This is a genomic window from Mycolicibacterium phocaicum, assembly GCF_010731115.1.
GTDB classification, from domain to species: domain Bacteria; phylum Actinomycetota; class Actinomycetes; order Mycobacteriales; family Mycobacteriaceae; genus Mycobacterium; species Mycobacterium phocaicum.
In genome coordinates, this window is record NZ_AP022616.1 from 4617432 (window position 1) to 4844675 (window position 227244).

At 67.8% G+C, this 227244-nt stretch carries 226 protein-coding genes, 4 pseudogenes and 1 riboswitch (2 of these 231 running past the window's edge); of the genes and pseudogenes, 131 read left to right on the forward strand and 99 right to left on the reverse strand.

All coding sequences use genetic code 11. The annotated features are described in order from the left end of the window. From G6N46_RS22070 to G6N46_RS22075, 3 genes are all read right to left on the reverse strand, one after another. Window positions 1-55, reverse strand: partial view of an alpha,alpha-trehalose-phosphate synthase (UDP-forming) gene (locus G6N46_RS22070; protein WP_138250816.1) — the beginning only. It extends 1343 nt beyond the left edge of the window; only the first 55 of its 1398 coding nucleotides appear in the window; it begins with the start codon at window positions 53-55; its stop codon lies off the left edge, out of view. 104 nt (window positions 56-159) lie between these two features. After that, window positions 160-324, reverse strand: coding sequence for a hypothetical protein (locus G6N46_RS28310; RefSeq protein ID WP_090562895.1), 165 nt, complete (start codon window positions 322-324; stop codon window positions 160-162). A gap of 23 nt (window positions 325-347) precedes the next feature. Continuing rightward, a complete protein-coding gene (locus G6N46_RS22075) occupies window positions 348-683 on the reverse strand; it encodes an intersectin-EH binding protein Ibp1 (protein ID WP_138250769.1) in 336 nt (111 codons plus the stop codon). A 151-nt stretch (window positions 684-834) separates the two neighbouring features. On the opposite strand from G6N46_RS22075, the gene G6N46_RS22080 reads away from it, so the two are divergent. After that, window positions 835-1686 carry an SDR family oxidoreductase gene (locus tag G6N46_RS22080; RefSeq protein WP_234880790.1) on the forward strand — a complete coding sequence of 284 codons (852 nt, stop codon included), beginning with the start codon at window positions 835-837 and terminating at the stop codon, window positions 1684-1686. A gap of 13 nt (window positions 1687-1699) precedes the next feature. Here G6N46_RS22080 and G6N46_RS22085 read toward each other — a convergent pair whose 3' ends face one another. Together G6N46_RS22085 and G6N46_RS22090 are read right to left on the reverse strand one after the other, a co-directional pair. Beyond that, complete coding sequence (locus G6N46_RS22085; protein WP_061005779.1) at window positions 1700-2350, reverse strand: response regulator; 651 nt, start codon at window positions 2348-2350, stop codon at window positions 1700-1702. Continuing rightward, window positions 2343-3566 (reverse strand): sensor histidine kinase, encoded by a 1224-nt coding sequence (locus G6N46_RS22090; protein WP_138250768.1) that lies wholly within the window; start codon window positions 3564-3566, stop codon window positions 2343-2345. Before G6N46_RS22090 ends, G6N46_RS22085 begins: the two co-directional genes overlap by 8 nt. A gap of 135 nt (window positions 3567-3701) precedes the next feature. Between G6N46_RS22090 and G6N46_RS22095 the strand changes: the two genes are divergently transcribed. Further along, window positions 3702-6620, forward strand: a complete 2919-nt coding sequence (locus G6N46_RS22095) for an MMPL/RND family transporter (RefSeq protein WP_138250767.1) — start codon at window positions 3702-3704, stop codon at window positions 6618-6620. A gap of 13 nt (window positions 6621-6633) precedes the next feature. On the opposite strand, the gene G6N46_RS22100 is transcribed toward G6N46_RS22095, so the two are convergent. After that, window positions 6634-7182 (reverse strand): NADPH-dependent FMN reductase, encoded by a 549-nt coding sequence (locus G6N46_RS22100; RefSeq protein ID WP_138250766.1) that lies wholly within the window; start codon window positions 7180-7182, stop codon window positions 6634-6636. Between the two features lie 97 nt (window positions 7183-7279). Continuing rightward, on the reverse strand, window positions 7280-8512 hold the full coding sequence (locus G6N46_RS22105) for a cytochrome P450 (protein WP_138250765.1): 1233 nt from the start codon (window positions 8510-8512) through the stop codon (window positions 7280-7282). Window positions 8513-8641: 129 nt separating this feature from the next. Between G6N46_RS22105 and G6N46_RS22110 the strand changes: the two genes are divergently transcribed. Continuing rightward, window positions 8642-9733, forward strand: coding sequence for an IS630 family transposase (locus G6N46_RS22110; RefSeq protein WP_036429724.1), 1092 nt, complete (start codon window positions 8642-8644; stop codon window positions 9731-9733). Here the strand turns inward: G6N46_RS22110 and G6N46_RS22115 are convergent. Continuing rightward, window positions 9730-10377 carry a 3-oxoacid CoA-transferase subunit B gene (locus G6N46_RS22115; RefSeq protein WP_406784570.1) on the reverse strand — a complete coding sequence of 216 codons (648 nt, stop codon included), beginning with the start codon at window positions 10375-10377 and terminating at the stop codon, window positions 9730-9732. The two genes, G6N46_RS22110 and G6N46_RS22115, sit on opposite strands and share 4 nt — an antisense overlap. Continuing rightward, window positions 10374-11138 carry a CoA transferase subunit A gene (locus G6N46_RS22120; RefSeq protein ID WP_133426468.1) on the reverse strand — a complete coding sequence of 255 codons (765 nt, stop codon included), beginning with the start codon at window positions 11136-11138 and terminating at the stop codon, window positions 10374-10376. The genes G6N46_RS22115 and G6N46_RS22120 overlap by 4 nt, the downstream gene beginning before the upstream one ends. Before the next feature lie 148 nt (window positions 11139-11286). Here G6N46_RS22120 and G6N46_RS22125 point away from each other — a divergent pair, with 148 nt between their 5' ends. Both G6N46_RS22125 and G6N46_RS22130 read left to right on the forward strand, forming a co-directional pair. After that, window positions 11287-12042, forward strand: a complete 756-nt coding sequence (locus G6N46_RS22125; protein ID WP_061005869.1) for an IclR family transcriptional regulator — start codon at window positions 11287-11289, stop codon at window positions 12040-12042. A gap of 43 nt (window positions 12043-12085) precedes the next feature. After that, window positions 12086-12985, forward strand: coding sequence for an LLM class F420-dependent oxidoreductase (locus tag G6N46_RS22130; protein WP_138250745.1), 900 nt, complete (start codon window positions 12086-12088; stop codon window positions 12983-12985). Window positions 12986-13044: 59 nt separating this feature from the next. On the opposite strand, the gene G6N46_RS22135 is transcribed toward G6N46_RS22130, so the two are convergent. Then, a complete protein-coding gene (locus G6N46_RS22135) occupies window positions 13045-14448 on the reverse strand; it encodes an HNH endonuclease signature motif containing protein (RefSeq protein WP_138250744.1) in 1404 nt (467 codons plus the stop codon). A 119-nt stretch (window positions 14449-14567) separates the two neighbouring features. Further along, window positions 14568-15236: a DedA family protein gene (locus tag G6N46_RS22140; RefSeq protein WP_053855402.1), complete on the reverse strand. Its 669-nt coding sequence runs from the start codon at window positions 15234-15236 to the stop codon at window positions 14568-14570. 66 nt (window positions 15237-15302) lie between these two features. Here G6N46_RS22140 and G6N46_RS22145 point away from each other — a divergent pair, with 66 nt between their 5' ends. Next, window positions 15303-16316 (forward strand): alcohol dehydrogenase catalytic domain-containing protein, encoded by a 1014-nt coding sequence (locus tag G6N46_RS22145; RefSeq protein ID WP_138250743.1) that lies wholly within the window; start codon window positions 15303-15305, stop codon window positions 16314-16316. A gap of 81 nt (window positions 16317-16397) precedes the next feature. Then, the gene (gene fbaA / locus G6N46_RS22150; protein WP_138250742.1) at window positions 16398-17444 is read left to right on the forward strand and encodes a class II fructose-bisphosphate aldolase; all 1047 of its coding nucleotides are present in this window, start codon (window positions 16398-16400) and stop codon (window positions 17442-17444) included. Between the two features lie 21 nt (window positions 17445-17465). Here fbaA and G6N46_RS28810 read toward each other — a convergent pair whose 3' ends face one another. Continuing rightward, on the reverse strand, window positions 17466-17903 hold the full coding sequence (locus G6N46_RS28810; RefSeq protein ID WP_407665139.1) for a hypothetical protein: 438 nt from the start codon (window positions 17901-17903) through the stop codon (window positions 17466-17468). A 135-nt stretch (window positions 17904-18038) separates the two neighbouring features. Between G6N46_RS28810 and G6N46_RS22160 the strand changes: the two genes are divergently transcribed. Beyond that, window positions 18039-18452, forward strand: a complete 414-nt coding sequence (locus G6N46_RS22160) for a DUF3151 domain-containing protein (RefSeq protein ID WP_064857299.1) — start codon at window positions 18039-18041, stop codon at window positions 18450-18452. On the opposite strand, the gene G6N46_RS22165 is transcribed toward G6N46_RS22160, so the two are convergent. The 3 genes from G6N46_RS22165 to G6N46_RS22175 all read right to left on the reverse strand — a co-directional run bounded on the left by G6N46_RS22165 (window position 18453) and on the right by G6N46_RS22175 (window position 20858). After that, window positions 18453-19343 carry a cation diffusion facilitator family transporter gene (locus G6N46_RS22165; protein WP_138250741.1) on the reverse strand — a complete coding sequence of 297 codons (891 nt, stop codon included), beginning with the start codon at window positions 19341-19343 and terminating at the stop codon, window positions 18453-18455. A 96-nt stretch (window positions 19344-19439) separates the two neighbouring features. Beyond that, window positions 19440-20213, reverse strand: coding sequence for a site-2 protease family protein (locus G6N46_RS22170; protein ID WP_138250740.1), 774 nt, complete (start codon window positions 20211-20213; stop codon window positions 19440-19442). 9 nt (window positions 20214-20222) lie between these two features. Continuing rightward, window positions 20223-20858, reverse strand: coding sequence for a peptidase M50 (locus G6N46_RS22175; protein WP_407665140.1), 636 nt, complete (start codon window positions 20856-20858; stop codon window positions 20223-20225). Between the two features lie 81 nt (window positions 20859-20939). Here G6N46_RS22175 and G6N46_RS22180 point away from each other — a divergent pair, with 81 nt between their 5' ends. Further along, on the forward strand, window positions 20940-22229 hold the full coding sequence (locus G6N46_RS22180; RefSeq protein ID WP_020100685.1) for an adenylosuccinate synthase: 1290 nt from the start codon (window positions 20940-20942) through the stop codon (window positions 22227-22229). A gap of 71 nt (window positions 22230-22300) precedes the next feature. Next, the gene (locus tag G6N46_RS22185) at window positions 22301-22903 is read left to right on the forward strand and encodes a PaaI family thioesterase (protein ID WP_138250762.1); all 603 of its coding nucleotides are present in this window, start codon (window positions 22301-22303) and stop codon (window positions 22901-22903) included. Here G6N46_RS22185 and G6N46_RS22190 read toward each other — a convergent pair. Continuing rightward, window positions 22900-24873: an MMPL family transporter gene (locus tag G6N46_RS22190; RefSeq protein WP_163692953.1), complete on the reverse strand. Its 1974-nt coding sequence runs from the start codon at window positions 24871-24873 to the stop codon at window positions 22900-22902. The genes G6N46_RS22185 and G6N46_RS22190 overlap by 4 nt on opposite strands. Before the next feature lie 35 nt (window positions 24874-24908). Between G6N46_RS22190 and G6N46_RS22195 the strand changes: the two genes are divergently transcribed. Next, window positions 24909-25424 (forward strand): MarR family winged helix-turn-helix transcriptional regulator, encoded by a 516-nt coding sequence (locus G6N46_RS22195; RefSeq protein ID WP_061003963.1) that lies wholly within the window; start codon window positions 24909-24911, stop codon window positions 25422-25424. Here G6N46_RS22195 and G6N46_RS22200 read toward each other — a convergent pair whose 3' ends face one another. The 7 genes from G6N46_RS22200 to G6N46_RS22230 all read right to left on the reverse strand — a co-directional run bounded on the left by G6N46_RS22200 (window position 25425) and on the right by G6N46_RS22230 (window position 30584). After that, window positions 25425-26261 carry a GH25 family lysozyme gene (locus G6N46_RS22200; protein ID WP_061003965.1) on the reverse strand — a complete coding sequence of 279 codons (837 nt, stop codon included), beginning with the start codon at window positions 26259-26261 and terminating at the stop codon, window positions 25425-25427. It lies immediately after the preceding gene. Then, complete coding sequence (locus tag G6N46_RS22205; RefSeq protein WP_061003966.1) at window positions 26258-26452, reverse strand: hypothetical protein; 195 nt, start codon at window positions 26450-26452, stop codon at window positions 26258-26260. The genes G6N46_RS22200 and G6N46_RS22205 overlap by 4 nt, the downstream gene beginning before the upstream one ends. 99 nt (window positions 26453-26551) lie before the next feature. Further along, a complete protein-coding gene (locus G6N46_RS22210; protein ID WP_138250739.1) occupies window positions 26552-27013 on the reverse strand; it encodes a VOC family protein in 462 nt (153 codons plus the stop codon). A 31-nt stretch (window positions 27014-27044) separates the two neighbouring features. Further along, the gene (locus G6N46_RS22215; protein WP_138250738.1) at window positions 27045-27530 is read right to left on the reverse strand and encodes an SRPBCC family protein; all 486 of its coding nucleotides are present in this window, start codon (window positions 27528-27530) and stop codon (window positions 27045-27047) included. Next, window positions 27527-27922, reverse strand: coding sequence for an ArsR/SmtB family transcription factor (locus G6N46_RS22220; protein ID WP_138250737.1), 396 nt, complete (start codon window positions 27920-27922; stop codon window positions 27527-27529). Before G6N46_RS22220 ends, G6N46_RS22215 begins: the two co-directional genes overlap by 4 nt. A gap of 108 nt (window positions 27923-28030) precedes the next feature. Next, window positions 28031-28879: a type IV toxin-antitoxin system AbiEi family antitoxin gene (locus G6N46_RS22225; RefSeq protein ID WP_138250736.1), complete on the reverse strand. Its 849-nt coding sequence runs from the start codon at window positions 28877-28879 to the stop codon at window positions 28031-28033. 112 nt (window positions 28880-28991) lie between these two features. Continuing rightward, window positions 28992-30584 carry a Na+/H+ antiporter gene (locus tag G6N46_RS22230; RefSeq protein WP_133427873.1) on the reverse strand — a complete coding sequence of 531 codons (1593 nt, stop codon included), beginning with the start codon at window positions 30582-30584 and terminating at the stop codon, window positions 28992-28994. 59 nt (window positions 30585-30643) lie between these two features. Here G6N46_RS22230 and G6N46_RS22235 point away from each other — a divergent pair, with 59 nt between their 5' ends. From G6N46_RS22235 to G6N46_RS22260, 6 genes are read left to right on the forward strand one after another with little or no spacing between them, the layout of a single operon-like run. Then, on the forward strand, window positions 30644-30952 hold the full coding sequence (locus tag G6N46_RS22235) for a UBP-type zinc finger domain-containing protein (RefSeq protein WP_082762320.1): 309 nt from the start codon (window positions 30644-30646) through the stop codon (window positions 30950-30952). A gap of 49 nt (window positions 30953-31001) precedes the next feature. Continuing rightward, window positions 31002-32135 carry an ATP-grasp domain-containing protein gene (locus G6N46_RS22240; RefSeq protein WP_138250735.1) on the forward strand — a complete coding sequence of 378 codons (1134 nt, stop codon included), beginning with the start codon at window positions 31002-31004 and terminating at the stop codon, window positions 32133-32135. A 2-nt stretch (window positions 32136-32137) separates the two neighbouring features. Next, a complete protein-coding gene (locus G6N46_RS22245; RefSeq protein WP_064860304.1) occupies window positions 32138-32584 on the forward strand; it encodes an Rv0361 family membrane protein in 447 nt (148 codons plus the stop codon). A 20-nt stretch (window positions 32585-32604) separates the two neighbouring features. Next, window positions 32605-33018, forward strand: a complete 414-nt coding sequence (locus G6N46_RS22250) for a rhodanese-like domain-containing protein (RefSeq protein WP_064857498.1) — start codon at window positions 32605-32607, stop codon at window positions 33016-33018. Window positions 33019-33049: 31 nt separating this feature from the next. After that, window positions 33050-34273, forward strand: a complete 1224-nt coding sequence (locus tag G6N46_RS22255) for an O-succinylhomoserine sulfhydrylase (RefSeq protein WP_138250734.1) — start codon at window positions 33050-33052, stop codon at window positions 34271-34273. An 11-nt stretch (window positions 34274-34284) separates the two neighbouring features. Then, a complete protein-coding gene (locus tag G6N46_RS22260; protein WP_064857500.1) occupies window positions 34285-34677 on the forward strand; it encodes a hypothetical protein in 393 nt (130 codons plus the stop codon). A 9-nt stretch (window positions 34678-34686) separates the two neighbouring features. Here the strand turns inward: G6N46_RS22260 and G6N46_RS22265 are convergent, their stop codons facing one another. Beyond that, window positions 34687-35046, reverse strand: coding sequence for a YybH family protein (locus G6N46_RS22265; RefSeq protein ID WP_306307986.1), 360 nt, complete (start codon window positions 35044-35046; stop codon window positions 34687-34689). Beyond that, window positions 35033-35746, reverse strand: a complete 714-nt coding sequence (locus tag G6N46_RS22270; RefSeq protein ID WP_138250733.1) for an SDR family NAD(P)-dependent oxidoreductase — start codon at window positions 35744-35746, stop codon at window positions 35033-35035. Before G6N46_RS22270 ends, G6N46_RS22265 begins: the two co-directional genes overlap by 14 nt. A gap of 120 nt (window positions 35747-35866) precedes the next feature. On the opposite strand from G6N46_RS22270, the gene G6N46_RS22275 reads away from it, so the two are divergent. After that, complete coding sequence (locus tag G6N46_RS22275) at window positions 35867-36796, forward strand: LysR family transcriptional regulator (RefSeq protein ID WP_138250732.1); 930 nt, start codon at window positions 35867-35869, stop codon at window positions 36794-36796. Window positions 36797-36835: 39 nt separating this feature from the next. Here the strand turns inward: G6N46_RS22275 and G6N46_RS22280 are convergent. Next, window positions 36836-37852 (reverse strand): annotated as a pseudogene (locus G6N46_RS22280) (YbfB/YjiJ family MFS transporter); the annotation flags it as partial. An 84-nt stretch (window positions 37853-37936) separates the two neighbouring features. Continuing rightward, window positions 37937-38791 (reverse strand): SDR family oxidoreductase, encoded by an 855-nt coding sequence (locus tag G6N46_RS22285; RefSeq protein WP_138250731.1) that lies wholly within the window; start codon window positions 38789-38791, stop codon window positions 37937-37939. Window positions 38792-38866: 75 nt separating this feature from the next. Between G6N46_RS22285 and G6N46_RS22290 the strand changes: the two genes are divergently transcribed. Continuing rightward, complete coding sequence (locus G6N46_RS22290; protein ID WP_138250730.1) at window positions 38867-40075, forward strand: FAD-dependent oxidoreductase; 1209 nt, start codon at window positions 38867-38869, stop codon at window positions 40073-40075. Window positions 40076-40084: 9 nt separating this feature from the next. Here the strand turns inward: G6N46_RS22290 and G6N46_RS22295 are convergent, their stop codons facing one another. Continuing rightward, the gene (locus G6N46_RS22295) at window positions 40085-40807 is read right to left on the reverse strand and encodes a hypothetical protein (protein WP_060998980.1); all 723 of its coding nucleotides are present in this window, start codon (window positions 40805-40807) and stop codon (window positions 40085-40087) included. A gap of 182 nt (window positions 40808-40989) precedes the next feature. Here G6N46_RS22295 and G6N46_RS22300 point away from each other — a divergent pair, with 182 nt between their 5' ends. Next, a complete protein-coding gene (locus G6N46_RS22300) occupies window positions 40990-41307 on the forward strand; it encodes a hypothetical protein (protein ID WP_060998977.1) in 318 nt (105 codons plus the stop codon). Between the two features lie 12 nt (window positions 41308-41319). Here G6N46_RS22300 and G6N46_RS22305 read toward each other — a convergent pair whose 3' ends face one another. Next, the gene (locus G6N46_RS22305) at window positions 41320-42057 is read right to left on the reverse strand and encodes an MBL fold metallo-hydrolase (protein WP_061010684.1); all 738 of its coding nucleotides are present in this window, start codon (window positions 42055-42057) and stop codon (window positions 41320-41322) included. A gap of 60 nt (window positions 42058-42117) precedes the next feature. Between G6N46_RS22305 and fgd the strand changes: the two genes are divergently transcribed. From fgd to G6N46_RS22325, 4 genes are read left to right on the forward strand one after another with little or no spacing between them, the layout of a single operon-like run. After that, window positions 42118-43128: a glucose-6-phosphate dehydrogenase (coenzyme-F420) gene (gene fgd, locus G6N46_RS22310; protein ID WP_133427859.1), complete on the forward strand. Its 1011-nt coding sequence runs from the start codon at window positions 42118-42120 to the stop codon at window positions 43126-43128. 30 nt (window positions 43129-43158) lie between these two features. Further along, window positions 43159-45228, forward strand: a complete 2070-nt coding sequence (gene pta, locus G6N46_RS22315; RefSeq protein ID WP_138250729.1) for a phosphate acetyltransferase — start codon at window positions 43159-43161, stop codon at window positions 45226-45228. Beyond that, complete coding sequence (locus G6N46_RS22320) at window positions 45225-46349, forward strand: acetate kinase (protein WP_061005506.1); 1125 nt, start codon at window positions 45225-45227, stop codon at window positions 46347-46349. Before pta ends, G6N46_RS22320 begins: the two co-directional genes overlap by 4 nt. A gap of 35 nt (window positions 46350-46384) precedes the next feature. After that, complete coding sequence (locus G6N46_RS22325) at window positions 46385-47263, forward strand: cytochrome c oxidase assembly protein (protein ID WP_234880785.1); 879 nt, start codon at window positions 46385-46387, stop codon at window positions 47261-47263. 9 nt (window positions 47264-47272) lie between these two features. Here G6N46_RS22325 and G6N46_RS22330 read toward each other — a convergent pair whose 3' ends face one another. From G6N46_RS22330 to glnX, 3 genes are read right to left on the reverse strand one after another with little or no spacing between them, the layout of a single operon-like run. Continuing rightward, on the reverse strand, window positions 47273-49561 hold the full coding sequence (locus G6N46_RS22330) for a serine/threonine-protein kinase PknG (RefSeq protein ID WP_138250759.1): 2289 nt from the start codon (window positions 49559-49561) through the stop codon (window positions 47273-47275). Next, window positions 49561-50514 carry a glutamate ABC transporter substrate-binding protein gene (locus G6N46_RS22335; RefSeq protein WP_407665141.1) on the reverse strand — a complete coding sequence of 318 codons (954 nt, stop codon included), beginning with the start codon at window positions 50512-50514 and terminating at the stop codon, window positions 49561-49563. The genes G6N46_RS22330 and G6N46_RS22335 overlap by 1 nt, the downstream gene beginning before the upstream one ends. A gap of 8 nt (window positions 50515-50522) precedes the next feature. Then, the gene (glnX, locus tag G6N46_RS22340) at window positions 50523-51839 is read right to left on the reverse strand and encodes a protein kinase G-activating protein GlnX (protein ID WP_138250727.1); all 1317 of its coding nucleotides are present in this window, start codon (window positions 51837-51839) and stop codon (window positions 50523-50525) included. A gap of 144 nt (window positions 51840-51983) precedes the next feature. Between glnX and G6N46_RS22345 the strand changes: the two genes are divergently transcribed. Then, window positions 51984-52469, forward strand: a complete 486-nt coding sequence (locus G6N46_RS22345) for an NUDIX hydrolase (RefSeq protein WP_174814081.1) — start codon at window positions 51984-51986, stop codon at window positions 52467-52469. Here the strand turns inward: G6N46_RS22345 and thiE are convergent. Continuing rightward, entirely contained in the window at window positions 52459-53127 is a 669-nt protein-coding gene (gene thiE / locus G6N46_RS22350; RefSeq protein WP_138250725.1) for a thiamine phosphate synthase, read from the reverse strand. The genes G6N46_RS22345 and thiE overlap by 11 nt on opposite strands. 143 nt (window positions 53128-53270) lie before the next feature. Between thiE and thiO the strand changes: the two genes are divergently transcribed. From thiO to G6N46_RS22400, 11 genes are all read left to right on the forward strand, one after another. Further along, on the forward strand, window positions 53271-54278 hold the full coding sequence (gene thiO / locus G6N46_RS22355) for a glycine oxidase ThiO (protein WP_407665201.1): 1008 nt from the start codon (window positions 53271-53273) through the stop codon (window positions 54276-54278). Then, window positions 54272-54469: a sulfur carrier protein ThiS gene (thiS, locus tag G6N46_RS22360; RefSeq protein WP_064860070.1), complete on the forward strand. Its 198-nt coding sequence runs from the start codon at window positions 54272-54274 to the stop codon at window positions 54467-54469. The genes thiO and thiS overlap by 7 nt, the downstream gene beginning before the upstream one ends. After that, window positions 54462-55235: a thiazole synthase gene (thiG, locus tag G6N46_RS22365; protein ID WP_138250723.1), complete on the forward strand. Its 774-nt coding sequence runs from the start codon at window positions 54462-54464 to the stop codon at window positions 55233-55235. The genes thiS and thiG overlap by 8 nt, the downstream gene beginning before the upstream one ends. Beyond that, the gene (locus G6N46_RS22370; RefSeq protein ID WP_138250722.1) at window positions 55232-56002 is read left to right on the forward strand and encodes an SGNH/GDSL hydrolase family protein; all 771 of its coding nucleotides are present in this window, start codon (window positions 55232-55234) and stop codon (window positions 56000-56002) included. Before thiG ends, G6N46_RS22370 begins: the two co-directional genes overlap by 4 nt. Before the next feature lie 34 nt (window positions 56003-56036). After that, window positions 56037-56945 carry an ATP-binding cassette domain-containing protein gene (locus G6N46_RS22375; RefSeq protein WP_138250721.1) on the forward strand — a complete coding sequence of 303 codons (909 nt, stop codon included), beginning with the start codon at window positions 56037-56039 and terminating at the stop codon, window positions 56943-56945. After that, complete coding sequence (locus G6N46_RS22380) at window positions 56942-57685, forward strand: ABC transporter permease (RefSeq protein ID WP_138250720.1); 744 nt, start codon at window positions 56942-56944, stop codon at window positions 57683-57685. Before G6N46_RS22375 ends, G6N46_RS22380 begins: the two co-directional genes overlap by 4 nt. A gap of 282 nt (window positions 57686-57967) precedes the next feature. Continuing rightward, window positions 57968-58492 carry a hypothetical protein gene (locus G6N46_RS22385; RefSeq protein WP_234785282.1) on the forward strand — a complete coding sequence of 175 codons (525 nt, stop codon included), beginning with the start codon at window positions 57968-57970 and terminating at the stop codon, window positions 58490-58492. Between the two features lie 111 nt (window positions 58493-58603). Then, complete coding sequence (locus G6N46_RS22390) at window positions 58604-59854, forward strand: COG4705 family protein (protein WP_061003623.1); 1251 nt, start codon at window positions 58604-58606, stop codon at window positions 59852-59854. Window positions 59855-59893: 39 nt separating this feature from the next. Next, window positions 59894-60490, forward strand: a complete 597-nt coding sequence (locus G6N46_RS22395; RefSeq protein WP_061003621.1) for a phosphatase PAP2 family protein — start codon at window positions 59894-59896, stop codon at window positions 60488-60490. A 171-nt stretch (window positions 60491-60661) separates the two neighbouring features. After that, on the forward strand, window positions 60662-60817 hold the full coding sequence (locus tag G6N46_RS28315) for a hypothetical protein (RefSeq protein ID WP_165605570.1): 156 nt from the start codon (window positions 60662-60664) through the stop codon (window positions 60815-60817). 46 nt (window positions 60818-60863) lie between these two features. Then, on the forward strand, window positions 60864-61541 hold the full coding sequence (locus G6N46_RS22400; protein WP_061003619.1) for a response regulator transcription factor: 678 nt from the start codon (window positions 60864-60866) through the stop codon (window positions 61539-61541). On the opposite strand, the gene G6N46_RS22405 is transcribed toward G6N46_RS22400, so the two are convergent. From G6N46_RS22405 to G6N46_RS22420, 4 genes are all read right to left on the reverse strand, one after another. Next, on the reverse strand, window positions 61502-62890 hold the full coding sequence (locus G6N46_RS22405; RefSeq protein WP_276555120.1) for a HAMP domain-containing sensor histidine kinase: 1389 nt from the start codon (window positions 62888-62890) through the stop codon (window positions 61502-61504). The two genes, G6N46_RS22400 and G6N46_RS22405, sit on opposite strands and share 40 nt — an antisense overlap. Before the next feature lie 140 nt (window positions 62891-63030). Beyond that, on the reverse strand, window positions 63031-63489 hold the full coding sequence (locus G6N46_RS22410) for an ATP-binding protein (protein WP_138250719.1): 459 nt from the start codon (window positions 63487-63489) through the stop codon (window positions 63031-63033). 197 nt (window positions 63490-63686) lie between these two features. After that, on the reverse strand, window positions 63687-64118 hold the full coding sequence (locus G6N46_RS22415; protein WP_165605603.1) for a YbaK/EbsC family protein: 432 nt from the start codon (window positions 64116-64118) through the stop codon (window positions 63687-63689). Window positions 64119-64190: 72 nt separating this feature from the next. Then, a complete protein-coding gene (locus G6N46_RS22420; protein WP_073694771.1) occupies window positions 64191-65423 on the reverse strand; it encodes an ATP-grasp domain-containing protein in 1233 nt (410 codons plus the stop codon). Window positions 65424-65493: 70 nt separating this feature from the next. On the opposite strand from G6N46_RS22420, the gene G6N46_RS22425 reads away from it, so the two are divergent. From G6N46_RS22425 to G6N46_RS22445, 5 genes and pseudogenes are all read left to right on the forward strand, one after another. After that, window positions 65494-66135, forward strand: a complete 642-nt coding sequence (locus G6N46_RS22425; protein WP_064860949.1) for a DUF6875 domain-containing protein — start codon at window positions 65494-65496, stop codon at window positions 66133-66135. Window positions 66136-66787: 652 nt separating this feature from the next. Beyond that, window positions 66788-66952: pseudogene (locus G6N46_RS29120) on the forward strand (PAS domain-containing protein); the annotation flags it as partial. A 28-nt stretch (window positions 66953-66980) separates the two neighbouring features. After that, window positions 66981-67418, forward strand: a complete 438-nt coding sequence (locus tag G6N46_RS28815) for a PAS domain-containing protein (protein ID WP_131808858.1) — start codon at window positions 66981-66983, stop codon at window positions 67416-67418. A 320-nt stretch (window positions 67419-67738) separates the two neighbouring features. Then, the gene (locus tag G6N46_RS22440) at window positions 67739-68488 is read left to right on the forward strand and encodes a GGDEF domain-containing protein (RefSeq protein ID WP_163692956.1); all 750 of its coding nucleotides are present in this window, start codon (window positions 67739-67741) and stop codon (window positions 68486-68488) included. A 930-nt stretch (window positions 68489-69418) separates the two neighbouring features. Beyond that, window positions 69419-70980: pseudogene (locus G6N46_RS22445) on the forward strand (PGRS repeat-containing protein). 11 nt (window positions 70981-70991) lie between these two features. Here G6N46_RS22445 and G6N46_RS28820 read toward each other — a convergent pair. Continuing rightward, on the reverse strand, window positions 70992-71141 hold the full coding sequence (locus tag G6N46_RS28820; RefSeq protein ID WP_234785527.1) for a hypothetical protein: 150 nt from the start codon (window positions 71139-71141) through the stop codon (window positions 70992-70994). A 59-nt stretch (window positions 71142-71200) separates the two neighbouring features. Next, window positions 71201-72751 carry a tetratricopeptide repeat-containing glycosyltransferase gene (locus tag G6N46_RS22450; protein WP_234880783.1) on the reverse strand — a complete coding sequence of 517 codons (1551 nt, stop codon included), beginning with the start codon at window positions 72749-72751 and terminating at the stop codon, window positions 71201-71203. 106 nt (window positions 72752-72857) lie between these two features. Here G6N46_RS22450 and G6N46_RS22455 point away from each other — a divergent pair, with 106 nt between their 5' ends. From G6N46_RS22455 to G6N46_RS22475, 5 genes are all read left to right on the forward strand, one after another. Beyond that, window positions 72858-74330: a M28 family peptidase gene (locus G6N46_RS22455; protein WP_138250718.1), complete on the forward strand. Its 1473-nt coding sequence runs from the start codon at window positions 72858-72860 to the stop codon at window positions 74328-74330. Continuing rightward, a complete protein-coding gene (locus G6N46_RS22460) occupies window positions 74327-75802 on the forward strand; it encodes a M28 family peptidase (RefSeq protein WP_061002140.1) in 1476 nt (491 codons plus the stop codon). Before G6N46_RS22455 ends, G6N46_RS22460 begins: the two co-directional genes overlap by 4 nt. 82 nt (window positions 75803-75884) lie before the next feature. Further along, entirely contained in the window at window positions 75885-76289 is a 405-nt protein-coding gene (locus tag G6N46_RS22465) for a hypothetical protein (RefSeq protein ID WP_162563420.1), read from the forward strand. Window positions 76290-76356: 67 nt separating this feature from the next. Next, on the forward strand, window positions 76357-76995 hold the full coding sequence (locus G6N46_RS22470; protein ID WP_110767793.1) for a GntR family transcriptional regulator: 639 nt from the start codon (window positions 76357-76359) through the stop codon (window positions 76993-76995). Continuing rightward, window positions 76992-78197 carry an MFS transporter gene (locus tag G6N46_RS22475; protein WP_138250717.1) on the forward strand — a complete coding sequence of 402 codons (1206 nt, stop codon included), beginning with the start codon at window positions 76992-76994 and terminating at the stop codon, window positions 78195-78197. The genes G6N46_RS22470 and G6N46_RS22475 overlap by 4 nt, the downstream gene beginning before the upstream one ends. 59 nt (window positions 78198-78256) lie before the next feature. Here the strand turns inward: G6N46_RS22475 and G6N46_RS22480 are convergent, their stop codons facing one another. From G6N46_RS22480 to thiC, 5 genes are all read right to left on the reverse strand, one after another. Next, on the reverse strand, window positions 78257-78535 hold the full coding sequence (locus tag G6N46_RS22480; RefSeq protein ID WP_138250716.1) for a DoxX-related protein: 279 nt from the start codon (window positions 78533-78535) through the stop codon (window positions 78257-78259). A gap of 16 nt (window positions 78536-78551) precedes the next feature. Further along, the gene (locus G6N46_RS22485; protein WP_138250715.1) at window positions 78552-80039 is read right to left on the reverse strand and encodes a flavin-containing monooxygenase; all 1488 of its coding nucleotides are present in this window, start codon (window positions 80037-80039) and stop codon (window positions 78552-78554) included. A gap of 14 nt (window positions 80040-80053) precedes the next feature. Then, a complete protein-coding gene (locus tag G6N46_RS22490) occupies window positions 80054-80680 on the reverse strand; it encodes an alpha/beta hydrolase family protein (RefSeq protein WP_138250714.1) in 627 nt (208 codons plus the stop codon). A gap of 2 nt (window positions 80681-80682) precedes the next feature. Then, on the reverse strand, window positions 80683-81540 hold the full coding sequence (gene thiD, locus G6N46_RS22495) for a bifunctional hydroxymethylpyrimidine kinase/phosphomethylpyrimidine kinase (protein WP_138250713.1): 858 nt from the start codon (window positions 81538-81540) through the stop codon (window positions 80683-80685). Further along, entirely contained in the window at window positions 81537-83159 is a 1623-nt protein-coding gene (gene thiC / locus G6N46_RS22500) for a phosphomethylpyrimidine synthase ThiC (RefSeq protein ID WP_138250712.1), read from the reverse strand. Before thiC ends, thiD begins: the two co-directional genes overlap by 4 nt. Continuing rightward, a riboswitch (TPP riboswitch) is annotated at window positions 83151-83265 on the reverse strand. Its footprint overlaps the gene before it by 9 nt. A 116-nt stretch (window positions 83266-83381) precedes the next feature. Between thiC and G6N46_RS22505 the strand changes: the two genes are divergently transcribed. Continuing rightward, window positions 83382-85136 carry an MFS transporter gene (locus tag G6N46_RS22505; RefSeq protein WP_138250711.1) on the forward strand — a complete coding sequence of 585 codons (1755 nt, stop codon included), beginning with the start codon at window positions 83382-83384 and terminating at the stop codon, window positions 85134-85136. 7 nt (window positions 85137-85143) lie between these two features. On the opposite strand, the gene G6N46_RS22510 is transcribed toward G6N46_RS22505, so the two are convergent. Then, window positions 85144-86196, reverse strand: coding sequence for a ferredoxin--NADP reductase (locus G6N46_RS22510; protein ID WP_064860945.1), 1053 nt, complete (start codon window positions 86194-86196; stop codon window positions 85144-85146). An 88-nt stretch (window positions 86197-86284) separates the two neighbouring features. Here G6N46_RS22510 and G6N46_RS22515 point away from each other — a divergent pair, with 88 nt between their 5' ends. The 8 genes from G6N46_RS22515 (at window position 86285) to G6N46_RS22550 (ending at window position 92967) form a co-directional block, all read left to right on the forward strand. Continuing rightward, a complete protein-coding gene (locus G6N46_RS22515; RefSeq protein ID WP_138250710.1) occupies window positions 86285-87274 on the forward strand; it encodes an alpha/beta hydrolase in 990 nt (329 codons plus the stop codon). After that, window positions 87274-88131 (forward strand): SDR family NAD(P)-dependent oxidoreductase, encoded by an 858-nt coding sequence (locus G6N46_RS22520; RefSeq protein ID WP_138250709.1) that lies wholly within the window; start codon window positions 87274-87276, stop codon window positions 88129-88131. The genes G6N46_RS22515 and G6N46_RS22520 overlap by 1 nt, the downstream gene beginning before the upstream one ends. A 12-nt stretch (window positions 88132-88143) precedes the next feature. After that, entirely contained in the window at window positions 88144-89064 is a 921-nt protein-coding gene (locus tag G6N46_RS22525; protein ID WP_138250708.1) for a ferritin-like domain-containing protein, read from the forward strand. Window positions 89065-89076: 12 nt separating this feature from the next. After that, window positions 89077-90561, forward strand: a complete 1485-nt coding sequence (locus G6N46_RS22530) for a flavin-containing monooxygenase (protein ID WP_138250707.1) — start codon at window positions 89077-89079, stop codon at window positions 90559-90561. Between the two features lie 9 nt (window positions 90562-90570). Then, the gene (locus G6N46_RS22535) at window positions 90571-91341 is read left to right on the forward strand and encodes a MerR family transcriptional regulator (RefSeq protein WP_138250706.1); all 771 of its coding nucleotides are present in this window, start codon (window positions 90571-90573) and stop codon (window positions 91339-91341) included. A gap of 3 nt (window positions 91342-91344) precedes the next feature. Beyond that, entirely contained in the window at window positions 91345-91731 is a 387-nt protein-coding gene (locus G6N46_RS22540; protein ID WP_138250705.1) for a hypothetical protein, read from the forward strand. Window positions 91732-91889: 158 nt separating this feature from the next. Then, window positions 91890-92510, forward strand: a complete 621-nt coding sequence (locus G6N46_RS22545; RefSeq protein ID WP_167526425.1) for a hypothetical protein — start codon at window positions 91890-91892, stop codon at window positions 92508-92510. A 133-nt stretch (window positions 92511-92643) separates the two neighbouring features. Continuing rightward, window positions 92644-92967 carry a hypothetical protein gene (locus tag G6N46_RS22550; RefSeq protein ID WP_138250703.1) on the forward strand — a complete coding sequence of 108 codons (324 nt, stop codon included), beginning with the start codon at window positions 92644-92646 and terminating at the stop codon, window positions 92965-92967. An 8-nt stretch (window positions 92968-92975) separates the two neighbouring features. Here the strand turns inward: G6N46_RS22550 and G6N46_RS22555 are convergent, their stop codons facing one another. Both G6N46_RS22555 and G6N46_RS22560 read right to left on the reverse strand, forming a co-directional pair. Then, entirely contained in the window at window positions 92976-94406 is a 1431-nt protein-coding gene (locus G6N46_RS22555) for an HNH endonuclease signature motif containing protein (RefSeq protein ID WP_163692960.1), read from the reverse strand. 333 nt (window positions 94407-94739) lie between these two features. Then, window positions 94740-97790: an MMPL family transporter gene (locus G6N46_RS22560; RefSeq protein ID WP_138250701.1), complete on the reverse strand. Its 3051-nt coding sequence runs from the start codon at window positions 97788-97790 to the stop codon at window positions 94740-94742. Between the two features lie 113 nt (window positions 97791-97903). On the opposite strand from G6N46_RS22560, the gene G6N46_RS22565 reads away from it, so the two are divergent. Next, complete coding sequence (locus tag G6N46_RS22565) at window positions 97904-98464, forward strand: TetR/AcrR family transcriptional regulator (protein WP_073694752.1); 561 nt, start codon at window positions 97904-97906, stop codon at window positions 98462-98464. Here the strand turns inward: G6N46_RS22565 and G6N46_RS22570 are convergent. Genes G6N46_RS22570 through G6N46_RS22590 form a run of 5 tightly spaced genes read right to left on the reverse strand, consistent with a single transcriptional unit; the run spans window position 98461 to window position 105707 of the window. Further along, window positions 98461-99450: an alpha/beta hydrolase gene (locus G6N46_RS22570; protein ID WP_138250700.1), complete on the reverse strand. Its 990-nt coding sequence runs from the start codon at window positions 99448-99450 to the stop codon at window positions 98461-98463. The two genes, G6N46_RS22565 and G6N46_RS22570, sit on opposite strands and share 4 nt — an antisense overlap. Continuing rightward, window positions 99447-100232, reverse strand: a complete 786-nt coding sequence (locus tag G6N46_RS22575; RefSeq protein ID WP_138250699.1) for an exodeoxyribonuclease III — start codon at window positions 100230-100232, stop codon at window positions 99447-99449. Before G6N46_RS22575 ends, G6N46_RS22570 begins: the two co-directional genes overlap by 4 nt. A 10-nt stretch (window positions 100233-100242) precedes the next feature. Beyond that, the gene (locus G6N46_RS22580) at window positions 100243-103584 is read right to left on the reverse strand and encodes an ATP-binding protein (protein ID WP_138250698.1); all 3342 of its coding nucleotides are present in this window, start codon (window positions 103582-103584) and stop codon (window positions 100243-100245) included. Continuing rightward, window positions 103577-104242, reverse strand: a complete 666-nt coding sequence (locus tag G6N46_RS22585; RefSeq protein WP_138250697.1) for a DUF4194 domain-containing protein — start codon at window positions 104240-104242, stop codon at window positions 103577-103579. The genes G6N46_RS22580 and G6N46_RS22585 overlap by 8 nt, the downstream gene beginning before the upstream one ends. Further along, a complete protein-coding gene (locus G6N46_RS22590; protein ID WP_174814082.1) occupies window positions 104235-105707 on the reverse strand; it encodes a DUF3375 domain-containing protein in 1473 nt (490 codons plus the stop codon). The genes G6N46_RS22585 and G6N46_RS22590 overlap by 8 nt, the downstream gene beginning before the upstream one ends. A 654-nt stretch (window positions 105708-106361) precedes the next feature. Between G6N46_RS22590 and gjpA (G6N46_RS22595) the strand changes: the two genes are divergently transcribed. Both gjpA (G6N46_RS22595) and gjpA (G6N46_RS22600) read left to right on the forward strand, forming a co-directional pair. After that, window positions 106362-107990 carry an outer membrane porin GjpA gene (gjpA, locus tag G6N46_RS22595; protein WP_163692962.1) on the forward strand — a complete coding sequence of 543 codons (1629 nt, stop codon included), beginning with the start codon at window positions 106362-106364 and terminating at the stop codon, window positions 107988-107990. Between the two features lie 140 nt (window positions 107991-108130). Then, entirely contained in the window at window positions 108131-109708 is a 1578-nt protein-coding gene (gene gjpA / locus G6N46_RS22600; protein WP_167526426.1) for an outer membrane porin GjpA, read from the forward strand. 68 nt (window positions 109709-109776) lie between these two features. Here gjpA (G6N46_RS22600) and G6N46_RS22605 read toward each other — a convergent pair whose 3' ends face one another. Both G6N46_RS22605 and G6N46_RS22610 read right to left on the reverse strand, forming a co-directional pair. Then, window positions 109777-110637, reverse strand: a complete 861-nt coding sequence (locus tag G6N46_RS22605; RefSeq protein WP_138250694.1) for an N-acetylglutamate synthase, CG3035 family — start codon at window positions 110635-110637, stop codon at window positions 109777-109779. Next, window positions 110637-111230, reverse strand: a complete 594-nt coding sequence (locus G6N46_RS22610; RefSeq protein ID WP_138250693.1) for a peptide deformylase — start codon at window positions 111228-111230, stop codon at window positions 110637-110639. The genes G6N46_RS22605 and G6N46_RS22610 overlap by 1 nt, the downstream gene beginning before the upstream one ends. A gap of 161 nt (window positions 111231-111391) precedes the next feature. Here G6N46_RS22610 and G6N46_RS22615 point away from each other — a divergent pair, with 161 nt between their 5' ends. From G6N46_RS22615 to G6N46_RS22640, 6 genes are all read left to right on the forward strand, one after another. Beyond that, window positions 111392-111700 carry a nucleoid-associated protein NapA gene (locus tag G6N46_RS22615; RefSeq protein WP_029105136.1) on the forward strand — a complete coding sequence of 103 codons (309 nt, stop codon included), beginning with the start codon at window positions 111392-111394 and terminating at the stop codon, window positions 111698-111700. A 41-nt stretch (window positions 111701-111741) separates the two neighbouring features. Next, complete coding sequence (locus tag G6N46_RS22620) at window positions 111742-112209, forward strand: LytR C-terminal domain-containing protein (RefSeq protein WP_138250692.1); 468 nt, start codon at window positions 111742-111744, stop codon at window positions 112207-112209. A 10-nt stretch (window positions 112210-112219) separates the two neighbouring features. Further along, window positions 112220-112939: a superoxide dismutase[Cu-Zn] gene (sodC, locus tag G6N46_RS22625; RefSeq protein ID WP_064860084.1), complete on the forward strand. Its 720-nt coding sequence runs from the start codon at window positions 112220-112222 to the stop codon at window positions 112937-112939. Continuing rightward, window positions 112920-114068 (forward strand): glutamate--cysteine ligase, encoded by a 1149-nt coding sequence (locus G6N46_RS22630; RefSeq protein ID WP_138250758.1) that lies wholly within the window; start codon window positions 112920-112922, stop codon window positions 114066-114068. Before sodC ends, G6N46_RS22630 begins: the two co-directional genes overlap by 20 nt. Window positions 114069-114070: 2 nt before the next feature. After that, window positions 114071-114706 (forward strand): LON peptidase substrate-binding domain-containing protein, encoded by a 636-nt coding sequence (locus G6N46_RS22635; RefSeq protein WP_138250691.1) that lies wholly within the window; start codon window positions 114071-114073, stop codon window positions 114704-114706. Between the two features lie 81 nt (window positions 114707-114787). Then, on the forward strand, window positions 114788-116086 hold the full coding sequence (locus G6N46_RS22640; RefSeq protein ID WP_138250690.1) for a DUF4878 domain-containing protein: 1299 nt from the start codon (window positions 114788-114790) through the stop codon (window positions 116084-116086). Here the strand turns inward: G6N46_RS22640 and G6N46_RS22645 are convergent. Genes G6N46_RS22645 through G6N46_RS22675 form a run of 7 tightly spaced genes read right to left on the reverse strand, consistent with a single transcriptional unit; the run spans window position 116079 to window position 123001 of the window. Continuing rightward, complete coding sequence (locus G6N46_RS22645) at window positions 116079-116990, reverse strand: class I SAM-dependent methyltransferase (RefSeq protein WP_138250689.1); 912 nt, start codon at window positions 116988-116990, stop codon at window positions 116079-116081. The two genes, G6N46_RS22640 and G6N46_RS22645, sit on opposite strands and share 8 nt — an antisense overlap. After that, on the reverse strand, window positions 116977-117312 hold the full coding sequence (gene mnhG, locus G6N46_RS22650; RefSeq protein WP_138250688.1) for a monovalent cation/H(+) antiporter subunit G: 336 nt from the start codon (window positions 117310-117312) through the stop codon (window positions 116977-116979). Before mnhG ends, G6N46_RS22645 begins: the two co-directional genes overlap by 14 nt. Continuing rightward, on the reverse strand, window positions 117309-117584 hold the full coding sequence (locus G6N46_RS22655) for a monovalent cation/H+ antiporter complex subunit F (protein ID WP_138250687.1): 276 nt from the start codon (window positions 117582-117584) through the stop codon (window positions 117309-117311). Before G6N46_RS22655 ends, mnhG begins: the two co-directional genes overlap by 4 nt. After that, complete coding sequence (locus tag G6N46_RS22660) at window positions 117581-118111, reverse strand: Na+/H+ antiporter subunit E (protein ID WP_138250686.1); 531 nt, start codon at window positions 118109-118111, stop codon at window positions 117581-117583. The genes G6N46_RS22655 and G6N46_RS22660 overlap by 4 nt, the downstream gene beginning before the upstream one ends. Beyond that, a complete protein-coding gene (locus G6N46_RS22665) occupies window positions 118108-119700 on the reverse strand; it encodes a Na+/H+ antiporter subunit D (protein WP_138250685.1) in 1593 nt (530 codons plus the stop codon). The genes G6N46_RS22660 and G6N46_RS22665 overlap by 4 nt, the downstream gene beginning before the upstream one ends. Further along, complete coding sequence (locus G6N46_RS22670) at window positions 119697-120170, reverse strand: Na(+)/H(+) antiporter subunit C (protein WP_073694740.1); 474 nt, start codon at window positions 120168-120170, stop codon at window positions 119697-119699. The genes G6N46_RS22665 and G6N46_RS22670 overlap by 4 nt, the downstream gene beginning before the upstream one ends. Further along, window positions 120167-123001 (reverse strand): Na+/H+ antiporter subunit A, encoded by a 2835-nt coding sequence (locus G6N46_RS22675; RefSeq protein WP_138250684.1) that lies wholly within the window; start codon window positions 122999-123001, stop codon window positions 120167-120169. Before G6N46_RS22675 ends, G6N46_RS22670 begins: the two co-directional genes overlap by 4 nt. A 192-nt stretch (window positions 123002-123193) precedes the next feature. Between G6N46_RS22675 and G6N46_RS22680 the strand changes: the two genes are divergently transcribed. Both G6N46_RS22680 and G6N46_RS22685 read left to right on the forward strand, forming a co-directional pair. Beyond that, entirely contained in the window at window positions 123194-124207 is a 1014-nt protein-coding gene (locus tag G6N46_RS22680; protein ID WP_138250683.1) for a VWA domain-containing protein, read from the forward strand. A gap of 15 nt (window positions 124208-124222) precedes the next feature. Further along, window positions 124223-124672, forward strand: coding sequence for an SRPBCC family protein (locus G6N46_RS22685; protein ID WP_138250682.1), 450 nt, complete (start codon window positions 124223-124225; stop codon window positions 124670-124672). Here G6N46_RS22685 and G6N46_RS22690 read toward each other — a convergent pair whose 3' ends face one another. Continuing rightward, window positions 124673-125227 carry an LGFP repeat-containing protein gene (locus tag G6N46_RS22690; RefSeq protein WP_138250757.1) on the reverse strand — a complete coding sequence of 185 codons (555 nt, stop codon included), beginning with the start codon at window positions 125225-125227 and terminating at the stop codon, window positions 124673-124675. It lies immediately after the preceding gene. A gap of 421 nt (window positions 125228-125648) precedes the next feature. Here G6N46_RS22690 and G6N46_RS22695 point away from each other — a divergent pair, with 421 nt between their 5' ends. From G6N46_RS22695 to G6N46_RS22705, 3 genes are read left to right on the forward strand one after another with little or no spacing between them, the layout of a single operon-like run. After that, complete coding sequence (locus tag G6N46_RS22695; RefSeq protein ID WP_167526427.1) at window positions 125649-125933, forward strand: hypothetical protein; 285 nt, start codon at window positions 125649-125651, stop codon at window positions 125931-125933. Between the two features lie 60 nt (window positions 125934-125993). Beyond that, window positions 125994-127547 carry a S53 family peptidase gene (locus G6N46_RS22700; RefSeq protein WP_138250681.1) on the forward strand — a complete coding sequence of 518 codons (1554 nt, stop codon included), beginning with the start codon at window positions 125994-125996 and terminating at the stop codon, window positions 127545-127547. Further along, window positions 127544-129058: a zinc ribbon domain-containing protein gene (locus tag G6N46_RS22705; protein WP_138250680.1), complete on the forward strand. Its 1515-nt coding sequence runs from the start codon at window positions 127544-127546 to the stop codon at window positions 129056-129058. Before G6N46_RS22700 ends, G6N46_RS22705 begins: the two co-directional genes overlap by 4 nt. Here the strand turns inward: G6N46_RS22705 and G6N46_RS22710 are convergent. Then, the gene (locus tag G6N46_RS22710; protein WP_138250679.1) at window positions 129021-129647 is read right to left on the reverse strand and encodes an NAD(P)/FAD-dependent oxidoreductase; all 627 of its coding nucleotides are present in this window, start codon (window positions 129645-129647) and stop codon (window positions 129021-129023) included. The two genes, G6N46_RS22705 and G6N46_RS22710, sit on opposite strands and share 38 nt — an antisense overlap. Then, entirely contained in the window at window positions 129644-130918 is a 1275-nt protein-coding gene (locus G6N46_RS22715; RefSeq protein WP_138250678.1) for an NADH:flavin oxidoreductase/NADH oxidase family protein, read from the reverse strand. The genes G6N46_RS22710 and G6N46_RS22715 overlap by 4 nt, the downstream gene beginning before the upstream one ends. Before the next feature lie 91 nt (window positions 130919-131009). Here G6N46_RS22715 and G6N46_RS22720 point away from each other — a divergent pair, with 91 nt between their 5' ends. From G6N46_RS22720 to G6N46_RS22730, 3 genes are read left to right on the forward strand one after another with little or no spacing between them, the layout of a single operon-like run. Next, entirely contained in the window at window positions 131010-131597 is a 588-nt protein-coding gene (locus tag G6N46_RS22720) for a TetR/AcrR family transcriptional regulator (protein WP_073694734.1), read from the forward strand. A 60-nt stretch (window positions 131598-131657) separates the two neighbouring features. Next, a complete protein-coding gene (locus G6N46_RS22725) occupies window positions 131658-131909 on the forward strand; it encodes a type II toxin-antitoxin system ParD family antitoxin (protein ID WP_073694733.1) in 252 nt (83 codons plus the stop codon). Beyond that, the gene (locus G6N46_RS22730; protein WP_138250677.1) at window positions 131906-132202 is read left to right on the forward strand and encodes a type II toxin-antitoxin system RelE/ParE family toxin; all 297 of its coding nucleotides are present in this window, start codon (window positions 131906-131908) and stop codon (window positions 132200-132202) included. The genes G6N46_RS22725 and G6N46_RS22730 overlap by 4 nt, the downstream gene beginning before the upstream one ends. 30 nt (window positions 132203-132232) lie before the next feature. Here G6N46_RS22730 and G6N46_RS22735 read toward each other — a convergent pair whose 3' ends face one another. Genes G6N46_RS22735 through G6N46_RS22755 form a run of 5 tightly spaced genes read right to left on the reverse strand, consistent with a single transcriptional unit; the run spans window position 132233 to window position 138197 of the window. Continuing rightward, window positions 132233-134443, reverse strand: coding sequence for an AAA family ATPase (locus tag G6N46_RS22735; protein WP_138250676.1), 2211 nt, complete (start codon window positions 134441-134443; stop codon window positions 132233-132235). Next, on the reverse strand, window positions 134440-135330 hold the full coding sequence (gene pssA, locus G6N46_RS22740) for a CDP-diacylglycerol--serine O-phosphatidyltransferase (protein ID WP_073694730.1): 891 nt from the start codon (window positions 135328-135330) through the stop codon (window positions 134440-134442). The genes G6N46_RS22735 and pssA overlap by 4 nt, the downstream gene beginning before the upstream one ends. Continuing rightward, complete coding sequence (locus tag G6N46_RS22745) at window positions 135327-136055, reverse strand: phosphatidylserine decarboxylase (RefSeq protein WP_073694729.1); 729 nt, start codon at window positions 136053-136055, stop codon at window positions 135327-135329. Before G6N46_RS22745 ends, pssA begins: the two co-directional genes overlap by 4 nt. A 29-nt stretch (window positions 136056-136084) precedes the next feature. Further along, entirely contained in the window at window positions 136085-137272 is a 1188-nt protein-coding gene (gene moeA, locus G6N46_RS22750) for a molybdopterin molybdotransferase MoeA (protein ID WP_138250675.1), read from the reverse strand. A 4-nt stretch (window positions 137273-137276) separates the two neighbouring features. Next, the gene (locus G6N46_RS22755) at window positions 137277-138197 is read right to left on the reverse strand and encodes an SDR family NAD(P)-dependent oxidoreductase (protein WP_138250674.1); all 921 of its coding nucleotides are present in this window, start codon (window positions 138195-138197) and stop codon (window positions 137277-137279) included. A 67-nt stretch (window positions 138198-138264) separates the two neighbouring features. Here G6N46_RS22755 and G6N46_RS22760 point away from each other — a divergent pair, with 67 nt between their 5' ends. Then, window positions 138265-139080 (forward strand): HAD-IIA family hydrolase, encoded by an 816-nt coding sequence (locus G6N46_RS22760; protein ID WP_138250673.1) that lies wholly within the window; start codon window positions 138265-138267, stop codon window positions 139078-139080. 5 nt (window positions 139081-139085) lie between these two features. Here the strand turns inward: G6N46_RS22760 and G6N46_RS22765 are convergent, their stop codons facing one another. After that, on the reverse strand, window positions 139086-140804 hold the full coding sequence (locus G6N46_RS22765; RefSeq protein WP_138250672.1) for a DEAD/DEAH box helicase: 1719 nt from the start codon (window positions 140802-140804) through the stop codon (window positions 139086-139088). A 30-nt stretch (window positions 140805-140834) separates the two neighbouring features. Beyond that, window positions 140835-141476, reverse strand: a complete 642-nt coding sequence (locus G6N46_RS22770; protein ID WP_138250671.1) for a TetR/AcrR family transcriptional regulator — start codon at window positions 141474-141476, stop codon at window positions 140835-140837. A 113-nt stretch (window positions 141477-141589) separates the two neighbouring features. Between G6N46_RS22770 and G6N46_RS22775 the strand changes: the two genes are divergently transcribed. Then, window positions 141590-144349, forward strand: a complete 2760-nt coding sequence (locus G6N46_RS22775; RefSeq protein WP_163692964.1) for a helix-turn-helix transcriptional regulator — start codon at window positions 141590-141592, stop codon at window positions 144347-144349. 61 nt (window positions 144350-144410) lie between these two features. On the opposite strand, the gene G6N46_RS22780 is transcribed toward G6N46_RS22775, so the two are convergent. Both G6N46_RS22780 and G6N46_RS22785 read right to left on the reverse strand, forming a co-directional pair. Continuing rightward, window positions 144411-145961: a hypothetical protein gene (locus G6N46_RS22780; RefSeq protein WP_138250669.1), complete on the reverse strand. Its 1551-nt coding sequence runs from the start codon at window positions 145959-145961 to the stop codon at window positions 144411-144413. A gap of 184 nt (window positions 145962-146145) precedes the next feature. Then, the gene (locus tag G6N46_RS22785) at window positions 146146-146643 is read right to left on the reverse strand and encodes a cupin domain-containing protein (RefSeq protein WP_138250668.1); all 498 of its coding nucleotides are present in this window, start codon (window positions 146641-146643) and stop codon (window positions 146146-146148) included. Window positions 146644-146781: 138 nt separating this feature from the next. Between G6N46_RS22785 and G6N46_RS22790 the strand changes: the two genes are divergently transcribed. Together G6N46_RS22790 and G6N46_RS22795 are read left to right on the forward strand one after the other, a co-directional pair. Continuing rightward, window positions 146782-147543, forward strand: coding sequence for a polysaccharide deacetylase family protein (locus tag G6N46_RS22790; RefSeq protein ID WP_167526428.1), 762 nt, complete (start codon window positions 146782-146784; stop codon window positions 147541-147543). Between the two features lie 31 nt (window positions 147544-147574). Continuing rightward, a complete protein-coding gene (locus G6N46_RS22795; RefSeq protein ID WP_167526477.1) occupies window positions 147575-148252 on the forward strand; it encodes a M24 family metallopeptidase in 678 nt (225 codons plus the stop codon). A 77-nt stretch (window positions 148253-148329) separates the two neighbouring features. Here the strand turns inward: G6N46_RS22795 and G6N46_RS22800 are convergent, their stop codons facing one another. After that, window positions 148330-152952 carry a PGRS repeat-containing protein gene (locus tag G6N46_RS22800; RefSeq protein WP_163692966.1) on the reverse strand — a complete coding sequence of 1541 codons (4623 nt, stop codon included), beginning with the start codon at window positions 152950-152952 and terminating at the stop codon, window positions 148330-148332. A gap of 753 nt (window positions 152953-153705) precedes the next feature. Here G6N46_RS22800 and G6N46_RS22805 point away from each other — a divergent pair. Continuing rightward, complete coding sequence (locus G6N46_RS22805; RefSeq protein WP_235688656.1) at window positions 153706-154113, forward strand: pentapeptide repeat-containing protein; 408 nt, start codon at window positions 153706-153708, stop codon at window positions 154111-154113. Between the two features lie 81 nt (window positions 154114-154194). Here G6N46_RS22805 and G6N46_RS22810 read toward each other — a convergent pair whose 3' ends face one another. Beyond that, window positions 154195-155100 carry an SDR family NAD(P)-dependent oxidoreductase gene (locus tag G6N46_RS22810; protein WP_138250666.1) on the reverse strand — a complete coding sequence of 302 codons (906 nt, stop codon included), beginning with the start codon at window positions 155098-155100 and terminating at the stop codon, window positions 154195-154197. A gap of 102 nt (window positions 155101-155202) precedes the next feature. On the opposite strand from G6N46_RS22810, the gene G6N46_RS22815 reads away from it, so the two are divergent. The 4 genes from G6N46_RS22815 (at window position 155203) to G6N46_RS22830 (ending at window position 160065) form a co-directional block, all read left to right on the forward strand. After that, entirely contained in the window at window positions 155203-155769 is a 567-nt protein-coding gene (locus G6N46_RS22815) for a TetR/AcrR family transcriptional regulator (RefSeq protein WP_163693223.1), read from the forward strand. Window positions 155770-155779: 10 nt separating this feature from the next. After that, the gene (locus G6N46_RS22820) at window positions 155780-156616 is read left to right on the forward strand and encodes an LLM class F420-dependent oxidoreductase (RefSeq protein ID WP_138250664.1); all 837 of its coding nucleotides are present in this window, start codon (window positions 155780-155782) and stop codon (window positions 156614-156616) included. 223 nt (window positions 156617-156839) lie between these two features. Then, complete coding sequence (groL, locus tag G6N46_RS22825) at window positions 156840-158465, forward strand: chaperonin GroEL (protein ID WP_061000336.1); 1626 nt, start codon at window positions 156840-156842, stop codon at window positions 158463-158465. 148 nt (window positions 158466-158613) lie between these two features. Further along, on the forward strand, window positions 158614-160065 hold the full coding sequence (locus G6N46_RS22830) for a hypothetical protein (RefSeq protein ID WP_138250663.1): 1452 nt from the start codon (window positions 158614-158616) through the stop codon (window positions 160063-160065). A gap of 68 nt (window positions 160066-160133) precedes the next feature. On the opposite strand, the gene G6N46_RS22835 is transcribed toward G6N46_RS22830, so the two are convergent. The 3 genes from G6N46_RS22835 to G6N46_RS22845 all read right to left on the reverse strand — a co-directional run bounded on the left by G6N46_RS22835 (window position 160134) and on the right by G6N46_RS22845 (window position 163138). Beyond that, window positions 160134-160964 (reverse strand): endonuclease domain-containing protein, encoded by an 831-nt coding sequence (locus G6N46_RS22835; RefSeq protein WP_061000334.1) that lies wholly within the window; start codon window positions 160962-160964, stop codon window positions 160134-160136. A 62-nt stretch (window positions 160965-161026) separates the two neighbouring features. Further along, on the reverse strand, window positions 161027-161377 hold the full coding sequence (locus G6N46_RS22840) for a pyridoxamine 5'-phosphate oxidase family protein (protein ID WP_138250662.1): 351 nt from the start codon (window positions 161375-161377) through the stop codon (window positions 161027-161029). A 24-nt stretch (window positions 161378-161401) separates the two neighbouring features. Further along, window positions 161402-163138: an N-acyl-D-amino-acid deacylase family protein gene (locus G6N46_RS22845; RefSeq protein ID WP_138250661.1), complete on the reverse strand. Its 1737-nt coding sequence runs from the start codon at window positions 163136-163138 to the stop codon at window positions 161402-161404. A 133-nt stretch (window positions 163139-163271) separates the two neighbouring features. Between G6N46_RS22845 and G6N46_RS22850 the strand changes: the two genes are divergently transcribed. The 7 genes from G6N46_RS22850 to G6N46_RS22880 all read left to right on the forward strand — a co-directional run bounded on the left by G6N46_RS22850 (window position 163272) and on the right by G6N46_RS22880 (window position 168881). Beyond that, window positions 163272-163883, forward strand: a complete 612-nt coding sequence (locus G6N46_RS22850) for a hypothetical protein (protein WP_163692968.1) — start codon at window positions 163272-163274, stop codon at window positions 163881-163883. A gap of 83 nt (window positions 163884-163966) precedes the next feature. After that, window positions 163967-164350 (forward strand): VOC family protein, encoded by a 384-nt coding sequence (locus tag G6N46_RS22855; protein WP_061000329.1) that lies wholly within the window; start codon window positions 163967-163969, stop codon window positions 164348-164350. 26 nt (window positions 164351-164376) lie between these two features. Further along, the gene (locus tag G6N46_RS22860) at window positions 164377-164910 is read left to right on the forward strand and encodes a mycothiol transferase (RefSeq protein ID WP_138250660.1); all 534 of its coding nucleotides are present in this window, start codon (window positions 164377-164379) and stop codon (window positions 164908-164910) included. After that, the gene (locus G6N46_RS22865; RefSeq protein ID WP_138250659.1) at window positions 164907-165473 is read left to right on the forward strand and encodes a phosphatase PAP2 family protein; all 567 of its coding nucleotides are present in this window, start codon (window positions 164907-164909) and stop codon (window positions 165471-165473) included. The genes G6N46_RS22860 and G6N46_RS22865 overlap by 4 nt, the downstream gene beginning before the upstream one ends. 53 nt (window positions 165474-165526) lie before the next feature. After that, the gene (locus G6N46_RS22870) at window positions 165527-167044 is read left to right on the forward strand and encodes an aldehyde dehydrogenase family protein (RefSeq protein ID WP_138250658.1); all 1518 of its coding nucleotides are present in this window, start codon (window positions 165527-165529) and stop codon (window positions 167042-167044) included. A 61-nt stretch (window positions 167045-167105) separates the two neighbouring features. Further along, window positions 167106-167972 carry a polyphosphate kinase 2 gene (ppk2, locus tag G6N46_RS22875; RefSeq protein WP_174557738.1) on the forward strand — a complete coding sequence of 289 codons (867 nt, stop codon included), beginning with the start codon at window positions 167106-167108 and terminating at the stop codon, window positions 167970-167972. A 27-nt stretch (window positions 167973-167999) separates the two neighbouring features. Continuing rightward, on the forward strand, window positions 168000-168881 hold the full coding sequence (locus G6N46_RS22880) for a hypothetical protein (protein WP_138250657.1): 882 nt from the start codon (window positions 168000-168002) through the stop codon (window positions 168879-168881). Window positions 168882-168932: 51 nt separating this feature from the next. Here the strand turns inward: G6N46_RS22880 and G6N46_RS22885 are convergent, their stop codons facing one another. Then, window positions 168933-170945, reverse strand: a complete 2013-nt coding sequence (locus G6N46_RS22885) for a prolyl oligopeptidase family serine peptidase (RefSeq protein WP_174814083.1) — start codon at window positions 170943-170945, stop codon at window positions 168933-168935. Between the two features lie 35 nt (window positions 170946-170980). On the opposite strand from G6N46_RS22885, the gene G6N46_RS22890 reads away from it, so the two are divergent. Then, entirely contained in the window at window positions 170981-171466 is a 486-nt protein-coding gene (locus G6N46_RS22890) for a DUF779 domain-containing protein (protein ID WP_064858666.1), read from the forward strand. Here G6N46_RS22890 and G6N46_RS22895 read toward each other — a convergent pair. Together G6N46_RS22895 and G6N46_RS22900 are read right to left on the reverse strand one after the other, a co-directional pair. After that, entirely contained in the window at window positions 171450-172340 is an 891-nt protein-coding gene (locus G6N46_RS22895) for a cyclopropane mycolic acid synthase family methyltransferase (RefSeq protein WP_138250656.1), read from the reverse strand. The genes G6N46_RS22890 and G6N46_RS22895 overlap by 17 nt on opposite strands. A gap of 5 nt (window positions 172341-172345) precedes the next feature. Continuing rightward, a complete protein-coding gene (locus tag G6N46_RS22900; RefSeq protein WP_138250655.1) occupies window positions 172346-173209 on the reverse strand; it encodes a cyclopropane mycolic acid synthase family methyltransferase in 864 nt (287 codons plus the stop codon). 105 nt (window positions 173210-173314) lie between these two features. Here G6N46_RS22900 and lpdA point away from each other — a divergent pair, with 105 nt between their 5' ends. Then, window positions 173315-174709 carry a dihydrolipoyl dehydrogenase gene (gene lpdA, locus G6N46_RS22905; RefSeq protein WP_138250654.1) on the forward strand — a complete coding sequence of 465 codons (1395 nt, stop codon included), beginning with the start codon at window positions 173315-173317 and terminating at the stop codon, window positions 174707-174709. A 7-nt stretch (window positions 174710-174716) separates the two neighbouring features. Beyond that, entirely contained in the window at window positions 174717-174986 is a 270-nt protein-coding gene (locus G6N46_RS22910; protein ID WP_163692970.1) for a hypothetical protein, read from the forward strand. Here G6N46_RS22910 and G6N46_RS22915 read toward each other — a convergent pair. Further along, window positions 174983-175531 carry a carboxymuconolactone decarboxylase family protein gene (locus G6N46_RS22915; RefSeq protein WP_138250653.1) on the reverse strand — a complete coding sequence of 183 codons (549 nt, stop codon included), beginning with the start codon at window positions 175529-175531 and terminating at the stop codon, window positions 174983-174985. The two genes, G6N46_RS22910 and G6N46_RS22915, sit on opposite strands and share 4 nt — an antisense overlap. A gap of 59 nt (window positions 175532-175590) precedes the next feature. Here G6N46_RS22915 and G6N46_RS22920 point away from each other — a divergent pair, with 59 nt between their 5' ends. Further along, window positions 175591-176829 (forward strand): hypothetical protein, encoded by a 1239-nt coding sequence (locus G6N46_RS22920; protein WP_163692972.1) that lies wholly within the window; start codon window positions 175591-175593, stop codon window positions 176827-176829. Window positions 176830-176896: 67 nt separating this feature from the next. Next, window positions 176897-178228 carry a phosphatase PAP2 family protein gene (locus tag G6N46_RS22925; protein WP_234880781.1) on the forward strand — a complete coding sequence of 444 codons (1332 nt, stop codon included), beginning with the start codon at window positions 176897-176899 and terminating at the stop codon, window positions 178226-178228. A gap of 260 nt (window positions 178229-178488) precedes the next feature. On the opposite strand, the gene G6N46_RS22930 is transcribed toward G6N46_RS22925, so the two are convergent. From G6N46_RS22930 to ramB, 5 genes are read right to left on the reverse strand one after another with little or no spacing between them, the layout of a single operon-like run. After that, a complete protein-coding gene (locus G6N46_RS22930; RefSeq protein ID WP_138250651.1) occupies window positions 178489-178755 on the reverse strand; it encodes a hypothetical protein in 267 nt (88 codons plus the stop codon). A gap of 5 nt (window positions 178756-178760) precedes the next feature. Further along, window positions 178761-179255, reverse strand: a complete 495-nt coding sequence (locus G6N46_RS22935; protein WP_138250650.1) for a hypothetical protein — start codon at window positions 179253-179255, stop codon at window positions 178761-178763. A gap of 53 nt (window positions 179256-179308) precedes the next feature. Further along, window positions 179309-180904, reverse strand: a complete 1596-nt coding sequence (locus G6N46_RS22940; protein ID WP_234880780.1) for a DUF4185 domain-containing protein — start codon at window positions 180902-180904, stop codon at window positions 179309-179311. A 5-nt stretch (window positions 180905-180909) separates the two neighbouring features. Then, window positions 180910-181203, reverse strand: a complete 294-nt coding sequence (locus G6N46_RS22945) for a type VII secretion target (protein ID WP_138250649.1) — start codon at window positions 181201-181203, stop codon at window positions 180910-180912. A 38-nt stretch (window positions 181204-181241) separates the two neighbouring features. Then, window positions 181242-182660, reverse strand: coding sequence for an acetate metabolism transcriptional regulator RamB (ramB, locus tag G6N46_RS22950; RefSeq protein WP_138250648.1), 1419 nt, complete (start codon window positions 182658-182660; stop codon window positions 181242-181244). A 215-nt stretch (window positions 182661-182875) separates the two neighbouring features. On the opposite strand from ramB, the gene G6N46_RS22955 reads away from it, so the two are divergent. The 4 genes from G6N46_RS22955 (at window position 182876) to G6N46_RS22970 (ending at window position 187260) form a co-directional block, all read left to right on the forward strand. Beyond that, entirely contained in the window at window positions 182876-183652 is a 777-nt protein-coding gene (locus G6N46_RS22955) for an acyl-[acyl-carrier-protein] thioesterase (protein WP_138250750.1), read from the forward strand. Window positions 183653-183917: 265 nt separating this feature from the next. Then, entirely contained in the window at window positions 183918-185210 is a 1293-nt protein-coding gene (gene aceA / locus G6N46_RS22960) for an isocitrate lyase (RefSeq protein WP_138250647.1), read from the forward strand. Window positions 185211-185361: 151 nt separating this feature from the next. Next, the gene (locus G6N46_RS22965; RefSeq protein ID WP_138250646.1) at window positions 185362-186222 is read left to right on the forward strand and encodes a 3-hydroxybutyryl-CoA dehydrogenase; all 861 of its coding nucleotides are present in this window, start codon (window positions 185362-185364) and stop codon (window positions 186220-186222) included. Between the two features lie 162 nt (window positions 186223-186384). Next, entirely contained in the window at window positions 186385-187260 is an 876-nt protein-coding gene (locus tag G6N46_RS22970) for a cyclopropane mycolic acid synthase family methyltransferase (protein ID WP_138250645.1), read from the forward strand. A gap of 52 nt (window positions 187261-187312) precedes the next feature. Here G6N46_RS22970 and G6N46_RS22975 read toward each other — a convergent pair whose 3' ends face one another. The 3 genes from G6N46_RS22975 to G6N46_RS22985 all read right to left on the reverse strand — a co-directional run bounded on the left by G6N46_RS22975 (window position 187313) and on the right by G6N46_RS22985 (window position 189864). Continuing rightward, a complete protein-coding gene (locus G6N46_RS22975) occupies window positions 187313-188182 on the reverse strand; it encodes an endonuclease domain-containing protein (protein WP_138250644.1) in 870 nt (289 codons plus the stop codon). 112 nt (window positions 188183-188294) lie between these two features. Then, on the reverse strand, window positions 188295-189155 hold the full coding sequence (locus G6N46_RS22980) for a polyphosphate kinase 2 family protein (RefSeq protein ID WP_234880779.1): 861 nt from the start codon (window positions 189153-189155) through the stop codon (window positions 188295-188297). Window positions 189156-189159: 4 nt separating this feature from the next. After that, window positions 189160-189864, reverse strand: a complete 705-nt coding sequence (locus G6N46_RS22985) for a TetR/AcrR family transcriptional regulator (protein ID WP_138250642.1) — start codon at window positions 189862-189864, stop codon at window positions 189160-189162. A gap of 77 nt (window positions 189865-189941) precedes the next feature. Here G6N46_RS22985 and G6N46_RS22990 point away from each other — a divergent pair, with 77 nt between their 5' ends. The 6 genes from G6N46_RS22990 (at window position 189942) to deoC (ending at window position 194021) form a co-directional block, all read left to right on the forward strand. Next, entirely contained in the window at window positions 189942-191303 is a 1362-nt protein-coding gene (locus G6N46_RS22990; RefSeq protein ID WP_138250641.1) for a DUF445 domain-containing protein, read from the forward strand. 108 nt (window positions 191304-191411) lie between these two features. Next, the gene (locus tag G6N46_RS22995; RefSeq protein WP_135356103.1) at window positions 191412-191867 is read left to right on the forward strand and encodes a helix-turn-helix domain-containing protein; all 456 of its coding nucleotides are present in this window, start codon (window positions 191412-191414) and stop codon (window positions 191865-191867) included. 34 nt (window positions 191868-191901) lie between these two features. After that, window positions 191902-192582: a heparin-binding hemagglutinin gene (locus tag G6N46_RS23000; protein ID WP_138250640.1), complete on the forward strand. Its 681-nt coding sequence runs from the start codon at window positions 191902-191904 to the stop codon at window positions 192580-192582. A gap of 42 nt (window positions 192583-192624) precedes the next feature. Next, entirely contained in the window at window positions 192625-192909 is a 285-nt protein-coding gene (locus tag G6N46_RS23005) for a DUF2516 family protein (protein WP_020101171.1), read from the forward strand. Between the two features lie 48 nt (window positions 192910-192957). Further along, a complete protein-coding gene (locus tag G6N46_RS23010; RefSeq protein ID WP_407665202.1) occupies window positions 192958-193341 on the forward strand; it encodes a DUF2599 domain-containing protein in 384 nt (127 codons plus the stop codon). Further along, on the forward strand, window positions 193341-194021 hold the full coding sequence (gene deoC / locus G6N46_RS23015; RefSeq protein WP_138250639.1) for a deoxyribose-phosphate aldolase: 681 nt from the start codon (window positions 193341-193343) through the stop codon (window positions 194019-194021). The genes G6N46_RS23010 and deoC overlap by 1 nt, the downstream gene beginning before the upstream one ends. A 68-nt stretch (window positions 194022-194089) precedes the next feature. On the opposite strand, the gene G6N46_RS23020 is transcribed toward deoC, so the two are convergent. The 5 genes from G6N46_RS23020 to G6N46_RS23040 are packed head-to-tail and all read right to left on the reverse strand — an operon-like array spanning window position 194090 to window position 198493. Beyond that, entirely contained in the window at window positions 194090-195076 is a 987-nt protein-coding gene (locus tag G6N46_RS23020) for an LmeA family phospholipid-binding protein (RefSeq protein ID WP_138250638.1), read from the reverse strand. Continuing rightward, window positions 195073-195903 carry a carbon-nitrogen hydrolase family protein gene (locus G6N46_RS23025; RefSeq protein WP_138250637.1) on the reverse strand — a complete coding sequence of 277 codons (831 nt, stop codon included), beginning with the start codon at window positions 195901-195903 and terminating at the stop codon, window positions 195073-195075. Before G6N46_RS23025 ends, G6N46_RS23020 begins: the two co-directional genes overlap by 4 nt. 14 nt (window positions 195904-195917) lie before the next feature. Further along, window positions 195918-197099 (reverse strand): glycoside hydrolase family 3 N-terminal domain-containing protein, encoded by a 1182-nt coding sequence (locus G6N46_RS23030; RefSeq protein ID WP_138250636.1) that lies wholly within the window; start codon window positions 197097-197099, stop codon window positions 195918-195920. Window positions 197100-197123: 24 nt separating this feature from the next. Then, window positions 197124-197933: a class I SAM-dependent methyltransferase gene (locus G6N46_RS23035; protein ID WP_138250635.1), complete on the reverse strand. Its 810-nt coding sequence runs from the start codon at window positions 197931-197933 to the stop codon at window positions 197124-197126. 53 nt (window positions 197934-197986) lie between these two features. Next, complete coding sequence (locus G6N46_RS23040) at window positions 197987-198493, reverse strand: DUF2505 domain-containing protein (protein WP_138250634.1); 507 nt, start codon at window positions 198491-198493, stop codon at window positions 197987-197989. Window positions 198494-198519: 26 nt separating this feature from the next. Here G6N46_RS23040 and G6N46_RS23045 point away from each other — a divergent pair, with 26 nt between their 5' ends. After that, a complete protein-coding gene (locus G6N46_RS23045; protein WP_138250633.1) occupies window positions 198520-199578 on the forward strand; it encodes a UDP-N-acetylmuramate dehydrogenase in 1059 nt (352 codons plus the stop codon). Window positions 199579-199613: 35 nt separating this feature from the next. After that, a pseudogene (locus tag G6N46_RS23050) lies at window positions 199614-200900 on the forward strand (L,D-transpeptidase); the annotation flags it as partial. Between the two features lie 82 nt (window positions 200901-200982). Here the strand turns inward: G6N46_RS23050 and G6N46_RS23055 are convergent. After that, on the reverse strand, window positions 200983-201744 hold the full coding sequence (locus G6N46_RS23055; RefSeq protein WP_138250632.1) for an SDR family NAD(P)-dependent oxidoreductase: 762 nt from the start codon (window positions 201742-201744) through the stop codon (window positions 200983-200985). A 236-nt stretch (window positions 201745-201980) separates the two neighbouring features. Between G6N46_RS23055 and G6N46_RS23060 the strand changes: the two genes are divergently transcribed. The 7 genes from G6N46_RS23060 (at window position 201981) to regX (ending at window position 209063) form a co-directional block, all read left to right on the forward strand. After that, a complete protein-coding gene (locus G6N46_RS23060; protein ID WP_138250631.1) occupies window positions 201981-203255 on the forward strand; it encodes an ROK family protein in 1275 nt (424 codons plus the stop codon). Window positions 203256-203417: 162 nt separating this feature from the next. Further along, window positions 203418-204704, forward strand: coding sequence for a D-inositol-3-phosphate glycosyltransferase (gene mshA, locus G6N46_RS23065; RefSeq protein WP_138250630.1), 1287 nt, complete (start codon window positions 203418-203420; stop codon window positions 204702-204704). Then, window positions 204701-205207: a type III secretion system chaperone family protein gene (locus G6N46_RS23070; RefSeq protein ID WP_138250629.1), complete on the forward strand. Its 507-nt coding sequence runs from the start codon at window positions 204701-204703 to the stop codon at window positions 205205-205207. Before mshA ends, G6N46_RS23070 begins: the two co-directional genes overlap by 4 nt. Before the next feature lie 116 nt (window positions 205208-205323). Further along, the gene (locus G6N46_RS23075; RefSeq protein ID WP_073695381.1) at window positions 205324-206172 is read left to right on the forward strand and encodes a type IV toxin-antitoxin system AbiEi family antitoxin; all 849 of its coding nucleotides are present in this window, start codon (window positions 205324-205326) and stop codon (window positions 206170-206172) included. Between the two features lie 123 nt (window positions 206173-206295). Beyond that, window positions 206296-207039 carry a phosphoglyceromutase gene (locus G6N46_RS23080; RefSeq protein ID WP_061001494.1) on the forward strand — a complete coding sequence of 248 codons (744 nt, stop codon included), beginning with the start codon at window positions 206296-206298 and terminating at the stop codon, window positions 207037-207039. Between the two features lie 123 nt (window positions 207040-207162). Further along, the gene (locus tag G6N46_RS23085) at window positions 207163-208380 is read left to right on the forward strand and encodes a sensor histidine kinase (protein WP_073695380.1); all 1218 of its coding nucleotides are present in this window, start codon (window positions 207163-207165) and stop codon (window positions 208378-208380) included. Beyond that, window positions 208377-209063 (forward strand): two-component sensory transduction protein RegX, encoded by a 687-nt coding sequence (gene regX / locus G6N46_RS23090; protein WP_061001482.1) that lies wholly within the window; start codon window positions 208377-208379, stop codon window positions 209061-209063. Before G6N46_RS23085 ends, regX begins: the two co-directional genes overlap by 4 nt. An 11-nt stretch (window positions 209064-209074) precedes the next feature. Here the strand turns inward: regX and G6N46_RS23095 are convergent, their stop codons facing one another. After that, window positions 209075-209896 carry a DUF3109 family protein gene (locus G6N46_RS23095; RefSeq protein ID WP_407665144.1) on the reverse strand — a complete coding sequence of 274 codons (822 nt, stop codon included), beginning with the start codon at window positions 209894-209896 and terminating at the stop codon, window positions 209075-209077. Between the two features lie 25 nt (window positions 209897-209921). Between G6N46_RS23095 and G6N46_RS23100 the strand changes: the two genes are divergently transcribed. The 8 genes from G6N46_RS23100 (at window position 209922) to G6N46_RS23135 (ending at window position 216751) form a co-directional block, all read left to right on the forward strand. After that, on the forward strand, window positions 209922-210908 hold the full coding sequence (locus G6N46_RS23100) for a Ppx/GppA family phosphatase (RefSeq protein ID WP_064858693.1): 987 nt from the start codon (window positions 209922-209924) through the stop codon (window positions 210906-210908). Beyond that, window positions 210905-212062, forward strand: coding sequence for an Rv0497 family membrane protein (locus G6N46_RS23105; RefSeq protein ID WP_138250628.1), 1158 nt, complete (start codon window positions 210905-210907; stop codon window positions 212060-212062). The genes G6N46_RS23100 and G6N46_RS23105 overlap by 4 nt, the downstream gene beginning before the upstream one ends. 11 nt (window positions 212063-212073) lie before the next feature. Further along, window positions 212074-212919 carry a sugar phosphate isomerase/epimerase family protein gene (locus tag G6N46_RS23110; RefSeq protein WP_138250627.1) on the forward strand — a complete coding sequence of 282 codons (846 nt, stop codon included), beginning with the start codon at window positions 212074-212076 and terminating at the stop codon, window positions 212917-212919. A gap of 28 nt (window positions 212920-212947) precedes the next feature. Further along, a complete protein-coding gene (gene proC, locus G6N46_RS23115) occupies window positions 212948-213811 on the forward strand; it encodes a pyrroline-5-carboxylate reductase (RefSeq protein WP_138250626.1) in 864 nt (287 codons plus the stop codon). Between the two features lie 139 nt (window positions 213812-213950). After that, window positions 213951-214175, forward strand: coding sequence for a cell division/environmental response transcriptional regulator (locus G6N46_RS23120; protein WP_029105159.1), 225 nt, complete (start codon window positions 213951-213953; stop codon window positions 214173-214175). A 224-nt stretch (window positions 214176-214399) separates the two neighbouring features. Continuing rightward, the gene (locus tag G6N46_RS23125; protein ID WP_003402602.1) at window positions 214400-214501 is read left to right on the forward strand and encodes a 30S ribosomal protein bS22; all 102 of its coding nucleotides are present in this window, start codon (window positions 214400-214402) and stop codon (window positions 214499-214501) included. 39 nt (window positions 214502-214540) lie between these two features. Then, a complete protein-coding gene (locus tag G6N46_RS23130) occupies window positions 214541-215659 on the forward strand; it encodes an SDR family oxidoreductase (RefSeq protein WP_061001486.1) in 1119 nt (372 codons plus the stop codon). A 33-nt stretch (window positions 215660-215692) separates the two neighbouring features. Next, complete coding sequence (locus G6N46_RS23135) at window positions 215693-216751, forward strand: lysophospholipid acyltransferase family protein (RefSeq protein WP_138250625.1); 1059 nt, start codon at window positions 215693-215695, stop codon at window positions 216749-216751. A gap of 188 nt (window positions 216752-216939) precedes the next feature. Here G6N46_RS23135 and G6N46_RS23140 read toward each other — a convergent pair whose 3' ends face one another. Further along, complete coding sequence (locus G6N46_RS23140; RefSeq protein ID WP_135356119.1) at window positions 216940-217470, reverse strand: FAS1-like dehydratase domain-containing protein; 531 nt, start codon at window positions 217468-217470, stop codon at window positions 216940-216942. Between the two features lie 66 nt (window positions 217471-217536). Continuing rightward, window positions 217537-218427 carry an HAD family hydrolase gene (locus G6N46_RS23145; protein WP_407665203.1) on the reverse strand — a complete coding sequence of 297 codons (891 nt, stop codon included), beginning with the start codon at window positions 218425-218427 and terminating at the stop codon, window positions 217537-217539. Between the two features lie 51 nt (window positions 218428-218478). On the opposite strand from G6N46_RS23145, the gene G6N46_RS23150 reads away from it, so the two are divergent. From G6N46_RS23150 to G6N46_RS23200, 11 genes are all read left to right on the forward strand, one after another. After that, window positions 218479-218748, forward strand: a complete 270-nt coding sequence (locus G6N46_RS23150) for a glutaredoxin family protein (RefSeq protein WP_036420486.1) — start codon at window positions 218479-218481, stop codon at window positions 218746-218748. Window positions 218749-218924: 176 nt separating this feature from the next. After that, window positions 218925-220295 (forward strand): glutamyl-tRNA reductase, encoded by a 1371-nt coding sequence (locus tag G6N46_RS23155; protein ID WP_138250623.1) that lies wholly within the window; start codon window positions 218925-218927, stop codon window positions 220293-220295. Window positions 220296-220301: 6 nt separating this feature from the next. Continuing rightward, window positions 220302-221261 (forward strand): hydroxymethylbilane synthase, encoded by a 960-nt coding sequence (gene hemC / locus G6N46_RS23160; protein ID WP_061001491.1) that lies wholly within the window; start codon window positions 220302-220304, stop codon window positions 221259-221261. A 3-nt stretch (window positions 221262-221264) separates the two neighbouring features. Beyond that, window positions 221265-222950: a bifunctional uroporphyrinogen-III C-methyltransferase/uroporphyrinogen-III synthase gene (locus G6N46_RS23165; protein WP_138250622.1), complete on the forward strand. Its 1686-nt coding sequence runs from the start codon at window positions 221265-221267 to the stop codon at window positions 222948-222950. A 9-nt stretch (window positions 222951-222959) separates the two neighbouring features. Then, window positions 222960-223940, forward strand: a complete 981-nt coding sequence (gene hemB / locus G6N46_RS23170; protein WP_138250621.1) for a porphobilinogen synthase — start codon at window positions 222960-222962, stop codon at window positions 223938-223940. Next, window positions 223937-224440, forward strand: a complete 504-nt coding sequence (locus G6N46_RS23175) for a hypothetical protein (protein WP_138250620.1) — start codon at window positions 223937-223939, stop codon at window positions 224438-224440. The genes hemB and G6N46_RS23175 overlap by 4 nt, the downstream gene beginning before the upstream one ends. Window positions 224441-224590: 150 nt before the next feature. Continuing rightward, window positions 224591-224995: a hypothetical protein gene (locus tag G6N46_RS23180; protein ID WP_138250619.1), complete on the forward strand. Its 405-nt coding sequence runs from the start codon at window positions 224591-224593 to the stop codon at window positions 224993-224995. After that, a complete protein-coding gene (locus tag G6N46_RS23185; protein WP_135356125.1) occupies window positions 224992-225492 on the forward strand; it encodes a transport-regulating membrane protein Mce1N in 501 nt (166 codons plus the stop codon). Before G6N46_RS23180 ends, G6N46_RS23185 begins: the two co-directional genes overlap by 4 nt. Beyond that, entirely contained in the window at window positions 225489-225731 is a 243-nt protein-coding gene (locus G6N46_RS23190) for a hypothetical protein (RefSeq protein ID WP_138250618.1), read from the forward strand. The genes G6N46_RS23185 and G6N46_RS23190 overlap by 4 nt, the downstream gene beginning before the upstream one ends. A gap of 10 nt (window positions 225732-225741) precedes the next feature. Next, window positions 225742-226953 (forward strand): acyl-CoA dehydrogenase family protein, encoded by a 1212-nt coding sequence (locus tag G6N46_RS23195; RefSeq protein ID WP_138250617.1) that lies wholly within the window; start codon window positions 225742-225744, stop codon window positions 226951-226953. 204 nt (window positions 226954-227157) lie between these two features. Then, window positions 227158-227244, forward strand: partial view of an oxygenase MpaB family protein gene (locus G6N46_RS23200; RefSeq protein ID WP_138250616.1) — the 5' portion only. The gene runs 771 nt beyond the window's last position; the window shows 87 of its 858 coding nt (coding positions 1-87); it begins with the start codon at window positions 227158-227160; its stop codon lies beyond the right edge, outside the window.

Below are 227244 nucleotides of genomic sequence, written 5' to 3' on the forward strand. Positions count from 1 at the left end.
TGACCGAACCGTCGGGGAGCCGTTCCATGTCGACGGGCAGCCGGTTGGCGACCACGACGAAGTCGGAGTTGCCGACGGGCTTCGCGGCGGACTTGCCGCCCTTGGAGGTTTTGGGACTCGCGGTGGACGCCGCAGAAGCGTCGTTGCCTCCGCGGGCCGTCACGCGTCGAGCTTCGTGGGCCCGATACCCAGCATGGACAGGAACATGCGACATTCGTCGGCATCGTTGGCGTACGCGGCCACGACACGACGGGCCTGACGGGCGGTGCTGTCGGCCAGGGGCTCCACGTCGCCGATATCGGCGGGATCAGTTTTTGCAGGCATTACACAACCTTAGGCGACTGTTGTTACGGGCTGGAACTCACCGACGAGTGTGGGTGCACCTCGGGCACCTGTTCTTCCGAGAGGCCGATGCATTCGCCGGTGTTGTGGCCGGTGCACGGGATGCCGTCGACCTGGCCAAGCTGGTTGGGTGCCGCTTCGACAGGGCCGGGTGCCTGGTCGTTGCCGCTCGCGAAACAGGACCCGCTGACAGGGTTCGCCGTCATACCGGGCGGGCAGTTGGTTTCGCCGAGTAGTGCGGGGGACGCGGGGCCGCTCAGCGCGAGTACGGCGGGCGCGGCGGCCGTCGCGACGGCGAAGCCGCCGGCGACCAGGAGACGTCGATGGATCGGGATGCTCATGGCGTCACCGCTTTCGTCGGGGAAAATTTCAGCGTACGCCCAGGTGCTGTGTAGCGAACGGGGAAATTGGCCGCCCGACCAGCATTGTGTACAACTTTTGAAAAGTGTATACAGGACGTGTCCCCGTCGATCTGTCCAGAGGAGTACGTCGGTGCAATTTTCAGTCCAGGGTTGGCTGACGGACCGGACGGTGTTGATCACCGGCGGTGGCAGCGGCATCGGTAAGGCCATCGCCCAGGGCGTCGTGGCCGCCGGCGGCAACGCGCTCATCGTCGGCCGTACCGAGGCCACGTTGCAGTCCGCCGTCGATGAGATCTCCGCGGCCGGGGGACCGGGCGCCATTCGCTTCCAGACCGCCGATGTCACCAACGAGGACGACGTCGCCGCCGCTGTCGCGACCGCCGCCGCGTGGAACGGCAAGCTCTCCGGCGCCGTGCACTGTGCCGGTGGCTCGCTGACCGTCGGGCCCGTCACGCACCTGGATTCGGAGATGTGGCGCCAGACCGTCGACCTGAACGTCAACGGCAGCATGTACGTCGTCAAGCACACCGCGCGGGAAATGGTGCGGGGTGGCGGCGGTTCGTTCGTCGGCATCTCGTCGATCGCGGCGAGCAACACCCACCGCTGGTTCGGGCCGTACGGCGTCACCAAGTCCGCGCTCGATCACCTGGTCCAGCTGGCGGCCGACGAGCTCGGCGCCTCGTGGGTGCGCGCCAACAGCATCCGCCCCGGGCTGATCCGCACCGATCTCGTGGCGGCCAGCATCTTCGAATTCGAGCCGCTGCGGGAGGATTACCGGCAGTGCACGCCGCTGCCCCGGGCCGGCGAGGTCGAGGACGTCGCCAACCTGGCGCTGTTCCTGCTCAGCGATGCATCGCAGTGGATCACCGGCCAGCTGATCAACGTCGACGGCGGCCAGAAGCTGCGCCGCGGCCCGGACTTCTCGGCCATGATGGAGCCGATGTTCGGCGCCGACGCCATGCGCGGGGTGTTCGCCGACTAGGCGGGCGCTGCGCCTACTTCGGCGCGACCACGCCGTGGTCGTAGGCGTAGACGATCGCGGCCGCACGGTCCCGTAGGTCCAGCTTGGTGAAGATCCGCCCGATGTGACTCTTCACCGTCACCTCCGAGATGACCAGCCGGCCGGCGATCTCGGCGTTGGTCGCGCCCGATCCGATCAGCTGCAGCACATCGAGTTCGCGGGCGGTCAGCCGGTCGGCGACGTCGTCCGACGGGGCGCCGGGCGCGCGCCGGTAGCCGTTCAGCACGCGCGCGGTGACGGCCGGGTCGAGGTATGCTTCGCCGCGTGCGACGGCGTGCACGGCTCGGATCAGTTCCTCGGCCGGTGAGTCCTTGAGGACGAAGCCCGACGCCCCGGCGCGCAGCGCCGCGGACAGCAGGTCGTCGTCGTCGAACGTGGTGAGCGCCAAGGCCGGTGGGCCGCCGCCGGCGCGCAGCGCGCGGATCGCGTCGACGCCGCTGACGCGCTTCATCCGCAGGTCCATCACCACCACATCGGGGCGGCACCGGAGCACTTCGCGCGGCACCTCGTCGCCGTCGGCGCATTCACCGACGATCGAGAAGCCGTCCTTGCGGCGCAGGATCCGGCGCAGGCCCGAGCGGACGAGCTCCTGATCGTCGACCAGCAGGACGTCAACGTCAGTCATGGCGAACCTCGTTGCGTGACAGCCGGATTCGGTGCATGGCGCAGTGCGCGGCGGTTGCCGTGGCGACCGGTACACGCGCCTGCACCGTCCACCCCTGCGGTCCGGGACCGGCCTCGAATTCGCCGTCGAGCAACGCGATGCGCTGACGCATCCCGGGGAGCCCCGCACCGGCTGTTGCGCCGGCCACGGGTCTCGGTAGCTCGTTGTCGACCGACAGGACGGCTGCGCCCTTCTCCACATACAGCCGCAGCCGCGCCGCCGAGGACGGGGCGTGCTTGGCGACGTTCGCCAGTGACTCCTGCGCCACCCGGTACAGCGCCAGACCGATCCCGGGAGTGACCGACGCCGGGTCGACCTCGATGCTCGACTCCACGCGCAAGCCCGCGTCGGCGAAACTCGTCACCAGATCGGGCAGGTCGGACAACCCCGGTTCGGGGGCCAGCCGCAACGGGGCGGCGTCGCGCGCGCCGAGCAGACCGACCGTCTGCCGGATGTCCGACATGGCCTGCCGGCCGAGACGCTCGGCGTCGAGCAGGCCGTCCACCGCCTCGTCGACGTCGCTGTCCTCCTGCAGGGCGCGCCGGGCGCCCGTCAGGTGCAGCATGGTGACCGACAAGGAGTGGGCGATCACGTCGTGCACTTCGCGGGCGATGCGTCGGCGCTCGTCGGCTGCGGCCTGTTCGGTGAGGACGTCCTGACGGGCACGTTCCTCGATGACGAGACGCTGTTGCAGTTGCAGGATGTGCCCCATCATCGCGGCGATGGCCAGGAAGAACAGCAGGTAGGGCACGAACGTGCTGAGGTGTCCCGTGCGGGACGCGCCGATCAACAGCAGCGCGCTGGCGAGCAGACTCGCGAGGCCGATGCGCATCGGACCCAGCGCGAACACCTCTCCGAGCATGAACATCAGCAGGAACGGCGCTGCGTCGAGGAAGACCGGCGGCCAGCACAACAACAGCAGCGCCACCCCGGCCAGCACCGACGCCGCGCTGACCGCAGTCGACGGCTTGTAGCCGCCGACGATGAACGCGAGGATCGGCGCGAACACGAGCCCGACGGCGACGAGCAGCAGCCACGGCTTGGTGAAATCCCGCTGCGTCGCGGCGGTTGCCGCGACCACCAGCGTGCCGGTGTACATCACGATGGGGACCGTGAACGGGTACTGGTAGGCCACGAGCTCGCGCCGACGCAGCGCGAAGTCACGGAGCCAGGCCATACCGCCAGCGTAGAGCCGGTGCCGGGATTTACACATCATTCGCGGGACGGCTCGGGCCTCCTACCACGGTAGGAGGCCCGGTCTCGTCCGCAGCACGACGCTTCCGGGCCTTCGCCGCTCGTAGGTTCGGAATCCATGTGGGACGTCATCGCAAGATTCTGCAGCCGCTTCGCGGTCCTGATCATCGGATTGTGGGTGCTGGCCGCGGCGGCGGGCAATCTGCTTGTGCCGCAGGTGGAAACCACCGCGCACAACCACGCGCGGGGCTTCCTGCCCGCCGATGCCCCGGTGAACCTCGCCGGCGTCCAGATGGACGAGCAGTTTCATGACGGGTCCGGCGGCAACCTCAATTACCTGGTGCTGGAGGGCGATCACCCGCTCGGCGCGCCGGAGCGGGCCTACTACGACCGCCTGCTGAGCACCTTGCGCGCGGATACCGAGGATGTGGATTCGGTGATGGACCTGTGGTCCGACCCGGTGACGGCGGCCGGCGCGCAGAGCACCGACGACAAGGCGGTGTACACGATGCTGCGGATTCGCGGCGAGCTCGGTGCCGCAAAGGCGAACGCCGCACTGGACGCGGTGCGGCGGATCGTCGCGGCCGCTCCCGCACCTGCGGGCCTGCACGCGTACGTCACCGGACCGGGCGCCACCATCGCCGACGAGCTCAGCGCGATCGACAAGCAGATGCTGATGATCACCGGTGTCACAGTCGTTCTGATCGCGGTGCTGCTGTTCGTCGTCTACCGCTCGGTGATCACGTCGGCGATCCCGCTGCTGACCGTCGGCCTGGGCCTCGGGGTCGCGCGGGGCGTCGTGGCGTTCCTGGGGGAGCGGGACCTGATCGAGGTGTCGATCTTCTCGGTGTCGCTGCTGGCGGCGATGGTGCTCGGGGCGGCAACGGATTACGGCATCTTCCTGCTGGGCCGCTATCACGAGCAGCGCCGCGCCGGCGTCGATCACGAGCAAGCGCTGGTGATAGCGAACCGCAGCGTCGCGCCGGTGATCGCCGCGTCGGGCTTGACCATCGCGGCGGCGCTGTCGTGCCTGCGGTTCGCTCAGGTCGGCATGCTGCGCAGTGCCGGATTGCCCTGCGCCATAGGCATTCTCACCGGTATGTTCGCATCGCTGACGTTGTTGCCGGCGTTCATCGGGCTGGCCGGGCGGCATGGCCTGGCGCAGCCCCGCCGTCGTGCCGCGGCGAAGGTGCCCGGCCGGAGCTGGCGCCGGGTCGGGACCGTCGTCGCCCGGTGGCCGGGGCCGGTACTGGTGGCGTCGTCGCTGGTTCTGGTGGTCTGTGCCATCCCGGTGGCCGGCATCCGTCTGGGCTTCGACGAGCTTGCCGCGCAACCCGATTCCACGCATGCCAACCGGGGCTACCAGGCCATGGACCGGCACTTCCCGCCCAACCGGCTGTTGCCCGAGATCGTCTCGATCGAGACCGACCACGACCTGCGCAACCCGGCGGGCGTCATCGCGGTCGAACGGGTGACCCGGAAGATCATGGAGATTCCCGGGATTCGCATGGTGCAGTCGGCATCGCGGCCGGCGGGTTCGCTGCCCGAGCAGGCGGCCCTGACCGATCAGGCCGGCACCATCGCCGACCAGCTCGACGACGGGGTGGCCCAGCTGAGCAAGCGGCTCGGCGCCGTCAACCAGCTGTCCGCGACGCTGGACCAGTTCTCCTCGGCCATAACGCAATTGCAGAACGGGCTGGGCGGCAGCGTCCGTGGCCTCGGGCAGTTGGGCTCGGGAATCGACGCCATGCACGGCGGCATGCAGCAGTTGCGGGACAACGTCACCTCGGTGTCTCAGTACATGGATCCGTTGCGCGGCTTCACCAATGCCAACCCGAACTGCGCGGGCGATGCCATCTGCTCGCTGGTGCTCAAGGTCGTCGAGCCCATGGATTCCGTGGTGGCGGCCACCAGCACGCTGACTGACAGCACAGTGGGTTTCAGCGCGGGCACCACCGAGATGGCCAAGTCGCTGACCGGCGCGCAGGCCTCGGTGCGCTCGATGCGGGCCGCGGTCGACCAACTCGGCGCAGTCACAACACAATTGACCAAGACCGTCGGCGAGACCCGCGGCATGTTCTCCGGTCTGACGGACTATCTGCGCGGGGTGCGGGCGGACTTCCAGGACAGTAGCGAGGGCGGCTTCTATCTGCCGCAGCGCGCGTGGCAGGACCCGCGCTTCCAGCGTGCGGCCGGGCTGTACTTCGCGCCCGACGGCCGGTCGACGCGGCTGCTCGTCTACGGCGACGGCAAGGTGTTCGGCACGGACGGGGCGCTGCGCTCGCCCGAGATCCTGGCCGCGGTCCAGGAGTCCACGAAGGAGGGCACCCTGGTCCGAAACACCGTCTTTGTCACCGGTTTCGGCACCGGCACCGCGGAGCTCCGTGGCTATGTGTCGGACGACTTCCTGTTGCTCGCGGGCGTCGCGCTCGCGTTCGTGTTCCTGATCATCCTCATCATGCTGCGCAGCCCGGTGGCGGCCGCGGTGGTGATCGGCACCGTCGTGGTGTCCTACGCGTCGGCGGTCGGGGTGAGCAGCTTCATCTGGCAGGACCTCCTGGGCAAAGAGCTGCACTGGGCGGTGCCGTCCATCGCACTCATCGCGTTGGTGGCCGTCGGCGCCGACTACAACCTGCTGCTGACGATGCGGCTGCGTGAAGAGGTGAGCCGGCCGGACTCGGGGTTGAAGACCGGCATGATCCGGACGTTCGGCGGTACCGGCGGCGTGGTGACCACCGCCGGCATCGTCTTCGGCATCACCATGTTCGCGATGCTGTCCAGCGACGTGCTGAGCATCGAGCAGGTGGGCACCACGATCGGCGTCGGCCTGCTCATCGACACCTTGATCGTGCGGACCTTCGTCGTGCCGGGCATCGCGGGGTTGCTTGGCCGGTGGTTCTGGTGGTCACCTGTGCCGCTGGTGCGGGGCGTGCTGGCGCGGACGTTCACGCGTCGGCCGTCGCAGCCGCGGCGGGACCTGCCGTTGATCGCCGGGACGGCGCCGGGCCGAGAAGTGTTGCAGGGCGCCGCGGGTTGAGGCCCGCTGCCGGTCAGCTGCCCACCTTCGCGGTCAACGTGATCAGTTGGTCCAACAGCCCGGCCAGTTCTCCGGCACGCCGCTCCAGCGGCATGAAACCGTCGGCGCCGAACTCGGTGAACAGGGACAACGACACCTGGGCGCGGACGTCGAGCATCTGGAAGTTCGCGACGATCTGTCGCCACTGTTCCACGGCGCGCACCCCGCCGTCGGCACCGTAGGACACGAAAGCCACTGTCTTGCCGAACCATTCAGAACCGAGGCTGTCCACCGCGTTCTTGAACGCACCAGGGACACCGTGGTTGTACTCGGGGGTGACGAAGATGAATCCGTCGCAGGCATCGATCGTCGCGCTCCACCGCTGCACGTTCTCCGATTCGTACTGCTTCTTGGCCGCGGCGGGAACGGTCGCGGACGTGAGCAGTGGCACGTCGAAGGTTTTCAGGTCGATGATCTCGAACTGGGCGTCGTCGCGCCCGGCCGCCTGTTCGGCAACCCAGGTGCCGACGCCGGCGCCGGCGCGCCCATCCCGAATCGATCCCACGATGATGCCGATTTTCATGTAGTGCTCCTCTTCTGCGTCGTGACCCCGATGGCGGCTTCTGACAGCCTGCCGAACTCGGGGTACCCGCGCGGAAGAATGGCAACCACTCACACAATCAATGCCCAGCGTCGAACTCCACCGACAGCGTCTGCGGCCCACTGACCGCCATCAGCGGCTTCCACGGTGCCGGGCCCGTGCGGCGAATGTTCGGCATCCGCTGCGTCAGCACGGTGAGCGCGCGGACCAGTTCCAGGCGCGCGAGATGCGAGCCGAGGCAGTAGTGCACACCGCCGCCGAACGTGAGCATCGGCGGTACGTCATGCCGCGTGATGTCGAACTGATCGGGGTTGTCGTACACCAGCGGATCACGGTTCGCCGCAGCGGTATTGGCGACGACGAGCGAGTCGCGCGGAAAGAAGAACCCCGACAGCTCCACGTCTTCGGTGACATACCGTGGCACGTTCAGGACGATCGGCGCGAACCGCATCACCTCATCGACCGCCTGGGGCACCAATTCGGGATGTGTTGCCAGGAGCGCCCATTGGTCCGGGTGGTCGCAGAAGGTGTCGACGGCGGCGGCGAGTTGGTTGCGTGTGGTGTCGGTCCCGGCCGCAAGGATCCCCATGGACAGCATGAGCAATTCGGAATGGCTGAGCGGGTCGCCGTCGTCCTCCGCCCGGATGAGGCCCGACAGCAGGTCGTCCGTCAGCGCGGCGCGGCGGTCCGTGATCATCGCGTCGATGTAGTCGTCGAATTTCTGCCAGGCCGTGAGGATTTCGGCTTCGTGGGCCGCCACGTCCCACCAGAACATCTTGAAGATGTCGTCGGTCCAATCCGAGATCATCCGCCAGTCGGTGCGCGGCGCGCCGAACAGTGCGCAGATCACCGGGATGGGATAGGGCTGGGCGACGTCGGCGACGATATCGCAACGCCCCACGGCGGCAACGGGATCGACCAACTCGGCCAGGATGGAGTCTATCAGCGAATCGAGCCGGCCGACGGCCTTGCCGGTGAACGCTTTGCACACCAGCTTCCGCAGCCGAGTGTGCTCATCACCGTCGAGACTGAGCAGTGCGCTGCCGATGCGATCCCACAACGGACCTCCGGTGACTCCGCGCGGCACCAGCCCACGCACGCCGGGTTGATGAAACCGCGAGTCGCGCAGAACCGTACGGACCAATTCGTAGCTGAGCACCTCCGGTGCGTGTGGCCCGATGGCCACAGGCGACTGCCGGCGGACCTCCTTGATCATCCGGTGGGCCGCCGCCGGATCGTCGATGGTTTCGTAATCGATCCTGGGCAGGCCGGCATCCGAGACGTCGACGACGGCGTTCGTGGCGATGGTCATCGATGTCTCCCTCGGTTCCGATAGAAGTCACTATCGGGCCGAGCGGGGCGCAACACATCAGCCGAACGGCGTAATTAACTACCTAGTGTCCTGCGCCGTAAATTAGTTGATTAATTGTAGAATTGGCGGGTGGGAACCAGGGGTAGGCCGGTAGTCGAGTTGGTGTTGACCGACGACGAACGTGAGACGTTGCAGCGGTGGGCCCGTCGATCGAAGTCCTCGCAGGCGTTGGCCCAACGTTGTCGGATCGTGTTGGGTTGCGCGGCAGGGAAATCCAACAAGGAAGTCGCCGCTGATGAAGGTGTGTGGCCGCAAACGGTCGGCAAATGGCGTGGACGGTTCCTGGAGGCGCGACTGGAGGGTCTGGCCGATGAGCCGCGTCCTGGTGCGCCGCGCAAGATCACCGACGAGGCGGTCGAGCAGCTGATCGTGGCCACGTTGGAGCGTCAACCCAAAGGCGCCACGCACTGGTCGCGGTCTTCGATGGCGGCTGAGACCGGGTTGTCGAAGTCAACGGTCGGACGGATCTGGAAGTCGTTCGGCCTCAAGCCGCATCAGGTGGACACCTTCAAGATCAGCAACGACCCGCAGTTCGTCGACAAGGTCCGTGACGTCGTGGGGTTGTATCTGGACCCGCCGGAGAAGGCACTGGTGCTCTGCGTCGATGAAAAATCGCAGATCCAGGCCTTGGATCGCAGCGCGCCGGTGCTGCCGATGATGCCCGGCATGCCCGAGCGCCGCACCCATGACTACGTGCGGCACGGAATCACCACCTTGTTCGCCGCCCTGGATGTGGCCACCGGCGAGGTCTACGGCTCGATTCACCGCCGGCACCGCGCGATCGAGTTCAAGAAGTTCTTGACCAAGTTGGACAACACCGTGCCCGCTGACCTGGACGTCCATCTGATCTGCGACAACTACTCGACGCACAAATCGCCGACAGTAACCAAATGGCTTGCCGCCCATCCCCGATTCCACATGCACTTCACCCCGACCTACTCGTCGTGGCTCAACCAGGTCGAGCGGTGGTTCGGGTTACTCACCGACCAGAAACTGCGCCGCGGCGTTCACCGCTCAATTCAGGCCCTCGAGAAGGACATTCGCGAGTGGATCGCAGACTGGAACGACAACCCCCGCCCGTTCAACTGGACGAAGACCGCCGACGAGATCTTCGAACGACTCGGTTCATATCTTCAACGAATTCCCGGCGCAGGACACTAGTCGAGCTGCACGGTCAGCGCGGCGCCGGTCGCCGCGATGACATCGTCGACGCTCACGCCCGGGGCGGTCTCGCGCAGGATCAAGGTGCCGTCGCCGGGCACGTCGATGACGGCCAGGTTCGTGATGATCCGGTCGACCACACCCTGACCGGTCAGCGGCAGCGTGCAGACCGGGACGATCTTGGGGTTACCGGCCTTGTCGGTGTGCTCCATGAGCACGATGACCCGCGACGCGCCGTGCACCAGGTCCATGGCGCCGCCCATGCCCTTGACCATCTTGCCGGGCACCATCCAGTTGGCCAGGTCGCCGGTGCGCGAGACCTCCATGCCGCCGAGCACGGCGGTGTCGATGTGGCCGCCGCGGATCATCCCGAACGACAGCGACGAATCGAAGTACGCCGCACCGGGATTCACCGTCACGGTTTCCTTGCCGGCGTTGATCAGGTCGGGGTCGACGTCGTCCTCGGTGGGGTACGGGCCCGTCCCCAGGATGCCGTTCTCCGAGTGCAGGGTGACGTGTACGTCGCCCGTCAGAAAGCCGGGGATGAGGGTGGGCAGGCCGATGCCGAGGTTGACGTACTCGCCGTCGATCATGTCGGCCGCGGCGCGGGCGGCCATCTGGTCACGGTTCCAGCCGGTGCTCACTTCGCGTCTCCTTTTTCGCTGACCGTGCGCTTCTCGATCTGCTTGTCCTGCGGCCCGGTGTGCACGATGCGCTGCACGAAAACGCCGGCGAGGTGGACGTCGTCGGGGTCGATCTCGCCGGGCTGCACCAGTTCCTCGACCTGGACGATGGTGATCCGTCCGGCCATCGCGGCCAGCGGGTTGAAGTTGCGTGCGGTCTTGTTGAAGACCAGGTTGCCCGCGGTGTCGGCGCGTAGCGCGTGCACCAGGGCGAAGTCGGCGTTGATCGACTCCTCGAGCACGTAGCGCTTGCCGTTGAATTCCCGAATCTCCTTGGGCGGCGAGGCAACCGCGACGGATCCGTCGGCCGCGTAGCGCCACGGCAGACCGCCGTCGGAGACCGGGGTCCCGACGCCGGCGGGGGTGTAGAACGCGGGGATGCCGGCGCCGCCGGCGCGCATCCGCTCGGCCAGCGTGCCCTGCGGGGTGAGTTCCACCTCGAGCTCGCCGGACAGGTACTGGCGGGCGAACTCCTTGTTCTCGCCGACGTACGAGGCGGTGACCCGGCGCACCTTGCCGAGGCCGAGCAGCACACCGAGCCCGACGCCGTCGACGCCGCAGTTGTTCGAGAACACCTCGAGGTCGGTGGCACTCGACGCCGCGATGGCATCGATCAATTGGTCGGGGATGCCGCACAATCCGAATCCGCCGACGGCCAGCGTGGCGCCGTCGCCGATGTCGGCGACCGCTTCGGCGGCCGAGGCGTACACCTTCGAGGTCATGGCACTCCGTTCATCCAGTAAACGCGGGACCTACTTTTCACGTGACGCCGCTGACATGGCAAGTCTCTGTCGGAAGCCGGTCAAAAGTGTTCACAGGGTGAGCATTGCTGTCATGAGCGTTCATCCAGTGAACGCATAAGATGTGGTGATGACCGGTCCGAATGTGGTCGCGCGCGTGGGGGCGATGCTGCGGGCCGTCGCCACAACCGAACCCGACGGCGCCTCCACCACCGAGCTCGGAAAGTTGGCCGGCCTGGCCCGGCCGACCGCGCACCGACTGCTCACGGCACTGGCCGACGAACATCTGGTCAGCCGGGATCAGAAAACTGGCCGCTGGTCACTCGGACCCGAGCTGTATCTGCTCGGTGTCGGTGCGGCTCAGCACCACGACGTGACCGATCAGGCGCGCGCGGTCGTGACGCGGCTGGCCCGCGAGACCGGCGAGAGTGCGTTCTTCTCGGCCCGCCGCGGTGATCAGACCGTGTGCGTGCTCAGCGAGGAGGGCAGCTTCCCGTTGCGCTCGCACGTCCTGCAGGTCGGCATCCGGTTCCCGCTAGGGGTGGCCAGCGCCGGGCTGGCCATCCTCAGCCATCTACCGGCCGCCGAGGTCGACGACTACTTCTCCCGCGAGCAGCCCGAAACCAAATGGGGGCCAACGCATTCCGAGGCCGCCATTCGTAAACGCATCGAGCAGACCCGGCGCGCCGGCTACGCCGTCAATCCCGCGCTGCTGGTCGAAGGCAGCTGGGGCATGGCGGCAGCGGTGTTCGACCGGCGCGGTCTGCCGGGCTGGGCGTTGAGTCTCACCGGTGTCGAGACCCGGTTCCGCGCCGGCCGTCGACGCGAACTGGGGCGCCTGCTTCTCGAGCAGGCCCACGAGTTGTCGGGCCGGCTGCAGGGGTGACCCCCGCGTCGCGGCGCGGCCGGCGGTAGGCGATGGTGGAGTGGTGACTGAACGCGCGCGCATCGACTTTCCGTCCCGCATCGGCGTCTGGTGGGCCAGCGACAGCTGGGCCATGCCGGCCGCGCAAGCGGTGGCCCGCGACATCGAAGCCATGGGCTACGGCTCGCTGTTCCTGCCCGAGACCGTCGGCAAGGAGTGTCTCACCGAGTCGGCAGCATTCCTCGCGGCGACCGACCGGCTGGTGGTCGGCACGGGCATCGCCAACATCCACGTGCGCCTGCCGTCGGCCGCCGAGGCCGGTGCCCGCACGCTGACCGCGCTATACCCGGGCCGGTTCGTGCTTGGCCTCGGCGTCAGTCACGGGCCGCTGGTCGAGCGCGGGATGGGCGGCACCTACGAAAAGCCGCTCGCCACCATGCGCAGCTATCTGGAGCGCATGGCCGCCGTGCCGGACGCCATCGAACCCGGCGTGGGCCGACCCCCGCGACTGCTCGCGGCGTTGGGCCCCAAGATGATCGAGCTGTCGGGAAGCGGCGCCGACGGTGCGCATCCGTACCTGGTCCTGCCGTCCGCCACCGCGACGACCCGCGAAATCCTCGGGCCGGACAAGTGGATCGTCTCCGAGCAGGCAGTGGCGATCGGTGGCGATGACGCCGACCAGCTGCGCCGCGCCCACGATCACCTCAACGTCTACAGCGGCCTGCCCAACTACCGGAACTCGTGGCTGCGCCAGGGCTTCGACGACAGCGATCTGGTCCGCGGTGGATCCGAGCGACTGGCGCGCGCCCTGGTCGGCATGGGCAGCGTCGAAGACGCCGCGGCCAAGGTCAAGGCGCACCTCGATGCCGGTGCCGACCACGTCGTGGTCCAGGTGCTCGCGGAGCATCCGACCGCCGACCCGCGGCCGGGCCTGCGTGAACTGGCCGGCGCGCTGGGCCTGTAGCCGGCCGGCAGCGCGGCGCAGCGAGGCGTCGTGGATGAACGGCGCCCTTGCGCGCCGTATCACCTTGTGGGACTGTCTGTTTCGCCGCCCTCGTCTCCGCTCTCGGGTGGGTAGAGCGTTGGGTGCCAGTAGTGGTTGGTGCGGGGTTGGCCGGTGTCGAGTAGTGGTGGTGGGGTCCAGTGGGCTCGGCCGTTTTTCATGGTGGTGGTCCAGCCGGTGGTGTCTTCGAGTCGGTTGTCGCCGCCACAGGCCAGGGCCATGGTGGTGATGTTGGTCTGTCCGTCGTGGGTCCATCCGGGGATGTGGTGGGCCTGACAACCCGCGGCCGGGACAGTGCACTCGGGGCGGGTGCAGCCCAGGTCGCGGGCGAATAGGGCCAGGCGCTGGCCGGTGGTGGCGGTGCGCCGCGCCCGACCCAGATACAACGGCACATCACCATGGTTGTCGAACACCGCCAGGTAGCAGGACGCGCCGGTGCGGGCAGCCAGGTTCAGCAGGTCCTTGACGGGGAGCCGGCTGCCGGTATGGGTCACGGCGACCCCGGCGCGCTGCTCGAGCTGTTCGAGGGTGCAGGTCGCCACAATCCCTATCGGGAACCCGTTGTGTTCCCCCAGATCACCCGAGAGCAGCAGCAGGCCCACGGTTTCCCAGGCATCATGCTGACGCTGTGCCAGGGTGCGGTGATCATTGTCGATCTGCTCCTGCGTCGGGGTGCCCGACACGCAGGGCACCGGGTCGGCGGGGTTGCACATCCCGGGAGCGGCGTATTTGACCATCAATGCTTCGTAGACGGCGCGGGCGGTCGGGGTCAGCACACCGCGCAACTCCGAGGTGCCGTCGGAACGCTGCTTCGATAACACCAGCGCGCGGTCGCGGTACGGTTCGGGGTCCCGGCCGTCGGGTTCGGGGCCGTCCTGGTCCAGCTCGTACAGCTTGCGTTTGACCACCGACCGCAGAGATTCGGGGGTCAGATTGCGGGCAGCGGCCACCAGCGCCAGCTCCGCCTCGTCGACGGCGACCAAGTTGGCCCAGGTGGGCAGTTTCGTGAAGAACGACTCGATGACATCGACATGATCACCATTGATCGCCCCGGCGGCGACCGCGGCCGCGACATGCGGCCGCAGCGGCGGCAGTGGCTCCCCGGTCAATGACCAGCGGGGGCCGAGCAGCTCGGCGTGCCGGACCCGGCGGCGGGATTCCTCCAGGCCGAGCCGGTCCCGGGTGCGCAGCACGTCGGCCCAGTTTTTCGCCCCGATGTCTTTCGCCGTGGTGTGGGTTTGCAGCGCGGTCAGGATCTGGTGGTCCACGGCTTCGGCGGCACACCGTAGCTGTTCGCGGTGGGACTGCAGCGCCAACAACTCGGGCACTGACAGGGTGCGGTAATCCAGGCACGCCACCCGCGCCTGCGCCACGTCGAGGCCGGTGTAGACCTCGTCGATGACAGCTAAGTCGGTCAATCCCATACATCAAACACTAGTTCGAAGTACCGACAAGAAACCGTGACGAATGTGGCCCTAGTTACCCACTGTTACCAGCGCAAACAAAGTGACCAAAGTTTTTCGAACCCGTTTGCCGAGGCGGCTCAGCCTTGCGAGGCGGCGGCCTTGCGGCGCTGGTACCAGTGCCAGATCATCGGCGTCACCGACGCGACGACGATGACGATGAAGATCGGCTCGATGAGCTTCTGAATGATGGCGAACTGGCCCAGCCAGTAGCCGAGCAGTGTCAGCCCGACGCCCCACACCACAGCACCGAGGACGGTGTAAATGGTGAACACGGCGAAATTCATCTTTGCCGCCCCGGCCGTCAGCGGTGCCAGCGTGCGCACGATCGGCACGAACCGGGCGATGACGATCGCGAAGGGACCGCGCCGCTCGAAGAAGGCGTGCGCCTCGTCGAGATACTTCTGCTTGAGGAACCGCGCATCGGGCTTGAACATCTCGACGCCGATGAACCGGCCGACGAAATAGCCGACGAGGCCACCCAGAACTGCTGCGATCGGGATGAACACGAGCAGCTGCCAGAGCTGGAAGTTGGCCTCCTGCATCTTGTCATCGGCGGTGCCGGCGGCCAGTTTGGCGGCGAACAGGCCGGCGACGAAGAGCAGGGAGTCGCCGGGCAGCACCGGGAACAGCACGCCGGACTCGATGAAGATGACCACCAGCAACCCGACCAGCGCCCATGTCCCGAAGTAGCCGATCAGCGTCATCGGGTCCAGGAAACCCGGCATGGCGGAGATGGTGGTCGTCATGGGGCCCAAAGATACCGGTGTCTGCAGGTGGTTCCGTCAACCGCACATCCCTCGTAGGGTCGGCGCATGGCCACTCACAGGGCAGTTCACGTTGCGCAGGCCGACGGGCCGCTCGCACTGACGGACGTCGACACCGTCTCGCCGCCGCGCGATCACGTCCGCATCGCGGTCGCCGCGTGCGGGGTGTGTGGCACCGACCGGGAGTTCCACGCGGGGCACTTCCCGGGACTCTCGTGGCCGATCACCCTCGGCCACGAGATCGCGGGCACCGTCGCCGAACTGGGCGACGGCGTCGAGGATTTCGCCGTCGGTGATCGCGTTGCGGTGGGCTGGTTCGGTGGCAACTGCAACCGCTGCGTGCCGTGCCGCCAGGGTCATTTCATGCAGTGCGTCCGCATGGAAGTGCCGAGCTGGCACTATCCCGGTGGCTACGCCGAATCGGTCACGGCGCCCGCGACCGCACTGGCCCGAATCCCGGACGGATTCTCGTTCGCCGAGGCGGCCCCGATGGGCTGCGCGGGCGTGACGACGTTCAACGGCCTGCGCAAGACGCGCGCCAAGGCCGGCGACCTGGTCGCGGTGATCGGCATCGGTGGCCTGGGCCACCTGGGCGTGCAGTTCTCCCGGGCCATGGGCTTCGAGACCGTCGCGATCGCCCGCGGTCCCGAGCGCGAAGCCGCGGCCAAGGAACTCGGCGCCCAGCACTACATCGATTCGACCGCCGCGGACGTCGCCGCCGAACTGCAGCGTCTCGGCGGGGCAGTCGTGGTGCTCGCGACCGCCGCGAGCGCGACGGCGATGGCCGCGACCGTTGCTGGTCTCGCACCGGAGGGGCAACTCGTGACGGTCGGCGTAACGCCCGAGCCACTGCCGATCAGCCCGCTCGATCTCATCAACGGCGGTTTCTCGGTGATCGGGCATCCGTCGGGCACCGCGCGCGATATCGAGGAGACCTTGCACTTCGCCGCGCTGACGGGCGTGCGGGCCGTCATCGAGGAACGGCCGCTCGCGCAGGCCGCCGAGGCCTTCGAGCGGATGAACAGCGGGCACGCGCGTTACCGGATGGTCTTGACCGTCTGACCGGGTGTCCCCGGGTGCCGCACTTCAGCTTCACGTGGCTGACATACTGGCCCAGACTGCAGGTTCGCCGAGAGGAAAAACATGCCCATCGCCACGCCCGAGGTCTACGCGGAGATGCTGGCCCGCGCCAAGGAGCACTCCTTCGCGTTCCCGGCCATCAACTGCACGTCGTCGGAAACCATCAACGCGGCGATCAAAGGTTTCGCCGACGCGGGTAGCGACGGCATCATCCAATTCTCCACGGGCGGTGCCGAATTCGGCTCCGGTCTCGGTATCAAGGACATGGTGACCGGCTCGGTCGCGCTGGCCGAGTTCGCCCACGTCGTCGCCGCCAAGTACGACATCACCGTCGCGCTGCACACCGACCACTGCCCCAAGGACAAGCTCGACGGCTTCGTCCGGCCGCTGCTGGCCATCTCGGCCGAGCGCGTCGCCCGCGGCGAGAACCCGCTCTTCCAGTCGCACATGTGGGACGGCTCCGCGGTGCCGATCGACGAGAACCTGCAGATCGCGCAGGAGCTGCTGAAGCTGACGTCGGCCGCGAACATCATCCTCGAGGTCGAGATCGGCGTCGTCGGCGGTGAAGAGGACGGCGTCGAGGCTGAGATCAACGAGAAGCTGTACACCAGCTCCGAAGACTTCGAGAAGACCATCGACGCGCTGGGCTCCGGTGAGAACGGCAAGTACCTGCTCGCCGCCACCTTCGGCAACGTGCACGGGGTCTACAAGCCGGGCAACGTCAAGCTCAAGCCCGAGGTACTGGCCGAGGGGCAGAAGGTGGCCGCCGCCAAGCTCGGTCTGCCGGCGGGCTCCAAGCCGTTCGACTTCGTGTTCCATGGCGGTTCGGGCTCGCTGAAGTCGGAGATCGAGGACTCGCTGCGCTACGGCGTCGTCAAGATGAACGTCGACACCGACACCCAGTACGCGTTCACCCGCCCCGTCGCCGCGCACATGTTCACCAACTACGACGGCGTCCTGAAGATCGACGGCGAGGTCGGTAACAAGAAGGTCTACGACCCGCGCAGCTACCTGAAGAAGGCCGAGGCGTCCATGACGCAGCGTGTCATCGAGGCGTGCAACGACCTGCACAGCACGGGCCGCAGCGTCTCCGCGGGGATGTCCAGCTAGACAGCACCGCCCAGTGGCCGGTCAGGACACGAGAATTGCGAAATTCTGTGTCGTGGCCGGCCATTCGGCATTCATGGCCGAGTGGCCGCGGGTGAGGAGCACCGTGCCCAGCACCGCGACGGCGGCGATGGCCGCGATCACCAGCACCAGCGCGATGACCCAGCCCCAGCTGCGTCGGTCCTTCTGCGGCTTGCCGGTCCCGGGGATAACCTGCGGCGCGGCCGGCGGCATCATCTCGGTTTCCGGGTCCGGCAGCGGCGCGATGATCTGCGTCTTGCCGTCGAAGCCCGACGGCGCGGTGAAGCGCCGCACCGGGATGGTCGGGTCGGTCGCCGGGTCCGCGGGCTCGAAGATCTCGGTTGCCGCCGCGGCGTCGTCGCCTGTCGAGGCAGCGCGCTGATCGGCATCGCGACGGCCGTCCGGTCCCGTCGAGTTCGACATGGCGGCTGGGTTCGACATGGGGGTGACTGTCCTCCCGAGATCAGATCGCGCACTGGGGCCGATGCGTCCTGGAACAGGCCGCGACGTCCTACCAGGAGCTTAATCTCCCGCCTGCGGGATCTGAGCGAGCGGCCGCACGGCACAATGGCGGCCATGACGCGAATGGGTGATCTGCTGGGTCCGGATCCGGTGTTGCTGCCTGCCAACTTCGAGGCCGAGGACGCTCTCGCCGCGGGTAAATCTGCGACCGACGTTGCTGCGGCGCACCCGACGGCCTCTGTCGCGTGGGCCGCCCTGGCCGAGGCCGCGCTGGCCGACGGCCAGACGATCACCGCCTACGCCTACGCCCGGACCGGTTACCACCGCGGGCTGGACCAGCTGCGCCGCAACGGCTGGAAGGGCTTCGGCCCGGTGCCGTTCGCACACGAACCGAACCAGGGCTTCCTGCGCTGCGTGGCGGTGCTGGCGAAGGCCGCGGAATCGATCGGCGAGCAGGACGAGTACCTGCGCTGCCTGGACCTGCTGGACGACTGCGATCCGGCGGCCCGTGGCGAGCTGGGTCTCTAACTAGTCCGCTTCGCAGTGGCAGCCGTCGGCCTCCGGCGGCTCCACCTGGACGGTCGCGTGGTCGAGTCCGCGAGCGGACAGCACGGCGCGCGCCGATTCCAGCACGCGGGCGGAGTCCGCGCTGGACGTCAGATGCGCGGTGGCCATGTCCTTGCCGGGCACCAGGGTCCACACGTGCAGGTCGTGCACATCGGTGACGCCGTCGACGGCGGCCAGTGCGGCGCGCAGTTCGTCGACGTCGATGTGGCTGGGGGAGGACTCGGACAGGATGCGCAGCGCGGCGCGGGCCAGCGCGATGGCACGTGGCAGCACCCACAGCGCGACCAGGACGGCGACGACGACGTCGGCGTACGGCCAGCCGGTGGTGACGTTGACGATGCCCGCGATCAGTACGCCGATGCTGCCGACAGTGTCGGCGACGACCTCCATGTAGGCGCCCTTGACGGCGAGGCTGCTGTCGGCGTCGGAGCGCAGCAGGAGCACCACGACGAGGTTGGCGAGTAGTCCCGCGAGGGCGACGACGATCATCGGCACACCGGGAATCTCCGGCGCGTTGCCGATGCGCTCGACGGCCTCGTAGAGGATGAACGCCGCGACGCCCATCAGCAGGACGGCATTGGCGACCGCGGTGAAGACCTCGGCGCGGTGCCAGCCGTAGGTGCGGGCGGCGGACGTCGACCCGCGGCGGGCCAGCAGGACGGCGCCGAGGCCCATGAACATCGCGACCAGGTCGGTCAGCATGTGGCCGGCGTCGGCCAACAGCGCGATCGAGTTGATCAGCAGCGCCGTGGTCAGCTCGATGACGAAGAAGACGCTGAGCACGGCCGCGGCGATGATCATGCGGCTGGCGCGCGCGTTCGAGCCGTGGTTGTGATCGTGTCCGGCACCCATGCCAGCAATATATGCAGAAGTACGCATATGTCGCAAGGCGCCCTGGGATTTGTGCACGATAATCCGCGGTCACCGCGGAAAATCGTGCACAAATCCCTACCAGGCGGACCAGAAGCGGGTGAGGGCGCTGCCGATCATCGCCAGGCGCGGCGGCACGCCGGTGAGGCTGACGGCGGAGTAGACGACGTTGAAGAACACGCGGTTCAGTTCGGGGACGATCAGCAGCAGCATCAGGATCAGGAAGCCCCACTGCCGGGCGGGCAGCAGTGCGCGCTGCGTGTCGGCGCTCAGGTGCGGTTCCAGCGCGCCGTAGCCGTCCAGACCCGGGATGGGCAGCATGTTCAGGAACAGCGCCGTCACCTGCAGGAATCCCAGAAAGGCCAGCCCAGCCCAGAACACCGGATGGTCGGTGTCGAACAGCACCGCCGTCGCGACCAGCAGGAGGACGGCGAGCACCAGGTTGGCGAACGGTCCGGCCAGGCTGACGAGGGTGCGCTGCCGCGGCGTCATGTACTCGGTGCGCACGTACACCGCGCCGCCGGGCAGGCCGATGCCGCCGAGGGCGATGAACAGCGCAGGCAGGCCCAGCGACAGCAGCGGGCTGGCGTACTTCGCGGGGTTCAGCGTCAGATAGCCACGCAGCTCGACGTCGCGGTCACCGAACCGCCAGGCTGTGTAGGCGTGGCCGAATTCGTGCAGGCACAGCGAGACGGTCCAGCCCGCGATGACGAAGACGAAGACGCCGGCGTAGGCCAGCGGCCGCACCTGGGCGCCGCAGAACCAGGCCAGGGCGCCGCCGGCGACGGTCAGGGCCACGATGGCCCAGAAGACGGGGCTGGGACGGACGGCGCGCCGCACAGGCATGGTCATGACTGCAAACTAGCCGACCCGCAGCCAACCCTGGATGTGGCGGTAAAACGCCGACCGGCGCGTCGGACGGGCGGCCGCCACGCCGTCGCGCTCAACCAAAACTCCGGTGCTGCCGAGCTGCGCCGCGCGGCCGGCGACCCAGCCCCGTCCGGGTCCCGAACGTCCGGCCCCGAGGGCCCGGGCACGCAGCCCCGGCATGCCGGCCAAAGGCTCGATCACGACACCCGCCGACTGTCCGTCGAACAGCACCGTGTCGTCGACGACGGCCTCTCCGGTGATGGCGTCGCCGCCCGACGGCAACCAGCGCGCGGACCGGACGATCACCGCGCCGGTCTCGTCGCGGATCAGTGGAACACGTTGGGCGACACCGTCTCTGGCGCGCCGTGCGGCACCCAGCCCGCCGCGGGTCAGGGGTGGGACGAAGCCGACCTCGACGTCGAGCCGGTCGTCGCGGAGCAACCGGGCCAGGGTGGCCGACAGGTCGGCGTGGTCGCCGACGACGATGATCCGGACCGTGCCGTCGGGGATCGTCGGAGCGCCGTCCGGGGGCACCTGGAGAGCCGTCAGATCCGCCAGTGCGCGGGGTGTCCGGCGGTCGCCGAAGACCAGCGCCACGACCCGGCCGGAAACCTCTCTGGCGGTCAAGGCCTCTCCTCTCGTCCTGCTGGGATAAGGTTGCTCACCGGCTGCCACTGTATTCAGGCAGGTAATGCGGGAGGCAAAACGATGCCGGCAATCGTGCTCATCGGGGCCCAATGGGGTGACGAGGGCAAAGGTAAGGCCACCGATCTACTCGGTGGACGTGTGCAATGGGTGGTTCGCTACCAAGGCGGCAACAACGCCGGGCACACGGTGGTACTGCCCACGGGGGAGAACTTCGCTCTTCACCTCATCCCCTCGGGCATCCTGACACCCGGGGTCACCAACGTCATCGGCAACGGTGTGGTGGTCGACCCGGGCGTGCTGCTCAGTGAGCTCTCCGGGCTCGAGGACCGCGGTGTGGACACCTCGAAACTCATGATCTCGGCTGACGCGCACCTGCTCATGCCGTACCACGTGGCCATCGACAAGGTCACCGAGCGATACGCGGGCAGCAAGAAGATCGGCACCACCGGTCGCGGCATCGGTCCGTGCTACCAGGACAAGATCGCGCGCATCGGCATCCGGGTCGCCGACGTCCTCGACGAGGAGCAGCTGGCCGCGAAGGTCGAGGCCGCGCTGGAGTTCAAGAACCAGGTGCTGGTCAAGATCTACAACCGCAAGGCGCTCGACCCGGCCGAGGTCGTCGAGAGCCTGCTGCAGCAGGCCGAGGGCTTCAAGCACCGCATCGCCGACGCCCGGCTGCTGCTGAACCAGGCCCTGGAGCGCGGCGAGACGGTCCTGCTGGAGGGCTCGCAGGGCACCCTGCTCGACGTCGACCACGGCACCTACCCGTTCGTGACGTCGTCCAACCCGACGGCGGGCGGCGCGGCCGTCGGCTCGGGCATCGGCCCCACCCGCATCACGACGGTGCTGGGCATCCTCAAGGCCTACACGACCCGGGTGGGCTCGGGCCCGTTCCCGACGGAGCTGTTCGACGAGTACGGCGCCTACCTGTCCAAGACGGGCGGCGAGGTCGGCGTGACCACGGGCCGCGCCCGGCGCTGCGGCTGGTTCGACGCCGTCATCGCCCGGTACGCGACGCGCGTCAACGGCATCACCGACTACTTCCTGACCAAGCTCGACGTGCTGTCGAGCCTGGAGACGGTGCCGATCTGCGTCGGCTACACCGTCGACGGCAAGCGCACCGACGAGATGCCGATGACGCAGGCCGACATCGCCCGCGCCGAGCCGATCTACGAAGAACTGCCGGGCTGGTGGGAGGACATCTCCGGGGCCCGTGAGTTCTCCGATCTGCCGGCCAAGGCGCAGGACTACGTGCTGCGGCTCGAGGAGCTCTCGGGCGCCCATGTGTCGTGCATCGGCGTCGGTCCCGGCCGGGACCAGACGATCGTGCGCCGGGACATCCTCGGGTGACCCGCGGGGCGAGCGAAGCGGCGGGGAGAACCTCAGGGGCGAGCGAAGCGACGGGGAAGTCGGAAGGTTTCATCGACCAGCACGGCGGGTTCCCGAAGTTTGAGCCGGCCGACCCCGGCCCGGGGTTCGGCCGCTTCCTCGAGGGCATGCGGCGGCTGCAGGATCTGGCGGTCTCGGCCAACCCGGACAGCGAGACGTGGGATGACGCCGCCGACCGCGTCGAAGAACTCGTCAAGCTGCTGGGGCCGTTCCAGGCCGCCGAAGGCGTCGGCCCGGCCATTCGGGTGCCGTCGCTGCCGGGTGCCGGCAGTCTGCTGATGCCGCCGTGGACCGTCACGAAGTTCGCGCCCGAGGGCGTCGAGATGGAGGTCGAGTTCAGCCGGTACCACGTGGGCGGCAACTACGCCGTGCACGGCGGGGTGTTGCCGCTGCTGTTCGACCAGGCCTTCGGGATGCTGATCCACGCCGTCAACCGGCCCATGAGCCGCACGGCGTATCTGCACGTCGACTACCGCAAGGTCACCCCGATCGACACGGTGCTGACCGCCAAGGCCCACGTCACCGAGGTCGAGGGCCGTAAGACGTTCGTCGCCGCCGAGCTGTTCGACCCCGAGGGCAATCTGCTCGCAGAGGCCAATGGCCTGATGGTGAGCCTGCTGCCCGGCCAGCCCTAAGGCTCGGCGCGCAGCGCGGGCCACCAGATGCGGGGCCCGATCAGGGTGAACAGCGCCGGGATGATCACGGTCCGCACCACGAAGGTGTCCAGCAGGATGCCGAGGCCGACGATGATGCCCAGCTGCGTCAGCACGATCAGCGGCAGCACGCCGAGCACGCAGGACACCGCGGCCAGCACGATGCCGGCGCTGGTGATGACCGCGCCGGTCGCCGAGACCGCGCGCACGATGCCCTCGCGGTTGCCGAATTCCGGGGTCTCTTCGCGCGCCCTGGTCACCAGGAAGATCGTGTAGTCGACGCCGAGCGCGACGAGGAACAGGAACGCGAACAGCGGAGTTCCGTTGTCCAGCGCGGGAAAACCGAACAGGTGCACGCTGGCCCAGCCGCCGACTCCGAGCGCCGCCAGCGCGCTCAGCACCGTCACCGCCACCAGCAGCAGCGGTGCCAGCGCCGAGCGCAGCAGCACGTATAGGACGGCCAGGACGACCAGCAGGATCGCCGGGATGACGATCTTCCGGTCGTGTTGAGCCGCCGTTGCGGCGTCGCGGGCCTGCGCGTCGGGGCCGCCGACGACCGCTTGCGCATCGATCTGGTGCACCGAATCGCGAAGGGTGTCAATGGTTTTGAACGCTTCCGCGGATGCGGGTGCAGCGGCCAGGACCACCGACCACTGCGTCAGGCCCGACGCCGAGTGCCCGGCCGGCATCGCCGACACGACGCCGGGGGTGTGAGTGAGGGCATCGCCCACCGCGGGGTTGGCCGCGATGACGGTGGTCGGATTGGTCAGGCCGCTGGGGAAGTGCGCGGCCAGGGTGTCATAGCCGGCGACAGACTCGGCCTGCACGCGGAACTGCTGGGTCTGGGACAACCCGATGGGCAGATTCACCAGCCCGACGCACAGCGCGGCCAAACCGGCCAACGCCACCGTGGCGACGCGGCCCGGCCTGCGCGAGACGCCCGCCGCAATGCGGTGCCAGAGGCCGCTGTCGGTGAGTGGGGCGGCGTGCGAACCGGTTTCGGGGATGAAGGGCCAGAACAGCCGGCGGCCGAACAGCCCGAGCAGCGGCGGTAGCACCAGCAGCACGAACACCGCGGCGACCACCAGGCCCGACGCCGCCTGCACCCCGAGGCTGCGGTTGCTCGGCGCCGAGGCGAGCAGCAGTGTCAGCAGCGCCAGGACCACGGTGGCGTTACTGGCGATGATCGCCGGGGCCGCCGCGCGCCAAGCCGCCCGCAGGGCGTCGCGATGATCGCCGCGCCGGGACAGTTCCTCCCGGTAGCGCGAAATGAGCAGCAGCGCATAGTTGGTGCCCGCGCCGAACACCAGCACGCTGGTGATGCCCGCCGTCGAACCGTCCGGGTTCAGGCCCGTCGCCGCGGCCACCGCGGTGCCGACGACCGCGCCCACCTGGTCGGCGAAGCCGATCACCAACAGGGGGATCAGCCACAGGACGGGGGAGCGGTACGTCACGATGAGCAGTAGTGCCACGACGGTTGCGGTCACCGCGAGCAGCGTGAAGTTCGCGCCGGCAAAGGAATTCGCGATGTCGGCGCCGAACGCGGGTCCGCCCGTGACCCGAGCCCGTAAGCCGTCGGGCAGCGAAGCCGATACCTGCGACCGCAGCTCCTGCACCTTGTCTCGGAGCTCGAAGCCCGACAGGTCGGAGGCCAGCGGCGCCACCCGTACCGCGGCCTTGCTGTCCTCGGATACCCGAGCGCCCGCCCCGGCCGCGGCGATATCGGCCGGCGTCAGGGGCGCGTCGTCGGTCCGGGTGACAACGATGATCGCCGGCGCGGTGTCGCCGCCGGGGAACTGCGCGCGCAGGGCGTCGGCGCGGGCGGACTCGGCACCGGCGGGCACCGCCACCGGCGACTGCGACGACGAATCCCCGGCGCCGAGCACTGCCATGGCGACGCCGGAGAGCAACAGGACGAGCAGGGCCGATGCCCATGCGATTCGGGTAGACACCTCCAAAATATTTCAGATACTTAACTATTAATCAAATGAAATTCACCGGGCGCTATGCTCTCCGCGTGCCAAAGCCGCCCGACCGTGCCGACCTGGAGGCGCAGATCGCCGCCGATGTGCGGGCGCTGACGGCCGAATCCGACCAGATCGGCCGGGCTTTCGCGGTGCAGAACGAACTGGGCGCCAACGACTTCCGGGCGCTGCTGCACATCATGGTCGCCGAGTCCGCGGGGACGCCGCTGACTGCCGGTGAGCTGCGCAAGCTGATGGGCACCTCGGGTGCGGCCATCACCTACCTGGTGGAGCGGATGATCGCTTCCGGGCATCTGCGCCGCGAAGCCGATCCGGCCGACCGGCGCAAGGTCATCCTCCGGAACGACGACAAGGGCCTCGCCACCGGCCGCGAATTCTTCAGCCCGCTGGCGCACCTCAACACGCAGGCCCTGGCGGACCTGCCCGATGCGGACCTCGAGGCGGCGCACCGGGTTTTCGTGGCGCTCACCGGCGCGATGCGGGCGTTCCGGGCCGAGCCGGCACCGGAGGCGCCGTGATCACACGGCAGACGAGGCCTTGAGGGCGTCGACGTCTGCCCGGAGTGCGGCCAGCGCGTCCACCACCGTCAGGTTCTGGCCGGCGGCGTTGTGGCCGAGCTGCGGCCAGCCGTTGAGGTTCGGGCCGCGGAGCTGGGTTTGAATGTCCTGCACGATGGCCAGGATCTGGTTGAGAGCCGCGGTGGTGGGGTCGGGTTGAGTCACGGTGCCTCCCTGCAGCAGTGAGATGAGTTGATCGAGCGTGCCCTGGAATGCGTTGCAGTCCACCGAGAGATTCCCGATCAGCGCGGCATCGGTGAATTGCAGGATCTGCGGCGTGGCTCCGCCGTAGGGGAACCAGTAACGCTGATTGTCATTGCCGGGATAGAGATTTGACGCGTAGCCGGTGCCGTTGACGTAGTTCGATGCGATGAGGCCGGGTACCTGAGAGATGTCGGGCGAGCCGATCTGTTGCCAGTACCAGTGCGGGATGTACGACAGCGAGATCGTCACGCCGACGGCGTTGAAGGCATTGACCACGGCCCAGAAGTTGTGGATGTCACCGGAATTCGCCTCGAAGTCCAGCATCGCGTATTTGCCACCGTTGTTGCTGAGCCACGTTTGCGCCTGCGCCGCCGGGCTGTTGGTGGTGACGTAGTGATAGCCGATGTGGGGAAAGTGGTTGTCGCGGCACCACTGTGCGATCACCGGCCAGTACGGATCCCGGTAATAGCTGCCCTCGGACACCTTCTGCTCGATCCAGGAAAAGCCCTGTCCGGGCAGCTGGGAGACGAAGGTGATGGCGTCGGCGGCCGAACGGAAGTTGTTGTTCGACGTGTCGGGGCCGTACAGGGTCACAGCAGCACCGTCTCCGGATTCACCGGCGTCCAACTGGTGGTGCTCGCCAAAGCCTTTGTATCGGCGGTGGATCCGTCGCTGAGTTGCACCGTCCACTGCAACCGGCCGTCGCTGTCATGCGTCGCCGTGGCGACGGCGCCTGCCTGCTCGCACATCTCGCCGAGGGCTTCGGGTTTGCCCGCCGCGTTCATAGCGAATCCTCGCCTTCTACCGTAGAGGTCTTGTCCCGCTTAGAATCTCGTTTCGGCGGGCCACTTTCCACGATAGCGCGATCTCCGCGGCTGGGTCGGTCAGGCGTTCTCCAGTTCGGCGATGACGATCTTCTTCTGTCGCATCATCGTCTGGATCTGTTCGGGCCGGCCGAGCAGCTGGTCCATCTTGGCCGGGATGATCTGCCAGCTGATCCCGAATCGATCCTTGCACCAACCGCATTGCTCGGATTCGGGCACGTGCGAGAGCTTGGACCAGTAGTGGTCGATCTCGTCCTGGTCTGCGCATTCGACGACGAACGAGACGGATTCGTTGAAGGTGAACAGCGGCCCACCGTCGAGGCAGACGAAATCGACACCGTTCAAACTGAATCGGCCGTTGAGCACCTTGCCCGACATGCCCTTGAAAAGTTCGTCAAGTGCCTCGTCCGGGTACTCCTCCACCGAGATGACATGGGAATTCGGAAACACCTCGACGTAATAGTTCATGGCCTCGCGGGCCTGGTCGTTGAACCAGAGGCATGGCTGGATGGCGGTCGGCACGTCGTTCTCCTTGTCTTTCAGTCGTTTTCGGTCAGGCGGCCAGCAGCGCATCGATCTGGCCGAGGGCGCCGGTCATGCCCTCGACCATGCCCATCGCGGTCACCTTCTCGAGTTGTTCGAGGTCGGTGAACCGGGTGACGATCGTCATCCGGGTACCGGTGTCGATCGCGTCGAACGACACCTCGAGACGCATGGTGGGCATCTCGGGGTCGGGCTCGCCGTCGGGCTGCGAGAAGCCGTCTTCGATGAGAAGTCGCGACGGTGCATCGACCTCGAGCGTGGTCCACCAGCCCGGTGCCTTCTCGCCCTCGGGGCCCGTCATGTGATAGCGCGACTGCCCACTCGGGGTGAGTTCGTGCCGGGTGAAGGTGGCCGGCCAGGTCGGCGGGCCCCACCAGCGTTCCAGCTGGCGCGGGTCTTCCCATACCTGCCAGACCCGCGCCGGCGGCGCGGTGAACTCGGCCACGAAGGTCATGGTGAGGGCTTGCGGGTCGGCGGCGCTGCTGATCACCGTCATCGGTGGTCCTTTCTCTTTGTGCTACTTGGTTTTTCGTGTGGTGGATAGCCGTCTTCGGCGAGGATCGCCTCGATGGTCGCGGCGCGGTCGTGCCAGAGTGCCGCGTACCGCTCCAGGAGCACGCCCGCTCGGTGCAGGGTTTCGGGCACCGCACGCACGAGTTGTTCCCGGCCGCGGCGCTCTTTATGCACCAGCGCGGCTCCGGCCAGTACCGCGACGTGCTTCTGCACCGCGGCGAAGCTCATGTCGTAGCCACGCGCGAGCGCGCTCACCGACTGGTCGCTGCGCATGGTGCGGGCGACGATGTCGCGGCGCGTGGCGTCCGCCAACGCGTGGAAGATCCGGTCGATCTCCGCATCGGTGAATGCCTCGGGGAAAGTATCTACAACCATTTGGTTGTAGATTAGGTGGTGTTGCGAGACAGGTCAAGAGTCCCTTGCCGAGAAGGACCAAATGGCGGCTGTGGCGTGCTTGTCGGCGACCATTTGGTCCTTCCCGAGCTAGGGCAACCCTGACCATCCCCGCTCGAGCAGCGCCGTGCGGGCGTCTTCGACGATCGCGGGCCCGGAATCTTCCTTGATGACGTGGATGACGTGCCACTTCAGCCTCAGCAGTTCCCGGTTGGCCCAGATGTCCATCGAGTACTGGCGTCGATCAGTCAGGTGCTGGACGCCGTCGTACTCGGCACCTACCTTGAATTCGTCCCAGCACATGTCGATCCGGCGGACGTAGCGCCCGAACTCGTTCCGAACCACGTACTGAGTTGTGGGCCTGGGCAATCCGGCGTCGATGAACAGCAACCGCAGCCGGCTTTCGCGTGGTGATTCGGCGCCGCCGTCGACCAGAGGCAACGCCTTCCTCAGGCGAGCCAATCCCCGCGCCCCACGGTGCCGCTTCGTGAGCAACTGGACGTCTTCGTGCCCGAACGGCGCAGCGTTCATCAACGCATCGAGCCGCGCGACGGCGGAGTCCCGCGGTAGGTGGCGAGCCAGGTCGAATGCCGTGCGCGCACGCGAAGTTACGCGCACTCCACCGATGGTGACCACTTCGTCGTCGGCCAAGGAGTCGTGCCGGACGACGAGTCCACGCTGACCTTTGCACAGCCCGATGACATCGATGGGCATATCGTCATCCACCCACTTCGCGCCGTGTACTGCGGATGCAGCGATCCCACCGATGACGCCGAGCGGCACCGCTAGGGCGGCTCCACGAATCCGGTCCCGCAATTTCACTTGATGATGTCGAGGCACGTAGATGCCATGAAAGATCGGTCGGTAGCGGTGGCGCAACTGCGCTCGGGTCAACACGCCGGCAGCGATCGCTTCGCCCCCGACGAATGGAATCGGCATGTCCTCTAAGACGTGTGGGCGGGCTGATCGGCTCCATCGTCGATCGAAAGGGACCAAATGGCGGTTGTGGAGTGCCTACCAGCAGCCACTCGGTCCTTCTCGGCGCACGGGACTACTCCCGGTTGAGCGCCGCCTCTTCCAGATCCAGCCCGTGCAGCACCGAGCGCAGCACCTCGTCGTCGATGTTTCCGGCGTCGCGTTCGGCGATGTATGTCTCGCGCTCGGCCGCCAGCATCTCCAGCCGCAGCCGCCGCATGGCCGACGCCGGGCTTTCGCCGATGTCGTCGTCACTGCGCCCGAGTCGTTCCCACACCGCGTTGCGGCGCCGGTCGTTCCAGCTCTGCAATACCTCGCCGACGTGCTGTTGGGCGCTGGAATCGCTGCTGCGAGCCAGCAATTCGTCGAGCCGGTCGGCCGCCGCCTGCGCCGCGCGACTCGAGGCCGCGGCCTGCTCCAGGGCATCCTGATGGGCCTCGGCCTCGCTGCGCACGTCGAGCGTGCGGATCAGCCACGGCAACGTCAGGCCGTGCAGCAGCAGCGTGCCGATCACCACGACGAACGTCAGGAACACCAGTTGCGGCCGCCCCGGGAACGGGTCCCCGCTCAGTGTCACGAGAGGCACACCGAACGCCGCGGCCAGTGACACGACACCGCGCATGCCTGCCCACGCCACGATGAAGACCTGCGACGGGGTCGGGGCGGGTTCTCGGTCCCGGACCCCGCGGAACAGCATCCGTGGCGTGTAGGCCATGACGTACACCCAGACGATGCGGACGGCGATCACCGTCGCCAGCACCGCGGCCGACGCCACGGCGAGGGTGACGGCGCGGATGCCGGTCAGCTCGTCGATGACGGTCGGCAGCTGCAGCCCGATCATCAGGAACGCGAAGGACTCCAGCACCAGCTGGATCGACTTCCACACCGCGTCGTCCTGCAGGCGGGTGGCGTACGACGCCCGCGTGGCGCGTTGTCCCAGCAGCAGCGCGGCGACCACCACCGCGATCACCCCGGAGCCGTGTGCCTCTTCGGCCAGCCAGTAGACGAAATACGGTGCGACGAGCCCGATGGCGCTCTCCACCAGCGGGTCGTCCAGCCAGGTCCGGATGAACTCGATGAGCCACCCGATCAGCCCGCCGATCACGACACCGCCCAGCGCGGCGAGCGCGAACGTGCCCAGCGCGCCCTGCCAGGTCGCTGCCGCGCCGACGGCGGCGGCCAGCGCGACCTTGTAGGCGGTCAGCGCCGTGGCGTCGTTGAGCAGGCTCTCGCCGCCGAGCAGCGTCATGATCTGGCGGGGCAGTCCCAGGCGCCGGCCGATGGCCGCGGCCGACACCGCGTCGGGCGGCGCGACGATGGCGCCCAGCGTGAGCGCCGCGGCGACCGTCAGCTCCGGGACGGTGTGAAACGCGACGAACCCCACGACCAGGGTGGTGGCCAGTGGCAGCCCGACCGCGAGCAGCCCGATGGGACGCACGTTCTTGCGCAGGGCCAGGTAGCTGCTCTCCAGCCCGGCCGACCACAGCAGCGGCGGCAGCACGACGAACATCACCAACTGCGGCTGCATCTCGATGGCCGGCACGCCGGGGATCAGCCCGACGGCCAGTCCGGCGACGACGAGTCCCAGTGGCGCGGAGACGTCGTAACGGCGGGCCAGCGCGGCCAACAACACCGAGGCCACCAGCACTGCCAGCAGTGGGGCACCCATGTCCTCAAACCTCCTCGGTCAGCCGGGCCCTATCCTTGTTCAACATGCTGGGGAAATGGATGCAGTCACGGGCAACGCGTCCGCGTGAAGAAAATTCCCCGACTACCTGCACGCACCTCGCCGACGCCGTCGGCCAAGCAGAACCGGAGCCGCAGACGCCCGGCCGCTGTGGTGACTGTGCGGCACTTGGGGAGGATACGTGGGCGCACCTTCGGATGTGTCTGACCTGCGGACAGGTCAGCTGTTGTGATTCCAGTCCGCACCAACACGCCAACGAGCACTACCGTCGCACGGGCCACCCCGTGATGCGCTCGGTCGAGCCGGGGGAGAGCTGGCGCTGGTGCTACGTCGACATCAGGTTGGGTTGACGGGAGATTGGCCGGCGGGGCGAGCGGAGCGACGGGGGAGGTTGGTGACTTGGTAGACCGGACAACGGTTCTGGTGCTCGGTACCGGTGAGCTGAGCAGTGAACTGGTGCTGTCGTTCCAGCGGCTGGGGACGCGGGCGACCGCGGTGCCCGCGCCGACCGGAGCGGCGGCGTTGCGGACCCTGATCGACCGGCACACCCCACAGGTGGTGGTCGTGCAGTCCCCGGCGGCGGATCTCGGCGCCGACGTCGTGCAGGCGCTGGCCGGGCTCGAGGAAGTCGCGGTGTTCCCGACGCCGGGTGCCCTGCGGCTCGCGTCCGACCGCGAGGCGCTGCGCACCCTGGCGGCCAACGAGCTGGGGCTGCCGACGGCGCCGTTCTGGTTCGCCGGATCGGTCGACGAACTCACCGCGGTGGCCGAGCACGCCGGGCTGCCGCTCACCATCACGCCGGTGACGCATGCCGCGAACGAGGGCGCGGGGCGTTCGGTGCTGTCGCGTCTCGAGGACGTCGACGTGGCGTGGCACCGTGCGGTGGCCGCGGGCGGCGACCGCGTGATGGCTGAGACGGCCGTCGACGTGACCGCGGAGTTCACCATGCTGACGGTGCGGACGCAGGGTCAGGCGGGTCCGGTGGTGCAGTTCTGTGAGCCGATCGGTCACCGCCACGAGACGGGCGGTCCGCTGGAGTTGTGGCAGCCGCAGCTGTTGTCGGAGCCGGCGCTGGACGCGGCGCGCTCGATCGCCGCCCGGATCGTCAACAAGCTGGGCGGCACGGGGCTGTTCACGGTGGACCTGCTGCTCGGTGCCGACCCGGAGTCCGGGGCCGAGGAGGTCTATTTCGCGACGGTCCATCCGATGCTGACGGGCGCGGGCTTCGTCACGACGCGTTCGCAGCGGCTGTCGCAGTTCGACCTGCACGCGCGGGCGATCCTCGGACTGCCCGTCGACACCATCATGATCTCGCCGGCGGCCGGTGAGGTGAGCCGGCCGGCGGCCGACCGGGCCGCGCTCGGGCGCGCACTGCCGGATGCGCTGGCCATCGCCGAGAGCGACGTGCGGCTCTCCGGTGAGGTGTGCGTGGCATTGGCGACGGCGCCGGACGTCGTGCGGGCGCGTGACCGCGCGCATCAGGTGGCCGCTGTGCTCAACCACTCGGCGGCGATCAACCAGGCAGGGACGTGACGATGACCGAAGAATCGCAGCCGCGGCAGACGCTGGGCCCGTTCCTGGCCGCGCTGGCGCTGATTGTGGTCCTCGTGGTCATAATCGCCGTCCTGAACGCGATCGGGGTGTTCGGCCGGAACGAGCCGACGCCGGAACAGCTTGTGCGCACCGCGGTCGTCGGCCAGAACGACGGGCTGCAGCGCAAGGACTACGCGCGCTTCCAGACGTACACCTGCAAGGCCCAGGCCGGCACCGAGGCGGATGTGCTTGCCAAGCAAGAGGATTCGGCAGCCAAGAACGGGCAGCGCTACGTCGACGAGGTGCGCGACATCAAGTTCGACGGCCAGAAGGCCACGGCCGTGTTGATGTACCACTTCGACAAGACGCCGGACCAGAAGCCCACGGCGCCGGTGGTGCTGGTGAACGAGGACGGCGCGTGGAAGGTGTGCTCGCCGGTCCCGAGCTAGTTTGTGACAGACTCGCATCCGTGAGCTACGCGGGAGATATCACGCCGCAGCAGGCCTGGGACCTGCTGAGCGAGAACCCCGAGGCGGTGCTTGTCGACTGCCGGACCGACGCCGAATGGCGCTGGGTGGGCGTGCCCGACATCTCCAGCCTCGGACGTGACGTTGTGTACATCGAGTGGGTGTCGAATGACGGCAAACGCAACACCGGTTTCGTCGACGACCTGCTGGCCGCGGGTGTGACGCCCGGCGAGCGGCCGGTGGTGTTCCTTTGCCGCTCGGGTAATCGTTCGATCGGTGCCGCCGAGGCGGCGACGGCGGCGGGCATCGGCCCGTCGTACAACGTGCTCGACGGTTTCGAGGGCCACCTGGACGAGCAGGGGCATCGCGGTGGCAGCGGCTGGCGCGCCATCGGGTTGCCGTGGGTGCAGTCGTGAGGGAGTCAGCGAGAAGCGGAGCGGATCGCGCATGAAGCAACGTAACGCCGACGGCGTCCCCTCGGTCCGGGTCCCGGCGCCGCTGCCCGACGGCGTGAGCCAGGCGACCATCGGTGTCCGCGGCGGCCTGCTGCGGTCCGAGTTCGAGGAGACCGCCGAGGCGATGTTCCTGACCTCGGGGTACGTCTACGAGTCGGCGGCTGCCGCGGAGCAGGCGTTCACCGGTGAGATCGACCGCTACGTGTACTCGCGCTACGGCAACCCGACCATCCAGATGTTCGAGGAACGGCTGCGGCTCATCGAAGGGGCACCGGCCGCTTTCGCGACGGCAACCGGCATGGCGGCGGTGTTCACCGCGCTGGGCGCGCTGCTCGCCGCCGGCGACCGGCTGGTCGCGGCGCGCAGCCTGTTCGGTTCCTGCTTCGTGGTGTGCAACGAGATTCTCCCGCGCTGGGGCGTCGAGACCGTCTTCGTCGACGGCGACGACCTGTCGCAGTGGGAGGAGGCACTGTCGGTGCCGACCACCGCGGTGTTCTTCGAGACGCCGTCCAACCCGATGCAGTCGCTGGTCGACATCGCCGCGGTTTCGGAGCTGGCGCACGCCGCCGGGGCAAAGGTGGTGCTGGACAACGTCTTCGCGACACCACTGCTGCAGCAGGGGATGGAGCTGGGCGCCGATGTCGTCGTGTACTCGGGTACCAAGCACATCGACGGCCAGGGCCGGGTGCTCGGTGGTGCGATCCTCGGCGACAAGGAGTACATCTCCGGGCCGGTGCAGCAGCTGATGCGGCACACGGGCCCGGCGATCAGCGCGTTCAATGCCTGGACGATGCTGAAAGGCCTTGAGACGCTGGCCATTCGGGTCGACTACTCGAACCGGTCCGCGCAGCGGGTGGCCGAGTTCCTGGAAGGTGTGCGCGGCGTGAACTGGGTGAAATACCCGTTCCTGCAGTCACATCCGCAGCACGACCTGGCCAAGCGGCAGATGCGCGGCGGCGGCACCGTCGTCACCTTCGAGCTCGACGGCGGCAAGGACCGGGCGTTCGAGGTGCTCGACAAGCTGCAGGTCATCGACATCTCCAACAACCTCGGCGATTCCAAGACACTGATCACCCACCCGGCCACCACCACGCACCGCGCGATGGGGCCGGAGGGCCGGGCCGCGATCGGGCTGGGCGACGGCGTGGTGCGGATTTCCGTCGGCCTCGAGGGCACCGAGGATCTGATCGCCGACCTGGACCAGGCGCTGAGCTAGGGGGCTGGAGCATGTCCAAGCAGACAGCGGCCAAGAAGGCCCGTCGCAAGAAGCGGCAGACCACCCGCAACGCCAACTGGCTGCCCGACGAGGTGCATGCCGAAGTCGAGGCCGTCGGGCGGATCGCGGGCGAAATCCTGCCGCGCGGTTGGGTATTCGATTCGGACTACTCCAACGACGAGTACCTCATCTGGTACTATCCGCCGTCGGGCTTCGAAAGCACCGAGGACGATCCGCGTGAGTTGGTGACGCGGATCTGGGTCTCCGATCCGGACCAGCCGCAGCTCATCCTCGTCGGTACCGAAGAGGACGGCGAGATCTACAGCTTCACGGTCGAGCAGTTGATGGCGAACCTGGATGTCATCGAGGCCTACCGCGTCGGGGAGCCGTTTCCGCAGTTCTGATTTCGACCGTCAGCCGACGGGCGAGACCTGATAGTGCGCGATCTGCCAGCCATTGTCTCCTTGTGTGACAAGGACACTCAGGTTCAGGCTGATCACCGCGCCGTCGGGGCGGGTGAAGTCGGCCCGGGTGTAGGCCAGGACGACGCCGGCCGCGGGCTCCCGGATCTCGTTGATGCGGTAGTCGACCGTCAGGCCGACCGGCTGAGATTCGTAGTAGTCGAAGACGCCCTGGCGCCCCACGGTGTAGGGCCGCAGCCCCTGGAATATCGCGTCGTCGGTGAAGACCGCCGCGACCTGGTCCGGCCGGTGGGCGGCGATGCCCGCCTGCCACCGGTCCAGGACCTCGCGGACCACGTCAGTGCCCGGCACTCTGACCACCATCCACGTGCAGGATCTCGCCGGTGACGAACTTGGCGTTCTCCAGGTACAGGACGCCGTCGACGACGTCGGAGATGTCACCCATGTGGCCGACCGGGTGCAGCGCCGAGAGGAACTCGTGCGTCTCCGGCGCGTGCATCGGAGTGCGGATGATGCCCAGGGCGACGGCATTGGCCCGGATTCCGCGGGTGCCGTATTCGACGGCCAGCGCCCTGGTCGCGGCGTTCAGGCCACCCTTGGTCAGTGACGCCAGCGCCGAGGGCACCTGCGAGTTGGCCTGATCCACCAGGCTGGTCGAGATGGTGACGACGTGCCCGCCGTCGCCCTGGGCCTCCATGGTCCTGATGGCGGCGCGGGTCAGTTCGAAGAAGCCGCGGGAATTCACGCCGGTGATGGCGTCGTAGTCCGCGTCGGTGTACTCGGTGAAGGGCTTGGCGATGAAGATGCCGGCGTTGTTGACCACGGTGTCGACCCGCCCGAAGTGCTCGACGGCGGCGTCGACCAACCGCTGGCCGATACCGGGCTGGGCGACGTCACCGGCGACGGTGAGAACCATGGGATCGTCGCTCTCGGAGATGGTGCGGGAGTTGGCGACGACGGCATAGCCCAGCTTGCGGTAGCCGGCCACCAGAGCTTCGCCGATGCCCTGGGATGCGCCGGTGACGATCGCGACGCGGGTTGTGGTGCTCATCGGGGTGTTCCTTTCGGTTGACGTTGCTGCCCTTGACAACCTCGGCCGACCCGGATCGATGCCGCTGCTACGGGACTTATTCGCTTCCTGCTGAGAGGCTGTGCCTACTACGCTGTCGGCATGGAGCTGCGGCAACTTCGGTACTTCGTCGCCGTTGCCGATGAACTGAATTTCGGGCGCGCCGCCGAACGGCTGCGCATCGCGGGGCCGTCGCTGTCCCAGCAGATCAAGGCGCTCGAGCGTGACCTCAAGGTGGAACTGTTCGATCGCGATCGGCGGTCGGTGCGCCTGACCGCGGCGGGTGCGTCGCTGTTGCCGCACGCCCGCTCCCTGGTGGCGCAGGCCGATGAATTACGCAGGCGGGCAATCGGTTTGTCGAACTCCGAACCGATCCGGATCGGCTACGTCAACTGGTGTCCGACCGACCTGGCCGAGCGCGCGGCCGGGGTCGCGCAGCTGCGCGTCGACACGTGGGTGATGCCGTCGCACGCGCAGGCGGCGCGGGTTGCCGAGGGCATCCTCGACCTGGCCATCTGCTGGGTGCTGACCGATGATCTGGAGGACCTGAAGCTGGAAGCCCGGCTGATGGGGGTGGACCGGCTCTTCGCGCTGTGCGTCGGCGTCGACGACTCTCCGGTACAAGCGAAAGACACCCTGGTGCTGGTGGATTCGGACACCGCGAGTTGGGAGTCGTGGAACCGCTACGGCGAGCAGTTCGCCGCGGACACCGGTGCGCGGGTGATGCGCACCGACGACGGCGGCGTCACGGGTCCGACGTTCTTCGAGCACGTCCGGCAGCTGGGCCGTCCGGTGCTCAACAATCCCAGGGGGCAGACCGATGCCCTGCCGCGAGACCTGGTGCGCCGTCCGGTGATTCAGCCGACTCCGCTGTGGACCTGGTCACTCGTGTGGCGGCGGGGAGAAGACAACCCTGCTGTGCACGCTGTCGTCGACGCGCTCACGCGGGACGCCGCCGCCCCCGGGATCGATGACGCGGCGTGGCTGCCGTCCACTGATCCGCATCAACAGCGCGGCCAGGGCCGCCAGTAGCACGACGGCGGCACCCGCGAGCAACGCCTGCTGAAAACCGTTGTGCAGCAACGGTGCCACCGCGACGGGTCCGACGATCTGGCCGACGGAGTACCCCGTCGTCAACAGCGCGACAGCGCCCGGGAACTGCAACGCCCGCCCGGCGGCCAGGGCCAGGGTGCTGATGCCGATGAACGTGCCGCCGAACAGCACCGCCCCGGTGAGTGCCGCGACGCTGTTCCCGGTTCCCGCCCAGGCGATTCCGGCAGCCTGCAGCAGCAACGCCGCGACGAGCAGTGCGGCATACGAGAAGCGGCCCGTGAACCGCGCCCACAGTGCGGCTGACGGTGCGGCGGCCAGGCCGACCAAAAGCCACACCGCACTGCCGAGTCCGCCCGGTGACTGCTGCGCGACCGCGGCGACCAGGAACGTGCCGGCGATGATGTAGCCGACGCCTTCGAGGGTGTAACTGGCCATCAGCAGCGCCAGCGGACCGCGCGCAGTGGCCTGCCCGGCAGGGGATTTGGCCGCCTCGGCGGGTGTTCCGGGATGCATGAACCAGGCGACGGCGCTGAGCAGCGCGGCCAAGGCCGTCGCCGTCCACCAGGCGACCTGCCAGTCGTGAGCGGCGGGCAGGGCCGCGGACAACGCGATGCCGATACCGACGCCGCTGAACGCCCAGCCGGCGTGGTGGGCCGGATGGCCGTGATCCATCAGTGTGTTGACGGCGATCACGAAGACCAGTGCGCTGGCGATGCCGGCGACCAGTCGTAGAGCGCCCCACTCGATGACGTTGGTGCTCAGCGTCATTGCCGCCAGCGTCGCGACCAGGATTGCCAACGACACCCGGCACGCGAGCACGGACCGGGTCAGCCGTGGCGAGGCCGCGGCGCCCACCGCGCCGATCAGATAGCCGACGTAGTTGGCGGTGGCCAGCTGCCCCGCGGCCTGCGCGGTGAGGCCGGCGTCGGCCGTCATGAGTGGCAAGATCGGCGTGTAGGCGAATCGACCGATGCCCATCGCCGCGGCCAGGGCTGCCGCGGCGCGGGCGATCGAGAGCCAGGCGGAATTGGGCATGCCTCATGGTGCGTGGTGCGGGGCGGTGCCGACCACGACCTATCTCCTTGCAGCTGAAAGGAATTACCTCACAGCGCGAGATTCTCAGTCCTTCTCGATGACGCCCTGTGCGGTCCGGGCCCGGTCTTCATAGCTCTTGCGTTTGGCGGCATCGAACTCCAGGAAGACCGTGTCCAGCCCGAGCGCCTTGTTCATCCCACGGCGGCCCTTCGGCGGAAGCAGCTGGGCCAGCTGCGCGGTGAAGCGCAGCGGCGGCGGGACCGACACGTGGGTCTTGGGCTTGTTCAGGGTCTTGACGATGGCGGCGGCGATGTCCTCGGGTTCCACCGGCTTGATGGCGCCACCGGACTTGGTGCCCGAGATCAGTTCGGTGTTGGTGAACGGCGGCATGATCACCGAGACGTTGACGCCGTGGGGAGCCATCTCATCCGCCAGGGCCGTGGACAGGCCGACGACGGCGTACTTCGCCCCGACGTAAACCACCTGACCGGGCAGCGGGATGAGGCCGGAGAGTGAGGCGATGTTGATGATGTGACCGCTACGGCGGCTGACCATCTCGGGAAGCGCGAGCTGGCAGCCGGTCAGGACGCCGTAGACGTTGACTTCGAGAGACGACCGGATCGACTGTTCCGTCTCCTTCAGGAACGGGCCGACCGGCATCACGCCGGCGTTGTTGATCAGGACGTCGAGGTGGCCGGCACCGTCGCTGCGGGCCTTGTCCAGGAACACGTCGAAGGATTCGCGGTCGGTGACGTCGAGCGGGTACCCGGTGGCCGGGCCCAGTTTGACCAGCTCAGAGACGGCAGATTCGAGTACTGCGACGTCCCGGTCGCCGATGACGACGCGCGCGCCGCGGGCGAGAAGGGCCTTGGCGGTGGCGTAGCCGATGCCTCGTGCGGCTCCGGTGATGGCGATGGTCTTGCCGCGGATGTTGTCCATGGCCGCAAACTTTACACGTGTCAAGTTTTGAAATGAAGCCCTGATTTGGCCACCTCGGCGGGCTACTGTCGGGGCATGACGCGCGCGCTGCGGACTCAGGTTTGTGTAGCCGGTGGTGGACCCGCGGGTCTGGTGCATGCACTCCTATTGGCGCGCGCCGGCATCGACGTCGTCGTACTGGAGAAGCACAACGACTTCCTCCGCGACTTTCGCGGCGACACCGTCCACCCCACGACGTTGCGCATCATGCACGAGCTGGGGTTCATCGACGAGTTCCTGAAGTTGCCGCACACCAAGATCAACCGGGTCTGCATGGACGCCGACGGGACCCTCCGGACGTTCGGCAGTTTCGGCGCTCTGAAGGCGCTGCGGTTCCCCGAGCCGTACATCGCGCTGATGCCGCAGTGGGACTTTTTGGACTTCCTCGCGGAAAAGGCTTCCGCCTACCCGGAATTCACGTTGATCCGCAACGCCGAAGTGACCGACCTGATCATCGAGGGCGGCCGCGTCGTCGGCGTGCGCACGCCGGAGTTGGAGGTGCGCGCCGATCTCGTGGTGGCCGCAGACGGACGTAAGTCCGCGGTGCGTGCGGCGTCCGGGCTCGCGATGGCGAGTGCGCACAGCCCCATGGATGTGCTGTGGTTCCGGCTGGGCTGGCGCCCCGGCGATCCGCGGGAACTGTTCGGGATCATCCGCAAGGGTCTGCTGATGGCGATGATCTATCGCGGCGACTACTGGCAGGTGGCGTACCTCATGCCGAAGGGCGCCAATCCGCAGGGCGGCTCACTCGACGACTTCAAGGCCCGGCTGGTGTCGGTGCGGCCACAGCTGCGCGAGCATGTCGAGGACCTCAAGTCGTGGGACGACACCAGCCATCTCGATGTGCGGGTGGACCGGCTCAAGACGTGGTGGCGGCCGGGGCTGCTGTGCATCGGCGACGCCGCGCACGCGATGTCGCCCGCCGGCGGCGTCGGGATCAACCTGGCGGTGGCCGACGCGGTCGCCGCTGCCAACATCCTGTGCGGCCCATTGCGCAACGGCCTGCTCGCCGACTCGGATCTGGCCAAGGTGCAACGCCGCCGCGAATTGCCGACCCGCATCATCCAGGCCGGCCAGGTGCTGGCGCAGGACCGCGTCATCGAACCCAACCTGGCCGGCGACCTGTCCCCGATTCAGGTCCCGTCATTCGTGGGAAAGGGCCCGCTGCAATACATTCCGCCGCTGCTCGTCGGCCGCGGTTTCCGTCCCGAACACGTGCGGACCCCGGACGTCCACTCGGCATGACGGACGCTGTCAGCTGACGGTGACGTCGTCGATGTCGATGGTCACCGTGACCATGTCGCGCACGGGCTGCCCGTCGGCGTCGCGGACGTAGACGACGCGCTTGGTCGGGAGCACGATGCCGTCGAACTCGGTGTGGTTGTCCGAGTAGTGCGCGGCCGGGGAGTCGCCGGCGATGTCGACGTCGTAGTCGCGCCGCCGGATCAGGCCGTCCGAATCGATGTAGAGGGTCTGCTGGGTGCTGTGGGTGGCGATGGAATCGGGGTACTTCACACCGAGCCGGCGCCACGTCTGGCCGTTCTCGTGCCACGTGCCGAGCTCTTCGGTGTGGACACCGGGCAGCGTCAGCGAATACGGCTCGGACAGGTACGTCCACATCGCGTAGCCCGCGAAGTAGGCCAGCTGCAGCGTGGACCACGGCGTCTCGAGGGTGTGTCCGGCGAAGGAATCACGAGGAGAATCCAGTGTTTCCAACGTCTTTGGCGAGTCATCGTCGGTTTCGATGACGACGCGGCCGGGGCGGTACGCGGAATGCAGCCCGGGCTCGGGCAGCGGGTGGTGCCATGCGAGTTGGTCCTTGGGACTGATCTCCACCCGCGAATCATCGAGAATGCCGTCGACGCCCTTGAGTCCCCACAGTCCGCCGCCGATGAGCTGATGGATCTTGATGCGGTTGACCTGCTCCCAGCGCTCCTGGCCGCCGGATGCGGAGATGACTTCGTGCAGCAGGGACATGGCGTGCTCCTTTGATGACGGCGGCCGCCGGGTGGCGGTCCACAATCGACCCTGCCTCGACAGGTTGGCATGTGGGAGGCCGCGATCTTCCTGGTACCGAGGGGGACAGGATCGGGGCGGCTGCCCAACTGAGCGCTGCCGAATCCGGGTTGCTCCGCCGATCAGGTGGATACGCTTGATTTGTGCTTACCGGTTGGGCCGTCGGGTGTCTGCTGCTGGTCGCCGCCGTGCTGGTGTTGGGGGCCGGCATGGCGGCGCGCACGTACATCGGCGGGACGCCCCAGGATCACCCGCATCGCCGGCGCGCACGCGCGGTGCGCTGGTCCACGTTCGGCAAGGTGTTCTACGGCCCGATCAACCGTGACACCCAGGGCAACAACACTTTTGACGACGAAGAGCTCGATCACATGCTCTTCCTGCCGGCGGTCGTCGTGGCCGGCGGACTGCTCCTGGCCGGGTTGTTCGTGCTGTTCCTGGAGCTGGTCAAACACGGCGGGTGACGGCGACCGGCGTCAGCGTCGCTGCAAAGCGAGTTCAGCGGCCTCCCGCACCGGGCCGCGCCACGCGGGCCCGTGGCCGGGCAGCAGCACCTGGGTGTCCAGCAGACCGAGCGCCGACAGGCTGCGTTCACACGCCGCCTCGTCGTGGTTGAAGATGTGCGGCAGTAGCTGCGGGCCGCCCTTGGTGATGAGGGGGTGACCGGTGACGACGGCGTCGCCGGCCACCAGCACGTCGCCGAAGACGTAGGAGCAGTGTCCGCCGGTGTGCCCTGGACTGGGAATCAGCTGCGGACTGCCCGGCAGCGTCGCCGCGACGTCCTCGGTGAGGGCCTGCGCGGTCGGAATGCCCTCGCGCACCAGCCCGCCCTTGCCGACGATGTGCATCGACCAGGCCAGGTACCGCGGGTTCCAGGCCCGCGTCAGGAGGTCGGTCGGTGAAACCTGTTCCAGGTATTCGCGTTTGGCGTGACCGACCTCGGCGCCGTGGCAGAACACCGGTGTGTCATGGGTTTTGGCGAACCAGATGGCTGCGCCGAGGTGGTCGACGTGCGCGTGGGTGAGCAGAATCGCCCGTACGTCGCCGGCCTCGAAGCCCAGGTCGCGCAGTGAACGCAGGACGTCATCGCGCTGGCCGGGAAAACCCGCGTCGATCAGGATCACCCCGCTGTCGTCGCTGACCAGGGTCCAGTTCACCAGGTCGGTTTGGGCGAAGTGAATATTTTCGGTGATCGCGCTCAGGGCTGCCGCCATGTGGCGAGTGTAGGCAGAGTAGAAAAGGAACTGCAGAGGCGACGAACAGGAACGGGACTCATGGCTGAACTCAGGCTGGGATACAAGGCGTCGGCGGAGCAGTTCGCGCCGCGTGAACTCGTCGAGCTGGCGGTGGCCGCCGAGGCGGCGGGCATGGACAGCGCCACCGTCAGTGATCACTTCCAGCCGTGGCGCCATACCGGCGGCCACGCACCGTTCTCCCTGGCCTGGATGACCGCGGTGGGCGAGCGCACCGAGCGGCTGGTCCTGGGCACCTCGGTGCTGACCCCGACGTTCCGTTACAACCCGGCCGTCATCGCGCAGGCGTTCGCCACGATGGGCTGCCTGTACCCCGACCGCATCTTCCTGGGCATCGGCACCGGTGAGGCGCTCAACGAGATCGCCACCGGCTATGAAGGCGAATGGCCCGAGTTCAAGGAGCGCTACGCGCGCCTGCGTGAGTCGGTGCGCCTGATGCGTGAGCTGTGGCTCGGCGACCGCGTCGACTTCGAGGGCGAGTACTACAAGACCAAGGGCGCCTCGATCTACGACGTGCCCGAGGGTGGTATCCCGATCTACATCGCCGCGGGCGGGCCGCAGGTGGCCAAGTACGCCGGCCGTGCCGGCGACGGGTTCATCTGCACCTCGGGCAAGGGCGAGGAGCTGTACAAGGACAAGCTCATCCCCGCCATGCGCGAGGGCGCCGAGGCCGCGGGCAAGAACCCCGACGACGTCGACCGGATGATCGAGATCAAGATCTCGTACGACCCGGATCCGGAACTGGCTCTGGAGAACACCCGGTTCTGGGCGCCGCTGTCGCTGACGGCCGAGCAGAAGCACTCCATCGACGACCCGATCGAGATGGAGGCGGCCGCCGACGCGCTGCCAATCGAGCAGGTCGCCAAGCGCTGGATCGTGGCGTCCGACCCGGACGAAGCCGTCGAGAAGGTCAAGCAGTACGTCGACTGGGGCCTGAACCACCTGGTGTTCCACGACCCCCGGCAGGACCAGCGCCGCTTCCTGGAGCTGTTCAAGACCGACCTTGAGCCTCGCCTGCGCAAGCTGGCGTGACGGAAGGCAGGGCTCGGTAGGCTTATCGCCGTGCCCGACGCCACCGCGATCTACATCGCCTCACCTGAAGGCGACACCGGCAAGTCGACCATTGCGCTAGGGCTGTTGCACCGGCTGGCGGCCACGGTCGCCAACGTCGGGGTGTTCCGCCCGATCGTGCGCGCGGGGACCGGCCGCGACTACATCCTGGATTTGTTGCTCGCGCACAGCACCGCGGGCCTCGACTACGACGACTGCGCCGGGGTCACCTACCAGCAGTTGCACGACGATCCCGATGCGGCGATCGCCGACATCGTCGACCGCTACCACCGCGTCGCGGACAAATGCGGTGCGGTGGTCATCGTCGGCAGCGACTACACCGATGTCGCCTCGCCCAGCGAGTTGTCGATGAATGCCCGCATCGCCGTGAATCTCGGTGCGCCCGTGTTGCTCTCGGTGCGCGCCGCTGATCGCACACCCGGCGAGGTGGCCCATGTGGTCGAGCTGTGCCTGGCCGAGCTCGCGGCCCAGCACGCGCACACCGCCGCGGTCGTCGCGAATCGGTGCGCTGCGGACGAGCTCGCCGACGTGGCCACCGCGCTGCAGCGGTTCACGCCGAAAAGCTATGTGCTGCCCGAGGAGCCGCTGCTCGCGGCGCCGACCGTGGCGGAGCTGCGAGACGCGGTGGGCGGCACGTTGATCAGTGGCGACGAGGAGCTGCTGACCCGCGAGGTCATGGGAATGATGGTCGCCGGCATGACGGCCGAACACTGCCTGGAGCGGCTGCGCGAGTCCATGGCCGTCATCACCCCGGGCGACCGCTCCGATGTGGTGCTGGCCATCGCCAGTGCCCATGCCGCAGAAGGTTTTCCGTCGATCTCCTGCCTCATCCTCAACGGCGGCCTGCCGTTGCATCCATCGATCGCCAAACTGGTTGCGGGCCTGGGGCTGCGGTTGCCCATCGTGGCCACCGATCTGGGCACGTATGACACCGCCCGCGCCGCGTCGACGGCGAAGGGCCGGGTGACGGCCACGTCGCTGCGCAAGGTCGACACCGCGCTGGCCCTCATGGACGAGCATGTCGACGTGGCGGATCTGCTTGCCCAGCTTGCGGTCCCGATCCCGTCGGTCGTCACGCCGCAGATGTTCACGCACCAGCTGCAGGACCGGGCTCGGGCCGACCGCCGGCGCATCGTGCTGCCCGAAGGCGACGACGACCGGATTCTGCGGGCGGCGGGCCGGCTGCTCGCCCGCTCGGTTGCCGACCTGACCATCCTCGGCGACGAGCCGACGGTGCGGGCGCGGGCTGCCGAGCTGGGCCTGGACCTCTCGGCCGCCGTGGTGCTCGATCCGCGTACCAGCGAGCTGTGCGACCAGTTCGCGGCCCAGTACGCCGAGCTGCGCAAGAAGAAGGGCGTGACCCTCGAGCAGGCTCGCGAAATCATCCACGACGTCTCGTATTTCGGCACCATGCTGGTGCACAACAACATGGTCGACGGCATGGTGTCCGGGGCGGCGCACACCACCGCACACACCGTCCGGCCGGCATTCGAGATCATCCGTACCGCGCCGGACATCTCGACGGTGTCGAGCATCTTCCTGATGTGCCTGGCCGACCGGGTGCTGGCCTACGGCGACTGCGCGATCGTGCCGGACCCGACGTCCGAGCAGCTGGCCGACATCGCGATCAGCTCGGCGCAGACCGCCGCGCAGTTCGGCATCGAGCCGCGTGTGGCCATGCTGTCCTACTCGACCGGCGATTCGGGGACCGGCGCCGACGTCGACAAGGTCAGGGCGGCAACGGAATTGGTCCGCACGCGGGCGCCGGAGCTGTTGGTCGAAGGGCCGATCCAGTACGACGCCGCCGTCGAGCCGTCGGTCGCCGCGACGAAGATGCCGGATTCGCCGGTGGCCGGCCGGGCGACGGTGCTGATCTTCCCGGACCTGAACACCGGCAACAACACGTACAAGGCGGTGCAGCGCAGCGCGGGCGCCATCGCGATCGGTCCGGTGCTGCAGGGCCTGAACAAACCCGTGAACGACCTGTCCCGGGGCGCGCTGGTCGAGGACATCGTCAATACCGTTGCCATCACGGCGATTCAGGCTCAAGGAGCGAAATGAGCGGGCCGGTACTGGTACTCAATTGCGGCTCGTCGTCGGTGAAATACCGCTTGGTGCAACCGGCTTCGGGCGAGTCGCTGGCCGACGGCGTGATCGAGCGGGTGGACGATTACCCGAAAGCGTTGCAGCAGGTGTTCGATGCGGTTGGTGCCGCCGGAGTGTCGGCCGACGAGATCGCGTGCGTCGGTCACCGCGTCGTGCATGGCGGCCGGAGGTTCTACCGGCCGACCGTGATCGACGACGAGCTGGTCGCCGAACTCGAAGAGCTGGCCCCGCTGGCGCCGCTGCACAATCCGCCGGGGCTGCTGGGCATCGACGCGGCCCGCAAGCTCTTGCCGGACGTCTCGCACGTCGCGGTGTTCGACACGGCGTTCTTCCACGATCTGCCCGCGGCCGCGGCCGAGTACGCGATCGACCGGGAGGTTGCCGACAAGTGGCACATTCGCCGCTACGGCTTCCACGGCACGTCGCACCAGTACGTCAGCGAGCAGGCCGCGCAGTTCCTGGGTCTGCCCCTGGAATCGGTGAATCAGATTGTCCTGCACCTGGGTAACGGCGCATCGGCGTCGGCGATCGCCGGCGGTCGGCCGATCGACACCTCGATGGGTTTGACGCCGATGGAGGGTCTGGTGATGGGGACGCGCTCCGGTGACGTCGATCCCGGCATCATCATGTACCTGTCGCGCGCCGCCGGGATGTCTGTCGAGGACATCGACGTCCTGCTGAACCGCCACTCGGGTGTATCGGGATTGGGTGGGGCAACCGATTTCCGCGAGCTGCACAAGCGCATGGATGCGGGCGACGACGCGGCCCAGCTGGCCTACGACGTCTACATCCACCGGCTGCGCAAGTACATCGGCGGATACCTGGCGCTGCTGGGCGGGGCCGATGTCATCACCTTCACCGCCGGGGTGGGGGAGAACGACGCCGCCGTCCGCCGCGATGCGCTCGCCGGCTTGTTGGCGCTCGGCATCGAGGTCGACGAGGAGCGCAACCTCTCCCCGAACCGCGGTGCGCGCCGGATCTCCACCGACACCTCACCGGTGAGTGTGCTGGTCATCCCCACGAACGAGGAGCTGGCGATCGCGCGGGCCTGCGTCGACGTCTGCAAGGTTGTCTGAAGGAACCTGCCAGGGTCGCGGCGTAGCTTGCGCTCGTGCCCTTACTGACCGGGACGTTCGACCCCGTAGCGGTGGTGCTGGTGCTGCTCGGCATCGGTGCCCTGGTGCGGCTGCGCCGACGCGTGTCTCGTGCCCGATCGTGGTGCCTCGGTGGCGCCATCGCGGTGTGGGCACTGGCAACGCTCGGCGCCGTCGCGGTCTATGCGCCGATGCTGTTCTGGGTGCGCGCGCTGCAGGTCCTGCTCCTGCTGTACGTGGTGCCGCTCCTCCTGGCGCTGAGCCGTCCGGTCTCGATGGTGGGAACCGTGCTCGACCCGGTGCTGAATTCCACTGCCACGCGGGTACTGCTGTCGCCGCCGGTGACGTCGGTGCTGATGCTGGTGACGCCGTGGCTGCTGTACCTGACCCCCTGGTACGTCACCTCGATGACCGGACCGCTCGCGTCAGTGACGCGACTTGTGCTGCCGGCCATCGGCTTTGGCTACTTTTATGCCCGCTTGCAGGTCGACCCGGTACCGCGGCGTTACCCGCCGCTGCTGTCCATCGGGATCAGCGTGGCCGAGGGGCTCGGCGACGGCATCCTCGGGCTCGTGCTGTGGCTGGGCCCGGTGATCGCCTACGACTACTACGCCGGACTACATCGCGACTTCGGGCCCAGCATCCGGCAGGACCAGAGCTACGGCGCCGGGATCCTGTGGATTCTGGGCGACGTGCTGGGCGTGCCGTTCATCCTGCTGCTGATGCGTGCCCTGGGTTCTGACGAACGGCGCAAGGCGGCGGAGGTCGATGCCGAACTCGACGCGGCTGCCGTGGCCACCCCGCCGGCGGCCGCTGCCGACGATCCCGAGATCGACGCACCGCCGGGCGGGCTGTGGTGGCAGAACGATCCGCAGCTGCGCGACCGCTACCGGTGAGTGCGCGCGTCAGAACGTGCTGACCGGCCGCACGTTGTTGGCCAGGTCCACCAAGGCGTACCGATGTGCCTTGGTCGGCGCCACCCGGGCCAACCCGCGCAGGGAGGCCTCGACGCCCAGGCGGAGACCGTGTTCGGTGAACGGGAAACCGAGGATGTGGTTGGTGCTGGCAGTGTGGTCGGCCAGCCAATCCAGCGCCGTGCCGAGGACCAGTGTCCGGATCTGCAGCACGCGCGGTTCGGTTTCCGGCAATGCCTCCACTCGGCGTGCGGCATCACGGATTTGACGTTCGGTGATCTCCGCGGTGGTCGGCGCCGACAGCAGCGTGACGGCGCTGGTGAGCCGTGCGGTGGTGAAATGCCTTGAGGTGGCCGGAACTTCGTCGAGGGTGTGAACCGCGGCCTCCCGGTCGCCGGCCAGCGCCTGCACCCGGGCCTGGCCGAAACCGGCCGAGATGATGCCGTTGTCGGTGTTCCACACCGTCTGATAGAACGCCCGCTCGGCCTCCGAGCCGGACAGTTCGGCGGTCGCCGCCAACGCCACCTTCGGTGCCAGTTCGCCCGGCAACGTGTTGAGTACCTCGGTGAAATCCTTTGTCGCGGACTCGTAGTTGCCGACCAACAGTTCGCCCACGGCGCGGAACCACACCAGGCGCCAGTGCCAGCCGATCCGATCGGCCAGGTTCTCCAGCTTCCGGTTCGCTTTCGCCACGTCGCCGAGGTCGAGCAGGGCACGTACCTCCATCAGGGGCAGCTCGACCGAGGTGGACAGGTCCACCCCCTCCGAATCGAGGGAACCCTCGCGGGCGGCGCGCAGCGAATCCAGCGTCTGCACCGGCTGGCTCAGCAGGCTGGCAGACAGCACGGCCGCACCGACGTCGGCCGGGTCGACCAGGGGCACCTGCAGCGCCCGGACAATCTCTGGCGCCGTGATCTTTTCGGTGTGCGCCTGTCCGTCGATGTAGACGTCGGTATGGGCCACCAGCATGTTGACCCCGAACGTCGACCGCGACGGGCTGAACACCGACGACAGACCCGGCCGCGGCGTCCCGGTGTCCTGGGCGACGACCTCGCGCAGCACGCCGAGCAACTGCCCGGACATCTCCTCGGCACTGCCGAACCGCCGGCGCGGGTCCGGGTCGATCGCGCGGCGCAGCAACCGGGCGAACGAATCATATTGGAGCAGAACCGGATCGTCCTCGGGCAGCCCGTCGACGTAGCGGCCCTTGTCGGTCTTGAGGTTCAGCGTCAGGGCCGCGAGGGTGCGGCCGACGGTGTAGATGTCGGTGACGATCGTCGGTCCGGTGCGGACGATCTCCGGCGCCTGGTAACCCGGGGTGCCGTACAGGAAACCGAACGAGTTGATGCGCGATACCGCGCCCAGGTCGATGAGCTTGAGCTGCTCTTCGGTGAGCATGATGTTCTCGGGCTTGAGGTCGTTGTAGACCAGTCCGATCGAATGCAGGTACCCCAGTGCCGGCAGGATCTCCAGCATGTAGGCGATGGCCTGGGCCACCGGCAGTTTGGCGCCCTTGGCCTGTTTCAGCGAGGTGCCGCCGACGTACTCCATCACGATGTAGCCCACCGGGTCACCGTGTTTGTCGGCGTGCTCGACGAAGTTGAAGATCTTCACGATCGCCGGGTGGGTGACCTCGGCCAGGAACTGCCGCTCGGCCATGGCGATGGCCTGCGCCTCGGCGTCGCCGGAATGCACCAGGCCTTTGAGCACCACCGGGCGGTTGTTGACGTTGGTGTCCAGAGCCAGGTAAATCCAGCCCAGGCCACCGTGGGCGATGCAGCCCTTGACCTCGTACTGGTCGGCCACCATGGTGCCCGGACTCAGTTGTGGCAGAAACGAATACGCGGCGCCGCAGTGCGGGCAGGAGCCTTCGGACCGGCCGGGTTCGCCGTTCTCGGAGCGGCCGACGGGCTTGCCGCAGGACCAGCAGAACCGTTTGGCCTCGGCCACCACGGGATCGGTCATCAACGCGGCGAGCGGATCCTGGTCCACCACCCGTGGCACCTCGACCAGGCCGCCACCCAGGCGCCGGATGGGCGAGACCCGGGTGGTCGCGGTGACGAGGCTGGTCGGCGCCGAATCCCGTTCGGGCGGAACAGGTACCGGGATGCTGGTCGAGTCGTCGAACTGCGGCCGGAACACGGCTTGCGTACCCATCGGCCGCATCGTGGCCAGCGAATCCCACGTCACCTCGACGGCCTGGGTGCCGGGGTCGGTGTCGGGGCCCGCATCCACCGGACCCGCCTCAACGGGTCCGGTCGTCGCTTCGCTTTCGGGCATCAGTCGCTGTACCTCGGTACGGGCGGGTTCGGCGTCGAGCCGAGCACCGTCAACCACTTGCGGTACAGCGTGTTCCACGTTCCGTCGCGGCGAATTCGCTCCAACGTACCGTTGACGAACCGCACCAGACCGGTGTTGTTGAGGTTTATTCCGATGCCGTACGGCTCCTCGGCCATGTTGGGGCCGACGATGTGCAGATATGGGTCCTGCGCCACCAGGCCGGCCAGGATCGCGTCATCGGTCGACACGGCGTCGGCCTGCCGCTGCTGCAACGCCACCAGGCAGTCCGCCCAGGTGACCGCTTCCACCAGGACCGGCGGCGGGGTGATGCGCTGCAGGCGTGCCTTCGAGGTGGTGGCCTTCACGACGCAGACCCGCTTGCCCGACAGGTCCGCGGGCTTGCGGATGTCGGAGTCGCGGGTGGCGAGGATCCGTTGTTTGGCGGAGAAGTACTCGGCCGAGAAGTTGACGAGCTTGCGCCGGTCGCAGGTGATGCTCATGGTCTTCACCACGATGTCGACGAGGTTGTGCTGCAGCGCCGAGATCCGGTCGTTGTCCGACAGGATCCGGTACTCGACCTGTGACGGGGTGCCGAAGATGTCGCGGGCCACCTCCCCGGCGATGTCGACGTCGAATCCGGTGATCTGCCCCGTGATCGGGTCGCGGAACGTGAACAGGTTGCTGCCGATGTCGAGCCCGACGATGAGCCGGCCGCGGTCCTTGATGTTGGTGACGGCCGCCGCCGCGGCCTCGGGCGTGGGGAACGGCCGCAGGCTCGCGGTGCAGTCGGACTTGTCCTCCGGGCCGAGATCCGGAACGGCGGTCTGCACCTCCATGCCCGCGGGTGTCGGCGGCGCGATGGTGATGCTCTGCGGCGCGACGGGCGGCGGGGCCTCGCCGCAGCCGGCGGCCACCAACACCGCGACCATCGCCGGGACCAACCGAGAACGCATCGTGAAGCTCATCGGTATTCACTCAACCTCGGCCACAGCCCGAGCGCCACCGCGACCGCCGCGGCGAAGCTCAGCGCCGCCGCGCCGACCGTCGCCCCGGACAGGGCCTGGCGTCCGTTCAGGATGTCGCTGCGCAGCTGCTTGCGGCTTTCGTCGATGGCCTTGGAGAGCGCCTCGTCGAGCTTGTCGAACGCCGGCGTCGAATCGTCTTCGCTGGTGCCCAGCGCCACCTGGGTGGCGGACTGGTAGTTGCCGGTGGAGATGTAGGCGTTGATCCGGTCGTCGGCGGCACGCCACCGGCGGATCAGCTGATCGGCGCCGTCCAGGTCCTTCTTGCCGATCGCATCGGGGCGACGCATGTAATCCCCGAGCTGCTGCTGGAGGGCGTCGATGCGGTGGTAGTACGACTGCTTGCGCACGCTCTCGTCACCGCGCCGGATCAGCGACAGCGTCTCGTCCGCGCGCGCCTGCTGTGCCGTGATGGCCATGCTCGTCACGGTTTGCAGCGACGCTGCCGCATTGCGGGCATGGCGGGTGTCGGTGGTCGAGATGATGAGGGTCGCGCCGATCCAGATGATCATGATCAGTACCGCCATGCCGCCGGCGACGAAACCGATGTTGACGCGCCGCCGGGTGTGCTGGGCCAGCCAGCGGTTCGAGAAGAAGCCGAACATCAGCGTCGCCGCGACCACCAGGATCACGGGTGCGGGCACCTGCGACGAGCCGCTGGTCTCGGAGTTCACCCGCGCCGAGGTGTTCTCGTAGAGCCGCTGGGCGTCGGGCAGGATTTGGGTCTGCATCAGCCACGACGCCTCGGATAGATACGACGAACCCACCGGGTTGCCGGCGCGGTTGTTGGTCCGGGCAGTCTCCACCAGACCGGTGTAGACCGCCAGCTCGGCATTGATGTGCCCGAGCACCTTGACCATGGGTTCGTCGGTCAGGCCACTGGACGCGGCGGTGACGGCGACGGCGGCGTCGGTGATGGCCTGCTCGTAGCGCTGCCGGAGGTCCACCGGTTCCGAGCCGGCGATGAAGGCGGTCGCCGCGGCCGCGTCGGCGACCGACAGCGTGGTGTAGAGCTGGCCGGCCGCGAACGCCAGCGGCTCGGTGTGGTCGAGCACCGTGGTCAGGGCCTGCTGGCGGGCGTGGATCGTGGTCGAGGTGGCGAAGGCGCACGCGAGGACCAGGCTGGCGAGCATCAACCCGATCAGGAGGATGCGGCCGGGGGTGGTCCACATGAACCGCCATCGAGTGTGCGCGGGAGTCCCGGGGGACCGAGATACCACCGGCTCGGTCGAAGGGTGCGCCAACTCCACCGTCACGTGTGCGCCGACCTCAACTTTCCTGACCCGTTGGCCCTGCCGAACTCGTTTAATAGAAGTCTAAGAGCTTGCGGCCCCTAGAGGGTGGATTACCGGTCGGCCCGGTCCCCCAAATCTTTCGCGGCGTTCCCTATTGTGGGATTCGTGCAGGGCGACGGTGACGGATGGGTGCTCGCGGCTGACGGCTCCCACTTCTGGGGTCGCCATGGTGCGGCCGGACTTCTGCTGCGGGCGCCGCAGCCGGGCGGCGGAGCGGCGGTGCTGCTGCAGTACCGCGCGCCGTGGAGCCATCAAGGCGGCACCTGGGCACTGCCCGGTGGGGCGCGCGACAGCCACGAGACCGTCGAGGAGGCCGCGGTCCGCGAGGCCTATGAAGAAGCAGGGTTGGAGGCGCATCAATTGACGGTCCGGACCACGGTGGTCACCGCGATCGCGATGGGTGAGGTGTGGACGTACACCACGGTGATCGCCGACGCGCCCGAACAACTCGAGACGGTGCCCAACCGCGAGAGCGTCGAGCTGCGGTGGGTCTCCGAGGACGACGTCACGTCGCTGCCATTGCATCCAGGATTCGCCGCCAGCTGGGAACAGCTGCGCAGCGTGACGGCGAGTATCCCTCTCAACTCGTAGGCAGCGCCTGCTTGAGCGCCCGAGCAGCCGCGGCGGGGTCCTCGGCCGCGGTGATCGCCCGAACCACGACGATGCGCCGCGCACCGGCGGCCACCACCTCGGGAACGCGTGCCAGGTCGATGCCGCCGATGGCGAACCAGGGTTTGTCGGTACCCGTCGCGGCCGCCGCGCGGACCAGATCCAAGCCCGGCGCGGTGCGGCCCGGCTTGGTCGGCGTGGGCCAACACGGGCCGACGCAGAAGTAGTCGACGTCCTCGGTCACCGAGACGGCCAGCTGCTGCTCGTCATGCGTCGAGCGGCCGAACAGCGGATCCGGCCCGACGATGTCGCGGGCGAGGGCCAGCGGCAGATCGTCCTGGCCCAGGTGCAGCACGTCGGCGTGGGCGCCGCGGGCGATGTCGGCCCGGTCGTTCACCGCAAACAGCGCGCCGTGCCGTCTCGCCGCGTCGGCCAGCACCTCCAGCGCTTCGAGCTCCTGCTTGGCCTCGAGCGGACCGAACTGTGCTTCACCAGCCGAGCCCTTGTCCCGCAACTGGATGATGTCCACGCCACCGGAGAGTGCCGCGTCGGCGAACTCGGCCAGGTCACCGCGCTCCCGGCGGGCGTCGGTGCACAGGTACAGGGACGCGGACTGCAGACGCTCGAAGGCTTTAGACACAGCGCGACGGTAGCGACTACCGTGGACGCCGCACACACGGGAGTCCCGGGACCGGGGGCTGAGAGTGGGGTCGTCCTACCCTTACCGTCACACCTGATCCGGATCATGCCGGCGAAGGGAGAGGAATCATCGTGCCGGCTGGCATGGCGGTAATCGGCGGCGGCGTCATCGGTCTGGCCGTGGCCCGACGCGCGGCGCTCGACGGGTGGTCGGTGCGCGTGCACCGGACCGAGGCGCGCGGCGCCTCGTGGGTCGCCGGCGGCATGCTCGCGCCGCACTCCGAGGGCTGGCCGGGTGAGCAGGACCAGTTGCAGGTGGGGCTGGACTCCCTGGCGTTGTGGCATGACGGCTTCCTCGACGGCCTGCCCGACGACGTGGTGACGGCCCGCGACTCGCTCGTGGTGGCGGTCGACCGGGCAGACGCGGCCGACGTCCGTACGGTCGCCGAGTGGCTGGCGGCGCAGGGGCATCCCGTCACGGTCACCACCGCGGCCCGTGACATCGAACCGTTGCTGGCGCAGGGGATTCGGCACGGCTTCCGGGCGGAGACCGAACTGGCCGTCGACAATCGCGTCGTCGTCGAGGGGCTGATCGCGCACTGCGACCGCCTGGGTGTGCAATGGGCCGGACCGGTCGATTCCCTCGACGAGACGCGTGACGCCGATGTCACCGTGCTGGCCAACGGGATCGACGCGCCGGCACTGTGGCCCGGGCTGCCCGTGCGTCCGGTGAAGGGCGAGATTCTGCGGCTACGGTGGCGCAAGGGCTGTATGCCGGTGCCGCAGCGGGTGATTCGCGCTCGGGTGCACGGTCGGCAGGTGTATCTGGTGCCGCGTGCCGACGGTGTGGTGGTCGGCGCCACCCAGTACGAGCACGGCCGGGACACCGCGCCGGCGGTATCCGGAGTGCGCGACCTTCTCGATGACGCCTGTGCGGTGATACCCGCCCTCGGCGAATACGAACTTGCCGAATGCGCTGCGGGACTGCGGCCGATGACCCCGGACGGCCTGCCGATCGTGGGCTGGCTCGATGACCGCACCCTGGCGGCCACCGGTCACGGGAGGAACGGCTTTCTGCTGGCCGCCTGGACCGCACAACGGATTTCGGACCTGTTGAAGGGCGATGCGAAAGAGGAGGTGGCACTGTGCTGATCACAGTCAACGATGAGAGCGTGGAGATTCGCGAAGGCACCACGGTGGCCGAATTGATTGGCACCCTGGGCTTTCCGGACAAGGGCATCGCCGTCGCGGTCGACTGGACGGTGCTGCCCCGGTCGGAATGGGACGACGTCGTGGCCGAGGGCGCCAAGATCGAGGTCGTGACGGCGGTGCAAGGTGGCTGAGGTCTGTACGTCGGCCGACGTCCTGCGCATCGCCGACCGGGAGTTCGGTTCGCGGCTCATCATGGGCACCGGCGGTGCGGCGAATCTGTCGATCCTGGAGGAGGCACTCGTCGCCTCGGGTACCGAGCTGACCACTGTCGCGATGCGGCGCATCGACGCCGAAACCGGTACCGGCGTGCTCGATCTGCTGAACAAGCTCGGCATCGCCGCGCTGCCCAACACCGCCGGCTGTCGCGGCGCGGCCGAAGCGGTGCTGACGGCGCAACTGGCGCGCGAGGCGCTGCAGACCAACTGGGTGAAACTCGAGGTGATCGCCGACGAGCGCACCCTGCTGCCGGACGCCATCGAGTTGGTCCGCGCCGCAGAGCAATTGGTGGACGACGGCTTCGTCGTCCTGCCCTACACCAACGACGACCCGGTATTGGCGCGCCGGCTGGAGGACACCGGCTGCGCCGCGGTGATGCCGTTGGGCGCACCGATCGGCACGGGGCTGGGCATCTCCAACCCGCACAACATCGAGATGATCGTCGCAGCCGCCGGGGTGCCGGTGGTGCTCGACGCCGGCATCGGCACGGCCAGCGATGCCGCATTGGCCATGGAACTCGGTTGTGACGCAGTGCTTCTCGCGACGGCGGTGACCCGGGCCGCGGATCCGCCGATGATGGCCGCTGCCATGGCCGCGGCGGTCTCCGCAGGACGGCTGGCGTCGCGGGCCGGCCGCGTGCCCAAGCGGTTCTGGGCTCAGGCCTCCAGCCCCGCGCTATGACGGCGCGGTACGTCGCCCTCGGTAGTTCGATGGCAGCCGGGCCCGGCATCGCGCCGGGTGCTCCGGGCGCGCCGAAGCGGTCCGGCCGGTCGGCGGCCAACTACCCGCATCTCGTCGCCGACCGCCTCGGTTACGACCTTGTCGACGTGACCTTTTCGGGTGCCACCACCGCCCACGTGCTCACCGAACGGCAGTTCGGCGAGCCGCCGCAGGTGGACGCGCTCGACGGATCGGAGTCGTTGGTCACCATCACCATCGGCGGCAACGATGCCGGCTATGTGCCGATGCTCGGGGCGGCGTGCCTGCCCCGGTTCCTGCGGTCGGTGCCTCTCGCCGGCGGGTTGCTGCGCGGCCTGCTCGACGCGGCGGTGCGGGACGAGGCTCTCGACGTCATGGGTGAGTCGTTGAAAACCGTTGGGCGAGAAGTACGCCGACGTGCCCCGCGGGCCCGGGTGCTGTTCGTCGACTACCTGACGCTCCTGCCGCCGGCCGGTGTATCCGCGTCGCCGATCGGAGCGGCCGACGCCGACCTGGGCCGGCACATCGCTGCCCGGCTGGCCGAGCTGACGGCCGCGGCCGCTGCCGACGCCGGCTGCGAACTGGTGCCGGTGGCCGAGGTCAGCCGTGCGCACCATGCGTGGTCAGCCGATCCGTGGACCACGGCATTCCACCTGCCGCTGCCGGGCCGGGTGGCGCCGCTGCATCCCAACGCCGCGGGTATGCGCGCCGTCGCGCAGATGGTGATCGAACGCGTATCGTGCGCCTGATGGCACTGCCATCAGGCAAGGGGGTTGTCCGGCGATGATCCAGCTGACGGGATTGACAAAGGTTTTCGGGCGCAAACGCGCCGTCGATGATTTGACCTGTTCCGTCGAGCCCGGTTTCGTCACCGGTTTCCTCGGACCGAATGGCGCCGGCAAGTCCACCACGATGCGCATGATCGTCGGGCTGGACAGGCCGACCTCCGGCACCGCGACGGTGCTCGGCAAGACCTATCACGAGCTGAAGCATCCGCTGCGCAGCGTCGGTGCGCTGCTCGATGCCCGGCAGGTGCACCCCAACCGCACGGCTCGAGCTCACCTCCGGTGGCTGGCCGCCAGCAACAAGCTGCCGAAGGCCCGCGTCGATGACGTACTGAACATCGTCGGATTGACCGATGTCGCGGGTAAACCGGCCGGCACCTTCTCGCTCGGCATGTCGCAGCGGCTGGGCATCGCCGTGGCGCTGCTCGGTGACCCGGAAGTACTCCTGTTCGACGAACCGGTGAACGGACTGGACCCCGAGGGCATCAGGTGGATTCGAACGCTCATGCGCGACTTGGCATCTGAGGGCCGGACGGTGTTGGTGTCCAGTCATCTGCTTGCCGAGATGGCGAACACAGCGGACCGGCTGCTGGTGATCGGGCGGGGACAGTTGATCAGCTCGAGCACCATGGCGGAGTTCCTGACCAGCTCCGGGAGCGACACCATTCGGGTCCGCAGCCCGCAGCTGGAGCGTCTTCATGAGTTGCTGACGGCGCAGGATGCGTCGGCGCAATTGGCGGACGGCGTGCTGCTGGTTCGCGGAATCTCGACGGAGCAGGTGGGGGAGTTGGCTGCCGGTCACGGAATCGTGCTGCACGAATTGGCCGCCCAGCAGGCCTCGTTGGAGGAGGCGTACATGCGACTGACCGACGATGCCGTCGACTACCGGGCGGTGGGTGCGCCATGACGATCAATGCCGAGCGGATCAAGCTGCAGACCACACGATCGCCGATCTGGCTCATCCTGACAGTTGCGGCGGTGGGTCTGGGGTTCGCCGCGATACAGGCGGCGGCATTGGGGCCCCACGGGGTGCTCAAGCCCGAGCGGGCGGCCATCGGCGTCAGTGTCTTCGGGGTGCCGGTGCTGATGATCCTGTCGGCGATGTCGATCACCGGGGAGTACCGCTCCGGCATGATCCGCACGACGTTCCTGGCCACCCCCAACAGAGCGTGGGCACTGGCGGCGAAAGCGATCGTGATGGCGGTACTGTCGGCCGTCGTCACCGCGGTCATGGTGGCGGGCTCGATCGCGTTCGCGGCGTCGTTGGTGACCGCGGAGCAGGCCGAGGAATTGTCGTTCTCGAACGCTGAGGTCTGGCGTGCGATCGGTGCGATGTCGCTGTATGCCGTGCTGGGAGCGGTGCTGGCGGTCGGTCTGGGCGGGTTGTTGCGGCACGCCGCGGCAGTGGTCGCGGTGGTGTTGTTGATGCCGTTCGTCGTGGAACCGGTGCTCGGCGCGCTGCCTCAGGTGGGCGCACGGGTGGGACCGTGGCTGCCCTTCGGGAATGCCTACACCTTCACCAAGACGCCCTGGTTCCAGACGTTCTCGTTGTGGTGGGGACCGGTCGGTGCGGCGTTGTACTTCGCCGCGGTGGCGGCGGCGGTGTTCGTGCTGGCGCTCGTGGTGGTCACCCGCCGCGACCCGTAGGGCATGGGTGTCTGCTCTCAACGGCCGAATTGGTTTGGCGCACGGGGCCTTCCCGGCGGAGTTGCGAGATTCTGCTGGAGATGGCTCGGTACTTCGATGGCTCCAACTTCGCCGCGATTGGGTCGGGCTTGTACTCCGACCAAGTCGCCGCCCGCATGGATCGCAGTCACTGCGGCCACCCTCTGGTAGCTGAATGCTGGCCTCGACTCGAATGAACCGGTTCCTGCCTGGGCTTCGTCCAACCGCCGATCTTCGGACAGTTGTTGCTCTACCATCGCGCGTATGCCGGAGACTGACCCTGAAGCGCCGTCAATCTCGCGTCAGCCCGTTGCGGTAGATCTGCAACCGAAGTGGTTGGCGCCCGCATCGCTCGGAATCGCGGTCATCGCGCTAGGGGTTGCGGTCTGGGCGCTGGTGTCGCCACCACATCAGTCGTCGCCATCGGTCCCAGAGCCCACCGAGCAACAAGTCGCCGACGCGAAGGCTCGCGCGTGTGCCGCCTTCACCACCGTGCGCACGGCGGTGGCGCTACAGACGCACACCGAACTCGGCTCTGAGCCGGTTGCGGTTACGGCGGTCACAGCAGTCTCGCGTTTGGCCATGAGCAGTGGTGCTCAGTACTTGCAGACGCATCTGGACCGGGCCACGCCGGCGGACCTCACGGCCGCGATTCGCGAGTTTGCCGTTGACCTGCAGGATATTTCGATGTACGGGCAGGCCGGGATCGGCGGGGCCGACCCGGCGCAGGCGGGTCGGTTGAAAGCCGGCGAAGCTGTCAGCACGAAGATTGCCGGCCTTTGCAAGTGAGCCGCGGGGAAGCTCCGCACGTGGGTGTTCACCTGGTCCACCTGTAGGACCGACGACAGGCCCCTTCGTTCTCAGCGTCAGTTCAGCAAGCGGTGACTACCTTCCGCAGGCATGACCGGTGCTGCCCGCCCCTCAACGATCGTGAAGCGCGTGACTGCGAGCAAGGTTCCCGAAGTCACCATCTGGTTCTGGCTGATCAAGGTGCTGTGCACCACGGTCGGAGAGAGCTTCGCCGACTGGATCAACCAAGGTCTCGGTGTGGGTCTCGGTGCCACCGCGGTGCTGTTCACCGCCGTACTGGCCCTGGTCATGGGGGCCCAGCTGCGATTGCCGCGCTACGTCCCTGTCGTCTACTGGCTGACGGTCGTGGTCCTCAGCGTCACCGGCACCCTCTACACCGATCTGCTCACCGACGCACTTGCCGTCCCGATGGCCACGAGCACAGCCGTCTTCACTGTCACTCTGGCGGTGGTGTTCGCGGTGTGGTTCGCCCGGGAGCGGACACTGTCGATCCACAGCATCACAACGCGACCGCGGGAGCTGTTCTACTGGCTCGCTGTCCTGGTCACCTTCGCGCTCGGCACCGCCGCCGGCGACTGGACCTTGACCCTGACCGGGTGGAGTGCCGGGGTATCGGTACTGCTCCCGGTCACCCTCATCGCCGCGGTGACCATCGGCTGGCGCGTCGGGGTCAACTCCGTGTTGTCGTTCTGGCTGGCGTACATCCTGACCCGCCCGCTGGGCGCCAACCTCGGCGACTGGCTTGCCACACCGCGCAGCGCACACGGTCTCGGCCTCGGATACGGCCTGACCAGTGGAATCTTCCTCGCCGCGATCGCCGCTGCTGTCGGCTATCTGACCTGGACCCGCATCGATGTGATCGAGGTCGACGATCAGGCGGCGGCCCCTGCGCCGAAGCGCACGCTATCGGCGGTGAGCACCGTCGGTTACTACGCCGTCGTGGTCTTGGCGGCCGGCGCCCTGCTGCAATGGGCCTCGATTCAGCCGCATGGCCCCGTCACCGACAGCGAGGAAGGGCCCGCGCCGACCGCGGCGGCCGCGCCTCTGGTGCCCGGCAAGGTCGGTGCCTTCCCGGCGACCGATATTGCGCACTTCCGCAACGTCACCCAAGACACGCTGGCAAAGGTCGATGCTGGAGACCAATCCGGCGCCCGAGCGCGGATCACCGACCTCGAAACCGCATGGGACCACGACCAGGACCGGCTGCAGGCCATCGACTCCAGCGCCTGGACGGCGCTGGACCGGGAAATCGACGCAGCACTCAAGTCCGTCCGATCCAGCAGCCCAAGCGTTGACGACGAAAAACAATCTCTGACAACGCTTTTGAACAGTCTGCGCTGATTCCTTCAGTCATTCGCAACTCAGAACGACAAGGCCGCGATGGACCTCGATACCCGAATCTTTTACTACATCAACAATTTCGCCCGGGACACCCCGTGGCTGCACCCGGTCGTGGCCGGATACGCCGAAGACGGTGTTGTACTGTTCGCCAGCTTTCTCCTCGCTGGATGGTGGATCGCCCGCAGAACCAACAACCCCAGTGCGATGGCAGCGGCGGTATGGGCGCCTTTGGGTGTGCTGGCAGCGGTGGCCATCAACCAGCCGATCGCCGATACCATCAATGCCACCCGTCCCTGTAATGCGCTGCCCCACATCGTCGTCTTGCATTGCAACACCGACGGTGGCTTCCCCAGTGACCACGCGATGATGGCCGGGGCCGTCGCTGCCGGGGTCTGGCTGGTGAATCGACGACTCGGCGTCATCGCCGCCATCGCGGCAGTGGCCATGGCATTGGCTCGCGTCTATGTCGGTGCGCATTACCCCCAAGACGTCGTTGCCGGTCTCGCTCTGGGCGCGACCCTGAGCGTTTCCGGATATCTCGTCGCCCGGCCGGTGCTGAGCCGGCTGGTGGAACGCGCCGCCAGGACCCGGCTGCGGCCGCTCATCACGGCCGCTGAGCCAGGTGCCGTTCACTGAAGCAGACTGTGGCGGTGGGCTTTTCAGCAGTTTTGCGTTTGAAACGTGTGCGCGGGTCTTCAGGCCTGTTCGCGCTCAGCGTCCTCACAGCGACCTGCTGTCAGTCTGGTGGCATACCCGACAGCTGCTCGGCTTCGATCAGCTGGAATCCCGTGAAAGGTGTTGATGGACATGACAGCCCGGCGAGAAGCAATCAACCTGATGGTCGGAGCCCTGATGCTGGTGGCGGCGACGATGTCGGTCCACGAGGCCCAGGAGCGCGCCCAGAACGCACCGGCTCTGTCGAACGGCGGGCACTACGACAGCGCACTCGTCCAGGGGATGTAGCCGGCCAATTTATGGCCGCCGCCTCAGTCTGTGCCAGGCTACGCAGGTGAGAGTGCTGCTGGTCGAAGACGAGCCCATGCTGGCCGAGACGATCACCGCTGGGCTGCGCGCCGAAGGGTTCGTCGTGGTCGCGGTGGCCGATGGTGCCGAGGGCCTCTGGCAGGCCACCCACGAGCAGTTCGACGTCATCGTGCTCGACATCATGCTGCCGGGTCTCAACGGCTACGAGGTCTTGCGCAAGATGCGCGCCGCACACATTTGGACGCCGGTGCTGATGCTGACCGCCAAGGACGGCGACTACGACCAGACCGACGCCTTTGATCTGGGCGCAGACGACTATTTGACCAAACCCTTTTCGTTCATGGTGCTCACCGCGCGCTTGCGGGCCTTGATTCGCCGCGGCGCACCGCAGCGTCCCGTCGTGCTGACTGCCGGCGACATTTCACTGGACCCCGCGCGCCGGACCGTGCACCGGGGTGGCGAGGACGTCTCGCTGACACCGCGAGAATTCGCGCTCCTGGCATACCTGTTGCGCCACAAGGACACTGTCCTCACAAAAACCCAGATCCTGCACAACGTCTGGGACAGTCACTACGACGGCCCCGACAACGTGGTGGAAGTCTATGTCGGCTATCTGAGACGCAAGATCGGCTCGGAGGCGATCACCACGCTCCGTGGCGCAGGCTACCGGCTCGAATCCGGCGAACCGGCAAGCGGCAACTGAACCGTCACCACGGTTCCTGCGCCAGAGCGTCGGTCCTCGATGCTGACCGAGCCATCGTGGGCGGCCACGATCTCGGAGACGATCGCCAACCCCAACCCGGTACCACCACCACGCCGGGATCGGTCGGCGTCCAGCCGGAAGAACCGCTCGAAAACCTTGTCCCGTGCGGCGGCAGGGATTCCCGGGCCGTCATCGATCACCTGCACGACGGCGTTGTCACCCTCGGCGCGCACGACGATGGTCACCTCGCTGGTGGCATGGCGGGCCGCGTTGTCGGCCAGGTTGCGCAACAATCGCACGAACCCGTCCGGATCGACGCTGGCCTTTACCGCCGAAAGATCGGAGACTATTCGCAACGTCGTTTCCCGTTTGAGTCGTGCCGCCTCCGCAGTCGCCAGATCGTCGAGATCGGTCTCGACACGACGCAGCGGCAAGCCGCGTTCATCGGCGCGCGCCAGTAGGAGCAGGTTCTCCACCAGGGTCTGCATCCGGCGTGCTTCCGGCAACAATGCGTTGGTCAGCAGCGTTCTGTCGAGGAGATCGGGGTGGGTGGCTCCGATCTCCAACGCGGACACCACCGTTGCCAGCGGGCTCCGCAGCTCGTGGGATGCGTCCCCGACAAACCGTCGTTGCGCGGCATGGCCGGCCTCGATGCGGGCCAGCATGTCGTTCATGGTCACCGCCAGCGCGGAAATCTCATCCGACCTGCGACCGACGGGGACCCGCTCGCCCAGATCGAAGGCACTGATCGCCGACACTCGCGACCGGATGGCCTCCACGGACCGCAACGACCGGCGCACCAGCAGGTATGTGACGACTCCGGCCACCACAGCCACAACCGGCGCCGTGATCGCCAGCATCTGCCCGGCAGTGCCGATCATCTGCTCGATCGGCTCGATGCCCCCGCCCACAAGTACCGTGTACTGCCGCCCCTTGCGGGATGCCACTGTGATTGTGCTGACGCGCACGTCGTCGTCATCGGTTGCCAGCACCCCGACCTGGGCACCTTCGTGCGGCACAGGAATCAACGGGGTCTGCGGTGCGCTGTCGGATCGCTCCACCACGGTGCCGGCGGCGTCGGCGATCTGCACGGCCACGATCCGGTGATCGGTGTGCATCAATACCGATTCCACCTCATCGGGTGGTTCCTTGCGCAGCACATCGGCCACCGCCTGGGCGCGGGCCTCCGCTGCGTTGTCCACGTCGGCGCACATCATCCGGTACAGCAACAGCGTCGAGGCCGACCCCACGATCACGAGGCCGGCCAGCACCACCGCCGCGGCCACCAGCGCTGAGCGGACCGCAATGCCGCCGAACCAGCCACGCCACCGGCCTGCGAAATCCCTCAGCGCCACGCGGCGGCTCACTCGGCGCCCTGGCCTTGCAGGCCCCTCAGCGAGACCCACCCACGACCGACCCACATCGCTCCATCATTCACTGCCGTCTCCGGCAGCGATGTCACAGCGTGCGTCCTCGGCGGCGCGCGATGTCATTGCCCATCCGAAATCCATTTCGGTGCAGGCGAATTGAACAGAGATTGCCGCGTGGACGGCAACCGCACGCTCACTGCATTGGTGCACGCGCCGCGTTCACCCAAGGCAAGTGTCCCGCCGTGAGTGGCGATGATCCGAGCAGCCAACTCCAGACCGGAGTTGCACTTTGACGACATCCGGCCGGTGTCGGCGACCGCGATATGGGGGCCGTCGTCGCGGATGATGATGACCGCCTGAGCATCTCGGCGGTACACCTCAAGCTCGATCGCCGATACGGCGTTGCAACGTGCATGTTCGACCAGCGCAGTGACCGCCCGGTTCAATGTCGTAGCGTCACCCACCACGTAGGTCGGCTGCAGGTCGGTTCGGATCGACAACCCAGTGTTTTGCCGCAGCCGTCCAGCATGCTGGACCAACACATCATCGAGAAAGACCATTTCTCCTTCTCGGCTCACGGCGTTGTCCTTTCTGGTCGTGTGAATGACCGGCGGCCGAGGCAACATGCTTGCCTTCGGTCAGGTGTGGCGCTACGCCGGGCATATACCTCCCGACCGTAGGAGCCACGACCTGAAGACACGCTGAGAACGATCAGAAATTAGAGTTCGCCAGCACGGCTGTGCCGCCCGTATTCGTACCCGCGTGCGGTGGGACGCTATCGGAGATCGACGGGAACTGCGTCAGTGGTGCGTTGTAAGTCGCGGGGGGCGAGTTCGATTTCGATTCCGGCTGCTCCGCCACCGACCAGAACGGTGTCATAGGTCAGCGTGTGTTGCGCGATGACGACGATGAAACTGGGGTCCAGGCCCAGTGGTGATACCCCGAGTCGGGGGTAGCCGGTAGTCGCTTCTAATTGCACGCTGCTGGCGACTTCGATTCTGCTGCAACCGAGTTCGGTGGCAACACGTTTGAGGTCTACCCGAATGTTCACCGGGCAGGTGACGGCGATCAGTCTGCCCGTGGAGTGTTCGTGGCAGATCAGCGTTTTCATAATCCGGTCCACGGGGTAGCCCAGCGCGGCTGCGAAGTCCGTCGGCGATGAGATGGGGCCGGGCAGGGCGGCGTGATCGTGCACCCGGTGCGTCACCGCGGCAGCGGCCAGGTGCGCGCGCACTCGCGCGTGCAATTCTGTCATTGATGTCCTGTCTCGTGAGTGGTATCAGTCGTTGAGCAACAGGGTGTTCAGACGCCGGTGGGTTTCTAGCAAGCCCTCGTGGTCGTCGGCGCAGCCACGTGCCATCAGCAGGTAGCCGTAGGAGCCGTCGCGCAGGTCGACTTCGGCGGTCATTGACCGTAGCGCAACGTGTTCGATGCCGGCGACGGTGCGCAACTGTGCCGACCAATCCGGTCGTAGTCGGACTCGTTGGCCGATCGGCGGCTGGAGGGCCAACTGGTAATGGACCCCGGCTGCGTTGCCCGGCCTCCGGTCGACGATCTGTCCGGCGGCCGAGTTCAGCGCGCATTCAAAAAGGTCGATGCCGGTTTGTGCGGCAACCAGGTCGGTGATGCCGCCGCCGGGAACTCTCCCGTTCACTTCGATGATGTGGGGCCCGGTCGTGGTCAGTTTGATCTCGATGTGTAGGCAGCCGCATTGCACGTCGAGTGCTAGTGCTGCCTTTAGCGCCACGTCTGCGACGTCGTGTCGCTCGACTGGGCTCAGTATCGCCGGGAGGAAGGCGCCGGTTTCTCGGAATGGTTCGGCTAGGGGCATGCGGCCGGTGATTGCGAGGACCGAGGGCAGCCCGTTGTCCACCACCACTTCAACCGAGACGTAGTCGCCGACGCCGCCGCGATCGGTTGGTGGGAAGTCACCGAGGAGTTCTTCGATGATGGTCGGTCGCCATGGGTTGGCGTGGCATCGGATTGCCAATTCTGCTGCCAGCGCCGGGAAATCGGGAATGCAGATGGTGTCGCGGCCCCCGTGCCCCGACGCCGGTTTCACCACGACCGGGTAGGTCAGCTTCTTGAGTAGTTCGTCGGCGCTGGTTGCCCTGGCCGGGCTGTCGATGCCGACAAACCCGGGTCCGGGTACGCCGGCATCGGCCAGTGCGTGGCGTTGGGCGATTTTGTCGACGAGTAGCCGTGCTGTGCAGGCATGGTTTGCTGGCAAACCAATATTCCGTGCCAGGGCGGCGGCATGCTCGATGCGTGAGTCGGCAAATGTGGTGACGCCGACGACATCGTGTAGTGTGAGCTGCGCGGTCACCTTCTCGGTGGAACTGCCGTCGGTAATGACAACGCTTCCGAATCGTCTGAGTATTCGTGCGTCGGTCTGACCGGCTAACCAGACGAGGTGAATCCCGTTTCGTGTCGCCGTCTCTGTGAGTATGAGCAGCGGGACCGAGTCGGGTTCATATACGATCGCGATTCGACGTTCGGTGGGCACTGACATGGGTGTTTTCACCCTCCACGGGGATATCGCGACAGCTGCGGCGGTTAGCAGAGACAGGGAGATTGTGCACATGGCGGTCACCCTGCTTGACGGTCTTTGCAAATTATCTGACGGCGACGATTCCGACAACGAAACGTCAGAATTTGCTCACCTGCTGCGCGGTTGGATTCGTGAGTACCTCATGGAACCGCATAGGGACCTGGGGCGGGCGGGACCGGTGTGCCCTTTTGCCCGCGCCTCGTTGGATCAGGACATGCTGTGGATTACCGCGGTGCACAGCGAACTACCGGCATTCTCCAAGTTGGTAGCTGAGCTGCACACACTGCGTGACACATTCCTGGAGCTGGAGCCGGCTGATGGCCCCGAGAGCCTGCTCAAGGCGGTGTTCATCGTGTTCCCCGATCTGACCGACGTCGCCGTCATCGATGCGGTGCAACAGGCACTCAAACCCGAATTCGTTGACGCCGGCCTCATGGTCGGCCAGTTCTATGACGGCTGCACCGAGCGCGGTCTCTGGAATGCCGACTTCCGTCCGCTGCAGTCGCCCGTTCCGCTCCTCGCGATACGGCACATGGTGGGCAGTGACTTCGCTTTTCTCAACACCTCGCCGGCCTGGGTCGAGGCTTACCTGCGACGGTTCGCGCCGACCGTCCCCTCGCCAGTGCGCGCGGCCTTAGCGGACAGATTCAGCGACCCGACCCCGCCCGGCTGAAACGCAGAGCCTGGCGTTCGCGTCGCGGACAAGAGCCCGCCGCGGCGGGGCCGTTGACCAAAAAGCGTTCGATCACCGGTCCGCATAGGTGAGCATGGTCCGCTAGGTAGGAGTATCGGCTAATAACTTAGCTCATATCATTCACAGTTAATTTCTGTTCGACACTCGTCAGTGGTCCTCTCGGAGTTGTGGCCGCACCTCCGGGAGGAGTCGTCTTCTCGCGGATGCGTCAAGTGCAGTTCGCGGATATTCGTCAGTAATACGTGTTCAAGACCGCCGATGATGTTGGGATGACCCGGCGGGTGGTAGTGAATGGCGCGATCGGTCGTCGGCGCGCGATCAGAACTTCTTTGCGACTTCTTTGCGCCCAGAAGTTGAATTAGCACTGCATCAGTGATTTGCTAGAAGTGCTAGCGCCAGTCATTTTTCGCAGGTGGTTGGTGGGGTTTGTCGCGCGACGGCGCGACGCGGGGAACGGTGTTCGCGCACCGGCTGACGGGACTGATGCATGGCAGGGAAGTACTTCGCCGACTCGGCGGCGCAGCGGTATGCGCAGACGCTCAAGACCGCCCGATCATTGCAGAGAGGCTTGGCAGGGGTCGTCCCGACTGTCGTCGGGCAGTGTCTGTCGGCCCCGATGGGAGCGTGACGCATGCATAACAATCATGCGACGGGGCACGATTCTGGTACCTCGTGGAATGTGTCAGTCGGTGCATCGGCAGCCAGCTTCCGGAGCCTCAGCGAGACCAGCCCTTACGCCGTCCTGGTGCACGATCGTGGACGTGTAGTGTACGCCAACGCCGCGGCGGCGAGTTTGACGATGGCCGAGTCGACGGGGCAGATGGTTGGCGCTCATCACCGACTTTGTGCATCCCGCAGCAATTTTGAGCGCCTTGACCGCTCCCGGCGACTCAGGCCAGGCATCGGCACCAGTGATGTCGGTTTTGCTGCGCTGCGATGGAACCACGCTCGACATCGAAGCCACCACGGTAGCCACCCCGTGGGAAGGTCGCCCCGCCCATCAGACGGTGCTGCGAGCGGTGACCACGCCAATAGTGTTGCACAGCAATACAATTAACCACGAACTGCATGTCCGGCATGCGCCGGAGGCCATCATCACCGCCACCGTCGACGGCCTGATCACCGGATGGAACATCGCTGCCGAGCGGCTGTTCGGGCGATCAGTCGCCGACTCCCTCGGGCAGCTGATCCGCGACGCGCTCGGCGTCGAACTCGATGTGGTTGCCATCGCCGCAGAGGGACGTGCCCGCGACCTCACCTGATACACGTTGACAGGAGGGCCTGTGGCGGTGCGTGTCTCTGTCGCAGCGGTCGACACCGGGTACATCCTCATCTGCACCGACCGCGCCGACGCGCTCGATACCACACAGCACTATCAGTCGGTGGTGACATCGCTGGACCGCGGCATCGTGGTCATCAATCGTGACGGCACCATCGCCTCCATCAATCCGGCCGCCATCCGCATCCGCGGACCCGGGGGCGGACGCTTTCCTAGTACACATGCTGAGCGCGCGCTGGACTACCCGGTTTCGACACCGAGGGAAACATGGTGCCTGCCCCGCAGCGGCCGGCCAACATCACCTTGCGCACCGGGCAGCCCGTCTACGCGCAGGTTCTCGGCCTGCGTCGCGACGATGGCCATCAATCCTGGATTTCGTTCACCACAACCTTGCTCAACCCCGATGAACCCGAACGTTCGCCGATTGTCATGTCGCTCACTGACGTCACCACCGAGCACCTGACCAATCTGCATCTGCGCCGCGCGGCGCACCACGACACGCTCACCGGGCTACCCAATCGTGGCCGCGCCCTGGCGATGATCACTGCGGCCATGACGCCCAGCGACCACCCTCATCTGGCGGCGCTGATGTTCATCGACATCGATCAACTCAAACGGATTAATGACTCGCTGGGGCACCACGTTGGCGATGTGGTGTTGCAAGCCTGCGCTGAGCGTCTCCAGGGGGCGATCCGCGCGACCGACACCCTCGCCCGTGTCGGCGGCGACGAATTCGTGGTGCTCGTCGCTGCACCAGCCAGCGCCGCAGACCTTCAGCAGATCGCTCGGCGGCTGCACCACGCCCTCGAGAACCCAATCGTCACCGATGAGCACACCATCGCCGTCAGCGCCAGTATCGGCGTTGCCGGCGTCGACCCGACCCGGCCAACAACGCCCACCGATCTTCTACGCCAGGCCGATGCCGCCATGTATCAGGCCAAAGCGACAGGTTCGGGCGAAACCCGATTCTTGTCGGTACATTCGGCCACCCCTCGGCACCGATCCGACGCAGACCCGCGTCATTCCTCTACGCCGCCCGAACGCAGGTTGTAGGTATGCGGCGGGAAACGTAGGCCATTCTCAGCTTGCTCGGCGCGCGCGGTACATCGCCTTGTCGGCGCGGTGCACGCTTCCATCGGAAAGCGTTTGCCCTTCCATAGTGGTGCGATCGCCTCCTCATCGGCATAAAGCACTGATCCCCGTCACGTAGCGAGCCAAACGACGCGAGAGCCTCAGCATGTACCTTCCCTGCCATCGCGATGGGCGTTGCCGCCCTTGCGTTTTGCTTCGAACTTGGCGTGATCGGTGTCCTCGATGGCGGCATCGACAATGGTCGACCGCCGCCTCGATGCCGCACCCGCAAAAGAAGATGCCGTCCGCAGAAAATGGAAACCACCCCGTCTTTTCACGATTGGCCGAGCATAGATTTGTTTGCAAAGTCGACTCTCTGCCGCGCGTTTCCATTTTCGTGTAGCGGAGAACATGGAGTGGCGCATGAGGCGTATGAGACCGATTAAAAATATTCAATCGCGATAGTTAATAAACCTTCTTCCTGTAAACTGCAAATATTTACTATGCAGTAGCAATATCAGCACTCCACGTGCGTTTATGCGGATTTTTTGAGGAATCTGTTGGCTAGTGGGCAAACATGGTAATTTCCAATAGGCCGAGCGCGGGGCGGCAAAACGCTCTGAATCCAAAGGGGATTCGATCGTGTCCAAGCATCGCAAACAAAAGTCCGGCAGGACCTTGAGGTCCGTCAATTATCTCGCGACCGGTGCCTTGGGCGTCGCAGCCGCGAGTGCCGGCATCGTAATGGCGATTCCGCCAGGCGCGGTGGACGCGCTCACAGCGTCGCCGCGAGCGGTTGAACTCACCGATTTCAGCTTCCCGCTGGCGCCTGCGCAGGATCCGAACAACCCCTTGTGGTGGTTGACCGGGTTGTTCGGGGCGAACGCGTCGCCGCCGGGACCGAAAGCGCTCATCAAGCCGTTCGCCCCGACGACGCCGGACCCATTGGACAGTCCGTGCGGTCTGATCTGTAACGGCGCGGCAGGTACGGCTGCGCACCCGAACGGCCAAGCCGGTGGCATCTTGTTCGGTGACGGCGGCGCAGGCTGGGACAGCACCGATGCAGGAGTCAACGGCGGTGACGGCGGCGCAGCAGGTCTGCTGTTCGGTAGTGGCGGCCGAGGCGGCAACGGCGCCGACGGCACCGACGTCCTGGCCGGCAGTAACGGCGGCAAGGGCGGAAACATGGGTCTGCTCGGGCTGTTCGGGACCGGCGGCAAGGGCGGTAATGGCGGCGCAGGTGGCTTCGGTGCGACTGGCGTCACCGGCGGCGCGGGCGGTGACGGCGTTGCTGGCACCGACGGCGCGACCGGTACGGCAGGTGCGACCGGCGCTACCGGAGCCGCAGGCGCAGCCGGCGCGGCAGGTACCGCGGGCACCGCGGGAACTGCGGGCACTGCCGGCGCGACCGGCTCCAAGGGCAGCGACTTTGTATTGATCGGGTTGAAGGGCGGCACTGGTGGCACCGGTGGTGCGGGCGCCGCGGGTGGCGCGGGTGCTTCAGGCGGCACTGGTGGTACCGGTGGCACTGGCGGAACCGGTGGCACCGGCGGAACCGGTGGTGCCGGTACGCCGGGCGGCTCCGGCGGCGGCGGTGGTGCCGGTGGGACGGGTCTGCAGGGTACTGCGGCCGGTGCCGGTGGTGCCGGTGGTGCCGGTGGCAGTGCCGGCCTGCTCACGTTGTTCGGTGGCGGCGGCCAAGGTGGTGACGGCGGTATTGGTGGCACCGGCGGAACCGGTGGCACCGGCGGTTCGGGTGGCACCGGCGGCACGGGTGGCAATGGTGGCAATGGTGGCGCAGGCGGCAATGGTGGCGCAGGCGGCACGGGCGGTTCCGGTGGGACTGGTGGCACGGGCGGTACCGGCGGTACCGGCGGTACCGGTGGCGCCGGTGGCGACGGCATCTCGCCGATTGCCCCGCTGCCCTTCGCGATCGCAGGTGGTGCGGGTGGCACCGGCGGTGCGGGTGGTAAGGGTGGCACCGGCGGTACGGGTGGTACCGGCGGCGCGGCCGGCGTTGGTGGTGCCGGTGGCGGCGGTGCAACCGGTGGGCCGGCGGTGCGCCTGGTGCCGGAGGCAACGGCGGCCAGGGCGGCGTGGGCGGCACGGGTGGTACCGGCGGCGCTGCGGGCGCCGGCGGTGGTGGCGGTTTGTTGGGCGGCTTGGGAATTGGGTCCGGCGGCACGGCCGGCAGCACAGGTGCCACCGGCGCGAAGGGTGCGACAGGCGCGACCGGAGCGACAGGCAGCACCGGCGCAGCCGGAACGCCCGGAAAGACCGGCGCGTCCGGAAGTACGGGCGCCACTGGCGCCGGTGGCACTGCGGGTGCGGCAGGAAGCGCCGGACACACAGGTGCTGCCGGCAGCGCGGGCAGCACCGGCTCCGCGGGCCATGCGACGTTCGGTGTGAGCGGCGGCGCTGGTGGTGGCGGTGGCGGTGGAGGTGCCGGCGGTGCAGGTGGCGCCGGCGGATAAACCGCGAACGATCAACCGCCCTTGATGCAGAACACCTCGTCAAGGGCGGTTGTTCGTGGCCCAGCTGCGGGTTTGGCGTCCAGACGCCATAGGTCGATCATCGCCGGACCGCGGGTGGCGTCATCGACGACGACGTATCGGTGGCCTTCAGCGGTCCGCAAGACTATGTCGTTTCGTGCGTACACGCCGGAGATGGATTGTGCGTCAGCGAAGTTGACGCCTACCTGAACGACGGTCGGCTCGGCGTTGAGGACTGCCCGCATCCTGCCGACCAAATTCTCGGGGGCGAAGAACAGCCACCCCTGGTCGAGATGGAACCAGTAGCGGCCATTGATGTGCTCGCGCAGTGCGCTGAGTTCTGCCAGTGGTTCCGTCGAGGGGTGTGATCGACGAATTCTAGGAAGGGGTACTGCTCCAACAAGAGTGCCCGGTCTCGGCCGGCGAGACCGGTGTCGAGCACCAGGAATCGATGTGCCTGGCCTACGTCCAGACAGCAGTTCATGAATGTGTTGAGCGCCAGTTGGGTTGTTCGGATGTCCGGTCCCGCGATCAGGCTGATCGTCACCGCGGCACCCCGCTGGTGGCTGGACATGTTGTGTACCAATGCTTCAGGGTATGCCGACGCGGCTTCGAGCAGCGCCGGAACGGACTGATCGCGGTTCCTCGCTATTCGGCTGCGGTCCTCGCCGTTGATGTCAGTACGGGCGAGCAGCTGACGGCACAACGCAAACGATTCTGCGTGCCGGCCGGTCCATGATGCGCAGACGGATTGTTCATCGAGGGCACGCCATTGGTAGACGGACGAATCGACGAACAGGATGTCTGCCTCCGGAAGCGGTATCTCCGCTGCGCATCGTGCGAAGAGATAACCGAGCTGATACTCGCCCCGGGCACGGTACTCGGCGGCGATGGCATGTAGCGGCTCAGCGCGGGTAGGCCGGAACGCCCAAGCCCGCAGGTAAGCATCCAAGACCTGCGGCCACGGTTCGCCCAGGCGGCACATCGACCGGGCCACCTGGCATAGGGCGTAAAACGTCTCTTCGTCCCAGCCGCCCATCTCGGCGCGCCGGCCCGACCAGATTCGGGCGTTGGCGAAATCACCCAGGTTGAAATAGCTTTCGGCGAGGTAGAAGGCCGAACGTTCGTTCGTCGGGTCGCGCTGCACCTCCACCAGCAACAGGTCGCGATCCCGCTCGTACTTTCGCGGATCGTTGTTACGGGCGCCGAGTCGGCGGGACTCGATGAAGTAGTCGCCTTCGAGGCGCTCCTCGTGGAACGGCTCAGTGCAGTCGGCGTATTCGTGGACGACGCCGATGTATCGCCACGGGAGGCCGTCGCGAAATAGCTGCCGCCGCCAGTACAGCAGCCCGTCGCTGATCCGCATGGAGTAGACGTCGGCGGAGAGTCGCGTGAAGTCGGGCCGGCCGCGGACGGTGTCGTCGGCGTCCATGACCCAGATGTAGTCACTGTGGCCATGGGCGAGCTGCAGTGCTTCGGAACGGTTTTCGCCGAGATTGCGCCATCTGCGTTCGTGGACCTCCCCGGGGACTCCGAGATGCGCCATGTGATTTCGGATCGTCTCCTGGGTGCCATCGGCGGAGCCGGTATCCACGATGACCCAGTAGCTGATATAGGGCGCGACCGCATCGAGCACCTCGGTGACGATGTGTGCTTCGTTGCGCACGATCATGTTGAGGCAGATGGTCGGCCCGGGTGGATTGTCCACTGAATCCGTATACCCGATTTCGGTTGATGTTTGCTGCGCTTCCACCGAAACGGTTCAGCTCATCCACTGCGGGCGTTCGGGAACGGCCACCAGCTTCGCCATCTGGCCCGGTGCATCGGTTTCTGTGAGCCTGCACGCTACGGTGGTGCCCATGGTCCGCACCCGCGTCGCGCTCGCGCTCGTGCTGGCGGTCGGCATCTCGGGGTGCGGCCGATCGGAGCCTACGGCCGATGACTTCGCCGGCGAGCTGTCCAAGAGCGTGACGGTCGAGGCGACGACCGGTCACCTGGCCAAGCTGCAGGCCATCGCCGACGCTCACGGTGGGAACCGGGCGTTCGGCACACCTGGTTACGACGCGAGCGTGGACTACGTCGCGAATGCGCTGCGCGCCAAGGGTTTCGACGTCGTCACTCCGGATATGGAAGTCAAGGTGGCGTACAACAACACGCCTGAACTGACCGTGGCCGGCACCCGGATACCGGCGCGGGCGCTGGAGTATTCGGTCGGCACCCCCGGTCTCACCGCACCGCTGGTGCCGGTCAAAGGCGGTCCCGCATCAGGCTGCAACAGTGCCGATTACGACGGCCTGCCGATCAAGGGCGCGGTCGCGCTGGTGGACCGTGGCACGTGCCCCTTCGCGGTGAAGGAGGCGACCGCGGCAGTGCACGGCGCCGTCGCGTTGGTGGTGGCCGACAACAAGGACGACGTCGACGACGCGGGCGTCCCCGCGCGGGGCGGCACCCTGGGCGCCAAGGCGACGGTGAGAATTCCCGCGGTACTGATCTCGAAGGCGGCCGGGGCTCGGCTGCGGGCCGCCCCGGGGCCGGTGTCCCTCAAGCTGGACGCCGGTGTGCGGGTTGAGCACACCCGCAACGTGATAGCCCAGACCAAGACCGGGTCCGAGCATGACGTCGTGATGGTCGGTGCACATCTGGACAGCGTCAAGGAAGGGCCGGGGATCAACGACAACGGCTCCGGCGTGACCGCGGTCCTGGAGACGGCATTGCAGCTGGGCAGCGCCCCGCAGATCGCGAACGCGGTGCGGTTCGCGTTCTGGGGCGCCGAGGAGGAGGGCACGATCGGCTCTGACCGATACATCGAATCCCTCGACGTCGAGGCGCTCAAAGACATTGCGCTGTATCTGAATTTCGACATGCTGGCCTCGGAGAACGCCGGCTATTTCAGTTACGACGGCAACCTGTCCGGCCCGCCGCTGGCCGACGACCTGGTGCCGCGTATCCCGGAGGGCTCGGCGGGAATCGATCGCACCTTCACGGCGTATCTGTCCGATGCCGGTAAGCCGCCTCAGGACTACCCGTTCAACGGACGGTCGGACTACGACGCCTTCACCAAGGCCGGTATCCCGGCGGGTGGGTTGGGCACCGGCGACGAGGAAAACATGAACGACGAGCAGGCCCGGCTGTGGGGCGGCACCGCCGGAAAACCTTTCGACTCCAACTACCACAAGAAGACGGACGACTTGGCGCACATCAACCGCACGGCAATGGACATCATGGGTCGTGGAGTGGCTTTCGGGGTGGGGCGGTACGCCCAGGATTTGAGTGGCCGCAACGGCGTTCCGGTCCGCGATGACCGGACCCGGCACGTGGTCTCGGCATCATGAGGCGGGCACTGGCCGCCGGGCTGCTGACCGCTGTTCTGGCGTCGTGTGCACCACCGCCGCAGCCACCGGCCCCACCGCCGCCGCCCGCGCCTGATCTCGCGCGCGATCTGGCCGGCAGGGTGGGCACCGACGGCATCTACACGCATCTGAGGAAGTTCGCCGCCATCGCGGCGGAGAACAAGGGCACCCGCGCCGACGGCACCCCCGGCTACCAGGCCAGCGTCGACTACGTCGCGAACCTGCTGCGGGACAAAGGGTTCGACGTGCAGACCCCCGAGTATGTGCGCGTGGAACGCGGTGCCCCCGGCAATCCGGTGCTCGACGTCGGTGGCCGTCGGTGGGGGGTCGTGCAGGCCTCGCTGTTGACGTCCACGGCGCCCGGCGGCCTGACCGCGCCGACGTTGCACCCTGTCAAGCCGGCCGGTTGCGCTCCGGACGATTACGGCACCCTCAACCTGCGGGGAGCCATCGCGGTGGTCGACGACGCGGTGTGCTCGGTGGTCGACAAGCAGAATGCGGCGGTGGCCCGCGGCGCGGTCGCGGTGCTGGTGGTCAGCCCGCCCAGCGCGAACGGCGCCCCGCGCGGGCTGTTCAGCCCCGGCTACTACGAACACCTCAACACGCCGGTGGGCATCATCGGCAAGGACGCCGATGCCGTACTGCTGAAAACCAACAGCCCGGTGAAGCTCACCCTCGACGCCAAGAACACCGGTGTGAAATCGCGAAACGTCTTGGCTCAGACCAAGACCGGCGACCAGCACAGCGTCGTGCTGGCGGGCGCGCACCTCGACAGCGCGCCGACGAGCGCGGGCATCAATGACGCGGCAACCGGGGTGTCGGCACTGCTGGAGACGGCCGCAGCGCTGGGCGGCTCGCCGAAGATCGAGAACGCGGTGCGGTTCACGTTCTGGGGTTCGGGCGCCGTGGGTCAGGAAGGCGCCACCAAGTACGTGCGCGGGTTGGCTGCCGAACCGCTGAATGACATTGCGCTGTATCTGGATTTCGACATCCTCGGTTCACCCAACGCCGGGTTCTTCACGTTCGACGGCGACCAGTCCGGCCAGGCGAACCCTGAGATCCCGCTTGACGCGGTGCCCGCCGGGTCGGCCGGGCTCGAGCGCACGCTGGCCGGATATCTGTATCTCGCCGGCAAGCGGCCCGCCGACATGACGATGGATCTGGGCAGTGGCTACGGTCCGTTCCTCACCGCCGGGATTCCGGTCGGCGGCATCTCGACCGGCACGTCGCAGCGGAAATCACCGATCCAGGCGCGCTTGTGGGGCGGACAGGCGGGCGCCGCTTTCGATCCCGGGTACGGGCCGAAGGGCGATACCGTCGAGCAGCTGAACCGCGCGGCGCTGGCCGTGACCGGACCCACCGTCGCGTTTGCGGTCGGCACGTACGCGCAGTCGCTGACGGGCCCCAACGGTGTGCCGTTGCACGACGAACGACACCGGCAAGCAGGCAAGTAGCCGAGTTTCACAGCTACTGCATAACTGGAGTCGCCGTTCCTGTGAGTCCGGTTGCCAGGTTGCCGGGTTAGTAATGGTGCCCATGAAAAGCACCTATCGCCGTTGGTCGGCCGTTGCCGGCACCGTGACTGTCGTGGCCATGGGCGGGCTGACCGTCGCCTGTGGTTCGCAGGGCAACAACGCGCCGGCCACCGTGACAGTCACCCCGTCGAGCACCACGACCACCACGACGACGGCCAAGCAGCACCACGGCGGTGGTGGCGGCGGTAGCGCGGGCGGCGGTCAGCAGCAGGCGCCGGCGCCCGCTCCGGAGACGGTGACCAACACCGAGACGGCCACCCAGACCGAGACCCAGACGCAGACCGAGACCTCGACGTCGGTGCAGACCTCGACGGAAACGTCGACGTCGGTGCAGACCTCGACGGTCTACCAGCCGCAGCCGCGCGAGCGCGGCGGCTTCAACAACTTCGGGCCGCAGCAGCACTGATCAGGCCCTGAGTTAGGTCCGTCACTGCTTGTATGCAAGCTTGCATGCAAGTTGCTACTGTCGTCCCGTGGCCATTGATCAGACTCCCGCCAGCGAGCGCGCCTACCGTGACACCAAGAGCAAGATCCTGGTCGGCGCGGTCAAGGGCGGGCAGCTGCTGAGCGAGGTCGCGGTCGCGGCGGAACTCGGCGTGAGCCGGACCCCGGTGCACGAGGCCTTCCTGCGGCTGGCGGCCGAAGACCTGCTGGATCTGCTGCCCCGGCGAGGCGCGGTCGTCGTCCCGATCTCGCCGCGGGAAGCCACCGACCTGCTCGAGATGCGCCTGGCGCTGGAGGGCAGTGCTGTGCGCCGCCTCTGCCGTTCTGAGGCCACCGCGCAGGCAGTGGCTGCCGAACTCGCCCGGCTGATCGACCAGCAGCGTGGCGCGGCCACCGATCTGGCGCGCTTCGCCGAGCTCGACGACGCCTTCCACCGGCACATCGTGGACTCCGCCGGCAACTGCATCGCGCAGCGGTTCTACGGCTCGTTGGGCGACCGGCAACGCCGCATGATGGCCGACGCCGTGCAGGCCGACCAGACGCTCGTCGAACGGCTCATCGCCGAACACGCCGAGCTGGCCCAGGCCATCGACGTCCGCGACGCGACGGCGTTCGACGCCCGCCTGCTGGCGCACCTCGAGTCGACGTACGAGGTGGTGCTGCGATGAGCCGCGCCCGTGTGAAGCCATGGCTCGCCGTCGCCGCCGGCGTCTTCTGCATCGGTTGGGGCGGAAACCAATTCACCCCGATGCTGATCGAATACGTGCACCGCGCCGGATACTCCCGCGTGGACGTCGATGTCCTGCTGGGCGCCTACGTGCTGGGCCTGATCCCCGGGCTGCTGGTCGCTGCGGCCATGTCGAACCGGTACGGCCGGCGCCCGCTGATGGTCGCGGGGCTGATCAGCTCGGCGCTCGGCAGCCTGATCCTCGCGACCGGTGAATTGGGCGGATTCCCAGCGCTTTTCGTCGGCCGGCTGCTCTGTGGGCTGAGCGTGGGTGTCGCGATGGCCGTTGGTTCGACCTGGATCGCGGAGCTGTCCGCACCGCCGTACGACACCGCAGCGACGGGGGCCGGCGCCCGCCGGGCCTCGATCTGGCTGTCGCTGGGGCTGGCGATCGGACCCTTGTGCTCGGGCCTGCTGGCGCAGTTCGCGCCGCTGCCGTTGACACTGACGTACCTGGTGCAGGCCGCGCTGTGCGTGCCGGCGCTGTGGCTGGTGCTGACGCGGACGGTCGAGACCCGGGGTGCCCGGGTCAGTGGAGACCTGTTGTCCCAGTTGCGGGTTCCGGCCGCCACGCACCGCCGCTTCGTCCGCGTCGTGGCCCCGATGGCGCCGTGGGTTTTCGGTTCGGCGGCCATCGCATACGCCATCGTGCCGGCTCTGGTGGCCGACCGGCTGGGCTCCTGGGCGCTGCTGTACACCGCGGGTCTGACGGTGCTGACGCTGGCCTGTGGCGTGCTGGTGCAGCCGGTCGCGAGGCGGTTGGACGACCATTCCAGCGCCCGCGCGGTGGTGGTGTCGATGGTGCTGATGTCGGCCGGGGTGTTCGCCGCGGTCGCCACGGCGGTCACGCGCTCGCCGGCCATCGCGGTGCTGGTGGCCATGCTGCTGGGCAGTGCGTACGGCATCGCCATCGTGTCCGGGCTGCTGGAGATTCAGCGCATCGCCGAACCCCACGAATTGGCCGGGGTGTCTGGCGTGTACTACTCGCTGGCGTACGTCGGCTTCCTGCTGCCCGCGGTGCTCGCCGCGCTGGCCCACTACGTCAGCTACCCGGCGATGCTCACCGTCGTCGGCCTACTGGCGGCAGTGTGCACCGTGATCTGTGCGGCAGGCTGGTCCAAGCACCTGCCGGCCCGCGCGTAGATCGGGATTCGTGCACGATTTTCCGCGGTCACCGCGGAAAATCGTGCACAAATCCCCGTCTAGCGGTTGCGGAAGACGTTGGCGGCCAGGTAGAGGCCGTACCCGATCACGCCGATGGTCGCGAGCTTGCGGGTCTGCGGCACGATCAGGCCGACGCCGAGCGCCGTCTCGATGGACCCGTTGATCTGCAGGTGCTTGTCGATGTCGCTCGGGAACGCCATCGTGACGATGCCCCTGAACAGGTCGGGCTTGACGAAGTGTGCCAGCCCGGCCAGCGCGAGGCCGATCCCGGCCAGCAGGCCCTTCTTTCCAGCGGTGTTCTCAGCGGCGTCGGTCACCTGTGGTCCTCTCTGATCACGAAATCTTGTAGTCGCTCAACGGAAATTCGGAAGCTTCCCGAATCGCCGTCTCGGTCGATGACGGGCGCAGCAGCGTGGGCTCACCCGCGGGATTGAAATAGTACGAGTGCGCGCTGGCGCAGTTGCCGAGGGTGAACAGCGAGTCGCCGAGCAGTTCGGTCATCCGGTCGAGGAACGCCGTGTTGGCTTCCTCGGTGACCTCGAATGTCGTCGCACCGCGCGCCTTGACCTCGGTGAAAAGCCGGTCCATCAGCCGCATCTGGTACTCCATGGTGTTGAAGAAGTTCAACCCCAGGAAGGCGTACGGGCTCGCCAGGCTCAGGTAGTTCGGGAAGTACGGCATCGACACGCCCTGGTAGGCCTGGAAACGCGTTTCGCGCCACCACTTTCCGAGATCGCGGCCCTCGCGGCCGATCACCTCGATGGCCGGGAAGTTGGCCTCCCACAGGTCGAAACCGGTTGCGAGCACCAGGGTGTCGATCTCGACCTTGACACCGTCGTTGCCCAGGATGCCGTCGGCCTCGATCCGGTCGATGCCGGCGTCCTGCAGGTGCACGTTGGGGCGGTTGAAGGCCTGGTAGTAGCCGTTGCTGAAAGTCGGCCGCTTGCAACCGAAGTCGTAGTCCGGGGTCAGTCGGCGCCGCAGGTCCTTGTCGCGGATGACGAAGAACCGGTGCATCTTCGACAGGTCGGAGGCCGAGATGTTGAAGCGGCCGCGGAACATGCCGTAATGCCGGACCCCGACCGACACCATCACCTCGTAGATCGAGTCGGTGAGCCAGCGCAGCACGCGCTGCGTCAATGGGAACCGGGCGAACATCTTCTTGGCGCGGGCGCCGAAGCGCGGGTCGATCTTGGGTACCACCCAGATCGGCGTGCGCTGGAATACCGTCAGGTCGGCGGCGGTCTTGGCCAGCTCGGGAATCAGCTGCACCGCGGTGGCGCCGGTGCCGATGACGGCAACGCGCTTGCCCGCCGGGTCGTAGTCGTCATCCCAGTCGGTGGTGTGGATGACGCGACCTTCGAAGCTCTCGATGCCGGGAATCGCCGGGATGTTGGGCTGCGACAGGAAGCCGGTGGCGGTGATCAGGTAGCGGGCGCTGAGAGTCTCACCGTCGGCGATGTTGACGCGCCACAGCGACGCCTCCTCATCCCAGCGGGCGCCGTTGACGACGACGTTGAACCGGATGTGCCGCCGCACGTCGTACTTGGCCGCGACGTCGTCGGCGTAGCGCTTGATCTCCGGGCCCGGTGTGAACAGCCGCGACCAGTTCGGGTTGGGCTCGAAGAAGTACGAGTACGTGGTGGTGGGCACGTCGACCGCGAGCCCTGGATAGTGGTTGACGTACCAGGTGCCGCCGAGGTCGTCCTCGCGCTCCAGGATCGTGAAGTTCTCGATCCCGAGGCGTTTGAGCTGGATGGCCGCACCGATACCGGCGAATCCTGCGCCGACGATGACCGCGTCGAACTGCTGCGTCGTCATATCCAGACGGTACCTCAGGTACCGCTTCGCGCCACGAACACAAGAGCCGCGGCGACCGCCAGCGCGGGGACGTCCAGGGTCTTGGAGCCCAGGTCATGGCGGGCCCCGGTGATCTCGATGAGCTCGGTGGGCGCCGGGATCAGCTGGGCTGCGGCCGTCAGCTCGTCGATGCTCCCGAACGGGTCGGCCGTGCCGTGGGTGAACACCGTCGGGACCTTGATCTGGCCGAGGTGCTCGGTGCGTGCCCGCTCGGGCTTGCCGGGTGGGTGCAGGGGATAGGAGAACAGCGTCAGCGCCGCCAGGTCGGCGCCCTGCGCCGCGACCATCGACGTCATCCGGCCACCGTAGGAGTGGCCGCCGGCGATCACCGGTCCATCGGTCAGTGTGTGCGCCAGCTCGATGGCCTCGACGATGCCCTGCTGGTCCGATGCCGCCGAGTTGGACGGCGGACCCTTCGGACGGCGGCGCCGGTAGGGCAGGTTGTAGCGGATCGCGAGCCAGCCGTGGCGCGCCCATTCGTCGCAGAGCCGGATGATGAGTGGGGCGTCGCGGTTACCGCCCGCGCCGTGCGTCAGCAGCACGACGCCCGTCGGAGTGCCGTCGGGTTCGTGCGCGATGCCCGCGATGTCCTCGAGGCTCACGCTCAGGCCCGATCGTCTTCGCGCGAGCGCTCATCCGCCAACCGGAAGAGTGCGTTGACCGGACCGTGGCCGCGGCCCAGCGGGTAGGCCGCCCGCAGGCATTCGGTCACCCAGCTCTTGCCGAACGCCACCGCGTCAGGCACCGAAAAGCCATGCGCCAGTGCGCAGGCCGTGGACGCGGCGAGGGTGTCACCGGCGCCGTGGTCATGGCCGGTGTCGATGCGCTCGGTGGTGAATTCGTAGAACTCGTTGCCGTCGTACAGCAGGTCCGGGCTGTGATCGCTGGACCGCAGGTGGCCGCCCTTGACCAGGGCCCACTTCGGGCCCAGGTCGTACAACGCCTTGGCGGCATCGCGTTGCGTCGCCGCATCCACCACGTCGATGCCGGTGATCAACCGGACCTCGTCGAGGTTCGGGGTGACCAGCGTGGCAATCGGAAACAGCTGCGTGCGAACCGAATTCAGCGCGCTGGGGTGCAGCAGCGGGTCGCCGTGCATCGACGCGCACACCGGGTCGACGACCAGCGGGATGTCACCGTCGAGACTCTGCCAGGTGTCCGCGACCGCACCGATGATCTCGGCCGAGGCCAGCATGCCGGTCTTGGCCGCCTGGATGCCGATGTCGTCGGCCACCGCGGTGATCTGCCCGCTGATGATGTCGAGTGGCAGCTCGTGAAAACCCTTGACCCCCACCGAGTTCTGCACCGTCACCGCGGCGACGGCGACGCATCCATGCACGCCGAGCATCGCGAAGGTACGCAGGTCGGCCTGGATTCCGGCGCCGCCGCCGGAATCCGAGCCGGCGATGGTCATCACCCGCAGCGGCGTTTCGCCCGGCGGGGTCAAAGGTAGAAAGCTCACGGAGCCAAGGGTAGATACACCCGGTTGCCGTGGTCGGCGAACTCCTGGGATTTCTCCGCCATGCCCTGCGCGATCTCGTCCGCGAAATCGGGGGCGACCCCGTCCGGGTAGGCGTCGCGGATGTCCTGCGTGATGCGCATCGAGCAGAACTTCGGGCCGCACATCGAGCAGAAGTGCGCGGTCTTGGCGGGCTCGGCGGGCAGCGTCTCGTCGTGGTACTCGCGGGCGGTGTCCGGGTCGAGCGACAGCGCGAACTGGTCGTGCCAGCGGAACTCGAAGCGGGCCTGGCTCAATGCGTTGTCGCGGTCCTGCGCGCCGGGGTGGCCCTTGGCCAGGTCGGCGGCGTGCGCGGCGATCTTGTACGCGATGACCCCGTCCTTGACGTCCTTGCGGTTGGGCAGACCCAGGTGTTCCTTGGGGGTGACGTAGCAGAGCATCGCGGTACCGGCCTGCGCGATGATCGCCGCGCCGATGGCGGAGGTGATGTGGTCGTACGCCGGTGCGATGTCGGTGGCCAGCGGGCCCAGCGTGTAGAACGGGGCCTCTTCGCAGAGTTCCTCTTCCAGGCGGACGTTCTCGACGATCTTGTGCATCGGGACGTGGCCCGGGCCCTCGATCATCACCTGCACGCCATGCGATTTGGCGATCTTGGTGAGCTCGCCCAGGGTGCGCAGCTCGGCGAACTGGGCCTCGTCGTTGGCGTCGGCGATCGAGCCGGGACGCAGACCGTCACCGAGGGAGAAGGTGACGTCGTAGCGCTGCAAGATTTCGCAGAGCTCTTCGAAGTGCGTGTACAGGAACGATTCCTGGTGGTGCGCCAGGCACCACGCCGCCATGATCGAGCCGCCGCGCGACACGATGCCGGTGACGCGCTTGACCGTCAGCGGGATGTAGCGCAGCAGCACGCCGGCGTGCACCGTCATGTAGTCGACGCCCTGCTCGCACTGCTCGATGACGGTGTCGCGGTACAGCTCCCAGGTCAACTTGGTGGGATCGCCGTTGACCTTCTCCAGCGCCTGATAGATCGGCACGGTGCCGACCGGGACGGGGGAGTTGCGCAGGATCCACTCGCGCGTCATGTGGATGTCCTTGCCGGTGGACAGATCCATGATGGTGTCGGCGCCCCAGCGGGTGGCCCACACCATCTTGTCGACCTCTTCGGAGATCGACGACGTGACGGCCGAGTTGCCGATGTTGGCGTTGACCTTCACCGCGAAGGCCTTGCCGATGATCATCGGCTCGAGCTCGGGGTGGTTGTGGTTGGCCGGAATGATGGCGCGGCCGATGGCGACCTCGTCGCGGACCAGCTCGGCCGGCACGCCCTCGCGCTCGGCGATGAACGCCATCTCCGCGGTGATCTCGCCGTTGCGGGCGCGCTGCAGCTGGGTGCCGCGGTCCTTGACGACGCCGGGGCGGGCGGGCAGGCCCTTCTCGAGGTCGATGGTGGCGGTCTCGTCGGTGTACGGACCCGAGGTGTCGTACAGGTCGAGGTGGTCGCCGGTGGTCAGGTTGACCCGTCGGAACGGGACCTTTCCGCCGTCGGGAAGCTCCCGGTAAACCTTGGTGCTGCCCTGGATCGGGCCGCAGGAAAGGTCGTTGAATACAGCAATTGCAGTCATCTGCTTACTCCCTACGCCGGCATTACCCGGTCAGGTTCATACGGTCGACGGCGCCATTCAGCCGTCCTCTCAGCGCACCAAGGTGTGCGCTCCCGCGCGGACGTTGTTCACCGTAGTCGATCGTCGTGGGAAGGCAAGGGTGCCTCAGCCGGGAATCGAATTGTCACGAGGTCGTTTGTATAGCTAACATATGTTTTTCTGATATTGGAGCGAAACCGACTGATGACGACTGACACCGAGCTCACCGGGCCGCGCGACACCGCGCTCGCGGCAACCGCGCGCCGACGCGTCCAGATGGACCACGACCACCCCCGCTACAAGTGGGTCGTGCTGGCCAACACCACGCTGGGCACACTGCTGGCCACGATCAACGCCTCGATCGTGCTGATCTCACTACCGGCGATCTTCCGGGGTATCGGGCTGAACCCGCTGGCGCCGAGCAACGTCAGCTACCTGCTGTGGATGCTGATGGGCTACCTCGTGGTGACGGCCGTGCTCGTGGTGCCGTTCGGCCGGCTCGGGGACATGTACGGCCGGGTCCGCATCTACAACCTGGGTTTCGTCATCTTCACGCTGGCGGCCGTCGCGCTGTCGTTCGATCCGTTCCATCTCGGTGGCGGTGCGATCTGGCTCATCGCCTGGCGGGTGATCCAGGGTGTCGGCGGCGCGATGTTGATGGCGTCGTCGTCGGCGATCCTGACCGACGCCTTCCCGGCCAACCAGCGCGGCATGGCCCTCGGCGTGAACATGGTGGCCGCGGTGGCCGGATCGTTCCTCGGTCTGCTGATCGGCGGTTTCCTCTCGGAATGGGAGTGGAAGGCCGTGTTCTGGGTCGGCATCCCGATCGGCGTGATCGGCGCCATCTGGAGCTACCGCTCGCTGCGTGAGCTGGGTACCCGGTCGCCCGGCAAGCTGGACTGGGCCGGCACCGTGACATTCGGCCTCGGCCTGACGGTTCTGCTGCTCGGCATCACGTATGGCATTCAGCCGTACGGTGATTCGCCGACGGGCTGGGGCAGCCCTGCCGTCCTCGGCTCCATCTGTGTGGGTCTGCTGCTGTTGGTGGTGTTCTGCATCATCGAGCTCAAGGTCGAGTCGCCGATGGTCGACATGCGGCTGTTCAAGTCGGCGACCTTCGGCATGGGCAACCTGGCCGGGCTGCTGTCGTCGGTGGGCCGCGGTGGCCTCCAGTTCATGCTCATCATCTGGCTGCAGGGCATCTGGCTGCCGTTGCACGGCTACGACTTCGAATCGACGCCGCTGTGGGCGGGCATCTACCTGCTGCCGGCGACCATCGGCTTCCTGGTGGCGGCACCCGTCGCCGGCAGCCTGTCCGACCGCTTTGGCGCGCGGCCACTGGCGGTCGGCGGCATGCTGCTGATGGCGGTGACCTTCGTTGCGCTGCTGCTGATTCCGGTCAATTTCGCGTACTGGGAATTCGCCCTGCTGGTGTTCCTCAACGGCGTCGGCGGCGGCATCTTCACCGCGCCGAACACCGCGGCGATCATGTCGAGCGTGCCGGCGGCGCAGCGCGGCGCTGCGTCGGGTGTGCGGTCGACGTTCTTCAACGCCGGCAGCTCGCTGTCGATCGGCATCTTCTTCTCGCTCATGGTCGTCGGGCTGGCCGGCACCTTGCCGACCGCGTTGTCCAGTGGTCTGCAGCAGCAAGGGGTTTCGGCCGACGTCGCGCAGCAGGTGGCCGAACTGCCGCCGGTGGGCAGCCTGTTCGCGGCCTTCCTCGGCTACAACCCGGTGGGCGAGCTGCTGGCTCCGTTCCACACGCTGCAACAGCCGGGCGTCGATGCCGCCACCCTGACGGGTCAGAGCTTCTTCCCGCAGCTCATCACCGAGCCGTTCCACTCCGGCCTGGTCGTGGTGTTCGGCGCGGCGGCGGTCATGATGCTGCTGGGTGCGGTGGCGTCGATGTTCAACCCCGGTACCTACGCCACCGAGCCCGGCGCCGACAACGCGGCGTGACGGCCGGTCAGCGGTCGAAAACAGCTGTCAGATGGTCGGATTCGGGTATCGACTGGCACGCCAGCCGGACGCCGATGCCGAGTTCGTAGTCGTCGAGGGTGTCGTTGATCCGCATGCTCACCTGGCCTTCGCGCAGCGTGTACGCGCAGGCGCCGCAGTTGCCTTCGCGGCAGGCGTAGGGTGCGTCGATACCTCGGCTCAGCAGGGTGTCGAGCAGCACTTCGCTCTTGGGCCAGCTGATCTCGTGGGTATCGCCGTCGATCTCGACGGTCGCGGTCACCGCGTCGGAGGCTGCGGCCGAACGGGTCGCCGGCTCCGGCGCGGCGAAAGCATCCGTGGTCAGTGAGACGAAGACCTCGCGGTGCACGTGCTCACAGGCGACGCCGGCGTCGTGCAGGGCGGCCGCGGCCACGTCCATGAATGCGGCTGGGCCGCACAGGTAGGCGGCGGTATCGGCTGCGGGTGTCGAGGGCAGCAAGGAGCGCAGGCCGGCCGGAGTGGGCAGGCTGGACTCCGACTCGAGCCAGTGTGCGACCGTCAGCCGGTCGGCATGTGCCGCAAGCAGTTCCGCCAACTCGGCGTCGAAGATGACCGACTCGCGGTCGCGGTTGGCGTAGACGAGTGTCACCCGGCGGCCGGACTGCAGCAGTTCGGCGCGGATCATCGAGATGACCGGGGTGATGCCACTGCCGGCGGCGACGAAGACCAGCTCGCTGTCTGCCGGACGGACCGTGAAAGCGCCTGCGGGCGTGAGGGATTCCAGTGTCATACCGGCCTCGGCATGGTCGCACAGCCAGTTGGATGCGAGGCCTCCCGCGGTGCGCTTCACGGTCACCTTCAGGTGCTCGTCGGCGGCCGGACTGCTCGACAGCGAATAGCACCGCGAGACGGCGCCACTGTGTGCCGGGATGCGCAGGGTCAGGAACTGGCCGGCCTGGTAGGCGAACTGCTCACGGGCGTCGTGCGCGGCCGTCAGGACCAGCGACACGGCGTCGGGGGTCTCGGTGATCACCTCGACCACGGTCAACTCGTGTGACCTGGACGCTGTCGATGCGGTCATGAAATGCCTTCCGTCGTGGGACCAGGTCAGATTGTCGTCGTTAACTGTGCCATTGACAAATGGCACAGTTAATGATGACCTAGTTGCCGTGACGGAAACTGATCGGGCAACGCTGCCCGAAGTACCCACGCGCGCAACGCTGCGCGCCGCGCTCTCGGCCACGGTGACCCGCTGGACCCTTGGCAATCTGACCAGCGTCATCCCGATGAACACCCCAGGTGTCTGGTTCGGGCGCGGGCTGATCGCCACCATCATGGAGACCTTCGGCTCGATGCCCGACGGCACCAGGATCGTCCCGGTCCGCACGCCGAACCTGCGGGGCGAGTGGGTTCTCGGCCCGGGCGTCGAGTTCGGCCGCCGCGCCGGTTACTACGTGCACGGCAGCGCCTACGTCATCTGCTCGGCACGCACCCACCGCAAGCTCGTGGCCCGGTTGTCCGAGGCAACCGGACTGCCGATGTTCGTCGTGGACTACCGGCTGGCACCCGAGCACCGCTTCCCGACGGCGGCCGAGGACGTCGAAGCCGGGTACCGGTGGCTGCTGTCGGAAGGCTATGCGGCCTCGGACATCGTGATGGGCGCCGACTCTGCCGGCGGTCACCTGACCTGCGACATGCTGCTGGCGCACGCCGGCGACCCGGACTTTCGGCCCGCCGGCGTGGTGCTGTTCTCGCCGTTGATCGACGTGACGCTCGGGCTCGCGCTCGAACAGGAGAAGGCGTCGTACCGTGATCCGGCGATGTCTGCCACCGCGGCCGCGCGCATGGTCGGGCTGTACACGCAAGGACAGAACCTGGCCGATCCGCGCCTGCGGCTCGACTTCGCGAAGGCAGAGCAGTTGCCGCCCATGCTGATTCAGGTCGGTGGTTTCGAGATGCTGCGCGCCGACGCCCGCTACCTCGACGCCGAACTCCGCCGTGGCGGTGGCGCCAGCACGCTCGAGGTCTGGCCCGGCATGGTGCACGTGTTCCAGGCCCTGCCGCATCTGGCGCCCGAAGCCGGCCCGGCACTGCGCCGCGCCGCGGCCTTCATCGCCGCTGCCTACAAGCGATCCAACGAGCTCGAAGAGGTGTGCTGATGATCGGCATCGACGCGATCCTGAATGTCTTTCGCGGGCAACGTCGCTCGGACAAAGCGAAGGCGGTGGTCACCGGCGCCGGCAGCGGCATCGGCCGGTCGTTCGCGCTCGAGCTCGCGCGCCGGGGCGGCGAGATCATCTGTGCGGACATCAGCCTGGAGCGCGCCAAAGAGACCGTCGCGCTGATCGACCAGCTGCCGACGGGCAAGGGGCACGCCGTGCAGTGCGACGTCGCCGACCGCACCGCCATCGAGCTGCTGGCCAAGCAGGCGCAGGAGATCTTCGGTGGCGCACCGACACTGGTCATCAACAATGCGGGCGTCGGCATCGGCGGAAAACCGGTGGGTGACATCGGCTTCGAGGACTGGGACTGGGCGCTCGGCATCAACCTGTGGGGCGTGGTGTACGGCTGCGAGGTCTTCACACCGCTGCTACGCGAAGCCGGCCGGGGCGGCATCATCAACGTGGCCTCGGCGGCCGGATTCGCCGCTGCGCCGTCGATGGCGGCCTACAACGTGTCCAAGGCCGGCGTGATGTCGCTGTCGGAAACCCTGGCCGCTGAACTCGACGGCACCGATGTCGCCGTCACTGTACTGTGCCCGACCTTCGTGAAAACCAACGTCTTCACCGACGGTCGCATCACCCCGAGTTCGATGAGCCTGAGCCAACAACTTGCTCGCTGGACCGGTCTGTCGGCCGACAACGTCGCCGCCCGCACCCTGGACGCGCACGACGGCGGCCGGCTCTACGTGGTGCCGCAACTCGACGCCACCGTTATCTGGCACCTCAAGCGACACTTCCCCGCCCTGTACGTCCGCGGTGCCGGACTATTCGGACGCGTACTTCCCAAGGACTGAAAGGAACCCATCATGGCAATGGATCTCGACGAGATGCTGCAGCGGATCAAGGACAAGCAGTGGGCCCTGGCCGACATCGACTGGGACGCACCGGGTGCCGAGCTGATCGAGCCCGAACTGTGGGCCAAGCTCAAGCCGTTCATGACCGACCTGATGTGGATCGAGAACGTGGGCGCCCGTGGCTTCGCCGCGCTGGCCAAGAAGGCGCCGACCCCGACGCTCAAGAGCATCTACGAGCACTTCCACGCCGAGGAGCAGAAGCACGCCAACGCCGAGCTGGCGCTGATGCGGCGCTGGGGCATGCTCGAGAACGACGAGGTGCCGCCGCCGAGCGTCAACGTGCAGCTGGTGATCACCTGGCTCGACAAGTTCTCCGACGGCATGTCGCTGTCGATTTTGGGCACCGTCATCCCCATGCTGGAGGTGGCGCTGGACGGCGCACTGATCAAATTCATCACCGATGAGGTCAAGGATCCGGTGGCGCAAGAGGTCTTCAAGCGCATCAACTCCGACGAATCCCGCCACTTGGCAGTCGATTTCGAGGTGATGGACATCATCGGCCACGCGGGCATGCGCAAGCTGGCCGTCGACTTCGTCGGTAGCTGGATGAACCCGGCACTGGTCGTCGGCACGCTGAGCTACTTCCCCCTGTTGAACAAGATGCGCGACAACATCGTGGCCATGGGCGTCAACGAAGAGCGCCTGTACCAGGCGATGCGCCGCTTCCAAAGCGTCGGTGAGCGCAGCGCTTTCGCACGCCGGGTGCCGATGTACCGGTTCGTCTCATGGCACGCCAAGAAGGTCATCGACCGCACGTCGAAGTACCACTGGCTGGCCGACTCGCTGGTGGTCGTCACCGGCGCCATCCCGATGCCACTGGTGCGGTACACGCCGAGCTGGTCGGACGAGATGACCTACGAGCCGGTCGCCTAGGAGACACAAATCATGACTCTTTCTGTAGCCATCATCGGCGCCGGCTTCGCCGGCATCGGCGCCGCCATCAGGCTCAAAGACCAGGGCATCACCGATTTCGAGATCTTCGAACGCGGTACGCGCGTCGGCGGCACCTGGCGTGACAACACGTATCCCGGTGCGGCGTGCGACATCCCGTCGCGCCTGTACTCCTACAGCTTCGCGCCGAACCCGGACTGGTCACACACCTACTCCGGTAGCAACGAGATCCTCGGGTACATCGACAGCATGGTCGAGTCGTTCGGTATCGCACCGCATATCCGTTTCGGCCACAACGTCACCGGTGTGGAGTACGACGAGGTGGCGGGGGAGTGGACCGTCAACTTCGAGGGTCGCGAACCGGTTCAGGCACGTACCGTCATCGTCGCCTCGGGACCGCTGGCGAATGTCAGCTTCCCGAAGATTCCGGGCATCGAGGACTACGAGGGCCAGAAGATCCACAGTGCCCGTTGGGATCACGACTACGACTTCACCGGCAAGAAGGTCGCGGTCATCGGCACCGGCGCCAGTGGCGTGCAGATCGTCCCCGAACTGGTCAAGGTCGCCAAGTCGGTCAAGGTGTTCCAGCGCACGCCGGGCTGGGTGATCCCGCGCGTCAACAGTTCGACCTCGGGGTGGCTGAAGCGGATTTACAAGGACGTGCCGTTCGCCGAGAAGCTCGCCCGCTCGGCGTGGTTCTGGGGCCATGAGTCGGTGGCGCTCGGCGTGGTGTGGGACAGCCCGTTCACCCGGGTCGTCGAAGCACTGAGCCTCGCGAATCTGCGCCTGCAGGTGAAGGATCCGTGGCTGCGCCGTCAGCTCACCCCGGACTTCTCGGCCGGTTGCAAGCGACTGCTGATGACCGCCGACTACTACCCGGCGCTGCAGGCCGACAACTGCAAGCTTGTCACGTGGCCCATCGCCCGGTTGTCGCCCAAGGGAATCCGGACGGTCGAAGGCATCGAGCACCAGTTCGACGCCATCGTGTTCGCCACCGGTTTCGAGGTGTCCAAGGCCGGTACCCCGTTCCCTGTCGTCGGTATCGATGGCCGCGAGCTCGCCGCGGAATGGAGCCGGGGCGCGTACGCCTACCGCAGCGTCGCGGTATCCGGTTACCCCAATCTGTATTTCACCTTCGGGCCCAACTCCGGCCCCGGCCACAGCTCCGCGCTGGTGTACATGGAGGCGCAGATCGACTACATCGTCGAGGCGATCTCCAAGCTGCTGCAGTTCGGGTGGAAGTCGCTCGACGTGCGGCCCGAGGTGCAGGCCCGCTACAACGAGGACATCCAGCAGCGGCTGCAGTCCACCACGTGGAACTCGGGCTGCCAGAGCTGGTACCTCACCGAGGACGGCTTCAACGCGACGATGTTCCCCGGGTTCGCCACCCAGTACGTCAACCAGTTGAAGGCGGTCAATCTGCACGACTTCAAGATCACCGCGGAGCAGACCAGCGGTGCGTCGGTCCTGACCGCATAGAATCCGCTGGTGGCTGAGTACCGGATCGACGACCTCGCGCGCGAAGCGGGGACGACAACCCGGAACGTCCGCGTCTACCAGGAGAACGGCCTGCTGCCCCGGCCTCAGCGCCGGGGCCGGGTCGCGATCTACACCGATCGGCACCTGCGCCAGTTACAGGCGATCGTCCGGCTGCTCAGCGAGGGCTTCACCGTCAAGCACATCTTGAAGTTTCTCACCGGCCTGCAGCGCGGTGAGGGGCTCGTCGAGGTGCTGGACCTGGCGGAGCTCGAGGAGCTGGTGATCTCGCCGTGGTCGAACCCCGAGGCGCAGACCATGACGCGCCAGGAGCTGGAGATGCAGCTGGGCCGCCTCGACGGCGCGACGCTGCGCCGGCTCGTCGCCGGCCGGATCATCGAGCCGACGGACGACAAGGATGCCTACCTGGTACCTGACCGGCGGGTTATCGACGACTTCGCCAGGCTCATCTCCCGCGGGATGCCGTTGGCGGCGATCCTCAAGACCACCACCGCGGTCGACAAGAAGCTCGACGAAGCGGCCCGGGCCATGACCCGGGCCGGGCACACCGAGGTGGTCCGGCAGCGGGGGACCGGCTGGTATCCCAGCAACGACGTCGAACTTGCCTGGGCCGCCGATCTGATCGATGCCATGCGCCGTGTATCCCGCCGTTCTGCCCACGCTAGCCTTGACCGCGCGTTAGATGAAGCGGTGCGAGCCGAGCTGCGGCAGTACCAGCAGGAGGCCAAGGACAAGGGGGCTCCTGTCGAACGGAAGGCGTGAGTCATGGCGCAGGCAGACGGAGCTGAGGCTTCCTCCGGCAAACGGAAGCGCGGGCCGAGGACCCTCGTCCAAGCCGTGTTCGCATTGATGGACGATGTCGCCGAGCTCCGGAAATCGGCGCAGTTCATCGCCGACAACATCGCCGCCCTGAGCGAGAGCGCAGCGGGCATCGACCGGCATGCGGAACTGATCGCCAGCCAGATCACCACCTTGACCGAGGCCGCGGCCGGCATCGACACGTCGGCCGAGAAGATCGCCTACGGCGCCAACTCCATTGCCGCGACCCTGCCGAGCCTGAAGCGGCTCGCCGAAGTCGTGGAGCCGCTCGACACCACGGTGGCCCGGCTCGGCTGGCTCGTTGACCGCCTTCCGGGCGGAAAACGAAGCTAGTCGTCAATTCCTGTTCTCGCAGAACGGAATTCGTCCTCACTCGTCAATATCGAGACCCGTGTCGATCGGCTATTGCCACCCGCCGGACATCGGAGGAACGTATATCGGTGGACCGGCGGCGCCGCTGGGGCGCTGCCCCGATATAGAGGGGGTGGGTCGTGTACGCACGCTCTACCACTATTCACGCACAACCCTCGGACATCGATGCGGGAGTCGCTCATCTCCGTGATGAAGTGATGCCCAAACTCCAAGGCCTCCAAGGGTTCGTCGGTATGTCGCTGCTCACCGACCGGCAGTCCGGACGGTGCATCGCGGTGACCGCCTGGGAGTCCGAGGATGCGATGAATGCTCTCGCCGAACAAGTTCGGCCGATCCGCGAAAAGGCAGTCGAGATGTTCGGCGGCGCCGCCACCGTCGACGAGTGGGATATCGCGTTGTTGCACCGCGTTCGACAGATGCCCGAGGGTGCCTGTGCGCGCGTCACGTGGGGGCATGTCGATCCGGCTCATGCCGACGCCGCTATCGAACACTTCAAGATGAACATCGTCCCCGACAGCGAGGCCCTCGAGGGCTTCTGCAGCACCAGCCTGCTGGTTGATCGGAACACCGGCCGCGGCGTGGCCTGCACGACGTTCGACAGCCGGGAAGCCATGGAGCGCAACCGGGATGGGGCGCGCACCATGAAGCAGATGCGCATGAAGGAAACCGGTGCGGCCGAGCTGGACGAGGCCGAATTCGATGTGGCCTTTGCTCACCTGCGGGTGCCGGAACTGGTTTAGCCGCGGGCGCCGAACCGACCCGGGGACCGGACTGGTGCCGGGTCGTGTTCGGCTGCCCCCGTGGATGCAAGCCAAGAATCTGCCAAGCGTCGGGCTGCATGCTGTCGACCAACAACAGAGAGGGTTGAGTCCAATGACACGACGAATCGCACGACTGGCCGCGGCGGCACTGTTGTCCGGCGGGATGAGCTTGGCAGCCTTCGGATTGAGCGCCGGCACCGCCCAGGCCGAACCCTCCTCGGGTACCTGGTGTCCGGGCCAGCCGGTCCCAGGAGGCTTCACCGAGGTTGACTGGGACTGGACGACCTGCCATCGGTACAACCTGGTCCACCGCGGGAATCCGCCCCAGGTCGTCGGTATGACCGCGGAAGACGGCTGGTACGGCGGGCACCCGCACTACCGCACTGTCGCGGGCGAGAACACCAACGCGACCTGCCAGTTCCTGGGGTGCCCGTAGCTACGTCCTCAGAAGGGTGCGGGCTCATCGAATTCCTCTGTGGCCATGGACATTTCGGCGATGCGTTCTTCGTTGGCTGTGCGCACTTGGTTGATGAGTTGTTGGCGTTCTTGGGCGCGGGCGTGTTTGCGTTTGGGCATGCAGTGGCCGCGGGCGGGTGTGCGTGGCGGTTGTTCGGTGATGGTGGGTGTTCCGGTGGGGGTTGCCAGTTGTGGGTACCATTGGGCGCCTTCGGGTTTGGTGATGTAGGTGTGTCCGGTGGGGGCGACCCACACGACGGTGCCGTCGGGGTATTGGTGGTCGGTCCAGCCGTGGAATGTTTTCAGTAGGTGGTGGAACCGGCACAGGCATTTGAGGTCCGACGGGTGCGTCGGGCCGGCCGGGTAGGGGACGGTGTGGTCGAGGTCGCAGGCCTGCGCGGGCCGGTCACAGCCCGGGAAGCGGCAGGTCAGGTCCCGGCAGCGGACGAACTCGGCCAGTTTGGCCGAGGGCCGGTAGCGGGGTTCGGCCGCATCCGGTGGCAGGTCCACTTGGCGGATGATCGCCCCCTCGGCGAGGCGGGCGACCTGTTCGGCCGGGATCTGCCCGTAGCCGGGCAGAAATCCCGGGGCCTGCCCGTCGAGCGCCTCTGGTGTGGCGATGACGTGGATGACCGGGCGGGGGCCGACGGTCGGGCCCAGCGGCTCGGCCGCGGCCGCGGCGGCGGCGGGGCAGTCGTCCTGTCCGCACTCGCACCGCAACCGGCCGCCGCGGGCGAGGGCGTCGATGGCCGCGGCGCGGCGTTGATCATGGCTGCGCGGATCGTTGCGGCACACACTCTTGGCGAGGTTGTCGATTGCGGCGTCGAGTACCGCGGCGGTTGCGGCGTCGACCGTTCCGCAGATGCTCGCCGCGCCGGGGCCGCAGGTGCGGATGTCGAGGTAGCGGGCTTGTGAGGGGGGTTTGGGCGGGTGCACGCCGGCTTGGTCGGACGCGGCGATGATGGCGTCGATGCGTTGTTCCATTTTCGGTTTCGACAACCGGCCCCAGGCCACGATTTTGGCGGCGAGGTCGGCGTCGACCTGCCCGGCGATGTTGTCGTCGATGATCAGGTCGGTGCGGGCGACGATCATCGCGACCAGCACCGCATCGATCAGCCCTTTCGCGTACACGGCGGCGACTTTGGGTAGCCGGGTGCGCAGCATCACCGCCCGGTCCACCTGCGCTTGGGCCCGCTTGCGGGACACCCCGAGTGCGGCGGCCACCTCGACCACCAGGCCGGCATAGCCGTCGATCGCCCAATATCGTTTTTCGATGTCGTCGTCGGGGGCCCGCAGCGCCCACAGGTCGCCGATCGCCGAGAGTCGGCGGGCGCCGGCGGCGTTCTCCTCGCGGGTGGCCAGGGTGATCGCGTCGACCGCCGCGGCCGCGGCGTGGGGATCACCATTTGATTCGCTCATGCGTTCGAATGTAGACCCGCCCACCGACACGAATCGGGAGTCGTCGGCGCGACCCATCGTTGACGGTTAGGGCCTCTAAATACAAGGGCCGCTGAAGGATTGAAGACTCTCGGGCACCCCGACGAGGATCGTCGACGGTTAGCTCAGCTAGCCATCCAACGCGCCGAGTGATGCGGGCGAGACGATGGCGCGCAGAAGGCGGCGAGCCGGGCGGCTGGCGCCTCACACCGCTTAGGCGACCTAACCGTTGAGGATCAGACGGCGCGGGCGGGGCCCGAGTCGGGGCCGGGTGGGCACGAACCACCGAGCCCACCTAACCGTCGAGGATCACCGCTACGAATGCGCGGTCGGCTTACTCGGCCACCAGATGCGGTTGCCGATCATGGCCATGGCGGCAGGAACCAGCACGGTGCGGACCAGCGTGATGTCGATGAGCAGGCCGACGCCGATGGTGAAGCCGATCTGCAGCAGGTTGATCACGCGCCCGGTCATCAGCGCGAACATGGTGAGCGCGAAGACGATTCCGGCGGTGGTGATGACGCTGCCGGTGCTGCCGAAGCTGCGCATGATGCCGCGGATCATGCCGTCAGCCGACTCGTCGCGGATGCGGGCGGCGAACAGCATGCTGTAGTCCGCTCCGACCGCGATGAGTGCCATGAAGGACACCGGGAACACTGACCAGTCCACGTCGACCCCGATGAGGTGCTGCCAGACCAGGACGCTGACTCCGGCTGCTGCGGCGAACGACAGCGTGACGACCGCGACCATGAACACCGGCGCGACGATGCTGCGCAGCAGCGCGATCAACACCAGCAGCACACCCAGGATCGCGACGATGCCGTACAGGGCGAAGTCGTGCCACACCTGGTCGCGCATGTCTGCCGACAGTGAGGCCAAGCCGGTGCTCGCGAAACGTGCTGTCTGCAAAGAGGTTCCGGTTGCGGCCTCGGTCGCCGCCGGCGCCAGCGCGCGGGAGGCATCAAGGGCCTGGGCGCTGTACGGGTTGATCTTCCAGATGACGAGCATGCGCGCCGTCTTGCCGTCTGGGGAGAACAGCAGGTCCTGTGCGGCCCGGAACGCCGGGTCGGAAAAGCCTTGCGGCGGAAGGTAGAAGCCCGATGCCGGGCCGTCGCCGGTGTGCGTGCTCAGGGTCGTCAGGTAGTCCGTCGCCTGGCCGAGACCGTCGGTGAGGCGTCCTGACATGTTGACGACCTGGTCCACGCCGCCCTTGACCTGGTCGAGCCCGACGGCGAGTCGGGTCATCCCGACGCTGAGCTGGTCCGCGCCGCGCACGAGTTCGGTCAGCTGGGTGCGGGCCTGGGCCGGCGAACCGCCGGGCAGGTTCGACACCATTTTCTGCAAGGTGGCCAACGCATTTCGGATTGCGGGCTCGGCGGCCCGCACCTTCTCGACGGTCACCTGCGGGACGGCGGAGAGTCGCTGGGCCTGCAGCAGCGCGCGGCTGACCGCGCCGTTGGAGATGGCGTCGAGGTCGGCGATGTCCGCGCGGGCCCGGCTGCAGACCGGGTTCATCAGGCAGTCGGGGCCGGGCTGCGGATCCAGTGCAGAGCCGAGCGCCGAACTCACCATCCGGCCGGCATCGGCGACCTGTGCGTTGCCGTCGATGGCCTGTAGTGCCGCGTCGAGCAATCCGGTGGAGGAGCTGAGATCGGCCAGTGCCGAACGGACGTCCACCGTGCCGTCGGTGAGCGTCGACAATCCGGCGCCGGCAGCCTGGTACCCGTCGAGCACCTGATGTGCCAGCCCGGTCACCTGCCGGATACCCGAAACCAATTGGGGAATCTGGGTCACCGCGGAGGCGGCGCCGTCGCGCAGCTGGGCCGCGCCAGAGTCCAGCCGGTGAATGTCGGGCACCGCCTTGTTGACCTGGTTCTTGGCATCGCCGAGCCGGTCGGCCACGATGCCGGCCTGATAGCCGATGGTGGTCTGCGGCAACTGCTTTCCGGCCGGCCGGGTCATCGAGCGGACATAGGCGATCTCGGGCATCCCCGAGAGCCGACCCGCGACGCGGTCGAGCGCGGCCAGGTCGTCGGTGTTCCGCATGTCATGGTCGGCCGAGACGATCAGGTATTCCGGTGCCGCCTCGTTGACGCCCCAGTGCGCATAGGTCTTCTCGTAACCGATGGCGCTCTCGGTGTCGTCGAGCTGCATGGCGTTCTCGTCGAAGTTCACCCGGAAGGTGGTGAGAACCGATGCGGCACTGAGCAACAGCACCAGTGATGCGGTCACCAGCACGCCCGACCGGCGAATCATGGTCGACCCGATCCGGCGCCATCGGCGGTCGTTGAGGGGCCGGGGTTCGGCCAGGCCGCGGCGTCCGAGGATCGACAGCAGCGCGTAGGGCAGGGACATCGAGACTGCCAGGCCGACGACGATGGCGATGGCGATCGGCGGGCCGGCCGCCTTGAACATGCCCAGCTCGGTGAATCCCATGGCGGTGGCGGCCGCCGCGATGGTCAGCATCGAGGCGATCAGGATGCCCGAAACCCGCTGTCCGGCTTGCGCTATCGCGTCGATGACGGGCACCTGGCTACGCCGGGCTTCGTGATAGCCGGCCAGGATGAAGATGGCGTAGTCGGTGGCGGCGCCGAGCAGCATCGCGGTCATCAGCGCGATGGTGAAGTTCGAGACGGTGAGGACTCCCGTCATGCCGAGCCACGACACGATCGGTCGCGCCACACCGAGAGCGACGCCGATGGTCAGCAGGGGAATCATCGCGGTCGCCAGGGACCGGTAAACGACCAGCAACACGAGCGTGATCAGCAGGACCGACACCACGGTGATGATCAGCAGGGAAAAGTCCATGGCGCTGAACAGATCTGCCAACGTCGGCGACGGTCCGGTGAGGTAGACGCCGACGCCGGGAGGTTTGGGCAGCGCCTGGAGCTGATCGCGGATCGCGATGGTGTTCTGGTGCGCCCGAGTGGATCCCACGTCGCCGGTGCCGGCGAGGACGAGGTTGATCGCCTTGCGGTCCGGGCTGAGGGCGATGTCACGCAACTGCGGATTGTCATAGGTGTCAAGGACGTAGGCGACGTTGGTCTTGTCGCGCTGCAACGTGGTGACGATGTTCCGGTACAGGGCCTCGTCGGCCGCGCTGATGCCGTTCTCGTCGACCAGCACCACGCTGCCGACGGCGGACGACCGGGGGACGCCGAAGGCGTCGGACATCTCCCGAAGGGTCTGCGCGGCCTTGATGTTGGCGGGCATGAACGGCGCGGAGTGGGCGGCGACCGTCTGCTCGAGCTGCGGGATGGCTGCGTTGAGGATGCCGGCCATCGCAACCCAGAAGCCGATGACCAACCATGCCCATTTGGCGCAGAAACGGCTGGTAGCGGCGAAAAACCTGCTGTTGTGTCCCACCCGGACCCCCTCGATTCGAGACCGGAACTACACCGTTCGGTCTACTATTGAGGGCAGACGCTAGTAGACCGATTGGTATGCAAACAATGGCGTAGGACAGGGAGTTACATCACATGAGTGCCCGGGATCGGCTCGTCGTCACAGCCATCGATCTGATTCGGCGCCAGGGCGTCGCAGCGACGGGGCTCAGCCAGTTACTCGAACGCAGTGGTGCCGCGCGCCGTTCGCTCTACCTGAATTTCCCGGGCGGCAAGGCGGAACTCGTCGCCGATGCGACCGTGACGGCCGGCAACACGCTGGCCGAGGGCATCGACCAACTGATCGGGGAACGAGGCCCGGTCGGGGCGGTCCGGGCCTTCATCGAGATGTGGATTGCGAACCTGGCCAGCGGTGACTTCGAGGTGGGCTGCCCGATCGTGGCTGCGGCACTCGGCCGCAGCGAGGCGCCGGCGGCCGCCGACGCCGCCGGTGAGGTCTTCCTGGACTGGGAGCGTCGAATCGCCGCCGGGCTCGAAACCGCGGGGTTGTCAGCCGATGACGCCGCTCGCCAGGCGACGCTGACGGTCGCCGCGGTGGAGGGTGCCATCGTCATGGCGCAGGCAACCAAGTCGGACGTGCCGCTACGCCGTGTCGAGGCGGCGCTTGTCGAGTCGGTGGAGCAGCACCTGAATTAGGCGGACTTTGCCGGGGCCGTGCCCGCCAGGCAGTCGGCGATGAAACCGGCCATGCGCGCGTAGGCCCGGCGGCTCTCGGGCAGTCCGGGGAATATGGCCGGGAACGCGTGGACCTGACTGGGCCAGGCCGCGACCTCGCACTTGCGTCCGGCCTCGTGCAGTTTGTCCTGCATCCGCTCGGCGTCGCACAACAGTGACTCCGTCTCGGAGGCGACGATCAGCGACGGCGGCATCGAATCCATCGGACCGGAAACCGGCTCCAATTCGTCGAGATTGCCGGCGGGACAGATGCGTTCGGTTATGACCGGGAAGCCGGCGGCGATCCCGAAGACGTCCGTCGCCGCGGTCGAATGCGCAGTGCGTGCGGCGTTGTCCAATTCCAGCAGAGGTGAAATGCCGACCACCCCTGCGGGACTCGGGAGCCCGTGCTTCGGCGCCTGCTGCGCGGTCGCGAACGCCAGGAATCCGCCGGCCGAGTCACCGGCGAGGATGACCTTGGCCGGATCGACGCCCAGACTCAGCAGGTGGCGGTAAGCGCTCAGGCAGTCCTGGATGGTCGTCTCCAGGTCGACCTCGGGGTACTGCCGATATTCGATGTGTACCAACGGCAATCGCGTGACGCGCGAGAGCGCCGCGACGGCGCGCAGGTGGGTGTTCAGATCGCCGAGGACGAACCCGCCGCCGTGGAAATACAGGATGACCCCGTCGGTGATGGGCGCGTCGAGGTCTGACGGCGACACCCATTCGACCGGCAGGCCGTTCCAGTTTTCGGCGACCAGTCGGAAGCCGCGCGGTGGCCGACGACGCTGCAGGCTGGCCAACTTGTTGACATTGCGTCCCACCCGCACGATCCGCTGTGACGTCGCCTCGTACTCCGCCGTGGTCAGCGCGCGAATCAGAATGCGGGCCAACAGCAATGACGCGAAGAAGTGAATGATGCGCGCGCGCAGGCTGGCCGGCTCGGCGGCGTGACTGACCGCGCTCACGGCGCCAACTCCACCAGCACCGGCGCGTGATCGCTGGGCTGCTTGCCTTTTCGCTCCTCGCGGACGATCTCGCCGTGCGTGACGCGTGCCGCGAATTCCGGCGAGCCCAGCACGAAGTCGATGCGCATGCCCTGCTTCTTGGGGAACCGCAGCTGGGTGTAATCCCAGTAGGTGTAGACGCCCGGACCCGGGGTGAACGGGCGGACCACGTCCGCGAAGCCGGCGTCGTTGATGGCGCGGAACGCCGCGCGCTCCGGCTCGGAGACGTGCGTCGAGTTCGCGAACACCGCCATGTCCCAGACGTCCTCATCGGTCGGCGCGATGTTCCAGTCGCCCATGAGAGCCAACGGCAGCGACGGGTCGTCGGCCAGCCAGCCGGTCGCGGTGTCCCGCAGCGCGGCAAGCCATTTCAGCTTGTAGGGCAAGTGGGGATCAACCAGCGTCCGGCCGTTGGGCACATACAGGCTCCACAACCGGACCCCGCCGCAGGTGGCACCGATGGCACGCGCCTCGTCGGCGTCCTGCCACTGCGGTTGGCCGTCGAAACCGATCTGCACGTCCTCGATTCCGACCCGGGACGCGATGGCCACGCCGTTCCACTGGCTGTGGCCGACGTGCGCGACTTCATAACCGAGCGCCGCGAACGGCATCGTCGGGAACTGCTCGTCCTTGCACTTGGTCTCCTGCATCGCGAGCACGTCCACGTCCGCGCGGGACAGCCAGTCCGTGACCCGGTCGACCCGGGTGCGGATGGAGTTGACGTTCCAGGTGGCGATACGCATGACGCTCCGATCAGACAGGCTCGGGGACTTTCAGTTCCCGACGTAGGGCGGTGAAGTCGGTGATGGTCTTGGTGGCGACGTTCGCGACCGGCCGGGCGTTGCGGCCAGTGGCCTCGGACTTGGACACCATCACCACGCCGTCGATGTACGGCTGAATGGTGGTGGCGTTCTGCACTGTCGCGACGATCACCAGCTGGAAGCCGAACTTGCGGAACGCCTGCAGCGCCTGCGAGGCGAACTGCGGGTCGGACTTGGAGAACGCCTCGTCGAGCATCAGCTGCGCGAAAACCGGCTTGTTGTCGCCGCTTTCGGGGTTGGCCAGGTTGAAGCTGAGCGCCCCGGCCAGGCAGAAGGCCATCAGCTTCTCCTGCTCGCCACCGGAGTTGTCGCCGGCGTTGCTGTGTGTGCGGATCAGTTCGCCGCTGGCGACGTCCCACTCGGCGCAGTCGAACGTGAACCGGTTCCGCACGTCGAGCGCATCGCGGGTCCAGGCACGGTCCTCGGGGTTGTTGCCCGCCAACCGGTTTCGCAACCGCAGGATGTCGGCGTACTGCTCGAGGATCGCCTTCTTGTCGCCCAGCCCCACCTCGGCGATGCGCCGGGAGATGGCCTTGACGATGTCGGTCAGCTCGGAGACCGCCGCCATGCTGCGCGGGTTGGCGCGCAGCGTCAGCCGGGTGCCGCGGTTGAATTCCACCGCGCCCAGACCGGTGTTGACGCGGTCGATCTGCTCGCTGATCCGCCGGGTCTCCTGCTCGGCGACGCGGTGCAGGGTGAGGATCGCGTCGGGCGCCTGCTCGGTGATCAGTCGCATCATGCGGTCGTAGGCGTCGGGCAACTCGCGCTCGTCGATGTGACGGCAGACCGCCACGTAGTCGTATATGCGCTCGTCGAAATCGTCCGAGTCGTTCGGAATCGCATCCGGGAAAGACGCGTCGAACGTCGCGACGATGCGCGACAGCTCCTCGTAGGAGCGCCGGCGGCTCTCGGTGAGCTGGTCGCGTTCGCGGCGGATGGCCGCGAACAGCGCCTCGCGGTGCGGCTCGGGGTTGAGCAGTTCCAGCGGCACCGGGACGTCAGCGGCGTAGCGGCGCAACAGATCTGTGGCCTGCTCCGACACCGTAACGGGGGAGAGCCGGTCCTGCAGATCCATCAGCTTGGTCCGGCGGGCGTCGAGATCGTCGCGTCGCGTCTGGATCGCGCCGCGCCGGGTCATCAGGGTCTGGATGTCGACCCAGCACTCCTCGGCGCGCGCCGACAGTGCCTCGATGTCGGGATGGTCGGCCAGCAGCAGCTCGTACTGCTCGCGCAGCCGATCGGCATGGCCCTCGGCGGTGTCGGTGTCGATCTGGCTCCACTGCGGGAACTGCTCGTAGACGGCCTTGCATGCCGCGGCCCGGTCGCGCCAGCGTTGCCGTTGCGCCGCAATCTCATCCGCGGCGCGGCGGGCGGTGTTGAAGGCCTCCTCGGCCTCGGTGAGTTCGGCGTGCAGCGCCTCCAGTTTGGCGCCGATGTCACCCTGGTAGATGTACTCGGACGGCTTGATCGGACGCCGGTCGTCCTTGATGGCCAGCCGGTCGGAGTCCTTGTACAACCCCGTGTCGGTGACGGCGCGGCGGAAGCGCACGAACACGTCGGGGGTGTCCACACAGATGTGGTCACCGGCCGCGGCGATCACATCGGCGGCCTCGGCGGCGCAGGGATGCTTCGGTTTGACCAGGAACAGCTTGCCCGCCAACGTGTTCGGCTCGGCCTCGCGTCCCGAGGCGCCGGCCCGCACGTGGTGCAGCGCCAGCCGTCCGCGCATGTTGGTCTCGTTGACGAACCGCAGCACCTTGGCGTAGTGCTGATCCGGCACCAGCAGCCGCAGACCCACCCCGCGCAGCACCTTCTCCACCGCGAGCCGCCAGCGGGAGTGCTCGGGCTGCAAGTCGAAAAGTTCGGCGACATAGGGCAGTTCGGCGGGGTCGATACCGACGCCCGCGCAGATGTGGTCCCGCATCGTCACAGCGGACTCGGGCAGCGCAGAGCCGACGTGCTCGACGCGCTTGAGTTCCTTGGCCGCGTTGTCGCGCAGGATCCGCGCCGACTTCTGTGCGTACTCCGCGTCGGTGGACGCATCGCGCCCCCACTCGAGCTTGCCCAGCATCTCGGTGGCCTGCCGGGTGAGCTCCTCGCGCAGGTTCCAGAATTCGTCGGCCGTATCGGGCACTTCGACGCCGAGAGCCGCGACCATCTCCTCGTAGGCCGCGCGCCGCCGGGCCACGTCGTCGGCCTGCGCTTCGGCGGCATTGACCTGGGCCTGCAGCGGGCCGACGTTCGCCGATGCGCCGTTGATCTGGGCGTTGAGCGAATCACCTTCGGCCTTGGCCAGATTCAGCTGCCGCGTCAGGTCGGCGTTCTCGTTCTCCAGCTGGTCGATGGTCGCATCGAGCGTCTCGATCTCCGCGGGGCAGTGCCGGAGCCGCACATGATCGGTGTAGGCCCGCACCATCGGCAGGTCGACCAGGTCGATGATGCCGAGGTCGGTCGACTCGGAGGCGTAGCGCACCTGGATGGCCTCGATGTCACCGAGGATCTTGCGCTTGCGCTGAGCCACCGCGAGCAGTTCCCGGGCCTCGACGAGCGGATCGATCTGCTTGAGCGCCTCGGGCAGCCGGGCCAGGCTGTCCGGTTCATCCAGCATGAACTCGCGGACGAACTGCTCAAGCCCACCAACGCTTTTCAGGGACTTGGCCTTGCCGAGCAGCTGCTGTGCGGCGTCCGACGCGCGGATACCGATCGAGGCATACAGCTGCGCCAGGTACTGCGACTCGACCTTGGTCGTGAACCGCCAGCCGTCACCCTTGAACACGCCGGCATCGAACCGGCCCGCGGCCCACCGGTTGCAGACGTCCTCGATGTCCAGGTCGCCGTCGCCGATGACGAACCGGCTCGACGAATCCGAACGCGATTCTCCGGTCAGCCATTTGAGCACCAGGCCCGTTATGGTGCGGCCGGTGTTGCTGGTGTAGGTCACCGCGACGGCGGACCAGGTGGTGCCTTCGCCGCGCAGGTACATCACCTGGCTGGTGCCGGCTTCGCTGCGCTGGCCCCAGGCGCCGCGGACGTACTTGTCGACGGTGCGTCGGCCCGCGCTCGAGCCGGCCGCGGTGTTGTCGCCGGACGCGTTGAAGTTGCGCCGGTTGAACGGCAGGAAGCCGAGCGAAATCGCATCCAGCAGTGACGATTTACCGCTGCCGGAGCCGCCCGCGACCAGTGAGCCGCCGGCGCTGAACGGGATGCTGTGATAACCGTCGAACACGCCCCAGTTGATGATCTGGAGCCGGGACAGGTGGAACTGCTCAGACATCGGCTTCAGTACCTCCGCCGGTGAGTTGTTCGAACTGCTGCTGCAGCTCGGTGATCACCGAGGCCGTCATCACCGCCGTGATGACGGGGCTCACGGTGTAGCTGTCCTCGTCGTCACGGCTACGGCGCAGGATGTCGAGACCGGTGAGGCGCGCGATGGCCCCGTCGATCCGGGCCGTGAACGTGACTGCGTCACGGTCGGTTTCGTTCAGCACGCCGCTGAACATGCCGTGCATCTCGTCGCGGGTGATGAGGAAGCTCTGGTCACCGCCGGCGCGCATCAGCTGCGCCAGGTGCAGCGCCAGAATCGAGTCATAGGTGCCCAGAGGCTCGCGGCGCAACAGCTTGATGCCCTTGGCCGACTCGTAACGGGCCTGCTCGATGAACGCGATGTCGACGCCCTCGGAGATGCGCAACTGCAGGTCGAGTTCGGACAACCGCACCGACAATTCGTTGCGGTACTCCAGGATCCAGCTGTAGATGTCGCGATCGGACTCGCTGCTGATGTAGCGGCGGGTCAGCAGGTGCTGCAATGCCCAGCAGGCCCGGTCCGGCATGGCGCTGACGTCGCCGTCGAAGCGTGGACGCCGCTGCTGGACCGCGCGGCTGGTGCTGTCGACCTCGGGCAGCGAGGCGAAATCGATGGGTGAGTCAGTCATGAAGGGCTCCCGCCACGGCAACAGGCTCGGTGAACATCAGATAGGGCACCTCGATCTCGCGGTCCCGGCCGTCGAGCGAGCGGAACCGCACCGACATGGTGTCGTCGCCCGCGTCACCCGGTCCTGCGGGTTGTTTGAGGGCCCACGACCACAACACGATGACGTGGCCCAGGTATGCCGAATCGAGCATCGAGACGGCCTCGGCCAGTGACACCGGCCGTCGCGCGACCGCGGCGTTGAGCATCTCGGACATCGCGGGTGCGTCGACCTGGGTGGTCAGGGCCGCGAAGGTGGACAGGTCGACGTCGCCCTGCGCCGCTTCGGCGGGCTTGGGCGCCGACAGGTCGCCGATCTTGAAACTCAGCGCGCCGATCGAGCTGATCGCGTGCCGGGCCAGGGGGACCTCGATGTCCAGCCGGGAATCGGTGAGGGACGACTTCAGCAGCGTCCGGGCGGCGCCGATGGCCTCGTTGAGCTGACGGGCCACGCCTCGGCTGGACTCCATGGTGCCGAACGCGGTGAACCGCTTGACCCGCTGCGCGCAGCGCTGCTGGATGCGTTCGACCTCGTCGATCTGGTGGCCGATCAACTCGAAGAACCCGGCCATCACCTTGCGCAGCGCCGGGTCCAGCTCGGGGAGCGCCGACGCCACGGTGGCGATGTCGGTCTCGAATTCGGCGCGCTGGTCGGGGTCATTGATCATCCGCAGGAACGCCCGATGCGAATCGCGGCCCGCCGAATCCCATGCCGCCTGGTAGTCGGCGTACATCTGGCGCTGCCGGTCGCGGTACTCGATGTTGGTGTCGATCGGATCGTCCAGTGCCTGCGTGGCCTGCTCGATCATGGTGCCGTAGAGGCCGATGTCGGTGATCAGCCGTTCCATCTGCAGCGCGATGGCGCGGGCTTCGTCGTACATGTCGGTGACGTCGGGCTCGGGGCGCAGGCCGGCCTCCAGCTCGTCGAGCTCGCGGTGCAGCGCGGCGATCTCGGCTTCGATGCCGGCCCGGATGCGGTCGGGGTCATTGCCGGCACGGGTGGCGATCTGGCGCATGCGGGACGCGATGCCGGCGATCGAGCCGCCGGTGGCGATGCTGTCGCCGCGGCGCATGCCGCGCACGAAGTCGAGGGCGCGACGGGCGTCCTGCGTCAGATAGCAGACGTTGCGTTCCGCGCCGGCGCGCGTCTCGGTCACCCGGTGCACCCAGCCCTGGCTGGCCCAGGACTTGATCAGGGCCAGGCCGGACTGTCCGAGCTGGTCGTCGGTCTCACCGAGCGTCGCCAGGTCGCGTTCCAGCCGGACCACCAGATCGGTCTCGGCGATCATGCCGTCACTGAGGTGCCGCTCCATCAATGTGGCGTAGACGCCGAGATTGTTGGTGGCCAGCAGCCGGACCGCGCGCGAGCCCTGAACGTCACGGTTGAGTTCGAGCAACTCGGCGGCCGACAGCGCCGCATTCTCTTGCACCCGCAACCCCTGACCAGCCTGACACTTCGGTGCGTTCCACCGCCGGTCCAAGATACTTGGCGAAGCGTCGGCCGGCATCGGCGGTCGTGCTCCGCAGCGCCCGCAGGGACGGCTGCCGGCATTGCCCGGGACGACGGGTCCCATATGTTGTCTCACCATGTGGACACCAGTCGGCGTCGCGGCCGGCTGTTGTAGGGGCGTCCGCAGCAATCGTGTTTGCGCGTCGCTGGGTCTCGTCCCTGATTTGCCCCAGGCGGGGTACGGGGCGTCCCGGCCGAGTTCACAGGCCCGACTTCGCCGGTGTGAGATGCCGATCACGATCATCACGCGATGTGGTCTCGGTCACGACACGAAAATCACGCCTGAGCATGACTAATCGGAATATATCTGGCTGGTCCGCCTAGTGTTCCGGGGTGGCGCGGCGGGCTCGCTCGGCGGCGTAAATGGGTTTGCCGACTGGCCATTTGCCCGGAAGGTTAGCGGGGCTATGAACGGCGCTTTACCGGCTAATACGCAAACCAGCTTGGTGTGACCTGTGAACCGCATGCCGTCGCTATCGATTCGTTACGACTTCGTCAAAAACTCTGGATTAACTCGGTTACTCGTCGGTAAATTACCCGCCAGTAAGCAAGCCGACCCCCGAGGAGTCACTTCATGAATGTTGCGGTTCGTCGCCATACCAAGGCGGGTATCTGCGCAGCGACCACGGCGGCCATCGTGGTCAGCCCGCTGTTGCCGTCAGTGCCCGCCGCCGCGCATCTGCCGTCGCTGCCGTCGGTCAGCACCGCCGCGGTGCAGCTGACTGCGGCGTACAACCCGCTGCAGCCGTGGCTCGACGCGTTCAACACCGCATCGGCCAACGCGGGGCGCATCGGCGAGGCCTTCTCCGAGGCGCCGGCCGTGTTGTTGCAGCAGTTCCTGGCGAACCAGATCAGCCATGTCGGGGCCATCCTGCAGAATCCCGGCAACATCGGCGCGGTGATCCAGGACGTCGGGCAGAACGTGAAGTCGGCGATCACCGCTGCCACGCTGCTGGGGACCAAGCCAGAGGACTGGACCATCGCGGGCTCGAACGACGTGTGGCACGGCCTGGTCGCGCAGATGCTCCCCAACATGCTCCCGACGGCGGGCAACCCGCAGGCGTCCGCGATCGTCACGCAGGTGGTCAACGTGTTGGCATCGCCGCTCAGCGGTGTGCTGATGGGTTTGGTGGGTCCCGGCATCAGCCCCGTGGTGGCGCTCGTCAACAGCATCACCAAGATCGCGACCTCGCTCGCCGCGGGTGACGCGATGACCGCGGCCCAAGCCGCCATCAACATCCCCGCGGCCATGGTGAACGGCTTCCTCAACGGAGCCAACCTGAACCTGGATGTGCTGGCGCCGCTGATCACCAAGACCATGCCGGCCGGCAACGAGCTGCAGAAGCTGAACATCCAGTTCGGTGGGTTGTTCACCGCCGGTGTGACGGGCATGGACATGACCGGCATCGGTGGCTCGATCCTGAACTCCCTGGGCCTCACGGCCGAAACGGTGCTCGCCCCGGGATTCCCGTTGGAGATCACCGGCCAGGGCATCGGGCCGATCGGTGCGCTCGTGAACCTCAGCCACCTGCTGGCCAAGGCCATCGGTTGGAGCGGTACCGGTAATCCGTTGGCCCCCAAGGCTGCTGCCGAACCGGCTGCCGCCACCCAGGTGTCGGTGACCAAGGCGAGCACGGACAACTCGATCACCTCGATCCCGCAGCCTGCGTTGGCCGTGACGCCGGTGAAGGCCACGGCGGCACAGGCCCCGGCCGAGAAGCCTGCCGCGCCGGCCAAGGCGGAGACGCCGGCGACCCCGGCCACTCCGGCCACGCCAGCGACCCCGGCGACCCCCGCCACCCCGGCGACCCCGGCAACTTCGGAGACGCCCGCGACCCCGGCTACGCCCGCGACCCCGGCTACGCCCGCGACCCCGGCTACGCCCGCGACCCCGGCTACGCCCGCGACCCCGGCTACGCCCGCGACCCCGGCCACCCCGGCGACGCCTGCCACTCCGGCGAAGTCCGACAACCAGAAGTCGGATGACCAGAAGTCGGACTCGACCAAGTCGGACACGAAGTCGGACACCACCAAGTCCGAGACCAAGAAGTCCGAGTCGAAGAAGCTGAGCAAGCAGAAGTCGGAGAAGTCGAAGCCTGTGAAGAAGCCGGCGCCGGCGAAATCTGCTGCTGGCCAAGGGGGTTCGGCCAACGGCGCTGACGGTGGTGCCGGCTCGCACGCTTCGGCCGCCGCGAGCAAGTAGTCAGCAGCACGTAGTCGCAGTCGGTGGGCCTCCCTGCTCGGGGGAGGCCCACTGATTCCCGTCGGGCCCTCCGTCCGATCAACCGAGCTCTTTTGTCCTGCCCAAATCAAGCCAATCAATTCGTAAGAGGAGTCGTATTCATGGATTCAGCGGTCCGTCGCCATACCAAGGCGGGTATCTGCGCAGCGACCACGGCGGCCATCGTGGCCGGCCCACTGCTCACGTCGGCACCCGCCTCCGTCAAGCTTCCGGCGCTGCCGTCGGTCAGCACTGCCGCTGTGCAGCTGACTGCGGCGTACAACCCGCTGCAGCCGTGGCAGGACGCGTTCAAGACCGCTGCGGCGAATGCCGGGCGCATCGGCGAGGCCTTCTCCGAGGCGCCGGCGGTGTTGTTGCAGCAGTTCCTGGCGAATCAGATCGACCACGTCGGGGCCATCCTGCAGAATCCCGGCAACATCGGCACGGTCTTGGGCGAGATCGGGCACAACGTGCAGTCGGCGATCACGGCCGCGACGTTGCTGGGCACTGACCCCGGCAACAACTCGCAGTCCGTCGACTCGAACGATGGTTTCCACTTCATTCTGCTTCAGGTGATTCCGAAGCTGCTTCCGACGGCCTCGAACGCCATGGCCAACCGGGTCGTGCAGGAAGTGTTCAACTTCCTGGCATCGCCGCTGAGCGGGGTCCTGATCGGCCTGGCAGGACCGGCGATCAGCCCGGCGGTGGCGCTGGCGAACAGTCTCACCAGCATCGGTGCGTCCCTGTCGCAAGGCGACGCGGCGAAAGCGCTGCAGACCGCCATCAACATCCCGGCCGCCATGGTGAACGGCGTCCTCAACGGCGCCAACCTCAACCTGGACCTCGTGGCCAAGCTGATCAACAAGACCATCCCCCTCAGCGACAATGCCGTCGTCAAGGCGCTCAACATCCAGTTCGGCGGACTGTTCACCGCCGGATCGACGGGCTGGGACCAGATGGGCCTCGGTGGCTCGATCCTGAACTCACTCGGGCAGACCGTCTATGCCGACATCATCGGGACGGACCTGCAGATCGACGGTCTGGGCATCGGGCCCATCGGCGCCATGGTGTCGCTCGGCCGCATCCTCGCCAAGGCCATCGGCTGGAGCGGCACGGGTAATCCGCTGGCGCCCAAGACCGCCGCCGATCCGGCTGCCGCCACGCAGGTGTCGGTGACCAAGGCGGCGACGGACAACTCGATCACCTCGATCCCGCAGTCCACGTTGGCGGTGACGCAGGTGAAGGCGACCGCAGCGGAGGCTCCGGAGGCGCCCGCGAAGCCTGCTGCTCCGGCCAAGGCGGAGACCCCGGCGACCCCGGCCACGCCCGCAACTCCGGCGACCCCGGCAACTCCGGCCACCCCCGCCACCTCGGAGACGCCGGCTACCCCGGCCACGCCGGCGACCCCGGCGACGCCCGCCACCCCGGCGACCCCGACGAAGGCCGACAACCAGAAGTCGGATGACACCAAGCCGGATACCACCAAGTCGGAGACGAAGACGTCCGAGACCAAGTCCGACACAACGAAGTCCGAGACCACCAAGTCGGAGACCAAGAAGTCCGAGTCGAAGAAGCCGGGCAAGCAGAAGTCGGAGAAGGCCGATAAGGCCGAGAAGCCGAAGCCCGCGAAGAAGTCGGCGCCGGCGAAATCGACTGCAGCTCAGGGTGGTTCGGCCCCCAGTGGGGCCGACGCGCACTAGCTGGTACCTGCCGAGGCCACGGTTTCCCGGGCGCCGACGATGTCGCGCGGGAAGCCGTGGCCGCGGCGTTACAGGAGCACGTACCGCGACCGGTGATGCAGCCGGAAACCCATCGACTCGGCCAGCGCGATCGCCGTCGCGTTGTCGTCGGGAACCCGGACGTATGCGTGCGTCGCACCACGGCCGGCGGCCCAGGCCAGCAGTTCGGCGCAGACGGCCCGGCCGAGTCCGCGGCGACGTTCCGACTCGAGCACCGCGACGTCCGACAGGCCGGCCCACACCCTGCCGCCGGGCGCCGTGGTCACCGCGACCCGGCCGACCGCCGCGTCGGCCACCGTGGCGAACGCCACGTCTCCGTCGACGACGGCGCTGAGCACATCGACGGGCACGTCCTGCGCGTGAATCTGCAACCACCGGGCATCCGGACGCGAGGGCAATTCGGCATCGGCGGCGCCCGACAGTTCCATGGTCAGCACGCGATTCGGGTCGACGCCTTCGGAACGGACCGGCAGCAGCCGTTCCGGCAGTGCCACCCACGGTTGCAGTCCGCGTTCGGCGTACCAGTCGGCAATCGCCGGCAGCGTCGTCAGGTCCGACGAAAAGAGCAGCGGCACAGCCGAGTTGGTGCGCGTGTCCGTCCCGCCGGCGCGCAGCAGCCAGCCGTCGGCCCAGTGCTGTTCGGTACCCGGCCAGGCCAGGGCGGCGGCGTGCTCGACCGCACGTATCTCTGAATTGCGCACCGGTGCGTGCGACAGCTCGCGCACCGACATCACCGCGGCAGGGCTGATCTCGACGCGCTCACCCGACTTGGTGCGCACCACCACGACCGGGGTGAGCGCCTCGAGGTGCCCGACGACGTCGGTGAAAGCCTCTGCGTCAGACTCGGGCAACCGGTAGCGCAGCGAGACGCGGCTACCGACCGAAGGCATCAGTGCCCGAACGGGTCGTCGACCTCGCCCGGCATCCAGCTCAGCCCCGGCACGCCCCACTTGTTCGACTTGACCATCCGCTTTGCGGCCCGGGCGTTGCGGCCGATCAGGCAGTCGAGGTACAGGAAGCCGTCGAGGTGACCGGTCTCGTGCTGCAGCATCCGGGCGAACAGGCCGGTGCCCTCAAGCTCGACCGGCTTGCCGTCGGCGTCCAGACCGGTGACCTTGGCCCACGTGGCGCGGCCGGTCGGGAACGACTCGCCGGGAACCGACAGACAGCCCTCGTCGTCGTAATCCGGATCGGGCATGGTCTCGGGGATCTCCGACGTCTCCAGCACCGGGTTGATCACCACGCCGCGGCGCCGCGCGGTCTGGCCGCGGTCGTCGGCGCAGTCGTAGACGAACAGCCGCAGCCCGACGCCGATCTGATTGGCGGCCAGGCCCACGCCGTTGGCCTTGTCCATCGTTTCGTACATGTCGTCGATCAGCTCGGCGAGATCGGAAGGGAGGGAGCCGTCGGCGCCGACGGCCACCGGAGTGGTCGCGGTGTGCAGAACAGGGTCACCGACGATGCAGATTGGACGGACAGCCATGACGAGCAATCTTAATGATCCGACTCGCGGGTAACGATCACGGCTCAATACCGTCGGCCGTGGTTGAATGTTCGCCGAACCACTTGCAGCGTCCGAGATCCGTTGTGACGCACGAAACAGGCTGGCATATACCGAGATCAGAGAAAGGGTCCAGGGGCGAAATGGACGGCGCTATGGCGCGTACTGAGCGATCCGGGGACGACTCTGAGCTCGCCGACGGGTTGACCCGCCGCGAACACGACATTCTTGGTTTCGAACGTCAGTGGTGGAAATTCGCGGGTTCCAAAGAGGACGCCATCAAGGAACTGTTCTCGATGTCGGCGACCCGGTACTACCAGGTGCTCAACGCCCTGGTCGACCGTCCCGAGGCGCTGGCCGCGGACCCGATGCTGGTCAAGCGGCTGCGCCGGCAGCGGGCCAGCCGGCAGAAGGCCAAGGCCGCGCGTCGACTCGGTTTCGAAATCACCTAGCTTTTCTGCCCTGAGGGTCCGCCTCGATAAGGTGGGGAGCAATGAATCAGCGAGAGTCCTCCGGACTGCCCCTGCGCGCCATGGTCATGGTGCTGTTGTTCCTCGGTGTCGTGTTCCTGCTGGTGGCGTTCCAGTCGCTGAGTTCCGACAGCAGCTCCGACTCGAGCTCGTCGAGCAGCTCGTCCAGTGCGACGTCCGCCCCGGCCACCACGACGTCGACGACGCCGGCGCCCGCCAAGGCCGACGTCAAGGTGTTCAACATCTCCGAGGTTGCCGGCGCGGCGCAGACCGTCGCCAACAAGCTGCACGAGCAGCAGTGGAACGTGACCGAGACCGACAACCTCAGCGTCGACGCGCCGCCGGCCGCCACGACCGTGTATTTCGGTGAGGCCGCGGGAGAGAAGGAAGCCGCCGAAGCGGTCGGCAAAATCCTCGACGCGCCCGTCGAACCGCGCATCCCCGCGCTCAATGACAAGGGACCGGGCGTCATCGTTCTGGTGACCGGTTAGGCTCTCGGGCATGCCGATCTCAGCCCCGATTCGCTTCCTCGCCGCCGCTGCGGTCATTGCTCCCGTCGTCGCTGCGTGTGCGCCTCCCGGACAGGTCCCCGCAACCACCCCCGGCACCACGCCGGCGATCTGGACGGGCGTCGAGCACGCCCCGCAGGGCCACGGTGAAAAGGCCGGTGAAAAGGCTGCCCCGCAGGCCGCCCCGATTGGCGAGAAGCTGGTCACCGAGCTGAAGACCCCCGAGGGCACCACTGTCGCGACCGCTGAGTTCCTGTTCAACGGTGGGTTCGCCACGCTGACGGTCAAGACCACCTCCGGCGGCGTGCTGACGCCCGGATTCCATGGCCTGCACATCCACTCTGCCGGCAAGTGCGAGCCGAACTCGGTGGCGCCGACCGGTGGCGCCCCCGGCGACTTCCTGTCCGCCGGCGGACACTTCCAGGCTCCGGGCCACACCGGCTACCCGATGAGCGGCGACCTCGCCTCGCTGCAGGTCAAGGGCGACGGCACCGGCTCGCTGGTGACCACCACCGACGCGTTCACCGCCGAGCAGCTGCTCGCCGGCAATAAGACCGCGCTGATCATCCACGAGAAGGCCGACAACTTCGGCAACATCCCGGCCGACCGGTACCAGCAGATCCAGGGCGCCGCACCGGGTGCGGACGAGGCTTCGATGAACACCGGTGACTCCGGTAAGCGCGTGGCGTGCGGTGTCATCGCTGCCGGGTAGCGCGGACAGCCACACTCCACCGCGAATCGATTTCGCCGGGTCGCCACGGCCGACCCTCGGCGTCGAATGGGAGTTCGCCCTCGTCGATGCCCGCACACGCGACCTGAGCAACGAGGCCGCCGCGGTCATCGCCGAGATCGGCGAGACCCCGCATGTGCACAAGGAATTGCTGCGCAACACCGTCGAAGTGGTCACCGGCGTCTGCGACACCGCAGGCGAGGCCATGGACGATCTGCGGTCGACGCTCGGCCCGGTACGCCGGATCGTGCGTGATCGCGGCATGGAGCTGTTCTGCGCCGGCACCCACCCGTTCGCGGAGTGGGAGAGCCAGCAGCTCACCGAAGGGCAGCGCTACGCCGAGCTGATCAAGCGAACCCAATGGTGGGGCCGGCAGATGCTGATCTGGGGCGTGCACGTACACGTCGGGATTTCCTCGGCGCACAAGGTGATGCCGATCATCACGTCGCTGCTCAACCAGTACCCGCATCTGCTGGCGCTGTCGGCGTCGTCGCCGTACTGGGACGGTGAGGACACCGGCTACGCCAGCAACCGGGCCATGATGTTCCAGCAGCTGCCGACCGCGGGCCTGCCGTTCCACTTCCAGAAGTGGTCGCACTTCGAGCGCTTCGTCTACGACCAGCGCAAGACCGGCATCATCGACCACATGAACGAAATCCGTTGGGACATCCGGCCGTCGCCGCATCTGGGCACGATCGAGGTCCGGATTTTCGACGGCGTGTCCAACATCGCCGAACTCGGTGCGCTGGTCGCGCTGACGCACTGCCTGATCGTCGACCTGGACCGCCGGCTGGACGCCGGCGAGCAGTTGCCGACCATGCCGCCCTGGCACGTGCAGGAGAACAAGTGGCGCGCGGCGCGGTACGGACTGGATGCCGAGATCATCCTGGATGCCGACAGCAACGAGCGGTTGGTCACCGAAGATCTGGACGAGCTGCTGAACCGGCTGGAACCGGTTGCGGCATCACTGAATTGCGCCGACGAGTTGGCTCGGGTGGTCGACATCTACACCTTGGGCGGCTCCTATCAACGCCAGCGCCGGGTCGCCGAGGAAACCGACGGGGATCTGCTGGAAGTCGTGGACGCATTGGTGTCGGAGCTGGAGTTGTAGCCGTGCCCATCACGCCGATGTTCCCGCTGGAGTCCGCGCTGCTGCCCGGCGACGAACTGCCGCTGCGCATCTTCGAGCCGCGGTACGGCGAACTGGTGCGGGACTGCATGGCCGCCCCGGAGCAGGTGTTCGGCGTGGTGCTCATCTCGGCCGGCCGTGAGGTCGGTGGCGGCGATGCCCGATGCTCGGTCGGCGCGCTCGCCCACATCGACCGGTGCCAGCCGCAGGGCGTCGGCCGGTACATGTTGAGCTGCAGCGTGACCGACCGCATTCGAATAGTGCAGTGGCACAACGACGATCCGTACCCGCGCGCCGAAATCGAGAGATGGCCCGACGAGCCGGGGCCGGTGGTCCCGGAGGCGTCCATCGTGGCAGTCGAGGACCGGATCATCGCGCTGTTCGAACGCATCGCGTCGGCGCAGGGCGCGCGCCTGCGGGACCGGGCCTCGATCCTGGCCAGGACCGTCAAACCAGATGTGGGACAACGCCTCTACGCGCTGGCCGCACTACTGCCGATCGGCCAGGCCGACAAGTATTCGGTGCTGGCCGCGCCGAATGCCGCGGCCCGGCTGGAGGCGCTCGAGGAAGCGGTCGAGAGTCTCACCGCGATGGTGGAATTCCAGCTGTCCGAGGAGTAGCGGCGGCCGTTCCGTGCAGGCGGGGTGGTGTGGCACCGCTTATCCTTGACACAGCTTGTTGTGTTACGGGGAGGGTTCACGATGACGGGTTGGCAGGGGAGCGGTTACAACGGTCCCAACTACAACGGTCCCAACCCGGGTGGGGGCGCGGGCAGGTCGTCCGACGAAGAAGAGACGGCGATTCACCAGACCACGCCACCGGCCGCCCCCGGATGGCCGCCGCAGACGCCGCCGCCGTTGAGCCAGCCGCCGGCCGGCGCGCCGCAGACACCGGCATGGGGCCAGCCGGCCGCGCCGCAGACCGGCGGGTGGGGCCAGGCCCCGAGCGGTTGGGGCCAACCGCCGGCACCGCCCACCGCGCCCGGTGGCTACGGCGCGCAGCCGTTCGTCACCCCGCCGAAGAAGAACAAGGTGCCGCTGATCATCGCGGCCATCGTGGTGGTGCTCGTCGTGCTCGGTGGCGGCATCTACTACGTCTACGACTCGTTCGGTTCGGGCGACAGCAGCGGCTCGAGCTCCGCCAGCGAGGTCGTCAAGGGCTACCTGGAGGCGCTGTCGAACGGCAACGCCGACACGGCACTGTCCTTCAGCAATGACCAGCCGGCCTCGAAGGAATTCCTCTCCAGCGACGTGCTGAAGAAGCAGATCGCCGAATGGCCGATCAGTGACATCCGCATCCTGAACGAAGACAAGACCATGGAGTCGATCGGCCGAGCCGACGTCCACGTGGCAGCCAAGTTCGGCGACAAGAACTCCGACGCCACGATCCACGTCAAGAAGGAAGGCGGCAAGTGGCAGCTGGCCCACGCCGCCGTCAAGCTCGATCTGTCGTCGTTGAGCAGCTCCAACAATGCCGCAGACAAGACGATGACGGTGTTCGGTAAGGAGGTCAGCGAGGAATCGGCGATCTACGTGTTCCCCGGCTTCCTGGAACTCGGCAGCACCAGCCCGTACGTGACGGTCACCAACAGCAAGCCGCTGCTGCTCGACGCCATCGAGGGATATTCGGCGAGCGCCTACCTGCAGCCGAAGTTCGCGCTCAACGATTCCGGCACCAAGACCATCGCCAAGCTGCTGGACGCGGCGTACGGCAGCTGCTCGTCGTCGCGTTCGCTCGTCCCGCCCGCACCCTGCCCGGTGAAGATCAGCGACCGGGAACTGGTCGACGGCACCGTGACCTGGAGCCAACCCGACATGAGCGCCGTCAAGATCGGCGATCTGGACGAATACCGCATGGAAGTACGAATTTCCGGCGAGGTGCACTACGAGGTCAGCGGCCAGGGCCGCCGCGGCGGGACCACGCGGGGCACGGTGACCTCGTACGTCACCGGCACCACCGCCGACGTCAGCGGCGAGCAGGTGAAGATCAAGTTCAACTGAGCTTGGCGTCCACGAACTCGCTGCCGATGTCCGGCACCTCGCCGGCGACTTCCGGCTTGTACCGGGCGGTGACTTCGGCGGAGGTCTCGACCCCAGCCTGCCAGCCGTGGCGCGTCAGCCACTCGGCGACGTCTTCGCGCGGCTCTGGGTAGAAGAGCTCGGCGACGTCGGTCACCTGCTGACCGGCTTTGGCGGCTTCCTCACGGATCGCATCCATCCGGGCTTTGCGGATGCGCTGGTTCTCCTCGCTGAAATAGTTGGCGCCGAAGCCCTCGACAGCGACGCGGCTACCGGGCGCACTGAGTTCGTGGATACGGTCGAACAACAGATCCTGGGCCTCGGCGGGCAGGTAGGGCAGCAGCCCCTCGGCGAGCCAGGCCGTCGGCTGAGCGGGGTCGAAACCGCTTCGCCGCAAGGCTTCCGGCCAGTCCTGACGGAGGTCGATGGGTACGCCGACGTGCCGGGCGACCGGCTGAATGTCATGGGCCGCCAGGGTTTCCTCCTTGAACGCCAGCACTTTCGGCTGGTCGATCTCGAAAACCACGGTGCCGTCCGGCCAGGGGAGTCGCCAGGCCCGCGCGTCCAATCCCGCGGCCAGGATGACCACCTGGCGGATGCCGTCGGCGCTGGTCGATGCGAAGAACTCGTCGAACCACTTGGTGCGCGCCGCCGCGTATGCCCACACCATGCGCATGCGTTGCGTCTGTGCCGAACCGGCAGCGCCGCCGGCGAACGGCGACGACCAGCCGGCCGCGGTGGCGGCGTCGATGAACAGCTGCGCGCAGGGATCGTCGAACAACGGCTTGTCAGAAGCGGATTCGGCGGCCCGGGCCATCGCCACCCCCAACGCGGTGGCGCCCACGCTTTCGGTGATGTCCCAGGAATCGTCGTCAGTTCGCGCCATAGTCGTCCAATTCGTCGCGGATCAGTAGGTCGTCGCGGAAACTCTGTTCACGATAGGCGAGCTGGCCGACGCGGTTGGCCACCACCGGGGCGGTGATCAGGGTGAACAAGCCGGCCAGGATCAGCATGCCGACGTCGGCGTGCCCGCGCAGGCGCAGCCCGGCCCCGGTCAGCACCAGCAGCAGCCCCAGCACCTGGGGCTTACTGGCGGCCTGTAGCCGTGACAGCGTGTCCGGGAAACGCACGACGCCGATGGCCGCCGTCAGTGCCAGCACCGATCCGGCGAGCACCAAAACGCCTGCGATGATGTCGAATACGTTCATCGCGGCGGCTCCTGATCGGTGTCGCGGACACGGAACCGGGCCACGCTGACCGAGCCGACGAAGGTGATCAGGGCCAGCGCCGTCAAGCTGTAGGTCGCCGTGGTGTCGAGGCTGTAAGCCGCCCACGTGCCGATGCCGCACATGGTGACGGCGACGAACGTGTCCAGCGCGACCAGGCGGTCGAGGGTGCCGGGGCCGGCCAGCAGCCGGAACACCGTGATGGCCGCGGCCGCGATCAGCATCACAGCGGCGATGGTCCAGATGGTGTTCATGCGGGGTCCGCTTCCAAAGGCTGCCAATGGGATTCACGTTCGAACGAGGCGATCATCAACCGCTCCACCTCGGCGATCTGGCGGTGGAACTGCTGCACCGCGCGCTCGGATCCGACGTCGAGCACGTGGACGTAGATCATCCGGCGCGCCTGGTCGACCTCCAGCACGATCGAGCCAGGGATGAGGTTGATGACGTTGACCGCCACTGCCAGCACGAGGTCGGATTTGAGGGCGAGCCGGGCCCGGAGCACCGCGGTCAGCGGTGGGGGTCCGGGTCTGACCGCCAGCCAGGCGAGTTGTAACGAGGACTGCACCAGGTAGTAGGCGACCTTGAGCACGAGCCACGCCAGGGAGAGGGGATGGAGCCGGCCCGCCACCGGCACCTGCGGCAATGGCAGCAGCACCGTGATCAGCACGGCGACGGCGAGGCCGCCGACGATGTTGGCGGCGGAGATGTTGCCCCACAACAGAATCCACACCGCCATCAGCCAGACCAGGATGCCCACGCGCGGTAACCACTGCCTCATGGCGCCAACACCACCGAGATGTACTGGCCGCGGTCGGCGACCTGGTCGGCGGCCCGCTCCGCGAACCCGAAGATGGGCCCCGCGAACACCGTCAGGGCGAGCCCCACCGCGATGAGCACCGCGGTCGGCGCCAGCATGCTGACGGGCATCCGGCCGACGTCGGGCCGGTCGTCGACGGCCACGTTCGCCACCGGCTCGAGCAGGCCGGCCGGGGCCGCCGTGGACAGCATGCCCTCCGGCGCGTCGGCGCGGGCGCGCCAGAACGCGAGCGTCCACACCCGCGCCATGACGTACAGCGTCAGCAAGCTGGTGATGACCGAGCCGGCGACCAGTGCCCACGCGAGCACCGACGCGCTCTCGGTGCCGGCCTGCAGCAGCGCCACCTTGCCGATGAAACCCGAGAACGGCGGAATGCCACCGAGGTTCAGCGCCGGGATGATGAACACGAACGCCAGCAGCGGGCTGGCCGCCGCGAGTCCACCGAGTCGCTGCAGTGTCGAGGCCCCGGCCTGCCGCTCGATCAGCCCCACCACCAGGAAGAGCGTGGTCTGTACGACGATGTGGTGGGCCACGTAGTAGATGGCGCCGGCCATGCCGATCCGGTTGGACACCGCGATACCGAACACCAGGTAGCCGATGTGGCTGACCAGGGTGAAGGACAGCAGTCGCTTGATGTCGCTCTGGGCCATGGCGCCGAGGATGCCGATCAACATGGTGAGCAGCGCCGCGACCATGAGCACGCCGTCGAGCGAGCCGCCCGGGAACAGCAGCGTATGGGCCCGAATGATCGCGTAGACACCGACTTTGGTGAGCAGGCCGGCGAACACCGCGGTGACCGGTGCCGGGGCGGTGGGGTAGGAGTCGGGCAGCCATGCCGACAGCGGGAACACCGCCGCCTTGATGCCGAACGCCACCAGCAGCACCGCGAACAGCGCCGCCCGGGTGCCCGGGGTGATGCCGTCCAGCCGGTTCGCCAGCTCGGCGAGGTTCAGGGTGCCGGTGGCCGCGTAGGTGAGCGCGATGCCGATCAGGAAGATCACCGACGACACCATGGACACCATGACGTAGCCGATGCCGGCGCGGACGCGTTCCTCACTGGCGCCGACGGTCAGCAGCACGAAGCTCGCGGCCAGCAGCACCTCGAAGCCGACGAACAGGTTGAACAGATCGCCCGCGAGGAACGCGATGCAGACGCCGGCCGACAGCACCAGGTAGGTCGGCAGGAAGATCGACACCGGCTGCTCGTCACCGCCGTCGCGGATACCCTGCCCGATGGCGTACCAGACCACGGCCAGCAGCACGATCGAGGACACCACCAGCATCAGGGCCGAAAGCCGGTCGACGACAAGCACTATGCCGAGCGGTCCCATGCCGGGTTCGGTCTGGCCCCAGCCGCCGACGTGGACGGCGACGGTCCCGCTGTGGTCGACGACGTAGACCAGCGCCGCGCAGACCGCCGTCATCGCGGCGAGCGCCACCAGCGCGACGACCTGCTGCAGCCGGGGCCGGCGGCCCGCGAACATCGTCGCGGCGGCCCCGAGGATCGGGATCAGAACGGGCAGCGGTGCCAGCACCGCACCCGTCGTCACGCCTGCTCCACCGGGTCGGCGGGCAGCGCGTCGAGTTCCGCGGGCGCGTCGGCGTCGGTGACGACGGACGGTTCGCCGCGGTCTTCCTCGACCGCCGGGGTGTCGGTGGTCGACAGCTGCGCCACCCGGCTGTCCTCGGGATCGTTGCCCACCTCTTCGACTGTCGTGAGGCGGTAGGCCCGGTAGATCAGCGCCAGTACGAACGCGGCGACACCCATGGTGATGACGATCGAGGTGAGGACCATGCCCTGCGCCAGCGGGTCGGCGGTTCCCGTCTGGCCGTGGCTGGTGCGGCCGCGCACCGGCGGATTACCGGAGTCACCCCCCATCACCAGGATCAGCAGGTTCACCGCGTTGCCGATCAGCAACAGGCCCAACAGCATTCGGGTCAGGTTGCGCTCCAGCAGCAGGTACACGCCGGTGCCGGTGAGACCGCCGATGAGCACGAGCGGGACGAGATAGGTCGTCATCGGGTGGCCGCCTCACGTGGTGCGTACAACTCTTCGTCGACCTTGGCGCCGAGGCTCCGCAGGATGTCCAGCACCAGGCCCACGACGATGAGGTACACGCCGAGGTCGAAGAACAGCGCCGTCACCACCTTCACCGAACCCAGCAGGGGCAGCGTGAATTTCACCACCGCGCTGGACAGCACCGGGGCACCCAGCAGCAGCGAGGCCGTCGCCGTCCCGGCCGACAGCGCCAGGCCGGCACCCAGAATCTTGCCGGCGTCCAGCGGCAGCGTCTCGCCCAATTCGTAACGGCCGCCGGCCAGGTACCGCAGTACCAGCGCCAGACCCGCCGTCAGGCCACCGGCGAAACCGCCGCCGGGAGTGTTGTGTCCGGCGAAGAAGAAGTACACCGACAGCACCATGATGAGCGGGAAGATCATGCGGGTCGCCACCTCGAGCACCAGGGAGCGGTGCCGCGGATCGCGCAGGTCGCTGCCCCGCAGCCAGGTGATGTCGGGGGTGGGCCGGTGGTCCTTCGGTACCCGGGGTGCCGAGCCGAAACGCCTGTGCCGGAACACCATCGACGCCACGCCGGTCGCGGCGACCAGCAGCACCGAGATCTCTCCGAGAGTGTCCCAGGCCCGGATGTCCACCAGCAGCACGTTGACGGTGTTGGCGCCGTGCCCGCGGTAGTACGCCGCGTCGGGCAGCAGCTCGGCCAGCGGCCGGGTCCTGCGGGCGGCCATGGCGTACACGGCCAGTGCCGTCACCGACGCGCCGACAGCGGTGGCCAGCAGGGCGCGGGGGAGCCGGTGCCGCTTCATGTGGGTGGCGTCGGATTCGGCGGGCAGGGTGCGCAGCACCAGCAGGAAGACCACCAAAGTCAGTGTCTCGACCAGGAATTGGGTCAACGCCAGGTCCGGCGCCCCGTAGAAGACGTAGAGCGTGCCACACCCGTAGCCGGTGACACCGACGACCAGCACCGCCGCCAGGCGGTTGCGCATCACGGTCGCGCTGATCGCCGCCGCCAGCACGATGAGCCCGACCACCACCTGTAGCGGCGAGTTCCACAACTTCAGGTCGGGCTGGTCGCGCGGGCCCAGCAGCAGCACCGCGACGGGCAGCACGGCGAGGGTGGACAGGATCATCGCCTGCGTTGTCGGGATCGAGCCGCGCTGGGTGAACGCCGTCAGCCGCACGGCGAAGCGGTCCGCGCCGCGGATGGCCGCGTCGTACATCCGGTCGGCGTTGCCCAGCGGCAGATAGGGCACCCGGAAGCGTTCGAGGCGGTGCCGCAGCACGAATGCCGCCGCGCCGGCTCCGAGGATCACGGCCGACAACAGCAGCGGCATGTTGACGCCGTGCCACAGCGCCAGGTGGTACCCGGTGCTGCCCGGCATGGTCGCGGTGTAGTCGGCGATGGCGTGGTCCAGCGCGTTCGGCAACAGCCCGAAGCCGAGCCCGGCGACGGCCAGGATGCCCGGCGGGATGAGGAAGCCGAGGCTGGGACGGTGCATCTCGGTGACGCGAATGGTCGGCTCGGCCTTGCCTTTTCGGGCGAACGCGCCGTAGAGGAACCGCAGGCTGTAGATGGTGGTGAACACCGACCCGAACGCCACGGTCGCGAGTACGAACGGTGCCGATGCGCCCAACGTCGGGCTGTGCCACAGGGTTTCGAAGTCGGCCTCCTTCGCGACGAAGCCGAGGAACGGCGGCAGCCCGGCCATGCTGGCGGCCGCGGCGACGGCGATGCCCAGCAGCACGGGGCTGCGCCGGCCGAGCCACGCCAGTTTCCGGATGTCGCGGGTGCCCGTGGCGTGGTCGATGATCCCGACGACCATGAACAGCGCGGCCTTGAACATGGCGTGCGCGCACAGCATGGCGAGCCCGGCCAGCATCAGATCGCCGCCGCCGGCGCCGACCATCACCGTGATCAGCCCGAGCTGGCTGACGGTGCCGAAGGCCAGGATCAGTTTGAGGTCATACTCCCGGACGGCGCGCCAGCCGGCCAGCAGCAGCGTCACCAGACCCAGCGTCACGACCGTCGGCCGCCACGGCTGGTGGTCGGCGAAACCGGGTGTCATGCGGGCGATCAGGTACACACCGGCCTTCACCATGGCCGCGGCGTGCAGGTAGGCGCTGACGGGTGTCGGCGCCGCCATGGCACCCGGCAGCCAGAAGTGCATCGGCACGATAGCCGACTTGGACAGTGCGCCGATGAGGACCAGCACGACGGCGACTGACGAGGTGGTACCGGTCGGCGCGTTGGCGACGAGATCGGACAGCCGGTAGGTGCCGGCCAGCGTGCCCAGCATGATGATGCCGGTCAGCATCGCCAGGCCGCCGAACGTGGTGACCAGCAGCGCCTGGGTGGCGGCGCGCCGGCTCGTTGCACGTTCGGCGTAGTGGCCGACGAGCAGGAACGACAGCACGGTCGTCAGCTCCCAGAACAGATACAGCAGCAGCGTGTTGTCGCTGCAGACCAGTCCGAACATGGCGCCCGAGAACGCGACGAGCTCGGCGGCGAAGCTGGGCAGCCGGTTCTCGGTGTGCCCGTCGGCGTGGTGGAAGTACTCGGCGCAGTACAGCAGCACGAGGGTGCCGACGCCCAGCACCAGCACCGACATGATCGCCGCCAGCGAATCCAGCCGCAGCGTGATGTCCATGGACAGTTGCGGCACCCAGTCGATGTGCAGCATCTGCTCGCCGGTCCCCGGCCAGTTCGACGCCAGCCAGATCAGTGAGCCCGCGGGCGCCAGCGCGAGCGGATAGAACGCCCGCCGTCCCCAGCGTCGTACCAACAGGGGAGCGAGAACGGTGGCGATCGCGTGTACGTACAGAACGGTGAGCATGGGCCTCCGGCAGGCGTCGGGGGGCGGTCCGTTGGGGGCGAGCGTAGCGACGGGAGAGGGTCCGGCCAGCTTACGGGGCGGCTGTGACTGCCGTGGCCCGGCGGTTCCCGCAGGCCACAGCCCCGCTACCGGGTGCACGATGCACCGACTCCTACACTTTTCACTTATGGTGACGAACGCGACGGGGCGCCGATGAGTCTTCCGGGAATCGGATCGGTGTCGTTGTCGGGCTTCGCGCACCCCTGGCTGCTCCTGACCGCACTGCTGCCCATCGCGTTGGTGGCCGCCTATCTCGCGGCACAACGCAACCGCGCGAGTCGGCTGCGCAGCTACGCCGGCGACCAGCCGCGCACCGACGTCGTACCGCTGCAGCCGACGCGCTGGCGGCACCTCCCGATGGTGTTCTCGGTGGCCGCGCTGCTGTCGCTGACCGTCGCGCTCGCCGCGCCCACCCACGAGATCAAGACCCCGCGCAATCGCGCGGTGATCATGCTCGTGATGGACGTCTCCCGGTCCATGGAGGCCGACGACGTCTCCCCGAGCCGGCTGGCCGCGGCGAAGGACGCCGCCAAGCAGTTCGCGAAGAAGCTGACGCCCGGCGTGAACCTCGGCCTGGTCACGTTCTCCGGAAACACCAACCTGCTGGTGTCGCCCACGCCGGACCACAACGCCACCATCACCGCGCTGGACCACCTCACCGTCGACGACGGCACCGCGACCGGCGACGGCATCTTCGCGGCCCTGCGCGCGATCTCGACCCTGGCCGACGTGCTCGGTGGCAGTGGCAACACCGACAAGCCGCCGAAACGCATCGTGTTGCTGTCCGACGGCGCGGAGAACCGGCCCGGCAACCCGGACAGCCCGCACGGCGCCTACACCGCGGCGCGGACCTCCAAGGAGTCGGACACCCCGATCTCGACCATCGCGTTCGGGACCAAGGGCGGCAAGATCAAGGTCGACAACCAGAGCGTCAACGTCCCGGTCAACGACACCACGATGAAGCGGGTCGCCGAGCTGTCCGGCGGGCAGATGTACACGGCGGCCAAGATCGAGGACCTCAACAAGAGCTACGACGCCATCCAGCAGCAGATCGGCTACGAGATCATCCGCGGCCCCGGTGGTACCGCATGGCTGCGTCTCGGCGTGTTCGCGCTGACCTGTGCGGTGATCTCCGCGCTGGTGATCAACCGGCGGCTGCCGACATAGGGTTGAATACGACTCGTGGACAACGAAATTCGGGTCGTCAGTGCCAGTCGTGACATCGCCGCACCGGCGGCCGAGATCTTCGAGCTGATCGCCGACCCCGCACAGCAGCCGCGCTGGGACGGCAACGACAACCTGGCGGAGGCGTCCGTCGGCCAGCGCGTGCACGCCGTAGGTGACGTGTTCGTCATGGGCCTGACCATCGGCGCGACGCGAGAGAACCATGTCGTCGAATTCGTCGAGGGCCGGCGCATCGCGTGGAAGCCGTCCGAGCCCGGACTGCCGCAGCCGGGGCACCTGTGGCGCTGGGAGCTCGAGCCCATCGACGACGGGCACACCCGCGTCACCCACACCTACGACTGGACCGCACTGACCGACGAGAAGCGGCTGAACCGGGCCAGGCAGACCTCCGCCGACTGGCTGCAGGCCTCACTGGCCCGGCTCGCCGCGCTCGCCGAGGAGCAGTGACTACGGCTTGGGGGAGATGGCGGCCTTGAAGGTGCCGTCACCCTGGTTCAGCCAGGTGATGGTGCCCCTCTGGAACTCGCTGATCCAGCCGCCCTTGGGCGCGTCCGGTCCGCCGGCGGTCTGGGCTTCGTCAGTGGTCGGGAAGCCCAATTCGCCTCCGGCGCCACCCTTTTCGGTGTACTCGCGCAGAATCTCACCCTGCACGAGATGGGCGCCCGTCGTCGGCGAGCTGAAGATGGTGCCTTTCGCGAAGGCCTGCACCGTGCCGTCGCCGACCTTCTGGGGCTGAGCGGTCGGTAGGCCGAGGGCGGCCTCGCCGCCGGCTTTCTGGTAGGCGTCGGCAACGGGGCCGTCGAGTTGTACCTCGCCGACGCCCGGTGCGTTGATGGACGAGGGCGGGCCGGCCATGGCCGACGAAGCGGCGCTCGACGCGGAACTGGCGGCGGACGATGCGGCGCTGGCTCCCGAGCTGGCAACCGATGAGGCGGCACTGGCGCCCGAGCTGGCTGCCGACGACGCGGTGGAACCGATGTCCTTGGTTTGGGAGCAGGCCATGACGGCAGCTCCGGTGAGTGCGGCGACGCCGATGGCGGCGGCGGTACGGCGGACGAGCAATTCGTTTTTCACGTGAGACTTCCTCTATGAATTCGACAGGTGAAACGACTTCGCCATTGAAGTCCGAACACTTTCGACCGTATTAGCCACTGGTACGGCACGTACTACTTTGCGGTAATTGCCGGGCGTTTTTGCTTTACTGCCGTCTCATTTGTCTCAGTAGTCGCAGTCGCATGCGATTCACGGGCTCTGAGCTGTTGTTTGCCAGCAGCGTGCGATGTCCCACTATCGGGCTAGATATCCCAGCAATGAAAATCGCTTGTCGGTATGCTGTGAGAAGCGAATCAGATTACGATCGCGATGCCCGTTTCTTCGTGGCTTCGGCCGTCGGGGCGAACGGAATGGACTAAGGAGAATCGGTATGACCACCGTTCGGCACTCGACCCGTAAGAAGATGGTGGCCGGCCTCGCCGTGACCGCCGGACTCGCGATGGGCTTGCTGTCTTCCTGTGGCGAGAAGGCCAAGGAAGAGCCGACCACCACCACGAGCACCACCACCACGACGTCGGCACCCGCCTCCTCGTCGCCGGTGACGCCGAGCGAGAAGGGCGGGCCCACCAAGGGTGGCAACTCGTTCTCCCCGACGGTGAAGGCTCCGGGACCGCAGACGGCGCTGCCGGGCAACGTCGTCACCGCTCCGCACTAAGAACGGAGCCCCATCCCAGTAGGTCGCCGATGCGCCGTACGGCGCATCGGCGCAGTACTGGTGGCAGTCGGGCTGACGGCGCTGGCGTCCGCCGGCCCGCCTGTTGAACGGGGTGGCCGGCTGGCCCTGACCGGTCCGCTGGCCCATCTGCTCTCGGCTTCGGCCGATCTCGGCCCGTCGGCAGCAGCCCACGTCGAACTGACCGCTGCGCTGACACGTGCCGCCCGGCCCGATGGGCTCATCCAATGGGCAAGGGCCGCAGGGCTTTCGGTGCAGTGGCGGCCCGGCGACGACTGGGCCACCGTTGAAGGCGACGCCAGTGCCATGGCGCGGGCGTTGCGTGTGGATGTCCGCGACTACCGCGGACGCCGCGGGCAGACCTTCTATGCCGCGACCAGCCAACCCGAGCTGCCGCCGGCGCTCGTGCCCGAGTTGAGCGGATTCGGCAGGCTCCTCGGGTATACACCGTTCCGGGAGTCGCGGCCGCTGATCATGCCGCGCGACGTCCCCGCCGGCGGTCTCACGGCCCAGGATCTGCGCCGCTCCTACAACGTCTTTCCGCTGTCCGATCAGGGCTACACCGGCAAGGGACGCACCATCGTCATCTTCGGTTTCGACGGCTTCGATCAATCCGATCTCGACATGTTCGCCGACCTGAGCCAATTGCCGCGCTTCACTCCCATCGTGGTGGGGGACATGCCGTCCGAGCGCACCGGCGAGACCACGATGGATCTCCAGATGGCGCACGCCATCGCCCCCGACGCCCAGACCGTGTACGTCAATGCCCGGCCGACCGTGTCCGGCGACGGCGCCTACCGCAAGATCGGCGAGATGATGGCCGACGCCGATCGGCGCTTCCCCGGCGCCGAGTGGAGCCTGTCCATCGGTTGGGGCTGCGACAAGATGCTCACCGCTGCCGATCTGGCGCCCGTGCGTTCGGCGCTGGCGCGGGCGCACCGCAGCGGCACCACCGCCTTCGACGCCAGTGGCGATCTCGCCGGGCTGGAATGCAAAGGCGGGCAGGACTGGTCGGCCCCACCGAGCATCGACGACATCGGACTGGACTCGGTGGCATCGGTACCCGAGATGACGGCCGTCGGCGGCACCACGCTGTCCACCGATGAGCATGGCCAATGGCTCGGCGAGCAGGCCTGGTTCGACGTGCCCCTCACCCACGGCAGTGGCGGCGGGGTATCGGTTCTGTTCGACCGCCCGGCCTGGCAACGGGGTGTGCCGTCCGACCGCGGCCGCAACAAGCGGCTCGTCCCCGACGTCTCCGCGGTCGCGGATTTCTTCACCGGGGCCCGCATGGTCTTCCACGGCGAAACCGTGCTGGCCGGAGGCACGTCCATGTCCGCGCCGATCTGGGCCGGGATGGCGGCGGTGATCGACCAGTACCTGCTCGATCACGGCGGGCGCCTGCTCGGCGACCTGAACCCGCTGCTGTACCGCGTGCAGCGGGCCGGACGGCTCCCGGCGTTCCACGACGTCACCGTGGGCGGTAACGCGATAGCGATGGCCGGCCCCGGCTTCGACTCCGTCACCGGCCTGGGCACACCCGATATCGACAAACTGGCGCGCAGCCTCCTGGTGGCGCAGGGGACAACCGGATGAGCGGCATCGGATTGGTGAGCACGCTGTTCCCTGAGCTTTCGGCCCACGGCCGTCGGTCCTTCCGGATCGCCGTGGCCGCCTTCGTCGCCTGGCTCGTGGCCGCGGCGGCGCTACGTCTCCCCGGCCTCTTCATCGCGACTGTGGCCGTGGGGATTCCGCTGCTTTTCGTGCTGTACGCCCGAGCACTGGATTACCGGGGCCCGGCGAAGCTCCGGCTGCTCGTCAGCACCGGCCTGGGCATCGCTTTCGGCGTGGCCTTCGCCTTCGGGTCCGGTGCGGTGGTCGCGCGCGCCTACGGCGTCCCGCTCGAAAGTGGTGTTGCCGCAGTGCATCTGCGGACCGTCGAGGCCGGCCTGTCGGCGGTGGAGGCGCTGTTGGTGATAGCGCCCGCGCTGCTTCTCCGGGTGTTCAGCCCAGGCGACCGAAAGGCGTTGTACGGCTATGTGATCGGCGCCACCGGCGCGCTCGGTGCAACGGCCGCGACCACGACCGTCCGGATGTTCGCCCAGCTCGATTCGGGGCTGGTCGACCACGATCAACCGCTGTCTGATTTCCTCATCGAAGCCGTGATCCGTGGCATCACCATGCCCATCACCGCGGCCGCCGCTGCCGGAATGCTCGGTGCCGCACTGTGGTTCCGGCCCCGCGGCCGGCGCATCTGGTGGCGCGTCTTGCTGATCGCCGTCGTGCCGGTGCTGGCGCACGTGTGGCTCGGTGACGAGGATTCGGCCGGCATCTCGCAGTGGGCGAAGATGGCGTGGCATGTCGGATTCGCGGTGCTGGGGGTGCTGCTGCTCCGCCTGGTCCTGCAATTGGCGCTGCGGAACGAGGATGCCGACGACGCGCAACGCGACGTACGTGTGCTGTCCGCGCCGCGACTGGTCGCGACGTGGACCGCGGTGGTCGTGGTGCTGGCCCTCGGATTGGTCGGAATCGCCGCTGCCACAACCCAACCGACGGCGCGGTATCAGTGCCCGCCCAATTGCGGGCACCCGCTGATGGGCAAGCCCGTGGTGATCAACCCCAGGTTCACCGCGCCCGACGGCGCTTTCAGCGTCTCCTATCCGGCGCCGGGTACCGCGTACTCGGTGACGATGAACGACACCGGCGTGACGGCCCAGTACACCGGTGGCACCGGCGGGGTCATGCGGCTGTGGGGGGAGCCGGCGCAGGGCCGGGACGCCAAGGACATCACGACGGCATTGCTGCTGGATGCATTCCCGGATTCCCGCGTGGCCTACGAGATACCCAACGCATTGGTGGGATATCGCCCGGGCTACGGCGTCGCTGCCGATGACTGGCCGGACGGGCAGAACGTCGTCGCCTCGCGGACCCGCATCCTGATCATGGTGGCGGTGAAGGACGATCTGGCGCTCGTCGCCGCGGCGGCGGGGCCGTTCAGCGAATTCGGGCCCGGTTCCGGCCCGCCGACCGGGGCCAGCCTGGAGCTGGCCGCGGATATGGGCAAGTACGTCAACAGCTTCCGGTGGCGGGGAGACCCGCCGCGCTGACGGCCGCCGACGCGCGCACCGGCCGCTGGACCAGATGATCCCGCGGGGTGAAGCGGGTTATGCGACGGCGGAAGTCGGCAGTGCCGCGCGGACGGAAGTTGGCGTAGTTCTGTTGGGCCGCCGGCGTCGGTTCGACCGCCGCGAAGCCGAAGTCGCGGGCGTACGCCACCGCGGCGGCGACGTAGTCCGCCTGGGACTCTCGCATCTGCTCGACCGAGTTGTGTCGCAGCCCGATGTTCGGGCCGTGCACCAGGTAGCAGTTGGGGAAGCCGTGGACCGACGTCCCCAGATAGGCGACGGGCTCGCCGTCCCAGCTTTCGGCCATGGACATGCCCTCGGTGCCGAACAACCGGTCGGCCAGCGCGTCGGTGTCGACGACGATGTGGGTTGCCGTCCGTTCGTCATTCGCGGTCGTGACGAGCCAGCGCTGCCGGTCCGCCTGCCAGTGCAGCGCCGTCACATCGTCGGTGTCCTGATCGATCAGCACGACGTCGTCAATCCCGGCCTGGTGCAGCCGAACCGCCGCCGCAAGGGCACCCGGGCCGGTGACCACGATCGCGACGTGGTTGTGGGGGACGGGCTGGTTCATCGGTGGTCCTCGAGTGCGATGGGAGACTTCAGGTCGGACGGCTGCGTCGGCAGCCACTTGCGGTAGCGCGCAAGGGCTTTGCGCTGAACCCGTTGATCGACGATGAGGGCGTACAGCGGATGCGCGCGGGCCGTCGGCTCGAGGCCTTGCGTGATCTGCCGCATCTGGTAGCGGACCAGTGCCATGCTCGCCGCCGACGCCAGCGTCTTGTCCGACCACGTCACCGGCTTGAGGCGCCGGGTGGCTTCCTCGCCGCGGCTCCAGCGGTTGGGCAGGTCCGGGGTGACGGCGATGGCAGTACCCATACCGACGATGTCGATACCGTTGGCCAGCAAGGTGTTCGCGGTGTCCTGCCGGGTGATGCCGCCCGTGAGCATCAGCGGGATGGGGCTGGTCTTGGCGAGTTCTGCGGCCAGCTCCAGGAAGTACGCCTCGCGGGCCGCGGTGCGACTGTCCGCAGCGCGCCCGGTCATGGCCGGGCTCTCGTAGCTGCCACCGGACAGTTCGACGACGTCGACGCCGAGCGGCGCGAGCATCTCGATGACGCGCAGGGCATCGTCGGCGTCGAAGCCGCCGCGCTGGAAGTCCGCCGAGTTCAGCTTGACGGCGACCGCGAACTCCGGGCTGACGGCCAGCCGGATCTGGCGGACGATCTCGAGCAGCAGGCGGGCGCGGTTCTCCAGCGACCCACCCCACTCGTCGGTGCGGGTGTTGACCAACGGCGACAGAAACTGCGACAGCAGGTAGCCGTGCGCGGCGTGTACCTCGACGCCGTCGAAGCCGGCTTCCTCGGCGCGCGCCGCGGTGGTGACGAACCGCTGGATGGTGGCGCCGATCTGCTGCGGCGTCATGGCGCTCGGCCGGCCGAACCGCTTGCTGTGCTTGCCGACATCCACCGCGACGTCCGACGGGCCCCACACCACGCCCGGCATGTTGGCGTTGACCTGGCGGCCGGGGTGGCTGATCTGCATCCACATCTTCGTGCCGCCTGCTTTGCCGGCCTTGGCCCACTTCACGAACGGCTCGAGCGGCGAGTTCGCATCGAGGACGACGCCACCCGGACCGGTGAGAGCCTCGGCGTGGACCATGACGTTGCCGGTGATCAGGACGCCCGCGCCGCCGACGCCCCAGCGGTGGTACAGCGCGATGAGCCGATCGTCGGGCGCCTGGCCGGGGCCGGCGAGACCTTCCTCCATCGCGGCTTTGGCGATGCGGTTTCGGAGCGTCTGACCGGATGCGAGGGTGAAGGGGGTGAAGAGTGTGGGAGACATCGGCTGCCTTCGGGTCGGTATGATGTAAACGCTGCTCACATTTCTAGTGGGCAATGTGAACAGTGTCAACATTTGTGAGGCAGGACTCGGGATGACGTCGAAAGCGGTGTCGAAGCCGGGGTACCACCACGGCGATCTGCGGACCGCCCTGGTGCAGTCGGCGCTGGCGCTGCTGGAAGAGGAGGGCGCCGCGGCGCTCTCGATGCGCGCCGTCGCCCGCCACGCCGGGGTCACCGCCGCCGCGCCCTACCGGCACTACCAGGACCGGGACGCGCTGATGTCAGCCGTCGCGGCCGTCGGCTATCGCGAACTGGCCGCGGACCTGGTGGCCGTCAGCCCGTCCCCGTCGACGGCCGACGAGATCGCCGACGTCGCCATCGCCTACGTTCAGTTCGCGCTGCGGCGTCCCGCGCTGTTCCGCGCCATGTTCAGTGAGCAGTGCGATGCCGGGAGTCCCGAGCGGGTCGACGCGGTCGCGGCGATCTCGGCCTATCTCAAGGCGAACATCGCGCGGGTGTTCCCGGATGCCGATGCCGATGCGTTGAGCGACGCCGTCTGGGCGCTCGTGCATGGACTGGCGTTCCTGTTCCTGGACGGCAAGTTCGACAGCACCGACTCCGGTGAGCTGGAACGGCGCGTCCGGTCCGCGGTGCAGGCCGTCGTGGGTTTGGCTGGTTAGCGCCCCTCGTGCCATCGCTGCGACGGCCCAGGGTTACCAAAAACTGGTATTGTTCGGGATGTGGGCAGGAACACCTCATTCAGTCTCGATGAGCACTACAGCGCGTTCATCGAGACTGAAGTCGCGTCCGGTCGTTATCGATCGGCCAGTGACGTAGTGCGATCCGCATTGCGACTGCTCGAGGATCGGGAGACTCGACTGAGGGCGTTGCGCCAGGCCCTTGTGGATGGTGAACGTAGCGGTGAATCAACAGAATTCGACTTTGATGAGTTCGTATCGCGCAAACGGGCCGAGGGTTCCCATCGTCAGTGAGCCGTTATGTACTTTCGCCCGCGGCGCGCGCCGACTTGGAAGATGTCTGGGACTACACATGTGAGCGCTGGAACGCTGATCAGGCGCAGGCGTACGTTCGGGAGATTCAACATGCCATCGAACGCATCGCGGAGTCGCCGATGATCGGGCGAGCGTGCGACGACGTTCGCCCGGGTTACCGGAAACATGCGGTGGGATCGCACGTGCTGTATTACCGGCTCATCTCCGGGGAAATCATCGACGTCGTGCGCATCCTCCATCAGCGGATGGATGTGCCTCGGCACCTTGACTGAGGCTCGCGTAGCTTGTTTCGATTGCGAAACTCAGCGCCCCTCGGCGAACTCCCGAAGTGACTGCACCTGAACGGGATCCAGTGACGGCCGCACCGTCTCGCGGGCCTTGGCGACGTCGGCCGCGGTGACATCGGCGGCGTCGATGGACCGGCGCATCGCGGTCAGCGCCGCTTCGCGCAACAGGGCGACGCAGTCCGCGGCGCTGTAGCCGTCGAGTTCACCGGCCAACTGGCCGAGGTCGACGTCGGGCGCCAGGGGGATGGATTTGCCTGCGGTACGCAGGATTTCGCGACGGGCCTCGGCGTCGGGCGGCTCGACGAACACCAGCTTCTCCAGCCGGCCCGGCCGCAGCAGCGCGGGGTCGATGAGATCCGGCCGGTTGGTCGCACCGACCACCACGACGTCGCGCAACGGGTTGATGCCGTCGAGTTCGGTGAGCAGCGCGGCCACCACGCGGTCGGTGACACCGGAATCGAAGCTCTGTCCGCGGCGCGGCGCCAGGGCGTCCATCTCGTCGAGGAACACCAGCGACGGCGCGGAATCGCGTGCGCGCTGGAACAATTCGCGGACCGCACGCTCCGACGAACCGACCCACTTGTCCATCAACTCGGCGCCCTTGACAGCATGCACCGACAACCGGCCCGAGCTGGCCAAGGCCCGCACCAGGAACGTCTTGCCGCAGCCGGGCGGCCCGTACAACAGCACGCCCCGGGGCGGTTCCACGCCGAGACGCTCGAAGGTGTCCGGGTGCTGCAGGGGCCACAGCACCGCTTCGGTCAGCGCCTGCTTCGTCGCCAACATGTCGCCGACGTCGTCGAGCGTCACCGACCCGACCGCGACCTCTTCGGTCGCCGACCGCGACAGCGGCCGGATCACCGACAGCGCACCGGCCAGGTCATCCTGCGTCAGGGCCGGTTCGGCACCGTCGGCGCTGGCGCGGGCGGCTGCCCGCAGCGCGGCCTCGCGTACCAGGGCGGCGAGATCGGCGACGACGAATCCCGGTGTGCGCTCGGCGATCTCGTCGAGGTTCAGATCCTTGGCGGGCACCGACCGCAGCAGCACCTCCAGCAGGGCCTTGCGGGTGGCGGCGTCGGGCAGGGTCAGTCCCAGTTCGCGGTCGCACAGATCGGGTGCCCGAAGGCGGGCGTCGACGCCGTCGGGCACGGCCGACGTCGCGATGAACGCCACACCGCGGCTGGCGACGGCCTTGCGGAGCTCGGTCAGGATCAACGTGGCCACGGGCTCGGCGACCGCGGGCAACAGCGCGTCGATGTCGGTGATGAGCAGGACACCACCGCCGTCGCGCACCGAGCTCACGGCAGCGGCGACCCCGGCCAGTCGGTCCTCGGCGCGCAGCGCCCCGACCTCCGGCCCGTCGAGCTCGACGAGGCGGCGTGACGTGCACACCGCGCGCACCATGGCGGCCTTGCCGACGCCCGCGGGCCCGGACACCAGGACGCCCAGATTGGCGGTGGCACCCAGGGTTTCGAGGAGTTCGGGTTCGTCGAGGGCCAGCTTGAGCCACTCGGTCAGTCGCGTCACCTGGGCGTGTACGCCCTTGAGGTCATCGACCGAAACGGTTTGGGCGTCAGTCGTTTTCGCGGGGGAGATCACCGGTTGCGCGGCTGCCGTGACGACGGTGGCATCACCCCAGCTGACCACTGAATTCGGTTGCACGCTGACCGGTCCGGCCGGGTCGACGGCTGTCACGGTGAGCAGCTCTGAGGTCCAGGTGATGCCGACCTGCGTGGCCAGCGCCGCGGTGGCCGCGGACGTCGAGGTGCCCGGACCCAGATCGCGCGGCAGCAGTGACACCGTGTCGCCGACCGTCATCACCTTGCCCAGCAATGCCATTCGCAACGTCGCCGGGGAGATCGAGCTGCTGGCCAGTCGCGAACCGCTGACGGTCACCGAGCGGGCGCCGTACACCGTCGCCGGTGACACCAGCACCGGCGCGTCGGCCCGGATGCCGGCATTCGACAGGGTCACATCGTCGAGCAGCGCGGTGCCCGGGGGAGTCCCGGTGGCGGCCACCCCGACCACCGCGCAGGTGGTGCGCGTGCCGGTCAGCGACACCGCGTCCCACTCGCGGATACCCAGGGCAGCTATCGCTTCCGGGTGCAGCAGCACCACGCCGCGGCGGGCGTCGAGTGCTGAGGTGTTGAGCCGGGCGGTGAGCTGGAGCTGCGCGCCGGACGGGTCGGATGCGCCCTGCAGGGCCTGTGCCTGCGGGGGCGTCATCGACGAGGACCCGGCCTACGCAACCGCAGCCGGGCCGTGGACCGGCGCTGCCCGCGGTCGGTGCGACGCGGCTGCGCACGGCGGATGGCGCGGCGGGCCTGTCGCTGTTCCTTGGGTTTGTCGTCCCAGACCTCGGGGTGTGCACGCAGCCAGGCCTTGGTCCGGACCGCGAACGGGATGTGGATCACGTAGGCGACGATGATCACCAGGATGACGATGTAGCCGTACATCACCGAGGCGGCCACCAGGATGGCCAGCAGCGCCAGCAGCGGCAGGGCCATGTTCGGCGGGATGGCGAAGGTGTGCACCTTGCGCATCGGGACGGTGCTGACCACCAGCAGCGAGACGCCGATCAGCCAGATGCAGATGAAGATCTGACCCCAGTGCGAATCCCACCAGGGGCCGGGGAACTGCATCTTGGCCGCCAGCGGGCCGATGGCGCCGATCGCGCCGGCCGGGGCCGGCATGCCGGTGAAGAACTCCTTCTCGAACGCCGGGCCCTCCACGTCGAGCATGGCGTTGAAGCGCGCCAGCCGCAGCACGATGCACACCGCGTACAGCAGCACCACGATCCAGGCGAGCGGCGAGCTGTTGTGCTCCAGCAGCGTGGCGTACACGATGAACGCCGGCGCCACGCCGAAGTTCACGGCGTCGGCCAGCGAGTCGATCTCCGCGCCCATCTTGGACGTCGCGTTCAGCATGCGGGCCGCGCGGCCGTCGAGCGCGTCGAGGATCGCGGCACCCGCCAGCAGCGCCATGGCCTCGGTGGGCCGGTGGTCGAGGGCGTACTTGACCGCCGACAGACCCAGGCAGATCGCAGCGACCGTCAGGGCGCTGGGGACCAGCTTCCGCAGGCTCACCTGCGGAGTCTTGATCCGGGGTTTCATGCCGGCGACCCGCTCGGCAGGTCTGCCAGCACCGTCTCGCCGCCGATGGCGCGCTGCCCGATCTCGACGCCGATCACGGAGCCCTTGGGCAGGTAGGTGTCCAGGCGGGAGCCGAACCGGATGAGGCCGTACGTCTCGCCCAGCGCCAGGTGCGCACCCGGGTGGGTGCTGCACACGATGCGGCGGGCCAGCAGACCGGCGAGCTGCACCGCGACGACGTCGTGGCCGTCGGCGGTGCGCAGCCAGAGGCTGTTGCGCTCGTTGTCCTCGCTGGCCTCGGCCTTGTCGGCGGACAGGAACTGGCCCGGCTTGTGCTTGACGGTGATCACCTCGCCGGCCACCGGCGCGCGCTGCACATGCGCGTCGAACAGCGACAGGAAGATGCTGACGCGCGGCAGCGGCTCGTCGGACAGGTTCAGCTCGGCGGGCGGGACGGCCTCGTCGATGAGCGTCACCAGGCCGTCGGCCGGCGCGACGACGACGCCGGGCCGGCTCGGTGGCGTCCGCGGCGGATGCCGGAAGAACCCGGCGCACGCGGCGGCCGCGGCCAGTCCGGCCGCCCGGACCCAGCGCTTGCGGTGGCCGATCGCGGCGACACCGAGGGCGCCGCCGACGAACGGCAGCCCGGCCGGGTGCATCGGGGGAACGGTGGAACGGACCAGGTCGACGAAACGTGACAGTTCGGACTCTGGAGTGTCAGCTGGGGGGCGCGCAGGTCTGGCCATGGGGACTCGATTCTACGGTTTGCGGGGCTCTAACTGAGATCCCAGACGGGCACGGGCGATCCAGCCGCTAATTCGACCACGTCCTCGCCGATGTCCAGCAGGCAGTTTGCCGTCGCCAGCCACCGGAGGTGGTGCGACGCCGGCGGGCCGTAGCTGCTCACCTGCTCATCGGTGCCGAGCACGCCGCGGCGGAACTGGCGTTTCCCGGCGGGGGAGGTCAGCTTCTCGGTGAGCGTCGCCGGGCGGCGCGGTCGCTGCGACGGCAGGCCCATCGCCGCGCGCAGCGGTGGCCGGATGAAGACCTCGAACGACACCAGCGCCGAGACGGGGTTGCCCGGCAACGTGACGATGGGCGTGCCGCCGACGGTCCCGGCGCCCTGCGGCATGCCGGGCTGCATCGCGACCTTCACGAACTCGACATCGCCTGAAAGGGCGTCTTTCACCACCTCGTACGCGCCGGCGCTGACGCCGCCCGTGGTGACGATCAGGTCGACGTTCTGGGCATGGCCGGCCAGGGTCTCCCGGAACAGCGCCACGTCGTCGGATGTCGCCGGTGCGGTCGTGACGTCGGCGCCGGCCTCACGTAGCGCGGCGGCCAGCATCACGGCGTTGGACTCGTAGATCTGTCCCGGTTGCAGCGGCGTGCCCGGCGCGACCAGCTCCGTTCCGGTGGACAGCACCAGGACCCGTTGCCGCGGAATAACTTTCAGCTCGGCCAGGCCCAGGGCGGCGGCCAGGCCCAGGGCCGCGGGGGAGAGCACCTCGCCGGCGGACAGCACCGTCATCCCGGCGGTGACGTCCTCGCCCGCCCGCCGGATGCTCCGGCCTTCGGGGACGGCCGAGTAGATCGACACGACGTCGGTCGCTCCGTCCGTGGCCTCGACCTGGACCACCGCGGTGGCCCCGGCGGGCAGCATGGCGCCGGTCATGATCCGGTGCGCCGTGCCGGGCGCCAGGGTCAGCAGGTCGGTGCGACCGGCCGGAATGTCTTCGGCGACAGGGAGTTTCACCGGGTTATCGGCGGAGGCGGTGGCCACGTCGGCGGCCACGACGGCGTAACCGTCCATCGCCGAGTTGTCGAAACCGGGCAGCGACAGCGGCGCCACCACGTCCTCGGCAAGGGCCAGCCCCAGCGCGTCGGCCAGCGGTACGGCGACGGCCGGCCGGGCGTTGATCAGTCCGGCGACAACCTGCTGATGTTCCTCGACGGTCCGCATGAGGCTAGATCGCGAAGGTGACGCCGGTGAGCTCTTCGGACACCGCCCACAACCGCCGCTGGATGCCGGCGTCGTGCGACTGTGCGGTCGACTGCACCAGCACCGGGTGCCCGACCAGCTGGAGGAGGCCAGAAGGCCCGTAGTACTCGCCGCCCCGCGCGTCGGGGTCGACGGCGGCCCGCAACGTGGCCAGCGCGCCGACCTCGGGGCTGTTGGCGACCAGCCCGCTGATCTGGTTGAAGCCGGGCAGGCCGGAGCCGGGGATGTGGCGCATCAGTTCGGTGTTGGAGATGCCGGGATGGGCCGCGACCGAGATGGTTTCGGCGTTCGTGGCCACGAGCCGGCGTTGCAGCTCGTAGGCGAACATCAGGTTGGCCAGCTTCGACTGGCCGTAGGCCGCGACCCGGTTGTAGCGGCGCTTCTCCCACTGCAGGTCGGCGAAGTCGATCTTCCCGAGGATGCGGTGCGCGATGCTGCCGAGGGTCACCACGCGCGAGCCCGGGACGGACAGCAGGTTCTCGATGAGCAGGCCGGTGAGCGCGAAGGCACCGAGGTGATTGGTGCCGAACTGCAATTCGAAGCCGTCGGCGGTGGTCTGCTTGGGCGGGTACATCACGCCGGCGTTGTTGATGAGCAGGTCGATCCGCGGATAGGCCGCCCGCAGGTCGTCGGCCGCCGCGCGGACCGAGGTCAGCGAACCCAGGTCCAGCTTCTGCACGACCACGTCGGCGTTCGGGGTGCTCGCCCGCAGCCGGGCGGCGGCGTCGTCGCCTTTGCCGGTGTCGCGCACCGCCATCACCACGCGAGCGCCCTTGCCCGCCAATACCCGCGCCGTCTCGTAACCCAGCCCGGTGTTGGAGCCGGTGACGATCGCCACCCGGCCGGTCTGGTCCGGCACATCGTTGGCGGTCCATTTGGTGGTCATGGCCGAAGACACTACCGAGCGGACCGCCTGAGTTGCGCGGGAGCGGCGGGCGTTTACTGTCGGCACCATGGCAATCGGCGGGGTGCTCTTCGACATCGATGGTGTCCTGGTGACCTCGTGGCGTCCGATCGACGGTGCGGCCGAGACCCTGCGGGTGCTCGAGGAGCGTCAGATCGCCCGGTCGTTCCTGACGAACACCACCACCAAGACCCGGCAGCAGATCGCCGAATTGCTTTGTGCGGCAGGCATTGAGGTCGCTGCCGACGAGGTCGTCACCGCCGCGGTGCTGACCGCCGACTACGTGCGCGATCGCTACCCCGGTGCCCGATGTTTCCTGGTGAACAGCGGCCAGATCGGTGCGGACATGCCCGGTGTCGATCTGGTGTACGCCTCCGACTTCGCTGGTCCGCGGCAGCCCGACACGCCCGATGTGGTGCTCCTCGGTGGCGCGGGGCCCGAATACACGCATCTGACCCTCAGTTGGATCTATGACTGGATGGCCCGCGGCGTCCCCGTCGTCGCCATGCATCGCAGCAACGCGTGGAACACCGCCGACGGGCTACGGGTGGACACCGGCCTGTATCTGGCCGGGCTGGAACAGACCACCGGTCATCAGGGCACCGCTGTCGGCAAGCCCGCGCCCGCCGGGTTCCTGGCCGCAGCCGCCCGGCTCGGCGTCGAACCCGAAGAGATGTACATGGTCGGCGACGACCTCAACAACGACGTCCTCGCGGCCCAGGTCGTCGGCATGACGGGCGTGCTGGTGCGTACCGGAAAATTCCGCCAGGACACGCTGGACCGTTGGGCCGCAGACGAATTCGCGATGCAGCCGAACTACGTGGTGGACTCCGTCGCAGACCTGCCGGAGCTTTTGGGCCGCTGAGGGCGTCAGGCCGTCAGCTCCCGCTGCATGTTCCGGATCGCCGCGATGCGGTCCTGCAACTGCTCGCGCGTCGCGGCCGCCACCGGGGGACCGGGGTGCCTGCGCCGCAGCTCGTTGTGGATCCAGCCGTGCGGCTTGCCGGTGCGGTGGTGGAACGCGGCCACCAGTAGGTTGAGCTCCTTGCGAAGTTCACGGAGCTGGCCGTGCGTGGTCATGGGTGGGGGCGGAGCCCCGGTGGCAGCGGCCTTGGCGCTGCGCTTCTGCAGCTGCTCGTCCTGCCGCCGACTCAGCAGATCACGCATCTGCGAGTGGTCCAGCAGGCCCGGGATGCCGAGGTAGTCGGCCTCCTCGTCGCTGCCGGCCTCCGTCGCGGTGCCGAACGACGAGCCGTCGAAGATCACCTGATCCAGCTCGGCGTCCGAGCCGAGCATCTCGAAGCCGTTCTCCAGCTCCGACTTCTCGTCTTCCTTCTTCTGCGCCTGCTCGAGCAGTTCGTCGTCGAGGCCGTCGGACACGCGGTGCGGCTTGCCGAGCACGTGGTTGCGCTCGCGCTCCAGCTCGCTGGCCAGCTCCAGCAGGTTCGGCACCGACGGCAGGAAGATGCTGGCCGTCTCGCCCTTGCGCCGCAGGCGCACGAACCGGCCGATGGCCTGCGCGAAGAACAAGGGGGTCGACGCACTCGTGGCGTACACCCCGACCGCGAGCCGCGGCACGTCGACACCCTCGGACACCATGCGGACCGCGACGAGCCAGCGGCTGCTGCCCTCGGAGAACTGTGAGATGCGAGCCGACGCCGTCGGGTCGTCCGACAGGATGACCGTCGCTTCCTCGCCCGTGATGGTGTGCAGCAGTTTGGCGTAGGCGCGGGCCGTGGTCTGGTCGGTGGCGATGATCATGCCGCCGGCGTCCGGGATGCTCTGCCGCAACTGCCCCAGTCGCTTGTTGGCCGCCGCGATCACCGCGGGCATCCATTCGCCCTCGGGGTTCAGCGCGGTGCGCCAGGCCCGGGCGGTCTGCTCGGCGGTGAGCGGTTCGCCGAGACGGGCCGCGTGCTCCTCGCCGGCACTGTCGCGCCAGCGGGCCTCACCCGAGTACGCCATGAACACCACCGGACGCACCACGCCGTCGGCGAGCGCGTCGGAGTAGCCGTAGGTGTGGTCGGCCACCGACTGCTGATGGCCGCTGCCGTCGGGCTCGTACTGCACGAACGGGATCGGGCTGTCGTCGGACCGGAACGGGGTCCCGGTCAGGCAGAGGCGCCGCGTCGCATCGTCGTAGGCCTCGCGGATGGCCTCGCCCCAGCTCTTGGCGTCGCCGCCGTGATGGACCTCGTCGAAGATCACCAGCGTCTTGTGGTTCTCGGTGCGCACCCGGTGTCTGGTCGGGTGGCTGGCGACCTGGGCATAGGTGACGACGATGCCGTGGTAGTCCGACGACGTGTGCCCCGTCGAGTTGCTGAACTTGGGGTCCAGCGCCATGCCGACGCGCGCCGCGGCTTCCGCCCACTGGGTCTTGAGGTGCTCGGTCGGGACGACGACCACGACCTGGTCGACGGTGCGCTCCGTCAGCAACTCACCGGCGATCCGCAGGGCGAAGGTCGTCTTGCCTGCACCTGGGGTCGCGACAGCAAGAAAATCACGCGGCTTGGCGGTCAGATACCGCACCAAAGCCCGACGTTGCCAGCCCCGCAAAGCCTGGGTGCTGGGCGCTGCATAAGCCCGCACCCGAAGACTCCTCCTTGGTCGAAGGGCAGTCTAGGGCAACGGGTTTGGCGGATGCACATTTGCCCGGCGTGTCCTGGCGCTCGGCCCGGTGGTGTCGGCGGCCGACGTGGTGATCAGGCGCGTCACGGCGTCGCAGACGATGGCCTTGCGCTGGGCGTGGTCGTCGATGCCGATCACGGCCAGCAGCGTGGGGCTGAGGTTGTGCCACATCGATGCGATGGTGAGCACCAGGGTGAACAGCACCGGCGCGGGCAGCTCGCCGGTGAGCTTGCCGTCGGCCTGGGCGGCGGCGATGGACGCAATCTGCTCGTGCATGGTGTCGCCGGGAAAGCCCGCCGCGGAATCGTCGGCGCGCTCCAGTCGGTGCCAGGCGATCAGCCGGCCGACTTCGGGCTGGCCGGCATAGACGTCGATCAGATGAGCGGCGTAGCCGGGCAGGTCGTCGGCGACCACCGGACTGTCGGCGAAGAACCGCTGCGTCATCGCGGCCCACACGGCGTCGAACAACTGATCTTTGCTGCCGAAGTAATGGTAAATCTGCGCCTTGTTGGCGCCCGCGTTGGCGGCGATGCGATCGACCCGGGCCCCGGCGATGCCGTACTGGGCGAATTCGGTGGTCGCCGCGCAGAGCAGCCGCGCACGAGTGGCGTCGGAGTTCCGCGGGTGGCCCATTGCGGAGATTTTAGCTGGTAGACCGACGTTTGCTAACTAACTAATTAGTTGACAGTGAGATGAGGCCTGCCTAACGTTCGGAACCGGGTGGGATGTGGATCACAGGAGGTGGTGTGGTCGCTGAGCCCTGTCAGCAGCGGTCGGCCGCGCCGCCACCGGAACTCGTCGGCCGCGGCGAACAACTATCGAGGTTGATGGCGGCCATCAGCGACACCCCGCGTGGGCACGCGGTGGTGGTGTCCGGCGCAGCCGGGTCCGGCAAGACCGCACTGCTCGACGTCGCCTGCCGTCACGCCCGGGCCGTCGGTTTTCGGGTGGTGTCGATCGCCGGAACGCCGGGCGAGTCCGATACCCCGTTCGCCGGTGTGCATCAGTTGATCCACGCGCTCGGACATTGGGGTGACGAAGCCGAGCAGTACCAGCACATCATCGACGCCGCGCTGCGATCGCCCAGCGGCGAGCAACTCGACGTCGTCCGCGTCGCGATGGCGCTGCTCGGGCTTCTGGACGCCTTTGAGCGGCAGCAATCGGTTCTGGTCTGCATCGACGATGGGCAGTGGCTCGACGCGCCGTCGCGCAACGCGATGATGTTCGCCGCCCGCCGCAGCGCGGGCCGGTCGTTGACGGTCGTGCTGGCGACCCCCTCGACGGCCGGAAAGGTGTTCGGCGGCGACGGCCGCGCCGTCGAGATCGAACTGTCGCCGTTGGCGCGCTCCGATGCCGCCATGCTGCTCGACCGGCAGTCGGGCGCACCGCGCGGCTTGCGGCGCGAGCAGGTGCTGACGGCGGCTGCGGGCAACCCGGCGGCCGTCATCGCCTTCGCCGAGACCGCCGCGGCCGGTGGTCTCTCGGTGGGTCCGGCCGCTGAACCCTTGGCGCTGCCCGCCGCCGGCCTTGGCATCTACAGCCGCCGCGTGGCGCTGCTGCCGGCGGCGACCCGGGCCACGCTCCTCGTTCTCGCGGCCGCCTCGGACCAGGATCTGCGGTTTCTGATGCCCGCGGTGCTGGCCGATCCACAAACGCTCGCGCCGGCCGAGGTCGCCGGCATCATCCGAGTCGAGCCGAGCGGCGTGCGGTTCCTGGATCCGCTGCTCCGGTCGGCGGCGTATCACCGGGCACCGGCGGCGGCCCGCTCGGCGGCGCATCTGCGGCTCGCCGACGCGCTCGTCGCGCTACCGCACCGGCAGATCTGGCATCGCGCGCAGGCAGCGCTCAAACCCGACGATGCGCTGGCCGCGCAGTTGGCCGCCACCTGCGACGAGGTACTGCGCCGCGACGGCTATCTGGCCGCCGCGGTGACCATGCAGCGCGCGGCGATGCTGACCACCGATGCCGGTGAGCACGCCCGGCATCTGGTGCGCGCGGCGCCGCTGGCTCGCAACGCCGGCGACCCGCACTGGGCCGCGGCACTGAGCCGGTGCGCGCTCAACGGCGTCGACGACCTCATCTCCCGGGTGCGCGCCCACACCGAGCTGGGGTCGGCGCGCTGCTGGGACGCCGACAGCCAGCCGGTTCTCGACATGCTTCTCGAGTCGGCCGGCCTGGCCGTCGACGTTGCCCCCGCGGTCGCCTGGGCGTCGCTTCGGGTCGCCGCGACCGTCACTTTCATCGCCGACGACGCCGCGGGGCGATGTGGCGTCATGCGGCTGCTGGGGCAACTGGAGGACGCCGAGCCGCCCACGGGCGTGGCCGCGCTCGCCGACCAGATGTGGATCCGTACCGCCACCGATCCGCACCTCGCCCATCTGCAGTCGCCGGAGATCGTCGGGCTGGCCGGCCGCGTCGGCGACGCCATCGAGCTCACCGCGGTCGGTGCGTCGGCCTGGCTGGCCGGGCAACCCGACCTGGCCGTGCGTTGCCTACGCGGTGCACACGCCGGAGCGCTGGCGCCGCGCTTCGGCGGCCTGGCCTCGACCGCCCTGTGCTGGGCCTTCGTCGAGTCGGGCCGCTGGGACGAGGCCGTCGACGCGGCGGCCACCATGAGTCGTTCGGCGGCCGTCGCCGACGTTCCCGTCGTCGCCCGGATCGCGGATCTGGTCATCGCCACGGTCGCGGCCCGACGCGGCCAGCTCGCGACCGGCCGTGAACGACTCAGATCGGCCGCCGAACTGGCCGACTTCCGGGACCGGCCCGCCCTGGCGGCGTGGATACACCACGTCGCGGGTTCGATCGCGCTGGCCGAGAACCAGAACACGACCGCCTACGCCGAATTGGCGGAGCTGTTCGACGAGTCCGGATTGCCGCTGCACGCGTATGCGTCGTATCTGGCGCTGGCGGATTACGCCGAAGCCGCGGTGTTGACGGGCCGGATCCACCAAGCCCGTGCACATCTGAGCCGGATCGTGGGTCATCTGCCCGGATCCGCGGGACCGCGGTTGACCCAGCTGGTCGCGCACGCGGACGCCGTGCTCAATCCCGACACCGCCGGGGCGCGCTACGGCGAAGCGCTCGCCGATCCGGCCGGCAACCGCTGGCCGTTCGAGCGGGCGCGGCTGCGCATCAGTTACGCCGGATGGCTGCGCAGGCACCGACGGCGCCGGGACTGCCAGCATCAGTTGGCTGCGGCATTGACCGTCATGCAGGACCTCGGCGCGGCGCCGTGGGTAGACCTGTGCACCCGGGAACTGCGGGCGGCCGGAGTGCGTCCGCAATCGTCGTCGGTCCAGACGGGCACGTTGAGCTCGCAGGAACACAATGTGGTCTATCTGGTGAGCGAGGGCTACACCAATCCGCAGATCGCGACCATCTTGAACCTGTCGGTGCGGACGGTGTCCAACCATCTGTACCGGTCGTTTCCCAAGCTCGGCGTCACCAGCCGGCACCAGATTCATGACGTGGCGCGGCCCGCGACCTGGACGAGCGAGCCTCGCTGACGGACCCAAATGGAAAGTCGGCGGCGGCGGAAAATCCGCCGCCGCCGACCGGTCACACCTGTCAGGCCGCGCTGTGCGCCTTCGACTTGGTCTTCGCGCCGGTGTGCGAGCCCTTGGTGCTGCCGCCCTTGGTGCCCGAGTCCGATCCGGACGTCGAACCCGACGAGCTCGAGTCGGAGCCCGACTTGCCCTGGTGGCCCTTGCCCCCGGGGGTCGTCGCCTTGGTCCCCGTGTTGCCCGTGGCCGAGCCCGAGCTGCTGGAGCCGGAGCTGCTGGTGCCAGAGCTGCTGGAGCCTGAGCCGGCACCCGTCTTGGTGTCACCGGCCTTGGAGTCGCCGCTCTTGCTGTCACCGGCCTTGCTGTCACCGGCGGAGGTCGAGCCCGTGGTCTTGCCGTCGGTGCTCGAGCCCGCCGACGTGCCGGTCTTGGTGGTGCCGTCGGTCGTCGAGCTGGACGACTTGCTGCCGCTCGACGCGTCGGTGGCCGAACCGGTGGTCTCGCCGGACGAGCCACCGGCCTTGGTGGTGGCGTCGGTTGCCGAGCCGGTCGACTCACTCGTCGCGCCGGTTGTCTTGCCCTTGTCGGTGCTCGCGGTGTCGGTCGTCACGGCCTTGGTCGTCGCGGCGGTGCTCAGCGTCACCGTCGCGGCTGTGGTGGACGGCACGGCGGCGATATCGGAGGCGGCCTTGGTGGTGGTCGTCGCGGCCGCGGCCGCCGGCTTGGCGGGGGTGATGTCGTTGAGAATCGACTTCACGACGGCGACCAACGACTGCAAGGTGCCGGAGATGGTGGCGCCGGTGGGGAGGGTTGCGCCACCGCCGAACAGGCCGCCGCCATAGATGTTGAAGCCGGGGATGTTGATTCCCAGCAGTGCGCCGAGGTTGGGGCCGTAGCCACCGTTGAGCAGGCCGTCGACGACGGTGGCCGGCGCCTGGATGACGGCGGTGGCCAGCTTGCCGAGATCGCCGGCCTTCACCGCGTTGATGACGTTCTGGACCGCGGTACCCATTGCGCCCAGGGTGCTGGCAACCGGGCTGATGATGCCGAGCCCGAGCTCGAGCAGGATGTTCGGCAGATCGTTGGCGATGTTGATCACGCTCTGTAGCGGCTGCGTGATGAGATTGCCCAGGGCCTTCGGCAGCGGTCCGATCGGGTTGATCGCGGCGAAGATGGGGAGCACGATCGCCAGCTGGAGGTTGTTGAGCGCGCCCTCGACGTTGGCCTTGCCGAGGTCGCTGAAGGCGGCCCCGAGGTAGCCGGGCACCTCTGTGGTCAGCGCGGTGACCACGGCCTTGCCGCTCTCGCCGAGCGCGTTGACCAGACCGGTCATGGTGCCGACCTGGTTGGTCAGAATCTGGCGGAGGATCGGGAACAGGCCCATCTCCATGTAGGACTTGACGTCGGCCTGCAGGTTGGCGGTGGCGGTCCCCAGAACCTGTCCGTACAGGTCGAACGGACTGCTGGTCAGGTTGACGGCGGCAGTCGACACCGCGTGACTGATCGACGGGAGCGACGGCACGTGGGCCAGCGGTTGGATCGGAGTGACTGCGATGGCTCCCGCCGTCAGCAGTGTGGCTCCGGAAAGGACGGACGATCGAACGGCGGCGTGCAAGATGGGTTCCTCTCATTCGCTGCGGCCGGATGATGGCGGCAGCGCCTACCTGACTTTTCCGTCGGTTCGATCACGGATCGAACAAATATTGACGGCAACGCACATCATGGGATGTTTGTGTTACTGGCCGGTAGAGACAAATGACTCAATGTGTGCACGGCTGGCGCGGGACCGGCCGCCGTCGTCACTCCACGAAGAAGTTGTCGTGCTTGATGAACCACTCGCGACGTTCGTCGTCGGTCATGTCGGCGAGTTGGCCGAACCCTTCGAAATAGGCCTCCCGGGGTGCACCCGGGGCGAACAGCATCAGCACCGACGCGGACTCATCGGCCTCGTTGCGGAAACCGTGGATGCCGCCCGGCGGGACATAGAGGAAGTCGTTGGGGCCGGCCTTGACCCAGTCGGTGCCGTCGTACAGCGTCATGGTGCCGGACAACACGAAGAAGGCCTCGGACATGGCGCGGTGGAAATGCGGGCCCGGGCCCCCGCCGTGCGGCGCGATGTCGACGCGGTACAGGCCGTAGTCGCCCGCGGTCTTCTGCTGGTTCGCCAGGTAGTGGTACTGGATCAGGCCTTGTGGGTCGTAATCGGGTGGCTCGTCACCGCGCCGCAGCGTCGCGCTGACCTCGGGCCGGTCGGCGGTATAGCGGGCCGGCGGATAGGGCGGTACAACCAGCGACATGGTCGGCTCCCGGTGACCATCGAGATCGGAGACGGCTTCTCGGTTTCCACCATAGGGCGGTCGCACCTGCTCCGGTTCGCGGCGAATTCACAGGCTCCGGACACGCGTTGTTCAGAGTCCCGGCCTAGCGTCCCAGCGGTGATAACCAGACGCGCCTTCCTGGCTGCTGGGGCCGCAGCCGCCGGTTCGCTGGCGCTGGCCGGACCGAGCGCGGCCGCGCAGGATCCGAGCGCCGTCGCCGGGCAGTACGCGCGCCGGGTCCCGACCCAGTGGGGCATGGCGCTACCCGGGATCGTCACGTCGATCCCGGCGCGCGGGCGCCAACTGGCCCTGACGTTCGACGCCTGCCGCGGCGGTGTCGACGACGCGCTGCTCGACACGTTGCAGCGCAACAACGTGCCCGCGGTGCTGTTCTTCAACTCCCGCTGGATCGACCAGCACCCCGACCGTGCCGCGCAGTTGGCCGCGAACCCACTGTTCGAGATCGGCAACCACGGCACCAGGCACGTGCCGTTGTCGGTCACCGGCCGCGTCGCCTACGGCATCGCCGGCACGCGGTCGGCCGCCGAGGTGGTCGACGAGGTGTGGGGCAACCAGATCAAACTCACCGCCTTGACCGGCCGGGCGCCCACCTGGTTCCGGCCGGGCACCGCCCACTACGACGACGTGGCCGTGCAGATCGTGCGCGACCTCGGGTTGCAGCCGCTCGGCTTCAGCGTCAACGGCGATTGTGGCGCCACCTTGTCCGCCGCCCGCGTACGCGCGAATGTCGTTGGTGCGCAGCCTGGTTCCATCGTCATCTCCCACATGAACCGCCCGGGTTCGGGTACCGCCGCCGGCTACGCCGGTGCCATCGCCGACATGCGGGCGGCAGGATGGGAGTTCGTGCGACCCGCCTAGCATCAATGCGGTGGAGAAGTTTGACGAGGGCATGCGGGCCGCGCGGCTTCTGGATGCCCAGGACAAGGCGGCGGAATTGTTCATCGCCATCGAAGAGCGTGGGTTGATCCGGCCCGGCGTCGGCGAGCGTCAGGTGACCGACGAGATCCGTGATCTGGCGGCCGAAATCCTCGGCGTCACGCGGCACTGGCACAAGCGGATCGTGCATGGCGGCGAGAACACGCTGGCGACCGCGCGGGACAACCCGCCCGACCGGGTGATCGCCGACGACGACATCGTGTTCGTCGACCTCGGCCCGCTTTTCGAGGAGTGGGAAGCCGACTTCGGCCGTACCTTCGTGCTCGGTGACGACCCACGAAAGCTGGCCTTGCGCAACGACTTACCGAAGGTTTGGGACGCGGCGCGGGCGCACTTCGAGTCGACTCCGGACATCACCGGCGCGCAGCTGTTCGATCACGTCGTCGAGTTGAGTCGAGCTGCCGGCTGGGAATTCGGCGGCGCGATCGCCGGACATCTCGTGGGGGAGTTCCCGCACGAGAAGATCCGCGGCCACGAGATCGACTCCTATGTGGCGCCCGGCTCGGACCTGCCGATGCGGCGCCTGGATTCCCAAGGGCGGCAATGCCATTGGATTCTCGAAGTGCACCTCGTCGAGCCGGGCCGGCAGTTCGGCGGATTCCAGGAGGAGTTATTGGACCTGCGGAGGTGACCGCTTCCGGAGGCAGTCCTGAATAGCCGAATGCGGTGTGGCGCCGATTGGTGCCACACCGCATTCGTCAGCTGCGGCTAGATCAGGATTCCGGTGCCGCCGGCCGGGTTGCCGGTGCCACCCGAACCATTGCCGCCGGCGCTGCCGGTGGCGCCGTCGGTGCCGTCGTGCGTGCCGTGACCGCCATTGGCGCCGCCCGAACCGCCCGCGCCGCCCGCACCACCGGCCGGACCGTCGCCACCGGCTCCGGTTGTCGCACCGGTGCCGCCGGCACCGCCGTTGCCACTGGTGCCACCGGTCCCACCGGCGCCGCCGTTGCCACCGTTGCCCCATTGGGTCACGTTGTCGTTGTAGCCCTTGCCGCCGTCGCCGCCGGTTCCGCCGACACCACCGACGCCGCCGTCGCCGCCGGCACCACCGACGTTGTCGCCGGAGGAGCCGCCGCTGCCGCCGGCGCCCGCGGCGCCGCCGTGGCCACCCACACCGCCGGTCGCACCGGCATTGCCGTTGATGAACGGAATGCCGTTCGCGCCGGTCTGACCGTCGCCGCCGATGCCACCATTACCGCCGGTGCCACCGGTACCACCGGCGCCGTCGAGGCCGTTGGCGGAGTATCCGCCCGCACCACCGTTGCCGCCGGCACCGCCCGCGCCGCCCGTGCCACCGAAGCCACCGCCGCCGCTGATACCGGCCGCGTTGTTGGACCCGAAGGCCGGGAGCCCACCGACGCCGCCCGACCCACCTGTGCCGCCCGTGCCGCCGGCACCGCCGCCGCCGCCGACGCCCGAGACGGTGCCGCCGGCCCCGCCGATGCCACCGTTACCTCCGGCACCACCGCCGGTGCCGGACAGACCCGTGGCGCCCAGCGACGCTCCGATGGTCCCGTCCGCGCCGTTGCCACCGGTACCGCCGGCGCCACCCGCGCCACCGTTGCCGGTCAGGCCACCCGCACCGCCGGCGCCGCCGTCGCCACCGCGGCCGGCGGTGCCCAGGATGGTGAGGGCGTCGAAGCCGTTGCCGCCCTTGCCGCCGTCACCTCCGTTACCGCCTACGCCATTGGCAGCCTGGCTGGCGCCGGCGCCGTTGAAGCCGCCGGCGCCCGCGTTGCCCGCAGCGCCACCGGTACCGCCGGTGCCGCCATTGCGCTGGATCGACGAAATGCCGTCGGACCCGGCACCACCGGTGCCGCCGTTTCCGGCGTTGCCACCCTTGCCACCGTTGCCGACGGTGCCGTGGGCGGCCGCGCCGCCCTTGCCGCCGGTGCCGCCGTTACCGCCCGCACCACCGGAGCCACCGGTGTTGCCGCCGAGGACACCCGAGCCGCCGCTACCGCCGTTACCGCCCTTGCCGCCGACACCGCCGGTGCCGCCGTTGCCCGCGTTGGTGCCACCGGCGCCGCCGATGCCGCCGGCACCGCCGTGGCCGCCGTTGGGGCCGTTCTCGCCAAGTGCGGCAAGGCCATTGGCGCCGTTGCCACCGATGCCACCGGCGCCGCCATTGCCACCGTTGCCGTTGGAGCCGCCGGAACCACCGTTGCCGCCGGCACCGCCGTTACCCGCGACGCCGACTGCGGTGATGGTGTTGAACCCGTTGCCGCCCTTACCGCCGTTGCCGCCGTTGCCACCGGCACCACTGGCGGCCTGGTTGACGCCCGCGCCGTTGAAGCCGCCGGCACCCGAGGTGCCGGCGCTGCCGCCGTCACCGCCCTTGCCGCCGTCGGGGATCAGCGACGAGCTGCCGTCGGAACCGTCGCCGCCGTTGCTGCCGTTACCGGCCGCACCGCCCTTGCCGCCACTACCAACGGTGCCGTGAGCCGCCGCGCCGCCCTTACCGCCGACGCCGCCGTTACCGCCGTTGCCGCCCTTTCCGCCGCCGCCGAGAGCTCCGCCACCGAGCACGCCCGAGCCGCCACTGCCGCCGTTGCCACCCGCGCCGCCGGTGCCACCGGTGCCGCCGTTACCGGCGTTCGTGCCACCGGCGCCGCCGATTCCGCCGGCACCGCCGTGGCCGCCGTTGGGGCCGTTCTCGCCAAGTGCGGCAAGGCCATCGGCACCGCTACCGCCGATGCCGCCCGCGCCGCCGTTACCACCGTTGCCGTTGGATCCACCGGAACCGCCGTTGCCGCCGGCGCCACCGTTACCTGCCACGCCGATCGCGGTGATGGTGTTGAACCCGTTGCCGCCCTTACCGCCGTTGCCGCCGTTGCCACCCGCGCCATTCGCGGCCTGGCTGACGCCCGCACCGTTGAAGCCGCCGACGCCCGAGGTGCCGGCATTGCCACCGTTACCGCCCTTGCCGCCATCGGGGATCAGCGACGAGCTGCCGTCGGAACCGTTGCCGCCGTCCCCGCCGCTGCCGGCCGAGCCGCCCTGGCCGCCGGCCCCGACGGTGCCGTGGGCGGCCGCGCCGCCCTTGCCGCCGCCGCCGCCGTTGCCGCCACTGCCGCCGTTTCCGCCGCCGCCGAGGGCGCCGCCGCCGAGCACGCCCGAGCCGCCGTTGCCGCCGTTGCCGGCGTCACCGCCAACACCGCCCTTGCCGCCGTTGCCGGACTGCGTGCCGCCCGCGCCACCGTTACCGCCGGCACCGCCGTGGCCGCCATTGGGGCCGTTCTCCCCAAGTGCGGCAAGGCCATTCGCGCCGTTGCCGCCGGTGCCGCCCGCGCCACCGCTACCGCCGTTGCCCGCGGTCCCGCCGGAGCCGCCGTTACCACCGGCGCCGCCGTTGCCCGCGACGCCGATCGCGGTGATGGTGTCGAATCCGTTGCCGCCCTTACCGCCGTTGCCACCGGTGGCACTGGCGTTGCCGGTGGCGGCCCGCTTCGTGCCGCTGCCGTTGAAGCCGCCGACGCCCGCGGTGCCGGCATTACCGCCGTCCCCGCCCTTGCCGCCGTCGGGGATCAGCGACGAGCTGCCGTCGGACCCGTTGCCGCCATTGCCGGCGAATCCGGCCGCGCCACCGGTGCCGCCGGCGCCGACCGAGCCGATGAACCCGACCTTCTTGCCGCCCTTGCCGCCGACACCGCCGTTTCCGCCGTCGCCGCCGTTTCCGCCGCCGCCGAGAGCTCCGCCACCGAGGACGCCCGAGCCACCGTGACCGCCGTTGCCTGCCTTCCCGCCGGCGCCACCGCGCCCGCCGATGCCGAAGATGTGGCCACCGTTTCCGCCGTCGCCGCCGTTGGCGCCGGTCTGTCCGTTGCCGCCGTTCTGGCCCAGCGCGGCAAGGCCGTCGGCGCCATTGGCACCGTCGCCGCCCTTGCCGCCGGCGCCGCCGTGACCGATACCTCCGGCGTTGCCGCCGTTGCCACCGGCCGTCGGCGTGAAGATGCCGAAGCCCGAGTAGCCGGCGCCGCCCGAGCCGCCGTTGCCGAAGCCGCGGGCGTTGCCGCCGTTGCCGCCGGTTACTCCGGGCAGCCCGCTCGAGTAGCCCTTACCGCCGTCGCCGAACCACAGGCCGCCGTTGCCGCCGTTGGGGTTGATCAGGTTTCCGTTGGCGCCGTTGCCGATCAGGTACTGGCCGGCCAACAGGTTGATTCCGGTGTCGACGACGAAGCCGATGGGGCTGTTGATCCAGGCCTGCACGCCGAAGTGCACGTTCTGGTAAATCCAGTTGGCGACGATCACCGTCGGGTCGACGAACGTCGGCAGGGCCAGCGGGCCGATCGCGGCCAGCGGGTTGACGGCGGCGAGTGGGTTGACCGCAGCCAGTGGGTTGACCGCGCTCAGGGGAGCGGGCGCCGCAGTCGGGTCGGTCGCCGCGAGTGGGTTGACGGTGCCCAGCGCGGTGGTCCCTGCGGGCGGGGCGGTGGCAGCCACCGAGTGCGCGGCGCTCGGGTGCAACCGCTTGGGGGTGCCGTACTCGACCTGGCGGCGCACCCACGCCATCACGGCCCAGACGCCGGGCATCTGGTCGGGATGGGTCGGCGCGTCGGGGGCGAGCATCGTGCCCAGACCGACCGCCGACAGCAGGCCGGTGATGGGGTTGAACGTCTTGGTCGTGGGGGCCGTGATGACCGCCCCGGTCCCCGGTGTCGCCGCCGCAGACGTGGACGGGCCGGCCGGCGCCGCCGGGGTCGTGGCGCCCGCCGCGGTGCTCGGTTCGGTGGCGTTGTGCCCGGTGGTTGCGCCGGTATGGGGCTGCTTGGGGCCGACCGCCGAGGTGGCATTCGGCTTGTCTGCGGTGTCGGGCTTCTGGGCGCCGGTTGTCCGCGGGCCGCGGGAGTGCCGGGGCTGCTGGGTGCTGGTGTTGCCGGCGCCGGCGCCCGAGTCACTGCCACTGCCGGGCGCGGCGTGCTTCGGCGGCTTGACGCCCTTGGCGAGGTCGTTCAGGGCTTTGCGGGCATCGTCCGCGTACTGGCGCATCCGGTCCTGCGCCTGCTGGCGTGGGGTGCGCGGCGTGTCGGTCGTGGTGCCGGACGCCGGTGTGCCACCGGGTTCGGTGGACGGCTTCGTCGACGGCTTGGGCTTGTTCGGGTTCTTGGTCTTGCCGTCGGTCGCCTTGGTTGCGCCGGAAGTGCCCGACTTGGCGCCGCTGTCGCCGCCGGCGCTCTCGGTGTTGACGAGCCGGATGTCCGCCGTCACCGACTGCATCGTCGGGGAATCGGGCCCCAGCAGCAGCATGACACCGGCGCTGGCGAAGGCCGCGCTCGTCAACCCTGCGGCTGCGAGCGGTCCTGCCGCACTCCACCAGCTGTTCGTCCCCACTGCCCTGTGCTTGCCCACGATCCTCCTCGCGCGTCGGGTGTGAGATGCAACACCCCCGTCAATAAACGTGGGGAGACTAACACCCGTAATCGAAGGCTGTGAACATCTTGTGGAAAGTGTGCGTCCGTTCATATCGGCGGACCGCGGGTATCGTGGCGATCTTGAAAAAGCCATTCTCACCTGCGGAAAAGTCGGCTGTCGTGCATATTTTGGTGATGCACCGGCCCTGGGTCTCGATGGTTGCGGTCCGCCGTGGGGCGGTCGACGGGGTTGCTGCGTGGGGGAAATTTAGAACACGTTCAGTTCTGCGATGCGCAACTGAACCGGGGCGCTCTGGGGTGCGGAGGCCCCTCGCGGGACGACGTCGGTCGCGACTCGGAACCGTGGCAGGGGGCGCTTCGGGGATGTTTACGGGTCGCTCGGGCCACGGACTGAGCGAGGGGATGTCGCAATCGGTAGCAAATCAACTCGAAGGCCCCAATGAGTTACTCATTTACTCAATTGCGTAAAGGACAACCCTGGCGCGTTGTATTTGCCATCGCTGTTGTATTTGTGACCTTTGTGCGCGAGTTCGGTGATCATGCCGTTGGAAATTCGTTCGTACCGTAAATACTCGCGGATCGAGACGTATGTGAATGATGCTGGAAATTAGTCAGATTGAATGAATATTGGCGCTAGGCGCTCACTGTGAGGCATTCGCGTGAGCTTGTTTCCAGCGCTAGCCTGCGGATTCGCGTAAGCGAGTAGCGTTATTTGCTGAAACTGCTTCTCATTTGCTCGACCACTGTCTACTCTTGGTTCATCCACATTCAGGCTAGCGAAGGAGAAGTCATGTCGATGATCCGTTCAACCGTCCTGTGGGGAGCGACAGTGGTCGGTGCCGGCACAATGGCGCTGCTCGGCGCAGGTGCGGCTTCCGCCGACTCTGGCATCAACCTCGGACCTGGCAGCAACGACGGCGTGCTCAACGGCGGCGCCTTCAACACCGGCGTCCTCAATTTCGGTGTCGGAAACAAGGGCATCCTGAACCTGGGCAACGGCAACACCGGCATCGCCAATATCGGCAACGGGAGCACTGGCATCGTCAACATCGGTGACGGAAGCGGCGGTGTCGTCACCGTGGGCGACGGGCGCAACGGCCTGCTGAACATCGGCTACTGAGGTCGCTGGAACCGGGCCGCCAACAGGTCCTGTGGGTTGTGCGAAACCTCCTGTCGCACAACCCACAGGACTTCTTTTTGCTCAGACCGGGAACGTCACCCCGGTCAGTTCCTCGGATACCGCCCACAGCCGCTGCTGCAGCTCGGTGTCGTGGGACTGGTCGCTCGAGCCGACGACCTTCGGGTGGCCGGTCTGCTGGAACCGCCCGTCCGGGCCGTAGTACTGGCCACCGAACGCGGCCGGATCGGTCGCGGCGCGCAGGGTGGGCAGAGCGCCCATGGCGGCACTCTGGAACAACCGCTCCGCGATGGGCGAGAGGACGGCGGGCGGCAGCGGCACGTGCCGCGCCAGCTCGGTGTTGGAGCCGCCCGGGTGGGCGGCGAGGGCGACGGTCTCGGCGCCCGTCAGCCGGCGCTGCAGTTCATAGGTGAACAGCAGATTGGCGAGCTTGGACTGGCCATAGGCCTCCACCCGGTTGTAGCGCTGCTCCCACTGCAGATCGTCGAAGTGGATCGCGGCGCGAATCCGGTGGCCCAGGCTGCTGACCGTCACGACGCGCGAGCCGGGCACGGTCAGGAGCTGGTCGAGCAGGAGTCCGGTCAGCGCGAAGTGGCCCAGGTGGTTGGTGCCGAACTGCATCTCGAAGCCGTCGGCGGTGGTCTGCTTCGGCGTCCACATCACGCCGGCGTTGTTGATCAGCAGGTCGATCACCGGGTATTCGGACTTCAGTTGTTCGGCGGCTTCCCGAACCGACTGCAGTGAACCGAGGTCGAGTTCCTGGAGGACGACGTCGGCGTCAGGCGTGGCCTGCCGGATGCGGTCGACGGCGTCCTTGCCCTTGTCGAGATTGCGGACGGCGAGCACGACGTGTGCGTTCTTGGCGGCGAGCGCCGAGGCGGTCTCGTAGCCGAGGCCGGTGTTGGCGCCGGTGATGACGGCGGTGCGTCCGGTCTGGTCGGGAATGTTGGCGGTAGTCCACTTGGTCATGACGGTTCCTCGGTAGCCTGGGCTTGAACCGGGGCGAGCGCCCCGGATGCTTCACTTATCCGGAACGGTCGCCCCGTTTTATTTGTTCCCGGGAGCATGATGATCTGCAAACCGAAGAGGCCGCTCCGGGCCGACGCGGCCCGGAACCGCGCTCGCGTGCTGGAAGTCGCCTACGAAACCTTCGCCGACGAAGGGCTCTCGGTGCCGATCGACGAGATCGCCCGACGGGCCGGTGTCGGCGCCGGCACCGTCTACCGGCACTTCCCGACGAAGGACGATCTCTACCGCGCGGTCATCGAGGATCGGCTGGAAGTCGTCATGGGCGCCGGCCGGGCGTGTTTGGCGTCGGACGCGCCGGGCGAGGCGCTGTTCGACTTCCTGCGCTCGATGGTGCGGTGGGGCGAAACCGACCAGGGGCTGGTCGACGCGCTCGCCGGTCTCGGGATCGACGTCAACGCCCTGGTGCCCGATGTCGAAGAGGAATTCCTGGCGCTGCTGGGCCAGCTGCTGGCCGCCGCGCAAGGTGCCGGCGCCGTTCGTGCCGACGTCACGCCTTCGGATGTGAAGACGCTGCTCGTGGCGGCGAACGCCGCGCAGCGTTACAACGCCGACGCCGCCGAGCGGGTGATCGGATTGATGATGGACGGGCTCCGGCCGCGTCGGGAGTAGCGTCGGCCGCATGAAGTTCGGAATCGCCACCTTCGTCGATGACGACACCATTGATGCGGTGACCTTGGCGCGGGCGATCGAGGACCGCGGATTCGCCTCGCTCATGGTCGCCGAGCACAGTCACATCCCGGCGAGCCGCGAGACGCCGTACCCCATGGGCGGTGACCTGCCGCCGGAGTACTACTCCACCCTCGATCCTTTCGTCACCCTCGCGGCGGCGGCCGCGGTGACGTCGACCATCGAGTTGGTCACCGGCGTGGCCCTGCTGATCCAGCGCGACCCGATCCACTGCGCCAAGGAGGCCGCGAGCGTCGACCTCATCTCCGGCGGACGTTTCGTCTTCGGCGTCGGTGCGGGCTGGAACCTCGAGGAGATGCGCGACCACGGCACGGACCCGAAGACCCGCGGTGCCCGCCTGGACGAGAGCATCGAAGCCGTCAAGGCGTTGTGGACCACCGAGCCGGCCGAGTATCACGGCACGTACGTCAACTTCGATCCGGCGTACTCCCGCCCCAAGCCGGTCCGGAAGCCGCACCCGCCGATCTATGTCGGCGGCAATTCCGAGGCCACCGTCAAACGGGTGATCCGCCACGGCGCGGGCTGGATTTCGGTCGCGGAACCGAGGGACGTCCTGGCGAAGCGGGTGGCCCAGTTCCGCGCCGACGCCGGATATGCCGTCCCGCTGGCGATGTTCGGCGCGCCCATCAAGCCCGATTACTGGAGCTCGGCCGAAGAACTCGGCTTCGGGCAGCTGGGACTGCGCCTGCCCTCGTTGGGTACGGATGAATCGCTGCGCCTGCTCGACGAATTCGCGGCGCAGGTGGCGCGGTATCGGTCGGCGCCCTGATTCCCGCTGCGCGCTGACACCGCGGGGCCGTGTGCGCGGATGGTGAACAACCTTGCACTCGCCCTGTCAGAGTGCTAAAAAGACGTTGGCACTCTCGATAGGTGAGTGCTAGGTCGGGACAGTGAGGCCGGGGCCGCATCTGCGAGCACAGCCCAGGCCGTCCGTCGCGGGCGCTGCGCCTGACCAAAGACGTGCAATTCCCAACCGGAGGAATTACTTCGCAATGGCCAAGACAATTGCGTATGACGAAGAGGCCCGCCGTGGCCTCGAGCGGGGCCTGAACAGCCTCGCCGACGCCGTAAAGGTGACGCTGGGCCCCAAGGGTCGCAACGTCGTCCTGGAGAAGAAGTGGGGCGCCCCCACGATCACCAACGATGGTGTGTCCATCGCCAAGGAGATCGAGCTGGAGGACCCGTACGAGAAGATCGGCGCTGAGCTGGTCAAGGAAGTTGCCAAGAAGACGGACGACGTCGCTGGCGACGGCACCACCACCGCCACCGTTCTGGCTCAGGCCCTGGTTCGCGAAGGCCTGCGCAACGTCGCCGCCGGCGCCAACCCGCTCGGCCTGAAGCGCGGCATCGAGAAGGCCGTCGAGGCTGTCACCAAGGGCCTGCTGGCTTCCGCCAAGGAGGTCGAGACCAAGGAGCAGATCGCTGCCACCGCCGGTATCTCGGCCGGTGACCAGTCCATCGGTGACCTGATCGCCGAGGCCATGGACAAGGTCGGCAACGAGGGTGTCATCACCGTCGAGGAGAGCAACACCTTCGGCCTGCAGCTGGAGCTCACCGAGGGTATGCGCTTCGACAAGGGCTACATCTCGGGTTACTTCGTGACCGACGCCGAGCGTCAGGAAGCGGTCCTCGAGGACCCGTTCATCCTGCTGGTCAGCTCGAAGATCTCGACCGTCAAGGACCTGCTGCCGCTGCTGGAGAAGGTCATCCAGTCGGGCAAGCCGCTGCTGATCATCGCCGAGGACGTCGAGGGCGAAGCCCTGTCGACCCTGGTCGTCAACAAGATCCGTGGCACCTTCAAGTCCATCGCCGTCAAGGCCCCGGGCTTCGGTGACCGTCGCAAGGCGATGCTGCAGGACATGGCGATCCTCACCGGTGGCCAGGTCATCAGCGAAGAGGTCGGCCTGTCCCTCGAGACCGCCGACATCACCCTGCTGGGCAAGGCCCGCAAGGTCGTCGTGACCAAGGACGAGACCACCATCGTCGAGGGTGCCGGCGACGCCGACGCCATCGCCGGCCGCGTGGCCCAGATCCGCAGCGAGATCGAGAACAGCGACTCCGACTACGACCGCGAGAAGCTGCAGGAGCGCCTGGCCAAGCTGGCCGGTGGCGTTGCCGTCATCAAGGCCGGCGCTGCCACCGAGGTGGAGCTCAAGGAGCGCAAGCACCGCATCGAGGACGCCGTTCGCAACGCGAAGGCCGCCGTCGAAGAGGGCATCGTCGCCGGTGGTGGCGTGGCCCTGCTGCAGTCGGCTCCGGCTCTCGACGAGCTGAAGCTCGAGGGTGACGAGGCCACCGGTGCCAACATCGTGCGTGTCGCCCTGTCGGCTCCGCTGAAGCAGATCGCCTTCAACGGTGGTCTGGAGCCGGGCGTCGTCGCCGAGAAGGTGTCGAACCTGCCCTCGGGTCACGGCCTGAACGCCGCGACCAACGTCTACGAGGACCTGCTGGCCGCCGGCGTTGCCGACCCGGTCAAGGTCACCCGCTCGGCGCTGCAGAACGCGGCGTCCATCGCGGCGCTGTTCCTCACCACCGAGGCCGTCGTCGCCGACAAGCCGGAGAAGGCCGCGGCTCCCGCCGGCGACCCGACCGGTGGCATGGGCGGTATGGACTTCTAGGTCCAGCTCTTCTACGAAAAGCCCCGGCGTGCTCTGCACGCCGGGGCTTCTTCGTTGCGGTTGGTTGCTGAACGGCCACGTAGCTGCTGGGAATCTGCTAACAATTGACAGTGAAGTCAATATTAGGCGCTTCGAGGGGGTCGCTCTCATGACTGCTTCTGTTCGACTCATGCCGACCAAGTTGGCGGCTGCGGCCCTGGCGGCCGGTGTGGTCGCGACCGGTGTCTCGATCGGCGCGGCGGAGCGCGCCGTACCGACCATCGAGGCCAACGTCGTCCCCACGTCGCTGATCACCGATGCGCTGGCGGGCGCGGGCTGGGTCGTCGACGGCCTCGCGGGAAGCGTCGCCATTCCGATCGAAGCGCTCGTCTCGCTGCCGTTCGATGCGCTGACCGCCATCGCCATCTCGGTGCAGCGTCCGGACTACGCCCCTTCGGTGTTGAGCTGGCTGGTCAACCGATACGCCAACCCCGCCGAGTCCTACCCGCACTACACGTTCCCGTGGGATTTCAAGGCCAACGCGATCGGCAACATCGCATTCGGGCTGCCCTATCCGCTGGGCCCGAGCGCCACCCAGCTGGGCCTGATCAACAGCATTGCCGACGGCATCGCCAACGTCATCGGCGCCGCCCTCGGCGGGCTGCCCGACCCGACGACCGGCGTCGACGCGACCGACGCCTTCTGGGCCACCACACCCGGTCGCATCATCACGTCGCTGAACAACGTGCCACTGGCTCCCGTGTGGGCGGCGTGGGATGTGGTCGACTATGTGGGCTTCCTGCCGTACAACGTGGCAGCGACCATCGAGGCGGCCATCAAGACCCCGCAGGAAATCCCCGGCCTGCTCAGCAATCTGGTCTACGGTCTCCTCGGGTCGGACACCGAGGGCGGACTGGCCGGCAACCTGATTGCCGATCTCAGCTATCCGTTGACGACCCTCCCGGGTCCCGTCGGTCAGTTCGCGACGGCCTTGGTCGCGAATATCCAGCAGGGGCTCGACAATCTGCTGGCGAACCTGCCGATGCCGGTACCACCGGCGCTGGCGAGTAGCGCAGCCGCGAAAACCGCTGTCGTGACCGGGCCGGCGCCGACCGCCGCGGTCACCGGTGTGGCCGCCGGCGACGTTCCCGCGGTCAACGCGCCGAGCGCGAACACACTGACGCTCACGGTCCCGGATACCCCGAAGACTCCGGATGCGACCAAGACTCCGGACGCGAAGACCCTGGACACCGCCAAGACACCGGATGCCGCGAAAGCACCGGAGGCGCTCGATACTCCGAAGGCACCGGAAGCACCGACCACCCCGGAAACGCCCAACACTCCGGACACCTCGAAGACTGCGGACACCTCGAAGACTCCGGACACCTCGAAGACTGCGGAGACGAAGCCGGACACGCAGGGCAGCACCACCGGCAAGCCGGACAAGAAGCCCGGAAAGGTCAAGTCGGGCAACAAGGTTCGGCCTGGCAAGTCCACCCAGGTCGGCACGGCCACGGGTCAACCCGACAAGTCACCGACTCCCGCATCGGAGCCCGGCGGGGCCGACAAGCCTGCCGGCGGTGCTCACTCGGGTTCGACCGGCGCGGATGCAGCTGCCTGATCTTGGTGATTGCCGACACAACGTCGGGCTGAGAGCGTCGTTGAGGCTATATACGGTTATCGACGCTCTCAGGCCGACGTTGTGATCGGGCCGACGTGTCCATCTCGCCGGATGATGGCCAGGATGTCCGCCTCGACAGTGTCCCAGCGGTAAACAACATCCTCATAGGTCAGTCGAATCACCAGATATCCCAGCCTCGTCGCCACTCTGTCCCTGTCCCGGTCGGCCTGATACCGGGGCAGGTGATGTTCGCGGCTGTCGGCTTCGATGATCAGTTTGTCGCCCACGAGCAGGTCGACCCGTCCGACTCCGGGGATATCGACTTGAGTACGCAGGCGAATTCGCAGTGCGCGCAGTCTCAACCGGATCATGGTCTCGGTGCCGGATTCGCTCGCGGGATCACAACGCTCGGCCAGGTGCAGTCGGGCGAAACGCGATGCGGCGACAATGTCTCGCGCGTCGGCCATCTGGATCATGCGTTTGTTCAGCATCGAGTCCAGGACCACGATCAGTCCCTCGGGGTCCAGGCAGTTCGCTGCTGATGCGACTGCGACATCAATCGGATCGATGGCCCCAGTGATGGGTGGGTCAAGCCGGTACGGATGGCAAGACCTGGCGCCGGACCGTGACGTGCGTGCGCGCTCGGCATATCGGATGTGCAAACCAGAATCGGGAACCCACACCTCGAAGCGACGCAGCACGGAGGCGCAGCTCAACACACCTCCTGCGGCGACCGCACGTACTACTTGCGGCTCGGCGGACGGGCCTGCGTACCAACCGCGCCGCAGCGGCTGCCACCCTCGTTTCCTGATCTGCTGACGCGACCAGCCCGCCTCGCGCAGTTGCGCCGCGGATGCCACCCCGCCGTTCGCGGCGAGCAGTAGCTCGATTTCCCCCACCGCTCAATAGCAGCCGACAGAACGCGTCGGCGACAGTCCCTGGGCGTCAGCCTGTGGATAACTCAGCTTTCCTTGAGCGAGACGCAGTCGTGGACGCCCTCGGGGCTGCGGTGCAGTACGGCTCGCGTCGGCACGATGCGCAGACCCGTGTCGGTGGCTTCGGCGGTCCCGTCGACGATCAGCGAGTAGCCGGTGGGTTCCCGCGGCGGCCACAGCACCGTCACGGCCGGGTGGGCGCCGGCGTTGCGTCGGGTCGTATTTCCGACGGGCTCGATCGTCACCGCGCCGCCGTCGAATGCCGGGACGACGGCCACCGTGTGCGGACGGAAATCGTCACCGACGGTGATCAGGAAGCCGACCGGGAAGTCGGCCAGGGTGTCGCCCAGTTTTTCCAGGTCCACCTTCACGCTCATGAGGCCAGGATAGGTCGCCGCCGCTCACGCCGGCGCGGGTTGGCGGCCGCGCACGAGCCGCCCCGGCCGGGCCGCCGTGGGTACACCGTTCTCCGCGATGATCTCGCCGGACACGATCGTCGCGACGTAGCCGTCGGCGGTCTGGTCCAGGCGGCGCCCGCCGGCGGGCAGGTCGTGCTCGATGGTCGGTTTGTGCAGCGTCAGCGCGTCCTGGTCGATGACGTTGAGATCGGCCTTGTAGCCCACCGCGATCCGGCCGCGGTCGTTCAGGCCCGCGACGCGCGCGGGTACCGACGTCAGCTCCTTGACGGCGTGTGCCAGGTCCAGCCGGCCGGCGGGCCGGTCGCGCACCCAGTGCGTCAGCAGGTACGTGGGAAATGATGCGTCGCAGATCATTCCGTAGTGCGCGCCGCCGTCGCCGAGGCCGAGGATGACGTCGTCGCGCTGGATCAGTTCGGCGACGGTGTCGAGGGAACCGTCACGGAAGTTGGCGAGGGTGACCAGCAGCATGGCGTGGCCGTCGTCGTCGAGGACGCGGTCGTAGGCCTCCTCGAGCGGGCTGACGCCGCGGGCGGCGGCGCGTGCGGCGATCGAATCCGACGGTGCCGGTTCGTAATTCGGGGGAGTGCCCAGGGGGAACATGTAGTCCCACGCCTGTGCCGCGAACATCAGCGGGTGGCCGTCGTCGGCCGCCGTGTCGTTCAGGATGCGTTGGCGTACTTCGGGTTTGCGCATCTCGGCGACGCGCTCGGCCAGCGGCAGGTCGGCGATCTGGCGGTACGACGGATACAGCACGAACGGGTTGCCGGAAAGTTCGAGGCCGATGACGAGGCCGATGGGCCGCGGGAAAATCTGCGCCGAGATCGAACCGCCGTCGGTGTTGGCCTTCTCGACCATGCGCAGCGCGTCCTCGAACGTGGCCGGCCCGGCGTTGCCGACGGCGAGAGTGAACGTGACGGGCAGGCCGACGTCGGCGGCGACGTCGAACACGGTCTTCAGTGCGAACTCGTAGTCGCCGGCCAGCAGGTCGGGTACGAACTGGATCAGGCCGCCGCCGCCGTCCTCGACGCCGCGCGCGATGGCCTCGATCTCGACCTGCGCCGCGTCGTGGCTGGGGATGGGCTGTCCGCCAGAGGTTTTGTGCAGTGTCAGTCGCGACGACGCGAAGCCCAGCGCGCCGCATTCGACAGCCTCGGCCGCGAGCTTGCGCATCAGGGCCAGGTCCTCGGGGGTGGCGGGTTCGCGGTCGACGCCGCGCTGACCCATCACGTAGACCCGCAGCGGCGAGTGCGGGAGAAACGCCGCGACATCTATGTCGCGGCGTCCGGCATCAACGGCATCGAGGAACTCGGGGAAGGTCTCCCACGTCCACGGCAGGCCGTCGACCATCACCACGCCGGGGATGTCCTCGACGCCGGCCATCACGTCGACGAGCACGTCGTGATCGTCGGGGCGGCAGGGCGCGAAGCCGACGCCGCAGTTGCCCATCACAGCGGTGGTTACGCCGTGAGCGGAAGACGGGGTCATCCGGTCGGACCAGATGGCCTGTCCGTCGTAGTGCGTGTGCAGGTCCACGAAGCCGGGGGTGACGAGCCTGCCGGTGGCGTCGATCTCGCGGGCGCCGGTCCCTTCGACGGTGCCGACCGCCGCGATCAACCCGCCCTGAACTGCGACATCGCCGCGGAAGGGCGCGCCGCCCAAGCCGTCTGCGATGAGTCCGTTGCGAATGACGATGTCGTAGGCGGCGCCCGCTGCGTTCATGTGAACAACGTACGACTCAGGCCGTCATCAGATCTGTGAGTTGGCTTTGAGTTGAAGTTAGAACGACTAGGCATCGAGAAACCGATGTATCGTGATAGGTACAAGATGCATCGAACAAATGAAAGGAATAGCGATGTTCTCAGCTGGTTTCGGCCCCGGTTTCGGTGGGGGCTTCGGTCCCGGATTCGGGGGCTTCGGTCCCGGCGCGGGTGGTCCCGGCGCCTGCGGCCCGGGCTTCGGCGGTGGTTTCGGCGGCGGCTTCGGGCCGGGGGCCGGACATCACTTCTTCCGGGGTCGTATCAAGCGTGCCGCGATTGCGGCGGCCGCGCTACTACAGGAAGGTCCGGCCACGGCGGAGCAGCTCTCGCAGCGGGTTTCGGAGATCACCGACGGCGCGTTCACGCCGCCGGTGGACAAGGTCGAGTTCGTCATCTCACTGCTCGCGGCGCGTGGCGTGGCCACGGTCGAGGACGGTGTCGCGACGCTGACCGAGTTCGGTGAGCAGTTGCTCTCCTGGCGCGGCGTCAGCAGCGAGACGGTGCAGGCTTTCCTCGGTGAGGCGGGGAAGTTCGGCGATGTGATCAAGCTGCGCAAGGATTTGTTCGAGCTCGCCGGGCTGGCGCGCACGATCAAGTTCACCGGCAACGACGCGCAGAAGGCCGATCTCAAGGCGGCGGTCGCCACCCTGTCCGGCGCGGTAGCCGAGGCCAAGAAGGCGCTCTACCGCACCTTGGCCGACAACTGACCGGTCGGTGACCGAATCGGAGCGGCGGACCCCCGGGTTCGTCGCTCCGATTTTTTGTCGGTGCCTCGTGGCACGATCGCGGCATGATCGACCACTTCGGTATCAACTGCAGTGACTGGGCCAAGTCCCAGCAGTTCTACGACGCCGTGCTCGGCGTACTCGGCTTCAGCCGGCAGATGGACTTCGGGGTCGCCATCGGTTACGGCCGCGACGGCAAGCCGGATTTCTGGATCGCCGACGCCAGCGCCGGGGAGGCCTCGGGTCCGAACCGTGAGGTGCATTTCGCCTTCCAGGCCGCGGACACCGATGCGGTGACCGCGTTCCACGACGCGGCCGTCGAACTCGGCGCCGAGTCGCTGCACGCGCCCCGGTTGTGGCCCGAATACCACCCCGGCTACTTCGGGGCGTTCGTCCGCGACCCCGACGGCAACAACGTCGAGGCGGTCTTCCACGGCGCGGCCGGGTAGCCGCGGGCTCCGGTAGCGTCGGCGATATGTCTGACACCGCTGCGGCGCGGGAACTGTTGCGCGACTCTTTCACTCGGCTCATCGAGCACGTCGACGAGATCACCGACGGTCTGACCGAAGAGGTGTCGTGCTGGCGGCCGACGCCGGAGGCCAACAGCATCGCGTGGCTGCTGTGGCACAGCGCGCGGTGCCAGGACATGCAGCTGTGCGATGTCGCGGGCGTCGAGCAGGTGTGGACGAGTGAAGGCTGGGAGCAGCGGTTCGCCCTCGACCTGCCGCACAATGACGCGCCCGGCTATGACATCGGGTACGGCCACACCGCCGAGGACGTCGGTAAGGTGCGGCCGCCGGTCGAGCTGCTGGTCGGCTACTACCGCGCGGTGCACAAGGTCACGCTCGAATATGTCGCGGGCGTGACCCCCGAGGCGCTCGAGCGGATCGTCGACCGACGCTGGAATCCTCCGGTCACCGCGAGCGCGCGGCTCGTCAGCATCGTCGACGACTGCGCGCAGCATCTGGGGCAGGCCGCGTATGTGCGGGGCATCGCCGCGCACAGATGACGGGTGAGAAGTTCGTCCGCTGGTGGCCGCCGGTCGGACTGGTGCTGATGGCCCTGTTGGGCTGGGGTGTCGGTAAGGCCTCGACGCCGGTCGACGACGCCTTCCAGGACGCGGGCCGGGCCGGGGAGCCGTATACCGGTTGGCTGCTCTTCTTCACCGATCCGCGTGTGCTGATGGTGATGCTCGTGATCGCGGTGGGAATCGCGTTGTGGCACAAGCGCTGGCGCCTGGCCGCGGTCATCGCGTTGACGCCCCAGGTAGCGGTGTTCATCGAGCGCGGGCTCAAGGAGCTGTTCGGCCGGCACAAGGGTGGGGCGCTGGCCTATCCGAGTGGGCACACCGTCCTGATGGTGACGGTGCTGGGAGTCATCGTCGTCGCCGCCGGGGCGGTGCTGTGGGCCCGCGTGCTGGCCGGCGTCTTCGTACCGCTGGGCATGCTCGGCCAGGCCTTCACCTACCACTACTTCACGGACACCGTCGGCGCGCTGCTGTTCGGGTCCAGCCTGGTGTGCCTGGCGGCACTCCTGCTCGCGGTACCGGATGCCCGGACCGGCCATTTTTGACACGCGTCAAGCCGGGTGCGACCCGCGTCACACCCGGTCGTTACGATGGCGGTATGACCGCTACGTCTGACGTCCAATCGCCCGGTTCCGGCACCATTTACGACCCCGCCACGGGTGCCATCGCAGGAACCGTGAGCTGGACCGACCCGGCCGACGTGCCGCGCATCGCAGCCGGCCTGCGCGCCGCGCAGCGCGAGTGGGAGGCCCGCGGGCCCCAGGGCCGGGCGAAGGTGCTGGCCCGGTTCGCGGTGTGGCTCAACGACCACCGCGACGAGGTCGAGGCCCTGCTGATCCGCGAGACCGGCAAGTCGACGGTCGACGCGAAGGTCGAAATCCCGCTGGTCATCCTGATCATCTCGTACGTGGTCAAGACCATGGAGAAAGCGCTGGCGCCCGACACCCGGCCGGCCCCCATGCCGATGCTGTCGATCAAGAAGATCACCGTGCATTACCGGCCGCGCCCGGTGGTCGGCATCATCGCGCCGTGGAACTACCCGGTGGCCAACGCGTTGATGGACGCCATCGGCGCGCTCGCGGCCGGCTGCGCGGTGCTGCTCAAGCCGTCCGAGCGCACCCCGCTGACCGCCGAGCTGCTGCTGCGCGGCTGGACCGACTCTGGCGCGCCCGAGGTGCTGGCCCTCGCACAGGGCGCGCGCGAGGTGTCCGAGGCCGTCATCGACAACTCGGATTTCGTCCAGTTCACCGGATCGACGGCCACCGGTCGCAAGGTCATGGAGCGTGCGGCGCGTCGCCTCACCCCGGTCAGCCTCGAACTCGGCGGCAAGGACCCGATGATCGTCCTCGAGGACGCCGATGTGGAGCTCGCCGCCAACGCCGCGGTCTGGGGCGCGATGTTCAACGCCGGGCAGACGTGCGTGTCCGTCGAGCGCGTCTACGTGCTGGAACCGGCCTACGACGCGTTCGTCGATGCCGTCGTCAAGGCGGTGCAGAACCTCAAGGTGGGCGCCGGCGAGGGCTATCACCTGGGCGCGCAGATCGACGCCGGCCAGGTGGACATCACCGAGCGGCACGTCAACGAGGCCGTGGCGGCCGGCGCCCGCGCGCTGACCGGCGGCAAGCGCCCCGACGGTCCGGGCAGCTTCTACCCGCCGACGGTCCTGGTCGACGTCGACCACACGATGGCGTGCATGACGGAGGAGACGTTCGGCCCGACCTTGCCGATCATGAAGGTCGCCACCGTCGGCGAGGCGGTCCGGCTGGCCAACGACAGCCCGTACGGGTTGAGCGCGACCGTTTTCTCGGGTGACGTGCAGCGGGCCAAAGACGTTGCGCTGCAGCTCGACTGCGGCGCGGTGAACATCAACGACGTGCTGGCCAACCTGATGTGCACCACCGCCCCGATGGGTGGCTGGAAGACGTCGGGCATCGGCGCGCGGTTCGGCGGAGCCGACGGCATCCGCAAGTTCTGTCGCCAGGAGACGGTCGTCGAGCCGCGCACGAGCAAGGGTGCGGGCGGCAACTACTACCACAACTCGATGAAGGCGCTGGCCCGCATGAACAGCGTCCTGACCAAGGTGTCGTTGATCCGGTCCAAGCGCACCGCCAAGTAGCGCCACCAGTTGTTCACCGTGACGTCACCGCCAGGTTCGGCCCGGCGGTTACGTTCAGCCGGTGATCCTGGACGCCTCTGCCGCCGACACCTACACCGTCCGCGACGATGACGACGACGACCCCGAACTGGTGCTGCTGCCCAGTGGGGAAGTGGTCGACACCTGGCGCGAGGGTTACCCGTATGACGAGCGGATGAACCGGCACGACTACGAACAGCAGAAGCGCCTGCTGCAGATCGAGCTGCTGAAGCTGCAGAAGTGGAGCCAGGCCAACGGGCTGCGGCACGTCATCGTCTTCGAAGGCCGCGACGCCGCCGGCAAGGGCGGCACCATCAAGCGGTTCATGGAGCACCTCAACCCGCGCGGCGCCCGCGTCGTCGCACTGGAGAAGCCGACCGAGAAGGAACGCACCCAGTGGTACTTCCAGCGGTACGTCACGCATCTGCCGGCCGCCGGCGAGATCGTGCTGTTCGACCGCTCCTGGTACAACCGGGCCGGTGTCGAACGCGTGATGGGTTACTGCACGCCCAAGCAGCACGCGGAATTCGTCCGCCAGGCACCGCTTTTCGAGCAGATGCTGGCCAACGACGGCATCAGCCTCACCAAGCTGTGGTTCTCGGTGACCCAGGCCGAGCAGCGCACCCGCTTCACGATCCGTCAGGTCGACCCGGTGCGGCAGTGGAAACTCTCGCCGACGGATCTGGCCTCGCTGGACAAGTGGGACGCCTACACCGCGGCCAAGGAAGAGATGTTCGCCTGGACGGACACCGAGGTCGCGCCGTGGACCGTGGTGAAGAGCAACGACAAGAAGCGCGCCCGGATCAACGCCATGCGGCATGTTCTCGGTAAGTTCGATTACGACAACAAGGACCATGAGGTGGTCGGACACGCCGATCCGCTGATCGTGGGACGGGCGCTGTCCGACTGAGCAGCGCCCACCAACGTAGGAGGGCGCTTGCGATTCGTCGCGACACTGCTGTTGTGGCTGGTCACCACCGTCGCTGTGGCGGTGGCTGTGCCGGTCTGCTGGGCGCAGCACACACTTGTCGACCGGGGCGGCTACGTCGCCCTGGCCACCACGGCAGCCAAGAACCATGAGCTGCAGAAGGCCACGGCCAGCGAGCTGGGCATCCAGGTCAACAGGCTGGCCACCAGCTCGGGATACGACCTGAGCACCGGCACCGTGTCGAAAGCCGCCGGCATCTACACGTCCAGCTCGGCCTTCCCGGGCCAGTTCGGCGCCGCGAACGGCTACGCGCACGACTGGCTGTTCACCGACACCATGGCCCACTCGGACTCGTCCGGCCGGTGGACCATCGACCTGTCGCCGATGTTGTCGGACCGGTCGTTCAAGGCAACCTTGGCGGCGTTCGGGGTCCGCGTCCCGTCGAAGATCGAGGTACCGATCACCGATTCGGCCCAATCGTTGCGGCCGGGCCAGTTCCGCGCCGCGACGACGTGGGGACCGTGGGCTCGGGTCGGCATCTGCGTGCTGACGGGCGTGTTCGCCCTGCTGACACTGGCGGTGACCCGGTCGCGCGGCAAAACGGTTGCCGCCCTGGGTATCTCGACCATGATCGTCGGCGCCGCGGGCTGGGCCGGCATCGAGGCGGGGCGGCGCTACATCAACGACGGGCTGAACCGCACCACCGGCAACGTCCGCCAGGTGGCCGACGTCATGGTCGACACGGCCATCGCCAACGCCCACCAGTGGCTCAACATCACCCTCGCGATCGGCGGCGGGCTGGTGGTGCTGGGCGTGCTCCTCACGCTGCTGGGTAACCTGGGCCGGCGCGTCGTCCGCAAGCCCAAGCCCGCCGCAGCTCCCGCCGCCTGACAGTGATTTGTGCACGAAAATCCGCGGCCGGCGCGGAAAATCGTGCACAAATCACGAGCCGACAGTGCGCTCCAGGAACGAGTAGACCAGCGCGGCCTTGAACGCGGCCTGCGAATTGTCCGCGGCCCCGCCGTGTCCACCCTCGATGTTCTCGTAGTAGCTGACGCGGTGGCCGGCGGCTTCGAGCGCCGCCGTCATCTTCCGCGCGTGGCCGGGGTGCACCCGGTCGTCGCGCGTCGAGGTGGTCATCAGCAGCGCCGGGTACTTCCGATCGGCCGAGATGTTCTGGTACGGCGAGTACTTCGAGATGAATTCCCAGTCGTCGGGGTTGTCCGGGTCGCCGTACTCGGCCACCCACGACGCGCCGGCGAGCAGCAGGTGATACCGCTTCATGTCGAGCAGCGGCACGCTGCACACCAAGGCGCCGAACAGTTCCGGATACCGCGTGAGCATGACGCCCATGAGGAGCCCGCCGTTGCTGCCGCCCTCGGCGGCGAGTTGGTCGACGGTGGTGATGCCGCGGCGCACCAGATCGGCCGCGACGGCGGCGAAGTCCTCGTACACCAGGTGGCGGCCCTCGCGCATGGCCTGGGTGTGCCAGCGCGGACCGTACTCGCCGCCGCCGCGGATGTTCGCCTCGACGTAGGTACCGCCCTGCGTCAGCCACAACCGTCCGAGCACCCCGGCGTAGCCTGGCAGCATCGACGACTCGAAGCCGCCGTATCCGCTCAGCAGCGTCTTGCGTGGCTCGTTGACACCGCGTTGTCCCACAACGAAGTACGGGATGCGCGTGCCGTCGGCGGACGTCGCGAAATGCTGTGACACCTCGACTTCGGAGGCGTCGAAGAATGCCGGGGCGCGCTTGATCTCGGTGACCGCGCCGCCGGCGTGGCCCCACAGCAGGCGCGACGGGCTGTCGAATCCGCTTGAATCCAGGAAGATTTCGTCGCCGTACTCGTCGACGTCGACGATGACCGTGGTGGCGTGCTCAGGCACGCCCGGAATGTCCGTGCGTTCCCACGTGCCCGGCGTGACCAGCTCGATGTGGCCGATGACGTCGACCAGCGTCTGCAGCAGCAGCCGGTCGCGGGTCCACGCGAAGTTCTGCATGCTGCTGTGGTCGTCGGGTTCGAAAACGACACTCAGCGCCCGGTTTCCGGCGAGGTAGTCGTCATAGCGTGCGGCCAGCAGCGTGCCCGCCGCATACGTCGTCTCGCCGACGGTCCATTCGACGCGCGGCCGGATCAGCAGCCAATCCCGGTGAATGGAGATCGCGGCATCGGTGGGGACGTCGATGCGGACCAGCTCGCCGCCCCGGACCTCGTAGCGTTCGCGGTTGAAGAAGTCGGTGGACTGCGACACCAGCAACCGCTCGAAACCGGGTGTGCTGTCGTAGCCTGCGCCGACGCTGACGTCGGATGCCGCGCCCTCGAAGATCGTCACGGCCTCGGCCAGCGGCTGCCCGCGGTGCCACCGCTTGACGATCCGGGGGTACCCCGACTCGGTCATGGCGCCCGGCCCGAAGTCGGTGCCCACCAGCACCGTGTCGGGGGTCTCCCAGGAGACGCTGGACTTGGCTTCCGGCAGGTTGAATCCGTCGTCGACGAACTGCCTTGTCTCCATGTCGAACTCACGAACCACGGTGGCGTCGGCCCCGCCGCGCGACAGCGCGATCAGCGCCAGGTTCAATCCGGGTTCGATGACGTCGGCGCCGGCCCACACCCAGTTCTCGTCCTCGTCGGCCGCGAGCTTGTCCAGGTCGATCAGCACGTCCCACTCGGGGGCTTCGGTGCGGTAGCTGTCGAGCGTCGTGCGACGCCACAGCCCGCGCGGGTTCTCCGCGTCGCGCCAGTAGTTGTAGAGGAACTCGCCCCGCCGGCGGACGTACGGGATGCGGGCGTCGGTGTCCATCACCTCGAGGGCATCGGCGCGCATCTGCTCGAAGCGCTCGCCGCCGAACTCGGCGATCGTCGGCTCGTTGTGCGCACGCACCCAGGCGAGGGCGTCGTCACCCGTGACGTCCTCGAGCCAGAGGTAGGGATCAACTGGGGATTCAGAACTCACCTGGTCATTCTTACTCCCCGGCGTAGGGTGGCCGTATGCCATCTCGGGCACTGATCACCGCCGAGGCCGCCGAGCTGCTGCGCGCGCTGCAGAACCAGCACGGCCCCTTGATGTTTCACCAGTCGGGCGGATGCTGCGACGGCTCGTCGCCGATGTGCTATCCCGACGGCGACTTCATCGTGGGGGACCGGGACGTGCTGCTGGCGGTTCTCGATGTCGGCTCCGACGGCGTCCCGGTGTGGATCTCCGGGCCGCAGTTCGAGGCCTGGCAGCACACCCAGCTCATCATCGACGTGGTCGTGGGCCGGGGTAGCGGGTTCAGCCTGGAGGCGCCCGAAGGCAAGCGCTTCCTGTCGCGCGGGCGGGTGTTCAGCGAGGCGGAGAACGCCGCGTTGGTCGCGCAGCCGCCCGTCACCGGCGCGCAGTACGCGCAGGGCGTCAGGCCGGTGCGGGACGGCACGCTGATCGTCGATCACGCCGAGGAGGCGTGCCCCGTGCCGGGTGTCAGGCCTCTGGCTTGACGTAGGTCACCAGATTGACGTCGAGCATCTCGTCACTGAAGTAGTGCCGGCACCCGCGCAGGTACCGCATGTAGCGCTGGTAGACCTCCTCTGAGGTGACGGCCAGGGCCTGCTCGCGGCGCGCCTCCAGCTTGTCGGCCCAGATGCCGAGCGTCTGGATGTAGTGCGGGCGCAGCGAGAGGCATTCCGGCACCTCGAATCCGGCTTTCCTGCCGTGCTCGACCATCATGTCGGCGGTCGGGATCCGTCCGCCAGGAAAGATTTCGGTGACCATGAACTTGATGAAGCGCGCGGTCTCGAACGTCAGCGCCTTGCCCCGCCGATTCAGGTCGTAGGGGTGATATCCGGTGCTGCTCTGGATCACCATCCGGCCGCCCGCGGGCAGGATGTCGAAGCAGTTCGTGAAGAAGTCGTCGTAGCGGTCGAACCCGAAGTGCTCGAAGGCCTCGATGGAGACGATGCGGTCCACCGGCCGGTGAAACTGCTCCCAGCCGTGGAGCTGCAGCTCCCGGGTACGCGGGGAATCGATGCCGTCCAGTAGGCGCTTGGTGTACGCGAACTGATTCTTGGACAGGGTCAGGCCGATGACGTTGACGTCGTACTTCTCGACGGCGCGGCGCATGGTCGCGCCCCAGCCGCAGCCGATGTCCAGCAGCCTCATCCCCGGTTCCAGGTTCAGCTTGTCCAGATTCAGGTCGATCTTCGCCACCTGGGCGTCTTCGAGGCTCAGGCCGGGCGGTTCGAAATAGGCGCAGCTGTAGGTACGGCTGGGATCCTGGAACAGGCCGAAGAAGTCGTCGGAGATGTCGTAATGGGCCTGGATGTCCTCGAAGTGTGGCTGCAATTGCGTTGTGGCTGGCGTGGTTTCGCTCATGGCAGCTACTTCTCCAACGTGAACTGGACGACGTCGGCCTGCTTGTTGCGGAACAATTCGGCGCAGCCGGTCAGGTACTTCGCATAGCGGTCGTAGACCTCCAGCGACTGGATTCTGATGGCCTCGTCCCGGTGTTCCGCCAGGTTCTGTGCCCAGATGTCGAGCGTCGTGGCGTAATGCGGCTGCAGTGAGTGTTTCCGGGTGACGGTGTATCCGGCCGCCGTTGCGAGTTCCTCCACGACGGGGATGATCGGCAGCCGGCCGCCCGGGAAGATGTCTGTCAGCAGAAACTTCACGAAGCGGGCGAATTCGAACGTCAGCGGTATCCCGAGCTCCTTGGCATCACGGAAGTCGAAGCCGCAGATGGTGTGCAGCAGCATGACGCCGTCGGGCGGCATGGCCGCGTACGTCCGCCGGAAGAACTCCGGATAGCGGTCCGGACCGAAGTGCTCGAAGGCGCCGATCGAGACGATCCGGTCGACCGGCTCGTCGAACTGCTCCCAGCCCTGCAACCGGACCTCACGGCTACGGGCGCTGTCCATCCGGTCGAAGGTGCGCTGGACATGCGCCGCCTGGTTCCGCGACAGCGTCAGGCCGATCACGTCGACGTCGTACCGTTCGACGGCGCGCAGCATCGTCGAGCCCCAGCCGCAGCCGATGTCCAGCAGCTTCATCCTCGGCAGCAGGCCGAGCTTGCTGAGCGCCAGGTCGATCTTCGCCAACTGCGCTTCCTGCAGCGTCATGTCGTCGCGCACGAAGTAGGCGCAGCTGTAGGTCTGTGTCGGATCGAGGAACAGCCGGAAGAACTCGTCAGACAGGTCGTAGTGCGCCTGCACATCGCTGAAGTGCGGCATCAAGGAATTGGACACGGGACATCGACCCTTTCTGGCGATAGGTCCCCGCCGTATACCCCGTTTCGCAAAGTTGAATCGGTCTCTCGACCCGCCCCGCCGCCGCGCCTATAAGGTGTGCATGTGACTCACTATGACGTCGTCGTTCTCGGAGCCGGTCCCGGCGGATATGTCGCCGCAATTCGTGCAGCCCAGCTGGGGCTGACCACCGCCATCGTCGAACCGAAGTACTGGGGCGGCGTCTGTCTCAACGTGGGATGCATCCCGTCCAAGGCGCTGCTGCGCAACGCGGAGCTGGCCCACATCTTCACCAAGGAAGCCAAGACCTTCGGCATCAGCGGCGAGGCGAGCTTCGACTTCGGCGCCGCGTTCGACCGCAGCCGCAAGGTCGCCGAGGGCCGCGTCGCGGGCGTGCACTTCCTGATGAAGAAGAACAAGATCACCGAGGTTCACGGCTACGGCACCTTCACCGGGCCCAAGTCGATGTCGGTCAAGCTCAACGAAGGTGGCATCGAGGAGCTCACCTTCGACAACGCGATCATCGCGACCGGCTCGTCAGTCCGGCTGGTGCCCGGCACCGCGCTGAGCGAGAACGTCGTCACCTACGAGAAGCAGATCATGACGCGGGACCTCCCCGGCTCGATCATCATCGCCGGCGCGGGCGCCATCGGTATGGAGTTCGCCTACGTCCTGAAGAACTACGGCGTCGACGTGACCATCGTCGAGTTCCTGCCGCGCGCGTTGCCCAACGAGGATGCCGAGGTCTCCAAGGAGATCGAGAAGCAGTACAAGAAGTTGGGCGTCAAGATCCTCACCGGCACCAAGGTCGAGTCGATCAAGGACAACGGTTCGGACGTGACCGTCGTGGTCAGCAAGGACGGCGCCACCCAGGAACTCAAAGCCGACAAGGTGTTGCAGGCCATCGGTTTCGGGCCCAACGTCGAGGGCTACGGCCTGGAGACGACGGGTGTCACGCTGACCGAACGCGGCGCCATCGCCATCGACGACAACATGCGCACCAACGTGCCGCACATCTATGCCATCGGTGACGTCACCGCCAAGCTGATGCTGGCACACGTCGCCGAGGCGATGGGCGTCGTCGCCGCCGAGACCATCGCCGGCGCCGAGACTCTGACCTTCGATGACTACCGGATGATGCCGCGCGCCACGTTCTGCCAGCCGCAGGTCGCCAGCTTCGGGCTCACCGAGGAGCAGGCCAAGGCCGAGGGCTACGACGTCGTTGTCGCCAAGTTCCCGTTCACCGCCAACGGCAAGGCACACGGCCTGGCGGACCCGACCGGTTTCGTGAAGCTGATCGCGGACAAGAAGCACCTCGAGCTGCTTGGTGGACACCTGATCGGCCCCGACGTCTCCGAGCTCCTGCCCGAGCTGACGCTCGCCCAGAAGTGGGACCTGACCGCCACCGAACTGGCCCGCAACGTGCACACCCACCCGACGCTGTCGGAGGCGCTGCAGGAAGCCATCCACGGCCTGGCCGGCCACATGATCAACTTCTGAGTCGGTCTTGCGCGCGAACGTTGTTGCCGCGATAGGCGGTTTGGTCGTCGGCCACATGTTGTGGCTGCTGGCCATCTCGCTCGCGATGGACACCACCAGCATCAGTTTCTGGGTGCTGGTGGTATCCGCCGCGGTCGTCGTGGTGGCCGGCGTCGCGGTGTTCTTCGCTCGAAAGTTTCAGGAGCGCAAGGCTTTTGCCAAGTCCGCGTTCCTGTGGTGCCTGCCCGTCGCGCCGGTGTTGATGACGCTGGCGGTACTCGGCGTCACCTACCTCTAGTCCGGGAAGTCGAGCGGCACGCGCAGCGTCGCGATGGTGGCCGCCAGGCCGTCGTACTGCGCTGCCAGCAGGCAGAAGTCGATGAGCTGCTTGCGGTCCAGGTACGCCGCCAGCGACTTCCACGTCTGGTCGGACACCGACCGGGTGATGACGAACTCGTCCGTCGCGGTGATCAGGATGCGCTGCCGGTCGGTGAGGCCCTCGGCGTCCGGCCCTTCGAAAATGCGGGCCTGCGTCTCGGCGTCGACGCCGCGGCTGCGGGCGAGGCGACGGTGCTGCTGTAGTTCGTACTCGCTGCCGCGCAGATGAGCGACGCGCAGGATCACCAGCTCGGCGTCCCTGAGGCCGAGCTTGCTGCGGCCCAGCAGCATGCCGGAGTAGGGGAGGAAGGTCAGGAACAGCAGGTGATGCTGGCCGAGGACGTTGAAGAGCGCGAACCTCGGGGCCCGGATGGTCTTGGCGCCGATCTTGGCGATGACCCAATTCAGCGGGCCGAGTTCACGGAAGCCGCCGGGTTCGATGCGGGCCGGCTCGATGCTGTTCACAATTCCCGAGTCTGGCACAGGCGGCGGGGTCTTAGGGTCGAGCGATGGGGTGGAAACGGGTGGGGGCCGTGATTTTCGTGGTCGCGTTGATGGTCGTTGGTTGTAGTGATCGGGTTACGGATGTGGTGGTGTCGCGGGCCGCCGACCACCCGCTGCTGCGGTACCTGCCGACGCTGGCCGACGTGCCGGGGATGGTCGAGGTCGGCTACGAAGTGCCGCGCAATGACGAATTCTCCGCACAGCGTCGAAACGAGTGCTCGTGGTATCCCGAACCGGGCGACCCGGACGGGCCGCAGCTGTCTGCCGCCTACTGGCAGGACACCGACCGCAACGGCAGCGTGATCAACGTTCAGCTGTGGCGAACCCGCCCCGGCGAGAACGTCGTCGACGAGATGGTGACATGGGGGACCCGCTGCGCCACCTACCGCGACGTATACGGCATCTGGGCCGTCCGGACATTTCGCAACATTCATGGAATGCCCACCGATGCAATCCAATTCGACACGAAAAAGACGTCGCGCGAGCTGCACGACCCCGACCCCGACTCGACTGGGCCTTACCAACGGACCGTCATTCTGACGCGCGATGGGGTGGTCCTGCGGGTCCGTGTCATGCCCTCCGGATTGCATCCACCAACGGACCACGATCTCGCGCAGGTGGTCAACGCTTTCGTCAGGCATGCGGCTGCGCAACCGTCCGATGCCATCCAGACTTCCAGCGTTGCGCCGTGGCCCGCGGCGCAGCTCTCGGCTCTGGTCATGACACCACCGGTCAAGAGCGGCAGTCGAGTGGTGCAATTGTCAGCGCAGCCGGAGGGCGACGCGCCTGCGGACTGCTCAGCCGACCCACTCTCGTCGTCCCGATCCGGCGCCGATCGATTGGCGGATGCGCTCGAAGTCGCGACGGTCTTGCGCGAGCACGACGGGTACGACGGCATCGCGGCGGTGAATGAATGGGTCAACCGTTGCAGCACACAGTCGTTCGTGCCCGAGGTCTGCGCTGACAAAGCGAAGGAGGCACACCTGGAAGCCACGCCGCCGGTACGGATCGAAGGCGAGTTGGTGTCCGGCTACCAGGGCGTCGTGCTCGGCGAGAGCTATGTGAAGACCACGAAGTACTGCCAGCCGGATTCTGTGGTGGCCCAGATGGTCCGGGTCCGCGGAATCTTGTTGCGGGCGGTGTCGTTGGTGGTGCGACGCGCCGAGGGTGAGGATCGAAGTCAGGCGCGCCGGCGCGCGCTCGACGACCAGCGCCAACAGCTGGCCTACGTGATCCACCGTGTGCAGCGGGCGCGCTGACGTTTCGCTGAGTCGCAAATTGGTCGCAAATTGCTGGTAGCGGCGGCCGACGGCCTATCGTCTATGCGTGTTCACCGAACATTCACCCTTTCTTAAGGAGGGTGTACCGCCCCGGACGAAGGTCGCGATCGGCATAGCGCTGGTCGCGACATTCATGTGCGCACTGCAGATCACAGCGATGCTGTGTGGATTCCGGGGTCCGATCGAGCGCCTGATCAGCGATTACGTCGGGACTCCGGCAGGGTTCACGGTGCCGTGGGCGGCGTTGGTGGTGGCTCTGGTCGCAGTGCCGCGGCAGTACCGGTTGCCGGCGGCGGGCGTGGCGTTGGGCCTCGATGTGGCATTTGTCGGTGGCCGCGAGTTTCTCGGTCTGCCCTCGGCGATGGGCAGCGGCGCGCTGGTTGTGCTGACCGGCCTGGGGGTGTTTGCCCTGCTGCGGTGGACCGGCCCGCAGCGTGACACCGCGCTGAAGGGTGTCGCCACCGGCCTGCTGCTGGTCCTCGCGACCAAGGCCGGTGACGCGTGGCTGACGATCACGTCTCTGACGCGTCCTGCTGTTCTCGATGAGTTCGCGGCGCGGGCCGACGTTGCGCTCGGGCAGCCGTCCTGGGTGCTGGGGCAGCTGGTGCAGCACCACTCGGTCCTCTACATCGTGCTGCACTGGGTGTACCTCGAACTGTCCGCCGCCGCGACTGTGGTGGCCATCTATCAGCTGCGCAACGTCACCACTGGTGGACGGTGGCCGCAGCACTTCGTCGTGCGGACCTTTCTGGTGCTGGGTCTGATCGGGCCGCTGATCTATCTTATGTTCCCGTTGGTCGGCCCGACCTATGCGTTCGGTTCGGCAGGTGGCGGCTTTCAGGTCGGGGACTTCTGGCCGGCGCTGCTGCCGCCGGTTGACGGGTCTGCGGTTCCCATCGCGTTCGACACGTCGACCCCGCGCAACTGCATGCCGTCGCTGCATACGGCGTGGGCGCTGGCCGTGTTCATCCATTCGCGGTCCGGTCCGCGGTGGCTGCGCATCGGCGGCACCTGCTGGCTCGTGGGCACCCTCGCCGCGACGCTGGGCTTCGGCTTCCACTACGGCGTAGACCTCGTCGTCGGTGCGGCGTTGTGCCTGACGGTGGAATCGGCGCTGCGGGAACCGGTTCGGCCGGCACCCCATGCCCGGCTGCGACTGATTGCCGGTGGCGTGGCCATCATCGTCGGCCTGATGCTGTGCGTTCGTTATCTGTCGGAATGGATGGCGCACTATCCGGTCATGTTCGGGCTGCTCATCATCGGGGCGCTCGCGACGCTGACGTACGGCTTCTACGGCACGTTCTTCTCACGTCCGGGCACCCCTGCGCCGGCGATTGAGCGATTGACGGGCGAAGAGTCAGAAAGTCCAGCTGCGTGACGGCTGCAGGACGAAGCCGTGCTTCTTGTCGTCGATGTACGCAACGAGGTTGACGTCCGCAGCGCACGTGAAGTACGTGACTCTCGGGCGTCGTAGTTGATCTTGGTGCCGTTTGGAAGTCGCTTCTCCAACGGACCCGACGTGCATGAGGTGTTGGATTGCCGAAACCGATAGGGCTGCGGATCCCCGTCCCGCAGCGGCACACTGTTGGGCCCGACCGACGTGCAGCTGCTGTCGGTACTTCCCGAGTTCGTACCGGGCTATGCGAATGGTGTCGAGCAGCTCTTCGCCGTGTACCCGTTGATGCTGCAACGGATACCGTCCGCGGTGGAGAACTCCTCGGTTGACCCGGTGTGCTCCTTGACGTCGTAGTCGTGGCTGTTGACCAGAACGTAGTCATTCAGATTCGGGAAGCTGGTCAGCTCGGCGCGGGCAGTGGTCGGCGTGGGGCTGGCCGGGTGGTTGGAGCAGGCGTCACCCGCGAACGTGGCGAATCCCGCGATGATGACCGCGGAATGTACTCTCATCGTGATCAGACCCGCGGAAGCCAGGCAGATCCGTTGGGAGACAAGACGAAACCCCGCCCCTGGGAGTCCTTGCATGCAGTCGTGCGCTTGTCGTCAACGCCGCAGATCACTCCATTGACGGTAAGCGTGTGGAACGGCGGGAGTGTCTTGAGGCTGCTTCTCTGCGGGATGCCAGAGCCGATTGCGGCCAATCCATAGTCTGTCCCGATCGAATTGACGCCAACTGTGGCCGGCGGAACCGACGGAAAGTTGTTGCCCGTGCAGATCGCTGCAGGCGGAGTCATGTAATCGCAGGTGATGCCGTCAGGAGTCAGGAAAACAACTTGTGTGGCGTGGATGCCTGGCGTGGATGCGTCGACTTCGTAGTCGGCGGCGTTAACCGGTACGTAGCGGCTCATGTCGGGAAACGGCGGCGGATCCGCCCAAGCGCTGGGGTGGGCGGCGCTGCTGAGCAGGGTCATCACCGCGACGATGAAAGATGCTCTGGGGAGTGCTCTCATGTCAGATCCTTCCAGAATCAGCTGAACGGTAATCGCGTCGCGCCCGATCCGCGTTACCTGGACGCATTGACCTGTACCTGCTGAGTGTCGTATGGCGCGCCGAGCGGTTGGCCGTCGGGGCCATTTTGAGTATTCCATTGGCTGACAAGGATATTCAGGTCGTCGAGCGATGATCCCGGCATGATGTAGCCGCCGTACGGCTGGAAGACGTAGCCAGGCGCCGCTGGCGAGTTCTGTTGGGCCGCAATGATCGGCGGCGGTGCGAAGATCTTGGTCGGGTCATCGGCCACGCGAACTTCGACCTGATTGACACCTGGAGTGCTGTTGAACCCTGACAACACGGGGTGGCCATCGATCTCGCGGAAGCTCAATTCGCCGAAGTTCTGTCCACGACTCAATACGGCGGGTACGTCGCGGGGCTGCCCCCAGTCGTTGCCGGTCCACGGCTGCCATGCACTGCGATCCGCGGCGTGCGCCGGATCGACTCGGTACATAGTGACGCCCTGGCTGCGGTCGAACGAGTCTCCCGCTATGTACACCATTCCGTCTTTGCCCTGGTAGCCGCTCACCTGTGTAGGCGGGTTTCCGGGCAGGCCGGGATAGGAGGGACGCCACGAGCCGGGCACGGGTTGCCAACCTTTGGACGGATCGTTTGAGACCTCGACGAGCCATGAGCCAGCTGTCGGCTTCAGGCCGGAGGTTCCGCTGACCATCATGTAGGTCTTGCCGTTGGCCTGAAATGAGCCGGCTGGCAGGGGATTGGTGTTCGGGTCGATCGCCAGTGCTTCCGGTGGGGGTGGGAACAGGACACCTGGGGTCCCGGGGCCGCCCGGGCTGTTGAGCGGCTGGCCGAAGATGGGCCTGCCGTCCTTGTCCCAGCCGACGATCGGCACGGCGACCGAGCGGTAGTGCTCGTTGTCTGGCCCGCCGACCTTGTCGCCCTTGAAGGAGTCGCCGAAGACGGCTACCAGCCGACCGTCTGGAAGCTCGACAATCTCGCCGAGATCAGCGGCCCCGATGCCCGGAATACCCGGCTGAGCGCCGGTGCCGGCGATGGGCCCGAGGTTCTTGACTCCGCCCGGCGGCACCGAACCGTCGGCCCCGGGACCACCGCCCCCGGGGCCGAGTTTGAATCCGTTCAATTGCGTGCCGATCAGCTTCAGTGCCGCGGCTACCTGAGCATCGATGCTGGCCAATTTCATCGCCAGACCACGGATCGCTGCCTGGTATGCGTGCCGCGCGAGCTCGCGCACGAGCAGCATCGGGGCCACAAGAATTTTCGGCAGTCGATCGGTGACCGTTAGATCCTCGCTGACGGAGAACATCTCGTCCTCGGCGTCGTCAATCGCCTTGATCGCGTCGCGTTTTGCGTTGCCGATCGTCTGGGCGCCCCGGGTGGCCGTCGTTTGAGCGTGCTCGATCCGTTCCAGAACCGAATGGACCTTGGCTACATCAGCCTGCATACGTGCCTTGGCCTGTCTACCCGCGGTGCCGCTCCAGTCGGCGTTCTCGAGTCCGTGCTGGGCTTTGTCGTAGGCGTCCTTCAGTTTCGTGGCGCGTTGGCCCCAGTCCTTTGCCGCAGCGTCCAGCAACTCGGTGTTCCAAGACTGGACCTGTGACTTCGTCGGCATCGAGATCGGTGCGGTCAAGACTCCTACCGACCCGGCATCGCCCGCGATATGCCTGCGCCGCCCGCGGCGTCAGCGGCTTCGTATTCTGTGGCGGCCTTGGTCAGGTTGCCACCGAATTCGGTCAGGGCCGTCGCACATTCACCATCGACATGATCAATCCCGGCGGACACAGCACCCACGGCCGCGGCGCTTGGTTGCCACGATGGGCCAGCCGTGACTGGCGAGGGCGCTGCCTTCAACCCGCCGGCGATCTCGTTGAATTCTCCGGCGAGTGACCGCAGACGGGCAGGATCGACCTTCAGGTTCGAGAGAGCCACGCATCAAGCCTATGCCCGCGCTGGCGCGCTGCCTGTCACTAATTCGCCCGCTTCACGACGTACGGCGTCACGGTGCTGCGGTGTTCGTCGAGGTCGAGTTCCCGGCCCAGCGCGGGGAACGCGCGTTGCGGACAGTTGTCGCGCTCGCACACCCGGCAGCCCGAGCCGATGGGCGTCGCGGCGCCGCCGGACAGGTCAAGCCCTTCGGAGTAGACCAGCCGATTGGCATGGCGCAGTTCGCAACCCAGCCCGATGGCGAACGTCTTGCCCGGCTGGCCGTACCGCGCGGCGCGTCGTTCCACGGTGCGCGCCACCCACATGTAGTTGCGGCCGTCGGGCATCTGGGCGATCTGCACCAGCATCTTGCCGGGGTTCGCGAACGTCTCGTAGACGTTCCAGAGGGGACAGGTGCCGCCTGACGACGAGAAGTGAAAACCGGTGGCGGACTGGCGTTTCGACATGTTGCCGGCCCGGTCGACGCGCACGAATGACAGCGGCACGCCGCGAATCGACGGCCGCTGCAGCGTCGAAAGCCGGTGTGCGATGGTCTCGTAACTCACCGAGTGGTACGCCGACAGCCGCTCGACGTCATACCGGAATTCCTCGGCGACAGCGTGGAATTGGCCATAGGGCAGCACCGCGGCGGCGGCGAAGTAGTTGGCCAGCCCCATGCGCGCCAGCTTCACCGACTCGTCGCTGGTGAAATTGCCTTCGGCCACCAGGCTTTCCAACAGGTCGCCGAATTCCAGGTACGCGAGCTCGGCGGCCAGTTTGAACACGTACTGTCCCGACGAGAGGTGGCCGCCGATCTCCAGCGTCCGGGTCTCGGGGTCGAACCGGTGCAACACGTTGTCGCCGAGTTCGAGCCGCTGCACGATCCGCACGTGGTGCACGCGGCTGAGCCGCTCGGCCAGCTCCCGGGACAGCTCGGACCGCCGCATGTGCATGCGGAGGATGAATTCCTCGGCGGCGGTGTCGAGTTCGTGAAGGTAGTTCTGGCGCGTGTAGAAGTAGTCGCGCACCTCTTCGTGCGGCATGGTGATGGCCCCGCTGCCACTGCCGTCGGAGAACCGGTCCTCGGTGGCGGCGGCGAGCTGCGCCGTGGACAAGCGGTAGCGGCGGTGCAGGTCGACCATCGCACGGGCCATGGTCGGGTGGGTGCTCACCAGGTCGGCGATCTCCGGGATGTCGACGTCGACGCCGAGGTCGCGATCCATCAGCGCTTCGCGCAATTCGGCGACCAGGCGGGTGTCGTCCTGCGAGGCGAAGAACGTCGCGTCGACTCCGAACACCTCGGTAATGCGGAGCAGGACGGCGACACTCAGCGGCCGGACGTCGTGCTCGATCTGGTTCAGGTAGCTGGGGGAGATGTCGAGCATCTGCGCCAGCGCGGCCTGGCTGAAGCCGCGTTCGCCGCGGAGCTGACGCACCCGTGAGCCAACGAAAGTCTTCGCCATGAACGCCAGCCTAACAATGGTGTGAATACCACCTTCGCATAATTGGCAAAATGGCGCTGTGGCAGTATCGGGCCCGCGGGTGAGTTGGGCGATCCAGCCGCGGGGACCCGTCTGGAAGGGACGTCATGAGCACTGCCGAAATCGCTGAAAAGACCGGCGAAAAGGCCAGCGAAAAGGCCGGGGTCGCAGTCGTGACGGGCCTGGCCAAAATCCTGATGCCGGTCCCCGAAGGCCATCCCGATGTCTACGACACCAGCTGGCCGGTGCGGATGGCCGACGTCGATCGAGACGGCCGGCTCCGGTTTGACGGCGCCTGCAGGCACATTCAGGACATCGGCCAGGACCAGCTGCGCCAGATGGGCTACGAAGACGTCCACCCCGCCTGGGTTGTCCGGCGCACCATGGTGGATCTGATCAGTCCGTTCGAGCGCGGCGACATCCTGCGGCTGCGCCGCTGGTGTTCGGGCACGTCCAACCGGTGGTGCGAGATGCGCGTGCGGATCGACGGCCGCAAGGGCGGCCTGATGGAGTCCGAGGCGTTCTGGATCAACATCAACCTCGACACCCAGGGGCCGGCCCGTATCTCGGACGACTTCGTCGCCGGTCTGAAGCGGACCGCGACGACCGACCGGCTGCGCTGGAAGGGCTACCTCAAGGCCGGCGGCCGCGACGACGCCCTCCGGATCGTGGACTACCCGGTCCGCGTCAGCGACATCGACCTGTTCGACCACATGAACAACTCCGTGTACTGGTCGGTGGTCGAGGACTACCTGCAGACCTATCGCCCGGAGCTGCTGGAAGCGCCGCTGCGGGTCACCATCGAGCACGACGCCGCGGTGGCCCTGGGAGAGCGGCTGGAGATCATCACGCACGAGTACCCCGCCGGATCGACCGAAAAATTCGGTCCTGAGCTATGTGACCGCAGTGTTACAACGCTCACATATGTGGTCGGTGACGAGGTCAAAGCGGTCGCCTGCCTGTTCGCGCTCTGAGTGCGCCGATTTAACAGTACGAGCGTACTGACCAGCGCATTTCGGTTACCGTTCGGTAGCTTCTGAACCGGTCAAGCCCGTCAGCAACTTCGCAATCTTCGCAACTTCGCTACATGTGTTGGCGAAAGTTGGCACTTGTAACCGCTGGACCTGCGGGTATGTGCTGTGTCATCGTCGTTAACAGCACACAAGCGAAGTCGCCAAAGCGTTAACAATCAACTTGAATCTTGGCGCCCACGGCGACGCGGCCTCACGAAGGAGCACAATGTCCAACGTCGGAAAGCCACGTACCGCCGCTGAGATTCAGCAGGACTGGGACACCAACCCCCGCTGGAAGGGCATCACCCGCGACTACACCGCCGCGCAGGTTGAGGAACTCCAGGGCAGCGTCGTCGAGGAGCACACCCTCGCTCGCCGTGGCGCCGAGATCCTGTGGGAAGGCGTCACCAAGGGCGACGACTCCTACATCAACGCGCTGGGCGCGCTGACCGGCAACATGGCCGTCCAGCAGGTGCGCGCCGGCCTGAAGGCCATCTACCTCTCGGGTTGGCAGGTCGCCGGTGACGCGAACCTCTCAGGCCACACCTACCCGGACCAGAGCCTCTACCCGGCCAACTCGGTGCCGGCCGTCGTCCGCCGCATCAACAACGCCCTGCTGCGCGCCGACGAGATCGCCCGCGTCGAGGGTGACAAGAGCGTCGACAACTGGCTCGTCCCGATCGTCGCCGACGGTGAGGCCGGCTTCGGTGGCGCCCTGAACGTCTACGAGCTGCAGAAGGCCATGATCGCCGCGGGTGCCGCCGGTACCCACTGGGAGGACCAGCTGGCCTCGGAGAAGAAGTGCGGCCACCTCGGTGGCAAGGTGCTGATCCCGACCCAGCAGCACATCCGCACCCTGACCTCCGCTCGCCTGGCCGCCGATGTCGCCAACACCCCCACCGTCGTCATCGCGCGTACCGACGCCGAGGCCGCCACCCTGATCACCTCGGACGTGGACGACCGCGACAAGCCGTTCGTCACCGGTGAGCGCACCTCCGAGGGCTTCTACAACATCCAGAAGGGCATCGAGCCCTGCATCGCGCGTGCCAAGGCCTACGCCCCGTACGCCGACATGATCTGGATGGAGACCGGCGTGCCGGACCTCGAGGTCGCCCGCAAGTTCGCCGAGGCCGTGAAGGCCGAGTTCCCGGACCAGCTGCTGTCCTACAACTGCAGCCCGTCCTTCAACTGGAAGCAGGCTCTGGACGACTCGACCATCGCCAAGTTCCAGAAGGAACTGGGTGCCATGGGCTTCACGTTCCAGTTCATCACCCTGGCCGGCTTCCACGCCCTCAACTACTCGATGTTCGACCTGGCCTACGGCTACGCCCGCGAGGGCATGACGGCCTACGTCGACCTGCAGGAGCGCGAGTTCGCCGCTGAGGCTCGTGGCTACACCGCCACCAAGCACCAGCGTGAGGTCGGCGCCGGCTACTTCGACAAGATCGCCACCACCGTGGACCCGAACACCTCGACCGCAGCTCTGAAGGGCTCGACCGAAGAGGGACAGTTCCACTAGGCAGCCGACGAGTGTGAGTGCTGTGCACGTTTCGCGACGAATTCCGTACACAGCCCTCACGGTCGCGACAGCTTGATACGGCAGGCCCCGCCCAGAAACTGGGCGGGGCCTGTCGCATATCTTCAGAAGTAATCACGAGGAGAGGACAGCGGTGAGCAACGCAATCGAACGAGTCGGGGTCATCGGGGCCGGGCAGATGGGCGGCGGTATCGCCGAGGTCTGCATCAAGGCAGGCGCGCAGGTCCTGGCGTTCGAGCCGACCGAGGCGCTGACCACCGCCGGCCGGGAGCGGATCACCAAGTCGCTGGACAACGCCGTCAAGAAGGGCAAGCTGTCCGAGGCCGACCGCGACGCCGCGCTGGGTCGCCTGAGCTTCACCAACGACCTGGCCGACATGGCCGACCGGCAGCTCGTCATCGAGGCCATCGTCGAAGACGTCAACGTCAAGGCGAAGGTTTTTTCTCAGCTTGACGAGATCATCACCGATCCCGACGCGGTGCTGGCGTCGAACACGTCGTCCATCCCGATCATGCGCATCGCCGCCGCGACCAAGAACCCGAGCCGGGTCCTCGGTCTGCACTTCTTCAACCCGGTGCCGGTGCTGCCCCTGGTCGAGCTCATCTCCTCGGTGACGACCGCCCCCGAAGCCGCCGCGCGCGTCGAGACTTTCGCCGCCGAGGTGCTGGGCAAGAAGGTCGTGCGGGCGTCCGATCGCTCGGGCTTCGTTGTCAACTTCCTGCTGGTTCCCTACCTGCTGGCCGCCATCCGGATGGCCGAATCGGGCTTCGCCACCGTCGAGGACATCGACACCGCGGTCGTCGCCGGGTTGTCGCATCCGATGGGCCCACTGAAGCTCGCTGACCTGGTGGGCCTGGACACCATGAAGCTGATCGCCGACTCGATGTACGACGAGTACAAGGAGCCGCTGTACGCGGCCCCGCCGTTGCTGCTGCGCATGGTCGAGGCCGGCCAGCTCGGCAAGAAGTCCGGTAAGGGCTTCTACACCTACTGACAGACGCCGGGTTGGAGCCTGACAGTAATTTTCGTTAACCTTGCGTGCGGGTTGTTTTTCGCTGGGCCCGTCAGGGCGCGCACGTACGGGTATGTCAGCTGGCTGCAGCACGCGGTCGCGCCGCCCGCCCGGCGAACGTAAACGCAAAGGATAGATACCGATATGTCACAAGCCGACATCGATTTGACCCCCCATTACGAGGAGTCGCAGTCGATCTACGACATCTCGAATGAGTTCTTCGCCCTGTGGCTCGGCCCGACCATGGGTTACACCTGCGGTTACTACGAGCGCGAAGATATGACTCTCGAGGAGTCGCAGAACGCCAAGTTCGACTTGGCGCTGGGCAAGCTCGACCTCAAGCCGGGCATGACCCTGCTCGACATCGGCTGTGGCTGGGGTGGCGCGCTCGAGCGGGCCATCACCCAGTTCGACGTGAACGTCATCGGCATCACCCTGAGCAAGGCGCAGTCGGAGTACGCCCGCGCTCGCCTCGCCAAGCTCGACACCAACCGCAGCATCGAGATCCGGATGCAGGGCTGGGAAGAGTTCGACGAGCCGGTCGACCGCATCGTCTCGATCGGCGCTTTCGAGGCCTTCAAGCAGGAGCGCTACCCCATCTTCTTCGAGCGCGCCTACAACATCCTGCCGGAGAACGGCGGCCGGATGCTGCTGCACACGATCCTCGCGCACACCCAGCAGTTCTTCCGCGAGAACGGCATCAAGCTGACCATCAGCGACCTGAAGTTCATGAAGTTCATCGGCGACGAGATCTTCCCCGGCGGCCAGCTGCCGGCAGTCGAGGACATCGAGGTGCTCGCCGCGAACTCGGGCTTCACCCTGCAGCGCACCCACCTGCTGCGTCCGCATTACGCGCGCACGCTGGACATGTGGGCGGCCAACCTGGAGGCGGCCAAGGACGAGGCCATCGCCCTGCAGGGCCAGGAGGTCTACGACCGCTACATGAAGTACCTGACCGGTTGCGCCGACTTCTTCCGCCGCGGCATCACCAACATCGGCCAGTTCACGCTGGTCAAGTAGCGCCGAGACAGCAACTTATGCCGCTATTCCTCTTGAATATCGGCATAAGTTGCTATTTGGGGGAAGTCGCATGGCATCCGGCAGCTGCTAGGGCGGCCCGCACCCGCTGAAGTACCTCCGATTGCCGATAGCGCAGTTGATTGCGGCTCACCCGGATGATCGTCCAGCCTTGCGCCGCCAGGAACTCCAGCCGCTCGATGTCCTCCTCATGTTGCCGTGCATCGGTCCAGTGCTGCTCCCCGTCGTACTCGATCCCGACCCTCCACTGCGGGTAGCCCATGTCGATACGCCGACGCACGCGGCCCCACTGATCGACCACCGGTATCTGGGTTTCTGGCCGGGGCAGCCCGGAATGCACGAGCAATAACCGCAACCGCGTTTCCTGCGGAGATTCGGCGCCCGCATCGGCGACAACGAGGGCGGTCCGCAGGCGCCGGATGCCGCGTGCCCCGGCATAGCGTTCGGCAATCGCCGACACCGCGGTGACCGTGGTGCCGGTGGCGTTCAGCAGAGCATCGATGCGAATGACGGCAGTCTCGAAAGGCAATCGACGGCCGAGGTCGTAGGCGGTGCGGGCGGGCGTGGTGCATGACATCGCATCAACGACCGTCAACTCGTCGTCGGTGATCTCGCCGATATGGATGACGATCCGGGATGTCGACGATTGGTAAACGCGGGCCAGCTCGGGCTTTGCGTCGGCCGGCAGCCAGCGAGTGCCGAAGGCTGCTGCGGCCGAGAGGCCGGCCAGTGTTGCTCGGCGTCCAGACCACAGCCAAGCGGCTACCGCACGGTCATACGCAGTAAGCGTCAACCCCTTTGGGGCGTAGACGTTTTGGTGGAGTTTCACGAACTTGGTCTGCAGCGCGTGCCGGGTTACCGCACCGCGCGAGAGGGCTTCGGTGCCCACGATGATTTCCCGCACACCTATACTGACGGTGGAAATCGACGCACGGTTCCATCAATCTCGCGGACGTCGAGACCGAAACTTCTGGCGAAGAATTCGCCGGATAACGGCAAAAGTTGCTATCTCGGCGCTATGCGGACTCCAGCCGCTTCTTCTCGGCCTCGACATCGAAATCTGCTGGCGGCCAAGATAGTTCGAGCCGCTCGAGCGCCTCGATCAGCAGCTCGGTGATGGCCAGCCGGGAGTACCACTTGCGGTTGCAGGGCACGACGTGCCACGGCGCGTAGTCCGTGGAGGTGCGGTCCAGCACGGCTTGGTAGGCCTCCTGGTACTTGGGCCACAGCAGCCGCTCGTCGATGTCGCCGGGGTTGAACTTCCAGTATTTGTCGGGCCGGTCGAGTCGCTCGGCGAGCCGCTTCTTCTGCTCGTCGAGCGAAACGAACATCGCCACCTTGATGATCGTCGTCCCCGCGTCGACGAGTTCGCGCTCGAAGGCGTTGATCTCGTCGTACCGGGCTTCCCACACCGGCGGCGGCACCAGGTTGTGCACCCGCACGATCAGCACGTCCTCGTAGTGCGACCGGTCGAAGACGCCGATGTGCCCGGCGGTGGGCAGTGCGTTGCGGATGCGCCACAGGTAGTGGTGCGACAGCTCTTCCTCAGTGGGCTTGCCGAAGCTGGAGTATCGAATTCCCTGTGGATTACCCGCTCCCACAACATGTTTGACGATGCCGCCCTTGCCGGCGGTGTCCATGCCCTGCAACACCAGCAGGATCGAGCGGGTGTCCCCGGAGCGGCTGCCGGCGTACAACATCTCCTGCAGTTCGGCGAACCGCTCGTTGCGTTCGGTCTGCAGGTCCGGGGCGTCGGCCTTCTTGCCGCGGAACCCGGGGGTGGCGTCCGGGTCGATGTCGGCGACCCGCAGGCCGGGTTTGAACTCCAGGTGCTTGTGCGGTTCGTGGGTCCACAACGACGGCAGATCGGAGGTCACGCGATCAGTGAAGCAGATGACTCGGCAGGGCCGGGGACGGATGGGGCTGCGAGTTGAACACCTCGAGCGAGCCGCCGACTTCGACGATGCCGCGCAGCGCGCTCCACGACAACATGGTCAGGTAGTCGATGAGCTCCTTGGCCGTCATCCGCGGATTCGACATCCACGAGTGGGTGGCCAGCTGCACGCCGCCGACGGTGTGGAACGCCCAGGCGTCGACGCCGCCGGTGTCCATGCCGGCATGCGCCATGCGTCGGCGCAGCACGACGGCGAGCATCCGCGCGATGATCTGTTCGGAGTCGGCGATGGCCTTGCTCTTGCTCGCCGAGCTGTTGGCGAAGACGAACGGATAGATCTCGGGTTCCGCGGCGACGGTGTCGACGTACACGCGGATGATCTCGCGGGTGAGTTCGAAGCCGTCGAGGTTGGACGACAGCGCCGACGCCATGTTGGGGATCAGCGTGGTTTGCGCGAAGCGCATCATCACCGCGGTCGTGAGATCGTTCTTGTCGACGAAGTAGCGGTAGAGCACCGTCTTCGACACGCCGATCTCGGCCGCGATCTCGTCCATGCTGACGTTGCTGCCGCGGCGGCGGACGGCCTCGAGGGTGCCGTCGACCAGTTCGTTGCGGCGATCGACCTTGTGTTGGTGCCAGCGTCGTTTCCGCCCGTCGGCTTTTGCCGACGAGGGTGCGTTTTGCTGTGCCACGGTCGCAGTACGTCCATTCCGCTAGGTCCGCTTAATACTACGGGGCGACCACGCCGGGCATACAGGATGATGGAAGGGTGGCACACCGACCCAGGCCGGGACCTGGACCTCATCCGAGGCACCAGGCGTCCCTCGAACCGCACGTCAGCCTCGCGGAGTCGTTTGCCGGCGCCGATCACACGGCCGACGAAGAGCGACGCCGCAACCTGCGCCGGATGAAAGCGGTCGCGCTGAGCTTCCTGCTCGGTGCGACGGTGCTGTTTGCGGTGTGTACGTGGTTGCAGGCCCGTGGCGGCGCGTACAGCTGGACCGGGCCGTGGGTGGGCTATGTGCGGGCCGCCGCGGAGGCCGGCATGGTCGGCGCGCTGGCCGACTGGTTCGCCGTCACCGCGCTGTTCCGTCATCCGCTGGGCATCCCGATCCCGCACACCGCGATCATTCCGCGCAAGAAGGACCAGCTCGGCGAGGGTCTCGGCACCTTCGTCCGCGAGAACTTCATGTCGCCGGAGGTGATCGAGACCAAGCTGCGCGACGCCCAGGTGGCCAGCCGGCTGGGCAAGTGGCTGTCGGAGCCGGTGCACGCGGCGCGGGTGGCCGCCGAGGCGTCGACGGTGCTGCGCGTGCTGGTGGAGCTGCTGCGCGACGAAGACGTCCAGCACGTGCTGGACCGGATGATCGTCAAGCGGATCGCCGAACCGCAGTGGGGTCCGCCGATCGGCCGGGTCCTGGAGAGCCTGCTGGCGGAGCGGCGACAGGAGGCGCTGCTGCAGCTGCTCGCCGACCGCGCGTTCCAGTGGTCGCTCAACGCCGGCGAGATCATCGAGCGGGTCATCGAGCGGGATTCGCCGACATGGTCGCCGCGCTGGGTCGACCACCTCGTGGGCGACCGGATTCACCGCGAGCTGATGGACTTCACGGACAAGGTGCGCCGCAACCCCGAGCATGAACTGCGGATGTCGGCGACGAAGTTCCTCTTCGATTTCGCCGACGATCTGCAGAACGACGAGGACACCATCGCGCGGGCCGAGCGGATCAAGGAGCAGATCCTGGCGCGTGACGAGGTGGCCCGCGCGGCAGAGACGGCGTGGAGCACTGCCAAGCGCATCATCCTCGAATCGGTGGACGATCCGTCGTCAGTTTTGCGCACCAGGATTGCAGACTCGGTGGTGCGGATCGGGGAGTCCCTGCGGGACGACGCGGAGCTCCGGGACAAGGTCGACAACTGGCTCGTCAGGGGCGCAAAACACCTTGTGGCGCAATATGGGACGGAGATCACAGCGATCATCACCGAGACCATCGAGCGCTGGGACGCCGACGAGGCGAGCCGGCGAATCGAGCTCCATGTGGGCCGTGACCTGCAGTTCATCCGGATCAACGGCACGGTCGTCGGATCGCTGGCGGGCCTGGTCATCTACACGATCGCGGAGCTTCTCGTCTGATCGTGCTAGCTGGCGCTTGCTAGCGCTTGCAATAGTTAGCACCCCCTCGTACCGTTGTTTTGGTACGGACCGCCAACCAAATGCGGTCGACGAAGACAGGGGTACGACGTGGCGCAGGATGCAGATATCGCCGCCGTCATGTCGAATGCAGCCCAGGACATCGGCAGCTTCATCCGCACCCAGCGGGAGGCTGCGCAGGTCTCGGTCCGCCAGCTCGCTGAGAAGGCGGGCGTCAGCAACCCCTACCTGAGCCAGATCGAGCGTGGCCTGCGCAAGCCGTCGGCCGATGTGCTGAACCAGATCGCCAAGGCGCTCAGGGTTTCGGCCGAGGTGCTCTACGTACGGGCCGGAATTCTGGAGCCCAGCGCTGCCGGCGAGGTGCGTGACGCCATCATCGCCGACCTCTCGATCACCGAGCGGCAGAAGCAGGTGCTGCTCGACATCTACACGTCCTTCCGGCAGCAGAACGATGCCGAGTCCAAATCGCTTCCTGATCAGCCTGAATTGGAAGCCGCGAGTGAGGAGCAGACAACGACGACTGACACTCACCAAGTAGCGAACTGACCAACGCAGTACCCCGAGAAAGGAAACAACGAACATGGCAGAGAACAAAGAGACCAACCAGCCCACCATCGAAGACCTGAAGGCCCCCCTGTTCGCCGCCGTCGGCGCCGCGGACCTGGCGCTGGCCACCGTCAACGAGATCGTCGCGAGCCTGCGTGAGCGTGCCGAAGAGGCCCGCACCGATGCCAACGCCCGCGTCGAAGAGGGTCGTGCCCGCCTGACCAAGCTGCAGGAAGAACTGCCGGGTCAGGTTGAGGAACTGCGCGAGAAGTTCAGCACCGAAGAGCTGCGCAAGGCTGCCGAGACCTACGCCGAGAACGCGCAGAACACCTACAACAAGCTTGTCGAGCGTGGCGAGGCCGCGCTGGAGCGCCTGCGCGCCCAGTCGTCGATCGAGAGCGTCCGCGAGCGCGTCGAGGACGTCCGTGGCCGTGTCGAGAACTACACCGACCAGGTCACCGAGCTGACCCAGGACGCCCTCGGCAACGTCGCGAGCCAGACCCGCGCCGTCGGTGAGCGCGCCGCCAAGCTGGTCGGCGTCGAGCTGCCGGAGAAGGAAGAGGCCCCGGCCAAGAAGGCCGCCCCGGCGAAGAAGGCGCCGGCCGCCAAGAAGGCCCCGGCCAAGGCTGCTGCGACCAAGGCCGCCCCGGCCAAGGCTGCCGCCAAGGCTCCGGCCAAGAAGGCCGCTCCGGCCAAGAAGGTCACCCAGAAGTAGTCAGGTTCGACGTCAGGGACGTAACCCACATAGGCTGAGGGCGTGTACCTCGGAAGCCTGGTGGGTTACGTCCTTTTCGCATTGCAGATCGCGGTGCTGGCCACGACCGTTTATGCGTTCGTGCATGCCGCGATGCAGCGGCCGGACGCCTACACGGCGGTCGACAAACTGACCAAGCCGGTGTGGCTGGCGATCCTGGGCGGCGGTGCCGTCCTGGGCTGGATCATCGGGCCGCCCGTCGGCGCGGCCATCGCGGCCTGCGCCACCGGTGTGTACCTGGTCGACGTGAAGCCCAAACTCCTTGAGGTCCAAGGGAAATCTCGGTAATCGGTGCGCTCGATCTGGTGCGGGGTGCTGGCTGCCGTTGCGTTGACGCTGGCTCCGGCGCCGCTGTCCACAGCTGATCCCGGCGAACCCATTCCACAACCCGCCCCGGCGCCGCCCTACATCGACCACACCCGGTGGACGCAGTGGGACGGTTCGAAAAGCCTGCGGGTGTATCCGACGTGGGCCGGCCGGCGCGCGTCCGGCCTGGGCGCCACGCAGCCGGGAGACGAGGCCTGGTCCGAGGTCTTGAACCTTGCCCCCGACGCCGACACCCCCGGCATGCGCGCCCAGTTCATGTGCCACTGGTATTTCGCCGAAGCGGGCGCGCCCGGCAAGACCAGCTGGAATCTCGAGCCGTGGCGCCCGGTGGTCGACGACAACCAGATGGTGAGAGCACGTTGCAATCCCGGTGGCGCAGAGGAGCCGTTCTGATGAGTTGGACCCGCCAGCAGGTGGCCGCACTGGTCGACCACACCTTGCTGAAGCCCGAGGCGACCGCCGCCGACGTGGCGAGCCTGTGCTGGGAGGCCGCCGATCTGGGGGTGTGCGCGGTCTGTGTGTCACCGTCGATGCTCGGCGCGGTCGAGGTGCCCGAGCGGGTCAAGATCGCGACCGTCGTGGGATTCCCGTCGGGCAAGCATGATTCGCAGATCAAGGCGCGCGAGGCCGCGTTGTCGGTCGTCGGGTCCGACGGCCGGCGCGGTGCCGACGAGGTCGACATGGTGATCGACGTGGGCGCCGCCATCGCCGGCGACATCTCGGCGGTGTTCGCCGATATTTCCGCGGTCCGCGGGGCCGCGCCGATGGCGGTGCTGAAGGTGATCGTGGAATCCGCGGCGCTGCTGAACATGGCCGGCGCGCCGACGCTGGCCGACGTCTGCCGTGCGGCCGCCGACGCCGGCGCCGATTTCGTGAAGACCTCCACCGGTTTCCACCCGGCGGGTGGTGCGTCCGTGCAGGCCGTGGAGATCATGGCCCAGACCGTCCCGGCGCTGGGTATCAAGGCCAGCGGCGGTATCCGTGCGGCCGCAGACGCCGTCGCGCTGCTGGACGCCGGCGCCACCCGGCTCGGCCTGTCCGGTACCCGCGCCGTCCTCGACGGGCTCAACTAGGGATTTGTGCACGATTCTCCGCGGTCACCGCGGAAAATCGTGCACAAATCGCTGGGGTCAGCGGGGGATCAGAGGCCGGAGAAGCAGGTGTCCTGCTGGCCCAGCGGGATGGTCGCGTTCTTGGTGCCGAACTTCGCGGTCACGCCGGTACCGGTCACCTGCAGGGCCTCCGGGCGGATGCCCATCGGGTAATCCTTGGTCAGCTGCGACGCGAACAGGTCCAGCGCCGGCTGGATCGACTCGCGCGGCAGCAGGAAGCCCAAGCCGGTGAGCTGCTCCACCTTGAGCGAGATGGTGCCGTCGGACAGCGTCGGCTTGGCCACGATCTGGGTCATCGGCGCGTCCAGCACGATGGTGCCCGACGACGGGTCGGTGGTGACGTCGGAGACCAGGCCACCCAGCACCGGGACGGTGTCGGCGATGGTCTGCTTGATGCCGTCGGCCGACCAGGTGACGGTCGCATCGAGGGACCCGATGGTGCCGGCCGACTTCGCCGTCTTGTCGAGCTTGACGTCATCGATGTTGATCTGGGCCTTCATGCCCTTGGCGAACCGGAGCTGGTTGCCGGCCGTGGTGACCGTGATGTGGTCGTAGTGCTTGTTGGCGACCTGCCACAGGAACGGGGTCGCGCCGAACTGCACGTCGACCTTGTCCTGGACGACGCACTGGACGGATTGCGACACGACGCTGTTGCCGCGGCTGCGCGCGTAGAACTCGCCGCCGACCACACCGGCCGCCGACAGCGCGAGGGCGATGACGATGATCAGGATCAGCGACATCGGGTCGCGCAGCAGCTCCATGACGCCGCGGCGCTTCTTTGGCGGATCGGTGGCGGGTACCTGCTGCGGGGCCGGATACGACGTCGGTGGGACGTCGGCGCCGTAGGCGGCCGCGGCGGGCGCGGCGGCGCCGTAGGCGGGTGGCACGTCGGCGGCCGGTGCCGGTTGGTCGGCGGCCGTCAGCACCTCGGTGGGCTGGGCACCCGGAGCCTCCGGCGCGGGCTCGGCAGATGGTGCGGCGTCCTCATTGGCGGGGCGGGCCCAGGGGTCAGTCACCCTTGCGATTGTGCCTTACGCGGAATCGGGGTGCGGTTGCGCAGCACGGCGATGGTCTCGCGGGCCCGCTCGACGGCGGCCAGGTCGACGTCGGTGACCAGCAGTTCCGGCGCGAGGCCGGCCTGCACCACGATGTCGCCTGTGGGGGAGGCCACCAGACTGCCGCCGCTGCCGGTCGGACCCTTCTTGGCGAGTTCGTCACCCGGGTAGGGCTGGTCGACGGCGGCGACGACGCAGCCGGTGTCGAGCGCGCGGGCGCGGGCCAGCAGCGTCCACTGCTCCAGCTTGCCCGGACCCGAACCCCACGACGCGTGGACGGTCAGCAGCTTGGCCCCGCGCTCGGCCAGCTCGAGATGCAACTCCGGGAATCGGACGTCGTAACACGTCGTGAGGCCGACGGGCACGGTGCCGTCGGCGGTCGGAACGTCGATCACGACTGGCTCGAAACCCCTTGCCACAGTGCGTGATTCGGCGAATCCGAAGGCGTCGTAGAGGTGAATCTTGTGGTAGTGCGCGGCAACGCCCGGGCCGGTGGCGAGCAGCGTGTTGGTGACGCGGCCGTCGGTGTCGTCGTCGGCCGGACAGAACATCCCCGCCACCACGGTGACGCCCGAACGTGCGGCGAGGTCCCGGACGGCGTCCGCCCACGGGCCGTCGAGCGGTTGCGCCACCGGCGCGAGGGGCACCCCGAACCGGCACATCGTGGCCTCTGGGAACAAGACCAGTTGGGCACCGGCGTCGGCGGCGCGCGCCGTGTGGTCGGCGACCAGTGCCAGGTTGGCCTCGGGATCGGTGCCGGCGCCGATCTGGGCCAGTGCGATGCGCATGCGCCCCAGCGTAATCAGCGGGTGCAGGCCAGGGACGGATCCTTGGTCAGTGCCATGTGCCGCACGGCGTCGTCGACGCGTTCGGTGGGCAGCTCGCCGGAGTCGACGGCCTGCTGCAGCCGGTCGAGGACCTCCGGCACCTCTTTGGTGGTGATCCACAGCGCGGTATCGGCGCCGGCCTGCAGGGCTTTGAGCACCGCTTCCGGCACGCTGTAGCGCTGCGTGATGGCGCCCATGCTGGACAGGTCGTCGGTGAACACCGGTCCGTCGAACGGGCGGCCGCCGTAGCCACCGGACCGCAGCAGGTCGTAGGCGGCCTTGGACAGGCTCGCCGGATCGGTCTCGGTGAGGCCGGGCACCTGCATGTGGCCGACCATCACCGCGACGGGTTTGCGAGTCGTCAGAGACTGGTAGGGCACCAGGTCCAGCGACTCGAGCTGGGCCAGGGGCGGGGTGACGACGCCGCCCTGGTGCGAGTCGCCGGAGGCATGACCGTGGCCGGGGAAGTGCTTGAGCACCGGCAGCACACCGGCGTCACGCAGGCCGTCGGCGTACGCGCCGGCGTAGGCGGTGACGACCTCGGCGGTGTTGCCCCACGACCGGTCGCCGATGACGGTGCCGTCGGCCGCGTTCGTGATGTCTACGACGGGCGCGAAGTCGATGGTGATGCCGAGTTCCTTCATCGCCTGGCCGCGCAGCCGCGCGATCTCCCGAACCTGTTCGGGGGTCTTGCCGGCGGCGACGAGCTCGCGCGCCGACGGCTGGCTGCCGATGAGGCTCCTCAGCCGCTGCACCCGGCCGCCCTCCTCGTCGACACTGACCGCGATCGGCAGCGGCCGCGGCTCCTGCGCCAGCGCGGCCAGCGGACCGCCGAGCATCGAGTAGTCGGTCCAGCTGGTGATGAAGATGCCGCCGACCTCCTGCTGCCGGACGACGGCCTCCGCGTCGGCCAGGTTCTTGACCCCGACCATCAGCAGCTGGGCCAGTTTCTGGCGCACGCTGAGGGCGGTCACGACGGTGTCCAGCCGGCACGGGACCGGCGGCGGGGCCGCGGTGGGCTGGTTGGCCGCCGGTGGCGGGGCGTCGACGGGCCGCGGCTTGCTCAGCACGGCCGCGACGATCAGGGCGACGACGATCACCGCCGCGGCCGAGGCCAGGACGACCGGCGATTGCAGTCGGCTGCGGGGTGACGGCATACGGCGAACCCTATGCGCTCGTCGTCACGGTGGGGGCGCGACGGCCGACCACGGCACCGTCAGGACGCCGTCACGCAACCGGCGCCGCGGCGGCTCCAGCGGTTGACCCTCGGCCACCAGCAGGTCGAGCATCGCCCGCCACCGGACGCGCGGACCGAACACCCCGTGCCCGGCGTTGGTGGCCCAGGCGCGGTCGGCGGCCTGCAGCAGCTGGTGGATCGGCTGACCCGGAACATTGTGGTGGATAAGCACTTTCGGCAGTCGCTCCGCCAGATCGGAGGGCCGTTCGATGGCGAACGGGTCGCACGACAGGGTCAGGCTCACGGGCCCGTTGGCGTCGAGCAGGACCCAGCAGCAGCGCCGGCCCAACTCGTCGCAGGTGCCGTCGACCAGCAGCCCGCCGGGTGCGAGCCGGCCCGTCATCTCCGCCCACGCGGCGGGTACGTCGGCGACGTCGTACTGCCGCAACACATTGAACGCGCGCACCAGAACCGGTGTGTGCCCGGCCAATTCGAAGCCGCCGAGGCCGAATTCGGCGACGTCGCCGGCCAGCTCCCGGGCCAGCCGCACCCGGTCCGGGTGAATCTCCAGGCCTACCACTCGCACGTCGGCCCGGACGGTGCGCAGCCGGGACGCCAGTTCCACGGTGGTCACCGGAAGCGCGCCGTAGCCGAGGTCGACGACCACGGGATCCGGCGCGGCGCGCAGCAGCGCCCGCACGCGCGGCGAGTGGACGAGCCAGCGGTCGCTGCGCCGCAGGCGGTTGTATCCCGTTGTGCCACGCGTCGGCTGGCCGACAGGAGTGCCCTGTGACCGGCCGACGGGCGAGTTCATGGGCCGAGTTTATGGCCCTGCCGAGGCGGTCGAAGCTGCCGACGGCGCCGGGCCTACCGGCGGGCGGCGATCCAGTCGCTGGTGAATTTCTGCTCCAACTCGATCAGATAGCCGAGTTGCTGCCCCAGCATCGCCTCGAGCTTGCCGCCGACCAGCGGGATGCGGACCTCGACGTGCGCCGAGAAGTTCAGCCGCGCAACGTCTCCCGTGGCGGTCAGGACACCCCTGCCGGTGATGGTCGCCGGCGCGCCGGGGACGCGGCTGCGCACCGTCCCGACGGCACGCCCGTCGGCGAGTGGACCCCAGTGCTCTTCGCGGACCAGGCTGAGGTCACCGAAGTGGAATTGGGTGACGATGCTGGGCAGGCCGGCGGCGCGCATGGTCTGCGTGGTGGTGATGTCCGTGCCGCCGTGGCCGTCCTCGGCGAACGAGTCGAGGGTCGACACGTCGGCGCGGCCCTCTGCCAGCCGGTCCAGCCAGTAATCCTTGCTGCAGAACGCGCTGTGCACCTGCGCCACAGTCCCGAGGTATTCGGCAACCATGTCGAAAGAGCGGGCCATACTCGGCCACGCTACCGTTAGCGGCCGTGGTCAGTTCGGATATCGGGGGCGCGGCGGTCGACTATGACGTGCCGCTGGCACCCCTGACCTCGTTCCGCGTCGGACCGGTGGCAGCCCGTCTGATCACCTGCGATACCACCGCCAAGGTGGTCGGCGCGCTCACCGCGTTGCGGGACGGCCCGGGGCCGCTGCTGGTCCTGGCGGGCGGGTCGAATGTGCTGGTCTCGGACGACATGGTTGATTTGACCGTGGTGTTGCTGGCGAACACCGAGATCACCGTCGAGGGCAACGTGGTGCGGGCCGAGGCCGGCGCGCTGTGGGACGACGTCGTCGTGGCCTCGTTGGCGCACGGGCTCGGTGGCCTGGAATGCCTGTCCGGGATCCCGGGCTCGGCCGGGGCGACGCCGGTGCAGAACGTCGGGGCCTACGGTGCCGAGGTCGCCGACACCATCAGCCGGGTCCGGCTGTTCGACCGTGAGACGGGTGCCGACAGCTGGGTGAGTCCCGAGACGCTGGATTTCGGCTACCGGCACAGCGTGCTGAAGAACTCCGACCAGGCCGTCGTGCTCGAGGTGGAGTTCACGCTGAACCCGGACGGTCTCAGTGCCCCGCTGCGGTACGGCGAACTGGCGTCGCGGCTCGGCGCCGAGGCGGGCACGCGCGTCGACGCGCTGGCGGTCCGCGACGCGGTGCTGGCGTTGCGGCGCGGCAAGGGCATGGTGTCCGACCCCGCCGACCATGACACCTGGAGCGCCGGCTCGTTCTTCACCAACCCGGTCGTCCCGCACGACGTCTTCGAACGCATCCGCGACGCCACCGCCGGTCCCGTGCCCAATTACCCGGCGCCGAACGGGGTCAAGCTGGCGGCCGGCTGGCTCGTGGAACAGGCCGGTTTCGGCAAGGGATACCCGGGTGACGGCGCTGCGGCCCGGCTCTCGACCAAGCATGCGCTGGCCCTGACGAACCGGGGCTTTGCTGGCAGCGCTGACGTATTAGCGCTGGCCAGGACGGTTCGGGACGGCGTCAAGGCCGCTTTCGGGATAGATCTCACACCGGAACCGTGCTTAATCGGCTGTTCGCTGTAGGTAAATTCATTCCTGTGAGTGTGAACCGGCGACAGATGCTGACCGCGATTGCCGTCGGCACTTCCGGCGTGCTCGCCGCGTGCTCGGATGGATCTGGCAGTTCAACGTCCTCGGCCCCCGCCAAAGAGACCGCGGCGCCCGTCATCACCTACCGGCCCGCCAACGGCGCCACCGACGTGGTGCCGACCAGCAGCATCGGCGTCGACGTCACCGACGGCTGGTTCCAGAAGCTGACTCTGACCAACGGCGACGGCAAGGTCGTCGCCGCGGTGTTCAACAAGGACCGCACGTCGTTCAACGCCGCCGAGCCCCTCGGCTTCGGCGCGACGTACACGTTCACCGGTTCGGCCGTCGGCCGGGACGGCAAGGCCGTGCCGGTGTCCGCGACGTTCACGACCGTCAACCCGACCAAGCAGGTCAACGGCCAGTTCCAGCTCGCAGACGGACAGACCGTCGGGGTGGCGGCGCCGATCATCCTGCAGTTCGACTCGTCGATAAGCGACAAGGCCTCGGTCGAGCGCAACGTCAAGGTCGTCACCGACCCGCCCGTCGAGGGCAGTTGGGCCTGGCTGCCCGACGAGCGCGAGGGTGCGCGCATGCACTGGCGTCCCCGCGAGTACTACCCGCCGGGCACCAAGGTCAGCGTCTCGGCGAAGTTGTACGGCGTCCCGTTCGGCGACGACGCCTACGGCGCGCAGGACAGCACGCTGGAGATCACCATCGGCCGGCGCCAGGTCGTCAAGGCCGACGCGACCAGCCACCGCATCCAGGTCATCACCGACGGCGGCGTGCTCTTCGACTTCCCGTGCAGCTACGGCGAGGCCGACAAGCCGCGCAACGTGACGCGCAGCGGCACCCACGTCGTCACCGAGAAGTACGCGGACTTCTGGATGTCCAACCCGGCCGCCGGGTACTCGAACGTCCACGAACGCTGGGCCGTGCGCATCTCCAACAACGGCGAGTTCATCCACGCCAACCCGGCCAGCTCGGGCGCGCAGGGCAACACCAACGTCACCAACGGCTGTATCAACCTGTCGACCGACAACGCCCAGCAGTACTTCCAGACCGCCATCTACGGCGATCCGGTCGAGGTGACGGGCACGTCGATCCAGCTGTCGTACGCCGACGGCGACATCTGGGACTGGGCCGTCGACTGGGCCACCTGGGTGTCGATGTCGGCGCTGCCGCCGGCCAATGCCGCGCCGCCGGAGACGTCCATCCCGCAGAGTGCGCCGGCCACCCCGACCGACGCCCCGACCTATTCGGGTACGCCGACGACCACGACGACACCGCCGCCGACAGGTCCGGCCACCACGTCGACCACTCCGTCGACGTCGTCGTCCACCTCGACGACGACCTCGACGGCGGTGTCGACCGCGACTTCGACCGCGCCAGCCCCGACGACTACTGCGGCCGGCGGTTAAAGCGGCTGGCGGACGCCTGGTCGCGCGGCCGCATGACGATCTGGTCCAGATCGACGTGCGGCGGCCGTGACGCCACGAAACCGATGACCTCGGCGACGTCCTCGGCGACCAGAGGCGTGATGCCCTGATACACCGCGTCGGCGCGCTCGGCATCCCCGCCGAACCGCACGAGCGAGAACTCCGTCTCCACGGCGCCCGGCGCAATCTCGGTGAGCCGCACCGGTTTTCCCAACAATTCACCGCGCAGCGTGCGGTGCAGTGCGCCCTGGCCGTGCTTGGCGGCGATGTACCCGGCGCCGTTGTCGTACGTCTCCAGCGCCGCGGTCGACGTGACGGTGACGACCAGTCCGTCGCCCGATGCGATCAGTGCGGGCAGCAGCGCCCGCGTGACGCGCAGAGTGCCCAGCACGTTCGTCTGCCACATCCAGTCCCAGTGCTCCAGATCGGCCTCGGCGACGGGCGCCAGGCCCTTGGCGCCGCCGGCGTTGTTGACCAGTACGTGCACCGGTCCCAGGGCCGCGACCTGGGCCGCAAAAGCATCCACCGACGCCTGGTCGGTGACGTCTGTCACAACGGCGGTGCCACCGATCTCGGCTGCGAGCGCGGTGATCCGATCCGCGCGGCGGGCCGCGCACACGACGTGAAAGCCAAGGCCGGCAAGGGTTTTCGCGGTGGCGGCGCCGATTCCGGAGCTGGCGCCGGTGACCACCGCGACGCGCACGGAGCGTTCTTCAGCTGACATGTGACCGACCTTAGTCACTGGTCGCACGCTTCATCGCGATCGTTGTGCTGCGCCGCAGGCGTGCTAAGTTCCTCTCGTGATCATCAGTCAGGCATCCGGCGTCGCTGTGCGGCGTTCGTGTTGTTGTTGTCGCGCTTCGCGCTGCGCCTGACTCACGACACGGATCTCTTCGTCCTAGCTGTCGGCAGGTGTGGCCTCAGGACCCACCAGCCCGACTTCTTCCCTAGGACACCCAAATGCCTGCTTCCGTTTCCACCGTTTCTGCCCCCTCCGGCGTCCGCTCTGCCGCACACGCCAAGCGCACCCTCCTGGCTCGGCACCACATCGTCGCGCCGTCGCTGCGGGTCGCCGACGCCGCCGCCGGCTCGGTCTTCAGTGCGGCGCGGCTGCGCGGCCCCATCGCCCGGGACGTGATCGCGCAGGCCACCGGGCTCAGCATCGCCACGGTGAACCGGAAGGTCACCGCCTTGCTGGACGCCGGGATGCTGCGTGAGCGGGCCGACCTCGCCGTCGCCGGCGCCATCGGCCGGCCGCGCGTCCCCGTCGAGGTCAACCACGAACCGTTCCTCACCCTGGGCCTGCACGTCGGCGCCCGGACCACCGCGATCGTCGCGACCGACCTCTTCGGCCGCACCCTCGACGTGGTCGAGACGCCCACGCCGCGCGGCGACCAGAACGCCGCGCTGGCATCGCTGGCCGGCAGCGCGCAGCGTTACCTGAGCCGCTGGCACCGGCGCCGCCCGCTGTGGGTCGGGGTCGCCTCCGGTGGTGTGGTGGACAGCGCCACCGGTCACGTCGACCACCCGCGCCTCGGCTGGGTCGACGCGCCCGTCGGCCCGGTGCTGGCCCAGACCCTCGGCCTGCCGGTGTCGCTGGCGTCGCACGTCGACGCGATGGCCGGCGCCGAACTGCTGCTGGGTGCGCGCCGCTCGGCGGCCGCGGCCGAGTCCGCCACCAGCCTTTACGTGTACGCCCGCGAGACCGTCGGCTACGCGCTGTCGATCGGCGGCAAGGTCCACTCGCCGGCCAGCGGCCCGGGCACCATCTCGGGACTGCCCGCGCAGTCGGAGCTGCTCGGCGGTACCGGCCGGCTCGAGACCACCGTCAGCGACGAGGCCGTGCTGGCCGCCGCCCGCAAGCAGCGGATCGTGCCGGCCGACGGACCGGCGTCGACCATCTCCACGGTGCTGCGCGCGGCGCGGTCCGGCAATGCCGCGGCCGTCGAGCTGCTGGCCGAGCGGGCCCGCGTCCTGGGTGGTGCGGTGGCGCTGCTGCGCGACCTGCTGAACCCCGATGACCTGGTCGTCGGCGGTCAGGCGTTCTCCGAGTACCCCGAGGGTCTCCCGCTGGTCGAGCAGGCGTTCGCGGAGCGAACGGTGTTGGGTGTCAGGGACATTCGCGTCACGACGTTCGGCAATCGGGTGCAGGAAGCCGGTGCGGGCGTGGTGTCCCTCGGTGGGCTGTACGCCGACCCGATCGGTGCCATGCGCCGCGCGCTGCGCGCCGCCTAGCCACCTCCCGCGCCGGCCTAGCCTTCTCCCGCGAGCGGCCGTGTCTGCGCGCCGACACGCCGTGTCAGCCGTGCATTCTGCGGCCGCTCGCGGGTTTCGAGCGGCCCCAAATTGCCCAGCTCTGACCACCGGACGGCGGGCAGTCCGAGCGACGGTGTAAGGATGGAGGGCGTGCGTGTCGCCGTCCTGTCGGTCCATACCTCGCCGCTGGCCCAACCGGGCACCGGCGATGCCGGCGGTATGAACGTCTACGTCCTGCAGAGTGCGCTCGAGTTGGCCCGCCGCGGCGTCGAGGTGGAAATCTTCACCCGGGCCACGTCGTCGACCGACGCCCCGGTGGTTCGGGTGGCCCCCGGCGTCCTGGTGCGCAACATCGTCGCCGGCCCGTTCGAGGGACTGGACAAGTACGACCTGCCGACGCAGCTGTGTGCCTTCACCGCGGGTGTCCTGCGCGTCGAGGCGAACCACGAGCCGGGTTACTACGACATCGTGCACTCGCACTACTGGCTGTCCGGGCAGGTGGGCTGGCTGGCCTCGGACCGGTGGGCGGTGCCCCTGGTACACACCGCGCACACCTGGGCCGCGGTGAAGAACCTGTCGCTCGCGGACGGCGACACCCCGGAGCCGGCGCTGCGCGCCGTCGGCGAGCAGCAGGTGGTCGACGCCGCCGACCGGCTCATCGTCAACACCGAAGACGAAGCGCAGCAACTGGTTTCGCTGCACCACGCGGACCCGGCCCGCATCGATGTGGCGTATCCCGGCGTCGACCTGAAGACGTTCACGCCGGGTGACAAGGCCGAAGCCCGTGCGGCACTGGGTCTTTCGCTCGACGAGCAGGTGGTCGCCTTCGTCGGCCGCATCCAGCCGCTGAAGGCTCCCGACGTGCTGTTGCGCGCGGCGGCCAAGCTGCCCGACGTGCGTGTCGTGGTCGCCGGGGGTCCGTCGGGCAGTGGCCTGGCCGTACCCGACGGTCTGGTTTCCCTCGCCGACGAGCTGGGTATCACCGACCGTGTGACATTCCTGCCACCGCAGTCCCGTGACCAGCTGGTGAACGTCTACCGGGCCGCGGATCTCGTTGCGGTACCGAGCTATTCGGAGTCGTTCGGCCTGGTTGCGGTCGAGGCCCAGGCCTGTGGAACGCCGGTGGTGGCCGCCGCGGTGGGCGGGCTGCCCGTCGCGGTGCGCGACGGCGTGAGCGGCGTTCTGGTGCAAGGCCACGATCCGGTCGACTGGGCCAACGCGATCGGGCGGACGCTGGAAATGGGGCCGGAGTCGTTGGCCGAGGGCGCTTTGCAACACGCCGCGACCTTCTCGTGGGCGCACACCGTGGACGCGCTGCTGGCCGGCTACACGCGGGCGATCGCCGACTACCGCGGCCGTCGCCCCCGACGTGACGCCGCGGCACGCCGCAGCCGCCGGTTCCTGATCCGCCGGGGCGTGCGCGCATGACGACCGCGGCGACGGTCACCCAGTTGATCGAAGACACCCTGCGCGCACACGAACTCGACTTCTCCCACCATGACGGGGGAGTGGGCGGGCGGCCGGGCATCGTCGTGGCGCTGCCCGGCGAGCGCCGGCTGACCACCAACACCCTGCTCAGTGTCGGCGAGCACGGCGTGCGGCTGGAGGCGTTCGTCTGTCGCAAGCCCGACGAGAACTTCGAGGGCGTCTACAAGTACCTGCTGCGCCGCAACCGGCGGCTGTACGGCATGGCCTACACGCTGGACAACATCGGCGACATCTACCTGATCGGCCGGATGGCGCTGCACGCGGTGACGCCCGACGAGATCGACCGCCTGATGGGCCAGGTGATCGAGGCCGTCGACTTCGACTTCAACACGCTGCTCGAACTGGGCTTCCGCTCGTCGATCGAGAAAGAGTGGAAGTGGCGACTGTCCCGCGGGGAGTCGCTGAAGAACCTCAAGGCGTTCGAGCACCTGCGTCCGGAATAGACCGACGTTCTGCGCCGAGATTGACGTAATGGTCGTTTGTGGCCGCTGAAACCAGCCATAACGTCAATCTCGACGGGGCTTGGAGCCCATTGGTGTCCGTACACGTCTAAACAGGCATGCGAACTCCATTCAAGGGCAGCGACGCTCTCGAATCTGGTCATCTCACCCGGGCGCGGTTACGCAGCCGCTACCAGCCGATTCTTCGTGGCGTCTACTTGCCGCGCGGTCACGATGTGGCCCTGCGGGATCGTATTCGCGGCGCTGCACTCGCCGTGCCGAACGGTGTCATCGGCGGGGTTGCGGCGTCCGCGCTGTATCGCGCCAAATGGGTCGACGACGACATCCCGATCGATGTCTTCGGCGCTTGCCGTCGTCAGGACGGCCTCGTCATCCGTCGTGACGTCCTGCCTGATGACGAGGTGACCACGATCAACGGCATCCGCGTGACAACGCGTTCCCGGACCGCATTCGACCTTGCGCGAAACCTGTCCCGAGATGACGGGGTGGCGAGGCTCGATGCCTTGATGAATGCGGCGCCGTTTGAGCTGGATGAGGTGTTTCTACTTGCGAAGCGTCATCGCGGAGCACGCGGGTTGGTTGCACTGCGCAAGGCGCTGCCGCTGGTTGACGGTGGCGCTGAGTCCCCGCCAGAATCTCGCCTGCGGTTGCTGTTCACCGATGCTGGCTTGCCAAGGCCTACAACGCAATACGTGGTCTACAACGAGTTCGGGCAGTACGTGCGACGCATCGACATGGTCTGGGAAGAGTTCAAGGTGGGCGCCGAGTACGACGGCCAGCAACACCTCACGGAGCGACGTCAATACGCGATGGATGTCTGGGTCAACCGAGAGTTGCAGCGGATGAAATGGCACGTCACCCACGTGATCAAGGAAGACAACGGCGGCGCGATAGTGCGCGATGTCCGTCGGGCACTGTTGGAACGCGGGTGGTCGGGCCGGCTTTAGGTCGCGAGTCGCCGAGTTTGACGTAATGGTGGCTCGCGGGCCCGAAAACCAGCCATAACGTCAATCTCGACGAGCAACGAGGTGCGGCGAGAGCCAAAAACCCGCACGTGAGAAGATCAGCCGATGCCGACCTTGATCCTGCTGCGTCACGGCGAGAGCCAGTGGAACGAGAAGAACCTGTTCACCGGTTGGGTCGACGTCGACCTCACCGACAAGGGCCGGGCCGAAGCCGTTCGCGGCGGAAAGCTGCTGGTCGAGCAGGGTGTGCTGCCGGACGTGCTCTACACGTCGCTGCTGCGCCGGGCGATCACCACCGCCAACCTGGCGCTGGACGCCGCCGACCGGCACTGGATTCCCGTGCACCGCGACTGGCGCCTCAACGAGCGGCACTACGGCGCGCTGCAGGGCCTCGACAAGGCCGAGACCCTGGCCAAGTACGGCCAGGACCAGTTCATGTCGTGGCGCCGCAGCTACGACACCCCGCCGCCCCCGATCGAGAAGGGCAGCACCTACAGCCAGGACGGCGACCCGCGGTACGCCGGCATCGACGCGCCGCTGACCGAATGCCTCGCCGACGTCGTCAAGCGGTTCGTGCCGTACTTCGAGCAGACCATCGCGGCCGACCTCAAAGCCGGCAAGACCGTGCTGATCGCCGCGCACGGCAACTCGCTGCGGGCGCTGGTGAAGTACCTGGACGGCATGTCCGACGACGAGATCACCGGCCTGAACATCCCGACGGGCATCCCGCTGCGCTACGAACTGGACGAAAATCTGAAGCCGACGGTGCCCGGCGGCGAGTACCTGGACCCCGAGGCCGCGGCCGCGGGTGCCGCCGCTGTCGCCGCGCAGGGCGCCAAACAGCACTGACGTCGCGAACAGCCGGTGAACTGCGGTTAACACCAGTGAAACACCTGGATTTGTACGTGTGACTTGTACCGATCTGGCCGCTCGCTGCTGGGATGACGTTCACCTGATGCGTACGATTTGCCCGTGAGCTTGTCGTACGCGCTGCCTCTGGTGGCCGCCACGGCGCTGCTCGCGTTGGCTCTGGGCATCGCGATCGGCATGCGCTGGGTGCCGCGGCTGAACGAGCGCCGCGAGCGCCGCACTGCCGAGCAGTCCGGCCTGACGGTGTCGGAGATGTTCGCGCACATCGTGTCCATGTCCCCGCTGGGGATGGCGGTCGTCGACACCTACCGTGACGTCGTCTACACCAACTCCCTGGCCCGTGACCTCGGCCTGGTGCGCGACCGGCTGCTCGACGACCGGGCCTGGGAGGCCGCGCAGCGCACGCTGGCCACCGGCGAGGACGTTGAGTTCGACCTGTCGCCGGCCAAACGCGCCACCCCGGGCCGCTCCCGGCTGGCGGTGCGGGGCCTGGCGCGTCAGCTGACGGAGGAGGACGGCCGCTTCGCGGTGGTCTACGTCAACGACCAGTCCGAACAGGCCCGCATGGAGGCCAGCCGCCGCGACTTCGTCGCCAACGTCAGCCATGAGCTCAAGACGCCGGTCGGCGCCATGGGGCTGCTGGCCGAGGCGCTGCTGGCGTCGTCCGAGGACCAGGACATGGTCAACCGGTTCGCCGAGAAGATCGTCACCGAATCGAACCGGCTGGCCAACATGGTCGGTGAACTGATCGAACTGTCCCGGCTGCAGGGCGCCGAGCCACTGCCGCACCTCGATGCGGTGGACGTGGATTCCGTTGTCGCCGAGGTGGTTTCCCGGCACAAGGTGGCCGCCGACAACGCCGACATCGCGATCACGACGGACGCGCCCCGGGGCTACCAGGTGCTGGGCAGCGAGACGCTGCTGGCGACGGCGCTCGCGAACCTGGTGTCCAACGCAATCTCCTACTCGCCCAAGGGTTCCCAGGTGTCGATCAGTCGGCGCCGCTACGACGACAACATCGAGATCGCGGTGACCGACCGCGGCATCGGTATCGAAAAAGCCGACCAGGAACGGGTTTTCGAACGATTCTTCCGTGTCGACAAGGCGCGGTCCCGGGCCACCGGCGGCACCGGGCTGGGGTTGGCCATCGTCAAACACGTTGCGGCCAACCACAACGGAACCATCCGGCTGTGGAGTCAGCCGGGAACCGGATCGACGTTCACGTTGTCGATTCCGGCCTATCTCGACTCGGACGACGTGGATGTCGACGAGGGAGACGACCACTCATTGCCATCACAAGGAGGGCGACCGAACCAATGACCAGTGTGCTGATCGTGGAGGACGAGGAGTCCCTGGCCGATCCCTTGGCGTTCCTGTTGCGCAAGGAGGGTTTCGAAGCCACCGTCGTGACCGATGGTCCGTCGGCGTTGGCCGAGTTCGACCGGGCCGGCGCCGACATCGTGCTCCTGGACCTGATGCTGCCCGGGATGAGCGGCACCGACGTCTGTAAGCAGTTGCGCTCGCGGTCGGGCGTGCCGGTCATCATGGTGACCGCGCGGGACAGCGAGATCGACAAGGTCGTCGGCCTGGAACTCGGCGCCGACGACTACGTCACCAAGCCGTACTCGGCCCGCGAGCTCATCGCCCGCATCCGCGCCGTGCTGCGCCGCGGTGGCGAGGCCGACGACGCCGTCGGCGCCGACGGGGTGCTGGAGGCCGGTCCGGTCCGCATGGACGTCGAGCGGCACATCGTGTCCGTCAACGGCGACGCCATCACGCTGCCGCTCAAGGAGTTCGACCTGCTCGAATACCTGATGCGCAACAGCGGGCGGGTGCTGACGCGTGGCCAGTTGATCGACCGGGTCTGGGGTGCCGACTACGTCGGTGACACCAAGACCCTCGACGTCCACGTGAAGCGGCTGCGCTCCAAGATCGAGGCCGACCCGGCCAACCCGGTGCACCTCGTCACCGTCCGCGGGCTGGGCTACAAGCTCGAGGGCTAGTTCCCCTCCGGTTACTTCTTCTCGGCAGCCGTCGTTGCCGGGTGGACGGCGATGAGCCCCAGCCCGGCCCGGCGCTTGCACAGCGCGGCCAGCTCGGCGTACACCTTCGCACCGAGCAGTTCGGTTAGTTCGGGCCCGTAGGACTCCCACACGGGCCGGGCGCCGACGTGCGCGGCCGGGTCGCCGGTGCAGTACCAGACCAGGTCGTGGCCGCCCTCGCCCCAGCCGCGCCGGTCGTATTCGGTGACGACGGTCCGCAGGATCTCGGTGCCGTCCGGCCGCGTCACCCAGTCCTGCGTGCGGCGGATCGGCAGCTGCCAGCAGACCTCGGGCTTCATGGTCAGCGGCTCGACGCCGAGTTTGAGGGCCTTGCTGTGCAGGGCGCAGCCGATGCCGCCGGCGAAACCGGGCCGGTTCAGAAAGATGCACGCGCCCTTGTACTTGCGGGTCCGCAGGTTGGGCTTGTCGTCGTACTCGTCCATCTCGAGGTAGCCCTTGCGGCCCAGGCCCTTCTCCCGGAACTGCCAGTCCTCGTCGGTCAGCAGCTTGACCGACTCCTCGAGCTGCGCGACGTCGTCGTCATCGGCCATGAAGGCGCCGTGGCTGCAGCAGCCGTCGTCGGGCCGGCCCTCGACGGTGCCCTGGCACGCCGGCGTCCCGAAGACGCAGGTCCATTTCGACAGCAGCCACGTCATGTCCGCGGCGATCAGATGCTCCGGATTGTCGGGGTCGAAGAACTCCACCCACTCGCGGGCAAAGTCCAGTCCCACCTCGTGGGAACCGGGCTTCGAAGGCTCGCCGGGACTGATCTGCGATGCGGTCACAGCACGCAACCGTAGACCCGTTACCGTGGTTTCCGTGCGATTGGGCGTCCTCGACGTGGGCAGTAACACCGTTCATCTATTGGTGGTCGACGCGCGCCGTGGCGGGCACCCGACCCCGATGAGTTCGACCAAGGCCTCACTGCGCCTTGCCGAGGCGATCGATGACACCGGCAAATTGACCCGCAAGGGCGCCGACAGCCTCGTCGCGACCGTCGACGAGTTCGCCAAGATCGCCACCAGCTCGGGGTGCGCGGAGTTTATGGCGTTCGCCACATCTGCGGTCCGGGATGCCACCAACTCCGAGGCGGTGCTGGCGCGGGTGCGGGCCGAGACCGGCGTCCAGCTGCAGGTCCTGTCGGGGGTCGACGAATCGCGGCTCACCTTCCTGGCGGTGCGCCGCTGGTACGGCTGGAGCGCGGGCCGCATCATCAACCTCGACATCGGTGGCGGCTCGCTGGAGCTGTCGGGCGGCATCGACGAAGAACCCGATGTCGCACTGTCGATGCCGCTGGGTGCGGGCCGTTTGACGCGCGAATGGCTGCAGGAGGATCCGCCCGGCCGCCGGCGCGTGGCGGTGCTGCGCGACTGGCTGGACAACGAGATCTCCGCCTCGGCCGCCAAGGTGCTCGCGGCCGGTACCCCGGAGCTCGCGGTCGCGACGTCGAAGACCTTCCGGTCGCTGGCCCGGCTCACCGGTGCGGCGCCGTCGGGCGCCGGACCGCGCGTGAAGCGCACATTGACCGCCGCCGGCCTCAGACAGCTCATATCTTTCATCTCTAGGATGACCACGGCCGACAGAGCCGAGTTGGAAGGGGTGAGTGCCGACCGCGCGCCACAGATCGTGGCCGGTGCGTTGGTGGCCGAGGCGACCATGCGAGCGCTGTCGCTCGACGCGGTGGACATCTGCCCGTGGGCGTTGCGGGAGGGTGTCATTCTGCGGAAACTCGACAGCGAAGCCGATGGAACCGACTTGGTGGAAACGTTCGCGGGATTGGCTCCCGCCAAAGGCGAGACACGATGACAGATTCAGACGACTTCTCGGCGACGCGACCGATCTCGGTCGCCGAGCTGCTGGCCAAGAACGGCACCATCGGTGCGCCGCCGGTCGGTGGCCGCCGGCGCCGCCGGCGGGGGAACAGCGACGCGGTGACCGTCGCCGAACTGACCGGCGAAATCCCGATCATCCGGCCGGAGACGCTGCACGCAGAGCCGGCTGAGGCCCCGGCTGAGCCGGCGCCTGAGCCCGAGCCCGAGTCCGTGGCGGCGCCGGTCGCCGAGCCGGAGCCGGAAGCCGCTGTCGAGGAGGCGGCTGTCGCCGTCGAGGACGAGACCCCGTCCGCGGCCGACGAGATGGAGCCCGACGACACCGGCGCCCACTACGTCGTCGACGACGAGATGCTGCACACCGACATCGTCGAGCCCGCGCCCGCCGATGCCGCGGTCGACGACTACGAGGACCACCTGCGCCGTCGCGACGCCGAGGCCGACCCGCTGGAGTTCGTGGCGCCGTCGCGCAAGCCCGCCTTCCGCTGGTCGTTCAAGCCGGTCCGCGGCGCCGAGGAGATGAGCCCCGACCCGGTCGACGAGGACGTGCCGGCCGACGCGGACATCGACGACGATCTGCTCTCGCTCACCGACGCCGAGCCCGTCGCCAAGCTCGACACCGGCGCCGTGCCCGTCGTCGACGACGCCGTGGCGACCGAGGCCGCTCCCGAGCCGCCGCGTCAGCCGTCACGCAATGGCCGCAGCGAGCGCTACGACGCCCTGTTCGGTGGCTTCGCCGCCGACGCGGACACCCGTCGGGAAGAGCTGGTCGCCGACCACGACGTCCACGACGAGGACGTCGACCACGAAGCCATCGACCGCGAGGCCGACCACGACGAAGCCGACCACGAGGACGACGAGAAGTCCGGGTCCGGCCTCCAGCGCGGCGCCTGGGTCGTCGGGCAGAGCCTGCTGGCCGTCGCGTTCGGCGCAGGCATGTTCTTCGCCTTCGACCAGCTGTGGCGCTGGAACCAGATCGTGGCGCTGATGCTGTCGATGCTGGTGATCCTGGGCCTGGTCGCCGGGATCCGGGTGATCCGGAAGGATCACGACCTGGCCAGTACGCTGATCGCGATTCTGGTCGGCGGTCTGGTCACGTTCGGACCCTTGGCACTGCTCTACTCAGCCTGAACCGGAGGCCTGTGCGTCCCGCCATCAAGGTAGGTCTGTCCACCGCGTCGGTCTATCCCTTGCGGACCGAAGCTGCCTTCGAGTACGCCGCCCGCCTCGGCTACGACGGTGTCGAGCTGATGGTGTGGGCCGAGCCCGTCAGCCAGGACATCGACGCCGTCGAGCGGATGTCGCAGCGCTGGGGCGTCCCGGTGCTCAGCGTGCACGCGCCGTGTCTGCTGATCTCGCAGCGCGTGTGGGGCTCCAACCCGATCCCGAAGCTGGAACGCAGCGTGCGGGCCGCCGAACAGCTGGGTGCGCAGACCGTCGTCGTGCATCCGCCGTTCCGGTGGCAGCGCCGGTACGCCGAGGGTTTCTCCGATCAGGTCGCCGAGCTCGAGGCCTCGAGCGACGTGCTGGTCGCGGTCGAGAACATGTTCCCGTTCCGCACCGACCGGTTCTTCGGCACCGGCCAGCCGTCCATCGAGCGGATGCGTAAGCGCGGCGGGGCCCCGGGACCCGGGATCTCGGCGTTCGCGCCGTCCTACGACCCGCTGGACGGCAATCACGCCCACTACACCCTGGACCTGTCGCATTCGGCGACGGCGGGCACCGATGCCGTCGACATGGCGCGGCGCATGGGCAAGGGGCTGGTGCACCTGCATCTGTGCGACGGCAACGGCGCGTCCACCGACGAACACCTGGTGCCCGGGCGCGGCAGCCAGCCGACGGTGCAGATCTGCCAGATGCTGGCGGCCGGTGAGTTCTCCGGGCACGTGATCCTGGAGGTCACCACGTCCGCGGCGCGCAACAACACCGAGCGTGAGGCGCTGCTCGTCGAGTCGCTCGAATTCGCGCGTCGGCACCTGCTGCGCTGACCCGCCGCCGTCCTGGCATGCTGTCGGCGTGGCGAGAATTGCGATCATCGGTGGCGGAAATATCGGCGAGGCCCTGCTGGCGGGGCTGCTGCAGTCAGGGCGGCAGGTCAAGGATCTGGTGGTCGCGGAGGCCTATCCGGCCCGCGCCGCGCAGCTCGCCGAGAAGTACTCCGTCCGGGTCACCGATGTCGCCGATGCCGCGGAGAACGCCGCCTACGTGATCGTGGCCGTGAAGCCCGACGCCGTCGAGGGCGTCGTCGAGACCCTGGCCGACGCGGCCGCGGACGCCGACAGCAGCAGCGTCGAGCAGGTCGTGGTGTCGGTGGCTGCGGGCGTTCCCACGGCCTTCTACGAGGCCAAGCTGCCGGCCGGCTCGCCGGTGGTGCGGGTCATGCCGAATACGCCCATGCTGGTCGGTGCGGGCATCACCGCGCTGTCACGGGGCCGGTACGCGAACGACGCGCAGCTGGCCGAGGTGTCGGAGATCTTCTCCGCCGTCGGCGCGGTGCTGACGGTGCCGGAGAAGCAGATGGACGCGGTTACCGCGGTGTCCGGTTCGGGCCCCGCGTACTTCTTCCTGATGGTGGAGGCGGTCGTCGACGCGGGTGTCGCGGCGGGCCTCCCGCGGCCCGTGGCAACCGAGTTGGCGGCCCAGACGATGGCCGGTGCGGCCGCCATGTTGCTCGACCGGATGACGGAATCCGGCTCTGGCTCCGTGGTCGGTCCGCTCGACACCAGCGCCGCGCAATTGCGGGCCTCGGTGACCTCTCCGGGCGGCACGACCGCCGCTGGTCTGCGGGAACTCGAACGGGGTGGGCTGCGGTCTGCCGTCGCGAGTGCCGTCGAAGCGGCAAAAACACGGTCTGAGCAGCTAAGAATTACATCTGAGTAGTTCTAAGATTTCAGATTGATTACCCCACACCCGTCGCAATAACCACATTGGCCACGCTATTCTCCTTCTCGTAAGCACGCGTTGGTGCCAGCGGAGGGGAAGCCGCTGGAGCTGGCCGTGCCTGATTGATTGGGTTGCGATGACGTCTATGAACGGGCCATCGGCGCGTGACGGTGGCGATCAGCCACGAACGCAGTTCCTGACTGTTGCCGAGGTTGCGAGCCTTATGCGGGTCAGCAAGATGACGGTATACCGGCTGGTACACAACGGGGAGTTGCCCGCGGTGCGTGTCGGCCGCTCATTTCGGGTGCACGCCAAGGCGGTGCACGACCTCCTCGAGTCCTCGTACCACGACGCGGGTTAGTCTCCGCGCGCCCGGCTGAGTGCTGCGCACCTCGCGTGCGCAGCACCGATTCCGCGATTTCGGCGTGCACTGTCTCCCTGACGCGACAGCACGCCGAAATCGCTGCTGAGCGGGCGTATCCAGCAGGCGTTTTCGTGACGGGAAACCCCGCCGGGTAAAGTGGCGGGGTTGGTTTCACACCGATCTTCACGGATCGACGTCTAGTAGCGGAGACTTCAAAGTCTATGGGTTCAGTCATCAAGAAGCGGCGTAAGCGCATGTCGAAGAAGAAGCACCGCAAGCTGCTTCGTCGCACTCGGGTTCAGCGCAGAAAACTCGGTAAGTAGTTCTCAGCGCTCGTTTGCGTCGCCCACTAGGCTGACCAAATGGATGCCGACGGACGCCCCGGAAGCCGGCCCACAACGCCGGGCGGAAGCGATTCCGGCCCGGACATCCCCGAGACCCTGCACCACCCCAAGGTGGTGCTGGTCACGGGTGCGTGCCGGTTCCTGGGCGGATATCTGACAGCCAGACTCGCTCAGAACCAGCTCATCGAGCACGTGATCGCGGTCGACGCGATCACGCCGAGCAAGGACATGTTGCGGCGGATGGGCCGCGCGGAGTTCGTCCGCGCGGACATCCGCAATCCCTTCATCGCCAAGGTGATCCGGAACGGCAACGTCGACACCGTCGTCCACGCGGCGGCGGCGTCCTACGTGCCGCAATCCGGTCGCGCTGCGCTCAAAGAGCTCAACGTGATGGGCGCCATGCAGCTGTTCGCGGCCTGTCAGAAGGCACCTTCGGTCCGTCGGGTGATCCTGAAGTCGACATCGGAGATCTACGGGGCCAGTCCGCGTGATCCGGTGATGTTCACCGAGGACAGCAGCGCCCGCCGGCCACCGGGGGAGGGCTTCGCCCGCGACAGCATCGACATCGAGGGCTACGCACGCGGTCTCGCGCGGCGGCGACCCGACATCGCGGTCACCATCCTGCGGCTGGCCAACATGATCGGCCCGGCCATGGACACCGCGCTCTCGCGGTACCTCGCGGGCCCGTTGGTGCCGACCGCCTTCGGGCACGATGCCCGGTTGCAGCTGCTGCACGAGCAGGACGCCCTCGGGGCGCTGGAACGTGCCACCCTGGTGGGACGCGCCGGCACCTTCAACATCGGGGCGTCGGGCGTCATCCTGATGAGCCAGGCCATTCGCCGGTCCGGCCGCATCGGGTTGCCGCTCGCCGGCCCCACCATGTGGGTGCTGGACGCCTGGCGACGGGCGACCGCGGGCGTCGAATTGGACCGCGAACAGTCCGACTACATGCGCTACGGCCGGGTCATGGACACCACGCGGATGACGAGGGAACTTGGCTATACCCCAAAGTGGACGACCATGGAGGCTTTTGACGATTACGTTTCAGGCCGCGCGCTGACGCCCATTATCGACCCAGGATGGGTACGCTCAGTGGAGCGTCGTGCAGTGGCCGCAGCGCAGCGGTGGGGACGCTGATTTCGCAAGTTTTTGATGGTGGGAGATATTGACGTGGCGGGCGAATCTAAAGCCAAAGTCATTCCGCTACATTCGAATTCGACACGCGCTGCTGCGCAGCGGCGGGCGTCGAAACGCGATGCGACGCTGCGACATCCTTCGCTGTTGACCGACCCCGGGACCCGCGCATCTGCCGAGCAGATCGCCGCCGTGGTCCGCGAGATCGACCAGCATCGGTTTGCTGCGTCCGGCGCCCCGGCCGCTGACGAACCCAACGAACTGGCCCAACGTATCGGCGCCGCTTCGGATTTCATTCGCAAGCGCATGACCGGTGATTACCGTGTCGACGAATTCGGATTCGACCCGCATCTCAACAACGCGATGTTTCTTCCTTTGCTGCGAACGCTTTTCAACTCGTGGTTCCGCGTCGAGGTGTCCGGTATCGAGAACCTTCCGGATGACGGCGCCGCGCTGGTCGTGGCAAACCACGCCGGGGTGCTGCCGTTCGACGGGCTGATGACGTCCGTCGCCGTGCACGACAAGCATCCGAAACACCGCGACTTGAGGTTGCTGGCCGCCGACCTCGTCTTCGACCTTCCGGTGGTGGGACAGGCCGCGCGCAAGGCCGGGCACACCATGGCCTGCACCGCCGACGCGCACCGGCTGCTCGAGGCCGGCGAGCTGACCGCCGTGTTCCCCGAGGGGTACAAGGGACTGGGCAAGCCGTTCAAGGACCGGTACAAGCTGCAGCGCTTCGGTCGCGGCGGCTTCGTCTCGGCGGCGCTGCGCTCGGGTGCGCCCATCGTGCCGTGCTCGATCGTCGGCTCCGAGGAGATTTACCCGAAGATCGGCGACGTGAAGCTGCTCGCCCGGCTGCTCGGGCTGCCGTACTTCCCGCTGACGCCGCTGTTCCCGCTCGCCGGACCCATCGGCCTGCTGCCGTTGCCGTCGAAGTGGTACATCCAGTTCGGCGAGCCCATCTCGACGGCCGACTACGACGAGTCCGCCGCCGACGACCCGATGATCACCTTCGAGCTGACCGACCAGGTCCGCGCGACCATTCAGCAGACGCTGTACCAGCTGCTCGCCAATCGCCGCGGCACGTTCCTGTAATCCTGTAGCTCAACTTTCCGCGAGCCGGCCTGGGGGTACCACCCGCTTGCGGGGGAGTTTGTACGCAGACACGCCGCATTACGCGTGCATTTCGGGGCCGCTCGTCGCGCGCGAGGGGCACGTTGATGTGCGCAGTTCACCGCGTGTCGCCGTACAGACACGGCCGCTCGCGGTGAGAGTTTCGGGAGTTAACCCTTTTGTGCCGCAACCATTTTCGCGATGGCCGCGTCGCGGGCCGCGGCGATCTGCGCGCTGACCTCACCGGCTTCGTCGTCGCTCTGCGCCTCGCCCAGCATGGTGACGATGCTCGTCATGATCGGCTCACCGGAGTCGTCGGTGACCTCGGCGCGAATCTCGGCGATCACCGTGCCGTGCGACTCGATCACCGAATCCAGGTACGAGTCGAACCACAGCCGGTCGCCGACCTTGATCGGGCGGTGGAAGATCAGCTTCTGGTCGCGGTGCAGCACGCGCTCCAGGTTGATCGGCACGTCGAACTGGTTGAACAGCTCCAGCTGCACCCGGCGCCCGGCGACGGCGATGAACGTCAGCGACGCGATCAGCGTGTCCGAGCCGCACTCAGCGGCTGCTTCCTCGGAGAAATGGGCCGGGTGCTCGTCCTGGACCGCCTGCGCGAACTCCTTGACCTTCTCGCGGCCGACCTCGAAGTAATCCGGATACCGGAAGTGGGTCCCGATGATGTCGTCCGCAATGCCCATGGCGGCTGAGCTTAGTCTGTGCGCGCCGACGACGACCAAATGGTCGTTGGCGAGCCCCGAAAAGCCCTAGTTGCCCTTGCGTGACGCCATCGCCGCCAGCGCCCCGCCGACCGCGCCGAGCGCCAGTGCCGACGGCACGCCGATGCGGGCGGCCTTGCGGGCGGTCCGGAAGTCGCGGATTTCCCAGCCGCGTTCGCGGGCGACGTCGCGCAGGGCGGCGTCGGGGTTGATGGCGACGGCGGTGCCGACCAGCGACAGCATCGGTACGTCGTTGAAGCTGTCCGAGTAGGCGGTGCACCGGCGCAGGTTCAGACCCTCGCGGATGGCCAGCTGACGGACCGCGTGCGCCTTACCGACACCGTGCAGGATCTCACCGACCAGTCGGCCGGTGAAGACGCCGTCGACCGACTCGGCGACGGTGCCCAGCGCCCCGGTCAGCCCGAGCTTGCGGGCGATGGTCTGAGCGAGCTCCATCGGCGTGGCGGTGACGAGCCAGACCTGCTGGCCGGCGTCGAGATGCATCTGCGCGAGCGCCCGGGTGCCCTGCCAGATCTTGTCGGCGATGATCTCGTCGTAGATCTCGTCGCCGAGCGCTTCCAGTTCCGCGGTCTGCCGGCCCTCGATGAAGGACAGGGCCTTGCGCCGGCCGGCGGCGACGTCGTCGCTGTTCTCCTTGCCGGTGACCTGAAACTTGGCCTGCGCGTAGGCGAAACGGGCCAGATCGGAGTATTTGAAGTAGTCCCGGGCGGCCAGGCCGCGGGCGAAGTGCACCAGCGACGAGCCGTGCACCAGGGTGTTGTCGACGTCGAAGAACGCCGCCGCGGTGAGGTCCGGCGGCGGCGGGAGCACCGGGGTGGCGGGTTCGTCGGCTCCGGAATCACGCTCGGCCGCATCGAGTTCGGTGGCGTCATCAGCTCCGGAGGGCACGGGCGTGCCCGTGGGCTCGTCGGCAGTCACGGGGCTGGATTCGGACACGGTTCAACAGTAGGTCACGCCATACTGTTGCGCGTGGATCGATCAGGGAACAGCCACCGCGTGACGTTGCTCACCCGCGCCGGCTGCAGCATGTGCGAGCGCGCGGCGGCTCAGCTTGTCGAGCTGTCCGACGAGCTCGGATTCGTCCTGACGAGCACGGATGTCGATGTCCTGGCCGCGGCCGGGGACACCGCCCTGCGCGCGGAATTCGGCGATCGGCTGCCCGTGGTGCTCCTCGATGACGTTGAGCACAGCTATTGGGAGGTCGACGAGGAGCAGCTGCGCGCCGACTTGGCAGGTTGACGCGGTGGGCCGACCTCTGGGCCGGCCCGATCGGACCACGCACCCCGGGGTCCGGCGTGCGTATAGCAAATTTGGTCGGCGGGCTGGTGAGCGGCTAGCTTTGAAGGCGTTCCTGCGGCCAGAAGAGGCCCGGGAAACCTTCTTGCCCAACGGAGGTGCTACGAGGTGATGAGGCCGTGAGCGTCCTGCTCTTCGGGGTTTCGCACCGCAGTGCGCCGGTTTCTGTGCTCGAGCAGCTCAGCACCGACGAGGCCGAACAGGCCAAGATCATCGAGCTGCTGCTGCAGTCCTCTCTGGTCACCGAGGCGATGGTGCTCTCCACCTGTAACCGGGTCGAGGTGTACGCCGTCGTCGACGCCTTCCACGGCGGGCTCTCGGTGATCGGTTCGGTGCTCTCCGAGCGGTCCGGTATGTCGCTTCACGACCTCACGAAGTACGCCTACGTGCGCTACGCCGAGGCGGCCGTCGAGCATCTGTTCGCGGTGGCCAGCGGCCTGGACTCGGCCGTCATCGGCGAGGCGCAGGTGCTGGGCCAGGTGCGCCGCGCCTACACCTCCGCAGAGGCGCACCAGACGGTCGGCCGCACCCTGCACGAGCTGTCGCAGCGGGCGCTGTCGGTCGGTAAGCGCGTCCACTCCGAGACGGGGATCGACGCCGCGGGCGCTTCGGTGGTGTCGGTGGCGCTCGACATGGCCAAGAACAAGTTGACGTCGCTGACGGGGCTGACGGCCGCCGTGATCGGCGCCGGCTCCATGGGTGCCCTGGCCGCCGCGCATCTGACGCGCGCCGGGATCGCCCGCGTCGAGGTGGTCAACCGCTCGCTGCCGAGGGCCGAGCGCATGGTCGAGAATCTGAAGGCCCAGGGGGTCGACGCCGCGGCGCACACCCTCGACGATGTCGCCGTCGCGCTGGGCAATGCCGACGTCGTCGTCGCCTGTACCGGCGCGGTACGCCCGGTGGTGTCGTTGGCCGATGCGCACCGCGGACTGATGAACCGTCCCGAACATCGCCAGCTGGTCATCTGCGACCTGGGTATGCCGCGCGACGTCGACGGCGCGATTGCCGGCCTGCCCGGCGTGCACGTGATCGACATGGACCGGATCCAGCGCGAACCGTCGGCCCGGGCCGCGGCCTCGGATGCCGAAGCGGCCCGCTCGATGGTCGCTGCGGAGGTCGCCAGTTACCTGGCCGGGCAGCGGATGGCCGAGGTCACGCCGACTGTCACGGCCTTGCGTCAGCGCGCTGCCGACGTCGTCGAAGCGGAGTTGTTGCGGCTCGACAACCGGGTTCCGACACTCGACGCCGCCCACCGCGATGAGGTCGCCAAGACCGTCCGCCGGGTGGTCGACAAGTTGCTGCACGCGCCGACGGTGCGGGTCAAGCAGTTGGCCAGCGCGCCCGGCGGTGACAGCTACGCCGAGGCGCTGCGCGAGCTGTTCGAGCTGGACCCGCAGGCCATCGACGCGGTGTCCGCCGGCGAATTGCCCTTGGTGGCACCAGATTTGGCGGCAGGCGAGCCGCATTCCCACCACGACAAGGCTGAGTAACCACACTTGGTAACTACCCTCGAAAACGTTGTCCGGATCGGCACCAGGGGCAGCCTGCTGGCTACCACGCAGGCCGGCACCGTCCGTGACGCTCTGATAGCTCTGGGCCAACCCGCGGAGCTGGTCATCATCAGCACCGAAGGCGACCGGTCGCAGGCGCCCGTCGCAGACATCGGCATCGGCGTGTTCACCGCGGAGCTGCGGCACGCCATGGCCGACGGCCGCATCGACGTCGCGGTGCACTCGTACAAGGATTTGCCGACCGCACCCGACGAGCGCTTCGTCATCGCCGCTGTGCCGCCGCGGGAAGACCCGCGGGATGCCTTGGTGGCGCGTGACGGATTGGTGCTGGGGGAGTTGCCGGCGGGCTCCGTGATCGGCACGTCGAGCCCGCGACGGGCGGCACAGCTTAGAGCACTGGGTCTCGGTTTGGAAATCCGCCCCCTACGAGGCAACCTAGATACCAGGTTGAACAGGGTAAGTAGTGGTGATCTCGACGCTGTTGTCGTCGCCCGAGCGGGTCTGGCCCGGATCGGACGACTCGACGCCGTCACCGAGAGCCTCGAGCCGGTGCAGATGTTGCCAGCGCCGGCGCAGGGCGCCCTCGCGGTCGAGTGCCGAGTGGGTGACACCGAGCTGGCGACGCTGCTGGGAAAGCTCGACGATCCCGACACGCGCGCCGCGATCACTGCCGAACGAGTCCTGTTGGCCGAACTGGAGGCGGGTTGTTCCGCGCCGGTGGGTGCGATCGCTGAAGTGGTCGAGTCCATCGACGAGGACGGCCGAGTCTTCGAAGAGCTGTCGTTGCGCGGTTGCGTGGCGGCGCTGGACGGATCCGACGTGATCCGGGCGTCCGGGATCGGGACCCCCGAACGGGCACGGGAGCTGGGGCTCTCGTTGGCCGCGGAGTTGTTCGACCTGGGTGCGCGTGACGTGTTGGATCAGCGGACTGTAGAGCGGGAGTGAGAGATGACGACCCGAGTGCGTAAGCAGCACAAGCCCGGCCGCATCACCTTTGTCGGTTCCGGCCCCGGTGACCCGGGCCTGTTGACGACGCGTGCGCGGAACGTTTTGGCGCATGCGGCATTGGTCTTCACCGATCCTGATGTGCCCGAGGCGGTGCTGGCGCTGATCGGCACCGACCTGCCGCCGACGTCCGGGCCGCACCCGGCCGACGCCGAGCCGGCTGCCGACGCCAAGGCCGACGACGCTGCCGCGCCGGCTCCGGCCGCCGCGCCCACCATGACGTTCCCGCACGGTGTCGACGTCCGCCCCGCGCTGGGCGACCCCACCGAGGTGGCGAAGCTGCTCATCGCCGAGGCGAAGACCGGTGTCGACGTCGTGCGTCTGGTCGCCGGCGACCCGCTGTCGGTCGATTCGGTCATCACCGAGGTGAACGCCCTGGCCAAGACCGCGGCGCACTTCGAGCTGGTGCCGGGCCTGCCGTCGTCGACGGCGGTGCCCACCTACGCGGGCCTGCCCGTCGGCTCGTCGCACACCGTGGCCGACGTCCGCGGTGACGTCGACTGGGCCGCGCTGGCCGCCGCCCCCGGGCCGCTGATCCTGCACGCGACGGTGTCGCACCTGCCGGACGCCGCCCGCACCCTGATCGAATACGGCCTCACCGACAACACCCCGTGTGTCGTGACGGCCAACGGCACCACCTGCCAGCAGCGGTCGATCGAGACCACGCTGGCCGGGCTGCTGGACAAGGCCGTGCTGGAGAAGCCGGTCGGCCCCGAGCCGGTCGGTCCGCTGGCGGGCCCGCTGGTCGTGACCATCGGCAAGACCGTGGCGCACCGGGCCAAGCTGAACTGGTGGGAGAGCCGCTCGCTGTACGGCTGGACCGTGCTGGTGCCGCGGACCAAGGACCAGGCCGGCGAGATGAGCGATCGTCTCGTGGGCCACGGCGCCCTGCCGATCGAGGTGCCGACCATCGCGGTCGAGCCGCCGCGCAGCCCCGCCCAGATGGAGCGCGCGGTCAAGGGTCTGGTCGACGGCCGCTTCCAGTGGGTCGTGTTCACCTCCACCAACGCGGTGCGTGCGGTGTGGGAGAAGTTCAACGAGTTCGGTCTGGACGCCCGCGCGTTCTCCGGTGTGAAGATCGCGTGCGTCGGTCAGGCCACCGCGGACAAGGTGCGCGCGTTCGGCATCAACCCCGAGCTGGTGCCTGCCGGTGAGCAGTCGTCGCTGGGCCTGCTGGACGAATTCCCGGACTACGACGAGATTTTCGACCCGGTGAACCGGGTGCTGCTGCCGCGCGCCGACATCGCCACCGAGACGCTGGCCGAGGGCCTGCGCGAGCGTGGCTGGGAGATCGAGGACGTCACGGCCTACCGGACCGTCCGGGCGGCACCGCCGCCGGCGCACACCCGCGAGATGATCAAGACCGGTGGTTTCGACGCCGTCTGCTTCACCTCGAGCTCCACGGTGCGCAACCTGGTCGGCATCGCCGGCAAACCGCACGCCCGGACCATCGTCGCCTGCATCGGCCCGAAAACCGCTGAAACCGCAGCCGAATTCGGCCTGCGCGTGGACGTGCAGCCGGAGACCGCCGCAGTCGGCCCGCTGGTCGAGGCGCTGGCCGAGCACGCCGCTCGGCTCCGGGCCGAGGGTGCGTTGCCACCGCCGCGTAAGAAGAGCCGGCGCCGCTAAACTCGGCGTATGGCTTTCCCACGACAGCGGCCGCGGCGTCTGCGTACCACCCCGGCGCTGCGGCGTCTGGTGTCCGAAACCTCGCTGGAGCCACGGCATCTGGTGCTGCCCATGTTCGTCGCGGATGGGCTCGCCGAGCCGCGTCCCATCAGCTCGATGCCCGGCGTCGTGCAGCACACCCGGGATTCGGCGCGCCGCGCGGCGGCGGAAGCCGTCGAGGCCGGTGTCGGCGGGCTGATGCTGTTCGGCGTCCCGTGCGACAGTGACAAGGACGGCACCGGGTCCGAGGGCGTCAACCCCGAGGGCATCCTGAATGTGGCACTGCGCGACCTGAATTCGGACCTCGGCGATTCGACCGTGCTGATGGCCGACACCTGCCTGGACGAATTCACCGATCACGGGCACTGTGGCGTCCTGGACGCGCACGGCCGGGTCGACAACGATGCGACCAACGAGCAATACATCAAACTCGCTGTCGCGCAAGCGCATTCGGGTGCGCATGTGGTCAGCCCGAGCGGCATGATGGACGGGCAGGTGGCGGCCATCCGCGACGGGCTGGACCACGCCGGGCACATCGACGTCGCGATCCTGGCCTACGCCGCCAAGTTCGCGTCGGCGTTCTACGGCCCGTTCCGCGAGGCCGTGGGCTCGAGCCTGCAGGGCGATCGCCGTACCTACCAGCAGGATCCGGGTAACGCCCGCGAAGCGGTGCGCGAGATCGAACTCGACCTCGCCGAAGGTGCCGACATGGTGATGGTCAAGCCGGCGATGAGCTACCTGGACGTGGTCCGCGCCGCTGCCGAGATGTCACCGGTACCCGTTGCGGCGTACCAGATTTCGGGCGAGTACGCGATGATCAGCGCCGCCGCGGCCAACGGCTGGATCGACCTGCGGGCCTCGGTTCTGGAGTCGCTCCTCAGCATTCGGCGCGCCGGTGCCGACATCGTCCTCACGTACTGGGCGACGGACGTCGCGGGCTGGCTGCGGTGAACCCACACAACCCGCACGACCCGCAACACCCCTACAACCCGCAGTACCCGCCCTATCCGGGCCCGGGGCACGGTCAGGGGCCGGACGGACCCGCACCTGAGCCGCGCGAGATGCCGCAGGACGTCGTCACCGGGTTCTGGCTGTGGACGGCCGCGCTGCCGCTGTCGCTGATCGGCTACGTCATCAACCTGCTGACGACGCCCGAGCGGGAGGTGTCGGGCTACGCGTACGCGGTGTCCGGTCTGATGTTGTTCATCATCGCGGTCCTGGTGGCCACGTTCCTGGTGCTGCTGCGGCAGGGCTACCGCTGGGCCCGCAGCATCCTCACCGGCGGGTCCGCGGCCACGATCCTGTATCTGACCACCAATCTGTTCGCCAATTACCACGGCGCGGCCGCGGCCCTGGGCTACGCGGTGTGCGGCATCGGAGGCACCGTGCTGATCGGCGGCGGCGTGTATCTCCTGCACCGCCCGGATTCGAACGCCTACTTCGTCCGCTGACCCTCCCTCGCGCCCACACCTCCCGCGGGCCCACACCTCCCGCACCTCCCGCGAGCGGCCGCGTCTGTACGCGACACGCCGCCACAAGCGTGCAGTTTGGGGGCGCTCGCCGCTGTTCGCGCGGGACCGCACGGCTAGGCTGGCCCGGATATGACTGAGCCCACGCCCTCTTCGCCGGCCCGACCGCAGGCCGTGACCGTCGCTTTCTGGTGCTGGGTGGTGGCCGCCGTGCTGCTGATGGTCGGCGGCATGCTGACCGCCACCGCCGAGGTGCCCTCCGCCTACCGGAGCCTGGTCCTGGGCTTCGGCGCCATCACCGCCATCGCCGGCGCAGCCATGGCCTTTTCCGCGGGCCGGGCCCGGTCGGGGGACAACCGGTTTCGCCGGGCCGCGGTGGCGTTGTCGATGGCCATCGTGATCGTCGTCGGCCTCCTCGCACTGCTGGGGGTGGCGCAGCTGCTGTCGTTGGTGGCGCTGCTGCCGTTGATCGCCGGGACGGTCTCGATCACCCGACCGGCGGCGCAGACCTGGTTCGACGGAAAGGCCGATGCATGACGGACGCGCCCACGGACACCGACGCCGAGCAGATTCTGTTCCACGAGGTCGGTGCCAGCTGGTGGTGGCTGGTGCTCGGTCCGTTCTCCGGCGCCTCCATCGCGGCGATGCAGCTGTGGTCGGCGCACCGGTTGGACCCCCTGGTGCCGGTGGTGTTCCTCGTTCTCGTCACCGGGTTCCTGGGGCTGCAGGTGAAGGCGGCGCGGCTGCACACCTCGGTGGAGCTGACGCCCGAGTACCTGCGGCAGGGCACCGAGTCGGTCCGCGTCGCGGACATGGTCGGGATGTTCCCGGAGGCGCGTGGCGCTGACGTGCCCCGCTGGCAGTCGTACCGGGCGTTCGGGGAGCTGACGGGCGTGCCGCGCGGCCGCACCGGGATCGGCGTCAAGCTGACCGGCGAGCGCAGTGGGCAAGCCTGGGCGCGTCGTCACCGCGGGTTGCGGGCCCAGTTGGAGGCCTTGGGCGTGCGCGAACTCGGCGAGGACGACGACGAATGAGCCGCGACAAGGTCGTGGCCGCCGGTGCGCTCGTGGTCGCGGTGCTGGCGGCCGTCGGCGCCGTGGTGAGTTGGCTGGCCGCGTCGTCGATCGCCGACGTCGCGCCGGTGATTCCCGGCGAGCCGGTGAAGACGTCGGTGCTCTATGACCCGTCGCTCATCACGCTGTCCTTGTTGCTGGCGGCCTTGGCCGGGGTGCTCGCCGTAGTAGGTACCGCGAGGTGGCGGCGCGCCAAGTAGTGTGTCGCCCATGTCTTTTTCGCTGGAACTGTCTGCCGACGTCTGCCAGGTCCGGGACTGGGTTCACGAGTTCGCTGCAGACGTGATCCGTCCCGCCGCCGAAGAGTGGGACGAGCGCGAAGAGACGCCCTGGCCGATCCTCCAGGAGGCGGCCAAGGTCGGCCTGTACTCCATGGAGTTCTTTGCTGCTCAGACTGCCGAGGAGACCGGGCTCGGCATGCCCGTCGCCGTCGAAGAGCTGTTCTGGGGCGACGCCGGAATTTCGATGTCGATCATGGGCACCGGTCTGGCTGCCGCGTCACTGGCGGCCAACGGCACCATGGAACAGCTCGGCGAGTGGCTGCCCCAGATGTACGGCGACATCAACGAGCCCAAGCTGGCCGCGTTCTGTTCGTCGGAACCCGGTGCGGGATCGGATGTTTCGTCGATCATCACCAGGGCGCGGTACGACGAAGCCACCGACGAATGGGTGCTGGGCGGCACCAAGACCTGGGCCTCCAACGGTGGCATCGCCAACGTGCACATCGTCGTCGCCTCGGTGTACCCGGAACTCGGCTCGCGCGGGCAGGCGAGCTTCATCATCCCGCCGGGCACCAAGGGCTTCAGCCAGGGCCAGAAGTTCAAGAAGCACGGCATCCGGGCATCGCACACCGCCGAGGTCGTGCTCGACGACGTCCGGCTGCCGGGCCGCCTGATCGTCGGCGGCCGGGAGAAGTTCGAGGAGCGGGTGGCCCGCACCCGTGAGGGCAAGAGCTCGGCGGGTCAGGTGGCGATGAAGACGTTCGAGCGGACCCGGCCGACCGTCGGGGCCATGGCGCTGGGCGTGTCCCGCGCGGCGTACGAGTACGCACTGGGTTACGCGCAGGAGCGCGAGCAGTTCGGGCGCAAGATCGGTGACTTCCAAGCCGTCGCGTTCAAGCTGGCCGCCATGAAGTGCCGGATCGACGCGGCGCGCCTGCTGGTATGGCGGGCCGGCTGGATGGCGCGCAACAACCAGCCGTTCGAGAACGCCGAGGGCTCCATGGCCAAGCTCGTCGCCAGCGAGACGGCGGTCTACGTGACCGACGAGGCCATCCAGATTCTGGGCGGCAACGGCTACACCCGCGACTACCCGGTGGAGCGGTGGCACCGCGACGCCAAGATCTTCACGATCTTCGAGGGCACCAGCGAGATTCAGCGGCTCGTGATGTCCCGCGCGATCACCGGGTTGCCGCTCAAATAGATTCCGCGAGCCGTGCCGGCTGCTGCATGGCGCATTCGATGTACAGGAACGTCCCGCTCGGCAGGTCCGAGCGGGACGTTTTTGTACGCAACTTGCGGCGTGTCGCCCGCAGACACGGCCGCTCGCGGGAAGTGGGGTTGTGGCGAGGGGCTGCAGCTCAAGTAAGGGTTGTTACAGAGTGCAAAATTTGTAACACTGTTCCGCATGACCGAACTTGCGGAGCAGTCCGAGCTCGTTGACGCGCTGCCACTGGGGCCCGACTCGCTGGTGTGGAAGTACTTCGGCGACAAC

What these genes read in the sequence shown, in the direction of transcription:
- G6N46_RS28310 (WP_090562895.1), bottom strand. Translation starts at nt 324, where the DNA reads ATGCCTGCAAAAACTGATCCCGCCGATATCGGCGACGTGGAGCCCCTG.
- G6N46_RS22075 (WP_138250769.1), bottom strand. Translation starts at nt 683, where the DNA reads ATGAGCATCCCGATCCATCGACGTCTCCTGGTCGCCGGCGGCTTCGCC.
- G6N46_RS22085 (WP_061005779.1), bottom strand. Translation starts at nt 2,350, where the DNA reads ATGACTGACGTTGACGTCCTGCTGGTCGACGATCAGGAGCTCGTCCGC.
- G6N46_RS22090 (WP_138250768.1), bottom strand. Translation starts at nt 3,566, where the DNA reads ATGGCCTGGCTCCGTGACTTCGCGCTGCGTCGGCGCGAGCTCGTGGCC.
- G6N46_RS22095 (WP_138250767.1), top strand. Translation starts at nt 3,702, where the DNA reads ATGTGGGACGTCATCGCAAGATTCTGCAGCCGCTTCGCGGTCCTGATC.
- G6N46_RS22100 (WP_138250766.1), bottom strand. Translation starts at nt 7,182, where the DNA reads ATGAAAATCGGCATCATCGTGGGATCGATTCGGGATGGGCGCGCCGGC.
- G6N46_RS22105 (WP_138250765.1), bottom strand. Translation starts at nt 8,512, where the DNA reads ATGACCATCGCCACGAACGCCGTCGTCGACGTCTCGGATGCCGGCCTG.
- G6N46_RS22120 (WP_133426468.1), bottom strand. Translation starts at nt 11,138, where the DNA reads ATGACCTCGAAGGTGTACGCCTCGGCCGCCGAAGCGGTCGCCGACATC.
- G6N46_RS22125 (WP_061005869.1), top strand. Translation starts at nt 11,287, where the DNA reads ATGACCGGTCCGAATGTGGTCGCGCGCGTGGGGGCGATGCTGCGGGCC.
- G6N46_RS22135 (WP_138250744.1), bottom strand. Translation starts at nt 14,448, where the DNA reads ATGGGATTGACCGACTTAGCTGTCATCGACGAGGTCTACACCGGCCTC.
- G6N46_RS22140 (WP_053855402.1), bottom strand. Translation starts at nt 15,236, where the DNA reads ATGACGACCACCATCTCCGCCATGCCGGGTTTCCTGGACCCGATGACG.
- G6N46_RS22145 (WP_138250743.1), top strand. Translation starts at nt 15,303, where the DNA reads ATGGCCACTCACAGGGCAGTTCACGTTGCGCAGGCCGACGGGCCGCTC.
- fbaA (WP_138250742.1), top strand. Translation starts at nt 16,398, where the DNA reads ATGCCCATCGCCACGCCCGAGGTCTACGCGGAGATGCTGGCCCGCGCC.
- G6N46_RS28810 (WP_407665139.1), bottom strand. Translation starts at nt 17,903, where the DNA reads ATGTCGAACCCAGCCGCCATGTCGAACTCGACGGGACCGGACGGCCGT.
- G6N46_RS22160 (WP_064857299.1), top strand. Translation starts at nt 18,039, where the DNA reads ATGACGCGAATGGGTGATCTGCTGGGTCCGGATCCGGTGTTGCTGCCT.
- G6N46_RS22165 (WP_138250741.1), bottom strand. Translation starts at nt 19,343, where the DNA reads ATGGGTGCCGGACACGATCACAACCACGGCTCGAACGCGCGCGCCAGC.
- G6N46_RS22170 (WP_138250740.1), bottom strand. Translation starts at nt 20,213, where the DNA reads ATGACCATGCCTGTGCGGCGCGCCGTCCGTCCCAGCCCCGTCTTCTGG.
- G6N46_RS22180 (WP_020100685.1), top strand. Translation starts at nt 20,940, where the DNA reads ATGCCGGCAATCGTGCTCATCGGGGCCCAATGGGGTGACGAGGGCAAA.
- G6N46_RS22195 (WP_061003963.1), top strand. Translation starts at nt 24,909, where the DNA reads ATGAAATTCACCGGGCGCTATGCTCTCCGCGTGCCAAAGCCGCCCGAC.
- G6N46_RS22205 (WP_061003966.1), bottom strand. Translation starts at nt 26,452, where the DNA reads ATGAACGCGGCGGGCAAACCCGAAGCCCTCGGCGAGATGTGCGAGCAG.
- G6N46_RS22215 (WP_138250738.1), bottom strand. Translation starts at nt 27,530, where the DNA reads ATGACGGTGATCAGCAGCGCCGCCGACCCGCAAGCCCTCACCATGACC.
- G6N46_RS22220 (WP_138250737.1), bottom strand. Translation starts at nt 27,922, where the DNA reads ATGGTTGTAGATACTTTCCCCGAGGCATTCACCGATGCGGAGATCGAC.
- G6N46_RS22225 (WP_138250736.1), bottom strand. Translation starts at nt 28,879, where the DNA reads ATGCCGATTCCATTCGTCGGGGGCGAAGCGATCGCTGCCGGCGTGTTG.
- G6N46_RS22230 (WP_133427873.1), bottom strand. Translation starts at nt 30,584, where the DNA reads ATGGGTGCCCCACTGCTGGCAGTGCTGGTGGCCTCGGTGTTGTTGGCC.
- G6N46_RS22235 (WP_082762320.1), top strand. Translation starts at nt 30,644, where the DNA reads ATGCAGTCACGGGCAACGCGTCCGCGTGAAGAAAATTCCCCGACTACC.
- G6N46_RS22245 (WP_064860304.1), top strand. Translation starts at nt 32,138, where the DNA reads ATGACCGAAGAATCGCAGCCGCGGCAGACGCTGGGCCCGTTCCTGGCC.
- G6N46_RS22255 (WP_138250734.1), top strand. Translation starts at nt 33,050, where the DNA reads ATGAAGCAACGTAACGCCGACGGCGTCCCCTCGGTCCGGGTCCCGGCG.
- G6N46_RS22260 (WP_064857500.1), top strand. Translation starts at nt 34,285, where the DNA reads ATGTCCAAGCAGACAGCGGCCAAGAAGGCCCGTCGCAAGAAGCGGCAG.
- G6N46_RS22270 (WP_138250733.1), bottom strand. Translation starts at nt 35,746, where the DNA reads ATGAGCACCACAACCCGCGTCGCGATCGTCACCGGCGCATCCCAGGGC.
- G6N46_RS22275 (WP_138250732.1), top strand. Translation starts at nt 35,867, where the DNA reads ATGGAGCTGCGGCAACTTCGGTACTTCGTCGCCGTTGCCGATGAACTG.
- G6N46_RS22285 (WP_138250731.1), bottom strand. Translation starts at nt 38,791, where the DNA reads ATGGACAACATCCGCGGCAAGACCATCGCCATCACCGGAGCCGCACGA.
- G6N46_RS22290 (WP_138250730.1), top strand. Translation starts at nt 38,867, where the DNA reads ATGACGCGCGCGCTGCGGACTCAGGTTTGTGTAGCCGGTGGTGGACCC.
- G6N46_RS22295 (WP_060998980.1), bottom strand. Translation starts at nt 40,807, where the DNA reads ATGTCCCTGCTGCACGAAGTCATCTCCGCATCCGGCGGCCAGGAGCGC.
- G6N46_RS22305 (WP_061010684.1), bottom strand. Translation starts at nt 42,057, where the DNA reads ATGGCGGCAGCCCTGAGCGCGATCACCGAAAATATTCACTTCGCCCAA.
- fgd (WP_133427859.1), top strand. Translation starts at nt 42,118, where the DNA reads ATGGCTGAACTCAGGCTGGGATACAAGGCGTCGGCGGAGCAGTTCGCG.
- G6N46_RS22320 (WP_061005506.1), top strand. Translation starts at nt 45,225, where the DNA reads ATGAGCGGGCCGGTACTGGTACTCAATTGCGGCTCGTCGTCGGTGAAA.
- G6N46_RS22330 (WP_138250759.1), bottom strand. Translation starts at nt 49,561, where the DNA reads ATGCCCGAAAGCGAAGCGACGACCGGACCCGTTGAGGCGGGTCCGGTG.
- G6N46_RS22335 (WP_407665141.1), bottom strand. Translation starts at nt 50,514, where the DNA reads ATGCGTTCTCGGTTGGTCCCGGCGATGGTCGCGGTGTTGGTGGCCGCC.
- thiO (WP_407665201.1), top strand. Translation starts at nt 53,271, where the DNA reads ATGGCGGTAATCGGCGGCGGCGTCATCGGTCTGGCCGTGGCCCGACGC.
- G6N46_RS22370 (WP_138250722.1), top strand. Translation starts at nt 55,232, where the DNA reads ATGACGGCGCGGTACGTCGCCCTCGGTAGTTCGATGGCAGCCGGGCCC.
- G6N46_RS22375 (WP_138250721.1), top strand. Translation starts at nt 56,037, where the DNA reads ATGATCCAGCTGACGGGATTGACAAAGGTTTTCGGGCGCAAACGCGCC.
- G6N46_RS22380 (WP_138250720.1), top strand. Translation starts at nt 56,942, where the DNA reads ATGACGATCAATGCCGAGCGGATCAAGCTGCAGACCACACGATCGCCG.
- G6N46_RS22385 (WP_234785282.1), top strand. Translation starts at nt 57,968, where the DNA reads ATGCCGGAGACTGACCCTGAAGCGCCGTCAATCTCGCGTCAGCCCGTT.
- G6N46_RS22390 (WP_061003623.1), top strand. Translation starts at nt 58,604, where the DNA reads ATGACCGGTGCTGCCCGCCCCTCAACGATCGTGAAGCGCGTGACTGCG.
- G6N46_RS22395 (WP_061003621.1), top strand. Translation starts at nt 59,894, where the DNA reads ATGGACCTCGATACCCGAATCTTTTACTACATCAACAATTTCGCCCGG.
- G6N46_RS28315 (WP_165605570.1), top strand. Translation starts at nt 60,662, where the DNA reads ATGACAGCCCGGCGAGAAGCAATCAACCTGATGGTCGGAGCCCTGATG.
- G6N46_RS22420 (WP_073694771.1), bottom strand. Translation starts at nt 65,423, where the DNA reads ATGTCAGTGCCCACCGAACGTCGAATCGCGATCGTATATGAACCCGAC.
- G6N46_RS22425 (WP_064860949.1), top strand. Translation starts at nt 65,494, where the DNA reads ATGGCGGTCACCCTGCTTGACGGTCTTTGCAAATTATCTGACGGCGAC.
- G6N46_RS22455 (WP_138250718.1), top strand. Translation starts at nt 72,858, where the DNA reads ATGGTCCGCACCCGCGTCGCGCTCGCGCTCGTGCTGGCGGTCGGCATC.
- G6N46_RS22460 (WP_061002140.1), top strand. Translation starts at nt 74,327, where the DNA reads ATGAGGCGGGCACTGGCCGCCGGGCTGCTGACCGCTGTTCTGGCGTCG.
- G6N46_RS22465 (WP_162563420.1), top strand. Translation starts at nt 75,885, where the DNA reads ATGAAAAGCACCTATCGCCGTTGGTCGGCCGTTGCCGGCACCGTGACT.
- G6N46_RS22475 (WP_138250717.1), top strand. Translation starts at nt 76,992, where the DNA reads ATGAGCCGCGCCCGTGTGAAGCCATGGCTCGCCGTCGCCGCCGGCGTC.
- G6N46_RS22485 (WP_138250715.1), bottom strand. Translation starts at nt 80,039, where the DNA reads ATGACGACGCAGCAGTTCGACGCGGTCATCGTCGGCGCAGGATTCGCC.
- thiC (WP_138250712.1), bottom strand. Translation starts at nt 83,159, where the DNA reads ATGACTGCAATTGCTGTATTCAACGACCTTTCCTGCGGCCCGATCCAG.
- G6N46_RS22505 (WP_138250711.1), top strand. Translation starts at nt 83,382, where the DNA reads ATGACGACTGACACCGAGCTCACCGGGCCGCGCGACACCGCGCTCGCG.
- G6N46_RS22510 (WP_064860945.1), bottom strand. Translation starts at nt 86,196, where the DNA reads ATGACCGCATCGACAGCGTCCAGGTCACACGAGTTGACCGTGGTCGAG.
- G6N46_RS22520 (WP_138250709.1), top strand. Translation starts at nt 87,274, where the DNA reads ATGATCGGCATCGACGCGATCCTGAATGTCTTTCGCGGGCAACGTCGC.
- G6N46_RS22525 (WP_138250708.1), top strand. Translation starts at nt 88,144, where the DNA reads ATGGCAATGGATCTCGACGAGATGCTGCAGCGGATCAAGGACAAGCAG.
- G6N46_RS22530 (WP_138250707.1), top strand. Translation starts at nt 89,077, where the DNA reads ATGACTCTTTCTGTAGCCATCATCGGCGCCGGCTTCGCCGGCATCGGC.
- G6N46_RS22540 (WP_138250705.1), top strand. Translation starts at nt 91,345, where the DNA reads ATGGCGCAGGCAGACGGAGCTGAGGCTTCCTCCGGCAAACGGAAGCGC.
- G6N46_RS22550 (WP_138250703.1), top strand. Translation starts at nt 92,644, where the DNA reads ATGACACGACGAATCGCACGACTGGCCGCGGCGGCACTGTTGTCCGGC.
- G6N46_RS22555 (WP_163692960.1), bottom strand. Translation starts at nt 94,406, where the DNA reads ATGAGCGAATCAAATGGTGATCCCCACGCCGCGGCCGCGGCGGTCGAC.
- G6N46_RS22565 (WP_073694752.1), top strand. Translation starts at nt 97,904, where the DNA reads ATGAGTGCCCGGGATCGGCTCGTCGTCACAGCCATCGATCTGATTCGG.
- G6N46_RS22575 (WP_138250699.1), bottom strand. Translation starts at nt 100,232, where the DNA reads ATGCGTATCGCCACCTGGAACGTCAACTCCATCCGCACCCGGGTCGAC.
- G6N46_RS22580 (WP_138250698.1), bottom strand. Translation starts at nt 103,584, where the DNA reads ATGTCTGAGCAGTTCCACCTGTCCCGGCTCCAGATCATCAACTGGGGC.
- G6N46_RS22585 (WP_138250697.1), bottom strand. Translation starts at nt 104,242, where the DNA reads ATGACTGACTCACCCATCGATTTCGCCTCGCTGCCCGAGGTCGACAGC.
- gjpA (WP_163692962.1), top strand. Translation starts at nt 106,362, where the DNA reads ATGAATGTTGCGGTTCGTCGCCATACCAAGGCGGGTATCTGCGCAGCG.
- gjpA (WP_167526426.1), top strand. Translation starts at nt 108,131, where the DNA reads ATGGATTCAGCGGTCCGTCGCCATACCAAGGCGGGTATCTGCGCAGCG.
- G6N46_RS22605 (WP_138250694.1), bottom strand. Translation starts at nt 110,637, where the DNA reads ATGCCTTCGGTCGGTAGCCGCGTCTCGCTGCGCTACCGGTTGCCCGAG.
- G6N46_RS22610 (WP_138250693.1), bottom strand. Translation starts at nt 111,230, where the DNA reads ATGGCTGTCCGTCCAATCTGCATCGTCGGTGACCCTGTTCTGCACACC.
- G6N46_RS22615 (WP_029105136.1), top strand. Translation starts at nt 111,392, where the DNA reads ATGGACGGCGCTATGGCGCGTACTGAGCGATCCGGGGACGACTCTGAG.
- G6N46_RS22620 (WP_138250692.1), top strand. Translation starts at nt 111,742, where the DNA reads ATGAATCAGCGAGAGTCCTCCGGACTGCCCCTGCGCGCCATGGTCATG.
- sodC (WP_064860084.1), top strand. Translation starts at nt 112,220, where the DNA reads ATGCCGATCTCAGCCCCGATTCGCTTCCTCGCCGCCGCTGCGGTCATT.
- G6N46_RS22640 (WP_138250690.1), top strand. Translation starts at nt 114,788, where the DNA reads ATGACGGGTTGGCAGGGGAGCGGTTACAACGGTCCCAACTACAACGGT.
- G6N46_RS22645 (WP_138250689.1), bottom strand. Translation starts at nt 116,990, where the DNA reads ATGGCGCGAACTGACGACGATTCCTGGGACATCACCGAAAGCGTGGGC.
- mnhG (WP_138250688.1), bottom strand. Translation starts at nt 117,312, where the DNA reads ATGAACGTATTCGACATCATCGCAGGCGTTTTGGTGCTCGCCGGATCG.
- G6N46_RS22655 (WP_138250687.1), bottom strand. Translation starts at nt 117,584, where the DNA reads ATGAACACCATCTGGACCATCGCCGCTGTGATGCTGATCGCGGCCGCG.
- G6N46_RS22660 (WP_138250686.1), bottom strand. Translation starts at nt 118,111, where the DNA reads ATGAGGCAGTGGTTACCGCGCGTGGGCATCCTGGTCTGGCTGATGGCG.
- G6N46_RS22670 (WP_073694740.1), bottom strand. Translation starts at nt 120,170, where the DNA reads ATGACGACCTATCTCGTCCCGCTCGTGCTCATCGGCGGTCTCACCGGC.
- G6N46_RS22675 (WP_138250684.1), bottom strand. Translation starts at nt 123,001, where the DNA reads ATGCTCACCGTTCTGTACGTACACGCGATCGCCACCGTTCTCGCTCCC.
- G6N46_RS22680 (WP_138250683.1), top strand. Translation starts at nt 123,194, where the DNA reads ATGAGTCTTCCGGGAATCGGATCGGTGTCGTTGTCGGGCTTCGCGCAC.
- G6N46_RS22690 (WP_138250757.1), bottom strand. Translation starts at nt 125,227, where the DNA reads ATGGCCTGCTCCCAAACCAAGGACATCGGTTCCACCGCGTCGTCGGCA.
- G6N46_RS22695 (WP_167526427.1), top strand. Translation starts at nt 125,649, where the DNA reads ATGACCACCGTTCGGCACTCGACCCGTAAGAAGATGGTGGCCGGCCTC.
- G6N46_RS22705 (WP_138250680.1), top strand. Translation starts at nt 127,544, where the DNA reads ATGAGCGGCATCGGATTGGTGAGCACGCTGTTCCCTGAGCTTTCGGCC.
- G6N46_RS22710 (WP_138250679.1), bottom strand. Translation starts at nt 129,647, where the DNA reads ATGAACCAGCCCGTCCCCCACAACCACGTCGCGATCGTGGTCACCGGC.
- G6N46_RS22715 (WP_138250678.1), bottom strand. Translation starts at nt 130,918, where the DNA reads ATGTCTCCCACACTCTTCACCCCCTTCACCCTCGCATCCGGTCAGACG.
- G6N46_RS22720 (WP_073694734.1), top strand. Translation starts at nt 131,010, where the DNA reads ATGACGTCGAAAGCGGTGTCGAAGCCGGGGTACCACCACGGCGATCTG.
- G6N46_RS22735 (WP_138250676.1), bottom strand. Translation starts at nt 134,443, where the DNA reads ATGACGCCCCCGCAGGCACAGGCCCTGCAGGGCGCATCCGACCCGTCC.
- pssA (WP_073694730.1), bottom strand. Translation starts at nt 135,330, where the DNA reads ATGAAACCCCGGATCAAGACTCCGCAGGTGAGCCTGCGGAAGCTGGTC.
- G6N46_RS22745 (WP_073694729.1), bottom strand. Translation starts at nt 136,055, where the DNA reads ATGGCCAGACCTGCGCGCCCCCCAGCTGACACTCCAGAGTCCGAACTG.
- moeA (WP_138250675.1), bottom strand. Translation starts at nt 137,272, where the DNA reads ATGCGGACCGTCGAGGAACATCAGCAGGTTGTCGCCGGACTGATCAAC.
- G6N46_RS22755 (WP_138250674.1), bottom strand. Translation starts at nt 138,197, where the DNA reads ATGACCACCAAATGGACCGCCAACGATGTGCCGGACCAGACCGGCCGG.
- G6N46_RS22760 (WP_138250673.1), top strand. Translation starts at nt 138,265, where the DNA reads ATGGCAATCGGCGGGGTGCTCTTCGACATCGATGGTGTCCTGGTGACC.
- G6N46_RS22770 (WP_138250671.1), bottom strand. Translation starts at nt 141,476, where the DNA reads ATGGGCCACCCGCGGAACTCCGACGCCACTCGTGCGCGGCTGCTCTGC.
- G6N46_RS22785 (WP_138250668.1), bottom strand. Translation starts at nt 146,643, where the DNA reads ATGTCGCTGGTTGTACCGCCCTATCCGCCGGCCCGCTATACCGCCGAC.
- G6N46_RS22795 (WP_167526477.1), top strand. Translation starts at nt 147,575, where the DNA reads ATGCGGGCCGCGCGGCTTCTGGATGCCCAGGACAAGGCGGCGGAATTG.
- G6N46_RS22810 (WP_138250666.1), bottom strand. Translation starts at nt 155,100, where the DNA reads ATGACCAAGTGGACTACCGCCAACATTCCCGACCAGACCGGACGCACC.
- G6N46_RS22820 (WP_138250664.1), top strand. Translation starts at nt 155,780, where the DNA reads ATGAAGTTCGGAATCGCCACCTTCGTCGATGACGACACCATTGATGCG.
- groL (WP_061000336.1), top strand. Translation starts at nt 156,840, where the DNA reads ATGGCCAAGACAATTGCGTATGACGAAGAGGCCCGCCGTGGCCTCGAG.
- G6N46_RS22830 (WP_138250663.1), top strand. Translation starts at nt 158,614, where the DNA reads ATGACTGCTTCTGTTCGACTCATGCCGACCAAGTTGGCGGCTGCGGCC.
- G6N46_RS22840 (WP_138250662.1), bottom strand. Translation starts at nt 161,377, where the DNA reads ATGAGCGTGAAGGTGGACCTGGAAAAACTGGGCGACACCCTGGCCGAC.
- G6N46_RS22845 (WP_138250661.1), bottom strand. Translation starts at nt 163,138, where the DNA reads ATGAACGCAGCGGGCGCCGCCTACGACATCGTCATTCGCAACGGACTC.
- G6N46_RS22850 (WP_163692968.1), top strand. Translation starts at nt 163,272, where the DNA reads ATGTTCTCAGCTGGTTTCGGCCCCGGTTTCGGTGGGGGCTTCGGTCCC.
- G6N46_RS22855 (WP_061000329.1), top strand. Translation starts at nt 163,967, where the DNA reads ATGATCGACCACTTCGGTATCAACTGCAGTGACTGGGCCAAGTCCCAG.
- G6N46_RS22860 (WP_138250660.1), top strand. Translation starts at nt 164,377, where the DNA reads ATGTCTGACACCGCTGCGGCGCGGGAACTGTTGCGCGACTCTTTCACT.
- G6N46_RS22865 (WP_138250659.1), top strand. Translation starts at nt 164,907, where the DNA reads ATGACGGGTGAGAAGTTCGTCCGCTGGTGGCCGCCGGTCGGACTGGTG.
- G6N46_RS22870 (WP_138250658.1), top strand. Translation starts at nt 165,527, where the DNA reads ATGACCGCTACGTCTGACGTCCAATCGCCCGGTTCCGGCACCATTTAC.
- G6N46_RS22890 (WP_064858666.1), top strand. Translation starts at nt 170,981, where the DNA reads ATGCCATCTCGGGCACTGATCACCGCCGAGGCCGCCGAGCTGCTGCGC.
- G6N46_RS22895 (WP_138250656.1), bottom strand. Translation starts at nt 172,340, where the DNA reads ATGAGCGAAACCACGCCAGCCACAACGCAATTGCAGCCACACTTCGAG.
- G6N46_RS22930 (WP_138250651.1), bottom strand. Translation starts at nt 178,755, where the DNA reads ATGAGAGTACATTCCGCGGTCATCATCGCGGGATTCGCCACGTTCGCG.
- G6N46_RS22935 (WP_138250650.1), bottom strand. Translation starts at nt 179,255, where the DNA reads ATGAGAGCACTCCCCAGAGCATCTTTCATCGTCGCGGTGATGACCCTG.
- ramB (WP_138250648.1), bottom strand. Translation starts at nt 182,660, where the DNA reads ATGGCGAAGACTTTCGTTGGCTCACGGGTGCGTCAGCTCCGCGGCGAA.
- G6N46_RS22955 (WP_138250750.1), top strand. Translation starts at nt 182,876, where the DNA reads ATGCCGGTCCCCGAAGGCCATCCCGATGTCTACGACACCAGCTGGCCG.
- aceA (WP_138250647.1), top strand. Translation starts at nt 183,918, where the DNA reads ATGTCCAACGTCGGAAAGCCACGTACCGCCGCTGAGATTCAGCAGGAC.
- G6N46_RS22970 (WP_138250645.1), top strand. Translation starts at nt 186,385, where the DNA reads ATGTCACAAGCCGACATCGATTTGACCCCCCATTACGAGGAGTCGCAG.
- G6N46_RS23000 (WP_138250640.1), top strand. Translation starts at nt 191,902, where the DNA reads ATGGCAGAGAACAAAGAGACCAACCAGCCCACCATCGAAGACCTGAAG.
- deoC (WP_138250639.1), top strand. Translation starts at nt 193,341, where the DNA reads ATGAGTTGGACCCGCCAGCAGGTGGCCGCACTGGTCGACCACACCTTG.
- G6N46_RS23025 (WP_138250637.1), bottom strand. Translation starts at nt 195,903, where the DNA reads ATGCGCATCGCACTGGCCCAGATCGGCGCCGGCACCGATCCCGAGGCC.
- G6N46_RS23030 (WP_138250636.1), bottom strand. Translation starts at nt 197,099, where the DNA reads ATGCCGTCACCCCGCAGCCGACTGCAATCGCCGGTCGTCCTGGCCTCG.
- G6N46_RS23035 (WP_138250635.1), bottom strand. Translation starts at nt 197,933, where the DNA reads ATGAACTCGCCCGTCGGCCGGTCACAGGGCACTCCTGTCGGCCAGCCG.
- G6N46_RS23040 (WP_138250634.1), bottom strand. Translation starts at nt 198,493, where the DNA reads ATGGCCCGCTCTTTCGACATGGTTGCCGAATACCTCGGGACTGTGGCG.
- G6N46_RS23055 (WP_138250632.1), bottom strand. Translation starts at nt 201,744, where the DNA reads ATGTCAGCTGAAGAACGCTCCGTGCGCGTCGCGGTGGTCACCGGCGCC.
- G6N46_RS23060 (WP_138250631.1), top strand. Translation starts at nt 201,981, where the DNA reads ATGCCTGCTTCCGTTTCCACCGTTTCTGCCCCCTCCGGCGTCCGCTCT.
- mshA (WP_138250630.1), top strand. Translation starts at nt 203,418, where the DNA reads ATGGAGGGCGTGCGTGTCGCCGTCCTGTCGGTCCATACCTCGCCGCTG.
- G6N46_RS23070 (WP_138250629.1), top strand. Translation starts at nt 204,701, where the DNA reads ATGACGACCGCGGCGACGGTCACCCAGTTGATCGAAGACACCCTGCGC.
- G6N46_RS23075 (WP_073695381.1), top strand. Translation starts at nt 205,324, where the DNA reads ATGCGAACTCCATTCAAGGGCAGCGACGCTCTCGAATCTGGTCATCTC.
- G6N46_RS23080 (WP_061001494.1), top strand. Translation starts at nt 206,296, where the DNA reads ATGCCGACCTTGATCCTGCTGCGTCACGGCGAGAGCCAGTGGAACGAG.
- regX (WP_061001482.1), top strand. Translation starts at nt 208,377, where the DNA reads ATGACCAGTGTGCTGATCGTGGAGGACGAGGAGTCCCTGGCCGATCCC.
- G6N46_RS23105 (WP_138250628.1), top strand. Translation starts at nt 210,905, where the DNA reads ATGACAGATTCAGACGACTTCTCGGCGACGCGACCGATCTCGGTCGCC.
- G6N46_RS23120 (WP_029105159.1), top strand. Translation starts at nt 213,951, where the DNA reads ATGACGTCTATGAACGGGCCATCGGCGCGTGACGGTGGCGATCAGCCA.
- G6N46_RS23125 (WP_003402602.1), top strand. Translation starts at nt 214,400, where the DNA reads ATGGGTTCAGTCATCAAGAAGCGGCGTAAGCGCATGTCGAAGAAGAAG.
- G6N46_RS23130 (WP_061001486.1), top strand. Translation starts at nt 214,541, where the DNA reads ATGGATGCCGACGGACGCCCCGGAAGCCGGCCCACAACGCCGGGCGGA.
- G6N46_RS23140 (WP_135356119.1), bottom strand. Translation starts at nt 217,470, where the DNA reads ATGGGCATTGCGGACGACATCATCGGGACCCACTTCCGGTATCCGGAT.
- G6N46_RS23165 (WP_138250622.1), top strand. Translation starts at nt 221,265, where the DNA reads ATGACGACCCGAGTGCGTAAGCAGCACAAGCCCGGCCGCATCACCTTT.
- hemB (WP_138250621.1), top strand. Translation starts at nt 222,960, where the DNA reads ATGGCTTTCCCACGACAGCGGCCGCGGCGTCTGCGTACCACCCCGGCG.
- G6N46_RS23180 (WP_138250619.1), top strand. Translation starts at nt 224,591, where the DNA reads ATGACTGAGCCCACGCCCTCTTCGCCGGCCCGACCGCAGGCCGTGACC.
- G6N46_RS23185 (WP_135356125.1), top strand. Translation starts at nt 224,992, where the DNA reads ATGACGGACGCGCCCACGGACACCGACGCCGAGCAGATTCTGTTCCAC.
- G6N46_RS23190 (WP_138250618.1), top strand. Translation starts at nt 225,489, where the DNA reads ATGAGCCGCGACAAGGTCGTGGCCGCCGGTGCGCTCGTGGTCGCGGTG.
- G6N46_RS23195 (WP_138250617.1), top strand. Translation starts at nt 225,742, where the DNA reads ATGTCTTTTTCGCTGGAACTGTCTGCCGACGTCTGCCAGGTCCGGGAC.